Source organism: Desulfoplanes formicivorans (assembly GCF_001748225.1).
Classification (GTDB): domain Bacteria; phylum Desulfobacterota; class Desulfovibrionia; order Desulfovibrionales; family Desulfomicrobiaceae; genus Desulfoplanes; species Desulfoplanes formicivorans.
This window is the reverse complement of the sequence record NZ_BDFE01000008.1, coordinates 57478-270243: the sequence shown is the minus strand read 5'-3', so window position 1 is coordinate 270243 and position 212766 is coordinate 57478. Positions and strand designations below refer to the sequence as shown.

At 54.8% G+C, this 212766-nt stretch carries 188 protein-coding genes and 2 tRNA genes (1 of these 190 only partly in view); 97 read left to right on the top strand and 93 right to left on the bottom strand.

Annotated elements, in window-relative coordinates:
- Nucleotides 1-400: 400 nt before the first annotated feature.
- The 9 genes from DPF_RS03850 to DPF_RS03810 form a co-directional block, all read right to left on the bottom strand.
- Nucleotides 401-751: a DVU0772 family protein gene (locus tag DPF_RS03850; protein ID WP_069857540.1), complete on the bottom strand. Its 351-nt coding sequence runs from the start codon at nt 749-751 to the stop codon at nt 401-403.
- A 392-nt stretch (nt 752-1143) separates the two neighbouring features.
- On the bottom strand, nt 1144-2577 hold the full coding sequence (locus DPF_RS03845) for a cobyrinic acid a,c-diamide synthase CobB (RefSeq protein WP_069857539.1): 1434 nt from the start codon (nt 2575-2577) through the stop codon (nt 1144-1146).
- Between the two features lie 64 nt (nt 2578-2641).
- Nucleotides 2642-2878 (bottom strand): dissimilatory sulfite reductase D family protein, encoded by a 237-nt coding sequence (locus tag DPF_RS03840; protein ID WP_069857538.1) that lies wholly within the window; start codon nt 2876-2878, stop codon nt 2642-2644.
- Between the two features lie 63 nt (nt 2879-2941).
- Complete coding sequence (dsrB, locus tag DPF_RS03835) at nt 2942-4138, bottom strand: dissimilatory-type sulfite reductase subunit beta (RefSeq protein WP_069857537.1); 1197 nt, start codon at nt 4136-4138, stop codon at nt 2942-2944.
- Between the two features lie 12 nt (nt 4139-4150).
- Nucleotides 4151-5464: a dissimilatory-type sulfite reductase subunit alpha gene (dsrA, locus tag DPF_RS03830; RefSeq protein ID WP_069857536.1), complete on the bottom strand. Its 1314-nt coding sequence runs from the start codon at nt 5462-5464 to the stop codon at nt 4151-4153.
- Between the two features lie 346 nt (nt 5465-5810).
- Nucleotides 5811-6422: a tetratricopeptide repeat protein gene (locus tag DPF_RS03825; protein ID WP_069857535.1), complete on the bottom strand. Its 612-nt coding sequence runs from the start codon at nt 6420-6422 to the stop codon at nt 5811-5813.
- Between the two features lie 49 nt (nt 6423-6471).
- Nucleotides 6472-6837: a hypothetical protein gene (locus DPF_RS03820; RefSeq protein WP_231702122.1), complete on the bottom strand. Its 366-nt coding sequence runs from the start codon at nt 6835-6837 to the stop codon at nt 6472-6474.
- Nucleotides 6838-6891: 54 nt separating this feature from the next.
- A complete protein-coding gene (locus tag DPF_RS03815) occupies nt 6892-7581 on the bottom strand; it encodes a YkgJ family cysteine cluster protein (RefSeq protein WP_069857533.1) in 690 nt (229 codons plus the stop codon).
- Nucleotides 7582-7801: 220 nt separating this feature from the next.
- Nucleotides 7802-7990 carry a ferredoxin gene (locus DPF_RS03810; RefSeq protein WP_069857532.1) on the bottom strand — a complete coding sequence of 63 codons (189 nt, stop codon included), beginning with the start codon at nt 7988-7990 and terminating at the stop codon, nt 7802-7804.
- Between the two features lie 50 nt (nt 7991-8040).
- Here DPF_RS03810 and DPF_RS03805 point away from each other — a divergent pair, with 50 nt between their 5' ends.
- Entirely contained in the window at nt 8041-8262 is a 222-nt protein-coding gene (locus DPF_RS03805) for a hypothetical protein (protein WP_069857531.1), read from the top strand.
- Here the strand turns inward: DPF_RS03805 and dsrP are convergent.
- From dsrP to DPF_RS03775, 6 genes are read right to left on the bottom strand one after another with little or no spacing between them, the layout of a single operon-like run.
- Nucleotides 8240-9388 (bottom strand): sulfate reduction electron transfer complex DsrMKJOP subunit DsrP, encoded by a 1149-nt coding sequence (dsrP, locus tag DPF_RS03800; protein WP_069857530.1) that lies wholly within the window; start codon nt 9386-9388, stop codon nt 8240-8242. The genes DPF_RS03805 and dsrP overlap by 23 nt on opposite strands.
- 13 nt (nt 9389-9401) lie before the next feature.
- Nucleotides 9402-10196, bottom strand: a complete 795-nt coding sequence (dsrO, locus tag DPF_RS03795) for a sulfate reduction electron transfer complex DsrMKJOP subunit DsrO (protein WP_069857529.1) — start codon at nt 10194-10196, stop codon at nt 9402-9404.
- Complete coding sequence (dsrJ, locus tag DPF_RS03790; protein ID WP_069857528.1) at nt 10196-10579, bottom strand: sulfate reduction electron transfer complex DsrMKJOP subunit DsrJ; 384 nt, start codon at nt 10577-10579, stop codon at nt 10196-10198. Before dsrJ ends, dsrO begins: the two co-directional genes overlap by 1 nt.
- Nucleotides 10579-12210 (bottom strand): sulfate reduction electron transfer complex DsrMKJOP subunit DsrK, encoded by a 1632-nt coding sequence (gene dsrK / locus DPF_RS03785; protein WP_069857527.1) that lies wholly within the window; start codon nt 12208-12210, stop codon nt 10579-10581. The genes dsrJ and dsrK overlap by 1 nt, the downstream gene beginning before the upstream one ends.
- Nucleotides 12203-13213 carry a sulfate reduction electron transfer complex DsrMKJOP subunit DsrM gene (gene dsrM, locus DPF_RS03780; protein WP_069857526.1) on the bottom strand — a complete coding sequence of 337 codons (1011 nt, stop codon included), beginning with the start codon at nt 13211-13213 and terminating at the stop codon, nt 12203-12205. The genes dsrK and dsrM overlap by 8 nt, the downstream gene beginning before the upstream one ends.
- A gap of 46 nt (nt 13214-13259) precedes the next feature.
- Nucleotides 13260-13772: an RsbRD N-terminal domain-containing protein gene (locus DPF_RS03775; RefSeq protein WP_069857525.1), complete on the bottom strand. Its 513-nt coding sequence runs from the start codon at nt 13770-13772 to the stop codon at nt 13260-13262.
- A 434-nt stretch (nt 13773-14206) separates the two neighbouring features.
- Here DPF_RS03775 and DPF_RS03770 point away from each other — a divergent pair, with 434 nt between their 5' ends.
- Genes DPF_RS03770 through purE form a run of 4 tightly spaced genes read left to right on the top strand, consistent with a single transcriptional unit; the run spans nt 14207 to nt 20277 of the window.
- Nucleotides 14207-16534, top strand: coding sequence for an LPS-assembly protein LptD (locus DPF_RS03770; RefSeq protein WP_176724156.1), 2328 nt, complete (start codon nt 14207-14209; stop codon nt 16532-16534).
- A 2-nt stretch (nt 16535-16536) separates the two neighbouring features.
- A complete protein-coding gene (gene mutL, locus DPF_RS03765) occupies nt 16537-18417 on the top strand; it encodes a DNA mismatch repair endonuclease MutL (protein WP_231702121.1) in 1881 nt (626 codons plus the stop codon).
- Nucleotides 18418-18462: 45 nt separating this feature from the next.
- Nucleotides 18463-19737, top strand: coding sequence for a phosphoribosylamine--glycine ligase (gene purD / locus DPF_RS03760; RefSeq protein WP_069857522.1), 1275 nt, complete (start codon nt 18463-18465; stop codon nt 19735-19737).
- A gap of 54 nt (nt 19738-19791) precedes the next feature.
- Nucleotides 19792-20277 (top strand): 5-(carboxyamino)imidazole ribonucleotide mutase, encoded by a 486-nt coding sequence (purE, locus tag DPF_RS03755; RefSeq protein WP_069857521.1) that lies wholly within the window; start codon nt 19792-19794, stop codon nt 20275-20277.
- A gap of 127 nt (nt 20278-20404) precedes the next feature.
- Here purE and hflC read toward each other — a convergent pair whose 3' ends face one another.
- On the bottom strand, nt 20405-21271 hold the full coding sequence (hflC, locus tag DPF_RS03750; RefSeq protein WP_069857520.1) for a protease modulator HflC: 867 nt from the start codon (nt 21269-21271) through the stop codon (nt 20405-20407).
- Nucleotides 21272-21274: 3 nt separating this feature from the next.
- Nucleotides 21275-22378, bottom strand: coding sequence for an FtsH protease activity modulator HflK (hflK, locus tag DPF_RS03745; RefSeq protein ID WP_069857519.1), 1104 nt, complete (start codon nt 22376-22378; stop codon nt 21275-21277).
- Nucleotides 22379-22772: 394 nt separating this feature from the next.
- Between hflK and DPF_RS03740 the strand changes: the two genes are divergently transcribed.
- From DPF_RS03740 to rnhA, 3 genes are read left to right on the top strand one after another with little or no spacing between them, the layout of a single operon-like run.
- Nucleotides 22773-24146: a phosphomannomutase/phosphoglucomutase gene (locus tag DPF_RS03740; protein WP_069857518.1), complete on the top strand. Its 1374-nt coding sequence runs from the start codon at nt 22773-22775 to the stop codon at nt 24144-24146.
- 12 nt (nt 24147-24158) lie between these two features.
- Nucleotides 24159-24677, top strand: coding sequence for a hypothetical protein (locus tag DPF_RS03735; RefSeq protein WP_069857517.1), 519 nt, complete (start codon nt 24159-24161; stop codon nt 24675-24677).
- Nucleotides 24661-25143 (top strand): ribonuclease HI, encoded by a 483-nt coding sequence (gene rnhA, locus DPF_RS03730; protein WP_069857516.1) that lies wholly within the window; start codon nt 24661-24663, stop codon nt 25141-25143. The genes DPF_RS03735 and rnhA overlap by 17 nt, the downstream gene beginning before the upstream one ends.
- 115 nt (nt 25144-25258) lie before the next feature.
- On the opposite strand, the gene DPF_RS03725 is transcribed toward rnhA, so the two are convergent.
- The 16 genes from DPF_RS03725 to DPF_RS03650 all read right to left on the bottom strand — a co-directional run bounded on the left by DPF_RS03725 (nt 25259) and on the right by DPF_RS03650 (nt 43862).
- Nucleotides 25259-25783 (bottom strand): hypothetical protein, encoded by a 525-nt coding sequence (locus DPF_RS03725; protein WP_069857515.1) that lies wholly within the window; start codon nt 25781-25783, stop codon nt 25259-25261.
- Nucleotides 25784-25832: 49 nt separating this feature from the next.
- On the bottom strand, nt 25833-27398 hold the full coding sequence (locus tag DPF_RS03720) for a PilN domain-containing protein (protein WP_069857514.1): 1566 nt from the start codon (nt 27396-27398) through the stop codon (nt 25833-25835).
- Nucleotides 27399-27529: 131 nt separating this feature from the next.
- Nucleotides 27530-28609 carry a type II secretion system minor pseudopilin gene (locus DPF_RS03715; RefSeq protein WP_069857513.1) on the bottom strand — a complete coding sequence of 360 codons (1080 nt, stop codon included), beginning with the start codon at nt 28607-28609 and terminating at the stop codon, nt 27530-27532.
- Nucleotides 28606-29388, bottom strand: coding sequence for a PulJ/GspJ family protein (locus DPF_RS13870; protein ID WP_069857512.1), 783 nt, complete (start codon nt 29386-29388; stop codon nt 28606-28608). Before DPF_RS13870 ends, DPF_RS03715 begins: the two co-directional genes overlap by 4 nt.
- A gap of 1 nt (nt 29389) precedes the next feature.
- The gene (locus tag DPF_RS03705; RefSeq protein ID WP_069857511.1) at nt 29390-29815 is read right to left on the bottom strand and encodes a type IV pilus modification PilV family protein; all 426 of its coding nucleotides are present in this window, start codon (nt 29813-29815) and stop codon (nt 29390-29392) included.
- A 3-nt stretch (nt 29816-29818) separates the two neighbouring features.
- The gene (locus tag DPF_RS03700) at nt 29819-30346 is read right to left on the bottom strand and encodes a prepilin-type N-terminal cleavage/methylation domain-containing protein (RefSeq protein ID WP_176724155.1); all 528 of its coding nucleotides are present in this window, start codon (nt 30344-30346) and stop codon (nt 29819-29821) included.
- Nucleotides 30315-30776, bottom strand: a complete 462-nt coding sequence (gene gspG, locus DPF_RS03695) for a type II secretion system major pseudopilin GspG (protein ID WP_069857566.1) — start codon at nt 30774-30776, stop codon at nt 30315-30317. The genes DPF_RS03700 and gspG overlap by 32 nt, the downstream gene beginning before the upstream one ends.
- A gap of 88 nt (nt 30777-30864) precedes the next feature.
- Nucleotides 30865-32352 carry an AAA family ATPase gene (locus tag DPF_RS03690; protein WP_069857509.1) on the bottom strand — a complete coding sequence of 496 codons (1488 nt, stop codon included), beginning with the start codon at nt 32350-32352 and terminating at the stop codon, nt 30865-30867.
- Between the two features lie 162 nt (nt 32353-32514).
- The gene (gene gspF, locus DPF_RS03685; protein WP_069857565.1) at nt 32515-33741 is read right to left on the bottom strand and encodes a type II secretion system inner membrane protein GspF; all 1227 of its coding nucleotides are present in this window, start codon (nt 33739-33741) and stop codon (nt 32515-32517) included.
- An 88-nt stretch (nt 33742-33829) separates the two neighbouring features.
- Nucleotides 33830-35539 (bottom strand): type II secretion system ATPase GspE, encoded by a 1710-nt coding sequence (gene gspE, locus DPF_RS03680; RefSeq protein WP_083254440.1) that lies wholly within the window; start codon nt 35537-35539, stop codon nt 33830-33832.
- On the bottom strand, nt 35536-37488 hold the full coding sequence (gene gspD, locus DPF_RS03675) for a type II secretion system secretin GspD (protein WP_069857563.1): 1953 nt from the start codon (nt 37486-37488) through the stop codon (nt 35536-35538). The genes gspE and gspD overlap by 4 nt, the downstream gene beginning before the upstream one ends.
- A 173-nt stretch (nt 37489-37661) precedes the next feature.
- The gene (locus tag DPF_RS03670) at nt 37662-38483 is read right to left on the bottom strand and encodes a type II secretion system protein N (protein WP_069857508.1); all 822 of its coding nucleotides are present in this window, start codon (nt 38481-38483) and stop codon (nt 37662-37664) included.
- Between the two features lie 28 nt (nt 38484-38511).
- Nucleotides 38512-39405 carry a tetratricopeptide repeat protein gene (locus DPF_RS03665; RefSeq protein WP_069857507.1) on the bottom strand — a complete coding sequence of 298 codons (894 nt, stop codon included), beginning with the start codon at nt 39403-39405 and terminating at the stop codon, nt 38512-38514.
- A gap of 577 nt (nt 39406-39982) precedes the next feature.
- Nucleotides 39983-40225, bottom strand: a complete 243-nt coding sequence (locus tag DPF_RS03660; protein ID WP_369689582.1) for a mechanosensitive ion channel domain-containing protein — start codon at nt 40223-40225, stop codon at nt 39983-39985.
- Nucleotides 40226-40586: 361 nt separating this feature from the next.
- Nucleotides 40587-41651, bottom strand: coding sequence for a phosphotransacetylase family protein (locus DPF_RS03655; RefSeq protein ID WP_069857505.1), 1065 nt, complete (start codon nt 41649-41651; stop codon nt 40587-40589).
- A gap of 111 nt (nt 41652-41762) precedes the next feature.
- Nucleotides 41763-43862, bottom strand: a complete 2100-nt coding sequence (locus tag DPF_RS03650) for an acetate--CoA ligase family protein (RefSeq protein WP_069857504.1) — start codon at nt 43860-43862, stop codon at nt 41763-41765.
- Between the two features lie 11 nt (nt 43863-43873).
- Between DPF_RS03650 and rnc the strand changes: the two genes are divergently transcribed.
- Nucleotides 43874-44581: a ribonuclease III gene (gene rnc, locus DPF_RS03645; protein ID WP_069857503.1), complete on the top strand. Its 708-nt coding sequence runs from the start codon at nt 43874-43876 to the stop codon at nt 44579-44581.
- 145 nt (nt 44582-44726) lie between these two features.
- Here the strand turns inward: rnc and DPF_RS03640 are convergent, their stop codons facing one another.
- Entirely contained in the window at nt 44727-45620 is an 894-nt protein-coding gene (locus DPF_RS03640) for a flagellin N-terminal helical domain-containing protein (protein WP_069857502.1), read from the bottom strand.
- A 330-nt stretch (nt 45621-45950) separates the two neighbouring features.
- Here DPF_RS03640 and DPF_RS03635 point away from each other — a divergent pair, with 330 nt between their 5' ends.
- On the top strand, nt 45951-46340 hold the full coding sequence (locus DPF_RS03635; protein ID WP_069857501.1) for a flagellar protein FlaG: 390 nt from the start codon (nt 45951-45953) through the stop codon (nt 46338-46340).
- Nucleotides 46341-46430: 90 nt separating this feature from the next.
- Here the strand turns inward: DPF_RS03635 and DPF_RS03630 are convergent, their stop codons facing one another.
- The 3 genes from DPF_RS03630 to DPF_RS03620 all read right to left on the bottom strand — a co-directional run bounded on the left by DPF_RS03630 (nt 46431) and on the right by DPF_RS03620 (nt 49483).
- The gene (locus tag DPF_RS03630) at nt 46431-47288 is read right to left on the bottom strand and encodes a glycine betaine ABC transporter substrate-binding protein (RefSeq protein ID WP_069857500.1); all 858 of its coding nucleotides are present in this window, start codon (nt 47286-47288) and stop codon (nt 46431-46433) included.
- Between the two features lie 159 nt (nt 47289-47447).
- The gene (locus tag DPF_RS03625; RefSeq protein WP_069857499.1) at nt 47448-48290 is read right to left on the bottom strand and encodes an ABC transporter permease; all 843 of its coding nucleotides are present in this window, start codon (nt 48288-48290) and stop codon (nt 47448-47450) included.
- The gene (locus tag DPF_RS03620) at nt 48290-49483 is read right to left on the bottom strand and encodes a quaternary amine ABC transporter ATP-binding protein (protein WP_069857498.1); all 1194 of its coding nucleotides are present in this window, start codon (nt 49481-49483) and stop codon (nt 48290-48292) included. The genes DPF_RS03625 and DPF_RS03620 overlap by 1 nt, the downstream gene beginning before the upstream one ends.
- A gap of 612 nt (nt 49484-50095) precedes the next feature.
- Between DPF_RS03620 and DPF_RS03615 the strand changes: the two genes are divergently transcribed.
- From DPF_RS03615 to DPF_RS03605, 3 genes are all read left to right on the top strand, one after another.
- Complete coding sequence (locus DPF_RS03615) at nt 50096-50413, top strand: hypothetical protein (RefSeq protein ID WP_069857497.1); 318 nt, start codon at nt 50096-50098, stop codon at nt 50411-50413.
- A gap of 47 nt (nt 50414-50460) precedes the next feature.
- Complete coding sequence (locus DPF_RS03610) at nt 50461-51810, top strand: ferredoxin reductase family protein (protein ID WP_069857496.1); 1350 nt, start codon at nt 50461-50463, stop codon at nt 51808-51810.
- 212 nt (nt 51811-52022) lie between these two features.
- Nucleotides 52023-52811, top strand: a complete 789-nt coding sequence (locus tag DPF_RS03605) for a TIGR00266 family protein (RefSeq protein ID WP_069857495.1) — start codon at nt 52023-52025, stop codon at nt 52809-52811.
- Nucleotides 52812-52984: 173 nt separating this feature from the next.
- Here DPF_RS03605 and DPF_RS03600 read toward each other — a convergent pair whose 3' ends face one another.
- The 3 genes from DPF_RS03600 to DPF_RS03590 all read right to left on the bottom strand — a co-directional run bounded on the left by DPF_RS03600 (nt 52985) and on the right by DPF_RS03590 (nt 55727).
- Nucleotides 52985-53680, bottom strand: a complete 696-nt coding sequence (locus DPF_RS03600; protein ID WP_176724154.1) for a HesA/MoeB/ThiF family protein — start codon at nt 53678-53680, stop codon at nt 52985-52987.
- 8 nt (nt 53681-53688) lie between these two features.
- Entirely contained in the window at nt 53689-53856 is a 168-nt protein-coding gene (locus DPF_RS14425) for a MoaD/ThiS family protein (protein WP_369689581.1), read from the bottom strand.
- A gap of 137 nt (nt 53857-53993) precedes the next feature.
- On the bottom strand, nt 53994-55727 hold the full coding sequence (locus DPF_RS03590) for an aldehyde ferredoxin oxidoreductase family protein (protein WP_069857562.1): 1734 nt from the start codon (nt 55725-55727) through the stop codon (nt 53994-53996).
- Nucleotides 55728-56228: 501 nt separating this feature from the next.
- On the opposite strand from DPF_RS03590, the gene DPF_RS03585 reads away from it, so the two are divergent.
- Both DPF_RS03585 and DPF_RS03580 read left to right on the top strand, forming a co-directional pair.
- Nucleotides 56229-57185 (top strand): chemotaxis protein CheV, encoded by a 957-nt coding sequence (locus DPF_RS03585; RefSeq protein ID WP_069857492.1) that lies wholly within the window; start codon nt 56229-56231, stop codon nt 57183-57185.
- 359 nt (nt 57186-57544) lie between these two features.
- A complete protein-coding gene (locus DPF_RS03580; RefSeq protein ID WP_069857491.1) occupies nt 57545-58651 on the top strand; it encodes an NAD(P)H-dependent flavin oxidoreductase in 1107 nt (368 codons plus the stop codon).
- Between the two features lie 215 nt (nt 58652-58866).
- On the opposite strand, the gene groL is transcribed toward DPF_RS03580, so the two are convergent.
- Nucleotides 58867-60507 (bottom strand): chaperonin GroEL, encoded by a 1641-nt coding sequence (gene groL / locus DPF_RS03575; protein ID WP_069857490.1) that lies wholly within the window; start codon nt 60505-60507, stop codon nt 58867-58869.
- A gap of 115 nt (nt 60508-60622) precedes the next feature.
- Nucleotides 60623-60913: a co-chaperone GroES gene (gene groES, locus DPF_RS03570; protein ID WP_069857489.1), complete on the bottom strand. Its 291-nt coding sequence runs from the start codon at nt 60911-60913 to the stop codon at nt 60623-60625.
- A 431-nt stretch (nt 60914-61344) separates the two neighbouring features.
- Between groES and serS the strand changes: the two genes are divergently transcribed.
- From serS to DPF_RS03535, 6 genes are all read left to right on the top strand, one after another.
- Nucleotides 61345-62622, top strand: a complete 1278-nt coding sequence (serS, locus tag DPF_RS03565; RefSeq protein ID WP_069857488.1) for a serine--tRNA ligase — start codon at nt 61345-61347, stop codon at nt 62620-62622.
- A 4-nt stretch (nt 62623-62626) separates the two neighbouring features.
- Entirely contained in the window at nt 62627-64510 is a 1884-nt protein-coding gene (locus DPF_RS03560) for a DegV family protein (RefSeq protein WP_083254436.1), read from the top strand.
- Between the two features lie 97 nt (nt 64511-64607).
- Nucleotides 64608-64683: transfer RNA gene (locus DPF_RS03555), tRNA-Lys, on the top strand.
- A gap of 7 nt (nt 64684-64690) precedes the next feature.
- A tRNA-Glu gene (locus DPF_RS03550) sits at nt 64691-64766 on the top strand.
- A 611-nt stretch (nt 64767-65377) separates the two neighbouring features.
- The gene (locus tag DPF_RS03540) at nt 65378-67801 is read left to right on the top strand and encodes a methyl-accepting chemotaxis protein (RefSeq protein WP_069857486.1); all 2424 of its coding nucleotides are present in this window, start codon (nt 65378-65380) and stop codon (nt 67799-67801) included.
- 244 nt (nt 67802-68045) lie between these two features.
- Complete coding sequence (locus DPF_RS03535; protein ID WP_069857560.1) at nt 68046-68759, top strand: ZIP family metal transporter; 714 nt, start codon at nt 68046-68048, stop codon at nt 68757-68759.
- Between the two features lie 133 nt (nt 68760-68892).
- Here DPF_RS03535 and DPF_RS03530 read toward each other — a convergent pair whose 3' ends face one another.
- The 6 genes from DPF_RS03530 to DPF_RS03510 form a co-directional block, all read right to left on the bottom strand.
- Nucleotides 68893-70170, bottom strand: coding sequence for a protein kinase domain-containing protein (locus tag DPF_RS03530; protein WP_069857485.1), 1278 nt, complete (start codon nt 70168-70170; stop codon nt 68893-68895).
- Between the two features lie 161 nt (nt 70171-70331).
- Entirely contained in the window at nt 70332-70640 is a 309-nt protein-coding gene (locus DPF_RS03525) for a hypothetical protein (RefSeq protein WP_069857484.1), read from the bottom strand.
- Nucleotides 70641-70651: 11 nt separating this feature from the next.
- Nucleotides 70652-71257, bottom strand: coding sequence for a hypothetical protein (locus DPF_RS03520; protein WP_069857559.1), 606 nt, complete (start codon nt 71255-71257; stop codon nt 70652-70654).
- Entirely contained in the window at nt 71254-71697 is a 444-nt protein-coding gene (locus DPF_RS03515; RefSeq protein ID WP_069857483.1) for a universal stress protein, read from the bottom strand. Before DPF_RS03515 ends, DPF_RS03520 begins: the two co-directional genes overlap by 4 nt.
- Nucleotides 71698-71775: 78 nt before the next feature.
- On the bottom strand, nt 71776-71943 hold the full coding sequence (locus tag DPF_RS13995; protein ID WP_176724153.1) for a hypothetical protein: 168 nt from the start codon (nt 71941-71943) through the stop codon (nt 71776-71778).
- A gap of 12 nt (nt 71944-71955) precedes the next feature.
- Entirely contained in the window at nt 71956-73596 is a 1641-nt protein-coding gene (locus DPF_RS03510) for a YeiH family protein (protein WP_069857482.1), read from the bottom strand.
- A gap of 293 nt (nt 73597-73889) precedes the next feature.
- On the opposite strand from DPF_RS03510, the gene DPF_RS03505 reads away from it, so the two are divergent.
- Both DPF_RS03505 and DPF_RS03500 read left to right on the top strand, forming a co-directional pair.
- A complete protein-coding gene (locus DPF_RS03505) occupies nt 73890-76316 on the top strand; it encodes a c-type heme family protein (RefSeq protein WP_069857481.1) in 2427 nt (808 codons plus the stop codon).
- Nucleotides 76313-77707 (top strand): sigma-54-dependent transcriptional regulator, encoded by a 1395-nt coding sequence (locus tag DPF_RS03500; RefSeq protein ID WP_069857480.1) that lies wholly within the window; start codon nt 76313-76315, stop codon nt 77705-77707. Before DPF_RS03505 ends, DPF_RS03500 begins: the two co-directional genes overlap by 4 nt.
- A gap of 160 nt (nt 77708-77867) precedes the next feature.
- Here the strand turns inward: DPF_RS03500 and clpB are convergent, their stop codons facing one another.
- The 4 genes from clpB to DPF_RS03480 all read right to left on the bottom strand — a co-directional run bounded on the left by clpB (nt 77868) and on the right by DPF_RS03480 (nt 83119).
- Nucleotides 77868-80486 (bottom strand): ATP-dependent chaperone ClpB, encoded by a 2619-nt coding sequence (clpB, locus tag DPF_RS03495; protein ID WP_069857479.1) that lies wholly within the window; start codon nt 80484-80486, stop codon nt 77868-77870.
- Nucleotides 80487-80552: 66 nt separating this feature from the next.
- Nucleotides 80553-80876, bottom strand: a complete 324-nt coding sequence (locus DPF_RS03490; protein WP_069857478.1) for a chaperone modulator CbpM — start codon at nt 80874-80876, stop codon at nt 80553-80555.
- 76 nt (nt 80877-80952) lie between these two features.
- Nucleotides 80953-81948, bottom strand: coding sequence for a DnaJ C-terminal domain-containing protein (locus DPF_RS03485; protein WP_069857558.1), 996 nt, complete (start codon nt 81946-81948; stop codon nt 80953-80955).
- A gap of 358 nt (nt 81949-82306) precedes the next feature.
- Nucleotides 82307-83119, bottom strand: a complete 813-nt coding sequence (locus tag DPF_RS03480; RefSeq protein WP_083254433.1) for a YkgJ family cysteine cluster protein — start codon at nt 83117-83119, stop codon at nt 82307-82309.
- A gap of 75 nt (nt 83120-83194) precedes the next feature.
- Between DPF_RS03480 and infA the strand changes: the two genes are divergently transcribed.
- The 3 genes from infA to DPF_RS03465 all read left to right on the top strand — a co-directional run bounded on the left by infA (nt 83195) and on the right by DPF_RS03465 (nt 85922).
- Nucleotides 83195-83413: a translation initiation factor IF-1 gene (gene infA, locus DPF_RS03475; protein ID WP_069857476.1), complete on the top strand. Its 219-nt coding sequence runs from the start codon at nt 83195-83197 to the stop codon at nt 83411-83413.
- A gap of 37 nt (nt 83414-83450) precedes the next feature.
- On the top strand, nt 83451-84398 hold the full coding sequence (locus DPF_RS03470; protein ID WP_231702118.1) for a PHP domain-containing protein: 948 nt from the start codon (nt 83451-83453) through the stop codon (nt 84396-84398).
- Between the two features lie 276 nt (nt 84399-84674).
- A complete protein-coding gene (locus DPF_RS03465; RefSeq protein WP_069857475.1) occupies nt 84675-85922 on the top strand; it encodes a peptidase U32 family protein in 1248 nt (415 codons plus the stop codon).
- A gap of 87 nt (nt 85923-86009) precedes the next feature.
- On the opposite strand, the gene DPF_RS03460 is transcribed toward DPF_RS03465, so the two are convergent.
- From DPF_RS03460 to gap, 14 genes are all read right to left on the bottom strand, one after another.
- Nucleotides 86010-87044, bottom strand: a complete 1035-nt coding sequence (locus DPF_RS03460) for an AIR synthase family protein (protein WP_069857474.1) — start codon at nt 87042-87044, stop codon at nt 86010-86012.
- Entirely contained in the window at nt 87037-87288 is a 252-nt protein-coding gene (locus DPF_RS03455) for a thiamine-binding protein (RefSeq protein WP_369689580.1), read from the bottom strand. Before DPF_RS03455 ends, DPF_RS03460 begins: the two co-directional genes overlap by 8 nt.
- Nucleotides 87170-89140 (bottom strand): flagellar hook protein FlgE, encoded by a 1971-nt coding sequence (locus tag DPF_RS13670; RefSeq protein ID WP_369689579.1) that lies wholly within the window; start codon nt 89138-89140, stop codon nt 87170-87172. Before DPF_RS13670 ends, DPF_RS03455 begins: the two co-directional genes overlap by 119 nt.
- An 88-nt stretch (nt 89141-89228) precedes the next feature.
- Nucleotides 89229-89951, bottom strand: coding sequence for a flagellar hook assembly protein FlgD (locus tag DPF_RS03450; protein WP_069857472.1), 723 nt, complete (start codon nt 89949-89951; stop codon nt 89229-89231).
- A 12-nt stretch (nt 89952-89963) separates the two neighbouring features.
- On the bottom strand, nt 89964-91667 hold the full coding sequence (locus DPF_RS03445) for a flagellar hook-length control protein FliK (RefSeq protein ID WP_069857471.1): 1704 nt from the start codon (nt 91665-91667) through the stop codon (nt 89964-89966).
- Between the two features lie 92 nt (nt 91668-91759).
- Entirely contained in the window at nt 91760-93163 is a 1404-nt protein-coding gene (locus tag DPF_RS03440; protein WP_176724152.1) for a glycosyltransferase family 9 protein, read from the bottom strand.
- Nucleotides 93164-93235: 72 nt separating this feature from the next.
- Nucleotides 93236-94945 (bottom strand): CgeB family protein, encoded by a 1710-nt coding sequence (locus tag DPF_RS03435; RefSeq protein WP_069857469.1) that lies wholly within the window; start codon nt 94943-94945, stop codon nt 93236-93238.
- Between the two features lie 61 nt (nt 94946-95006).
- Nucleotides 95007-95765, bottom strand: coding sequence for a flagellar motor protein MotB (locus DPF_RS03430; protein WP_069857468.1), 759 nt, complete (start codon nt 95763-95765; stop codon nt 95007-95009).
- A complete protein-coding gene (locus DPF_RS03425; protein WP_069857467.1) occupies nt 95762-96520 on the bottom strand; it encodes a motility protein A in 759 nt (252 codons plus the stop codon). Before DPF_RS03425 ends, DPF_RS03430 begins: the two co-directional genes overlap by 4 nt.
- Before the next feature lie 101 nt (nt 96521-96621).
- The gene (locus DPF_RS03420) at nt 96622-97713 is read right to left on the bottom strand and encodes a FapA family protein (RefSeq protein ID WP_069857466.1); all 1092 of its coding nucleotides are present in this window, start codon (nt 97711-97713) and stop codon (nt 96622-96624) included.
- Between the two features lie 99 nt (nt 97714-97812).
- Nucleotides 97813-98298 carry a D-aminoacyl-tRNA deacylase gene (gene dtd / locus DPF_RS03415; protein ID WP_069857465.1) on the bottom strand — a complete coding sequence of 162 codons (486 nt, stop codon included), beginning with the start codon at nt 98296-98298 and terminating at the stop codon, nt 97813-97815.
- A complete protein-coding gene (queD, locus tag DPF_RS03410; RefSeq protein ID WP_176724151.1) occupies nt 98295-98723 on the bottom strand; it encodes a 6-carboxytetrahydropterin synthase QueD in 429 nt (142 codons plus the stop codon). The genes dtd and queD overlap by 4 nt, the downstream gene beginning before the upstream one ends.
- 3 nt (nt 98724-98726) lie before the next feature.
- The gene (gene dnaE / locus DPF_RS03405) at nt 98727-102218 is read right to left on the bottom strand and encodes a DNA polymerase III subunit alpha (RefSeq protein ID WP_069857463.1); all 3492 of its coding nucleotides are present in this window, start codon (nt 102216-102218) and stop codon (nt 98727-98729) included.
- A gap of 302 nt (nt 102219-102520) precedes the next feature.
- Complete coding sequence (gene gap / locus DPF_RS03400; RefSeq protein ID WP_069857462.1) at nt 102521-103528, bottom strand: type I glyceraldehyde-3-phosphate dehydrogenase; 1008 nt, start codon at nt 103526-103528, stop codon at nt 102521-102523.
- 425 nt (nt 103529-103953) lie between these two features.
- Here gap and trmFO point away from each other — a divergent pair, with 425 nt between their 5' ends.
- Nucleotides 103954-105288: a methylenetetrahydrofolate--tRNA-(uracil(54)-C(5))-methyltransferase (FADH(2)-oxidizing) TrmFO gene (gene trmFO, locus DPF_RS03395; RefSeq protein ID WP_069857461.1), complete on the top strand. Its 1335-nt coding sequence runs from the start codon at nt 103954-103956 to the stop codon at nt 105286-105288.
- 157 nt (nt 105289-105445) lie between these two features.
- On the opposite strand, the gene DPF_RS03390 is transcribed toward trmFO, so the two are convergent.
- Both DPF_RS03390 and DPF_RS03385 read right to left on the bottom strand, forming a co-directional pair.
- A complete protein-coding gene (locus DPF_RS03390; protein ID WP_069857460.1) occupies nt 105446-108406 on the bottom strand; it encodes a WD40 repeat domain-containing protein in 2961 nt (986 codons plus the stop codon).
- Between the two features lie 8 nt (nt 108407-108414).
- Nucleotides 108415-110601: a DUF3536 domain-containing protein gene (locus DPF_RS03385; protein WP_141721047.1), complete on the bottom strand. Its 2187-nt coding sequence runs from the start codon at nt 110599-110601 to the stop codon at nt 108415-108417.
- Nucleotides 110602-110842: 241 nt separating this feature from the next.
- On the opposite strand from DPF_RS03385, the gene rdgC reads away from it, so the two are divergent.
- The 13 genes from rdgC to amrB all read left to right on the top strand — a co-directional run bounded on the left by rdgC (nt 110843) and on the right by amrB (nt 124122).
- Complete coding sequence (rdgC, locus tag DPF_RS03380; protein ID WP_069857556.1) at nt 110843-111457, top strand: recombination-associated protein RdgC; 615 nt, start codon at nt 110843-110845, stop codon at nt 111455-111457.
- A gap of 22 nt (nt 111458-111479) precedes the next feature.
- Nucleotides 111480-112010: a hypothetical protein gene (locus tag DPF_RS03375; RefSeq protein WP_069857458.1), complete on the top strand. Its 531-nt coding sequence runs from the start codon at nt 111480-111482 to the stop codon at nt 112008-112010.
- Nucleotides 112011-112171: 161 nt separating this feature from the next.
- The gene (locus DPF_RS03370; protein ID WP_439951197.1) at nt 112172-113206 is read left to right on the top strand and encodes a BMP family ABC transporter substrate-binding protein; all 1035 of its coding nucleotides are present in this window, start codon (nt 112172-112174) and stop codon (nt 113204-113206) included.
- A gap of 12 nt (nt 113207-113218) precedes the next feature.
- Nucleotides 113219-114295: an ABC transporter permease gene (locus DPF_RS03365; protein ID WP_069857456.1), complete on the top strand. Its 1077-nt coding sequence runs from the start codon at nt 113219-113221 to the stop codon at nt 114293-114295.
- A 221-nt stretch (nt 114296-114516) separates the two neighbouring features.
- Nucleotides 114517-115437: an ABC transporter permease gene (locus tag DPF_RS03360; RefSeq protein ID WP_069857455.1), complete on the top strand. Its 921-nt coding sequence runs from the start codon at nt 114517-114519 to the stop codon at nt 115435-115437.
- A 51-nt stretch (nt 115438-115488) separates the two neighbouring features.
- Complete coding sequence (gene gpt / locus DPF_RS03355; protein WP_218069957.1) at nt 115489-116001, top strand: xanthine phosphoribosyltransferase; 513 nt, start codon at nt 115489-115491, stop codon at nt 115999-116001.
- Between the two features lie 210 nt (nt 116002-116211).
- Nucleotides 116212-116865 (top strand): class I SAM-dependent methyltransferase, encoded by a 654-nt coding sequence (locus DPF_RS03350; RefSeq protein ID WP_069857453.1) that lies wholly within the window; start codon nt 116212-116214, stop codon nt 116863-116865.
- A 142-nt stretch (nt 116866-117007) separates the two neighbouring features.
- Nucleotides 117008-117427, top strand: coding sequence for a nickel-responsive transcriptional regulator NikR (gene nikR / locus DPF_RS13990; RefSeq protein WP_069857452.1), 420 nt, complete (start codon nt 117008-117010; stop codon nt 117425-117427).
- The gene (gene folE2, locus DPF_RS13985; RefSeq protein WP_069857451.1) at nt 117428-118195 is read left to right on the top strand and encodes a GTP cyclohydrolase FolE2; all 768 of its coding nucleotides are present in this window, start codon (nt 117428-117430) and stop codon (nt 118193-118195) included.
- A gap of 155 nt (nt 118196-118350) precedes the next feature.
- Nucleotides 118351-118692, top strand: coding sequence for a flagellar basal body rod protein FlgB (locus DPF_RS03335; RefSeq protein WP_069857450.1), 342 nt, complete (start codon nt 118351-118353; stop codon nt 118690-118692).
- A 373-nt stretch (nt 118693-119065) separates the two neighbouring features.
- Nucleotides 119066-120085, top strand: coding sequence for a sigma-54 interaction domain-containing protein (locus tag DPF_RS03330; protein ID WP_069857555.1), 1020 nt, complete (start codon nt 119066-119068; stop codon nt 120083-120085).
- A 353-nt stretch (nt 120086-120438) separates the two neighbouring features.
- Nucleotides 120439-123300, top strand: a complete 2862-nt coding sequence (locus DPF_RS03325; protein ID WP_176724150.1) for a tetratricopeptide repeat protein — start codon at nt 120439-120441, stop codon at nt 123298-123300.
- A gap of 12 nt (nt 123301-123312) precedes the next feature.
- A complete protein-coding gene (gene amrB, locus DPF_RS03320) occupies nt 123313-124122 on the top strand; it encodes an AmmeMemoRadiSam system protein B (RefSeq protein ID WP_069857448.1) in 810 nt (269 codons plus the stop codon).
- 107 nt (nt 124123-124229) lie between these two features.
- Here amrB and folD read toward each other — a convergent pair whose 3' ends face one another.
- The 5 genes from folD to DPF_RS03295 all read right to left on the bottom strand — a co-directional run bounded on the left by folD (nt 124230) and on the right by DPF_RS03295 (nt 130876).
- A complete protein-coding gene (folD, locus tag DPF_RS03315; protein ID WP_069857447.1) occupies nt 124230-125078 on the bottom strand; it encodes a bifunctional methylenetetrahydrofolate dehydrogenase/methenyltetrahydrofolate cyclohydrolase FolD in 849 nt (282 codons plus the stop codon).
- Between the two features lie 4 nt (nt 125079-125082).
- Nucleotides 125083-126387 carry a phosphopyruvate hydratase gene (gene eno, locus DPF_RS03310; protein WP_069857446.1) on the bottom strand — a complete coding sequence of 435 codons (1305 nt, stop codon included), beginning with the start codon at nt 126385-126387 and terminating at the stop codon, nt 125083-125085.
- Nucleotides 126388-126543: 156 nt separating this feature from the next.
- Entirely contained in the window at nt 126544-127344 is an 801-nt protein-coding gene (locus DPF_RS03305) for a type III pantothenate kinase (protein ID WP_231702117.1), read from the bottom strand.
- Nucleotides 127345-127597: 253 nt separating this feature from the next.
- Complete coding sequence (gene acs / locus DPF_RS03300; RefSeq protein WP_069857444.1) at nt 127598-129520, bottom strand: acetate--CoA ligase; 1923 nt, start codon at nt 129518-129520, stop codon at nt 127598-127600.
- A 492-nt stretch (nt 129521-130012) separates the two neighbouring features.
- Nucleotides 130013-130876 carry a LytR/AlgR family response regulator transcription factor gene (locus DPF_RS03295; protein ID WP_069857443.1) on the bottom strand — a complete coding sequence of 288 codons (864 nt, stop codon included), beginning with the start codon at nt 130874-130876 and terminating at the stop codon, nt 130013-130015.
- 458 nt (nt 130877-131334) lie between these two features.
- Here DPF_RS03295 and DPF_RS03285 point away from each other — a divergent pair, with 458 nt between their 5' ends.
- The 8 genes from DPF_RS03285 to DPF_RS03250 all read left to right on the top strand — a co-directional run bounded on the left by DPF_RS03285 (nt 131335) and on the right by DPF_RS03250 (nt 142123).
- A complete protein-coding gene (locus DPF_RS03285) occupies nt 131335-134388 on the top strand; it encodes an FAD-dependent oxidoreductase (protein WP_176724149.1) in 3054 nt (1017 codons plus the stop codon).
- Between the two features lie 75 nt (nt 134389-134463).
- Nucleotides 134464-134901 carry a hydrogenase iron-sulfur subunit gene (locus DPF_RS13865; RefSeq protein WP_176724148.1) on the top strand — a complete coding sequence of 146 codons (438 nt, stop codon included), beginning with the start codon at nt 134464-134466 and terminating at the stop codon, nt 134899-134901.
- Between the two features lie 50 nt (nt 134902-134951).
- The gene (locus tag DPF_RS03275) at nt 134952-135884 is read left to right on the top strand and encodes an NADH-quinone oxidoreductase subunit B family protein (protein WP_069857441.1); all 933 of its coding nucleotides are present in this window, start codon (nt 134952-134954) and stop codon (nt 135882-135884) included.
- Nucleotides 135885-135893: 9 nt separating this feature from the next.
- Nucleotides 135894-137339 (top strand): Ni/Fe hydrogenase subunit alpha, encoded by a 1446-nt coding sequence (locus DPF_RS03270; RefSeq protein WP_083254428.1) that lies wholly within the window; start codon nt 135894-135896, stop codon nt 137337-137339.
- A 108-nt stretch (nt 137340-137447) separates the two neighbouring features.
- Complete coding sequence (locus DPF_RS03265) at nt 137448-137933, top strand: hydrogenase maturation protease (RefSeq protein ID WP_069857439.1); 486 nt, start codon at nt 137448-137450, stop codon at nt 137931-137933.
- 198 nt (nt 137934-138131) lie between these two features.
- The gene (gene lepA, locus DPF_RS03260; protein WP_069857438.1) at nt 138132-139940 is read left to right on the top strand and encodes a translation elongation factor 4; all 1809 of its coding nucleotides are present in this window, start codon (nt 138132-138134) and stop codon (nt 139938-139940) included.
- 44 nt (nt 139941-139984) lie between these two features.
- A complete protein-coding gene (gene lepB / locus DPF_RS03255; RefSeq protein ID WP_069857437.1) occupies nt 139985-140584 on the top strand; it encodes a signal peptidase I in 600 nt (199 codons plus the stop codon).
- 3 nt (nt 140585-140587) lie between these two features.
- The gene (locus tag DPF_RS03250; RefSeq protein WP_069857436.1) at nt 140588-142123 is read left to right on the top strand and encodes a YifB family Mg chelatase-like AAA ATPase; all 1536 of its coding nucleotides are present in this window, start codon (nt 140588-140590) and stop codon (nt 142121-142123) included.
- Between the two features lie 268 nt (nt 142124-142391).
- Here the strand turns inward: DPF_RS03250 and DPF_RS13980 are convergent, their stop codons facing one another.
- Nucleotides 142392-142559 carry a hypothetical protein gene (locus DPF_RS13980; RefSeq protein WP_176724147.1) on the bottom strand — a complete coding sequence of 56 codons (168 nt, stop codon included), beginning with the start codon at nt 142557-142559 and terminating at the stop codon, nt 142392-142394.
- A gap of 39 nt (nt 142560-142598) precedes the next feature.
- Between DPF_RS13980 and DPF_RS03245 the strand changes: the two genes are divergently transcribed.
- The 5 genes from DPF_RS03245 (at nt 142599) to DPF_RS03225 (ending at nt 145501) form a co-directional block, all read left to right on the top strand.
- Complete coding sequence (locus tag DPF_RS03245; protein WP_218069953.1) at nt 142599-142871, top strand: ComEA family DNA-binding protein; 273 nt, start codon at nt 142599-142601, stop codon at nt 142869-142871.
- An 86-nt stretch (nt 142872-142957) separates the two neighbouring features.
- On the top strand, nt 142958-144025 hold the full coding sequence (locus DPF_RS03240) for a M24 family metallopeptidase (RefSeq protein WP_069857435.1): 1068 nt from the start codon (nt 142958-142960) through the stop codon (nt 144023-144025).
- Nucleotides 144012-144305, top strand: a complete 294-nt coding sequence (locus DPF_RS03235) for a DUF4911 domain-containing protein (protein WP_069857434.1) — start codon at nt 144012-144014, stop codon at nt 144303-144305. The genes DPF_RS03240 and DPF_RS03235 overlap by 14 nt, the downstream gene beginning before the upstream one ends.
- A gap of 39 nt (nt 144306-144344) precedes the next feature.
- Complete coding sequence (locus DPF_RS03230; RefSeq protein WP_069857433.1) at nt 144345-145133, top strand: cyclic nucleotide-binding domain-containing protein; 789 nt, start codon at nt 144345-144347, stop codon at nt 145131-145133.
- Nucleotides 145134-145243: 110 nt separating this feature from the next.
- Nucleotides 145244-145501, top strand: coding sequence for a hypothetical protein (locus DPF_RS03225; protein ID WP_069857432.1), 258 nt, complete (start codon nt 145244-145246; stop codon nt 145499-145501).
- A 107-nt stretch (nt 145502-145608) separates the two neighbouring features.
- Here DPF_RS03225 and DPF_RS03220 read toward each other — a convergent pair whose 3' ends face one another.
- The 3 genes from DPF_RS03220 to DPF_RS03205 all read right to left on the bottom strand — a co-directional run bounded on the left by DPF_RS03220 (nt 145609) and on the right by DPF_RS03205 (nt 149352).
- A complete protein-coding gene (locus DPF_RS03220; protein WP_069857431.1) occupies nt 145609-146754 on the bottom strand; it encodes a ChaN family lipoprotein in 1146 nt (381 codons plus the stop codon).
- A gap of 233 nt (nt 146755-146987) precedes the next feature.
- Nucleotides 146988-148253 (bottom strand): phenylacetate--CoA ligase family protein, encoded by a 1266-nt coding sequence (locus tag DPF_RS03215; RefSeq protein ID WP_069857430.1) that lies wholly within the window; start codon nt 148251-148253, stop codon nt 146988-146990.
- Between the two features lie 334 nt (nt 148254-148587).
- Nucleotides 148588-149352 carry a tRNA (adenine-N1)-methyltransferase gene (locus DPF_RS03205; RefSeq protein ID WP_069857428.1) on the bottom strand — a complete coding sequence of 255 codons (765 nt, stop codon included), beginning with the start codon at nt 149350-149352 and terminating at the stop codon, nt 148588-148590.
- A 314-nt stretch (nt 149353-149666) separates the two neighbouring features.
- On the opposite strand from DPF_RS03205, the gene DPF_RS03200 reads away from it, so the two are divergent.
- The 6 genes from DPF_RS03200 to murI all read left to right on the top strand — a co-directional run bounded on the left by DPF_RS03200 (nt 149667) and on the right by murI (nt 155810).
- The gene (locus tag DPF_RS03200; RefSeq protein WP_069857427.1) at nt 149667-150659 is read left to right on the top strand and encodes a radical SAM protein; all 993 of its coding nucleotides are present in this window, start codon (nt 149667-149669) and stop codon (nt 150657-150659) included.
- A gap of 113 nt (nt 150660-150772) precedes the next feature.
- The gene (locus DPF_RS03195; protein WP_069857426.1) at nt 150773-152248 is read left to right on the top strand and encodes an Rne/Rng family ribonuclease; all 1476 of its coding nucleotides are present in this window, start codon (nt 150773-150775) and stop codon (nt 152246-152248) included.
- A gap of 5 nt (nt 152249-152253) precedes the next feature.
- Entirely contained in the window at nt 152254-152820 is a 567-nt protein-coding gene (locus tag DPF_RS03190) for an epoxyqueuosine reductase QueH (protein WP_069857425.1), read from the top strand.
- A 129-nt stretch (nt 152821-152949) separates the two neighbouring features.
- Complete coding sequence (gene hemW, locus DPF_RS03185; protein ID WP_069857424.1) at nt 152950-154089, top strand: radical SAM family heme chaperone HemW; 1140 nt, start codon at nt 152950-152952, stop codon at nt 154087-154089.
- A gap of 19 nt (nt 154090-154108) precedes the next feature.
- A complete protein-coding gene (locus DPF_RS03180; protein WP_069857423.1) occupies nt 154109-154978 on the top strand; it encodes a cyclic di-GMP-binding domain-containing protein, MshE-related in 870 nt (289 codons plus the stop codon).
- A gap of 1 nt (nt 154979) precedes the next feature.
- Nucleotides 154980-155810 (top strand): glutamate racemase, encoded by an 831-nt coding sequence (gene murI, locus DPF_RS03175; protein WP_069857422.1) that lies wholly within the window; start codon nt 154980-154982, stop codon nt 155808-155810.
- Nucleotides 155811-156087: 277 nt separating this feature from the next.
- Here the strand turns inward: murI and DPF_RS03170 are convergent, their stop codons facing one another.
- From DPF_RS03170 to DPF_RS03160, 3 genes are read right to left on the bottom strand one after another with little or no spacing between them, the layout of a single operon-like run.
- A complete protein-coding gene (locus tag DPF_RS03170; RefSeq protein ID WP_069857421.1) occupies nt 156088-157572 on the bottom strand; it encodes a putative sulfate exporter family transporter in 1485 nt (494 codons plus the stop codon).
- 13 nt (nt 157573-157585) lie between these two features.
- Entirely contained in the window at nt 157586-157837 is a 252-nt protein-coding gene (locus tag DPF_RS03165) for a DUF5395 family protein (protein WP_069857420.1), read from the bottom strand.
- A 3-nt stretch (nt 157838-157840) separates the two neighbouring features.
- Nucleotides 157841-158023, bottom strand: coding sequence for a hypothetical protein (locus DPF_RS03160; RefSeq protein ID WP_069857419.1), 183 nt, complete (start codon nt 158021-158023; stop codon nt 157841-157843).
- Between the two features lie 356 nt (nt 158024-158379).
- Between DPF_RS03160 and DPF_RS03150 the strand changes: the two genes are divergently transcribed.
- From DPF_RS03150 to DPF_RS03140, 3 genes are read left to right on the top strand one after another with little or no spacing between them, the layout of a single operon-like run.
- The gene (locus tag DPF_RS03150) at nt 158380-160764 is read left to right on the top strand and encodes a c-type heme family protein (RefSeq protein ID WP_069857417.1); all 2385 of its coding nucleotides are present in this window, start codon (nt 158380-158382) and stop codon (nt 160762-160764) included.
- Between the two features lie 54 nt (nt 160765-160818).
- On the top strand, nt 160819-162216 hold the full coding sequence (locus DPF_RS03145) for a sigma-54-dependent transcriptional regulator (protein ID WP_069857416.1): 1398 nt from the start codon (nt 160819-160821) through the stop codon (nt 162214-162216).
- A gap of 12 nt (nt 162217-162228) precedes the next feature.
- Nucleotides 162229-164427 (top strand): type IA DNA topoisomerase, encoded by a 2199-nt coding sequence (locus DPF_RS03140; RefSeq protein WP_069857415.1) that lies wholly within the window; start codon nt 162229-162231, stop codon nt 164425-164427.
- Between the two features lie 126 nt (nt 164428-164553).
- On the opposite strand, the gene DPF_RS03135 is transcribed toward DPF_RS03140, so the two are convergent.
- The 5 genes from DPF_RS03135 to surE form a co-directional block, all read right to left on the bottom strand.
- Entirely contained in the window at nt 164554-166548 is a 1995-nt protein-coding gene (locus DPF_RS03135; protein WP_069857414.1) for a U32 family peptidase, read from the bottom strand.
- 109 nt (nt 166549-166657) lie between these two features.
- Nucleotides 166658-167632: an ABC transporter ATP-binding protein gene (locus DPF_RS03130; RefSeq protein ID WP_069857413.1), complete on the bottom strand. Its 975-nt coding sequence runs from the start codon at nt 167630-167632 to the stop codon at nt 166658-166660.
- Between the two features lie 83 nt (nt 167633-167715).
- Nucleotides 167716-168687: an ABC transporter ATP-binding protein gene (locus DPF_RS03125; protein WP_069857412.1), complete on the bottom strand. Its 972-nt coding sequence runs from the start codon at nt 168685-168687 to the stop codon at nt 167716-167718.
- A 258-nt stretch (nt 168688-168945) separates the two neighbouring features.
- Nucleotides 168946-169875, bottom strand: a complete 930-nt coding sequence (gene fba / locus DPF_RS03120) for a class II fructose-1,6-bisphosphate aldolase (protein ID WP_069857411.1) — start codon at nt 169873-169875, stop codon at nt 168946-168948.
- A gap of 133 nt (nt 169876-170008) precedes the next feature.
- Nucleotides 170009-170815 carry a 5'/3'-nucleotidase SurE gene (gene surE / locus DPF_RS03115; protein WP_069857410.1) on the bottom strand — a complete coding sequence of 269 codons (807 nt, stop codon included), beginning with the start codon at nt 170813-170815 and terminating at the stop codon, nt 170009-170011.
- Between the two features lie 215 nt (nt 170816-171030).
- Here surE and DPF_RS03110 point away from each other — a divergent pair, with 215 nt between their 5' ends.
- From DPF_RS03110 to DPF_RS03060, 11 genes are all read left to right on the top strand, one after another.
- On the top strand, nt 171031-172053 hold the full coding sequence (locus tag DPF_RS03110) for a 3'-5' exoribonuclease YhaM family protein (RefSeq protein WP_069857409.1): 1023 nt from the start codon (nt 171031-171033) through the stop codon (nt 172051-172053).
- Nucleotides 172029-172658, top strand: a complete 630-nt coding sequence (gene tmk / locus DPF_RS03105; protein WP_069857408.1) for a dTMP kinase — start codon at nt 172029-172031, stop codon at nt 172656-172658. Before DPF_RS03110 ends, tmk begins: the two co-directional genes overlap by 25 nt.
- 185 nt (nt 172659-172843) lie before the next feature.
- Complete coding sequence (locus DPF_RS03100; RefSeq protein ID WP_069857407.1) at nt 172844-173278, top strand: sugar 3,4-ketoisomerase; 435 nt, start codon at nt 172844-172846, stop codon at nt 173276-173278.
- Nucleotides 173275-173694 carry a sugar 3,4-ketoisomerase gene (locus DPF_RS03095; RefSeq protein ID WP_069857406.1) on the top strand — a complete coding sequence of 140 codons (420 nt, stop codon included), beginning with the start codon at nt 173275-173277 and terminating at the stop codon, nt 173692-173694. The genes DPF_RS03100 and DPF_RS03095 overlap by 4 nt, the downstream gene beginning before the upstream one ends.
- Complete coding sequence (locus DPF_RS03090; RefSeq protein WP_069857405.1) at nt 173691-174836, top strand: DegT/DnrJ/EryC1/StrS family aminotransferase; 1146 nt, start codon at nt 173691-173693, stop codon at nt 174834-174836. Before DPF_RS03095 ends, DPF_RS03090 begins: the two co-directional genes overlap by 4 nt.
- A gap of 87 nt (nt 174837-174923) precedes the next feature.
- Entirely contained in the window at nt 174924-175694 is a 771-nt protein-coding gene (locus tag DPF_RS03085) for a glycosyltransferase family 2 protein (RefSeq protein WP_069857404.1), read from the top strand.
- The gene (locus tag DPF_RS03080) at nt 175684-175935 is read left to right on the top strand and encodes a glutaredoxin family protein (protein ID WP_069857403.1); all 252 of its coding nucleotides are present in this window, start codon (nt 175684-175686) and stop codon (nt 175933-175935) included. The genes DPF_RS03085 and DPF_RS03080 overlap by 11 nt, the downstream gene beginning before the upstream one ends.
- Complete coding sequence (locus DPF_RS03075; RefSeq protein WP_069857402.1) at nt 175932-176282, top strand: ferredoxin-thioredoxin reductase catalytic domain-containing protein; 351 nt, start codon at nt 175932-175934, stop codon at nt 176280-176282. The genes DPF_RS03080 and DPF_RS03075 overlap by 4 nt, the downstream gene beginning before the upstream one ends.
- Before the next feature lie 59 nt (nt 176283-176341).
- Complete coding sequence (locus DPF_RS03070; protein ID WP_069857401.1) at nt 176342-176569, top strand: NifU family protein; 228 nt, start codon at nt 176342-176344, stop codon at nt 176567-176569.
- Between the two features lie 288 nt (nt 176570-176857).
- Complete coding sequence (gltX, locus tag DPF_RS03065; protein ID WP_069857400.1) at nt 176858-178261, top strand: glutamate--tRNA ligase; 1404 nt, start codon at nt 176858-176860, stop codon at nt 178259-178261.
- A gap of 146 nt (nt 178262-178407) precedes the next feature.
- Nucleotides 178408-179616: a THUMP domain-containing class I SAM-dependent RNA methyltransferase gene (locus DPF_RS03060; RefSeq protein ID WP_231702116.1), complete on the top strand. Its 1209-nt coding sequence runs from the start codon at nt 178408-178410 to the stop codon at nt 179614-179616.
- A gap of 145 nt (nt 179617-179761) precedes the next feature.
- Here the strand turns inward: DPF_RS03060 and DPF_RS03055 are convergent, their stop codons facing one another.
- Both DPF_RS03055 and rpmB read right to left on the bottom strand, forming a co-directional pair.
- Nucleotides 179762-181141, bottom strand: a complete 1380-nt coding sequence (locus DPF_RS03055) for an MATE family efflux transporter (RefSeq protein WP_083254447.1) — start codon at nt 181139-181141, stop codon at nt 179762-179764.
- A 146-nt stretch (nt 181142-181287) separates the two neighbouring features.
- Nucleotides 181288-181488 carry a 50S ribosomal protein L28 gene (rpmB, locus tag DPF_RS03050; RefSeq protein ID WP_069857399.1) on the bottom strand — a complete coding sequence of 67 codons (201 nt, stop codon included), beginning with the start codon at nt 181486-181488 and terminating at the stop codon, nt 181288-181290.
- A 190-nt stretch (nt 181489-181678) separates the two neighbouring features.
- On the opposite strand from rpmB, the gene DPF_RS03045 reads away from it, so the two are divergent.
- The 20 genes from DPF_RS03045 to lon all read left to right on the top strand — a co-directional run bounded on the left by DPF_RS03045 (nt 181679) and on the right by lon (nt 201589).
- Nucleotides 181679-182203, top strand: coding sequence for a YceD family protein (locus tag DPF_RS03045; RefSeq protein ID WP_069857398.1), 525 nt, complete (start codon nt 181679-181681; stop codon nt 182201-182203).
- A gap of 43 nt (nt 182204-182246) precedes the next feature.
- Nucleotides 182247-182429, top strand: a complete 183-nt coding sequence (gene rpmF, locus DPF_RS03040; RefSeq protein ID WP_069857397.1) for a 50S ribosomal protein L32 — start codon at nt 182247-182249, stop codon at nt 182427-182429.
- Nucleotides 182422-183468 (top strand): phosphate acyltransferase PlsX, encoded by a 1047-nt coding sequence (gene plsX, locus DPF_RS03035; protein WP_069857396.1) that lies wholly within the window; start codon nt 182422-182424, stop codon nt 183466-183468. The genes rpmF and plsX overlap by 8 nt, the downstream gene beginning before the upstream one ends.
- A 49-nt stretch (nt 183469-183517) precedes the next feature.
- The gene (locus DPF_RS03030) at nt 183518-184510 is read left to right on the top strand and encodes a beta-ketoacyl-ACP synthase III (RefSeq protein ID WP_069857395.1); all 993 of its coding nucleotides are present in this window, start codon (nt 183518-183520) and stop codon (nt 184508-184510) included.
- A 25-nt stretch (nt 184511-184535) separates the two neighbouring features.
- The gene (gene fabG / locus DPF_RS03025) at nt 184536-185279 is read left to right on the top strand and encodes a 3-oxoacyl-[acyl-carrier-protein] reductase (protein ID WP_069857394.1); all 744 of its coding nucleotides are present in this window, start codon (nt 184536-184538) and stop codon (nt 185277-185279) included.
- 89 nt (nt 185280-185368) lie between these two features.
- Nucleotides 185369-185599 (top strand): acyl carrier protein, encoded by a 231-nt coding sequence (gene acpP / locus DPF_RS03020; RefSeq protein ID WP_069857393.1) that lies wholly within the window; start codon nt 185369-185371, stop codon nt 185597-185599.
- 271 nt (nt 185600-185870) lie between these two features.
- Nucleotides 185871-187115, top strand: a complete 1245-nt coding sequence (gene fabF / locus DPF_RS03015) for a beta-ketoacyl-ACP synthase II (protein ID WP_069857392.1) — start codon at nt 185871-185873, stop codon at nt 187113-187115.
- A 203-nt stretch (nt 187116-187318) separates the two neighbouring features.
- A complete protein-coding gene (glyA, locus tag DPF_RS03010; protein WP_069857391.1) occupies nt 187319-188557 on the top strand; it encodes a serine hydroxymethyltransferase in 1239 nt (412 codons plus the stop codon).
- A gap of 201 nt (nt 188558-188758) precedes the next feature.
- Nucleotides 188759-189247 carry a deoxycytidylate deaminase gene (locus DPF_RS03005; RefSeq protein ID WP_069857390.1) on the top strand — a complete coding sequence of 163 codons (489 nt, stop codon included), beginning with the start codon at nt 188759-188761 and terminating at the stop codon, nt 189245-189247.
- Nucleotides 189244-190368, top strand: a complete 1125-nt coding sequence (ribD, locus tag DPF_RS03000) for a bifunctional diaminohydroxyphosphoribosylaminopyrimidine deaminase/5-amino-6-(5-phosphoribosylamino)uracil reductase RibD (RefSeq protein WP_069857389.1) — start codon at nt 189244-189246, stop codon at nt 190366-190368. Before DPF_RS03005 ends, ribD begins: the two co-directional genes overlap by 4 nt.
- Nucleotides 190369-190477: 109 nt before the next feature.
- The gene (locus DPF_RS02995) at nt 190478-191134 is read left to right on the top strand and encodes a riboflavin synthase (protein WP_069857388.1); all 657 of its coding nucleotides are present in this window, start codon (nt 190478-190480) and stop codon (nt 191132-191134) included.
- Nucleotides 191135-191201: 67 nt separating this feature from the next.
- The gene (locus DPF_RS02990; protein ID WP_069857387.1) at nt 191202-192455 is read left to right on the top strand and encodes a bifunctional 3,4-dihydroxy-2-butanone-4-phosphate synthase/GTP cyclohydrolase II; all 1254 of its coding nucleotides are present in this window, start codon (nt 191202-191204) and stop codon (nt 192453-192455) included.
- Between the two features lie 130 nt (nt 192456-192585).
- Nucleotides 192586-193056, top strand: a complete 471-nt coding sequence (gene ribH / locus DPF_RS02985; protein ID WP_069857386.1) for a 6,7-dimethyl-8-ribityllumazine synthase — start codon at nt 192586-192588, stop codon at nt 193054-193056.
- A gap of 3 nt (nt 193057-193059) precedes the next feature.
- Complete coding sequence (nusB, locus tag DPF_RS02980) at nt 193060-193518, top strand: transcription antitermination factor NusB (RefSeq protein ID WP_069857385.1); 459 nt, start codon at nt 193060-193062, stop codon at nt 193516-193518.
- Between the two features lie 108 nt (nt 193519-193626).
- Nucleotides 193627-196128: a leucine--tRNA ligase gene (leuS, locus tag DPF_RS02975; RefSeq protein ID WP_069857384.1), complete on the top strand. Its 2502-nt coding sequence runs from the start codon at nt 193627-193629 to the stop codon at nt 196126-196128.
- Nucleotides 196112-196615, top strand: coding sequence for an LPS assembly lipoprotein LptE (gene lptE / locus DPF_RS02970; protein ID WP_176724146.1), 504 nt, complete (start codon nt 196112-196114; stop codon nt 196613-196615). The genes leuS and lptE overlap by 17 nt, the downstream gene beginning before the upstream one ends.
- 154 nt (nt 196616-196769) lie before the next feature.
- The gene (locus DPF_RS02965; protein ID WP_141721045.1) at nt 196770-197765 is read left to right on the top strand and encodes a DNA polymerase III subunit delta; all 996 of its coding nucleotides are present in this window, start codon (nt 196770-196772) and stop codon (nt 197763-197765) included.
- 44 nt (nt 197766-197809) lie between these two features.
- The gene (gene radC / locus DPF_RS02960) at nt 197810-198514 is read left to right on the top strand and encodes a RadC family protein (protein ID WP_069857382.1); all 705 of its coding nucleotides are present in this window, start codon (nt 197810-197812) and stop codon (nt 198512-198514) included.
- An 86-nt stretch (nt 198515-198600) separates the two neighbouring features.
- The gene (locus tag DPF_RS02955; RefSeq protein ID WP_069857549.1) at nt 198601-198876 is read left to right on the top strand and encodes an acylphosphatase; all 276 of its coding nucleotides are present in this window, start codon (nt 198601-198603) and stop codon (nt 198874-198876) included.
- A gap of 289 nt (nt 198877-199165) precedes the next feature.
- On the top strand, nt 199166-201589 hold the full coding sequence (gene lon / locus DPF_RS02950; protein WP_069857381.1) for an endopeptidase La: 2424 nt from the start codon (nt 199166-199168) through the stop codon (nt 201587-201589).
- Nucleotides 201590-201857: 268 nt separating this feature from the next.
- On the opposite strand, the gene DPF_RS02945 is transcribed toward lon, so the two are convergent.
- Together DPF_RS02945 and DPF_RS02940 are read right to left on the bottom strand one after the other, a co-directional pair.
- Nucleotides 201858-202349 carry a CBS domain-containing protein gene (locus DPF_RS02945; protein ID WP_069857380.1) on the bottom strand — a complete coding sequence of 164 codons (492 nt, stop codon included), beginning with the start codon at nt 202347-202349 and terminating at the stop codon, nt 201858-201860.
- 77 nt (nt 202350-202426) lie between these two features.
- Complete coding sequence (locus DPF_RS02940) at nt 202427-203674, bottom strand: HD domain-containing protein (protein WP_069857548.1); 1248 nt, start codon at nt 203672-203674, stop codon at nt 202427-202429.
- A 392-nt stretch (nt 203675-204066) separates the two neighbouring features.
- Here DPF_RS02940 and rplM point away from each other — a divergent pair, with 392 nt between their 5' ends.
- From rplM to DPF_RS02920, 4 genes are all read left to right on the top strand, one after another.
- Nucleotides 204067-204495, top strand: coding sequence for a 50S ribosomal protein L13 (rplM, locus tag DPF_RS02935; RefSeq protein WP_069857379.1), 429 nt, complete (start codon nt 204067-204069; stop codon nt 204493-204495).
- Nucleotides 204496-204519: 24 nt separating this feature from the next.
- Nucleotides 204520-204912 carry a 30S ribosomal protein S9 gene (rpsI, locus tag DPF_RS02930; protein ID WP_069857378.1) on the top strand — a complete coding sequence of 131 codons (393 nt, stop codon included), beginning with the start codon at nt 204520-204522 and terminating at the stop codon, nt 204910-204912.
- Nucleotides 204913-205197: 285 nt separating this feature from the next.
- A complete protein-coding gene (locus DPF_RS02925; RefSeq protein ID WP_069857377.1) occupies nt 205198-206466 on the top strand; it encodes a radical SAM family protein in 1269 nt (422 codons plus the stop codon).
- Between the two features lie 6 nt (nt 206467-206472).
- Entirely contained in the window at nt 206473-207240 is a 768-nt protein-coding gene (locus DPF_RS02920; protein WP_069857376.1) for an acyl-[acyl-carrier-protein] thioesterase, read from the top strand.
- An 87-nt stretch (nt 207241-207327) separates the two neighbouring features.
- On the opposite strand, the gene hcp is transcribed toward DPF_RS02920, so the two are convergent.
- From hcp to bamD, 4 genes are all read right to left on the bottom strand, one after another.
- Entirely contained in the window at nt 207328-208980 is a 1653-nt protein-coding gene (hcp, locus tag DPF_RS02915; protein ID WP_069857375.1) for a hydroxylamine reductase, read from the bottom strand.
- A 211-nt stretch (nt 208981-209191) separates the two neighbouring features.
- Nucleotides 209192-211231 (bottom strand): elongation factor G, encoded by a 2040-nt coding sequence (gene fusA, locus DPF_RS02910; RefSeq protein ID WP_069857374.1) that lies wholly within the window; start codon nt 211229-211231, stop codon nt 209192-209194.
- On the bottom strand, nt 211218-212096 hold the full coding sequence (locus DPF_RS02905; RefSeq protein WP_069857373.1) for a hypothetical protein: 879 nt from the start codon (nt 212094-212096) through the stop codon (nt 211218-211220). Before DPF_RS02905 ends, fusA begins: the two co-directional genes overlap by 14 nt.
- Before the next feature lie 105 nt (nt 212097-212201).
- Nucleotides 212202-212766, bottom strand: the 3' portion of a protein-coding gene (gene bamD / locus DPF_RS02900) for an outer membrane protein assembly factor BamD (protein ID WP_069857372.1). Its footprint extends 167 nt past the window's final position; the window shows 565 of its 732 coding nt (coding positions 168-732); its start codon lies off the right edge, out of view; it ends in the stop codon at nt 212202-212204.

Sequence of the window (212766 nt, the reverse complement as noted above, 5' to 3'; positions counted from 1 at the left end):
GCAAACAGCAAGCATGACATGAACCATCACGATCGGGAATCGATACATTATATCCCGTTATTTCAAATCCTTGATCGCACATGACCCGGGGCTTCACCCCGCCAGCGCGTCAAGAGATGCGCTTTCTATGTGCGGACCCGGACTTTGTCAAACACTTTTTCGAAACACCCCATGTAAGCCGGAACTCCCTGCTTCTCGCAACTTGGCCAACGAGCGAAAACGTTTATCCGCTCCCTCCCAAGAGGCTTCACCTCCTTCCCGCTCATACAATCTCCGGGTCACAAACCCGACATCTAGACGATACCCTACCGAGATAAAAAGATTTGTAAAATTGGCACACAACCAAAAAGCCACCCACCATGTATCTGGCAGGTGGCTCAAGATGGACAATCTACGGCAATCACGCTGAAACCATTTCGCTTTCAAGCCATTCTCTCACTTCGGGAGTAATGCCGTAAACTCCCTTGTGATGACTGACCTTTTGCAAGAAGGACTTTTCCAATTGTTCGGGAAGGTCAAATGAAGCCAATTCTTCGGCTCCGTCGGAATTGCGCTTGATGAGATATCCCTTTGGCTTGTCCTCCCAAGTATTGATGACAAAATAATAGGAGACATCGGCCTTGCTCCTGACTCTGTTTTCATAACTTCCACCGTATCCGCTGTTTCCCCACTCAAGATACAAGGCCACAGCATCTTCCGGAGTCATGTTCCAATCAATGTCAATATCCTTGAATTTGGCAAACTGTCCCATAGCACCCTCCTTAAAAATCGTTTGATTATTTAATAGTAATTATTACTATCAATGTCAAGACTACTTTCCTTTTTTCTTTCAACCGGTGCTGCCACCACAATTCAGGGGCAGACAGCCGGAAAAAGACATGGGCAATTACCGGCACCATAGCACACTTATTCTGTTATGAACAGATACATTTTCTCAAGGGAATACGAAGTTGATCAACCAGAAACAGAAGGGAGATTCTGGTCGTTTGAATCACTTCCCGGCTTCACAGGAATGAGGGCTGTGACAACATGGAGATAAGTGAGCCCTGGGGCAACTCTCTAAACGGAAGGGATGGAGGCGGGCAGTACCCGGATTTGGAGTTCCTGGACCCTAAACGCACCAAAACCAGGAAAAACTCTCCATTAAATGCGAATATGAGGACAAGGCAGGCAGGAACGATCATGGTACCCGCGGTACGCTTTGGCGGCCGCAACAAACCTTGAGGCCCATTGGGGATGACTCAAGGCATGCATATGGGTATATCCGGCAAGGGTATTGTTGGAAAGGAGCAGATCAGAATGAGTGAACACCCCCTGACCACGCTCCAGATCAAGGCAGGGCACAAGTTCTCGGGAACCTTCGGCAACCGACCGGGAATAATGGAACTCATGGCCCACCAGAGTCGTACCTACCGGATAAAAGGGATTTGGCATGGTCACGCGTCCCTGCACGTAGCCCAGTCCCTGTGGTTTGGGACAAAAGGTTGTTGACACGGGAAAGATGCCTGCCATGGGATAGACTTGTCCCTGATATTCCAGGTCACGACAAAGATACATGAACCCACCGCATTCAGCATAGATGGGCATTCCCATACGTGAAAGGGTGCGTACCCTCTCCAGCATCACCGTGTTGGCAGAAAGACGCTGGGCCATGGTTTCGGGGAAACCTCCACCAAGATACAGCCCATGCACCTCGGGCCACGGGGTTGCATCCAGCAATGACAGGGCAACCAGATGTGCCCCGGCTTTTTCAAGAGCCTCGAGATTTTCCTGGTAGTAGAACCACAAGGATGCATCATGGATGTAGCCTATGGTCACGCTTCCAGAATCTGTGACAGCAGGCGGAAACAACGGTTTGTTTGCAGGGGGGACAGGATGTGCGGTATCTGCAATCGACAAAAGTGCATCAAGATCAAGATGCTCGCGGACAAAGGAGGAGAGCTGGGTAAAAGCACGATCCGTCTGGGAGAATTCCTGATCGGAAATAAGTCCCATATGGCGTTCGGGAATGGGATTTTTCACCATTTTGGGCAGGGAACCAAATACCTTGAGATCCGTGTACCGTTCTACGGTTGCACGAACAATGGCTTCATGCCGATTCCCGGCGATTCGATTAAGGATGATCCCCTTGAGGTCCAGGTCGGGATCAAACATCTGACAACCAAGGACAATGGCCGCCATGGTTCGTGTAACCTTGGTGCAGTCAACCACCATGACTACCGGGGCCTTGAGTACCTTGGCCAGTTCTGCAGTGGAACATGACCCGTCAACATCCTTGCCGTCAAAAAGCCCGCGGTTTCCCTCAATAATGGCCAGATCATACCCGCTCATTCTGGCATGAAACAGCCCCTGAATGCGGTTTGCTGAAAACAAGAAAGGATCCAGATTGGATACTGATGCTCTGCTGGCCAAGGCCAGCCAATGGGCGTCAATATAATCCGGACCCTTCTTAAATGGGCGAACGCTTATGCCCGCATCAACAGCAGCGCGACAAACACCGAGTGAAACAATGGTTTTACCCGACCCGCCACTGAGACCGGCAAGGACCAGCCTTGGGCAGGGATTGGTGAATTCCATACAAATGCTCTCGCGCTACCAACCGCCCATCATACGGGAAACCCGACAGGCTGGTTATAAAATCTTATTCTTCGCCCTCGGATGCATGCTGCTTGCCAGCACCTTTGAGACCGTACATGGTCGTGCTTCCGCTCGACCAGTATTCAAGAATCTCATCGCTGACCATCTTGTTGATGATCTTCTTGACGGCACGAGGTTTTTCATCGGGAAAAAGTCCGGCCAGATCCTTGAAATAGAATTTGCTCTTGTTCTTAGATTTCGAATTCATGAAATCAACAACTTTCTGTACATGCTCGTCCATGAGACCCTCTCATTGTTTTCAAGACATGGGGCGGGAAATACCCGCCCCATTTGATAACCAATGTTATTTCTTGATATTTGCGAAATCCTCGACGCCGTGTGTCCACTTGAAGTTCGTGCTCTGACGCCAGGTATAGTAAGCGGGATCACGGAAATCATCGATGACATGTTCGGTAAAGGGAATGTCGCATACTTCAAAGAATTTTTCCCAACCGATACGTTCAGCCCAGTCACCAAGACGTTCGTACTTATTGGCGTTCTTGGCATAGGCGTCGACGATCTTGCGAATGGTCTTGGTCATTGTAGGCCAGCGAGGAGGCTCGTTGGGGATAAAGGCAACAACGACCTTGGAGAACTTGGGTGCGGAGATACGGTTGGAGATCTTACCACCAACCATGAGTGCGATACCGTCACCTTCCTGGTCTGCCAGAGGCAGGGAAGGACACATGGTGTAACAGTTACCACAGAACATACAACGCTCGTTCTTGATGGCAACGGTCTTGACGGTCTTCTTCTCACCAGATTCGGCTACGATTTCGGCCTTGGAAGGACGGATGGCAGCAACCGGACAAGAAGCAACGGCCAGAGGAATTTCACACAAGTTGTCAATGTACTCGTGATCGATCATGGGCGGCTTTCTGTGGATACCGAGGATAGCCAGGTCGGAACAGTGAACAGCACCACACATGTTCAAACAGCAAGCCATGGAAATACGCAGGATGGCAGGCAGTCTCATGTTGGTGAACTCTTCGAAAAGTTCGTCCATGGTAGCCTTCACGGTACCGGAAGCATCGGTTGCCGGGGTATGACAGTGAATCCAACCCTGGGTGTGAACGATATTGGTAATACAGGCACCGGTTCCGCCAATGGGGAACTTGTAATCGCCACCGGGTCCCTTGCGGCTCAGCAGGTCTTCCTTCAAGGGTTCGATCTTGTCCTTGCTGTCGACCATGAACTCGATGTTGTTACGCGTGGTAAACCGCAGATAGCCGTCGCAATGCTTGTCGGCGATCTCGGTGATCTCACGGATATGCTCGGTACTCATCAAGCGGCAGCCACCACAACGAACGGTGTATACTTCGTCGCCACTCTCTGCCTTGTGCATGAGGACACCGGGTTCCAGAATCTCATGATATGCCCACTTCCCGAAGTTCTTCTTGATGACAGGAGGCAGGAATTCGTTGAAATCACGGGGACCAATATCGGTGATCCTGTTTTCCATCGGTTTATCGGGATTGTATCCGGATGAGATAAATGCCATTTGGGAACCCCCTTATCTTGCGTGATGTTTTCTGAACTCGTTGATGTCGCGATCCCAGCCGCCTTCAACCTCTTCCTCTCTCCACAGGATGTAGGGATTGGAACGGGGTTCCTGGATATGCTGAGGCACAGCCTTGATATTGGTCACTTCCAGGAGCTTCTGGAAGCCCTGACGCTTGATAAGCTCACCAAGACGTTCGCGGTTCTTGCCTTCTTCCATCCACCAGTCCCAGATGTTTTCAATGATTTCCTGGATCTCGTCGTAGTTGTCTTCGACCTTGATGAAGGGAACGAGCAGGGAACCCATCTGAGCACCGTCAAGAATGGGGGACTTGGCGCCGCAGAGCATGGAACAACCGCGATCGTTACCGATCTTCAGAGCACGGGGCATAACATTGATACAATGCATGCAACGGGTACATTCCTTGTTATCGATAACCAGCTTGCCATCTTCAAGGCTCATGCACTGGGAAGGACACAAGTCGATGACTTCTTTCTGGATATCAAACGGCCCCCAGTCACGACCGGCAAAGGCACCGGCATTGGGCTGGATTTCGCCACCAACGTATGCGGCAACAGCTTCCTGATCGATGCGAATCTCATCACGCCAGGTACCGATGAAAGAGAGGTCGGAACGAGCGATGGAGGCTACGCAACCATTGGGACAGCCGTCGAATTTGAACTTGAACTTATAGGGGAATGCGGGGCGATGGAGTTCGTCCTGATATTCGTGGGTCAGATGGGTACACAGGGCCTGGGTGTCGTAACAGGCGAATTCGCAGCGGGACTGACCCAGACAGGTAGCCGGAGTTCTCAGGTTGGAACCGGAACCACCGAGATCCTGATCAAACTTGTGGGTCAGTTCGAAGAAGATTTCTTCAAGCTGCTCGGTTGTGGTACCGATGAAAACGATATCACCGGTTGCACCATGCATGTTGGTCAGACCACTACCGCGGAAATCCCACAGATCACAAAGATCATTGAGGTACTGACTTGTGTAGTACTTACCGGAAGGCTGGTTGACGCGCATGGTATGGAAGTGAGCGACGCCAGGGAAGTTTTCAGGCTGGTCGCAGTAACGACCGATAACGCCACCGCCGTAACCGAAAACACCGACGATACCGCCGTGCTTCCAGTGCGTGGTGCCGTCCTGATAGGAGAGCTCGAGAACGCCCAGAAGGTCGTCACAAACATCGACAGGAATCTGATACTCAACGTTTCTTTCGTTTTTGTGCCTTGCTTCTGCTGCCCGTTTGATATCGGACACAAAACTTGGCCATGGACCTGATTCAAGCTGGTCCAGCAATGGAGTCTCACGTTTAGCCATCGCATTTCCTCCTTTAAGGTTTACACCGGATTTAAGAAAAACCGCATAACAAGCTTCACGTTTGTTAACCGGAATACTTCCCTCGACATCAAAAAATCAAGCTACTAAACATTGTGATTTTTCTTACAAAGCGTCGTTTTTGTCAACCTGAAAATTCCGCCGAAGAGGTCCGATTAACCTACCGGTTCAAAGTGGTCTTTCCCGGTATTTTATGCCTTGATCATCAATAACAACAAGCTTGGGTACAATTAAAAAACGTCTCTTTTATACCGCAATATGAAATGAGCGTCCAGACACAATCGGCATTTTTGCCATACTGTCATGGCGCGCATATCGGCCGATGATTTTAATCCCGAGCCTCCTGGAGAAGCTGTTCCGGGACATCATACCCTGAGGCCAGGGCCTTGTCGAAAGCCTCCCTGGCCTTGGCCTTGTCCCCCAGTTCCAGATGAGCCAGACCAATATTGTTCCAGGCCGGACCGAATTTCGGTTCCTTGGTCACAACCTTGGTGCATTCCTCCAGGCAGGCCGTTGCATCGCCCTGCATCAGATAGGCGGCACCAAGGCTTGTCCGTGCCTGCAAAAAACCAGGATCAAAGGACAGGGCCTTGCGAAACGAGGCAATGGCCTTGTCCACATCCTGTTTCTGCAGGTGTACAAAACCCATGTTCCCATGGGGTACGGCAAATCGCGGACGAATATCCGCAGCCATTTTGTTATAACTCATGCAGCTGTCCAGGTCTCCCCGATACATGGCAATTCCGCCAAGCTGCACATAGGCCTCGGCAAGTTCGGGTTCTTCCTGGATGGCCAGTCTGAGTTCCTTTTCTGCCGCCTCGAAATCACGCTCCCCCAGATAGGTCATGGCCAGATTATAATGCCCGGTACCCGTGTCCGAGGTCGCTTTCATCTCTTCTTTGAATTCTTCAACTATCTGTTTCTTGTCCTTGTCGCTCATGTTCCCTCCTCGTGGTTCGCGGAACAGCGGCTTTTATCGCAATGGCGTCTCACGTCAACTCGCCGTCAAAATCACGTCCCTGCTGGGCAAGCAAGGTACTGTACCACAACGAAAACTCATACATGGCCTTGATCTTCTCGTCATGGGTGGTAGCACCGATGGCCATGGCCTCGACACCTTCCTTGTAGGCCACGCCTACGTCCGTGGTCCGCTTGGCCTTCATGAACTCGGTAACGAGCTGTTGAGCAGTCATGCGAGCGGGTCCCATACGGATGTCAATGGGATCGTTGGGTTCGGCAAACGGATCCCAGGCGTCATACCCGATCCGGTCAATGAACTTGCGCCGTCTTTTGCCCATGCGCTCGTACATGAACCGTTTTTGCTCTTCCTGCTCCGGGGTAAGAATCTTGGTCATCGTCATATGCCCTTCTTGAAAAAGGTAACTTTCAGCTCAAACAACCTCTCGGGATCAGCTTCGAACCGACCACTGGGCTTTCTTGGCCTTTTTGACCCGACTATCAATACCCAGGTAGTCCTCATCATATACCGTCAATACGGCCGAAGACACCGGCACAAACACGGTAGCCAGCTTGTCGTATTTGGATTGCACCCCCTTGACCAGGGCGTTGCTCAACAGAACCAGTGAATCCTGGAGACGCTCGACCTTTACAGTGGGATACGAGGTCCCAGGCGTAAATCCGGACAACCCGCACACATGGGCCTGACCGCCAATCTCCTGAGGGACACCGTACAGCCGGCACGTAATGGGCCGGTGCTCGTACATTTCGCACTTGTTCTCGTCACCCAGAAACGGACATCTGATTTTTTCCTGCCCCACCATTTTGAGCACGTCTTCCCGGGATTCGCCCTTTTGCTCCATTTTAAAGGCCTTTTTCTTGACAATGGCCATCTTTCTGTCTGCCTTGTCCGCCCGCAGATACACACGATTTTTGATCTCCGGCGGGAGCTGCTTGAAATGATGATTGAGATACATCGCCTCAATGAGAGTCAGGTCGAACAGCGCGTAGCAGCAATCACAACAGCCCTTTTTGCACGTCACCTGGTCAGGACAAGACTGCTGGATCTGGGCAAAAGCCTTGTCCGCACCGGCTACAAGCTTTGTATATTCTTCGAAATATTTGGAAAAATCAAGAGACATGGGGACAACCTCACAGCACATGGTTTCACAAGAGCACCGTGGCCGAAACCGGGGCAAGCAAAACCATCCGGGGTTTTCGTGAACAATGCTTCTCAACGGCCGTGCTACCCCACAAGGTAACCGGCTCCATTGCCGAAAAATGGCTTAAATGTTTCGGGAGAAGAGTGCAAGGAAAGGATAGGGAAAAAAGGCCCCCTGGGGAAGGAGGCCTGTACATCAATTACGCTTCTTCAACGGTGATGGCGTCGTGCTCGCAAACTTCGATGCAGGATTCGCATCCGAGGCACTCTTCCTCGTTGACAGGAACGGATTTTTCATTCTGCAGCTCGTAGACTTCCACGGGACAGACATCGACACATTCACTGCATCCAACGCACTTCTCGGCATCAACAGTCACGTTGTAAGACATACATACCTCCAAAAAAGTTGATTAGGCAAGATCACTTACCGGAGTGGTGTATGACCTCCCTCAAAAAGATATATGAGGTCATAAACGCGAAGATTCCAGGACGCAAGTCTTTTTGGAACCTTTTTTTCACCTTGATCTATTTTTTCAAACCGGCACGTTTTGTGTTTGAAAAAATCAAATTAAAACAAGAAATTAAAACAAAAGAACGCACAGCAACCATCATTGGTTACTGTGCGTTCTTGGATACGTTTATTCGCCAATCTCGACCTTGACCCCGACGGCGATCTTGGTCAGCAGCGTCAGGATAAAGAATCCGGTTGCATAGATACCAAGGGAAACCCCGAGTTCAAGCTTGGTGGGTACGTATTCGGTGATTTCCATGAGGGCGTTGGGCACGAACCCACCGCCGATCATGCCGAGGCCCTTGTCGATCCAGGCACCGATGAAAACAAGGAGACAGCCCGCAATGAGCATGTTGTCGTTTTCACGGTTGCTGGGAACGATGAGCACGAGAACGCCAACAAATCCCATGATCATGGACGTCCACATCCAGGGAACCAGCACTCCGTCTCCAAAAAAGAGGTAATGCCAGTGATGGAGATGGCCAGGAATGTTGCTGTAATTGACGGTGAACACCTCACACAGGACCAGAAAGAGGTTCACGGACATGGCATAGGCAATGGTCTTGCCCAGAGCCTTGAAGGCCTCTTTCCCGGGATCGAACTTGGTGGTCGCCCTGACGATGTACAAAAGGATGATGAGAAAGGCGGGTCCGGCAGCAAAAGCCGAGGCCAGAAAACGGGAGGCCAGCACGGCGTCCATCCAGTAACCACGGCCGGGAAGACCACAGTACAGGAACGCGGTCACAGTGTGGATACTCACTGCCCACGGAATGGACAGATAGATGAAAAACTTGATCCACTTGGGCGGGGCCACTTCCTTGCGATGGGCCTGCAGGGTGATCCATCCCACAAAAATGTTGATGAAAAGATACCCGTTGAGAACAATCATATCCCAGAAAAGCATGGAATTGGGTGTGGGATGAATGATGATGTTCATGAGACGCTGGGGCGAACCCAGATCAGCGATGATGAACATGAGACACAGACAGACCATGGCAACGGCATTGAATTCCCCAAAGATGAGCACACGGCCGTAGGTCTTGTAATCATGCAGATACTTGGGAATGACCATCATGACAGCCGAAGCGGCCACCCCGACCAGAAAGGTGAACTGGGCGATATAGAATCCCCAGGACACATCCCGGCTCATTCCGGTGATGGTCAAACCATTTACCAGCTGCGTGGCATAACACGCAGCGCCAACGGTCATGAGAACCAGCAGGATAGCCAACCAGCCCCAATATACCTTGTTTCCGTTGAGAACTTTCTCGAGCATAGCTACCCACCTCTTATATTAAGTAGTAGACGCCTGGTTCCGTTCCAAGCTCGGGTTTTCTGCGAATGGAATACCGCGAAGCAAGAACCTTGCGTACCTCAGACTCAGGATCTTCCAGGTCACCGAACATCATGGCACCCTCCGAGACCTCGACGCAATAAGGAAGCTTTCCTTCGGCCAATCTCTCGGTACAAAACTCGCATTTCTCCACCACCCCTTTGGTGCGCGTGGGAAATTCGGGAGTGGTTTCCTTGATATACGGGCGGGGGTCCATGAAATTGAAACTTCTGGAACCGTAAGGGCATGCAGCCATGCAGTATCTACAGCCTATGCAGCGGTGAAAATCCATCATCACGATCCCGTCTTCACGCTGAAAGGTCGCCTTGGTCGGACACACCCGGACACAGGGAGGATTTTCGCAGTGATTGCACAGGGCAAGCACGGAACGCTGGTCGCCTCCGGGAACAAACTCATGGGACTGCTCCGGAAAAACATTGTGGAACGGCGCGGACCAGATCCACTTGATGTTCTGCTTGGTTTCAATATCAGGGACATTGTGGTTTACATGACAGGCATCAATGCACTTTTTCTCGATGGCCGGGGTCAGCTTCTTCGTATCAATCAGCATGACCCAGCGTCCGGCATGAAGTCCGTGACCATGAGCCGGGGCACCGTGCCTGGAAGCCATGAAAAGCCCTTCCTTGCCGTGGGAACCATGGGATGCCATCAGACGGGAAGCGGGACGCACACTCCAACCGAGGGCAGCCAGACCGGCAACCTTGAGGAATTTTCTACGTGTACTCGTCATTACTTGGCCTCCTTAGGAGCTACGTGACAATCCCAGCAATAAGGAGATACATCCATGGTATTATGACAGGTGTCACAGAACTTTTCCTTGTTATCGTGACATTTCATGCAGGTCTTGACCAGGCTCTTGTTATACATTTTCCCGTTCAGGCCGCTCTGGTACTCATGCATGCCCTCACGCACGACATCATCACGCCAGGTATTGAGCAGCTGCATGTGCTCGGCACGCATCCATTCCTTGGACTCGACACAATATTCGCTGTTCTTGGGAAGCTCGGGCTGGGGCTGCTTGTAGGCCGCCGATCCGGTATTGTACCAGAAGGGAAACGTAAAAAAGACCACAAACACGGCCAGGCCGGCAATCACCGCACCTTTATCGTACATTATTCATCCTCCTTACCAGGCAGGGGTTCGCCTCGCAGATCGGTCTCTCTTTCCTGCTCGTTGGGGAAGACCAGAGCGTTACCCACAAGTTCGTGAATACCGGTCACTCCGACCCCGGGAACCCAATAATCCAGGAGATCGGGAAAAACAGCCCTGTCAATGGCGCAGATGCAGCCCAGGGTGTTCACGCCATGCTTCTCGTGAACATATTTGACGGCATTGGCCCTGGGCAATCCACCCATCATACGCAATTCGTCATCTTCACCAGCGTTGAGGCCGGAACCGCCACCACAACAGAAGGTCTGCTCGCGGATGGTGTTCTCGGGCATCTCGTAGAAATGGTTACAGGTATTCTTGATGACGTACCTGGGCTCATCCAGAAGCCCCATACCACGGGCAGGGTTGCAGGAATCGTGGTAGGTCAACTTGATGTTGTCATTTCTGGACTTGTCCAGGTTCAGTTTGCCGTGCTTGATCAGGTCGGCCGTGAATTCGCAGATGTGCACCATCTTGGTGGAAGCAGCATGCTCGAAGACCGTTCCGGTGATGGGGTTGACCGGCGTTTCCATGTGGGATTTCTGATACTCAGGCCCGTTCATGGTATCCATGTACTGGTTGATCACACGCCACATGTGACCGCATTCGCCACCCAGGATCCATTTGGCGCCGAGACGCTCGGCCTCCATATACATCTTGGAATTAAGACGCTTCATGGTCTCGTGGGAGGTGAAGAAACCAAAGTTTCCACCTTCCGAGGCATAGGTCGACCAGGTCACCTTGAGACCGTATTCCCGCTTGAGGTACTCGAACAGAATCAGATAGCCCATGCAGGTATAGGTACCCGGATCAGCGAACACGTCTCCCGAAGGGGTGATGAACAAAATATCCGCACCCTTTTCATTGAAGGATGGTTCGGGCAGAATTCCGGTGATTTCCTCGATGTCCTCGCAGAAGAAATCGATCATGTCCTTGAAGGCGTGGGGCTGAATGCCCAGATGGTTTCCGGTCCGGTAACAATTGGCCACCGGCGTGGCAATCCAGTCAATGTTCAGGCCAACCAGATTGAGGAGTTCACGCCCCATGATGGTGATTTCAGCTGTGTCGATCCCGTAGGGACAGAACACGGAACATCGACGGCACTCACTGCACTGAAAGAAATAATACCACCATTCCTTGAGCACCGAGAGGGTCAGTTTGCGACCGCCAGCGAACCGTCCCAGAATCTTCCCGGCCTTGGTGAACTCGCCGCGGTACACCGAACGCAGCAGTTCCGCCCTGAGAACGGGCATATTCCGGGGATCACCGGAACCGATAAAGAAGTGACACTTGTCCGCACAGGCTCCACAACGCACACACACGTCCATGAAAACCTTGAAAGTACGGAAACGGTCGAGACGTTCGCGCATCCCGTTGAGGATGATCTCCTGCCAATTTTCCGGAAGCTTCCAGTCATCGTCCAGGGGATTCCAACTTCTGGGATTGGGCAACCCCACATATTCGACGCTCTTGGGGTTGGAGGCGTAACAATATCTTCCCTCCTTGATCTCCAGGGGAAGGTCCATCCAGTCCCCTTTGGGGGGCATGTAATCGATCTTGCTTGCTAGTTCGTCTGCTTTTGGAAGATTAGACATTCTCCACTCCTTCCTGCTTGTCCACCGGCAGGCCGGATTCAATCATTCTCTCTCTGAACTCATCCTCGTACTCGGCATACGTATGCACGGGCACCGGATAGTTCCAGGGATTGATGTGCCTGACAGCTCTGTTGTTGGAGGCCATATTTCTTGTTGGGCTCATGAAAACACCGCCCATATGCATCAATTTGCTCAATGGAAAATACACGAGCAGGGTACAAACCAGAAAGAGATGGACATAAAAAATGACGCCAATGCCCTCGGGGATAACCGGGTGCAGCTGGACCAGGTTCATGGTCAGCTCCTTGATGGCCACCACATCGGTTTTGACGAAGTAGCGCATGGCAATGCCGGTGATGCCAATGGCCAAGATCAGGAGCAGAGGAAAAAAGTCGGCAACCAGAGAGATGTACCGCATGTGGGGGACGACCAGCCTGCGAATGAACAGATAGGCAATGGCCAGAAGGAAGATCCCATCTGTCAGATAGATTGTGGGGGCTCCAAGCTGCAGCACACCGTCAACAGCATCAAACACGGAAATGAAACCCGGGACGGGCTCGGTGAAAAACCGCATGTGCCGTATGACAATGATCAAAAAGGAATAATGAAAGGCCAGGGCCCCCAACCACAGCCATTTGCTGGAGCTGAAGGTCAGACGGGGACCGGAGCGCAGATCAATCTTCGTGTTCCTGAAAAGAGAACGGAAACACAAGACCTCAAGCAGCATCCGCACGACCACTCCAGACGTCGTGAAGGGATTTTCAATCTTTGAATGTTTGATCCAGGGCAACGATTTCTGCTGACCGCAGGTGGTCGGAATCCTGAAGGGCACTGGAGATTTCGCCCAGTTCACGACTCGCATGCAGAATCCGATGACGAACAATAAAAAGGCCGCGTACGGAATGACGGTCCCAAAAAGGGAGTGCCACTCCATTGCTCCCGCTCCGAGTACGGAGACCACGACGAGAGCAAACACCAGAAACAGGGAATAAAGTGCTTTCATCTACCTCTACCTCGTTTAGATTTGCACCACAAAAAATAAACAGACCTCAGTCTGTGACCTCCTCGATAAGGTGGGACTTCTTCAAGAGCTGATTGGTTCGGTTGTACAAATGATTTGCCTTGTGTTTCCAGATTTTTTCCCGGCAGGCCATGTACAGGTCAAAGGCGACACGAGTCATGGTTTCGATGCGAGACTCGATCGCCTCCCATTCACGGATCTCCTCGGGGGTCGTACATGCAGCACCAACCTCGTCCTTGAGAATCTTCTTGATGCTGAAGACAAAGTCAGTGGCAACAGAAGGTCTGAACCCCTGGACCGCGCGAATTCTGACAACACCATCCACAAGCTGCTCAAGACCATCTTCATGGTCTTCCAGAAGCAGATAGTCCAACAGGCCGTCAAGACATGATCGAAACGTGGCTCCGACGGGGTTGGCAAATTCGTTTGTGGTTTCCTTGAAAAATTTGGCTCCCTGGGACTTGTAAGTCTCCAGAAAAACATCCAGCCACGCAGCGGCGATTTTCTTCTTCCGCTGGTACAATCCGTCTCTCAAACTCATGTCGTCTCTGTTCTCTAAAGGTTTCAGCATGTTGGACCGCCTGATCGGGACCTTGCAGTGCAGCCCCAAACGCATAGATGCCGGGTTCTTAAATCACAGGCAATTTGTCGTCAAGCCAAATTGAGAAAACATTAACAAGCTTGATGGCAAAAAACGCCTTTTATTTCATACGATTAGCTGTAATTCGCGCACACTTGGCAAGTCAAGGCCTGTGAAGATGGCCGACAACACCCGCCAGCGCATCTGGATTTTGCATTTCCTGACAAGCTGCGCAGACTTTGGTGCAGGGTAAAGGGTATGGTTTCCCCTCCTTTACACGCGTGATTGAGCCGGAATTTTTTCCTATGCTTTTGGTTGTTTCTATGCTAATTGCCACGGCTCTCGCATTGATACTCCTCCACGTAAAATCTTTAACAAATACCGTGTTGTATATCATGTCTGGAAACCATTCCCACCCCTTGTTGCGTACGCTCTTTCTCGCTTGTCTCTTTCTGGTCACTCTTCCCCTGAACACGCGTGGCGCAACAGATCCCGCAGAAAACATCCCCTGGAATTTGTACGCCGACAGGATCCAAACCCTTGACGGGGGAGAAATCACCGAGGCCCGAGGCAATGTTTTTTTGTTTCAAGGGGACAACCAGCTTCAGGCCGATTATGCCAAGTATTACAAATCAACCCAATGGCTCTACCTCGAAGGAAACATCACCGCCAAGTGGGACGGTGATTTTCTGGAAGCAGAATCGGCCGAATTCGATCTGGGCAATCGCGTGGGCTGGCTGACCAACGGGCAGGTGTTCATCGAGGCCAACCATGTTTATGTCAAGGGAGAAAAAATTCACAAGACCGGGGACAACACCTACACCTTCACCCAGGCAACCGTGACGTCGTGCGATGGCACCCGTCCGGCGTGGTCCCTCAAAACCAGTTCCGGCGACGTGACCATAGACGGATACGCCCGTCTCTGGAACCCGAGGCTCCAGATCAAGGGACAACCGGTTCTCTATGCTCCCTATATGGTCATGCCCGTAAAGACCAAACGTCAAAGCGGATTCCTTCTTCCCCAGCTGGAAGTCAGCAAGCAGCTCGGCACCCACATCAACTTGCCCTACTACCAGGTCATTGACGAAGAATCCGATCTCACCCTGTACGAAAACTACATGAGCAAACGCGGCCTCATGCAGGGGATCGAATTCCGTTCCACCCCGGATCTGGACACCAAAATGCTTGTGCGCTTCGACTGGTTGAAGGATCATCAGGCCTATGAAGACGGTGAATACACATCTGATGTCTGGCAACGTCCCCATCAGGACAGATATTGGCTGCGCGGCAAATTCGACGGCTACCTTCTGTCCCCCCAATGGACAACCAAGCTCGATCTGGATCTTGTTTCCGACTACCAGTATCTTCGGGAATTCAATGACGGACTGAGCGGTTTTGATCAGAGCAGGAAGGACTTTCTGCAAGAATTCGGACGAGATATTGACGATGACGATGATTATCTGCGGGAAAACATTCTTGCTGTCAGCCGATCATGGGCCAATATGGGCTTGGAATTCCGTCTGGAATACACTCAGAACCTGTACTATTTCAATGATAGTACCGATTATGACTCAGCCAAAAATCCAACATTGCAGCGGCTTCCGGAAATCAACTTCAATGTGTACAAACATCAGCTGGCATCGACAATGTTCGAATGGGAAGCAACATCCCAGTACACCTATTTCTGGCGTGAATACGGGACCAAGGGATCAAGGCTGGATATCCATCCCCACATCAGTCTGCCCCTGCGCACCCAATATGGAACAATCATCCCCAAAGTGGGGTGGCGGGAAACCTTGTATGCGGTGGATCGCTTTGAAAACACGGGAAGTACGGTGGATACGACGGATAAATATCCTGTTCGCGGACTTCCCGATGCCTCGGTGGAACTTTCCACCAATCTGTTCAGAATCTATTCACTCCCGGATCTCCCGGTAAACGACAAGGATCATCTTGGGGAATCAGTCTGGAGCAAAATCAAGCACTCCGTCACTCCCGAAATCGAATATTCCTGGATTCCCAATACCCTCCAGGATCAGAAAAAAAATCCCCAGTTCGACAGCGACGATGCCATCTATCCCGAAAGCAACCTGACCTACTCCCTGGTCAACCTGCTGACGCGCAAACGCATGACCGTTGTCAATGACCCTGCAACCCAGGGCAACTCCACAACCACCAAGGCGGATTACCTGGATTTTTTGCGTTTCAAACTGGAACAGAGCTATGACTTCAGGGAAGCGGCGCGTACCGAAGATACGGATCTTTACCCCACCCGTCCCTTTTCCGATATCGAGGCGGAACTGACCATCTTCCCTCGAAAATATCTCAGCCTGACCTCCACTTCCTGGTATTCACCGTATCTCAACCGGATCACCGAGCACGAACATACGGCCCGAATTTTCCTTGACGATCTGGCCAGTGCATACTGCGGCCTGGATTTCGTGGATCGGGAACAGGAATACCCCTACAAGACCAATTATCTTGGTACGGGTGATCGATCACGCATCCTGACCCTTGGAGGGGATGTTGCCCTGCCCAGAAACTGGTTTTTGGCTGTGGACTACAAGGCCGATCTCGAAGACGGACAGGATCTTGATCGCAAGATGACCCTGACCTACAAACATCAATGCTTTACCTTTGAATGTTTCCTGTCCAAAACCGATACTGATGAAAAAATCGCTGTCATGATCACCCTGTACAATTTGGGAAGCATGGGAGGCTGACGTTGACCCCACCTATCCGGATTCTTCCACCAGAACTTCAAAGCCAGATTGCCGCCGGAGAAGTGCTTGAACGCCCGGCCAGCGCAGTCAAGGAACTGGTGGAAAACAGCCTTGACGCCGGGGCGACCTCCATTGATGTGGAAATTGACCGGGGCGGACAGGAACGCATCCTGGTCCAGGACAATGGTCAGGGCATTGCCGAGCAGGATCTGCCGCTGGCATTGACCCGTCATGCCACAAGCAAAATCGTTTCTCTGGACGACCTGCAACGCATTTCCAGTTTTGGTTTCCGAGGGGAGGCCCTGGCATCCATTGCTTCGGTTTCCCGCACCCTGATCACGACCATTGTACCCGGGGCAGACCAGGGCATTCAGGCCGAAGCCGTCCATGGCAAACTTGCTGAAATCCGTCCTGCCGCCATTGCCCGGGGTACACGCATCGAGGTGAGGGATCTTTTCGCCAATGTTCCGGTCCGTCTCAAATTTCTCAAGACCACGGCCACAGAAGCCAAACGGTGCCAGGAAGCCATGGCCCACATGGCGCTGGCGCATCTCGACGTATCCTTCTCCCTGACCCACAACGGCCGCGAAATTTTTCGATTCCTGGCCGGAGAATCCCTTGAACATCGCCTGCAACGCATCTGGCCGCCCCATCTCGTCCAGGACCTCGTGCCCATCCAACGCGAACGGGACGGCATGCGGATAACCGGACTTGTGGGCACTCCCGGCCAGGCTCAGGGACGCGGGGACAGAATCATCATGTATGTGAACGATCGACCTGTAAAAGACAAACTTCTTTTACGGGCCCTGAGGCAGGGCTACAAGGGAACCCTTTTGTCCAAGGAATATCCCCAGGCAGTGCTCTTTCTGCGTCTGCCGACGCGTGAAGTGGACGTGAATGTTCATCCGGCCAAGACCGAGGTCAGATTTCTGGACGAGCGGGCGATCTTTTCCCTTATTCAGGGAGCCGTGCGCAATGGCCTGGATGCCTGTCTGGCACAAGCGGACCTCCAGCCCCTTGCTCCGCAACCCACCTGGGCTGAACGAAATGTGGGCATGAACATGCCCGAACAGGTACGGCAGGGGGAACATCAAACCAGGCCATCAGGGAGCATGGAATCTCCCTGGGACAACACCTCCCGCCAACCCAAATTTGCTTCCCTGCGCGAGGCCGAACGTCTCTATACCTTTGCGCAGGGCATGCGTCCGGCCAAGGACGATACGGCCCTGACCGCCCACCCGGGGGAAGAACCCCCTGAACGCCTTGAGTCTGATGGCCCTGCATCTCCTGTTGGTCCGCATCCCGGCACGGAGCTTGTCCGGCAAGCGGATGCAACACATGACATTACCTATCATGGCCAATTCCACCGGACCTATCTCATTATAAGCAGGGGTGATACACTTTTGCTCATGGACCAGCATGCAGCCCATGAAAGGGTCCTCTACCACGCATTCTCCACGGCCGGCAGACATGGAGAACACCAGCGTCTGGCCATTCCGATGGAAATGTCCCTGCATCCTTCGGAACGCGAGGTCCTGGAAAAAATATGGAACGATCTGGACCAAATCGGCTTTACACTGGAACGTCCCGAACCTGCCACCGTGGTTATCCGGGCCATTCCCACAAGTCTTGAGACCGGTGAGGCCATGAGCTATCTGCGAACGGTCCTTGCCGAACAAACCAGGGACATGGACAGCCTCTGGACGACCCTGGCTTGCAAGAGCGCCATCAAGGCCGGACAGGTGCTGACCCATGACGAGGCCATGAGCCTTATACAGGCCTGGTCCCAATGTCCGGACAACCGGTATTGTCCTCACGGCCGCCCGGTCATTCTCACCTGGACGGTCAGAGAAGTGGAAAAACGGTTCAAGAGAAAACCGTGATTCGCACCAACAACAAAGCACGCCCTCACATAAGGAGGCCCATGCATGAACATTCTACTCGTTGGATCAGGAGGCCGGGAACATGCTCTGGCCTGGAAAATCAGGCAAAGTCCCCTGACAACCACCCTGTATATAGCTCCTGGTAACGGCGGCACCGCCCTGGAAGGTCAAAACGTGGATATCGCCCCGGACGACATCCCGGCACTGGTGGATTTTGCGATCAGCAAATCCATAGATCTGGTCGTTGTTGGACCGGAGCTCCCGCTGGTTCTGGGACTCAAGAATGCCCTTGAGGAAAAGAACATCCCCTGCTTTGGACCGGGAGCCTATGCCGCCCAGCTGGAAGGATCCAAGGGATTTGCCAAATCCATGATGCAGGAAGCCGAGGTGCCCACGGCCGACTTCGCGGTGTTCGACGACTTCACCATGGCCAGGGAATATCTGGAAAAACAGACCATGCCCGTGGTCATCAAGGCAGATGGACTCGCTGCCGGCAAGGGCGTGGTCATTGTCAACACGGTGCAGGAAGGCGTAACCACCCTCAGGGAAATGATGGAAGACAAGGTGTTCGGAAGCGCAGGCACCCGGGTGGTCATAGAGGAAGCCCTGCAGGGCGAAGAGGCATCCTTTCTGGCCTTTTGCGACGGTCGTACGGTAGTGGCCCTGCCCTCGTCCCAGGATCACAAGCGGATCGGCGAGGGAGATACCGGCCCCAACACCGGAGGCATGGGCGCCTACAGCCCGGCACCCATTTTGCCCCGCACAGACTACCAGGCAACAAGTGATCTGGTTCTCAAGCCCATCATTCAGCATCTTGAGGCCATGGACCACCCCTTCAAGGGGATTCTTTATGCAGGGCTCATGTATACGGACAAAGGTCCTCATGTCCTGGAATACAACGTCCGATTCGGTGATCCCGAATGCCAGCCTCTCCTGGCCCGTCTGGACACGGACATTGTGGAAATCATGCTCGCCTGCGTCGAAGGCCGCCTGGATACCATTGACATCGTCATCAAGCCCGAACACAGCCTGTGTGTGGTCCTGGCCGCCAAAGGCTACCCGGGAAGCTATGAAAAGGGCATGGAAATCAGCGGTATCGATGATGCCGAAGCCATTCCCGGGGTCAAGGTTTTCCAGGCCGGAACCCGACTGGAAAACGGAAAAACACTCTGCAACGGCGGACGTGTCCTTGGCGTAACCGCTCTGGGAAAAGATCTGGCCGAGGCCAAGGACAAGGCCTATCAGGCCGTGAACAAAATTGCGTTTAACGGCAAATATTTTCGCGGTGATATCGGCGACAAAGGGTTATCAAGAGGATAGTAACCCGCACGGATAGCGAACCTGTCGCAGGAATCAGCATTGCAAGGAGAAACCATGCCCAAGGTAGCCATATTCATGGGAAGTATCTCGGACGAGGAAAAGGTCCGCCCCTGTGCGGACATCCTGGACAAGCTCGGCATTGATCATCTCTTGACCGTCACTTCGGCCCACAGGACTCCGGAAAGGACCGAGCGTCTGATCAGGGAAATGGAAGAACAGGGATGTCAGGTGTTCATCTGTGCGGCCGGCCTGGCCGCCCATCTGGCAGGAGCCGTGGCAGCAAGAACAAGCAAACCCGTTTTGGGAATCCCCATCACCGGTTCGCCACTGGGAGGATGGGATGCCCTGTTGGCAACGGTTCAGATGCCTCCTGGATTTCCTGTCGGCACCCTGGCTCTGGACAAGGTCGGGGCCAGGAATGCGGCCTGGCTGGCCGCCCAGATCATCGCCCTGAACGATCCGGATCTGGCCCAAAGAATCGAGCAGGAACGCGCTGTCATGCGTGAGAATGTGGAAAAGGCAGCTCAGAGCCTGCAATAAACGGCATCATCTCAACAAGATAAAAAGCCCCCTGGAAGCGATTTGCTTCCAGGGGGCTTTTTCATGGGTTCACATTCATGGTCCCGTGCCAAGCCGGCTCAACCGGCTCTTTATCTTCTTGGTCCTTCTATTTCTCGTACCCTTCAAGAAACTTGAGGAAATCATTCTCCGGGGTCATGATCAGCCGCGTGTTCCTGGAGAGGCCCTGCTTATACGCCTCAAGACTCTTGACGAACCTGTAGAATTCCGGATCCTGACCCAGGGATTTGGCATAGATTTCCGTGGCCATGGCGTCCCCCTCACCCTTGAGCACCTCGGCCTGCTTGCGTGCCTTGGCAAGCATGATGGCCCGTTCCCTGTCAGCGCCCGTACTGATCTTCACCCCGAGTTCACGACCCTCGGAACGGTACTGCTTGGCCTGCCGTTCACGCTCAGCCCGCATACGGCCATAAATGGCCTTCTGGTTTTCAGGGGGAAGATCGGTCCGTTTGATACGCACATCCAGGACCAGAATACCGTAATCCTTGAGCAGCGAATTGGCCTTTTCGGTGACCTGGCTCATGATCTCGGCCCGGTCACTGGAGACGATTTCCGTCAGGGTAAACCGGCCCAAAGAGACCCTGAGTTCGGCGTAGATGATATCATCAAGTCGGGAACGACCGCCCTCGATATTGTGCACGGTCCGATAGAACAGCAAGGGGTCGCTGATACGCCATCTGGAGTAATTGTCCACCACCAGATTTTTCTTGTCCTTGGTCAGGATTTCGGCTGGTGGGGCATCGTATTCCAGAATGCGGTTATCGAAAAAAATCACGTTCTGGACAAAGGGAATCTTGAAATGCAACCCGGGTCCTTTGCTGTCTCCAACGGGCTTTCCAAGTTGCAGGACAATGGCCCGCTGGGTCTGGTCCACGGTGTATACGGACTGAAACAGACCAAGGGCCAGGGCCACGACAACAATGATGATAATGGTGGGTATTTTCTTCTCAGTCATGGCCTAGTTACCTCCCTTGTTCCCGGTTGCGGCATTGCTGGCCCCCTGCATCCTGCCCGTTGGGGCCGGCTCTCCAAGCCGATCCAGAGGAAGATAGGGAACCGCCTTGCCCAGGGCCTCACTGGAAAGAATGACCTTCTGGACACTGGGCTGGGACAAAATGGATTCCATGGTTTCCAGATACAATCGTTTCTTGGTAATATCCTTGGCCTTTTTGTACTCACGCAACACAGCCAAAAACCGGGAACTATCACCCTCGGCCTTGTTGATCACGGTTTGCTTATACGCCTCGGCCTGGTTCACAATACTGGCAACTTCACCTCGGGTTTTGGGAATGAGGTCATTACGATAGGCCTCGGCCTCGTTGATGAACCGGCTCTTGTCTTCCTTGGCACTGGCCACATCCTTGAAGGCGTCACTGACCTCCTTGGGCGGATGAACATCCTGGAGCTGAACCGCCACGATATTGATCCCACTGGTGTAATGATCAAGGATGGTCTGCAAAAGTTGCTTGGTATCATTTTGGATGGCAAATTTGCCGGTTGTCAGAGCATTGTCGATTTTGTTGTGCCCAATAACCTTGCGCATGGCCGCCTCGGCAGCATCCTTGACGGTTTTCTGGGGCTGGCTGATATTAAACAGATAATCCTGGGCATTCTTGATCTGATACTGAACAATGAATTGCACATTGACGATATTCTCATCGCCGGTGAGCATGAGAGCCTCTTCAGGAAAGGATCGATTCTGGCCCGCTACATAGCCCCGCTGCCCGCCTCCGGAACGAAATCCTATCTCGATACGCCGGACCTGAGTGACCTTGGGGGTCTGAACGGACTCCAAAGGCACGGGCAGATGATAATGGGGCCCGGGCGGAGTTGTCCTGGCATAGGCCCCGAAACGCTGGACCACCCCGACTTCGTCCGGCTCGACAATGTAAATGCCACTGGCCAGCCAAAGAAGGACCACAATGGCAACGACAAATTTCATCCCGGGAAACTTCATCTGCCAGATCTGTTTGATCTTGTCTTCCAGATTTCCCAGATCCGGCGTCCTTCCAGGCTGGTTCCTCTGCTTCTGCTCCTGCAATTTCTCCCAATCCCAACTCATAGATATCTCCACATAAAAGTGTGTGCCCTGATGGTGGTTATACCGTACGGCAAGCCTCGCAACAGCACGGCAACCACTTCCCGTGCCGTACTCTCCAAGATGTACCAAAGCGAATCCTGCGACAGGAACCCCGACAGATAGACATCAAATCGCCTACTGACAACCCCTTCAGCTTCTTCGTCTTTTTTTGACTTTTACTTGAGGGATGTTTATTTGTCCAAAATGTCGATCGACCTGTTTCTGTCAGTAACCAGACACGCGCTTCGCACAAAGGCCATTGCGACAGTCGGGCACAATTCATGCTTGTTGCCAACACGCAGCGTGCCGGGAAACGTGGACGCCAAGGATCCGTCAAGAGAAACAATCAGCCAAACAGTACCAACAGGATACCCTAATGAAACCGATCAATCAATCAATTTTCAGAGCTTATGACATCCGGGGCATCGTGGACAAGGATTTTGACGAAGAATGGGTCGAAACCCTGGGCCGCGCCTGCGGAACCTTTTTCCGCAACAAGGGACACCAACGCGCTGTTGTCGGCCATGACTGCCGGCACTCTTCCTCGCGCTACCAGGCCCGCATGGTCCAGGGGCTCCTGGATACCGGCATCCATGTAACCTTTATCAACATGGTTGCCACGCCCCTTTTCTATTATGCGGTCAAGAAACTGGGTTTTCATGCCGGGGTAATGATCACCGCCAGCCATAACCCGAAGGAATTCAACGGATTCAAGGTCTGGGAAGGCAAAAGCACCGTACATACCCATGACATCCAGGCCATCTACTCCATCATGGCTCAAGGAGATTTCATCCAGGGAGACGGCATGGCCACAGAGATGGATATCGAACCCGCCTATCTTGATGAGCTTGCTTCCCAGACAACCCTGAACCGGCCCATCAAGGTTGTTGTGGACGGAGGCAACGGAAGCGCAGGCCTTGTTTGCGCCCAGCTGCTGGAACGCATCGGGGCCACGGTCATCCCCCTGTACTGTGAACCCGACGGATCCTTTCCCAACCATCACCCCGACCCCACCGTGCCGGAAAATGTCCGCGATCTCCGTAAAGCCGTTCTTGAACACGGGGCTGCACTGGGCATCGGGCTGGACGGCGACGGTGACCGTATCGGCGTGATCGATGAAAAGGGTGAAATTGTCTATGGGGACAAGCTGCTGGCCATATATGCCCGGGACATGCTGCACAACCATCCAGGAGCCACCGTTATCGGCGAGGTCAAATGTTCCCACCTCCTGTTTGAAGACATTGCCAAGCACGGGGGAAAACCCCTGATGTGGAAAACCGGCCATTCCCTGATCAAGGCAAAAATGCGGGAGACCGGGGCCCTTCTGGCCGGCGAGATGAGCGGACACATGTTTTTTGCCGATCGGTTTTACGGATTCGATGATGCCCTGTATGCAGCCCAACGGCTGGTCGAAATCCTGGGCAACAAGGAACAATCCGCCTTGAGCACCTTGCTCGCGGACTGGCCTGTCACCTACAACACTCCGGAAATCAGAATGGAATGCCCCGAAGGAATCAAATTCGAGGTTATCCGCAAGGCCCAGACGTATTTCAGGCAGGGATTCGACATGAACGATGTGGACGGAGTGCGCCTGACATTCAAGGACGGTTGGGCACTGCTCCGCGCCTCCAACACCCAGCCGGTACTGGTCCTGCGCTTTGAAGCCGAATCCCAACAACGTTTGGCCGAAATCAGGAAAATTATCGAAACTCCCTTGCAGACATGGATCAAGGAACTTTCCAACCCATAGGAGCTGTCTGACGTGTTCCTCTCCAAAATCTCCCGGGGCCGGGCCGGCGAAACCCCGTTGACCCGCATATTGCGGTTAATGGGCGTTGTGGCCGTCTTTATCCTCGTGAGCGTGCTCTACTGGCATTATTACGAACATTCCCTGGACCAGATCATGACCAAACAGTCCGTCTGGGACCAGACCAAAACCCTGACCACAGATCAGAAACGGGCCATCCAGTCTTTCTCCAGGATGCTCAAATCACGCTACGGCATGAATCTCAAGCTCAAGATTACCAGGGAACACGTGGTGGTCCCTGCCCTTAATGCCAAAACAATGTTCATCGGTATCTGTCCGGACAGACAGGAAGTCACGGTCATCTTCCCCCCCCTGATGCGATCGGCTTTGGGAACCCGGTTCGAGGACTATCTGAACCGAGAACACTTCACCCCCTATTGGCAGGACGGACAATGGCATCAGGGGTTGGGATCGGCTTTGGCCCTTATTGGAGAACAACTCGAAAAACTGGACGACCATGAACACACCAACTGAACGTCCCCATGTGAACGCCTATACGGACGGTTCGGCATTGGGCAATCCCGGGCCCGGAGGATGGGGAACGATTCTTGAGCACAAGGGTAAAATCAAAGAACTTTCCGGAGGGTTTGCCCGAACCACCAACAATCGCATGGAAATCCTTGCGGCCATCAAGGCCCTGGAGGCCCTGAACCGGACGGCAAGCGTGGATCTGTACACGGATTCCAAATACCTGTGCGATGCCATCAATAAAAACTGGATCAAAGGGTGGATGCGAAACGGCTGGAAGACATCGGCCAAAAAACCGGTCAAGAATCAGGACCTGTGGACCCGGCTGGTCCCCCTGATCAACCGACACGAGGTCCATTTCCACTGGGTCAAGGGCCACAACGGACATCCGGAAAACGAACGGTGCGACGAACTGGCCAAGGAAGCGGCTTCAGGAACACAATTGCCGGTGGACACGGGCTATGAGGGGTAGACCTGTGGCGGTCAACGTTTACGTCCCTTTGCCCATCCTCCCCGGCTGCCAAGGTCCGTAATATCCCCTGACACGATCACCTTCCACGCCACCTTCCCGGAAACGGCAGCCTCCTTCACGACAACGCCGAGAGGACCAGGTCAACGTCCAGAAGTTTCTGATCCCGCTGTCTGGACCTGATGGTCAACCGTTTCACCCGAACCTGTTCGGAAGCCGTTTCTATGTGAAAGAGATAGGGCACCAAAATCTCCAGATTCACCCCTGTAAGGCGCATTTCCACCAATTCCTCGGTGCGTTCCGGGGAAATCCTCTTCTGGGCTGGACGCATGAACACAATGTGCTTGCGAAGCCCGTCCCTGGCGGCCAGTGATTCCACAAACGAAAACAGGGTAAACTCAGCCGGACGCTTGAGCGCTGCCTTGCCCATCCGTTCCAGAGCCGTATTCTGCCGGGCATATTGATCCCCCAAGGTCATGATTTCCCGGAGATATTGCCGGGATCGTCGGATCTTGACCTCAAGACCATCTCTTTTCTCCCTCAACGGCACGATTCCCCACTGGGAAACGGCCATTCCCCCCACAGCAATCAGGACAATGAACAGCAATATCTTCCTGGTTTTCGGATTCAGATTTTCGAACATGAATCGCCTCGCAAAACATACGTGTAAAAACTGAATGCGGCCCCCTATTTCATTCCCTGTCCAGCTCCAGGGTGAACTGGACCGTTCCATCCCTGGCCACACTTTTGGCGCCCTTGATGACGACCTGGGCAAAAAACGGGGAAGACTGCAGCCGCTGTTTCATGGCTTCCACGGTGGCAAATCCATCGGCCGAGCCTGAAATCCTGACCTTGGCACCATCAAGGGTAAGCATGTCCAGATTGACCTTGAAGGACGAATTCACCAGCGTACTGATCGCCTGCAGGATCTCGATGGCCGATCCCCCTGGGCCTTCATTATCAAGATTCTCGGCATCAAAAACAGCCAGTCTGTCTTTGAGAATACTGACATACTGGGAAGGCAGCATGCCCTTGCGAACATCGGGTAGAATTTCCGAAATCCGGGTACGAATCTGCCCTTCAAGCATGTCCAGTTGCTGGTTCTGGTGGTGCACCGCTCTTGCCAGGGTGAACAGGTACACCCCAAGGAGCAACACCGCACACACACCCAGATGCACCAATCGCTGGCGCCGATCCCTGAAGGTTGTCAGGGGGGCGAATTCCTTGATGCGAAAATTGAAGCCGGCGTCCTGTTTCCTGGCCCTCAAGGCCAGACCGCTTGCATGGTGCAAAAGCGACGCTTGTGCCTGATGTTCCGTGATATTCTGAAAAAAATCCTTTCTGAGTTCACCCATGGTTTGCGCGGGAATTTGCACGGCACATTCCAGGGACGATCCAAGTCCCTGCACCAGACACCCCCCGCCACACAAAACGATCTGCTCGGGCCGGGTATCGGCCAAGGTCCCGGCCGTGTTTGCCCAGCCGATCATGCAGAGATCTATCAGGGAACCAATCCTGGCTGACCACGTGGCAAGATCTCCCTCGGCAAGCTCAATGATTGCGGCATCTGTCTGCTGGTGCCCGCTGGAAAACGAGGAGATTCCCGTGGCCACGAAACGGTGTTCCATGATCTGCCCCTGACTGACCAGAAACACCTCGGTCCCGGACCATCCGGCATCAACCACAACAAGGGGATCGGGGACCGGGCCGTACTCCTGATCAAGAAGTGCCAACATGCCGTGCCAGGCAAGATCGATCACCTCGATATGCAGTTGTTCCTTTCTGAAGGCCCGGATAAGGGAATGCAGTTCCTCCCGGCTCATGGAACCTGTCAGGACCCTCTGCTCTCCGGACCGGGTCTTTCCCTGTTTGGTGAACACGGAAACCAGATCTCCAATGGGTAAGGGAAGCATGCCTTCCAATTCGAAATCAAGAACCTGGGAAATCTTGGAGAAACTGGTGAAAGGAAAAGTAAGGTGACGGACAAAGACCTGACGGGACGACAGCCCCAGAATAATCCTGTCGCTTGCAAGGTCCTTGTCTGCCACGGCCTGTGCGATGACCCGGGCCAAACGATCATGGGCATCAGCCTGCCCTGAACCGTGTGCACCGGCTTGGGCATCTCCTGCCGGGTCAACATCAGGATCCCGTTGCAGGATCGCGGTGCCCGTGATCACGGAACCCTGCATGGACCGCTCGATGCGAACCATCTTGATCAGGGAAGAACCCGCATCAATACCGAGAATTGTTTCAGCCATATGATTGGCGCCCTCTTGGTGGTGATTGCAAAACAATGGTTGGGGACTCACTGAAACGGACGACCTCGGTCACGCCACCGCATTCGATGGCCGGGAGGAAACGCCAACCGCCTCGGATTCGGGACCCCGCTTCAAAACTGTACCTGTGCCACGCTTACACTCTTGGGGATGAATTGTGACAGGGCGGGTTGTTCGTTCCGGTGCAGAATCGCCCAGCCGGTTCGGGATATCGCACCAACCGTACCCGTGGCTCGAACCGCAAACCAGGCGCTTGTGGTCACGGTGTCGGGAAAGGTGACAAAAGCGGATCCTTCTGTCGCCAATGCCCTGTACCAGTCAGAACGGGTCAGCTGATCCCTGTTCCAGGCATCCCGCCGGTACACGTCCATGGCCATGGCCAAAGGCAGGACCACATCTTCTTCCACATCCCGGGCAAGGGCCTGGAGGATCAGGGGATGGGCGGTGTTGATGTTCACCCCGTCCGTATGCACGACCGAAACCAGATCCTTAAGTCCGGGTGTTGTGTTCCTGTCACCATTATACAAGAAATCGACCAGATCGACGGCAATCCCCAATAGTTCGAGCACCAATCGGATCTCGGTCACATCACTGAGAGGGGCATTGCGGCATTCTTCGAGCTCTTCCACATCAACCCGTTGTCCGTCCTGAAGCTCCGCGGGGAGAGACATTTGCCCATCCCTGTCCATCCAGTCCTTGAGTCCCCAGACCACATAGCTGGCAAGGTTTCTGGCTTCCTCCTGACCAAGGTCAGTTGCCCGAAGCATGGTCGAGACCAGGGTCACCAGGGTTCTGGCAACATCATCTTCGTCCCCTTGAACATCAACGAGACGATTGATCGGAAACTTGCCCTGCTCGTCAACGATCTCAAGCTCGATCTCCCCGATTGTGATTTCAGGGATCACGAAATTCTGGGTATCAGGGAACCTGGCCCAATCTTCGAGAAGGGTATCCACGGCCTGATCATTGTCCCTGTCCGCCACCATGTCCTGATACAAAAGAACCTGGGCCAGACGTATCCCGGACAGGGCCAGCCGCTCGGCCTGAATCCCGTTGCGAAACATGGTTGCCCCGGCCGTGGTCACCTGCATGGTGCGCATTCCATGGATGACCACAACAGTCAGCACGGAAAGAACGATCAGGGTCAGAAAAAGCACAGAGCCCTGTTGGGCAGGAAAAAATTTATGATTCATGATCCGCCCGCCGCGAGAACCTGGGGATGGACAGTCATGGGGTAGACAACCTGCTGACCGTCCCGGTCCACACGCAAGGTCCAGCTGATCAGTCTGGGGACAACAGGTTTTCTGGCCCTTTTGCGTGCTGTACCGTCCCATGTCGTAAACCGCTCCCCTGTTTCATCCAGATAGATCGGCCCTGCCCTGTCGGTCCACACAAGGCCGTCGGCCAGCTCAATCATCTCAATCTTCTGTTCCGGATACAAACCGGCAAAGGGAAGCTCCCGACGAAGCAGAACATACCTGCCGTTCTCATCATTTTCGTTCTCGGGCACGAGCACATAGGAGACCAGATTGATCCGTTGCACTTCGTCATTATCTGCAAACCCCAACGAGGCCCGGGAGGGGAAAGCCATGACCACGATCCCTTCCTCATCCTGCGGAGGGGTATCCATCTCGTTCCCCCAAAACAGAGGCACCTCGACTTCGGTTCCCTTGTCACTGGTCCTGTTGGTCTCCTGAGTCGCATTGTCTTCAAGATAGACATCCCCGCCACGAAAGGCACTAAGATCCGCGGCAACCATGGGGGCATAAGATCTGAGATCATTGGTTATCCGGGAAACAACCATGCGCATCATCCGATCCGCCCTGGAAGACGATTCCAGGTCCCTGGCCACGTCCAGGCAGGAGGCATAGACCCCGAACAGCACGCTCATGACCGTGGCAGTCATGGTCAGGGCGATAAGGATCTCAAGCAGGGTAAATCCTTGATCTGCAACACCTGGAACACGATCCATCTCATTGTTCTCCCGTCAAGAAAAGCTCTTCAAGCACCAGGACACGGCTCTGGTCCCGGGCGAGACGGATGGTCAACACCCCCTTTTCCATGGCTGTTACGTCCGTGGCAACAGTCTCCATTTCCCAGGCGTATCCATCATACGGGGGATCAAAGGTCCCCTGCCATACCTCCCATTTGTCCAGGCCCGCGGCTCCGATTTCTTCCAGGAGATTCTGTCCGAGCATACCGACCTCGGTCATCTCCCGGGAAGCGATCAAGGCTTTCTGATTGTCGCCACTTCCCTTGAGAACCGCCAAAAGACCCACCGCAAGAATGATCAGGGCGACCAAAACCTCCATGAGGGTCAGACCACAGGGAGAGGACAGACCCCTGGATCTTGACGCCAGGGAACCATTGGCAACCGGGGCAGTTGAAAGAGGCTTCATCCGTTAACCTTGATCCTTGAAGAAATCCTCAAATCCCTTGTCACCGGCAACAACCACCGGCCGAGGGTTGAAAGGCTTGAGATAGATGGTTTGGATGCGTCCGTCCTCGGCCAGGCAGTGGATCAGGGCTGGCTCGGCCAGACCGTTCGGCAAAAAGGCCAGGGCCGCCCTTTTTTCTTTGATGACCTCGCCGGTGCGGATCAGGACAACATCCCGGAAGCGGGTCCCCCTCTCGGGCCTGAGGACAAGGGTCTGCTTGTCCTTGTCCAGCAAGGCGTCATCAACCCATTTGAGAGACGAGGAGACATCAAGAACAAGGGTCCAGGTTTTCCTGTCGAGCATGGCCTGATTTCTGGCCTGATCAGCCCCGCTCAAAACCCGGTTCACGGTCATGCGCAGGGAATCGCCACCCAAAATCCTGTCCATACCGGGAAGAACCAATCCCAGCGTCAAGCCGACAATGAACAGGACCATGGTCAGCTCGATGAGGGTGAACCCCCTATTCGAGTTCCCAGCTCCTGATATCGGCATTGGCACCTTCACCGCCTTCCTCGCCATCGGCACCGTAGGAAATGATTTCCACATCGTCGTGCTCACCCGGAGAGATATACACATAATTGTTGTTCCAGGGATCAAGAGGGACCTTGGAAATGTATCCCTTTTCCGGATAATTGGCGGGCACCTTGCCCACTGTGGGTTTTTCCACCAGGGCGATAAGCCCCTGCTCAGTGCTCGGATACTCCCCGGTATCAAGTTTGTATTTCTTGACCGCAGTGAGCAGACTTTCGATCTGCATTTTGGCCTTGACCACTCGGGCCTTGTCCGGTTCGTCCATGAGTCTGGGCACAATGAGCCCGGCCAGAATACCCAGGATGACAATGACCACCATGATTTCAATGAGGGTGAAACCCCGCTGAAGGCGCGAGCCCTGTCCGGTTGTTCCATGATACCTCGTACGCATATGCATGACTCCCTGATAATCGGGGACCGCCACCAGTGGGCAGCATCCCGTCATCGTGTCTTTTTGATCCAGCATGTTTTCTTTTGTGCTACTTCTTTCCCTTTCCGTGAACACGATTTTCAAACATTCTCCCGGCTTTCACCAGGCGTATACTGTCCTTGCGGATGGCCTCGACCGTATACCCCCGGCCCACAACATCTCCCTGTTTGACAATACGTTCGTTCACAACGGCCAATCGGGACCGGGGAAGCGGGTCCCAGACAATGGCGGCCACTACGATCTCCGGGGACGAGGGCAACACCGGTTCCCGGATTTCGGACAGATGATTCCTTGATGCGCGCGCCGGTTTCTCCTGCCCCGAAGACCTGGCAGGAAGTACAGAGTCTGAACTGGAAGCACCTGTTTGGGACCTGCGCCCGGGATTGGTCGTCCCGGGTCGGGCGATATCGGCCCCTTTTCTTTGGGCCAGCAGTTCGAGTATCTTTTCCAATTTTGCTTCCACCCCTGTTTGTGTTCCATTGTCCCCGTCAACTGCGGCCACCGAACCAGGAGTTCCAGGAGCCTTGTGTTCAGACATTTCAAGGCTGCCTGATGTAACGTTAACTGGCTTCTCCCGGGATGGAACAAGCGCAGAAACAGCCAGGTTGCCGGAAGGCCCGGGCGGATGGAGGGGGCTAGAAAAGCCCACAAGGCCGAGGGCCAGAAACGTTCCCACCAGCACGGGTCCCCACACGTACTGCTCCCCATGTTTCCTGTTCGGAAAAAGAAGAGGCACACAGACCGGATCGGTGCACACCTGTTCCACGTCTCTGGGAACGATTCGATGGACTCGTCCCTCATAGGCCCCTTCAAGAAGACGTTCGCAAACCTGATTGATCAGCCGCGGATTCCCCCGGGTTACCTTCCAGATTCTGGACACGGCCCCAGACGTGAACAGGGTCTTGCCCGACCAGCCTGCCTGATCCAGACGAAAACGGATATACTCGGCAACCTCCTTCTTGGTCAGGTCGGTAACCATGATCCGATTCCCGAGGCGTTGATTCAAAGAAGCAAATCTCGGCTGACGCAGGGTTTCCTGGAACTCGTTCTGACCGGCCAAAACCATCTGCAAGAGATGGCGACCCCGGTGCTGAATATTGGTCACGATGAGCAGGAACTCGAGCACGTCGGGACTGAGCAGATGGGCCTCGTCCAAAAAGAGTACAACCACCTTGCCCTGCCTGTCCTGATCCTTCAGGAACGTTGCCAGTACACGAATAATATCTCCCGTTCCCGCAACATCCCCGGCAAGTCCGAACTCCAGAAGGATCTGACGGCCAAACTCCCGGACATCCAGAAACGGATTGCCCAGATACCCCATCACAAACTCGTCGCGGTACCGGGTCTGGATGTACCGACAGACCGTTGTCTTGCCCTGACCGATCTCGCCCATGACAAGAATCAGTCCGGCCCGTTCCCGAATGGCGTGGACGACCCGATCCACGGCCCTGAGATGCAGCCCGGATCCGAAAAAATAATCCGGATCTGGCGCGGTTCTGAAAGGGCTCTGCTTGAGCCCGAAGTAGGAAACATACATAATGTCAAAGGCAGGAGAGGAATATGCGCAATACGCTGTTTCCCCGATTGCAAACCGCCGGTTTTCTCCGAAAACTCATTGTGTTTGTAACATGTTCCATGAACCGACCACAGCTCAAACACTACATTTTTTACCCGCAGCACCTGCGCACTGCGTACTCCCCTATCGTATGAGATGACTCATCTCGAAAATGGGCAAAAGCACGGCAAGGACAACAAATCCGACAATCATCCCGAGTCCCAGGATCATTATCGGCTCGAGCAGGGAGGTGGCTACGCCCAGACGGGTGGAGACCTCCATTTCCGAGGTCTCCGCAACCTTGAAAAGCATGGCGTCCAGATGGCCACTCTGTTCCCCGGCCGCGATCATTTGAATAACGGTTTCAGGGAAGATCCCCTTGCGCGACAGGGGCGCGGCAATGCTTTCTCCCTCACTGATCTCCTTGCGACTGGCATCAATGGCAGTAGCCATGACTTCATTGTCCACCACGTTACGCACCACGTTTAACGCCGTCAGCAGGGAAACATCGTTCTTGAGCAGGGTGGCAAAGGTTCTGGCAAACCGGGAGATGGCCGCATGGTGCAAAATGGGCCCGACCACCGGCACCCTGAGAATGAACGCGTGAAACCTGACCCTGCCGGTTGTGGTCCGCACATAGAACCTGACCAAAAGGACGAAGACCAGCCCCCCCCCGAAAAGAATCGGCCAGTACTGTTGCAAAAACGAGCTGATGGCGATGAGAATGATCGTGGGGCGCGGCAGGATTTGGCCGTAATCCAGAAATATCTGGGTCACCTTGGGGATGACATAGGTCAGGAGAAAAAACACCACGGCAAGGCCGGTAACAAGCATGAGCACGGGATAGGCCAGACTGGTCTGGATCTTTCTGATCAGGGCCAGTTTTCGTTCCTCAAAATCAGCCAATTGCTCCATGACCAGCTCCAGTGTTCCCGAGGTCTCACCGGCACGGACCAGAGCGGAAAAGGTCGGCGGAAAGACCGAACCATGTTCTTCCAGGGCATCGGACAGACTGCTTCCCTCATTGACCCGCTCCTTGATCTGGGTCAGGACCAGACGCAGGGGACCGGGTTTCATCTGCTTGACCACGCCGTTGATGGAGGTAACCAGGGGAAGCCCTGCCCCCAGGAGGGTGGAGAGTTGCCGAATGGACGAGGCAAGCTGGGACCGGGAAATCCTGGACAGGGAAAAGCGACGTCCCCGAACGTCACCACGCCCTTGACGCGGTGAACTCTTTACCTGTTTGATGACAGAAGGGTACAATCCCTGACCACGCAATTTCTGCCCGGCCAGACGAACACTGTCCGCGTCCACTATTCCCCTGGAGGACCGTCCCCTGCCATCAATGGCCTTGTATTCAAAAACCGCCATAACACCCCGATTGGATACCACCAAACGCATTTGTCATCAGGACGCCCCAAGATCAGCCTGCGTACACGGCGCCTGCTTCTGCACACGGCTATACCTGCGTCACCCGCAAAATCTCACTCACCGTAGTCTCTCCCCTGGCAACCAGGTCCATGCCGGCCTGACGCAAACTGCTCATGCCCTTGGCCACGGCGGCCGCGCGGATCTGGTTGGCGTCCGAGGTCTGAAGAATCAGGGAGGCAAGTTCCTCATCCAGGTGTAGAAATTCGTAAATACCGGTCCTTCCCTTGTACCCGGTTTCCAGGCACGCGGGACATCCGCTGGCCTTGTACAGGGTTGTCCCGGGAGAAAGAAAACCCAGCCCCCATTCGTCAAGCTGGGCCTTTGTGGACTTGTAGGGTCTGCGACATGCGGTGCAAAGTTTGCGAACCAGCCGCTGGGCAATGATCGCCCGGACCGAAGACGAAACCAGAAAGGGTTCAATGCCCATATCGATCAGCCGGGTCACGGCCGAAGCCGCGTCATTGGTGTGCAGAGTGGAAAAAACCAGATGGCCGGTCAACGCGGCCTGAATGGCGATTTCCGCGGTTTCCAGATCACGGATTTCCCCCACCAGAATGACGTCGGGATCCTGCCTAACCATGGCCCGCAGCCCCCGGGCAAATGTCAGATCAATCTTGGAGGCAACCTGCATCTGACCGATCCCGTCGAGCTGATATTCAACGGGATCCTCAATGGTCAGGATGTTCTTGTCCGGAGCATTGATATGGTTCAGGGCCGCATACAGGGTTGTGGTCTTCCCGCTACCCGTGGGCCCTGTCACCAGAACAATCCCGTGGGAGAGGGTGATCAGCCGGTACATATCCTGGAGCAACGGCTCAGGCAGGCCTATCTCTTCCAGAGTCAGCAGCCTGAGCCCCTTTTCCAAAAGCCGCATAACCACCCGTTCGCCAAATGCCGTGGGAATGGTGGAAACACGAAGATCCACCTGCCGGTCCCCGATGCGGATCTCGATGCGGCCGTCCTGGGGGAGGCGTTTTTCCGCAATGTCCAGCTTGGCCATGATCTTGATGCGCGAGACCACTGCGGAATGGATTTTCCTGGACAGGGACAGCTTGCTGTACAACACCCCGTCAAGACGGAATCGGACATTGAGTTCGTGCTGGTAGGGTTCGATATGGATGTCGCTGGCCCGGCCCTTTACGGCCTGGGCCAGAATATGGTTGACCAGCTTGATGATGGGGGCCTCGCTGGTCTCGTCCAACAGGTCGGCTCCGACCTCGTCCTCGATGCCCGTGAGCAGGTCTTCGTCCTCTCCCCGGTCCAAATCCTGGATGATCTCACTGGCTCCGTCGTCTTCCGCCTGCCCATACACCCGATTGATGGCCGAAAGAATCTCCCTGGCCGGAGCCAATGCTGCGGTCACGGCAAGAGGAGCGAACATGACATGCAGATCACCCAGCACATCATCACTGGTCAGGGGATCGTGAATCACGACCAGAACTTCATGTTGTGTGCGGCCATATGGCAAAACCAGATGTTTCTTGGCGTACTGGATGGGCAAGGTATTGACCAATGCATAATCCAGTTCCCTGGAACCAAGATCCTCCACAATATCCATACCCAGTGTCCGGGACCAGAAATCAAGAAACTCACGTTCGGAAATCTTGTTCTGTTCCAGAAGAATACGTGATGCTTCACCGCCCCTCTCCTCGAGGATGGCACGGGTTTCGTCCACGTCCTCGGGCGTGATTCGCCCCTTGTGAACAAAGTATTCCTCGGGCGTCATGGACTTCATCATCTGATCACCAGGGGACCGGCCATGAACAAGGGCTTGTTCATGGGTTCGATGCGTCCCCGGGAGTTGAACCGCACGGATTCGATGAGTTTCATCTTGTCCAGAAAAACCTTGCGGGAATCCTCGGGGCTTTCAACCACATGAGGAGTGAGAAACACAAACATGTTGGTCTTGGCAGTGGATGTGGAATCCGTTTTGAACAGCCAGCCCAAAAGGGGGATATCCCCGAGACCGGGAACCTTGGTTTTGGAATTGGTCGAGCTGTCCTCAATAAGACCGGCAATGACCACGGTCTTGCCGTCAGCCACTTCAACCGTGGTTTCGGCCTGTCTCTTGCGCGTAATGGGTGTCAGGGTTCCCCCGGTGGCCAGGGTCGCCTGAGAATCAACCCGGCTGGTTTCCTGATAGATCTTCATTTTCACCGATCCCCGTTCATTGATCTGGGGAGTGACCTTCAGAGTCACGCCAACGTCCTTGTACTCGTAGTTGGCGTAATCAATGTCTGCGTCCGAGGTGTTGGTGCTTGTCTGGTAAGGCCGATTCTCGGCAATGACCACCTTGGCTTCCTCGTTCTCCAGGGTCATGAGCTGGGGGGTGGAAATGATATTCACACTACTGTCCGTCTGGGCGGCCTGGAGAAAAGCACCCAGGCTGAAATACTGGTACCCGTTGAAGGTAAAGGGCATGGACAGAAGACCAAAGGAAAAGGTTTGGGCCGCACTGGTTGCAATGCCGTTGATACTTGCAGTGGGAATCCCGCCCGAGCTGTTACCCTGCACCGTCGAGGTATTGGCCGTACCTATGACCACGGTATCTCCGGACTCGCCTCCCCCTTGCCAGGCAACCCCCAGATCAAGAGAATCCCCCGCGGTCACTTCGATGATCGCCGCCTCCACATAAACCTGTTTTCTGGGCTGATCGAGTTCCCTTAAAACCGCTTGCAGCGCTTCGAACTCGTCGGGTTTGGCCGTGACCACCAGACTGTTGGTGGCCTTGTCGGCCACGATTTTGACATCCTTGGAAATGACAGGTTCCTTGCCCTTGTTGGTCTGCTGACCTGCCAGACCGGTGAGGACCTTGCTCAATTCCTCGGCATCGGCATTGTCCAGATGAACCACATGAATGGAGTTCTTCCCCTTGGGAGTGGGATGATCCAGATCATTCAGCAGACGGACGATCTGAGCCATTTCCTTGTTCTCGGCCAACACAATGACCGCATTGAGCCGCTCATCCGCCACTATCTTGACCACGGCCGGGGTCTTTCCACCTGTTTTCTGGGGCTGCACGAGCTTGGCTATCTGGCCGACCGCATCAGCCGCCTCGGCATACTTGAGCCGGATGACCGTGATCCTCGCGTCCTCAAGGGCGATGTCCAGCTCGCCCACGATACGGAGCAACCGCTGGATATTGGAAAAATAATCGGTCAGGATGAGTGTTTCCGTGGGCGCATAGGCAATGAGAATACCTTCCTTGGAGACCATGGGCATCATGATCTTGCGCAAATCATCGGCTGATGCATGCTGCAAAGGGATGATCTGGGTCACGAAGGTGTCATCGGGACGGGACGAACGAAAGGGTTTGATACGGGTCTCGATATTCTTCTGCCGAGCCAGAATCGAAGGCACAATCTTGGTCACCCCGCCCGCAGGAACCGCGGTCAGTCCGTTGACCTCGAGAACCGACTCAAACACCTTGTAGGCCTCGTCCACATTGATCCGGGAAGGCGAGAGCACCGTGACCTTGCCCTTGACCTTGTCGTCGACCACAAAATTTCTTCCGGTTATCTCACTGATGAACTTGATGAATATATGGATATCCACCTGGTCAAAATCCATGGTAATGTACTTGGATTCCCGGGCCTGCTGGGCCTCTGCCCCGGAAGTACAGACAACCATCAGGGCCATGAACAATCCCACCAGAACGCAACCGGTTCGTTTATCTGAAAAATGCATAGACCATCTCGCTTTGCATGCTTGATTGAAACGTTTTGCCACCCATGAGTGCATACACAGGGCAATGTCCTGCTCACGCCCGAACCGCCTGATGTTCACAAAAACCTTCCCGATCCGCACCAGCGCATCATGCAGAGCGCCGGCCTGCTTCAGACTGGACAGGGGATGGGCCTTCACCCCGAGAGAATATCATTGATCCATAGTCCCGGCGTGAATAAAACGCTGCCTGTCCCATGCTCTTGAGTCTGATCGCTGATCCCGCCAGACCAGTGGCCTTCAAACGCGGTTGTCTCAAATAGCAAGGAACTCGTCGCAAGGGACTGTTGGGCCTCTCCCCGACTATGGGTAACGGCCTGAACCGGAACGCGCCTGTCCAACCGGCCCGATGGCGGATTCGGTTTGTCTTTGCGGGGGATCTCCATTTTCAGCACCTCGTCCCTCTTGCCTGTGTTCAGCACAACCGCATACCGGAGAATTTTCTTGATGGTGGCGCCTTTGACCCGGTCCCCTTCACGGTACATGCGCTCATTGCGCCCGTTGGCCTCGGCAATGATGGCCTTTCGCATGGCCGGATCGCTGGCGACCACAGTGCCCATGAGTCTGAGCTGCAACGAGGCCAATGGCATGTTCTCGATCCTGACCTCTTCCTTGTCGTCCCCTGGTTTGACAGCCTGTTTCCCGGTTCCGAAAAGATCACGGGCAGCAATGGAGCGATACTCTTCAAGACGCCTCAACCTGGGACCTGCTAGCGGCTTTGCCCGGGGCTGGCGAACCGTCTCGCGATGACTGTTCACAATAGCCCTGTTTTCCAGGGCTACCCTGTCCCGTTTCAGACCGGCTGCCACAAGCATGTACACGACAAGGACAATAACCAGCACATTGATCACCGTGGTCAACACGGTCGCATTGATCATCTGCACCAATGGAGTCAGGCCGGTCCTGAAACCGCGAAGCATTGCCCCCAAACCTTCAAGCCCCTTTGTCAATCCCAGCATGGAAAACCCGTATGTTGCGTGCGGCCTGTTATTCGTGCTCATCAACATCCAGTGGACAATCCCCCAGCTTTTGCAACTGCCGGTACCGGTCACACAATCCCAGACTGCACGCCTGGCTCATATCCGCGCACCCGAGACGCTTGCCGCCAAGGCGCATGTACAGGATACCCCGATTGTAGTAGGCGGCCGCAAAATCCGGATCAAACGCAACGGCCCTGGAATAATCGGAAATGGCCTGATCATAATCAGCCATTTCATCCCAGGCCACGGCACGGTTGAAATAGATCTGGGCATCGGTTCGCTTGAGGGCAATGGCACGGGTGTAGTCCTGGGCAGCCTCCTCGAGTCTGCCCAGGGCCACATACCCGTTGGCACGGTTGACAAAAGCCGCGGTCATGGAGGGATCCCTGTTGATGGCCCTTGAAAATTCCTTCACCGCCCGGTCGAACTGCTTTTTCTCCAGATAATACAGGCCGAGATTGTAAAACGTCGGTGCATACTCGGGATGCCTCCTGGCAAGAGATTCCCACTGCTTGCGGGCCTCGTCCTTTTGTCCATGGGCAAACAGCGCGGAGCCACGGTTGCAGGCCGCCTGGACCATATCCGGATCGATTTCCAGGGCCGCAGTATAATCCGCCACAGCGTTCAAATACGCTTCGGTCTGTTGGAAACAATACCCCCGATTGTACAAGGCCACGCTGTCATCAGGGTTGGCCACGATCACCCTGTCCAGCATGTCGATGGCCCCGGGAACATCATTTTCCTGCATGAGCCGCAATGCATGGTGAAATTCTGCATCAGGCCGGGCGGACACAACGGTTTCCTTCTTGTTGACGGCTGCACACCCGGTGACCAGTATCCAAACGACCAAGGCGCAGCCGAGCCACATGGCCGACCGGATTATACAAGGGGATTCGTTCATGAGTACTGCCTGCTTGCTCTGCGGTATAAGGGTTGTGCAACCGGGAAAAATCGTGGGACAGGTTGGGCACCATTCTTCTGGAGCTGGATAGTGGGTCCCATTCCACCTAAATTTGCAAGAAACCAGCCAACAACCATGGCATCAACAATGCCCTTGTTTGGATGCCGTTTCATCCGAAAATGCCGATGAGTGAAGGAACGCTTCCTTTACCATGCAATAGCAGCCATGTCGATGGAAGGAGGTTAAAGAGTCCCTGCTTGCGACTACAAGCAACATCTTTTGGCATCATTGCGAACACAATTCATACACCCATGACGTATCAAATTCGTAATACATTATGGGAACAAAAGTGCTTTCCATAGAATGACCATACCATTTTTGCCCATACGACAAAACCAAGACAAGGTACAGAGATGACACAAGAAAAATCACACCTTGTGCACCAAATAAAAACCATGATCACTCAGATAGTTACCCTCTTTCCTGTACATTGTTCCCAACGCAAAGCCCCCGTGCATGCTAAACAGACATGCACGGGGGCTTATGGCAATCGGCATTGCGGTTCACGGGCAAACGCTCAAAAGGCCCGAACCAGCAACATGCTGAGAAAACAGGGGTTCATTCCATGAAAATCTGACGAAATCTGTCCAAGAGACTGCTCCCTGCAGCCTTTCTGTCGAGGATAGGGAATGGGCCGGTTGTAATTGACCAGGGTGTCCCTGGATATGCTGTTGTTCGGGATGAGTATATAATCTCTGCTCACGGTCTTGATATACCGCCAGCTGGTCTCCATCACCTTACCCTCATGGGTGGCGGCAATTCAGTCGCCTATGCAAAAGACTTCTCGATCTGAATGAGCAGACCGAAAATGAGACTGCCGATGGTATCCTGCATGGCAAAACCGATAGGACATACAGGCAAAGAAAAATCACCAGCCATTTCAGGAACAATATGGCCTTGACGGCAATCTTCCACCGCTTGGCAGCGGTATTAAGTTCCAAAAAATCGCGATAAACATCAGTCAGGTATCAAGCATGGACGCGGTCAACCAACCCGGGATATCTTGTGAAAAATCCATGAAAGCACCATTTCTTTGGTCGTAGTCCTTATCCGAAGCATAAAAAAGGCAAAGGATCTGTATGACCCTTTGCCTGCAGTATGAACCCGTCCTGCCCTGCTGTTTACGCCAATCCGAGTTTTTCCTCCATGTACGAGAAGTCCAGCAACGAGGCCACGAGATCGGCCCCATGGCGGATCTTGATGGCATCACGCAGCTTGCTTCGGGAAAGAATGGCCTCCATCTTCCTGGCCACCGTGTAGGTATCGTCCCTGACAACGATGAGGGGGATGCCAAGCACTTCGGCCCGGGTCATGATGATATCGTTGGGATAGATATTGCCGGTCATGATCAGGCATTCACACTGGCCTTCCAGGGCCACGAGATGCACATCGGAGCGATCACCGCCGACAATAACCGCTGACCGACGACTTTTCTTGAAATGGGTCATGAAATTTTCCACCTGCATGGTGCCGATGAGAAAGTTCTCCACCACCCGGTCCTTCCTCTCCTGCGCAGTGATCAGCTTGCCCCCAAGCCGCTCGCACAGATCTTCCACCCGGATGGCTCCCATGAGGGGATCACTGGGAATGGTCCCCAGGATACGGATACCCTGCTGTTCGAAAAACGGGATGAGCATGGTCGTCAGTTCGCTCATAAAGGAAGCAGGAATATCATTGAGCACCGCGCCAAGCAGATGCTCTCCCAGGGTTTCCTTCATGACCGCCAGATAATCGTATTTGAGTTCCTTGTCGAAACGATCAATCACAAGGGCCTGCAGTCCGAAACGTTTGACAATGCTTACCCCGTCCAGATTGCAGTATTTTCCGGAAAACATGCTCCCGGAACCGGAAACGATCATGACGTCCGTGTCGCGGGAAAGCCGTTCATATGCCTGCTCGATTTTGGGCATCAGATCCTCGGTTCGTCCGGAAAAGGCCTTGACCATGAAATCCTGGTCAACAACCACCGGGGTAACATCCTCGGGATCACCTTCGAGGCCCAAAATTTCCTGGATGAAAAAGGCGTCCTCATCGCCTGGCTTGCCATCTTTCTTGAAAGGCAGGGCCCCGATGGGCTTCATGTATCCGACGCGATATCCGTCCTTCTGAAGCTTGAGCCCAAGCCCAAGGGCAATCAGGTTCTTGCCTGCATAGGCCGAGGTGGCTCCTACATAGATTCCATGCATAATGCCTCCGGTGGGGAATGAAATGAAAAGACGGCTGGCCGGTGGCAAGCCGCAAGTTGATGTATGAAACAGTAAAAAATCGTCACCCGGTCAACACCCCCGAAAACCCGTTCAAGCCCGAGGGCTCAGGACAACCCTGGCATTCCCGATAACCGTTTGCTGATCATCCACAAAAACAGGACTCAATTCGAGTTCGAGAATTTCCGGACAGTCCATGGCCAATTGGGAGACCGTGAGCAGGACATCTTCCAGGGAACGAAGATGGGCCCCCGGCTCACCCCGACTGCCCCGAAGCACCGGAAAGGCCCAGGGCTCACGGATGATGTCGTGGGCATCTTGCAGGCTCAAGGGGGCCAAACGATGAGCAATCCCGGCCTGATCATTGTCACAGCCGCCGTCGAGTGCAAAGGATATCAGCGGACCGAATTGCGGATCACGCATCAATCGGATGCATACACGCCTGGCCGTGGGCGGAGCTGTTTTTTGCACCAGACACCCGGAGATGAAGATTTCCGGCCAGACACGGCGAACCCCCTCTGTTATTTCCCAAAAGGCCTCATACACCGACTTGTTGTCATCCACATCGACAACCTGTTCCCTCCCAACCATGTCCGCTTGGGGGGACGCCAATTTGAGGGCCACGGGAAAACCCATCTTGCGGGCCATTTTGGCCGCACTCTTGGCCGTACGAGCCAATTTCATTTCCCAAAAGGTCAGTTCATAGGCCATAAGCAGGGGCTGGGCCTCGATCCCCTGCAGCTCGTACATCCCGGCATCGCGGGCATCGTCAATGATTTTCCGGATCTTGGGGCTGTCCCTGCGATAGCAGACTTCAACAGGATATGGCTTGCGCTGCCATTGGCGATACTCACGCATGGACCGAACCGTGTACAGGGCCTGTTCAAGATTGTCATAACAGGGAAGGGAGGTGGATTCGAAGATGCGACGGGCCTCCAGGGCTGCGGGCCCGCCAGGCACGCACACGCACACGGTTTTCCTGACGGCCACAAGACTGCTCACCAGGGAGGTGGCCAGCTCCTCGATATCCATCCCGTAACGGGGAACAACAACCACCACCACAATATGCACCAACGGGTCATCTTCCAGCTTACCGATAATCCGTTTCCAAACCCGGAAGGAAAGTGTCGGTTCCATGACAACGGGGTTGTACACACCACCATGGCCCGGTAGCATCTCCCCAAGTCCTTGCATGGTTTCCCGGGAAAAACACGGAAGATCAAAGCCACAGGTGGCGGCAGCATCTGCAGCCAAAACCCCGAAGCTCCCGGAATTGGTCACAACAGCAACATTGTTGCCTTCAGGCAGGGGCTGTTTGGAAAAACCCTTGAGCAGGGCGAGAAACGAGGGAATATCCGGCGTGGCAATGATGCCGGTCTGTTTGAAAACCGTGGCATAGGTTTTGGCAAACCCGAACATGGCATCCCGGTGGAACAGGGCGGCTGTTTGTCCCTTGGGGGTGGTGCCGGGTCTGACAACGACCACCGGCTTCTTTTTGGTCACATCCTGGGCCGTGCGCAAAAATCGGGGAGCATCCCCGACCGCCTCCATGTACCCGGCAATAACGGCCGTATCCGGATCGTTCACCAGAAAAGCGAGCAGATCCGTTTCACTGATCCGGGAACGGTTGCCAAGGCTCATGCATTTGGAAAACCCGAGTTCATCCCGGGCCAGATCCAGGATGCTCAGGGTCAATGCATCCGACTGGGAAAAAAAGGCAATGTTTCCCGGGGAAACGGAGGGCAGACACACGCTTGCGTTGACTCCCTGCACCGTGTTGATTAGACCCAGACTCTTGGGACCGACAAGGGTCATCCCCCATTTTCGCACAAGGGCGTTAACACGCTGTTCAAGGCCGAACTCATCGGCCCGTGTTTCGGTTTCGCCCGAAGCCAGGCATATGACGCATTTGACGCCCCCCCTGCCCAGTTCATCCAGAACCGGGATCAGGTCAGCCAGTTTCAAGCACATGATGGCCAATTCGACGCCCTTGGGCAGATTCTCGACACCGTCACATGCCTGAAGACCGTAAACGTCTTCACCTCCAGGTACCACAGGCATGACACGCCCCCTGTACCCGGAAGTGACCATCCGCGTCACAACGGACCATACCAGCCCACCTTCACGACCGGATTCGCCAATCACGGCAATGGAGCGTGGCAGAAAAAGGGGATCGAGAGAAGTCACTCGCATGAAAAAAACCTATGGAGCAAAGAGTGGAAGACAATGTAAAGGGATTGGAAAGCTTGCAACGGGCTATTCATTATGAATTCTCCCAAGTCAAGCTTTTAGTCATGGCACTGACACACAGCTCCTTTGCCAACGAGCATGACACGCAAAGCAACGAACGGATGGAATTTCTGGGTGATGCCGTTGTGGAGATCTGTATTTCAACGGAATTGTACAACAGATTCCCTGACATCCACGAAGGAGAGTTGACACGCTTGCGGGCCAAACTGGTCAGTGAGCCGGGGCTGGCTCGAGTGGCCCGCACCATTGCGCTGGGAAATTTTCTCTTGCTGGGGAAGGGTGAGGCTGCTCAAGGTGGACGAGAAAGAGACTCCGTTTTGAGCGATGCATTGGAGGCGATCCTGGGCGCCATCTATCTGGATGGAGGTTTCGAAGCGGTTCAGCAGTGCATTGCCAAGCTGTTTGCACCCTTCTGGCCGGAATATCCCGAAAAACCCCGGCCCAAGGATTACAAAAGCAGGCTCCAGGAAATAACCCAAAAATATGACAAGGCACGACCGACCTATCAACTTGTGGCAAGTGAAGGACCGGAACACGCCAAAATCTATGTGGTTCAGGTGACATTGCCCTCGGGAGAATCTCTGGAGGCCAGGGACACCAGCCTCAAGAAGGCAGAGCAGCAAGCTGCCCACAAAGCGTTGCAACACTTGGGCATGGAATGAAACGATAGGATCCCAGCAAAACGGGGTGCCAGCAACGCGTCCAAAAACAACGCAAAAAAATGTTCTTCCGGAGCGGGATCTCCCCGGAAGAACACCTTGGTCATCACCACACGAAAAGCCAGAACGCCTGATACAGGCGTGATTATTATCCCTGGATGAGCTGCATGGCCATCTCCGGGAGGGAATTGGCCTGGGCCAGCATGGCGACAGCCGACTGGGTCTTGATCTGCTGCCGGGTAAACTCCGTCATTTCCGTGGCAACGTCCACGTCGGAAACACGAGATTCAGCAGCCTGGAGATTTTCCGCCTGAATGTTCAGGTTGGACACGGTGGCTTCGAGGCGATTCTGCAGGGCTCCGAGATTGGCCCGGATATTGTCCTTGGATATGATGGCTTCATTGAGGGCGTCCAGGGCATTCTGAGCCAGAGACTGGGTGGAAATGGATTTTCCACGGGCCGAAGGCCCGGCATTCAGACCCAAGCCCAATGCCGAAGCGGTTGCCTCTCCGATTTGGATATCATAATAATCTTCCTTGCTGTCATTCCCCGTGCCAAAATGAATGCGCAACGCACCCGTTGCATTGAGACCCTGGCCATCATGCTGCTCCCCCGAGAGGTTACCGTTCAAAAGATAAATCCCGTTGAAATCCGTGGCATTGGCAATACGGGAAATTTCCGAGGCCATGGCCTGATATTCGGAATCAATGATCAGACGCTGGGCCGAAGTATATGTGCCTGTGGCTGCCTGTTCGGCAAGCTCTTTCATCCGGATCAACTTCTCATCGATCACCCCGAGGGCTCCATCTGCCGTCTGAATCAGGGAAATGGCATCGTTGGCATTTCTGGTCCCCTGATTGATGGTCGAAATGTCCGAACGCATCAGCTCGCGAATAGCCAGACCGGCTGCATCATCGGCAGCGCTATTGATACGCAATCCCGAAGAAAGTCTGTTGGTAGATGTTGACAGGCTGTTATACGACTCGTTCAGATTCCTGGCAGCATTCATTGACATAAGATTGTGATTGATGACCAAAGACATACGAAAAACCTCCTTGATAGGCTTGTGTACATTTTCGTCCTACCAAGCAACCTAGATGCCATCAACAAATAACATTTTAATTCAAGTAGCTTACAGGAAGCTGGCGGCATTTTTTTCCCCAACCAACCAGACAATCGTCAATTTTACAGCCCATTGAAAAAACCGGTAATGTCAAAATTTTCGCATAAGTCGATATTGCAATTATCCAACAACTAACTGCTTGCTGGCACAAGCCATTAAAGAAATCCTTTTTTTGGACGATTGATTATTCAGAAGGTTCAGAAGGGATTGATCGTGAGCCATGAGACGCCATCGAGGAGGAGTCCCCCCATGCGACTGGAACCCCTTGACCCCCAAGAATCGGAATTTGATGGTCCTGAGGCTGTCACTCCTCCGGCGCCAACGGAATATCCTGCAGCCCCTTTGCAGCAGGAACATGCCGTTGACTCGGGTGATGCGCCCCACGAGGGACAATCCTTTCCCTCCCGTAATGTTCAAGAAACAGAAATCGACAAAGTGAGTAACGCCCTTGAACAATTCTGGAAGGCCATGGGCGTTAGCTTGATATTCAAAGTGGACAAGGAGACTGATATCATTCAGGTGGAAGTTATTGATCCCAGCACCAATAAAGTCATCAAAAAAATTCCCACAGACGAAATCCTCCATATGGCGGCATCCATCAGGGAATCTGTCGGGATCTTCGTTGACAAAAACACGTAATCGTCATGTCCCTCATAAAAAAACCCCCTGCGAAGTGAATCTTCGCAGGGGGTTTTTGCTTTTTCCGAGATACGCCCGGATCGCTTGTCACTATTGCAACCAAGAATCAACCAGATCGGGATTCTCCTTCACGAAACGTTTGGCATTTGCATAACGGTCAGCACCCGGCTCCTGGTCCCATGCCATGACCGTTTCCATCTGCTTTCTGGTCCACTTAAAATTGTCCAGAAAGCGGTACACCTCGGGTTTATCCTTATGCAGTCCCTTGCGAACGATGGTGTGAATGTCTTCGGATGCACCAAAAATACCCTGGGGATCCTCGAGAAACTTGAGATCCCACCGACCGAACTTCCAATGAGGAGCCCAGCCGGTGACAACGACCCACTTCTTGTGCTTGATGGCGTCAGCCAGGGCCGCGGTCATGGTGGCACCGCTTCCCTCCATGAGCTCCATACCCCGGATGTCATACGCGTCAATGGCGTCTTCGGTCTTGGCCATGATGCCGGCACCAGGATCAATGCCAATGATTCGCCCGGAAAATGCGTCAGCATGGGCTCCCAGTTCGGCAATGGAATTGATGGTCACATAGGTGGGCACGACCAGCCCGATCTTGGCACCGGTAACAAGAGGCCCAAGATCCTCGACATCCTTCTTGAACCGTTTGAAATAGCTCGCATGGGTCACGGGCAGCCACCCGGCCAGCATGCCGTCCACGTCACCACTGGCTGTTGCCGCCCACATGGCTGCGGCAGCAACCGGCAGGGTCTCCACGTCATAGCCCAGTCTTTCCTCCAGCACGGCACGAGCCACATTGGTCGTGGCCGTGGCACAATCCCACTCAACATAGGCCAAACGGACCTTGCCTTTGCTTCCGGCAAAAGCGGTTCCCAGGGAAACGCTCACAAACAGCGTCATCAGACAAATCACCCATAGCGTACGTCCTCTCATTATTGCCTCCAGTTGTTACGGTCCCCGAAACCAAAGGGGTACGGGAACGTTGATGCGAAAACAGGGATAAAGATCTGCACCATATCAGAGCCAGACCGATTTTCGGTTTTCAGGCATGAACCATCGTCTCAATGGACCGAAACGATCCTTGCAAACACCTCACGAGGAAGTGGACGAGCCCCCGATTTTCTGGAGGACCCGATCAAGGATAATGGCCACGATGACGATACCCAAACCGGCCTCAAATCCCCGCCCGGGCTGCAAGCGTTGGATGGCCTTCCACACCTCGCCACCAAGGCCCTTGGCCCCGATCATGGAAGCAATGACCACCATGGACAGGGCAAGCATGACCGTCTGGTTGATCCCGGCCATGATCGTTGGGGTGGCCAAGGGCAGCTGCAGCTTGACCAGTTTTTGCCACCGGCTTGATCCAAAGGCCTCGGCGCATTCGTTCAGCTCCATGGGGACCTGCTTGATGCCCAGACAGGTCAAACGAATGGCAGGTGGCATGGAAAAAATGACCGTGGAAAAAATGGCCGATACCTTGCCCAAGCCGAAAAAAGGGATGGCCGGAATCAGATAGACAAAAGCGGGCATGGTTTGCATGAAATCAAGGATGGGCATGGTGATCCGGTACATGACATGGCTCAAAGCCGCACCAATGCCAAGGGGCACGCCAATGAGAATGGCGATGCACGTGGCCACAACCACCAGGGCGATGGTACTCACGGTTGCTGACCACAGACCGAGATTCCAGATGAGCAGCAATCCGGCAATGGTAAAGATGGTCAATCCCCTGTTGCGCTTGCTCAGGTACCAGACCAGGCCGGCGACCAGCACAATGAACAGCCAGGGGGGCAAAAATTTCATGCCGCTTTCAAGCCAGGAAAGCCCCTTTTCCGTGACCACGGAAAAGGATTTGGTGGCAAAAGAAAAATGCTCGACCAGAAAATCCAGTATGGATTCGATCCCGTCTCCCAGGGGTATGCGCGGTATATGCATCACGCCTGACCTCCTCGTTCGGCAATGGCGGCCAAAAGAAGTCCTCTGATAATCACGCCCTTGAGCCTTTGCCTGTCATCCACAACAGCCAGAGGATACGGAATATCCTTAAGCAGCTCAAAGAGGTCGATGGCTGGCGTATCCAGTTCCACGGTGGTTATGTCCCTGTTGATGATGGGTGTGAGATCTTTGCTGCCCTGCTTCACAAGCTCGGCCGTGTCCTCGGCAGAAACAACCCCGATCAATCGCCGTTCCCGGTCCACGACAAAAAGGGAAGAAATGGCGTTGGACTTCATCTTGCGCAGGGCCGCATGGGGACCATCGGCCTTGAGATGGGCCACGGCCTCGGATTTCTTCATCACCGATTCAGCCGTGAGCACCTTGGAAATATCCACATCCTCGACAAACCGTTCCACATACTCGTTGGCGGGGTTGGTCAGGATATCCTCGGGCGAGCCTATCTGCACAACCCTGCCGTCCTTCATGAGCACGATCCGGTCGCCGAGCTTCAATGCCTCGTCCAGATCATGGCTGATGAACACGATGGTCTTTTGCATCTCATCCTGCAGGGCGATGAGCTCGTCCTGCATATCCCGACGGATCAGAGGATCAAGGGCACTAAAGGCCTCGTCCATGAGCAGGATATCCGGGTCAAGAGCCAAGGCACGGGCCAGGCCCACACGCTGTTGCATCCCGCCGGACAACTGCTGGGGATAGGCGTTCTCCCAGCCCTCGAGACCGACCCGCTGAAGACTGGCCATGGCCTTTTCCTTTCTGATACCAGCCGGGACCCCCTGAATTTCAAGGCCGTACGCGGCATTGTTCAGGACATCACGGTGGGGGAACAGGGCAAAATGCTGAAAGACCATGCCCAGTTTTTTCAGCCGGACCTCACAAAGCTCCTTGTCAGACAAGTCACCCAGATTTTGACCGTCAAGAATCACCTTCCCTGCCGTGGGCTCGATCAGCCGGTTGATACACCGCACCAGGGTTGACTTGCCGCTTCCGGAAAGCCCCATGACCACCAGGATTTCTCCCTCTTCCACGTCAAAGGATACATCGGCAATGCCCACGCTTTGGCGGGTCTTTTTGAAAATGTCATCCTTGGATTTGCCTTTGTGCAAAAGTTCCAAGGCCCTGCCTGGATTGGACCCGAAAATCTTGGTAAGATTTTCAACACGTATTTTTGGCATCATCACCTTCTAACTTATTGAAAAATAAAAAAATCATAAAACAATACAAAAAAGAATACCCATCTTTGGTAATCGTATATGCTCCATGTTTTTCATGATAAAAAATACTTCCCTTTTCGATTATCAAGAGAAAATAACATAAATAATTTCAATGTCAAATGCGCATTTTTTCTATTGATTAACAATAAATCTGACAATGAAATGCATTTTTTGATTAACTTGCTTATTTCAAAAATATTGTAACATTAAAAAAAAATCGCATTTTTTGATAAATATACATTATAAAAAAATTTTCAATAAGCTCATATCTGTTATAATGTTTCAGATAATATCACTACCAATACTTTTTTGAATACGATCAAGACAAAGATATTCAACAAATATATAAAAGACCGTTTATCCCTGATCACCCCTTGAAAACCCCTCTCTAACAGCGACATTTTTGACGCCACGACGTTTGTATCACAGTCTTGCAAACTGCAGGAATACCTCCGCCCCCCCAAAACGCCCTGGGGTTTTCCTCATTACACTTGTTCCGAGGACATTCCTCGTGTAGGGTCGACCCTATTCAGACAGGTATTCCCAAGCCCACTTCCCTCAAGGAGACAACCTATGATCAGGAAGAATGCTCTCCTCAAAACGGCCCTGGCCATGATCCTCGCGTTTCTATTGCCCGGGGCGCTTCTCCTGGCTGCCCCCCCGGCCATGAATCAGGTCGCCATGGATCAGGGCACAATGGTCACCACCTCGTGTACCCGATGTCACTCCCTGAAACGGGTATGTGCCAAACTCGGCAGCAACACACAGGAGTGGCAATCCACTCTGAACAGGATGCAGGCCAAGGATTCTGGTTTGAGTACGCAGCAAAACATTGCCCTGGCAGAGTTTCTGGCTACCACCACGGCCCTGAAGGCTGATTTCTGCCGGTAATGCGCCCGCAAGACCACCCATCACGCTCCCGCAAAGGGCATTATGTCGTGGATCTGTTTGCCTACCGCCGTCCGGCTCTGCTTTTGCTTGTCATGCTCATTGCTGGCATCAGCCTGGCAGGCATCCATGCGGTGCTGGGATATTTTCCCTGGCAGGCACGTGCCTTTCCCAGTGATTTTTCCTGGAAAATGGTCAGCGCAGCCAGGATGCTGGGCATCCTTGTGGTGGTTCTGATCACCACCCAGATCATACTCGCAGCCCGCATTCCCGTGCTCTGCTCGCTTTTCGGCCTTCACGGACTGTTACGCGCCCATCGGATTCTGGCCGGAATCATTGTGGCATTGGCAATGGGTCATCCCCTGCTCATCATGGCTTCCGGTTCCTTCACCGCAAGCATCTTCACAACCACCGGCCTCCCCAAACTTGTCGGAGCGGTTGCAGTCATTATGCTTGCCTGCGGTGCCGGTGTCGCCTTTTTCAGAAAGGCTCTGGCCATCCCCTACCACCTGTGGTCCACTCTTCACGGCCCGGTCATGATCATTGCCACGGTCGTGATCTTCCTGCACATAGTCACGGTAGGCTATGGGCTTGGTTCCTGGCCGGCTCGTTTGTTCATGCTCACCATCCAGGGAATCATCCTGGGCACCCTTGTATGGAGCATGATCCTTCGACCACTTCTGACCCATAAACAGGTGTGGACCATCCAATCCGTCAGCCACCCCTGCCCCGATGTTGTTGACCTGCACATTGCTTCCGGAACATCGGACCCCTGGTCATACCATGCCGGACAATTCGCCTTTTTGACCTTTCTTGACCCCCATATTCCCCGTGAAGCCCATCCCTTCACCATTGCCTCGGGGCCGTCCTCTCCGGGGCACATGCGGTTTGTAATCAGGCAATGTGGTGATTTCACGGCACGATTGTCCCAACTTCGGCCAGGAACCAGTGTTCTTGTGGATGGTCCCTTTGGCGTCTTTTCCCCCTTTTTCCACAATCGGGTCACCCCGCGAAAACCCATGGTCTTCATCGCTGGTGGCATCGGCATCACCCCGTTTTTGGCCATGCTCGAAACCTTGTCCCAGGACCCAAACCCTCCTTCCATACTGCTCGCATGGAGCGTCAAAACCGGACGGGATCTTTTGGTGGCCCAAGACCTCGCCACCTTTTGCAAATCCATCAAAGGGCTGCAGCTTCATTATTTCATAACCAGAGATGCCAGCTACCAGGGGTGCACCTGTCGTATGAATACCCAGCGATTGCGCTCCCTGCTGGAAGAATGGACCGATGCCCTGGTCTTTGTCTGCGGGCCACCAGGCATGACCCGATCCACGCTTCGCTCCCTCGCCGCCCTGAAATTTACGCCCAAGCAAATCATCACCGAATCCTTTTCCCTGTAGCTGCCTGACATGCAGTTGCCCGACAGGTCCTTTTGTCCTACAGGAATACAGGGTAGCCCCCCTGCAGGATGGGATGGCATGGCGTCGATGCAAACAGAAAACTCCAACAACGACCCGCCCGGGCATGCCCGCCAAATGGCCCCGATTGTGGACGCCATCCCAAAGCCCACCGGCTCATACATGACCTTACGCAAACCCACAGGAGACGGCACATGAAAAGCCATGAACTGGATTATGAGATCATCGGACACGACATGCAGATTGTGGAGGTGGAACTTGATCCCGGGGAAACGGTCATTGCCGAGGCCGGTGCCATGAACTGGATGGACGAGGATATCGCCTTTGAAGCCAGAATGGGAGATGGATCAGAAGCTGAAGGCGGTTTGCTGGGCAAGATCCTTGGTGCGGGCAAGCGCGCCATCACCGGCGAGTCCGTATTCATGACCCATTTCACCAATCAGGGATCCGGCAAAAACCATGTCGCCTTTGCTGCCCCCTATCCCGGCCACGTTCTGCCCATTGATCTGGCCACGCTTCAGGGGGGTGAACTCTTCTGCCAAAAGGATGCTTTTTTGTGCGCGGCTCTGGGGACCAGAATCGACATTGCCTTTAATAAACGTCTTGGCGCCGGTTTTTTCGGCGGGGAGGGATTTATTCTTCAGAAATTGCAGGGAGACGGCATGGCCTTTGTGCATGCCGGTGGCACCGTGGTCAAAAAGGAACTCCATGGAACAACCCTGCGGGTGGACACCGGCTGTCTGGTGGCCTTCACCCAGGGAATAACCTATGACATCCAGCGGGCCGGATCCCTGAAATCCATGTTCTTCGGAGGTGAAGGACTGTTTCTGGCAACCCTTCAGGGAACAGGAACCGTCTACCTGCAAAGCCTGCCCTTTTCCCGCCTGGCCGACCGCATCATTGCCCAGGCCCCCAGGGCCGGAGGCAAGCGCAAAGGCGAAGGTTCCGTTCTGGGCGGATTGTTTGACGGAGATAACGACTGATCCATGGTCACGTCCCAATACAAAGAAGGAGTTTCCCGAATTCGGAAAACTCCTTCTTTGCGTCAAGCCAAACACCCATCAAAGATGGTTTGGCAGGCCTTGTTTTGCCATCCTTGCAAACAGGACTGCCATGGCGAACCCAGCGATTGGATGCTGCCACCCCTGTGGCCTCATCACAAATCCAGCCGCTCAAACAGGCCATTGCGCAGATCAACAATGATCATCTTGCCCGCCAGAAAAGGCTCTTTTCCCGTCAACCAGGCCACGGTTTCGGCGCATTGAACTGAAGCGATGCACGCGGCCGCAGGAGCCAGGCTGCCCAAGGTACGTTCAGCATCCCTGGCATCGTCTGCCTGCCACAGGACATCCGGATCTGGTCCTCCGGGCAGGACCGTGGCCGCCAACCCCGTCCATCCGGCCACAGCTCCCGTGGCCAGCGGAATATCCTGCTCCTTGCACGCGGTACACACGTTTCTGTGAGCAGATATCCCACCCAGGGCATCAACAACCATGGACACACCGGCCATGCGCTGGGCAAACCCCTTGATGTCCAGAAATGCGGGCACAATATCGCAGACAACACTCTTGTCGATCCGCGCCACTCGCGCCTTGGCCGCCTCGGCCTTGGGGGATCCGAGATTATCCTCCAGACACAGCAACTGCCGGTTGAGATTGGACGGTTCGAACCGGTCACCGTCCACAATGGTCAGTCGTCCGACACCGATCCGTGCCAGCAGCTCTACAACATATCCGCCCAGACCTCCGGCTCCAGCCACAAGGACATGGGACTGGCGCAACCGCTCCTGGTCAACGGCCTCCAGAGATGTCCGGTTCCTGGCATATCGATCAAGAAGTGGTGACCACGGCATGGTTGGCATCATCCCCCCCCCACGGGTGGAAAAATGCCAATGCGGTCCCCAGGGTGTATCCGGAAGGACCAGTCAGCCTGATTCTTCCCGTTGACAAACACCAACCGGACCTCGTTTTTGTCAATGTTCAACATTTCGATAAGCTTTTCGATTGTGGTCCCCTCGACAACGTCCATGCTCCCTCCCTGGGGAGTGTGGGAAGCCAAGGTGGCAAAACATTGCACCTCTATGCGCATGGGCACATCCCTCCTGCACTAAAAAGACGGCCCAAGGCCGCCTTTTTGTAATCATACTTGGTCTGTTTAGCCGGAAACTACGCCTTGGCCTTCTGCAGATCCTCAATGGAGTATTCCCACCGGGTGTTGTGCGGAGGCAGGGTTTCCTTGCTGAAGAATTCGGGCAGCTGGTCGTGGGCCTTGGTGAAGCCAGCAGCCTCGTTAAAGGCGTATTCATCCTTGAGAACGCCTATGCCCACAGGAGCCACATCCGAGGCCTTGAAGTCAATCCCATACTTGGCACTGATCATCTTGGCAATGACATCCAACGAGTCCTCGGTATCCAGGACCGCAAAGGCCACAAACAGACACAGACCGGTAGCGTCCACAGCGGCTGTGGCAATCTGCAGATTTTTGGAAACCTCGATATTGTCGCTCGTGCTCTTCAAGGGATCGATATCTCCACCCACCTTGAGAATATTCTGACAGACAGCGTATCCGGCAGTGTGATCAGCTCCCATGGGGGTCGTGGCATAGGTCACGCCAACACCCTTGACCGAACGGGGATCATAGGCGGGCAGGGCCTGGCGTTTGACAACGGGAATGCGTTCCACGCCAAAGGCCTCTCCGGCAAAGGCCGTACCATTGCCTATGATCTGGCCCAGGGAATCGTTTTTATCGTAGACTCTTTTCAGCAGGTTAATGGCCGCCTGACCATCTCCCCAAGGGATAACCCCTCCGTCCATGGCCATAACCACGGCGTTACCAACATCAATGGTATCCAGACCGAGATCATCGCACAAACGGTCCATCTGGGCGATGGCATCAAGATCATCAATGAGGCTGTTGGCTCCAAACGCCCACACGGTCTCATATTCGAACCCGGAGGTCAGATAGTTCCCGTCCTTGTCATGATAGGCCTGGGAACACTGGATCATGCATCCGGGATGACACCCTTCCTTGACCCTGCCACCACGGGCTTCCATGTATTCAACCATCTTCTCACCCGTAATCCCGGCAACCTTGTCGAACCGGCCTTCACGAAAATTCTTGGTGGGCAGGGCGCCAGCCTCGTTGAGGATATTGACCAGGATCGAGGTACCAAAGGCAGGCAGCCCCTGGCCGGTAACCGGATGGTCCCGAAGAATCTGGGCCCATCTCTTGGCCGCTTCCTTGAAGGCAGCCTTGTCGGCATATTCAGAACCCAATCCGCCGGCATCATCAAACACAAGGGCCTTGACCCGCTTGGACCCCATCACAGCGCCCAGTCCGCCACGGCCTGCAGCCCGGGCAGGACGTTTCCTGGGATCGGTAAACTGAATGGAAGCCGCCAAACGACAGGTTTCGCCGGCAGGACCGATGAGCATGACCCCGGTTTTCTGGCCATGGGCTTCAAGAAGTTTTTCCGAAGCCGCATAGGTGCCGACCCCTTCAAGATCCGAAGCATCTTCAAAGCTGACGCCGTCCTTGGTGATCTTGATGGTGCACAGGGGCGCATCCCTGGTCGGTTTGTCCTCGAGGACAACGGCCAGCAGATCAAGTTTGGCCATCTTGAGGGCAACCATGCCGCCGGAATTGGATTCCTTGATGCCACCCGTCAGGGGAGACTTGGCGCCCACTGAAATTCTCCCGGAATTGGCTGCCAGGGTTCCTGCAAGCAGACCAGTGGCAATAATCAACTTGTTATCCGGTCCAATGGGGTTGCAAGTCGGTGGAATCTCGTTGAGAATCATCCTGGAAGTCAGGGCTCTTCCGCCAAGTCCGGCATACTCGCCAAGATCCTGGTACTCATACGTCCTTTCCCGCGTATTGATTCTAAGTATTCGTGCCATGGTCTGCTCCTTTCTCTTCATCCCATAATCGGCATGGGCATTGTCTATACTTTGGATGATGCCCTGCCCTTTCGCAATACACATCATCAGATTTAAGATATTCTCATCATGTATCATCCTATAAAAACCAATTGTAAAGGGCTTTCAAAGCTAAGCTTCCGGGGTTTATTGATATATGTCTTGACAGACATGCAATCACCGCCGATGCCGGACCATAGCGTGTATGCAAAACCCTCCCGCTTCTTCCCCCCCACTCACAACCGATGCACCACCGTTTTCACAGCGCCAGGAGGTTTTCCTAACAGCACAGACCGTACGCCCATCCCTTGTCAATCTCTGGTCTGTAATACGCATGAACACCACCTTGTACGCACAAAAACCTGGTGTTCATGCGTATTGATCAACGTCCCAATTTCAGGCAGTTGACAAGCACACGAAATCTTCTTGAGTTTTTTGAACTCCCAACCGACATGTTCTCTCTGTCGACCACAAGGCACCCCTATGAACCGATCACGTATTCTTCTCGAATCGGGCACTAATGAACTCGAAATCGTAGAATTCTATCTTGATGAGACCATCCCGGGCCAGGATGCACCATACCGGGGATACTACGGTGTCAATGTGGCCAAGGTTCTGGAGATCATCAAGGCTCCCAGCAGGATCATCGAGCTCCCCGAAAGCGACCATATAGCCATCAAAGGAGCCTTCAATCTGCGTTCAAAGATCATCCCGCTGATTGATCTGCACAAATGGCTGCGCAAGAAGCAACACGACAACGCAAGCCCCAAGGCCATTGTCACGGAATTCAACAATGTCGTGAACGCCTTTCTCGTTTCCGGAGTCAATCGAATTCACAGGATCGGATGGGATGAGGTGGCCCCCCCCAGCAAATACCTGGAAGGATTTTCCAGCAATACCATCACAGGCGTGGTACGCATCGACAACAAGATCATTTTTCTCCTCGATCTGGAACAAATCATTGCCGAGCTTAATCCGGACATGAATATCGGCAACAAGCCCCTGCCCAAACTCGAACGGACCAACCGCTACCGAGCCCTGGTTGCCGATGATTCACCCATGATCAGAAACATGCTCAAAATGTATCTGGAACGCGCCCGCTTCGATGTCGAGACCCTCAACAACGGTCAACAGGCCTGGGACAGGCTCATGCAGATCAAGCAACAGGCACAAGCCCATGACATCCGACCCATCGACCTGGTCCAGGTTGTTGTCTCTGACATTGAAATGCCCACAATCGATGGACTGAACCTGACCAAAAGGATCAAATCCGACCCCACGCTCAAGCATCTTCCGGTGATCCTGTTCTCTTCTCTGATCACGGACCGCCTCCGGCACAAGGGCGAGGCCGTGGGTGCCGACGACCAGGTCTCCAAACCCGAAATCCAGGAATTGGCCATGCGCGCTGAACAACTCATCATCAAGTATCTTCAGCGCTGATACCGTCCCCTGGCCCATCCGGACCAGGGCCGGCATGAACGTGATAATGCCTTCCCTTTTTGCAACCCGCCGCCATGAGTGCGTGATCCTCCTTTTGTCCGGATCCATTGCCGCCAACCCAAGGTCTGGAAACCCAGGCCTTGTGCCTGTTATTTCCCCACGCCCAGTTTCCCCTGTTTTTTGACCAACCGCTTGACCCGCTTTTCGTTTTCAGGTATATAAAAACAGATATATTAAATATTCACTTAATTTGTCTGCTTGACTATTCTTGATATCAGATACAGCATGGCAAACAAGTTAAGTGAACGCTCAATCAGAACAACGTGCCGGCCCCCACTTCCGGCAAAGGAGTCGCAACCATGACACTACTTCCAGAACTCAAGATCGGCGATGTGATCGCCAAAATACCGATTATTCAAGGCGGCATGGGCGTAGGCATTTCCCTGTCCGGCCTGGCCTCGGCCGTTGCCAGGGAAGGCGGCATAGGGGTCATTGCTGCTGCCATGATCGGCATGTGCGAGAAGGATATCGGTTCCCATTACCGCCAGGCCAACATCCGCGCACTGACCAGAGAAATCCGCAAGGCTCGAGAAAAGACCTCGGGCATTATCGGGGTCAACATCATGGTCGCCCTGAACAATTTCAGCGACATGGTAACCACTGCGATCAAGGAAAAGGCGGACGTCATTTTTTCCGGAGCAGGACTGCCCCTGGATCTGCCCAAATACCTTTCCGCAGATACCAAAACCAAGCTGGTGCCCATTGTGTCCTCGGGACGGGCGGCCAAGATCATTTGCAAAAAATGGCTTTCCCGTTTCAAATATCTGCCCGACGGGTTCGTTGTCGAAGGTCCCAAGGCCGGTGGACATCTGGGATACAAACCCGAAGAAATCGATGACCCGGCCTACTGCCTGGAAAAGACGCTTCCGGATGTTATCCGGGCAGTGGCACCCTTTCGTACACAGGAAAAACAGATACCGGTCATTGCGGCTGGCGGCGTGTACGACGGCGAAGACATCCTCAAATTCCTCAAGCTCGGGGCTTCGGGCGTACAGATGGGAACGAGATTCGTGGCCACCCATGAATGTGATGCTGATCTGGCCTTCAAACAGGCCATGGTCGATGCAAAGGAAGAAGACCTGGAGATCATTCAGAGTCCGGTGGGCATGCCCGGACGGGCCATCAGAAATACCTTTCTGGAAGATGTGAAAAACGGCATGCGCAAACCCTTCAAATGTCCCTTCCACTGCATACGAACCTGTGATCACACCAAGAGTCCGTATTGCATCGCCAAGGCCCTGGTGAATGCCAAAAAGGGACATCTCAAGCACGGTTTTGCCTTTGCCGGCTCCAATGCCCCCCGGGTCAAGGGGATTGTTTCCGTGCATGAGCTGTTCGAAAGTTTGAAGCGCGAGTTTGCCGAGGCCCTCAAGCGTGCCCCGGAACTTGTGTCCACGGCATCCTGATCACAATCACTTTCTCTTGCAGGTGTTTTCTCCTGGAGAGGGATTCAGACCATACAGGAGATATCAAGCAGGAAGGGCCATGAGGTACAGCCCCGGCCATGCAACAAGTCTGATCACTGTTTGTACCAAGAGTTCTCATAACCAATGCAAAAAAGCCGGCCCCTTGCAGGGACCGGCTTTTTTGCATTGCATCAGCGAGAAACGGTCAAACAGGCTTACATCATGCCGCCCATGCCGCCCATGCCGCCACCGGGCATTGCAGGCATGTCGTTCTTTTCTTCGGGCTTCTCGGCAATGGCAGCCTCGGTGGTCAACAACAGGGAGGCCACGGAAGCAGCGTTCTGCAAAGCAGTCCTGGTAACCTTCTTGGGATCGATGACGCCGACCTTGACCAGATCCTCGAACTCACCGGTCGCGGCGTTGAAACCGTAATCATCCTTGCCGTTGCGTACGCTTTCAACGATTACAGCACCTTCAAAACCTGCGTTGGCGCAGATCTGACGGATGGGAGCTTCCAGGGCGCGGCGGACGACTTCGACACCAGCGGTTTCATCGTCATCAGCAGCCTTGACATCGCCAAGCACCTTCTGGGCACGAACCAGGGCAACACCACCACCAGGAACAATGCCTTCCTCAACAGCGGCACGGGTGGCGTTCAAAGCGTCTTCCACACGGGCCTTCTTTTCCTTCATCTCGGTTTCCGTGGCAGCGCCGACATTGATTACGGCCACACCACCGACGATCTTGGCCAGACGTTCCTGGAGCTTCTCACGATCGTAATCGGAAGTGGTTTCCTCGATCTCCGAACGGATCTGCTTGACACGGGCCTTGATATCCTCGGCCTTGCCTGCACCATCAACAATGGTGGAGGTTTCCTTGTCAATGACAACACGCTTGGCGCTGCCAAGATCGTTCAGAGTGATGTTCTCGAGCTTGATACCCAGGTCTTCGGAGACAACCTGACCGCCGGTGAGCACGGCGATATCCTGGAGCATGGCCTTTCTTCTCTCGCCAAAGCCGGGAGCCTTGACAGCCACAACATTCAGAGTGCCACGCAGCTTGTTCACAACCAGAGTGGCCAGGGCTTCGCCTTCGATGTCTTCGGCAATGATCACCAGAGGCTTGCTCATCTTGGCGACCTGCTCCAGAACGGGCAGAAGTTCCTTCATGCTGGAGATCTTCTTTTCGTTGATCAGGATCAGGGGCTCTTCCATCTCGCAAACCATCTTGTCCGGATTGGTCACGAAGTAGGGAGACAGGTAGCCACGATCAAACTGCATACCCTCGACAACGTCCAGAGTGGTGTCAAAGCCTTTGGCTTCTTCAACCGTGATGACGCCTTCCTTGCCAACCTTGTCCATGGCCTCGGCAATGATGTTGCCGATGGTGGCGTCGTTGTTGGCGGAAATGGTACCGACCTGAGCGATTTCCTTGGGGTCGCGGGTGGGTTTGGCAACCCTGTCCAGTTCGGCGACAATGACTTCAACAGCCTTGTCGATACCGCGTTTGATGGACATGGGATTGCGGCCTGCAGCAACCAGCTTGACGCCTTCCTTGAAGATGGCCTGGGCCAGGATGGTCGCGGTTGTGGTACCGTCACCAGCAACATCGGAAGTCTTGGAAGCAACTTCCTTGACCAACTGGGCGCCCATGTTCTCGAACTTGTCTTCCAGCTCGATTTCCTTGGCTACAGTTACACCATCCTTGGTGATGATGGGTGCGCCAAAAGATTTTTCAATAACAACATTACGGCCCTTAGGGCCAAGGGTAACCTTGACGGCATCGGCCAGCTGATCCAGGCCGAGTTTGAGGCTTTCTCTAGCCTTTTCTTCGAATTTGATAATTTTGGAAGCCATTGTATCTCTCTCCTTTGTTGGGATCGAAGTAATAAACCATGAAACAGATGCTCCCATGGCGCAGTATCAACTGCCATGGGGCCGACCTTTCATTTTCAGAAGTTCCTTCTTAGTGCTATGCCTCGATAACAGCCAGAATGTCATCTTCGCGCATGATCAAGAGTTCCTCGCCATCGATCTTGACCTCGGTACCGGCGTACTTGTTGAAAATAACCTCGTCGCCTTCCTTCACGCCCATGGGGATGAGCTTGCCATCATCAGCGGTTTTGCCGGGACCGGCAGCCTGGACCTTGCCCTTGATGGGTTTTTCCTTGGCACTGTCAGGGATGATGATGCCCCCCTTGGTTACTTCCTCTTCCTCTACCCGTTTTACCAGGATGCGATCATGAAGCGGTCTGAGTTTCATTGTTTGTTCCTCCAAAATAAGGTTGATTGATAACGAAGATTGTTAGCACTCGATTAACTCAAGTGCTAACAGAAACGGATTGTAAGCATCACAAAGGAAATTTCAAGGGCTATTTTCAAAAAACAAACATTTTTTTCAACCTGTCGTGTCCTGTTTCCAGCTCCAGGCCAATAATTACTAATCATTTCGCCAAAAAACTCAACGAACCTTCATTTTCTTCTTTTTTTCAAAAAATCGACACCTGCCTCAACGACATTTTTTTTGACAAAACCGCCATATTTGGGCAAACAAAATGGCCGTGTTGCGGGTGGCCTTTTCCACGTTTCCCATGGTAGGCCACCTGCTTGTTTGTGCAATCATGATTTTTTAGTGAATGATGGAACCCCACCTTTCCTCCGATCTCATGCCTTACCCGCCAGGAGTTGACGTTCATGCTCGATCTCAAATTTGTACGTGGTCATGTCGACCAGGTTGCCGCAGCCTTGAAAACAAGGAACGCTTCCATTGACATCGAATCCTTTCTGGAGACGGATTCCAGACGAAGAAAACTTTTGGCCGAGGTGGAAGATCTCAAAAGCCTCCGGAACAAGGCATCTGCCGAGGTTGCCCAAAAAAAACGCAACAAGGAAGACGCCTCGGAACTGCTCAAGGAACTCTCCGGGGTATCCGCTCGCATCAAACAGCTGGATGAGGAGCTCAAGGCCGTTGATGCGACAACCAAGGCCTTTTTGCTGACCATCCCCAACATGCCCCACGCAGACGTTCCCGTGGGCCGGGACGAGAACGACAACCGGGAGGAAAAGGTCTGGGGGAACAAGCCGGAGTTTGCATTCACTCCCAAGGAACATTGGGAAATCGGCACCGCTCTTGGAGGCCTTGATTTCCCCAGGGCGGCCAAACTCACGGGCAGTCGATTCGTGGTGCTCAAGGATTGGGCCGCGCGCATGGAACGGGCCCTGACCAGCTTCATGATTGATGTGCACACCCTGGAACACGGGTACACCGAGGTCATGCCTCCAGCCATCATCAACAAGACATCCCTTCTCGGCACGGGTCAGCTGCCCAAATTTGCCGATGACCTGTTCAAACTGGAACAGAGCGATTACTATCTCATTCCCACGGCCGAAGTACCCCTGACCAACCTCTTTCGGGATGAAATCCTCGAAGAGGATGATCTGCCCACGGCGCTGACCGCGTTCACTCCCTGTTTCAGATCCGAAGCCGGGTCATACGGCAAGGATACCAAAGGCATCATCCGGCAGCACCAGTTCGACAAGGTGGAAATGGTCAGGATCGCCCATCCGGATCACTCCTATGAAGATCTCGAACTTCTCCTTGGCCATGCCGAAGCCATTCTGCAGAAACTCGGACTCCATTACAGGGTGGTGACCCTGTGCACGGGCGACCTGGGGTTTTCCGCGGCCAAAACCTATGATATAGAAGTGTGGCTTCCTGGACAAAACAAATACCGGGAGATATCCTCCTGTTCCAATTGCGAAGACTTTCAGGCCAGACGGGCCAACATCCGGTTCAGGCCCAAAGGCAGTTCCAAAAACCGCCTGGTCCATACGTTGAACGGATCGGGACTGGCCGTTGGCCGAACCATGGTCGCCATTCTCGAAAATTATCAACGGGAAGACGGTTCCGTCGTCATCCCGGACATCCTTCGCCCCTACATGGGGGGAACCGATATCATCTACCCAGGATAGTACATTGGCAGACAACGAAACTCCCAACACGCCTCATTCCTCTGAAAACGACGAAACCACGTCGGCAAAGATGGAAGCCGCCCTCGGAAAGATCAAGTATCTGAACGGAGTCAGGCTTCAACGAGCCATTGTGGCTGGAGCTGACTGGGTCGTGGCCATGCAGAAGCATCTTGATGCCATCAATGTCTTCCCTGTTCCCGACGGAGACACGGGAAGCAACATGGCCGCGACCATGAAAAGCATTGCCGAACGAGCCAAAGAAAATATCGACAAGTCTCTGAATCGGGTCAGCAATGCCCTTGCCGATTCCGCCCTCATGGGTGCCAAAGGCAATTCCGGAGCCATTCTCGCCCAGTTTTTCCAAGGCCTTGCCGAAGGACTCAAGGATCACCGCAAGGTAACCACCGAACGATTCGGGCAAGCCGTCCACGTGGCCGCTCAAAGGGCCCAGGAAGCCATTTCATCACCCAAGGAAGGAACCATCCTGACCGTGATCCGGGAATGGTCAGACAGGGTCCGGGAAAATTGCAAGAAAACAACGGATTTTGACGAACTGCTTCGGGACTCCCTGGACTGGGCCCAGAAGGCACTGGATCGCACTCCTGAACAGCTGGCATCACTGAAAAAGGCCGGTGTCGTGGATGCAGGAGCTCAGGGATTTGTGTACATGCTTGAAGGCATTGTCACGTTCATGGAAAAGGGTGATTTGGCGGCCTCCCGGCAGAACGCCCAGAAACAGGCCTCAGCAAACCTCCCGCTCATTGGCGAAGACTTTTTTGACGACCATGAAAATTCACCATTCAGATACTGCACCGAATGTCTTGTTGTAGGGCAAGGCATTGATATCCGCAAACTGAGAACAGACCTCGAAGGCCTTGGTGATTCCCTTATTGTCGCAGGTTCTTCCACCAAGGCCAAAGTGCACATCCATACCAACCACCCGGCCGATATCTTCAAAATCGTGGCCCGGGAAGGGGAATTTCGCGAACAGAAAATCGACGACATGGAACAGCAAAACCATGACGCCCATCGTTCGGACAAGGCCCGCGTCGCCATTGTTACGGACACGGGATGCGATATTCCCCAGGACTTGTGCGAAAAATACAACATCCATTTCATCCATCACAGTCTCGTGTTCGGCGATAACGAGACCTATCTGGACAAACAGGGAATCCACCGGGACGATTTCTATGCCAGGCTGTGCGATTTCAAAACCCCCATAAAGACCTCTCAGCCCACGCCTTCCCAGTTCAAGCGCATGTATTCCTTTTTGCTCAAATACTATGATGCATGCGTCTCCATCCATCTGCCACCGGCCCATAGCGGCACCATTCACGGAGCTCGCCGAATAGCCTCGGGATACAATGACAAGGTCAGTATTGTCGACAGTACCTGCAATTCCATGGCCATGGGTCTGGTCGTTCTGGAAGCCGCTAAGGCAGCCGCCCAGGGTATGAGTCAGCAGGAAGTCGTGCAGGTGGCCGAGAAGGCCGCTAGCAAGGCCAGGGCCTTTTTCTGCTTCGACACCCTCAAATACCATCTCCGGGGGGGCAGATTAAGCAATTCAGCAGGCAAACTTGCTTCCATTCTGCAACTTCGCCCGATTATTACCTTCAAGGAAGATGGTACGGTCAAACTCGACGGCGTTGGATTTTCCAGACACGGCGTGCGTAAAAAAACCTGGGCCAAGGCCCGCAAAGCAGCCATGGGAAAAAAGAACCTGCAATTCGTTGTAGCCCATGCCAATAATCCCCAATTGGCGGCATGGTTTGTCCAGAACATCCGGAAAACCTTTGACACGGACGATATTCCGGTTGTCGAGGCCTCTTACACCTTGGTAAGCCACGCAGGTCCGGGCGCAGCCGGCATAGGATTCATCGGAGACTAGACAGCGCATCCCTGCCAAGACGTATAATTTTCATTTTCCCGCAGGTTTCGCCTTGACAGGCACTGCTCGAATCTATAGAAGCTGTTTCTCGCAGCACGGGCCGTTAACTCAGTTGGTAGAGTATCTGCCTTTTAAGCAGAGAGTCGCAAGTTCGAGCCTTGCACGGCCCACCACCTCAATGTCCCCATCGTCTAGTGGCCTAGGACGCCGGCCTCTCACGCCGGTAACGCGGGTTCAAACCCCGCTGGGGACGCCAGATAATGAAAGGCCTTACGCAGATGCGTAAGGCCTTTTTCTTTAAGTACCTTGTACCCGTTTGAAAGCTTGGCCCCCCTGTTTTTCCCACCTCCCGTGCTGACAAGACATACAGATTGTCCACTGCCCTGTGCCAAGGCCCCTGAGGAGCGTTGGCAACACAAGAGGTCAGAGGCATGCAGGCTGCATGAAGCTGTCTCGTCATCATGGCCTGTCAGTTGATTGTGATCATCCGGGCGAATGATTCGCGTCCTCCGCGTTGGTATGGCACAAGAAACAATCAATATTGTGAATTTTATAACTTGCGTCCATAATACCAACACTTTTTCGGGCAATCCCAAAATCGTCCATATCTATATGAAATCAAAACAATAACCAGGCAAACTTTTCTTTTTTCTAAAAACATGCCTGGTTTGTCCCTTTTTACGCATGTTCTTATCGGCACATGCGTTGGCAGCATTGTACAGCCCTTGCATCATTCTATAACTGGCCATCGATTGTGCATGATCGCTCAAGCCATAAAAAAGTGCTTGTGCACGTCCCATGGTTCGCGTTTGGACCATGATCTCTTTTTTCCATTAAGTGCGTTACACGATCATGAGGGAGGGTGGAATGAGTATCCGGTTGAAAATTGCTTTGGTTCTTGGTGGTGCTGTGGTCCTGCTCGGCCTGGTGGCATACTGGCTTGTTGGACGGGAACTTGATCACCTGCATCGTCAGGGACTGACCCACACCATGGAACAAAAGGCGCACGAAGTGGTCAATGCCATTAATGCCGCTTCATTGCAGGCACGCAACCAAGCGGCCATGTTCAGCACACTCCCCCAAGTGGTGGAGGCCTATCATGTCGCCGGATCCGGGAACATGGACGACGCAGCATCCCCCCAGAGCCAAAAGGCTCGGGACATGCTGCGTCGCGAACTGGCCCCGATCATGGCCGGATTCCAATCAGTGACAGGCAAACCGCTACGTCTTCATTTCCACTTACCCAACGGTCGCAGCCTGGTTCGCATGTGGCGCAAGCAGCAAACCAAGGTAAACGGCACATGGATGGACATCTCGGACGATCTCTCGTCATTTCGCCAGACCGTGCTGGACGTGAATCGCCAATACCAACCCATGCAGGGCATTGAGCTTGGTCGCGGCGGCTTTGCCATCCGCGGTCTTTCACCGGTGAAGGATGATCACGGTAGCCATCTCGGCTCCGTGGAAGTGCTCATCGACTTCAATCCCATCATGGAAGCCGCCGGATCAAGCGACAGAAGCAGTATGCGCCTGTACATGAACGCCGAATACCTGGACATCACCACCCGCCTTCAGGACCCTCAAAAAAATCCCCGGGTGGGCAACCATTTCGTGCTCGTTACCGGAGCAGATAATCCCGCTTTGGACGGCCTGATTACCGAGGACCTGCTGCTTCAAGGCAAGCAGGGCCTCGTTGTCGAGGAAAAGGGAGAAGAGGCCCTTTCCGCCTTTCCCATCCGCGATTACAAGGGCGACCAGATCGGTGTCATGGTCTACGCCCTGAACATCTCCTCGGACAACGCCATCATCCAGGCCGCAGGCACCCGCTTCAGTGGTATTTTGCTCGCCCTGCTGGTCCTGCCCTTGCTGCTCATTACCCTTTTGCTGACCCGCTCGGTCATCCGCCCGGTAAAGACAATCATCGCCAAGATTGAAGACATCCGCCACGACCGCGCCAACCTTTCCGACCGTATCAATGCCCATCAACACGACGAAATTGGCGAGTTGGCAGAATCCTTCAACGCGCTCATGAAAAAAATCGCGACCTTGCTCACCGAAGCCCAGGGCTACATGAACATGCTCAATGCCGTGCCGGATCCCATTTTTGCCGTAGATGACGACTTCCGCATCCTCATGGCCAACCAGGCCACGGAAAAAATGCTTGGCAAAAAGGTAGACCAGTTGCTTGGTGCCCGCTGCGCCGATACTTTCCGCACAGAGGTCTGCGAGACCCCCAATTGCCCCATCACCCAGGCCAAAAAGAGCCAGAGCCTTGTGCAATCGGAAATTCTCGCCATAGGCACCCCTGACAAACCAATCTACATTCAGCCCTTGGCTGACGTGATCCGGGACAAAAACGGCCAGCACATCGGGTATGTGGAGGTGGCACGCGAGGTCACCGACCTGGTACGCAAGGAACACGAGCTCAGCCAAAACATGCACCGGCTGGAAGACATCAACCAGGGCATTGAAGCGGCTGCAGGACATATTGCCGAATCTGCAGACCAGTTTACAATCAACTTCCGGAACATGAGCCAGGGGTCTGAAATCCAGCGCAACCGCGTGGCTGAAACAGCCACGGCCATGGAAGAAATGAACGCCACCGTATTGGAAGTTGCCCGGGGAGCCTCCAGTGCCGCAGAACAGGCCGACGCTGCCCGCCAAAAGGCCATGGCAGGATCAGAAATTGTAAAACAGGCCATCTCCGCTATAACCGAAGTCCAGGACAAGGCCCTGGTCATGAAACGCAATATGTCCAAGCTGGGCGAACAGGCAGCTGGCATTGGCAAGGTCATGAACGTTATCAACGATATTGCAGATCAGACCAATCTGCTGGCCCTTAATGCAGCCATTGAAGCTGCCCGGGCAGGTGAAGCTGGAAGAGGCTTTGCCGTGGTTGCCGACGAAGTCCGCAAACTGGCCGAAAAAACCATGGAAGCCACCCGGGAAGTTGGCGAGGCCATTCGGACCATTCAGGCGGGCACGGAAAACAACGTGACTGACGTGGACAATGCGGTACATTCCGTGGAAAACGCCACAAACCTTGCCTCCCAGTCCGGAAGCGCGCTGGAAGAAATCGTGGGCATTGTGATCTCCACCAATGATCAGGTTCAGGCCATTGCCACAGCCGCGGAACAGCAGTCAGCCACCAGTGAACAAATCAGCCGGGCCATTGCAGAAGTCAATGAGGTGGCCAACTCCACGGCTCAAGCCATTGAGGAATCTTCAGAAACCCTTGAAGAACTCACCCAACTGGCCCGTCGTCTTAAAGACCAGGCCACAGCCCCCTGATCCATATTCCTGTATAAAAAAGAAAACGGGGCGGCATCCTGTGCCGTCCCGTTTTTTTCATTAAGCTGATCATCAACCCAAGAGATGCCTGTCATCACAAGAATCAGACGCCATCAACCCCCAACCGCGTCTGTCCAAACCACTTAAAATGGGGTATGCCAGCACCGACAACCAGGCAGGCATAAGGTTTCCAGACGTCAACCTGATTGTTGTCATACAAACAACTATTTCCCCGGAGGAAACCATGCATCCGCTGTTTTTGGTCATTGCATCAACCCTCCTGGCTGGTCTGGCCATGCCGATAGGCGCGGCCTTTGCCTCGCGTGAACAATTCAAACCGGAATGGCTTGAAAAAGAGTTCCGTCATGGCGTCATGGCCTTTGGAGGGGGTGCGCTTCTGTCTGCAGTTGCCCTTGTTCTGGTGCCCGAGGGAATCACCCGTTTTAAACCCTGGTCCGCTTCCCTCTTCTTTATAGCTGGCGGACTGAGCTTTATGTTCGTTGATATCATCCTCAAAAAAATAGATACCGCTGCAAGTCAACTGACTGCCATGCTTTCCGATTTTATACCCGAGTCAATTGCCCTGGGCGCTGCGTTCGCCACAGGCAAAAGCAGTGTGTTTGTACTTGCCGGTTTGATAGCCTTGCAAAATCTTCCGGAGGGGTTCAATGCCTATTGTGAACTCAAAGCGTCTTCTTCATACAGTTCACGAACAATCGTACTCATCTTTGCCGTGATGGCCCTACTCGGCCCCCTGGTGGGTGTGTCCGGGTACCTGTGGTTGCAGGATAATCCCGCCATTGTTGCCGCCATCATGCTTTTTGCATCCGGCGGCATTCTCTATTCCATATTTCAGGATATTGCCCCACAGGCAAAACTCGAAACATACTGGGCCCCTCCCATGGGCGCTGTTTTGGGATTTGTTCTGGGTATGGCCGGATTCATGATGACGCCATAACAGAACCCCGGCATTGACTGTCCAGGCTGATGGCCGTTCCCAACGTTTCAGGGTGAGATGAAGGACATCTCCGAGGAGTTGTCCCGACCAGGAATCAGATCAGAACGGATCTCAGGGCCATCCGAGGCAGGCATCAAATAATATGGGTGATACCGATATTCTCACGGGCTGTCTGGCGCTTAAGACACCGACAAAACACGCTGCCAGGCCTGGATGTCGCCTTCCCGAGAAAGACCTGCATGGGACGATATTGTCTGATCAGTTTCAGGGCCGTGTATTCCGGAACAATCGTTTCCAAAAGGCGCAGACTCCATATAAGATGATGCCTGCGGCACCGTATCAGCCCCTGGGCCAGCTTGCGGTAGAGACTGCCCTTGAAACGCTCCAGATGACCGCTTGGCAGGTTCCCGGGAACCAGACCCACAAACAGAAAAAGGGAGGGTTCTGCCAAAGCCTGCTCTATGGCGGCATCAAACAAGGAGGCTGCTCGCTCGTCTCCCTTGATGAAGACCATGATGCGCTGCCGATGACGATTGTTGAAACGAAGCGGGGGCAACACGATCTGTGTGTCCTGGTCGTCCCATTCACCATACTCGGCCAGAATGCTGGCAACCTCATGGGCGGTGGGACGATTGGCAGGATTTCCGGCCATACAGGCCGTGATGCCGTCATACAATGAGGGCGGAACTTCCCGGACAGGTGGCAGGGTATCAGGGAGAATATCCCACGGGATACGCTTTCTGATCAATAATTTCAGCCTGTTAAACGGCGGTCTGTCAGCCAGAAGAAGGTAGAGAAGCCCTCCCAGGGCATACATATCCTTTGCAGGACCGGATTTTTTCCCGTGCAAGGCTTCAGGCGAGGCATAAGCCGGGGACCCGCAGGGTGGCATGGAGTCGTTCCAGAAATCATCCCACCGTTCATGGCAGGCAGCGCCAAAGTCGCTGATCTGAATGTTTTTTTCGCTTATCCAGACACAGGATGAAGAAAGGTTTCTGTGGATGATGCCCGCATCATGCAGACGGGCCATGCATCTGGCCAGACCAAGGCCCACGCCGATCCGGGCCGGCAGGTTCCTGGGTTTGGCCCGAAGCCATGCATACAGGGGAACACCTTCGGGCCAGGGAGCGATCACCCCGCCCCGCCATTCGTCACATGGCCAGATGTATCCGTCTATTTGAGGGAGTTCGATGAAACGCGCCTCGTTTTGCCAACGCAGAAAGGCGTTGGTATTCAGGCAGTAGAATTGCTTGAGCAGATAGGGTTTGCAGCGCCTTCGGCCGAGATACTGCAGGTTGAAGCGCCCTCGATTGATCTGGCCGGAGACAAGAACTCCGCAGATGGAATCTCCCGCACACAACGGCATCGGAAGACTCTCTCGAAAGGCGATATTTTCCAGGGCGCTCCACATGCTTCCTCCGATCATCCCGAACCGGGTATGGGCGAGAGCTCAGTCTGGACAGACAAAACGGGTAGTGCACAGCATAAGTAGCACAACTCACCCGGGCTGCCAACGCCCAAGACAATGCGGAGGGAAAAAGCATGGAGTCAAAGGAGACTCCTGAAGGAGGGCTAGAATCCTGATTGGCTCTGAATTTCGGATTCCCGATAGCCAAGATAATCGTCGCGTCGCACAACAGCGTACACCAAGGCCGCCAGGGTTGTGCACACAAAGGTACCCACAAGGACCGGAGAGGTCCAATCCACATCCAGCCACCAGTCACCAGAAGGTTCATGCACCACGGTCAGAAACACACCAGGCCAGTCGTTGACCACTCCGAGGTATTGGTAGAGCAGCGTAAACCCCCATGTAAGGTAGGTCATGGCCCCCAGCCCCACGATAAAATGGCGGAACATGTTCTTGAGTCGTTTGGTATGCATCTCTCAATCTCCTAAGCGCCGTAATAAAACCAGCCAACCCCAAGAATAATGATGAGCAGGCATTCGAGCACGGTCAGCTTGAACATGAATCCGCAGATCCTGCGCTGGGTCGGATTCATGGTCAACATCACCTTGTTCATGAAAAAACGCCACACGCGATGCTTCAAGCCGTTGGTTTCATACAACCGATAGTATTCACGCAGGCTGGGCAGCCAGTATTGCATGGTCCTGGCAGCATCTTCCCCTGAAAACGAACCGTTCTTTTCTTCCACGCTAAAAGACAAACAGGTATTCTGTCCATTCTCGCATGAACGGGCGGCCAGGGTCAGGCCGATCTCCGGGAAAACAGCCCTGAACGTTCCTTGACCCGCGATGATCTGGGGCGTGGTCCTGAAGTCTGTCTCCACAAGCACGTCTTCCACGGGAAAACCTGTCCCCTTGTTCTTGTCAATGTGCCAATGCGGGTTCAGCCGCATGAGGGTTTTGCTCTGGAGTTGTTCCCAAAAAGACGCATTCCAAGGCAGGTTGGTTTCCATCCAGACATTGGCCCGGGGGAGTTCACTCACGGGCGCATGGGCCCGCTCCCGACGATCTATAGTCTCAGCTGCATAGGTCATGGCGCCACCACCAAAGGGCATGGCATCTGCGGATGCAGACGCTTGTTTTCAAAACGGTCCTTGAAGCCGGGAGCCTGTTCCTGCTGCCAGGCGCCCATGATCACCACATCGGCATCCACCTCTCTGGCTGCCTCGGCAAGCACATCTTCGAGCTTGCCTGCCTTGCTCAAAAAATCGATTTCAACACCCTGGAATTCATCGCGCAGTCGATCCCAGAGCTGACCGATCTCCTTGGATATTTCGCCAGCAACATAGGCCCCGAAGGTGTTGCGTGTGGTGGAGGTATTCAGCCAGTCGTCGCAGGTCATGTCACCCCAGGCCTCGTTGATAATGGACAGGATGGTGACCTTTGCGCCGTAGCGATGGGCCCATTCAAGGGCAAGGGCTTCTGCCTTGCGGGCACCGGGCGTTCCGTGTGTGGTGAGTAGAATATGCTTCATTACGGGAAGTCTTCTTTGGTATCCGTTTGCGGCGGGGGCCAAGCCCCCACCGCAAACGTTTTCATTGATAGGGTTTAATTAAACCATCCACTTGGTGAACAGCAGAACCAGGAAGGTTACCACAAGAACCAGACCAAGGGCGGTGAGGTCCTCGTTTTTCTCGGAAGCGAACACGGACAGGGCACGCTCTTCGTTTTGTTCCTGATCGGAATTCTTGACTTCGCACTTGATATCGGATTGTGCCATGATCTTTCTCCTTTAGTGAAGGACAACGTCTTTGACAAAGTACATAACGACAATGAAGGACAAAGTGGCCTTGGCCATGCCGGAAATGCCACCCATGACCAGCGGCCATCCACCTGCCTGGGCCAGGGACTTACGGGTGATCTGCATACCCAGTCCAATAAGGCCGTACGCAAAGAACCAGATCATGCAATCGGTCAGGGTGACAACGGTTTTGGACTTCTTCTGAACCTGCTTGACCGCATGCTTGATGGCAGAGGTAACCTCTGCGGACAGGGTCAATTCACCACCCTTGACCCGGGCAAGGATGGATTCCAGGCCGCGCATGCGCTCACGGGCGGTCTCGTCAAAGACCTTTTTGTTGTCGCGATCTTCAAAGTTACCAGCAATCTGATGCTGTTTGACAAGATCATCAAAGGCAGCCTGTTCTTCGGCATTCAGACCGGGGATGCCGGCAAGCTGGGCATTCTGGAGTACAGTCAATTCCTCGGGAGTGACCTCTGTACGCTGGTTGTAGCTGAAATCGAGGTACTTGCCCTTGTAGTGGTCCGCAGGCGAGAAGACACCCAAAGAGGACATGAAGAAAAGCAACAGGAACCCGAGAATAAAAATGGGAAACTTGTCGATGACAACTTCCTTGAAGGACAGTTTCTGGCCGGACTGCTTGCCAAACCAGGTGGCCAGCAGCAGAACGATGACCGGCAGGAACAGAACACGGGTGATGTTGAAAATTTCACCGACCTTCAGGGTCTTGATATCCACGGCGTTGAATGCCAAGCAGGCGGCTGCAACCTGAGCGGAATTCAGGATGCCGGTACCGGCCCAGGCACCGAACTGGGTCGCGTTCATGCCCGCGAGCTTACCAATGGTCGGGAAGGCAAACATGCACAGGATACCAAAACCGAGGATGGTACCAATGGTGTAGGCCATTTCGGAACACTTGGCCTTGACAACCGGAGCACAGGCAACCGTTGCCGAAACACCGCACACGCCCATGCCCGCAGAAAGAACACCGGTCATGGACTTGGGCTGCTTGAAAACCTTGCCCAGAAACAGGACGAAAAACACAGTACCCAGAACAAAAAAGCCGATCATCCAGATGGAAACCATACCCAGCTTGGCCAATTCAGCAAAGGAGTACCGTGCACCGAGCAGAATGACTCCCATCTTGAGCACAAAACGGGCGGTTTTAACACCGGAAGCGGCAAACTTGGGGATGCCCCAGCTGTTGGTGATGATGATACCAACAATAATACCCAGGACGACGTAGTTCAGGTTCAAAACCTTGTGGATCTTGAATCCGAGTACCGGAACCAAAGAAGAACTCATCATGATGACCAAGGGCTCGGCAAACCAACGGATACCCATGGCCAGTGACAGAATGAACAATACGCCCGGAATGGTCTCCAACACGAAGACATCAAATTTTCCCAGTGGTTTGTCCATACGTGACTGACGCAAAATAGCCGTGATCACACCAAGACCGCCGCCAATAAACGCAAGGCTCTCCATCAGATCGATGGCTTTGTGAACCTTGAACGTGGTCAGCAGACCAGTAAGTACTCCGGAAGATACAAGCAGTCCGAAGCACAACAGTATTCCACTCATGATCCAGGTGGGGGTGTTGTCGGGACGTCCGACACTAACATTTGACATGACTCAACCTCTCCTTATTTGGGTTAACATGGGTGTTGTCGAACCCAAATACAGCAAGGCGTATACCAAGAGTTGTCATACACGATATCTATTTGATATAAAACAAATTTTCATTTTTCCGTAACCCTGGTCCTGCTAACTCGAATTAGCAGTTTGCAATCCCGGGTTGGCGTTTCCCCCTCTCGACCCAATGGTTGGATAAAAAGGTAAAAATACGTTACCCACGGTCTTCTGCAGCCCGCCATGGATGTTGAAGGCATATACCCAAAGGGCACTTGCCCGGAGAACCTACCGTGTTTGGTCCAAAAAATTTACAGGCAAAATTCTTCCTGGGGCTCGGCCTCATTGTCCTGCTCTTGGGGATGTTTTTCGCCTCGAGCCTTTATTTTCATCTCAGTTCACTCCTGGAAAGCCAGGTCAGGGACAAGGCCGATCTTGTCTTTCGCCAGGTTTCAAGCGTTCAGCAATATGTGCGTGAGACATTGCGCCCCACCCTCTACCAGGAATTGCCGGAAGGTGATTTCATCATCGAGGCCATGTCTTCATCCTACATATCCCGGGCCATTATGGACCAGCTGAACATGCCCCACTCCGAATACCATTATCGTCGAGTGGCCGAGAACGCGCGCAATCCCCTGTTCGAGATCAATGCGGATGAAAAGGAACTGCTCACCTACTTTCGCAAGCATCCCGGACAGAAATACTGGCAGGGATTTCGTCAGGTGGAAGGCAAGGAATACTTTGTCAAGGCCAGACCCGTCGTGTTCAAGGAATCCTGTCTGACCTGTCATGGCAACCCCGAAGATTCCCCTCCTGTCCTGCTGGAACGCTACGGGACCCAACGGGGATTTGGGCACACCAGGGATCACGTGGCCGGGCTGGTGGTCGTCGGGGTTCCTGTTGATGGGGCCATGGCCAAAATCCGCAACGCCACCAAGGGCTATGCCGCCTTGTACGGCCTGGGCGTATTGTTCTTCTTTGGTCTGGTCCAGGTATTCTTCAATCGACTGATCGCAACCAACCTGCAGAGGCTATCCAACAAATTTCGAACGCTTTTTCAGAAAGATGCGGAACTGGGGACCCTTGAGAAGCTCGACAACGTGGACGAAATTGAAGAGATGGTCCAAGGCCTTGAGGAACTTGGCGATCATATTCATGAAATACACAACCAGTTGCGTCAGCACTCTGAAAATCTGGAATACATGGTGGAAGCCCGCACCAGTGAATTGAAAATCGAAGCCGAGGAGCGACGCACCGACGTGGCCCTGTTTGTCCAATTGCTTGATGGTCTCAACAAGAGCAACACCCGGCGGGAGATGTGGCGCTACTCTCTGCCGATCATTGTCAGACGGTTCAGGGCCAGAAACGGCAGTTTCATCTGCATGCTTGCCTCTCAATCCTACTACACCTGGCCCGAGAATACTCCCAAGCCCCGGCTCCCTGACAACTGGAAGGAAATTCTCACCGAATTCAATCCCTATTTCGAACCGGGCAAGGTATTTATTCCGGTTGGCGCTTCCAGGACATCTTCCGAAGGCATTCTCTGTCTCACCTGGGATGAAGGTTCCCGGATATCCGCCCAGGACCGCGATATCCTGCGGGCCCTGGGCCAGCAATTGGGCATTGCCATGGAAAATCTGAATGCCCTGCATAATCTGCTCTGGCAAAAGGACATGCTGCAAGCCGTTGTCGAGGGCATTGGCGATCCCCTGCTGCTCATGGACAGTTCCGGCAATGTGGTCCTGGCCAATGAAGCGGCCCGGAACCTTTCCCGATCATTTGGCGGCCACATTACCGATGAAGGATGTGCCGCCTTGTTCAGGCAAAAGGGGCTGTTTGCAGACTGCCCGCTTCAGGTGGCACTGGAGTCGGGAACGTCCATGAACCGCGAGGTGCAAACCGAAGATGGCAGGTTCTTTTCCGTCAACGTGTTTCCCGTGTCCGAAGGGACGCCCGGGGAGGGACGTGCCGTTGTCTATGTTCGGGATGTGACCCAGGAAAAACAAATGCTTGCTTCCATGCAGCAAAGCGAAAAGCTGGCCACTGTCGGTCAGCTGGCTGCAGGCCTGGCCCATGAAATCAACAATCCCCTCGGCGTGATCAGATGCTATGCCGAACTCCTCAAGGGCAATGCCTCGGGCGATGACCAGATGCGTGATGTGGAGGTGATCATCAAGCATGCAGCACAGGCTGAAAACGTGTTGCAGGATCTGCTCAACTTTGCGCGGCCCAAAAAGGCCGAGCCTGTCATGCTTGATATCGGCAAGGCCCTGAAAAATGCCCTGAGCGTATTCCGCGTTCAGGCGGAAAAAAAGAATATCAAACTGGAATCGGTTATTGATGATGCCCTTCCCGCCATTCTGGCCAACGAGCAGGCCGTGGAGCAGATTTTTGCCAACCTGCTCAAAAACGCCCTGGATGCCGTGCCCCAGGACAAGGGACGAATAACCGCTTCTGCGAGTTTTGATCCGGACAGCAGCAGCATCCGCATTTGTGTGGCCGACAATGGCCCCGGCATTGCAAAAGAACATAGTAAAAAATTGTTCGATCCCTTTTTTTCCACCAAGGAAGTGGGCATGGGTACAGGGCTCGGATTGGCCGTGGTCTACGGCCTTGTCCAGGAAATGGGCGGAACCATTACAATCAAAAACAACGGCGGGGCCATGTTCATCATTGTCCTGCCCGTCACCAAAGGTGACCACGATGGAGGTAATGCTTGAAGAATCCCGTTGGTATCCTGATAGTAGACGATGAAAAGGATTTCGCTGTCGGCCTTGCCCGTCTGCTTGGACGCGAATATCCGGATGAACGAATCGTTGCCGCCCTATCCGGACATGAAGCACTTGATTTTCTGCGTAACGGCGGATTCGGGCTCATGCTGACGGACCTGAATATGCCCGGCAAGGACGGCGTGACCCTACTCAGGGAGGCCAAGGAGGAATTTCCCGATCTCAGTGTGGTCATGCTCACGGCCTACGGTACCGTGGAGACAGCCGTGGATGCTCTTAAAATCGGCGCCTACGACTTTCTGACCAAACCGGTTGAACCTGCCAAACTCTTCCAGGTGGTTGAACGCGGGCTGGAACGGAGCCGTCTTCTGGTGGAAAACGCCCGGTTGCAGGAAGTCATTGCCCAGCAATGCGGCACCCATGAACTGGTCGGAGAAAGCAAGGCCATTGTGCGGCTCAAGGAAACACTGGCTGCCGTAGCCCTGTCCGATTACACCGTGCTCATCCGCGGGGAATCAGGTACCGGCAAGGAGTTGGTGGCCCGGACCATCCACAAATTGAGCAGTCGCAAGAATCGCCCCATGCTCACGGTGAACTGTCCGGCCATTCCCGACCAATTGCTCGAAAGCGAATTGTTCGGCCATGTCAAGGGGGCCTTTACCGGAGCCGACCGCGACCGCAAGGGCATTTTTGTTACTGCAGACGGCGGCACCCTCCTGCTGGATGAAATCGGCGACATCTCACCGGGCATACAAACAAAACTCCTTCGTGCCCTCCAGGATGGAGAGATCCGACCCGTGGGCTCAAGCACGCCCATTTCCGTGAATGTTCGCATCCTGGCCTCCACCAACCAGCCCCTGGAGGACAAGATCAAGGGCAATAGTTTTCGCGAAGACCTCTACTACCGGCTCAATGTGCTCAACCTGAACGTTCCCTCATTGCGGGAGCGCAAGGGGGATATTGCCCTGCTGGCTCACCACTTTCTGCAGACCGCATGCAAGGAGATGCATGCAGAACCCAAAAAGCTTTCCCCCGAGGCTGTCGCCTATCTGACCACCCAACCATGGCCCGGCAATGTCCGAGAACTACAGAATTTCATTCGCAGACTGGCTGTTTTTTCATCGTCAGAAATCATCGACATGGCCCACATCCGTCTGGTCGAAGGGCTGGATGGCACGCCCGGGGAAACCTCCCGGGAACTCTCGCCCTACAAGGAAGCCAAGGAAAAGGTGGTGGACGACTTTACCCGAGCGTATACCGAGGAACTGCTCGTCATGGCACATGGGAATATTTCCGAGGCCGCCCGGCAAAGCGGGCTTTCCCGGGTGGCGCTGCAAAAAATCCTCAAACGCCTGAACATACATGCCCCCCAGTTCAAGTAACCCTTTTTCCACCTCAGGCCCGGACTTTACCCGACCCCCATCTTCCTAAAACGCCCCGTGACGGCTAACCGTCACGGGGCGTTTTCTCCAATGCCATCAGGGCATCAACCGGCACAACAAACAGATTCTGCCGGATGCAAACCGGGATCATTGTTCTGAATCAGGCGTCGCGCTGCTCACTTCTGACCACCAACCCGTTTTCATCGCTGTCTATGACCACCTGGCTTCTTTCAAGCAGGTGCCCTCCAATGATCTCCTTGGCCAGAGGTGTTTCAATATGCGCCTGGAGATACCGGTGCAGAGGTCTGGCACCATAAACCGGATCATAGGCCTCGGTGGCAATGAAATCCCTGGCACGATCCGTGAGCGTCAGGCCGATTTTGCGCTCTTCAAGCCGCTCCTGCAGACCCATCAGCAGCAGATCAATGATCTTCTTGATCTCATCCTTGAGAAGCGGCTTGAACAGGACGATCTCATCCACACGGTTCAGGAATTCCGGTCGAAAATGCCCGCGCAGGGTTTGCAGAACCTGTTCCCTGACCCCTTCGGCCAACTCGCCTTCCGGGGTAATCCCCTCAAGCAGAATGGTTGACCCCATATTCGAGGTCATGATGATGATCGTGTTCTTGAAATCCACGGTTCTGCCGTGGCTGTCGGTCAACCGTCCGTCGTCCAGGATCTGGAGCAGGACATTGAACACATCGGGATGGGCCTTTTCAATCTCGTCGAACAGAACCACGCTATAGGGCTTGCGCCGAACCGCTTCAGTGAGCTGGCCGCCCTCGTCATATCCCACGTATCCCGGAGGAGCGCCGATAAGCCGGGCCACGGTGTGTTTTTCCATATATTCGGACATGTCCAGCCGAACCATGTTCTCTACGGTGTCAAACAGGGTCCGGGCCAACGTCTTGGACAACTCGGTCTTGCCCACGCCCGTGGGCCCGAGAAACATGAACGAGCCAATGGGACGATTGGGATCCTTGAGTCCTGCCCGGGCCCGAAGGACCGCGTCTGCCACCGCGTCCACGGCCTCGTCCTGACCAATGACCCGCTGGTGCAAAATACCCCCGAGCTTGAGCAGCTTTTCCCGCTCTCCCTCCACCAGCTTGTCCACGGGAATGTGCGTCCACTTGGCCACGATCTGAGCAATATCGTCGGGTCCGACCTCTTCCTTGAGCAGACGCGTGCCCTCGCCGTCCTGCACGACGGCGTCCTCACTGGCCTGGAGCTGCCGGGTCAGCTGGGCCAGACGGCCGTACTCCAGTTCGGCGGCCCGATTGAGATCGTAGTTGCGCTTGGCCTCATCAATGGCCAGCCGGGTTTGTTCGATCTCTTTTTTCAAATTCTTGAGCCCGTTGATGCTTTGTTTCTCCTTTTCCCACTGGGCCATGAGCACGCTTTGGCGTTCACGGATTTCGGCAAGCTCCTTTTCCAACCGTTCCAGGCGTTCCTTGGAAGCCGCATCCGTCTCCTTGCGCAGGGCTTCGCGCTCAATCTCCAACTGCATCATCTTCCGGTTGACCTCGTCCAGCTCTGTGGGCAGGGAGTCGATCTCCGTACGGATCATGGCTGCGGCCTCATCCACCAGATCAATGGCCTTGTCGGGAAGCTGGCGGTCGGTGATGTATCGGCTGGACAGGGTGGCTGCGTTGACCAGGGCGCTGTCACTGATGCGCACCCCGTGATGCACCTCAAAGCGTTCCTTGAGACCGCGCAGAATGGAAACAGCGTCCTCCACCGACGGCTCATCAACCATGACCGGCTGAAAACGTCTTTCCAGGGCCGGATCCTTCTCAATATACTTGCGGTACTCATCTATGGTGGTTGCACCGATGCAGTGCAGTTCACCACGGGCGAGCATGGGCTTGAGCAGGTTGCCCGCGTCCATGGCTCCTTCGGCCTTGCCCGCGCCCACAATGGTGTGGATTTCGTCGATGAACAGGATGATCCGTCCTTCGGATTTCTGCACCTCCTTGAGCACGGCTTTGAGACGTTCCTCGAACTCTCCCCGATACTTGGCACCGGCAATGAGCGATCCCATATCCAGGGCAAACAGGGTCTTGTCCTTGAGCCCTTCGGGTACATCCTGTTTGAGAATGCGCTGGGCCAGCCCCTCGACAATGGCGGTCTTACCCACACCGGCTTCACCAATGAGCACGGGATTGTTCTTGGTCCGGCGAGAAAGAATGCGGATACATCGCCGAATTTCTCCATCCCGACCAATGACAGGATCAAGCTTGCCCTGCCGGGCCTCTTCCACAAGATCCCGACCGTATTTCTTCAGGGCGTCATAGGTTTCCTCGGGATTGGCCGAGGTCACCCGCTGGTTTCCCCGTACCTCGGTCATGGTCTGGAGAATTTTGTCCTTGTCCATCTTGAATTGTGCATTGACCTTGCCAATGGGTGTGGAAGGTCCCTCATCCAGCAGGGCAAGAAAAATATGCTCCACGCTGACATACTCGTCCTTCATCTTGCCGGCCAGATCCAGGGCCTTTAAAAGGGCGGAGTTGACCCGCTGGCTCACGTAGATATTTCCCGGGGCCCCGGTTGGGGTGCTGACCTTGGGGCGACGGCCCAGCTCCTGTTCCACGGCCTTGGCATAGGCCGCAGGATCGTATCCGGCCTTTTCCAAAAGCACGCCCACAAGGCCCTGTTCCTGGGTGATAAGGGCAAGGAGCAAATGCTCCACATCCACTTCCTGATGGCCAAAGCGAATGGCAACGTTTTGTGCCTGGGAAATGGCTTCCTGTGATTTCTGGGTAAATTTGTTTAAATCCATGATAAATACCTCGCTTGCTGGATGCACTGATGGCGCTGAATGCGCCATGCCCGTGCATGCCGCCTTTTAGCGTGTTCCCCTGATCCGTTGGAGCTCCTTTTCCAGAAATTCGACCCGCTGCAACAGATCAACAATAATGGTCACTCCTACCGCAGTCAGGTCAAAATCCCTGTACAACCGGGCCGCCTTGCGGATGCGGGGGATATCCTTTGTCTGGAACAAAACCTCATTCTGGGCGGTCCTCTCAACACAGACCCAATCGCTTTCCACAAATTCCTGCAACAATTCGGGACGAATCCTGGTTGCTTCCACGAACTCCTTCCAGCAAACCCTGGACGATTGCGCCGGGACCGTGGACCCTGGTCGAGGTGTTATGGTTTTCTCATTCATGATGACAATAACCTCCGGTTCCTTTGGGAAAGATCGACAAACAGCAGGGAAGAGCATTCACGTGCAAACTCGAGGATCATCCTCGGGGATCAAAATGCGATGTCTGGGCGATCTTCTCCCAAAGGGCTCGTTCCTGGTCGGAAAGATGTTTGGGAGTCTTGATGACAACCTGAACCATCTGATCGCCCTTGGTGGAACCGCTGCCAAGGCCCTTGCCCTTGATGCGCATTTTCTGGCCACTGCTGATGCCTGCCGGGATGTTCATGTTCACGGCACCATCCAGGGTGGGCACCCGAAGCTTGGTGCCGAGCACGGCCTCCCAGGGGGCCAGAAACAGCTCATGGATGACAGTCTTCCCGTCAACCTTGAAATGGGGATGATCGGCAATGCGAATCTTCAGGTAAAGATCTCCGGCCGGTCCTCCGCCCACGCCGGGATTGCCCTGACCCGACAAACGGATTTTGGAACCGTTTTTGACTCCCTGGGGGATATGCACTTCCAGGGTCTTGGTCCGCATCCGGGGCATACCGCTTGAGGTGGGAACCTGCTCCTGCAGGGAAATGGACTTTTTACCCCCGTGATAGGCCTCTTCAAGACTCAGCGTAATCTCGACCTCGGCGTCGCGCCCCTTGCGGGGCATGCCCGCCCCGGAGCCAAAGGGACTCCCCGAAAAACCGCCTCCAGGTCCCTGACCTGAAAACCGGCCGCCCTGGCTGGAAAATCCACCAAAGCCGCCGCCAAAAATGGTCTCGAAAAAATCACTAAAACCCGAATCACCAAATCCCTGGCCGCCACCAAAATGGATGTTCTCAAACCCCGGAGGCGGCTGAAAATTCTGCCCGTCCTTCCAGTTGGGCCCCAGGGAATCGTAGAGTTTCCTTTTTTCCGGGTCCTTGAGAACATCATGGGCTTCGTTGATTTCCTTGAATTTCTTTTCCGCATCAGGATCATTGGGGTTCAGGTCGGGATGGTATTTCCGGGCCAGTTTCTTGAAAGCCCTGGAAATCTCTTCCTTGGACGCTGTCTTGGAAACCCCGAGCAGCTTGTAGTAGTCTTTATATTCAACACCCATAGCAGGCTTCTCCTTGTTGTTCCCCGTGTGCCCGTGTTCCGGCATGGCCCTGAATCCTGCGTCCAGGACAGCAATCCTCGCAGGACCTTCAGGGGACCGGGCGCACGGCTCGTGTTGCCGATCCTTGATAACCCTTTGTAAGGTAAGAACCTTGCACTCATAGTCAAGATTCTGACGGAGATATTATTGATTCGGATTCCATTCCCTTGCCCTCTTGCGGGCCCGGGCATGTCTTCCTTGCAGCGAGAACGCCCTCACCCCCTGTCAGGCCTGAAGCCAGACAAGTTACGCCTTTGTACCGGCCTTGATGACCAGAGAAGTAAGATCACCGCATAGCGACATGCTGCAAAATCGCGAGCTACCTGTTTGCAAAATGCCCCAAAAAATCCTGCGAACCCAACCAGGGATCATATCCCAAAACCGCCCTGAAAAGGGGACGACCCAAAAAACACTCCACAATATTCTCCTGCAATCCGGCCTGCTCCACAACAACTTCCCGGAAGCTGAGATCATACAGGCAAAGATCAATGAGTTCCTGACGCGTGGCAGCACTCTGCATGTCCCCTTCCCGTATGAGAGCGGCTACCCGGTCCAGACCGCATTGTTCCTCGTGAAGATGGATCAATTGGGCCATGGCCGAATCCTCGGCAACAAGATGGGCCCGTGTCAGCCGATCGTCCCGTTGCATGAGTTCCTCCATGGGACCGGTATCCCAGCACATGAGCGTACGGCACTCCAGAGGACGATTCTGGTAGATCCGACATCCCTTTGCCTGGGGATCGTACAGACAACACTCCCAGCTGCCCCCCTTGCCCCGAATCTTGATCAATTCCCGCTCAAGGGGAGCCACCCGCTGACCAAGCTGATCAAAGGCGAATTCGCCCTTGCGGAAACAAACCAGATCACCCGGCTCAAGGACCCTGGATTCAATAAGTTGTTTATCCTCCACATGCAGCCCCGGGCCTCCCTTATGACAGCACGTGCCACATCTGATACACTCCTTTCTGGTTACAGGCACCCCTTTTCTCCTTGAGAAGCTAGCTTGTTTGCACCAACGGTCCGCCAGAAACTTCCTGCAAGACCCGTTTTCACCCTGACGCCACCAGCGTATCCCGGATCGTCCGGAAACCTGATGGACATGTTGACTTTGCTTGTTGCCGCGGCTATGCATTTACTTTTATCAAAGAGCAAGTATCCATTTTGAATGGATGCATGACCATCACAACAGCAAACACGGGTACCATCCATGGCCAAAGAAGAAGCAATCGAAGTTGAAGGCGTTGTCGAAGAAGCACTCCCCAATGCCATGTTCCAGGTGAAACTGGACAGTGGACACACCATTTTGGGACATATTTCCGGTAAAATGCGCAAATACTATATACGTATCCTCCCTGGCGACCGGGTCAAGGTGGAACTTTCCCCCTACGACCTGACCCGCGGCAGAATCACCTACCGATTCAAGTAGACACGTCATTTGATCTTTTTTTCAGAGGATAGTCACCATGCAGGGCTATCCTTTTTTGCTCTGCAACGGGTTCGGTCTTTTTGGTCACGAACCCCCGGGACTGGTCAGCCAGCCCAAGGACATCATGGCAGCGATTGATCTTCACGCACACTCCACGGCCTCGGACGGCACACTGACGCCATCGGAACTTATCAAGCATGCCCATGATCTGGGGTTGCAAGCCATTGCCCTGACTGATCACGACACCACCAACGGCCTGCACGAGGCCATGGAAGCGGGCAGAAAATACGGGGTCGAAGTCATTCCCGGATGCGAATTAAGCGTGACCTTCCAACCCGGGTTCATGCACATCGTAGGGCTGTGGGTCCCACCGGATGCTCCGCATCTCAACAGGGTTCTCAAAGGCCTTCGGGACAAGCGGGCCACGCGTAACAAGCGGATTGTCGCCAAACTGAACCAATTGGGCATTGACATCACATTTCAGGACGTTCTGGACATGGCGGGCAACGGAACCATGGGCCGTCCCCATTTTGCCCGGGTGCTCATGCAAAAAGGGGTTGTTTCCTCCATCAAGCAGGCCTTTGACCTGTACCTTGGGTCAACCGGAGCCGCGTACATCCCCAAGGACAAACTGACGCCCCAGGAAGCCATTGCCGCCCTGAAAAAGGAACAGGCAACCATTGTTCTGGCGCACCCTTATTCATTGAAGCTTGCTGGCGAGGCCGAAGCTGCCGAAATCCAGCGCCTCTGCAATCTGGGCGTCGAAGGCATCGAGGCCTACTATTCCCTGCATTCCCCGGATCAGACCCGCAAATACCTTGACCTGTGCAAACGATTCAACATGCTGCCAAGTACGTCCTCGGATTTTCACGGTACCGTGAAACCGGACATTGAACTGGGCATCGGCAGGGGCAATCTCGAGGGCCCCTATACCTTGCTGCAGGCCTTTAAGGATCGACGGAAGGAGCACGGCCTGCCCGTCTAGGACACGGCGCCTGCCCGAAAGCGTGGTCTTGAGGTGTGGAAACAGCTGCTGCCGTGCGTAGACTGCAATATACATCCTAGGGACCTTGTCCAATCAGCAATGTCCGGACCACCCCGTCCATCGTCTCCACACGCAACCAGACACTCAGTTGTACGGGGTTTGCACCCAAGGGAACACACTTGAAACTTCAACCCGAGTGCACCACCTCGTCCGGAACCGTCTGATCCTTCTCAATCAACTGTCTGCATCCTCCATCATCTATCCCGTCTTTTTCCCATGCCTTCATCAATTCCCCTTCCCGAACTTCTGGCTCCGGCCGGCAACCGTGAAAAGCTGGAAACCGCCGTGGCCTATGGCGCCGATGCCGTCTATCTCGGAGGCACAGCATTCAACCTGCGGGCCAAGGCCCAGGGGTTTTCTCCGGACCGGTTACTCGAGGCCCTTGATTTTGCCCATGCACATGGAGTCAAGGTCTACTATTGTCTCAATATCCTGGCGTGGGAAAAACACCTGCCCGGGGTAATGGCCCAACTGGAACAACTGGGCTCCCTGCCCGTGGACGCACTGATCATTGCCGATCCCGGTATTGTCCGCCTGGCGCAAAAAATCACCCCCCACATTCCCATCCACCTGAGCACCCAGGCCAATACCTCAAACAGTGCCTCGGCCATGTTCTGGAAGGACATGGGCGTCAGCCGAATCAACCTGGCCAGGGAACTGGGTGCCTCGGCCATCCGGGCCATTGCTCAAAGCGTCAAGAGCGAGCTCGAACTGGAACTATTCGTTCACGGAGCCATGTGCATGGCCATTTCAGGACGCTGTCTGCTCAGCGCACATCTCAACCAGCGCTCCGCCAACCAGGGACTGTGCACCCATCCCTGCCGGTTCGACTACAAAACCGTGGCCATTCGGGTGGACGAACGCACACGGCCGGGAGAAGGACTCTGGGAAATCACCCAGGACGAGGAGTATTCCCGCATCCTCAGCGCCCAGGATCTTTGTCTGGTCAAATATCTACCCTGGTTCATCAAAAACAGGATCACCTCGCTGAAAATCGAAGGCCGCATGAAAACATCGGCCTATCTTTGCCAGGTGGTGGACGCCTATCGCACGGCCCTGGACGATGCGGCTTCGAAGAATTTCCGGCCGGGCACATACGTGGACTGTCTTTCGCAGGCAGCAACCCGTCCGTTGAGTTCGGGATTTTTCTGCCCGAGACGCCAGATATTCTTTACCCCGCAATCAGAACCGGAAAGTATCATTCTTGCCCGGATCATCCGGCGGGTGAACGCTGATTCCTGGATCATTGCCGTCAAGAATCCCTGGGATGTGACAGGTCCGGTGGCCATCATGGCCCCGGGACTCAAACGGCCGGTTCTTGGCCCGGATTTGTTTCGTGTGGAAAAGGAAACCGGAGAAGGGGTAACCCAGGCTCACCCGGGACTGAACTATGTACTGCGCAGCGACCATCCCGACCTTGCACCGCACCTGTTTCTGCAGACATATCGGGCAAACCGGACGTGAGGTGATCACGCAATGTGCGTTCTGGCAGCCGTATTGGTCACCAGAACAGAAAGAAGGGTTGCGGGATGAAACCTCGGGGCAGTGTGGTCAGGTTTCCAGGCCGGCAAAAAACAACTCCCAAAAGGGATCTTTTTCCGGCTCCTGCAAAATCTGCCGGGTTCCATGGCGAACCAGGGTATTTTTCTCCAAGGCGGCATCAAATCTGCCAAGCACCATGCTGCCAATGCCCGCCCGGGACCATGCCTCCCGAACTCCGGCCACCGCCTCGGGCGCAACAGCCGCCAGCAGGGTTCCCTCGCTGATGGCCTGCCAGGGATCAAACCCCAGCACCCTTGCAAGGGCGGCAATGTCTTCGGGTATTGCAATGATATCAAAGTTCACGTCCACGGGAATGCCCGAGGCGGCCGACATTTCCCAAAGGCCTCCCATGACCCCGCCTTCAGTGGCATCATGCATGGCATGTACACCTCCGGTCTCAAAGGCCACAAGAGCATCCTTGACAACAGAGGTCTGGTCCACCCGGCGCCTCAAACTGGCAAGCATCTCTGAAGAAAGTTCACGGGCAAGCCGGTCCTGATACACAATGGACAGCAGAGCGGCTGCCTCGATGCACGGTCCCTTGGTCATGAGGATCATATCCCCGTGCCTGGCTCCGCCAGGGGAAATCCAGGCATCCCTGTCTGCGTGTCCCCAGACCGTTACTCCACCCACTGTGGGCAGATTCACGGCTCCATACCAGCCCGTATGCCCGCCCACAATGGTGATGCCCAGTTCACTGGCCGCATGGGAAATACTGTTGATGATGGTCCGTCCATCCTTTTCCGGGCAATGGGGTGGCAACAGCAGGGTGTAGGTCATGAATTCCGGCTTGACTCCTGTCACGGCCACATCACTGGCCCCGATATGCACGGTGAACCATCCCATGATATCCAGGGGGAGCCCCGGAGCCGGAAAAATGGGATCTTCGGCAATGGCCATGACCCGGCCGTCAGCGGTTTCAAGAATGGCAGCGTCCAGACCGGGACCAGGACCCACCAGAACCTGTTTGCTGGGCGCACCCAGGGCACCCTGCACCAGGGTTTCCAGGCGGGAAGGACTTGGTTTGCCCACCAGATTACTCATGCCTGACCTGCCTTCCCAAGACGGTTTCCACATCAGCCACCTTTCCCTCCAGACGATTGGCAGCTCCCTTGCGATCGTCCAGGGTGATGGAGGTGAGCACTCTGGGGGCGCGTGCCATCATCAGGTTATGACATTGCATGATCAAGTCCATCACCTTGGCCTGATCTCCTTCCAGAGTGGTCTGCATGGCCCCGACCTTGTAATCGAGCCCCGACCCATCCACCAGATCCACCACCGCTGCAATATGCTCCCGCAATTCTTCGCCCACACCCATGGGCAAAATGGTAAAGCTTGCGAGCATGACACTCCTCCTTGTTATAGACAACACCGTGTTTGCTAACACCCATCCCGTGGGCACCATGCCATTTCCATGCGATGATTGCATGTAGCATCCGGGACCACCACATGCAATCAAGGCCCTGCATGCCAACCCAAAAAGCCCGCCAAAAGGCGGGCTTTTTGAAGACCAGAAATGGTAAAAGGAATTGTCGTTTCATCTGAATCAGGGTAGAGAGCATTTCATCGGTGGTGGTGATGGTTTTGCTGTTGGCCTGATATCCTTTCTGGGTGGTGATCATGTTCACAAATTCCGTGGCCAGATCAACGTTGGATTGTTCCAGGGAGTTGGAAGCAATGGCCCCCTTACCACTGGAGTTGGCCATGCCCGTGAGCGGCGGTCCGGACGAACGGGTTTCGGAAAAAAGATTACCTCCTTCACGATACAGCGAATACTGATCATTGAAATCTGCCAGAGTCAGGGCATAGAGTTCCAAAACCTGGCCATTGGAATAGCTCCCCGTGAGAATGCCGTCACGGTCAACGGAAACGCTCTGGAGAAAACCGGCCGTATACCCGTCCTGAGACTGAAACAGCGTGGTTGAACCCGTATTGTAACTGGTGGACGAAAGGGCCGAGATGGTACTGTCCGCAATCTCGGGAAGCAGCGCTATATCCGTCCCAACAGCTGCGGCATTAGCAGGAGCTCCGTCCCAGGCGGTTGTTGTATTTTTTATCCCGAAATTGATTTCAATATTTTTGGGATTGGACTGATTGGTTCCCGAGGCATCTTCTTCCCCCAGAAAATTGGCAGTACAAATGGGATAACCGTCACTGGAGAAATCAGCCGGGGTCCAGCCCGACAAATCAGTGGCAGTTGCCGCGTCACTGGGCAACGTGAACGCAGATGTATTGACCAGCTCACCGGCCGGGTTGAATGTCAGGGTTCCTATCATGAGAACTCCGGCAGATGAAGTAGTGGACAATGCGGTTCCGTCATCAAGCACTCTCCCGTCATCTGACGGAGGAACTGTCACCATGTATTCCCAGATCTGACTACCATTTGCCGCACCAGTAACCGTATCGTCTCTGACCGGATCAAAATACACCGTCATGTTATGGGCGCTGCCGTTTTGATCGTAGGTTTTCAGGGTCGACTGATAGGCATACATGCTGTCGCCAAGGGGCTCATCCTGCGTGCCATCCCAATTTCTAAACATGGCGAACATCGGATCTGTCGTATCTGTGGCATGATCCGTGGACTGGGAATCAAGATTGGTCATGATGTCCACATGGGATGTTGCCTGAGGGGGAGACTGAAAATTATCCAGAACAATATCCGTTGGTACGCCTTCGATCTTGGCGGCCGAGCTTTCCGTTTGCGTACTTGTCGCAGCGATGGGGTTGTTGTCGTTCTGCACCTTCCACCCCTGGACCACATAGCCATGCGGGTCAGTCAGCTTGCCATCGGAATCAAAGCGGAAATTACCGGCTCGTGTATAGTACTGAATATCCTCACCTGGAGGGGAGACCACAAAAAAACCGTCTCCGCCAATGGCCAGGTCGGTCGCCTCGGTGGTTGTCTCCAGAGAACCCTGGGCAAAATCAGCCATGACAGTGCCAACCTGCACGCCGCGACCTATCTGTCCGATACCAGATGCTGTTGTTGTTGCCTGGCTCAGGGCATCCTCAAAATGAAGCCGGGACCCTTTGAAACCAACCGTACTCACATTTGCGATATTATTACCAATGACCGTCATGGATTCCCCGTGAGCCTTGAGCCCACTGGTCCCCGAATACAAAGCCGCTGACAATCCCATAATTTCCTCCTTTTCCCCTCATCGACCAAGCGTGTCGAACGCGGGTCGTTGTGCATCATTCTGGTCGAACACTTTTGATGGTCCCCTACTACTCTGACTCACCCTGTGTATCCTGACCGGTTTCCTGAGAAACCATGGCTACTTCACGAACATCAAGCATATTCACGGAACGTCCGTCGGAAAGGTTAAGCAAGGTCTGTCCGTTCAGAGACTCAACACTGGTGACAATACCAGCCACCTCCGTGCTGGTGAGCACCGGCTGGCCATTGACGTCTTCAGCAGCAAAAGTGACCGAATACGTCCCATCGGGCTGCTCCTGACCGTCATAGTCAATCCCATCCCAATTAAAGGCATAGGTTCCTGCCTGCTGGGCTCCGACTTCCTCTGAATCGATCAGATTACCGGCAGCATCGAAAATATTGATGGTCATCTTCACTGCAGATTCGTCAATGGTGTAATAGAGGGTGCTCGATTCTTCCCCAGATTTGCTGATCGTGCTTCCGGCCGACACAACTCCCTTGCCGATGTAGTTTACCCCGTTGAGCATATCCTGAGTACTGTTCTCCACCAGCGTATCAATCCCTTCCGAGATGTTGGTCATTTGCTCCAGATTGGAAAACTGGGCCAGCTGGGAGATGAACTCGGTATCTTCCATGGGCTCCAGCGGATCCTGATTCTCCAGCTGGGTGACCAGAAGCTGCAAAAAGGCATCCTTGCCCAGCTCGGTGGCATCACCCGTACCCTGAGATGCTGCAGCCTGATCCCGTTCATAGGCTCCCAATATGTTACCAGCTGTTTGGATTCCGGACATGGCGACCTCGTATCATGCGAAAAAATCAACTCCCCGGGGGGAAACATTTACCGTATGTTCTCCAGTTTGCACATCACGGGCCAAAACTTCACCTTCACTCCGAAGCGAGCGCCAACGCAATTCCCGCATATCGGCCTCGTACCGTTCCCTGGACTGGTTGTGTTCGGAACCACTGCTCCACTGACCGGATTGATCATTGGAGGCCATCTGATTCTGGACCTCCAGCCTCACCACTTTAAGACCCTGTTTTTCGAGATGATCCTTGAGCTGAACCATATGTTCACCCAGGATGCGCGAGGTATCCTCGTGACTGGTCTTCAAAATGGCGTTAACCTCTTTGCCCTTGACTTGAAGAATAACGTTCACCGTGCCCAGATCCGCAGGATTAAGCTGCAAGGAAAGCTGTTTTTTCCCCTGTCCGAGGGTACGGAAAGCCCCTTGCTGCACCTGCTCCAAAACATGGCGAGACACGTTGGAACGATTCGTTATCCTGGACTGATCCGAAGCTTCTCCTTCAAGAAGCGCTCGTGCGAACAGGGTCTCGGAACGAGAAGTGGTATCCGCAACCTTGGCGGTATGATCTTTGGAGCCCGCAAAACCTGAGTCGCGGCTGGTTTCCTGGTCTGAAGACCCCGGTTTTCGGCCCGTAAGGCCAGCGTTTTCGCCTTGGAATTCCCCCACACGTACTTGGGCTGCAGACTCACTGGAGGACGTCTTTTCAACAACGTTCGATTTCCCGAGGAAAAAACGCTGCTGTTCATCTTGATCCCCCACACGTGTCTGGCCTGCAGACTCACTGGAGGACGTCTTTTCAACAACATTCGATTTCCCGAGGGAAAATCGCTGTTGCTCCTCTGTACCTTTGCCATGACGAGGTGTCTCCTGCCGAGGAGCCGGATCCATATGCACCTTGTCATTGAACAGGGATCGCAAGGCCTGCCTTTCTGCAGGGAAAGCTTCTCCGACCCCGGTTTCAGACACTGCCTGCTCGTTGGCAAGCTGGCCACCGGGATACAACATGCCCTCGCCATCTCTTCCCAACACTTTGCGCAGCATGTCCTTAATAGCCGCCACGTCTTCCGCGGAAACACTCATGGACCGCATCTGCCGGGCCAGCTCATGGCCGGACAACGCGTCCAAGTCCTTGTTGGCAAAACGCTGTCCCAGTTGGCGTAAAGCATCCTTGAGCTCACTGAATTCTTCCACAACTCCCTGGCCTTGCTGCTTCTTGCCCGCTAAAAAATACGGCTGGAAGCTTCCGACATTCTCAGAACTCCTGTGATTCAAACCTGTTGGCCCGGATTGGATATCGGCAACCGATTCCCCAGAACGGCTCCGAATCAACCCCAAAAACTGATCCAAAAGTTTGCTAAGTTCATCTTCTGACATGGCCGATGTCTCGGGCAGGGACTGATCATGTGCTTCCCAAGGAGCATCAGACCCTGCAACATTTTCCCGGAGCTGAGCCTCATCATGTTCCGTAGCAGGGGAAAAATATTCCTGCTTGGTATCTGGTTCATCAGCCTTCATCGTTTCGGAAGTCTGCTGGGATGCACGCGAACAGGCATCATTATCCACGTTATCATCCGCCGACAGCATCTCGGAAAAACACGTGTCAAAGCGAGTATCGGTCTCCCTTTCCGGTTCAGAATCCCAAGCTGACGAGCCTGGAACCGGTTGGCTGACCAATTGGTTCAGGGGGGAAAAAATCTGCATACACGACCTCCTTGAACGCCACTTTTACAAGAGTCGTTCCAAGTCAGCCGGAATATACCGGGTATCACACCACTACAGGGGATTATGAGGGATTATTCGAGCAGGGAAAGGATACGTTCCAACAGCGTGAGAACGGATAGATATGAGGAGCGAGCGAAATTGCCGTTTTCCAGGATAAGCCGAGCAAAACTTACACAAGGAGAAAGGCACGGCATGGCTGATGACACCAGAAGATCATCCCCCTGACCTGATGTCCGGCCACCATGAGTGGCAACTACGCGGCACAGGGAAACCAGTCTGGCGCGCATTGTTTTAACAAGGACAGGGAAGGCCTGCACAAGCCCGGCAGCAGCCCCTCGGGCCTGCTCCTCGTCGCATGCCTTGAAATGCCATTTCCATACCCCATGCCAGAATCGATCCAGGGCCTGTCTGGCCGAAGGGTCCTCCGGACCGGGAGCAAGGGCGTCCAGCCAAAAGCCCCCAAGATGGCGGGCGGAGCGCATCAGTTCCAGGCCGGGGAAGGTCATTTTGGCAAGATTGTGTTCCCGGTGACGAATCACCTCAACCACCAGACGTACGATCTTGTCGGGATCAAAGGTTTGTGTGCACCGGGGCACGCCAAACCGACACGACCAGCATCCCGAACAACTCATGCTCGTCCTGAGGATGTAATGGCCTTTCTGATAGGGCCCTGTCTCCCAGGGATTGACCGGTCCCATGGACAGATTAAGCGTCCGAAGCCCGGTCCATGCAGCCAAGTGCATGGGACCGGTGTCTGGGGTGATCATAATCTGCAGGGTCTGACCAATACGAGCAAATTGGTCCAGGGATGTTTTGCCCGCAAGGTTCAACACGGGCATACCCAGGCCCCTGGCCACCCGATTGCCAAGATCCTGTTCGGCAGGTCCGCCCAAAAGAATCGGGCGCATTCCCCGGGCCAGAAGTCCCTGGGCCAGACCGATCCAAAAGGACGCAACCGGGCGTTTTTCATCCTGGCTAGCCCCGAGAAAGATACCCACCCGGGCATTGCCCAGAGGAAGACGTCTCGGCTCTGGCCACAAGGTGGCACCAACATCAGCTAGAGGGATGACATCAAGGGCGTTCAATTCCGCCCAGTGGAAGGTATTGTGCCGGTTGCACTCAACCAGGGACGCCCGGTATAATTGCCAGTCTCCCCGAATGTACAAACGATTTTCCAAATCCAGGTATGGGCCAATGATTTCCTCGGCCCTGACCTTACCGGCCAGAAAAGCTCCTTGGCGACGATGACTGACATTGATAACAAGGCTGTACTCCCGATCCAGTATGAGCTGAAGGTCGGACAGGGATACGTACCTAACAGCAGGCCCCAATGGGGCCAGATCCCGATAAAAACGCGGTTCTGCCACCACAATGATCTCCCGTCCCGGATAGCGGCGTTCAAGCCACAACAGCAGGGGGAAGGTCATGATGAGGTCGCCCATGCGCTGCATCTGGATAACGAGAATCGGTTTCATGCGCATACCTTGGAAATTGTCTTCACCATCAAGAAGCGAATGGAATGTGAGGAAAACAAGGTGGCTGGCAATTTACGAGCCGTACCGTTCACGCATCACCCTGAAAATGACCTTGATGCGATGTTCATAGGTATGTTCGCCCAGGACCCGCTTACGCGCCCTGACTACAACCGTATTGCGAGCGTTCTCGTGTTTGAGGTAGAAACGAATCATATCCCGAACTTCGGAAGGATCATGAAAACAGATGACCTCCTTGCCTGGCTCGAAAAGAGCCTCCATCTGCCGCCGATAGTCCGTGAGCAAAAAAGTGCCACAGGCCGGCACATCAAAAACACGCTGATTGACCGCTCCCTTCATCTGCAGGCTCGTGCAATTAAAGTTGATGGTCGACCCGGTATAAAACTGGGGCATCTCCGTATAATAGCTCAACCTAGGATGATACCGCCACCGTTTCCCGGGGTTTCCCAGCAGCCGATGCCACCCGTCATCCCCGACGATCAATGGTGAAAAAGGCAAAAGCTCCTTTACACAGGACAACCTGTAGACAAGGGTTGCCTGCCAGGTGACCAGGGCCTCATAGGCCAGCCGGTCCTCCATGCGTTCCATATTTTGCAGGGCACTGGCCAGGTCAGGATGTTCCCGTTCAAGATACGCGGCCACACTGAACTCGTCCACCTCGCCAAAACCCTGGGCCACGGCTTTGAACATGTCTTGCAGGGCCCGAGGAAAGGCAGATTGTCGGAGTTTATCCTCTACCTTGTGGACCATGGAATTACCCACAAAGGAAACATCCGATCTCCAGTCACGGGGAACGCTTGGGCAAGAACGGGGTACAAACCTGTGGGCATCAGTAGCAAGGGGGAGGTAGTGAACATCTCTGAAGCCACGTTGCTGCAACGTGGAAACATTGTCGGCGTCCCACGTGAAAATGGTTGTCAACGGCGAGGCAAGATCTTTATAATGATAGAGAATGAGATGGGGGTTATCCACGAACCACGAGGCCAGGGGGATCTGCATCTTTTCCAAAAGCCCGGTCAGCACCCCTTCGCGATCCACACCAAGATGATTGATGGTCAGCACAAAATCGGGCTGAAAAGAGACAACGGCCTTAAGGATGTCCTCCACAAATTGCTGACAACCAACTTCTTCATCCGGAAACGTGATCAGCTGATAGGGTACGCCCAGGCGCTCGCAGGCACTCTTGACCTCCCCAATGAGAAAATATCCGCTTGTCAGCAAAAGGACCCGCGGCAGGGCCGAGGTAAACCGGGGATATCTGACTCTGGTCCAGAAATCTTTCTGGCGGCAGACCTCCAGGGTCTGGGCGATGCTTCCGTAATAATCCGGGTCCAGCCGTTTGTATGCCGGATGCAGTACAGGCACTAAAGGAGGATGATCCTTCTGGTCCATCTGCCACAACGTCAGAGTCTTCACGGCAGCATCGGCATCCTTGGCGTCAATCCAGCAAATATCCTGGCGGTTGGCAAAACGTTCACGCAGCCGTGTTGTCTCCCAGATGGGCTGTTCCTTGTCCACAACGGCAAAAGGACCACGCCAGGTCCGCGCCAGCTCGTCCAAGGCGTACCCCATGCCGCTTCCCAGCAAAACCGGGAGAGCAGGAGACGTCAGATCAGCCTGGTCGAGAATGCGCTGTTCAAAACGCTGGCCGTGCGGCCCAACCACATGCCGGAACTTGCCGTCAATGGTGAGAAGGATATCGACCATCTCCCCGTTGCGGAACAGGGGCTGCACCGCATAAGTTCTGTCATCCGTTTGTGTCATGGGCGCCTTCCATCATGATTGCGGAGAAATCCGAAACAGGTTGTTGGTAATCCCTGCGGGGTCAGTGCCCGAGATCGGGATGCTTGAAATAAAATTCCACCCGCCTGTTAGCCCTTCGGTTTGCCACAGAGGTGTTGGGGAGCAGGGGGCGGGTGCCCGCATATCCCACTGCCTTGAGCCGAAAAGGAGAAATGGAGCTGTGTTCAAGGATATAACGTACGGCAGCCGCGGCCCGGGCCGAAGAAAGCTCCCAGTTGGAAGGATACATGGAAGAACTGGTGAGGACATCATCGGTATGTCCACGTATGACAAGGTCAAGATTATGTTCACCCATGACCTTGATCACCTGCTGAAGAACCGGTTCCGCTTCCCGGGCCAGGACAGCTGAACCCGGCGCAAACATAACCTCGCTGCCAATACGCATGAGCAGGCCGGTATCATCAGGTTGAAAATCCACGTTCTTCTTGAGGGTCTCATCCTCCTGCAAGGCCGCCTGCAGGGCCATATTCAGACCCAGAGCCTCCCGGTTCTGAGGGGTCATGGTAATGTTGTCCCGCTCGAATCTGGAAGGAGAAAAAGCGATATAACTATCCTGATCACGCTTCACCTGAACCCCGAAAGCATCCTTGATGGACCCTATCATATCCTGAAATTTATGGATATCCGTATTGGCAAAAGACAACAAGAGCACAAAAAAGGTCAGCAAGAGGGACATAAGGTCGGCAAAGGTCGCCATCCAGGCGGGTGCACCCTCCTCGCTTGGCTGCTCCTGACTTCTCTTCCCGGGAAGGGGTTGTTCTTTGTTGCGCTCACCGTTCACGGGGTATCATTCTCCCTCAACACCGGGGCAAGGTAGGCCTCGAGCTTGTCGTTGACAATCCGGGGATTTTCGCCCTTGAGGATGGCAATGACTCCTTCCACGACAATTTCCATGTACAACGTGTCTTCGGATGATCGTTCCCCGAGTTTGGTGGCAATGGGTAAAAAGAACACATTGGCCAGAACAGCACCGTAGAAAGTAGTCAGCAAAGCCACGGCCATGGCCGGACCAATGGACGAAGGGTCGTCCAGATTCTGGAGCATATTCACCAAACCGACCAGAGTTCCGATCATGCCGAACGCCGGAGCCATGGTTCCCATGGATTTGAAAATTCCCTGCCCCTGCCGGTGGCGCTGCTTCATAAAATTGATCTCTGTTTCCAGAATGGAACGGACCAGGTGTTCTTCAGTACCGTCAGCAACCATGAGTACCCCTTTTCTAAGAAAGGGATCGGGCACTTCCGCCTTTTCCAGGGCCACCAGACTTTCCTTGCGTGCGAGCTCTGCAAGCCCCACGATCCTGGTAATGAGATCAAGGGGGTTGGGAGTCTTGGCAAAAAAGGCCTTCATCATCACCCGAAATGCCCCGAAAACCGTACCCATGGGGTACATGATAAACGTCACGGCAAACGTGCCGCCTACAACAATGCATACCGAGGGGACATCAATGAAGGCCCCCAAACTCCCGCCCAAAAGCATGGCCGTGCCAATCAGACCAAAACAGGCAACAATGCCCAACAATGTTCCTATATCCATGATGATTACGTGTACGCTAAAGATGTCTGACCTTGCCCGTGCACCCGGAAAAGCCTGAAGCCGTCACGTTGTGGCACGTGACCATCCGTTATATCAGGGGTTCAGGCCGGTGAGGCATGGCACAAGGCATTATCCCTGAAAAAGAAACACACATTGCGCAGGGGCTCTTCAACCCTGAAATGGTCCGGACCCATGCGAATATCTACCCCCGGAAGGACCTCGCCGGGAACGACCAGGCGGGACGAGGGATTGAAAGACACATCAAGAGCCTCACGAATTGTGCGCTGCCGGACCAGAAGATATTCCAGACGGCGGGCCATGGACTCCCTGTCTCGAAAGAATCGAGAGTCCGCGATCTCCATGGGCTTCTTTTGGTCCCCCCAATTTTTGAGGGAGGCAATCTCAGCATCCAGCTTCCTGGCCCTCCATAACAGCACGGGATTGCATCCCAACATCAGCTGGGTTCTTCCCCCCATGCCGCAGCCGATCCGTTCCTGGACGAACACGGTACCGGAACAGGCAACACAGCCCCCTTGCAGACGCCCCTTGATGACAAGACGTTGCACGGCCAGCAGGTCACTGTGATAACAGGTACCGTCAATGAGCATATCGCGACCGGAGCGAACAAATGCGTTCTCGCAAAACCGGGCCTTGAACATCCTTTTAGCTCGGATATCCGCCTTGCCAGCCCCCTTGATGCCCCCATCCACCTGCAGGGCCCTATTGGCCAGAATAGTCGCTCCGTTCACATTTCCATGCACCCGGATGTTTTCCGCCCGGACCCGGAACCCGGAACGTACGCTCCCATGAATGATAATATCGCTGACGAACCGGATATCTCCGGTATGGTAATCAACATCTCCGCGAACATTGAGCACCTTTTTGACGTTGATGGTTCCATCAAGATAAAAGACATACCCATCGGCTCCGGCCCGCAAAATATCCGGCGATTCCGGATCCACAAGACAATTGCGCCCCATGGGAAACGCCTTGTGCTCATAAATGAAGCGCGGATCGTATTTAGTCACCTCGTGGGGAGGAATTTCCATCCAATTGGCCAAAACGTCTCCCTTGAGCACGTTTTGAACGTACCCGAGCTTGCGATGATCCACACTGCCCCCTTCAAGTACCTTGGGAGACAATTTCTGGTGATCAAAGTCGGGGTCAAAATGATGGTTGAGAAAATAGGGCATCTCATCCTCCTCGCGTAGGAACACTGCATGCTGCCAACAGGAAACGCCCCCAGGCAGAATGCGGCTACAATATGGTCACGAGAACGCCCGGTGATCTGCTTATGCCTCCTGATATTCCCCTGGGAACAGGTCCCTGCTGTCCAGAGTCAGGGTCACCGGCCCCCAATTCACAAGCTCCACATCCATGTCTGCACCAAAAACACCGGTTGCAACCTCCGGGCAAAGCTGTTCCAGATCCCAGGCAAACGCATTGAAAAGCCCTTGGGCCAATTCCGGCTGAAGGGCAGCGGAAAAGGACGGCCGCCTTCCCCTTTTGCAATCGGCAAACAGGGTGAACTGGGACACCAGAAGAATCCCTGCCCGGACCTCGAGCAGGGAACGATCAAAATGCCCCTTGTCACCGGGAAAAATCCGCAGGTTGACGATTTTGCTCAAAAAACCCTGCCACATGCGGGAATGGACCACGTCCGGGGATTCCTCCTCTCCAAAGCCCAGAAGAACAACCATGCCCTTGCCAATGGCCCCGACCTCCTGCTCCGCAACACATACCCGTGCCCGGCGGACCCGTTGGATGACCGCCCTCACGAGATTCCCCTCCGGCAGTCATCCTGGCTGGCGTGATCACACCGTTCATAAAAGGCCATGGAGCTGTCCTTTTCCGCAACCATGGTCCAACAGAGTCGAACAGGACTGTCCTGCAACAAGGCGTCAAGGGCCTCGAAAATGTACCGGGCCAATTCCTCGGAAGTGGGATTGCACGTGGAAAACCCGGGCAGATCGTTCAGACAGGTGTGATCAAGGGTATCCACCACCTGGTTCAAGCGGTTCTTGAGGTCCTTGAAATCCATGAGATACCCGACTTTCGCATCCAGCTGGTCCCCTGCGACCTCGGCCTCCACACTGAAATTGTGCCCATGCAGGGCTTCGCACTTGCCCTGGTAATGCCTGAGCTGATGGGCAGCACTGAAATCCGTACGCACACGAAGACGCCATCGGCCGTTACGTGTCATGATTCATTCTCCTTGAGCCCTTGTTGTTTGCATAACCCCTGCCTTCCAGGTCTCGATCTCCTTCCAGAACACCGGTCCGGTGCTCACCTGAAAGGCGGGACCAAGTCGGACCGTGCAGACGAAACCGTCCATTTCCAGGGTCAGATGAACCGGATTTTCCCCGGGATATCTGGACAGAATATCCTTGAGGCCCTTGATAAAAACATCCACGTCGCTGGTGGGGTTGATCACATGGATGGAAACAGCAGCAATACCTTCCTGGATGGCAGCTGCCAGGGGCTTGAAGGTCACAGCCCGCAATTTGAGTACGGATCCGTCCTCTTCACGGGCCTGATCACGATCATCCTTGATGACCACCCCCTCCAGAAGCAAGGGCTCTTCACTGCCCAATTCGTCCCGAAAACGGAGAAAAACCTCGGGAAAGACAATCACCTCCCCGGTACCGGTCAGGTCCTCCACCTGACAAAAGGCCATCTTGTCCCCTTTTTTGGTCAGGATCTCCTTTTTGGCCGTTACAATCACGGCCACCTTGCCCTCGGTACCCACCGAAGATTCACGCAAGCGTTCCAGGGTGGCGTATCCGTGGCGATGAATCTCTTCCCGATACGGGGCAAGGGGATGGCCAATGAGATAGAAGCCAAAAGCCTCCTTTTCCATCTGAAATTTTTCCTCGTCCGGATATTCGGCCAGCCGGGCCTCCTCGATATCCATGCCAAGGCCTGACAGGGAACAGGTCGTGTCCGTGACCATGCTCATGAAGGAAAGCTGCCCGCCGGTCTTGCTTTTGGAAGATCGCTGGGCCATGGCCATGACCCGCTCCATCCCGGCCATGATGGATCGGCGTGAACATCCCAGGCAGTCCATGGCCCCGCTCTTGGTCAGGCTCTCGATAACCTTCTTGTTCACCTTACGCATGTTCACCCGCTGGCAAAAGTCAAGCAGGCTCTTGAATTCACCGGATTCTTCACGCTCTTCGAGAATGGCCTGCACCGCATTGCCCCCAACCCCCTTGATGCCGGACAGGCCAAAACGCACCTTTTCCCCTTCAACCGTAAACCCGTTTTCACTCTTGTTGATATCCGGAGGGAGCACGGGAATATCCATCTCCCGGCAGGCGTTCACATGGGCCATGACCTTGTCCGTGTTGTTCACCTCCGAGGTGATCATGGCGGCCATGAACTCGGCCGGAAAATGGGCCTTCAAGTAGGCCGTCTGATAGGAAATGAGGGCATAGGCCGCACTGTGGGACTTGTTGAACCCGTACCCGGCGAACTTTTCCATGAGGTCGAAGATGTACTCGGCGGCCTCGTCCGGGATGTTGTTTTCCCGGGTTCCCTGAAGAAACCGCGTCCGCTGCTTGGCCATAACCGCGGGATCCTTCTTGCCCATGGCCCTGCGCAGAATGTCACCTTCTCCCAGGGAATAGTTGGCCAGATCCGAAGCGATCTTCATGACCTGTTCCTGGTAGAGAATGACCCCATAGGTATCTTCCAAAATGGGCTGGAGCACGGGCTCAAGACTGGGATAGGGGTACTCCACCTTTTCCTCGCCATGTTTCCTGCGCACAAAGAGATCCACCATCCCGCTTTCCAGGGGCCCGGGCCGGTACAGGGCAAGCAGGGCAATGATGTCCTCGAAACAGCTCGGCCGCATGCTCCGCAGGACATTTTTCATGCCCGAACTCTCCAGCTGGAACACCCCGTCACTCTCTCCCCGGCACAACAGCTCAAAGGACTGGGGATCATCCAGGGGCAATTTTTCTATATCCGGCAAGGGCTTGCCGTTTTTCCGGATGAGCTTCAGGGCGTCGTCGATCACGGTCAGGGTTTTGAGACCCAGAAAGTCGAACTTGATCAACCCGGCCACTTCCACCTTTTTCTTGTCGAACTGGGTGATTACCTCGCCCTTCTTGCCCTTGAACAGCGGCAGATATTCGGTCATGGGCTTCTGGGAGATGACGATCCCGGCGGCATGGGTGGACGCGTGACGAGCCAGCCCCTCAAGTCGCTTGCAGATGGTGATGAGCTTGTGCACCCGGGCGTCGGCCTGCATGAGCTTGCCCAGTTCGGGCTCCTGCTCCAGTGCCTTGTCCAGGGTCATGCCCAAATCGTCGGGAATGAGCTTTGCGATCTTGTCCACTTCCTTGAGGGGGATATCCAGGACCCGGCCAACATCCCGGACAACGCCCTTGGCCTTCATGGTTCCCATGGCAACGATCTGGGCAACATGATCCTTGCCGTATTTCTCGGTCACATAGCGGATGACCTCTTCCCGGCGGTTGTAGCAGAAGTCCACGTCAATATCAGGCATGGACTCGCGTTCGACATTGAGGAACCGTTCAAAAAAAAGATGGTACTTGATGGGGTCAAGATCCGTGATCTTGAGGGACCAGGCAACAATACTCCCGGCAGCCGAACCACGCCCCGGCCCCACGGGAATCCCCTTGCCCTTGGCCCAGTTGATGAAGTCCTGCACAATGAGAAAATAGGCGGGAAATCCCTTCTGACAGATGACCTCCAGTTCCTGGTCCATGCGTTCATGGTAGACCTTTTCGTCCACCTTGTAGGGAAGCTGCTCCAGACGGTGTTTGAGACCTTCTTTGGACAGCTTGATAAACTCCTCGTCCAGGGTCCTGCCCTCGGGGACGTCATACACAGGAAAATAGTGCTGGTTCAAAACCAAGTCGATGTTGCAGGAGTCTGCAATGCGTGCGGCATTTTCCAGGGCTTCGGGACAATCCCTGAACTCGTGCTCCATGACCTCAAGGGGCTTGTAATAAAACGCGTCCGTATCAAACTTGAGCCGTTTGGGATCACTGGCCAGCTTGCCCGTGCCCACGCAAAGCAGAATATCATGGGCCTCGGCATCTTCCTTGTACAGGTAGTGGCAGTCATTGGTGGCCACCAGGGGAAGACCCGTGGCCTCGGCAAGCTCCTTCATCTGCTCGTTGACCCGTTCCTGCTCCTTGAGCCCGTTGACCATGAGCTCGAGATAGAACCGGTCCGGAAAGATGGATGCGTACTCCCTGGCCGCAGCCAGGGCATCGTCAAACCCCTTGTTGCGAAGGGCATAGGACACCTCACCCTGAAGACAGGCAGACGAGGCAATGAGCCCCTCACTGCACTCGCGCAACTTGTTCTTGTCCACCCGGGGCTTGTAGTAGAATCCGTCCAGGAAACTGTCCGAAACAAGCTTGACCAGATTCTTGTACCCCTGGTTGTTCTGAGCCAAAAGCAGGAGATGGTACCTGGTTCGGGTGTCCTTGTCCTGCATATTGCCGGGGGTGACATACACCTCACACCCGATAATCGGCTTGATCCCGAATTTTTTGGCGGTCTGATAAAAAACCAGGGCCCCGAACAGATTCCCGTGATCGGAGATGGCAGCCGAAGAAAATCCGAAATCAACGGCCTGGGCGCAGAGATCCTTGATGCGGATACCTCCGTCCAGCAGGGAATATTCGGTATGGCAATGAAGATGGGTGAAGTCTGGCATAGATGAGGGATGGGGTTGGAAGCCTGAATGATCCACGAAAGGTGAAGACCTGTTTTCCTAGAGAACAACAGCTCCGATGGCAAGATCGGCCACAAACAAAAAAAACGGAATCCGTCCCAACGCAAACGGATTCCGCAATGATTTCGAACAACTGCTTCTTGCAGGAAGGCGATCCAACCTGATTGTTCATCTCTCCGGGGTCATGTGAACACCGTCCTACCTCCCCGTCACAGGACATCGCGTTCCAGATGGCGCGGGCAAGGAGGTTCATCCTGTTCCCCGCCGCCGGTCACGACCTGCCGTTATCCTTTGACAGAAGCGGCCACCATCCTGGTCAACCGAAGCAGCTGATTGGAGAACCCGGCCTCATTGTCGTACCACAGCAAGAGCTTGAGCATGGTCTTGTCCATGACCGCTGTACACAGGGAGTCCACCACGCCGCCGTGGATGCTTCCATTGTAGTCAATGGAAACAAGGGGCTCCTCGCTGTACCCCAGGGGCCCGTTCATGGGGCCCTGGGAAGCCGCCTTGAGGGCATCATTGACCTCTTGGACGCTGGTTGGCTTTTCCAGTTCGCACACAAAATCCACCAGGGACGAGTTGGGCGTGGGCACGCGCACGGCCATGCCATCCAGTTTGCCAGCCAGGGCAGGAATGACCTTGGTCACGGCCTTGGCCGCCCCCGTGGTCGTGGGGATCATGGACAAGGCAGCTGCGCGGCCCCGGCGAAGATCCTTGTGGGTACCGTCCAGAATCCGCTGGCTCATGGTGTAGGAATGAATGGTGGTCATGAGGCCGTGCTTGATCCCAAAAGTGTCATGGATGACCTTGGCCGCAGGCGCAAGACAGTTGGTGGTGCAGGAGGCATTGGAAATGATCTTGTGGGAAGGATCGTATTCTTCCTGGTTGACCCCCATGACCACGGTCACGTCCGCCTCCGGGGCCGGCGCACTGACAATCACCTTTTGGGCCCCGGCATCCAGATGTTTCTGGCAATGCTCGCGGTCCTTGAAAATCCCGGTGGTCTCAAGGAGGATATCCACATCGTATTTGCCCCAATCCCATTCTGCCGGGGCGTTCCGTTCAATGGCCACCTGTCTGCCATCCAGCACAAAACCCGTGTCGTTGGCCTCCACGGATCTGGCAAATGTTCCATGCACGGAATCGTAGCGCAGCAGATGCGCAAGATCACCATTGGTTCCGCGATGCGCATTGATCACCACAAGTTCCAAATCATTATCCCCGGCCAGAAGCCTGGTCATGTAACGACCAATCCGCCCGAACCCGTTCATCCCAATCCTGATAGCCATTGCGTTTCTCCTTTTTCTAGAGCGAAATCGTCTCACACTTCATTCCCGGACCACCAACGCCTCCCGGTCGCGTGGCAGGAAGGTCGATTATGGCAACGGGTTTTGAACACCCTTGTCAGTACAATGTGCGTCACGCATCATAGCAAACAACGCGAATGCCGCCCGTTCGCCAACGCACCCTGCGTGACCCTGTGCAATCCGGGCCGAACGCTGTGCGCATCCATGCCCCATGTGGGCAAGGCATAACATACCATGGCTATATTATGGACTTTTTTTAGTCAATACATGCGTAAGTCTTGTTGCAGCCATACACCTCACCCGGAAGGCTGGACAGTTAGTCTTCAACAGATTAGCCAAGCATCCAGACTGCGCACCCGTACCTTTCCGGGTTGTCCCCAGGAACCTTCAACCACCAGACGATCATCATGCCCACAACGTCCCCCTTGAGCACCCCTGCCATCGCCGTGATCGGCGGCGGACTGGCCGGAAGCGAGGCCGCCTACCAGCTGGCACGATCCGGCGTTCCCACCACGCTTTTTGAAATGAAACCCGTCCGGTTCTCACCGGCCCACAACCAGGAAGGACTGGCTGAACTGGTCTGTTCCAACTCCCTGCGATCCACGGATCCGGAAAGCGGGATCGGTTTGCTCAAACAGGAAATGGAGCTCCTTGAAAGCGTAATCATGCAGGTTGCCCGGCATACGGCCATTCCCGCAGGCAAAGCCCTGGCCGTGGACCGTCGGCTTTTTTCGACCGCAATGACCGAGCAGCTGGAACGCATGGACCACCTGACCATTGTCCGCAAGGAAATCACCTCCCTGGATGATCCGGATCTGGAACCCTTTGCAAAGGTAATCATCGCGGCCGGCCCCCTGGCCTCGCCCCCCCTGACAGCAAGCCTCATGGAAGCTGCAGGAGAAGAGGATCTCTACTTCTACGATGCCATCGCCCCCATCGTGGTCACGGAATCCATTGACATGGACAAGGCCTTTTGGGGTTCCAGGTACCATCCCGAGGAAAAGGACTATCTCAATTGTCCTCTCAACGAGGAAGAATACACAGCCCTGGTCCAGGCCCTCAAACAGGGAACACGGGTCAAACCCCGGGAATTCGAACAGGCAATCCATTTTGACGGATGTCTGCCCATTGAGACCATGGCCGACCGGGGCGATCAGACCCTGGCCTTTGGCCCCCTCAAGCCCGTGGGCCTCATTGATCCGCGTACGGGCAAGCAGCCCTTTGCCTGTGTCCAACTCAGGAGCGAAAACAGGGACAAGACAGCCATGAACATGGTCGGCTTCCAGACCAAACTCACCTATCCCGAACAACAAAGGATCTTTTCCATGATCCCCGGGCTGGAACACGCCGAATTCGAACGCATGGGCTCCATTCACCGCAATACCTTTGTCAATGCGCCCAAGGTGCTCACTCCCCAGATGGAACTGAAAAACAAACCCGGTTTTTTCCTGGCAGGGCAGATCACCGGGGTGGAAGGGTATCTGGAATCGGCGGCCACCGGGCTTTGGCTTGGCCTGTTCCTGGCGGGACGAATCACCTCCCTTCCTCCGGTCACAACCGCCTTGGGAGCCCTGTTAAACCATCTTCAAACTCCGGCCAAAAAATTCCAGCCGTCCAATGTCAACTTCGGTCTCATGCCGGGGCTGAACCGCCGGGCCTCCAAAAAGGACCGCAAAAAGCTCTATGCAGCGCGAGCGGTCAATGATTTCACAACATGGCTCCAAGGCGAACCCCGCACCTAGACGCACCTACACCGGGTATCCACCAAGACTCTTGACAACAAACTGCCAGACGCGGCCCCTGCGTGGATACCCGGGCAGTTGATAAACATGGGCACAACATGCTCTCCTGGTTCCTGTACGGCAAGGCCGTCCACAAGGCATGACCGGACATCAGGAATCAATCCCGACCCGTGACCCTGCTCCCCATACCCGAATCAGCCACCATCCATTGCCCATACCCCACAGGCACAACCAGAGACGGCACGAGCTTGCGGTCTATGGCCTGAACCTCCCTGGTCACATACGCGCCCAATTCGTCAAGATCGACCCGGCCGTCTCCTGAGGCATCTGCCAACAGCCCTGGACCGATCCCCTTGAACACGGCGTAGGCAAGGGGAGAACAGGGGATGGACGCATACGCAGGAGCGGTCTTTTGCCATCCACGGGTGGCCGAAAGCACGGCAACCCCCAGGGCCCGGGCTCTGCGCATGATCCGGGTCATGTCCAGAGGGCCGGTATGGGCCACATCGCACAAAACCAGGGTCCGGGCCTTGAGCTTGCCGAGCCTGACCAAAAGGGAATCGATATCCACAACGCTCTCCCAAGCGTATCCATGCCGTCCCAGAGGGCGAGTGTCCCTGGGCAAAAAAACCGGACGGTCATCCTGGTCCAGCACGCCCTGGCCGGCAAGCATGACAATGATCGTATCCCGCGGACCAGCCTGTTCCAGCCAGGCCAGGGCATCATGGATATGCGCCCTGGTCGGTGGGTGGCCGTAATCATCGCTCACAAGGCGCTCATGCACCTTCGCATACCCCCTGCCTCGCAGCGTTGTGAACAGACGGGCGACCATTTTCACGTCGTCCGAAGACGTGGGCAGATCCATGTGGGCAAAGGCGCCCAGGCGCTCCACACCCACACCAAGATAATACAGATCACCGGGCATTTTTCTGGTTGCGTTTCCATCCTCCGGGAGGTGGACCTGGATCTCGGCGCTAGATCGCGCCCCGTGCGGACCCTCACAAACACAACCCACGGTGTTTTCCCCGGGTTCCAGCACCACGGGAACACGAAGGTGACCGGACCAGCCTGCTTCTGGTTGGGGCATGTCCCTGCCAAAACCGTTGACCCGGAGCCTGCATGAGATCGGATCATCTCCCCGGGCGTGCAGGGAAACAAGCAGTTCCTGCTGGCGGGACCCGAGAACCGCCCCGTCTGCAGGGCTGACCAGATCAATGCCTGGCGGACGATGGCGGCTCAAGAACTCGGAAGTGACCGGCAGCAAAGCGGTTCGATCCAGGGCCGCGGCTGAACGGCCCTGGGAGATGGTCGCCCGGACAAGGTCCGGTTGGTAGAGATACCGGGCAAAGGTTTCTGCAGGAACCACCTGCAATATATCGTGGTTGTTATTATTCTCGGAAGCGAGAAGACAGCCAAGGAGAGATTCCCCTGAAGGCGAGCAGGCATAATACCCTGCCGGGATCCAGGCGATCCATTCATCATTGGTCGCATACAGAATGGTTGCCAGCAATTCGCCGGTAGCAAGATTCCAAAGGCGAACCGTCTGATCCAGTGATCCCGAAACCAGCCGTGTACCATCCGGGGAAACAGCCAGACAGGTAACTCCCCCTGTATGCCCCTTGAAGTCACGCACCTTGACGCCATCTTGAACCCGGTACATGGCCAGAGCCCCACGCCCGCCACCGCTGACAACATACCTGCCGTCCGGCGTGAAGGAAGCTGCCGTATGTTCTCTTTTGTCCTCATAAGTCCGGTTGATCATGAACCGACGCTGATCATGGTCATAGACCTCGAGCAGACTGCGTGTGGCATCCGCCCCGACATTGCGCACCAGACGGCGTGTTCCAACATTGAGAAACGGCCCTTGGACATCCGCGGGCAAAGAAACGGCAGCAACATCCAAATACCCTTCCTGAAACCGCATCTCCAGGGTTTCCGGCCTGACAGCATGCGTTGTATTATCTGGTGCCCGAAGGACAGATGGGCCAATCTTCCAGAAAATCCGGTCCCCCCCGGGGCCGAAACCGACTTCCGTGATACGGCAACCGCGTCCCACAAACCGGTGAACCAGTCTCCCCTTTTGGGTATCCCACAACCGCACGGTTTGGTCTTCACCCGCTGTAGCGACCAGGGATGTCCCGGGAACGAACAGGCCCTCATTCACGCCCTGGACATGCCCGGAAAACAGGGTCTTGACCCGGGCCGTTTCCGGATCAACGATCATGCACCGGCCACTCCCCAGGCCCAACCCCCCGGTGGTTGCAAGAACAAACTTCCCGTCACCTCTGAAGGACAGACTCAATATCGACGCCGTCTGGAGCGACCATTGTCGGACATGTTGCATGGCGGCAAGATCCCACTCCCGCACACTTCCGTCATGACTGCCAGAAACCAGCATGGTGCCGTCGGGCGACACTGCCAGACAAGCAACCCGGCCGGTATGCCCGGAAAGGGTCCCGATGGGAGCCAGTTCGTCCATCCCCCAGACAAGAATCCGACCATCGTCACCGCCGGACACAAGCCGACTGGCATCAATCCATGCCAGGCAGCCCACCGTGCCTCCATGACCATGAAAGCTGTGCACAAGTGTGCCCTGGTCCATATCCCAGATCCTGACGATCCCGTCTTCCGATCCCGCAGCCAGCAATCTGCCGTCCGGGGAAAAGGCAATGGCGTGGACCGGACTGGGAGCATGCTCCAGCGTTGCGATGCACGTTCCCTCGGGCAGGGACAGCAGCAAAACCCGGCCCATGGCAACATCACCAGGTTGCCCACCCATCAGACCTCCCACGGCCACGATGCGATCGTCAGGGGCGATATCCAGGGCAAAAACAGTTCCCTGCAACCCAGGGGGCGAAGTCATGGGGATCATCTGCAGACAATGTTTTTGTATCACATCCCAGATGCGAACGGTCTTATCCTCGCTCCCCGTAACCAGCCAACGGCCGTTCCGAGAGACATCCATGGCCCGAATGGAAGCGGTATGCCCACCGGTGTCCACAATCATGGGGACAGGCTGGCTCCGGGCCACTGACGGCAAACACGCCACAACAGCCAGAAACAGGATAATCAGTTTCAGCATACCCACGGCCCCTCGTCTGGTGAATCCGTTTTCCATGCTCCCCCTCATGATTCGCCCTCAATGACCATGCCCACGGCCTTGGCTATGACCAGAATTTCCTGCCGGTCCCTGCCGGTCCAGATGGCATTCTGCACATTCCACCAATAGGGTTCCACGCCAATTGCGCGAGCCCGTTCGATCATGTCCAGAATGATCGTTCCGGGCAGAGGCGTCTTGTCGAGCAGGGTACGTACCTGGCTGGTAAGCAGGGAACCGACCTGGGCAACTGCGTGCATGTTCTCGGCAAAAAAACGCCTCATCCACTGTTTTTGAGCATCAGAACAAACAACATCACCGCGAATCCACAGCCAGGCCACACCGGGAACAATGGCTCCGGGATGGCCAAGGGGCGATGTCTGGCCTTCCCCAAAGGGCTGCACAAGCCATGACCATTGATCTGCCATCTCAACCAGACGTTGGCGTTCCCCGGCCTCAAATTCACTAGTACGCTGCCAGGTCAGATAGCCCCGGACCTGGGCATGCATATCCCGAGGGACCACATACGTGGCCTGGCCATCGTCAATGCTGAACACCTGCTCGCCGGTACCGCATGTGCCGCCAAGGGATCGTTTTTGGCGTGTTCCCGTGCGCTGCCAAGTCACGGACAGGGAAGCGGTAAAGCCGTTCTGGTCGTCACGCCTGTTGACCAGGAAAGCCTCCACACCCGGCCATTCAAGCCTCTTGCTCCCCAGAACAAGGAGCATTCCTGCAAGATGGAGGGGATCCATGCGCCGGGGAACAACCAAGTTCTTCCAGATTGCAACCCCATCCCCCTTGGACGGATCATTGGACTGGGCCTCCTCGAGAATTTCCAGAAACCCGGGAGAAACATCCCGGCCTCCGGTGGCCAGCAGCACTTCCAGAGAGCGCAGTGCACAGGTCAGGACGATGACCGGTTCAATACGTCCGAGGTCGTCGAAAAACCAGGCGCAACTGGCAAAACTGGCCAGAGACCACCGTTGCATGGTCAAAAGGGACAGGCACAATTCTTCCTGTTCGCGGCCCCTTGGAGTACACTGTTCCTCAAGAAAGGAGGCCCGATCCTGTTTGCCGGCAAGGACCAGACCATAGTCCTTGAGGGCCGCGGCATGATCGTGAAAAAGGGGGCGCGCCTTGCGCCGATAATGATCTTCCACATAGTACCGGAGATAATTGAGCGAACGCCGCAACGGCTGTCGCCAATGCTGCTTCCATTGCGGATGCCCGCCATCCGTGCATCCGCAATCGCTCTTCCACCGCTCCACCCCGTGGATGCAGCTCCACGAGGAAGGTTCGTGCAGAATCACGGATTGGGATGGCGGATGGTTTTCGAGCCAGGCCGCGTAGTTGGTCAGTCCGTACCCTTTGGGGTCCGTGCGCAACCTGTGGATGGCATAGGCCAGGGCCATTTCCCCGAAGGTGAAGTGATGGCCATAGGATTCCCCGTCCGTGGCCAGGGAACAAAGGCCTGCTCCAGCCTGGGACACGATGCGTCGGAAAAAGCTCTCGCCATCGGCCAGAAGCTGTTCAAAGGCAACGGCTCTGGACAGGGGACCGTTGTAGAAAAAAACAACCATGCTGTTTCCCGAAGGCAGATTGACCCGATACGGCGCCGAGGTATCCAGCGTGGTTTCATCCACGCCAAAAACGTGTTTGCCATCCAGGGTGGCCACGGCCTTGGCCTGATGCGGAGCCAAGATGGTGAATCCGATCCCGGCCCGGGCAAGGGCCTCAAGGGTCGGGGTGTCCACTGCGGTTTCAGCCAGCCACATGCCTTCGGGCCTGCGCTGGAACCGGGCCTCAAAATCCTGGATGGCCCAGGCAATTTCAATGTCCTTGTCCGAGTCCGTACTCAAGGGCATGATCGCATGGTGATAAACCTGGGCCAGCGCATTGCCATGCCCCAGCCGCGCCTGACTTCTGGCGTCCCCCTGGAGAATCCGGGCATACGTCTGCGGGGCATGACGTTCCATCCAGGTAAGCAGGGTCGGTCCGAAATTGAAACTGATCCATTCGTAGCAATTGATGATCTCGACCACCTTGCCCTGTTCCATGCGTCGGGCCCACGCCAGGGGCGAATAACACTCCTTGGCGATCCGTTCATTCCAGTTCAGGTACGGGGCCGCGCTTGGCTCGGCCAGAAATTCCTCCACCCAGGGATCAAGCCGGGGGGGTTGATAACAATGTCCGTGGATGCACACATAGCCTGACATATAAACTCCGATTAGGGGACATGCGTTTTCGTCAACCAGCAGGAAGATGGCGTCCACACGGGGACACCATTCCGCGATTTAGTTTATATCCTATTTAATTTATTCATTATTATATCATATTATTCCCAGCACATGCGCCCTGTTGTTTCATTTGCCTTTACGGACAAAACAGGGCAAGTAGCAACCCGTTTTCAGGATGAATTTCCCATGCTACCTGCTGCCGGATTTCCAGGGAGATCCCATGTCCATTCTTGCCGCTTCCACCAGTCTGACACGATACCGCATTGTCGAAGAAGTTCCCAAGGAACTCTGGGCCGAGGTCAACGAAAGACTTCGTACCTTCGCCTTCAGGGATATTGACGAAACCGCTGACGAACGCTCTTTCGGCTGGGTCTGTTTCGACAACATGCTTGACGAACAATGGAAAACCGCCCCGCCGGAAAAAGGGGCCTACCTCGCCTTCAGTCTGCGCATCGACACCCGACGCATCCCGGCAGCGGTCCTGAAAAAGCATGTTCAGCTAGCCATGGAGCATCAACTGGAACTGATGAAAGCCCAGGGCAAGAAATTCCTGACCAGAGATCAGAAGACCGAAATCAAGGAACAGGTCAAACTCAAACTCCGGGCCAGAACACTGCCCATTCCCGCCTATTTCAATGTTGTCTGGGATACGGACAAACAGCTCGTGTACCTTGGCAACACAACAGACAAGGTCAAGGAACTCTTCGAGGAACTCTTCACCAAGACCTTTGGCCTGAATCTGGAACCCCAGACACCGTTTTTCCAGGCCCTGGGCGCCATGGGCCTTCACCGTCTCGAAGAATTGGAAAATCTGGAACCGACCATCTTTATCTAGCAGGACCCCGGGAAACAATCGTATGGATATCAATCTTGAACGTGCGGCAGAGCAGGGATCAAATATCGGCCAGGATTTCCTGACCTGGCTCTGGGCCACGAGCGAACAGCAGCAAGGAATGTTTCAAACCCCAACAGGCGAAAGCTTTGTCCTGCTCGTCGAGCAGCGGATCGCTGTCCAGGGCGGCGAAGGGGAAGGCAAGGAAACTGCCGTATGCAGCGGTCCCATGGCCGAACTCAGAGAGGCCCGGGCCGGGCTCAAGACCGGCAAGAAGGTCGGCCAGGCCAAGCTGCGCATCGAACACGACGAAAACGTCTGGCAGGTCCAGATCAATGCCGACAATTTTGCCCTGACCGGGCTCAAGACCCCCAAGGTGGACACCCATGTGGAAGAGGGGGACGACCCCGATGCCATTTTCCTGGAAAAAATGTACCTGATGGAAACATGCCTTGGTTATCTCGACGTGGTCTTTTCCCTTTTTCTCAACCGCCGGCTGGGACCTGACTGGCCCGATGAGGTCCAGCGCATCCGGACATGGATACACAGCGCCTGATTCTATTGCCAGGTCGTGAACTCTAGGGTATCGGGACAAATCACGTTTGCTGCAAGACCCTTGGCTGAGGCTCAAAGCCCAGCCATTTGTTATGGCCACTGTCTTTTACCAACTTTCCAGGAGTGATGACAATGATTCGTTTTTTCACACTGCTTTCGACAATGATCGCATTGGTATGCGCCGGAGTAGGTACTGCCGGGGCAAAGGATATCAAGGTCGGTTACGTGTACATAGGACATATCGGAGATGCCGGCTGGACCTATGCCCATGAACTGGGTCGCCAGGCCATCGACAAGATGCCAGGGGTCACCTCATCCTATGTGGAGGCCGTACCCGAAGGCGCCGATTCCGAACGGGTGATCAAGAACATGGCCCGCAAGGGGTACGACCTGATCTTCACCACCAGTTTCGGTTACATGGATCCGACCCTCAAGGTTGCCAGGCAGTTTCCCAAAGCCGTGTTCATGCACTGTTCGGGCTACAAATCATCCAAAAACGTGGGCAACTATTTCGGCCGCATGTATCAGGCCCGCTATCTCTCGGGCATGGTTGCCGGAGGCATGACCACTTCCAACAAGATCGGCTACGTGGCCGCGTTCCCCATCCCCGAAGTCATCCGGGGCATCAACGCCTTCACCCTGGGTGTCCAGGCGGTCAATCCCCATGCCCAGGTCAATGTTGTCTGGACCAAAACCTGGTATGATCCTGCCACGGAAAAAGAAGGGGGCAAGAGTCTGCTGGAAACAGGGTGTGACGTCATCGCCCAGCACCAGGACACGCCTGGGGTTCAGGAAGCAGCCCAGGAAGCAGGCAAATATTCCCTTGGGTACAATTCGGACATGTCCCGCTTCGCTCCCAAGGCCCACCTGACCGCTCCGGTATGGAACTGGGGTCCTTTCTACAAGAAGATCGTCACCCAGGTACAGAACGGAACCTGGAAGACCGGAAGTTACTGGCCCGGGCTGGAATCCGGTATTATTGATCTCGCGCCCTTTGGCCCCATGGTTCCCCAGGACCTCCAGGAAAAGGTGCTGGCTGCCAAAAAAGCCATTATTGACGGTACCCTCAAGGTATTTGCCGGTCCCGTCAAGGATCAGACCGGCAAGGTGGTCATCCCGGCCGGCACAAGCGCCACTGACGAGCAATTGCTGGGCATGGACTGGCTTGTCCAGGGCGTGCAGGGCTCAACCAAATAACACCGAATAAACATGCTCGATATCCGCGTGCACAAAAGACAGGTTCCCCTCCCCTGGTGGGGAACCTGTCTTGTTCTCAGCTCGGCTGTTCTGGTTTCCCTGATTGTGAGCGCAGGACTCTTGGCCCTGCAGGGAAAACCGGCTCTGGGCGGCATACTCCTTTTTCTCGAATCCGGATTCGGGACAAGCTGGGCCATTCAGGACTGTCTGGCCAAGGCTGTGCCCATTTTTCTGTGTTCCCTGGGCGTGGCCATCACGTTCAGGCTACAAATCTGGAATATCGGTGCCGAAGGCCAGTACGCCCTGGGCAGTGTGGGAGCCACCTGGGCGGCCCTGACCTTTCCCGGTCTGCCCTGGTACCTTCTCCTTCCCCTGATGCTGGCATGCGCCACCCTTTTGGGCGGCTTGTGGGGACTCATCCCGGCCCTGCTGAAAATCAAGCTCCGGGTCAACGAAATCATTGTCACCCTGATGCTCAACTACATCGGCATCCTTGTCCTGGAGTATCTGGTCTATGGCCCATGGAAGGACCCGGCCAGTTTCGGCATGCCCATGACTCCGACATTTTCTCCAGGCGCCATAGTGGGATTTATTGGAGAAACCAATGTGAGCTGGGGAATTGTGCTTTGCATGGTCATCGGCATGCTCATGACCGTTTTTCTCAAGTACACCCGGTACGGATTCGCCCTCAAGGCCTGCGGTGAAAACGCGCGTGCCGCCAAATACGCCGGGCTTCCCTATAACGGACTGATCGTCATGGTCATGGTTTTTTCCGGGGCCCTGGCCGGATGGGCGGGATTTCTGGAAGCATCGTCTTCCCTGAACCGCCTTGAGCCAACCATCATGGCCGGATACGGCTACACGGCCATTGTCGTTGCCTGGCTGGCCCGCCTCAACCCCCTGTCCATTGGCGTGGCCTCGTTTCTTCTGGCCGGACTTCGCGTGGGCGTGGAAGGCATTCAGCTCGACCTCCAGGTCCCGGCCGCTTTTGGCAGCGTCATGGAGGGGCTGATCCTCCTGACTATTCTGGCAAGCAGTTTTTTCCAGCATTACACGATTTCGGGCAGAAAAAAATCGTCCGGAAAATAGTTTTTCAACGTACAGGAAGGCTCAGCATGCAGTGCACAGCAACCCGTGATGTGGATACATAGAGTCTGCCGTAATTTCCAGACAAGGCAACCGTGCCGGCCCTGTCCGGGAAAACACAAATCACCTACTGTTTGAAGTACACTGCGCACCGGAAACCGCGTACTTCAAACCGCGCACCTTGACGAAAAAAACATGCCTTCCAACAACGAAACACCGTTACCATGAACATCGACGTCCTTATTCCTCTTTTTGCAGCGACCATCCAGTCCGGGACCCCGATCCTTTATGCCACCCTTGGAGAAATCATCACCGAGAAATCCGGGGTGCTCAATCTCGGGGTAGAGGGAATGATGCTCTGCGGGGCGTTCGGAGGCTTTCTCGTCGCCATGCTCACAGGCAATCCCTGGCTCGGCTTTTTGGCCGGCGGGGCTTTCGGAGCCCTCATGGGAGCCATTCACGGGATTGTCTGCCTGCATTTTCAGGGGAATCAGGTTGTTTCGGGCCTTGCTTTGACCATTCTGGGAACCGGACTGGCCAATTATTGGGGCACTCCGTTCGTGGGCCAGAATGCGCCCGGTTTTACTCCCTTTTCCTTCCCCCTGCTCGGTTCCATACCCATCATTGGTCCCATTGCCTTTCATCATGACGCCCTGATCTACACGTCCTATTGTCTTCCCGTGCTGGTCTGGTTCGTGTTCAGGCACACCCAGACAGGCCTGGCCCTGCGTTCCGTGGGTGAATATCCTGACGCAGCCCTGGCTGCCGGCATCAACATCAAGGCGTACCGCTGGGCAGGCATCCTGACGGGCGGTTTTTTCATCGGCCTTGGTGGGGCTTATCTCTCCCTGGCCTATACCCATCTGTGGACCAACGGAATCACTGCAGGCAGAGGCTGGATCGCCGTGGCCCTGGTCATCTTTGCCTTCTGGAAACCAGGCAAGGCGGTTCTTGGGGCCTACCTCTTCGGCGGCGTCATGGCCTTTCAGTTCCGGCTTCAGGCCGTGGGCACCAATATTCCGTCATCCCTCCTGATGATGCTCCCCTACGCCCTGACCATCCTCGTGCTGGTCCTGTCCTCCATCAAGGGCAAGGGCTCCCAGGCTCCCGGCGCTCTGGGCGTGAACATCGAACCCGCGGATTGAGCGCTCCTTGTCGTCTTTTTTTCCTTTATTTTCATCTTTTGCATCCTTTTCATCATGCCAACAGACAGATACACGAAAATGTACCCGGTGTCCTGGGAACAGCTCCACCAAGATGCCAAGGCCCTGACCTGGAAAATCATGAACCAGGGAACCTGGAAAGGCATTATTGCCGTCACCCGGGGCGGACTGGTTCCTGCGGCCATTGTTGCCAGAGAATTGGAAATTCGTCTGGTGGATACGGTCTGCGTGGTCAGCTATTCATGGCAGTCCCAGGGAGACATTTCGGTTCTCAAGGCCGTGGAAGGCGACGGCCAGGACTGGATCATCATCGACGATCTCGTGGATACCGGCAAGACTGCCGGAGTGATCCGCCAGATGCTGCCCAAGGCCCATTTTGCCACGGTGTATGCCAAACCCCAGGGAAAACCTCTCGTGGACACCTTTGTCACCGAGGTCAGCCAGGACACCTGGGTTCTGTTTCCCTGGGATTCCGAGCTCAGACTTGCCGAGCCCATTGCGCAACGCCAAGCAGCCACAAAGCAGAATCCTTCGTCCAAAGAATAAGAACAGGCTACAACACCCTGCGCGTGGCGATCTGACGGCCTTTCCAGTGCATCCATATTCCAAGACTGGATCTTGAGCCATGATCCTCGCCCGGTCCTGTGTCTGGTTAGCCGCCAAAGGGCGTACGTGCCACCACCTTCGGCAACAGGACACTTCAACCAGAAGACCGTTTTCCACGGCCGACTGCCATCTTCACACCTGTTTTCATGCATGCTTGATTTCACCACCTGGCCAACCTCACGCATCCACGTGGACATTGCCGGACGAACCTGGGCTCTTGAGCGTATCGCCGACCTTGAAACCCTGTGGGACGCCATGGAAGATGAGGGAGACGACAACCATATTCCCTATTGGGTTGAACTCTGGCCTGCCAGCCTGGTCCTTGCCCGGTGGCTTGAGGACAATCCGGAATCCATCCGGGGCAAACGATGTCTGGATCTGGGCTGCGGCCTGGGCCTCACGGCCCTGATTGCCTCATCTCTGGGTGCCCGGGTCGTGGCCTTGGACTATGAATGGCCTGCGGTTTATTTTGCCCGGAAAAACACGGCCATCAACCAGGTTCCCTCTCCCTTGTGGGTTCAGATGGACTGGTGCAGGCCGGCTTTCAGACCGGCAGTTTTCGACTGCATCTGGGGAGGCGACATTCTCTACGAACAACGCTTTTTCGAACCCATTGCCACCCTGTTCGACAGGATGTTGGCCCCTAAAGGACGCATCATTCTTGGTACCCCGGAACGTACGGTCACCCAGCCGGTATGGGGTCAACTCATCCAGAAGGGCTGGCAGGTCCGAGAAATCGAAACCACCCGACAGGCCCTCCATACCATGGACATGTCCGTCAAGCTCATGCAGCTGACCCTGTAATCCCAGAGGGTATCCATTGTCCTTTGCCCCTTTTCATTGTAAATGAGGATGACCTGTCCGACAGACTGGTCCAGATCCTCTACCATAGAGGTGCCCCACGGATCATCCATTTGTAAACCATGTTGTCGCAAGGAGAACCTGCATGGGCAAAACTATCCGCTTCGGGATTTCTCTGGATTCCGAACTCCTCGATAAATTCGACGCCCTGTGTGAAGAAAAATGTTATCAGACCCGATCCGAAGCCATTCGCGATCTCATCCGCAACACCCTTGTGGAAGAAGAATGGAAAGATCTGAACAAGGAAATGGTTGGTACGCTCACCCTGGTCTACGACCACCATCAAAGCGATCTGGCCCAGAAAATCACCGAGATCCAGCATAACGCCCTGGACGTGATCACCGTGAGCATGCACGTCCACCTTGACCACCACAATTGCATGGAAGTGCTCATCCTGCGGGGCGAGGGAGAGCATATCCGCCAGACCTCCCAGCGACTGATCTCCACCAAGGGGGTCAAATACGGAAAACTCAGCCTCTCGACCACGGGTAAGGAAATCATCTAGATGCAGGATATTCAGAGTGGCCCGTCACGGGTCCCCCTGGCCATTGACAGGGTCGGGGTCAAGAATCTCACCCACCCCCTGATCGTTCGCGATCGGGAACAGGGACAGCAGCATACCGTCGCCACCATGGACATGAGTGTCGATCTGCCTGCGGCGTTCAAGGGAACGCACATGAGCCGTTTTCTCGAGGCATTGGGAGATTGGACCGGGATTCTCGATTACGCCAGCTTCAAGCAATTGCTTGAGGATCTGACCATTAGACTCCAGGCCAAGCGGGCCCATCTGCACTTCAGTTTTCCCTATTTCCGGGAGCAGAGCGCGCCAGTGAGCAAGAGTCCGGCCCTCATGGATTACCAATGCTCCCTGCAGGGCAGGCTCGAAGGCAGAGACATGGAAATGATCCTCGGTGTGGACGTGCCGGTCATGACCGTGTGTCCATGTTCCCTGGCCATCTGCGACCATGGAGCCCACAGCCAGCGCGCCATGGTCAGGATCGAGGCCAGATTTTCAGGCCTCTTGTGGATAGAGGACCTCATCGATATTGGACAGCAGGCGGGATCGTCACCGGTTCACGCCCTGCTCAAGCGGGAGGACGAAAAATTTGTCACGGATGCGGCCTTTGACAATGCAGCCTTTGTGGAAGACGTTGTCCGCAATGCGGCCCAAAACCTGGCAAAGCACCCCCAGGTTCACGGCTACAAGGTCGAGGTGGAAAGCATGGAGTCCATCCACAACCACAGTGCCTACGCCTGCATAGAAACCATGTAATGGTCTGACAAAACATTGCCCACGCCGTGCAACCGTGGTACGAGCAGCTACAAAACCCTGTCATCATGTTTGGGATCACCATGAAGGCCGCCTGATGCCCCCCTGAATCCCGGCAGGGTACAAGCGGCCAGAGCCTGTAAAGAGGAGGATTGCCCATGTCCCTGGAAATTTCAGCCAGCGCCCTGCACGCCTTCCAGACACGGCAACAGGTCACATCCAACAATATTGCCAATGTCAACACCCCGGGTTTCACCCATGACCGGGTGGACATGCAGGAAACCTCCACCAGGGGTGTTCGGGCAACCATCCGTCAGGATGATAACCAACCACCCCTCCAGCCATCCAGTCTCCCCGACAAGGAAACCGCTCCCAGCACCACGGATCTGACCCGGGAAATGGTGGAGATGACCGCCACCCAGACGGCCTATGATGCCAACGCGACCACGCTTTCGTCCCAGGCCTTTCTCCAGGGAAAACTGATCAACGAAATGGTGTGACCCTTCGGGCCAGCCCCCCTTGTTTCATGTGCCGGTCAGTTGCCCTCGCGCATCTGTCAGATCCTGCGGTCTTCATACGGCGCAGATCCTGATCCTGCCATGCTTTGCCATCCCCTCCTGGATGCCTTCAGCGATTCCCATCCCTTTTTGTCATAAAATGTCTGACCAGACACCCCATCCATGCGGGGCGTCCTCCTCCTGACCAGACGTTCGGGACTGCTCAGACAGTTCCACCGGCTCCACCGCGCTTCCGACCTGCATGAAAAGGTTTACAAAAATTTCTGTCATTTTATTGACATAAACGGCCTTGCTCACATACTGATGCAAGACAAGCTTTGCAAAGAATCACTTTCGCACACGTGGAGTTCTCATGATGACATTGGACACTTCGGGAATCATCGGCCAAAGCCCGGCCCTTCAGGAGGTTTTTGCCATCCTAGGCAAGGTGGCCCCCACTGACAGCACGGTTCTGGTCAGCGGGGAATCCGGCACGGGCAAGGAACTCATGGTCAGGGCGCTGCATCGCAACAGCAAGAGAACAGGGGCTCCCTTCGTGCCGGTCAATTGCGGGGCCATCCCTGGCGAGCTTCTGGAATCCGAACTTTTTGGCCATGAGAAAGGAGCCTTCACCCATGCCATCAGAACAAGGGCTGGCCGCTTCGAGCTGGCTGATGGAGGAACCGTGTTCCTCGATGAAATCGGGGAAATGGACCTGAGCCTGCAGGTCAAGATCCTTCGGGTGCTGCAGGAACGCGAGTTCGAGCGGGTCGGCGGCACCAAAACCTACAAGGCCAACGTCCGAATCATTGCTGCGACCAACCGAGATTTGGAACAGGAAGTGGCCAAGGGCAACTTCCGGGAAGACCTGTTTTACCGCCTCAATGTCATCCCCATTCACTTACCACCCCTGCGGGAACGTCAGGAGGACATCCCTTTGCTGGCCCATTATTTCCTGCAAAAATTCTGCAAGCACCAGAACCGATGCCTCATGCGACTGGCTGAGGAAACTCAAAACATTCTTTTGTCATACTCCTGGCCGGGCAATGTCCGCGAACTGGAAAACTTCATGGAACGGTTGAGCATCTTGTGTGATGGGGACGTCATCACGCCGATGGATCTTCCGGACAAAATCCTTAAAGAAACCGGAACCAAAGTCTCTCCTCCCCCCAAGGTTCAAACCCGACCCATGGTTCAAGGCTTCCGCTTCCCGGCCGTGCGAGACATGCAGGAGCAGGGCGTGGGGCTCAAGGATTTCTTTGACATCATGGAAACCCACCTGCTCAAGGAAGCCCTGTATATGGCTGACGGCGTCAAAAATCAGGCTGCCGAGATTCTGGGGATCAAGCGTACTACACTGATCGAAAAGCTAAAAAAGAAAAAAATCACGTCCTGACCGGATGGAGATGCTTGTTGGCAGACATTGAGGGGCATCGCTTGGCTTGTGCGCAAATCTTGCCACAATTTTTGCATGGAGAAACAAAACACGGCTCAGAAGTTCATTTTCTTGCCGTATCGAAGTTCACTACCAGACTTTTTTCATGCATCTTTTCCCGACCCTGCCAGGTAGACCGACAACCATGGGTTCCCTCGCCGGCCTCCACGGTTTTTTTGCACGATCACACGTAATGACGCGTCCGAACCATGCCCATTGCAACCGAAAACATAGCGTACCATGAGCACAAATATCCCGTGATGACATTATTCCGGAGAGCACAGAACTTCCTTGTACTCTGCGTGGGAACAATCATGGCCCTGTGGCTTCCCGGCACTGCCCTTGGCATGACCCAATCGTGGCACCATTATCCCCAAAAAGAACGTCTTGTCTTTGCCTTTGACCGCACCGTCCCGACGTTCTCCCTCAAAAGAACCGGCCGGACAGCCATCACCCTGACCCTGCCGCCATCCATCTGGAACCAGGAGCCCCGGCCCGCGCCCATTGATCTCAGTGTCTCCAGGATGATAACCAATATAACCCCCTCTGAGCGTGCCATAACCATCCACCTCAAATCCCCTGCCTTTGGGTTTATCTATTTTCCCCTTCCAGGTGACCACAAACTTATTCTGGACCTTTTCCACGATCCCTTGGGAGCCCAATGGCAACCCTCCAAGATGGCCTTGCAGAAAAAAGCGCAGCAACAAGGACCGTCCGGCAAGGAATCTCCAAAGGCGCCTGCCCGTCGTGCACATGCTGCCCCGCAAGAAATCACGCCCGAACCATCTGGTTCTACGGCATCCACTCAAACCGTTCCTCTGCCCCCAACAGTCCAGCCCAAAAAGGGACAGTCTGTTGTCATCAATGCCACGGCTCTTCATTCGTCCGGGGATATCCCAGACAACACAGGGCCAAAAAGTCCGGGAACACTCCGCTTCAAGGTCAAATTTCAGACCGCAGAAGAAGCCTTTGGCGATGCTCATACACCCTTGGCAACTGCGCCAGCCTCACGTCCCACCAGCGGCAGAGCAAAAGCCAACAAGACCATTGCCCGCAATCAGCAGACTACACATGTTCGTACCGTTGCCCAAGACAGCAGCTCGCAACACGACCAGCACACCGAGTCATCATCTAAGGACAACCCTTCTGGATCTCCGACCAACCAAAACGATAAAGCCGCCTCCTTTGCCTCACCGCCGACGGATGCCACAACCAACGCAACAGCAGCTCCCTCTTTCAAGGAGCGCATGACCACCGCCAAGGGCACCTTGCAAAACGGAGAAATAGACGCGGCCCTGGACATCTTGCAGGACATGCTTGATCAGCCTGCACTGCCCGATGTTCTCGGGGAAGAGGCCTTGTACCTGAAAGCCGAGGCCCTGTTCCAAAAATTCCACAACGACTTGGACTCCCGTTTCCAGGAAGTCATGTCGGCGTTTCAACAAGCGATCAGTTTCAACCCTCAATCACCAAGACTGCCATCGGCCCTGCTGAGCATGGGGCTGATCAATGTCAAGGTGAACAATATTCCCGAGGCCCAGGCATATTTCAACCTCATCCGATCGAAATATCCCCATGACACCAATGTTCCCCTGACCTACTACTATATGGGTGAACATTATCTGAACGCCAAAGACTATCAGCAGGCAGCGGATCGTTTCCAATACGTAGTTCAGAACTATCCGGACAATGCCATAACGCAAAGCTGCGCCGTTGGCCTAACCAAGGCCCTCAAGGAACTTGGTTATTTCAAGCAGGCCTTTGAAATCATGGATTACGTGCAAAAACGCTGGCCACGCTACTACCTCAAGGACCCCGCCTTCCTCATGCTGGCCGGGTATATTGATTTCAAAAACAAGCGTCTTTCTGCTGCCAAGGAAGAATTCTGGACGTATGTCAATCTGACCCCCCAGGCCAAGGATGTGGACATCGCCCTGGCCCGGTTGGGAGATATTTACGTCATGACCGGCAAGACAAAGGCGGCTCGTCAAATTTACGAAAAAACAGCCGAACAATTTCCCGATCAGGAAGGTGGACTGATCGCCAAAATGCGTCTTGCCGAGGAAGGTGTTTTTGACAAGCCCTCCATCGACACCATGTTTTCCGTCTTTGACAAGCCCTATTCCCTGCGGCCGCAACAGGTTTACTCCCAGATCATTGCCACCTATCCCGACAGCCCCCTGGCCCCGGTTGCTCAGCTCAAATTGGCCATGTGGCAATTATGGAACGATCAATACAGGGATACCCTGCAGGCGGTTGCAGATTTCATCAACAACTATCCCCAACAGGAACTGACTCCCAAGGCCCTTGAGGTGGGCAACAAGGCCTTTGCGCAATTCACGGCCAAGGCCATTGAACGCGACCGGTTCAAGGATATTGTTTCCCTGTGGAATACCTATCCCTTTCTTCATCAATCTCCCGCGCCCATGGCCCGTCTGGCCGTGGCCACGAGCCTCTGGAAAACGGGCCATGCGATCCAGGCTCTCACGCTGGCCGCGCCGCTGCTTGCGAACAAACGCCCCCGGGAAGCCAGCTCCGGACCGGCCCTGGATCTGGCCCTGGCCATTCTGGTTCAATCCCAATCATGGCAGGACATCATCAAACTTTCCCAGGAAATCAAGGACTGGAAACTTTCGGCAAACCGGAAACGTCAATTCGAATACACCCTGGCCCTGGCCCATCAGAACCTGGGACAAACCGATCAAAGCCACCTCTTGTGGAAACAGCTGGCTGCCGATGTCGAACTTCCTGACGCCCAACGGGCCTATGCCCTGTATTTCATGGCCAAGCACGCCGAACAGGCACAGGATCTTCGCAACGAATACAACCTGGCCCACGAGGCCCTGTCCCTGTTTTTGAGTATGCCCGAACAGGATCTGCCCAAGATCCGGGATTGTCTGGACATGCTCATTCGGGTCACCTCAACGACCCGACGTCACCAGGAGGCCCTGAGCTGGGGACTGGAATGCGAAAAATACATGACCAAGGCCGATCCGTCCTGGCCGGCCCACATGTACACCCTTGCCAACCTGTTCAAATTGAATCAGGATAATGAGTCATGGAAAAATAAACTGGTGGCGATCACCAAGATGTATCCGGATTCCATCTACAGCAAGATGGCTGCCAGGGATCTGGAAGCGGATCAGCTGCAGGAAAAGCTGCAGCCCTTCAACTAAGGGGAGGAGACCATGGACAGACATCCCGTCGTAGCCGGTCAATTCTATCCCGACGATCCCCGCGCACTGCATCGTCAGCTCAACCAATACATGCCCCAAGGTACAGCTGCCTCCACCCGGCCGACCATCCTGGCCATGCTTCCCCATGCAGGCTATATCTATTCAGGAAGTGTGGCCGGGGAAACCGTGGCCAGAACCAGCCTTCACGAAACCATCATCCTGCTCGGTCCCAATCACACCGGTCAGGGAGCCCCCATTGGCCTCTGGCCTGACGGCTCCTGGCTCTTTCCTGGCGGCAGCCTTGCAGTGGACGCGGATCTGGCAGAGACCATCCTCCAGGCCAGTCCCCTCATCGCCGCCGACTACGCCTCCCACACGCGCGAACACTCCCTGGAAGTGCAGATCCCCTTTTTGCACGCCAAAAATCCGGACACACGCATCGTGCCCATCACCATTGCCGATCCTACGTTTGAAATCCTCGAAAAAGTGGGCATGGCCCTGGCCAGGGCCATCAGGACCGCAGCCAAACCGGTCAGCCTGGTGGTCAGTTCCGACATGAGCCATTACGTTTCCGCAAACACCGCACAAAAACTCGATGGCATGGCCATTGACCAGATCCAGGCCCTGGATCCCGAGGGCCTTTATGCCACCGTTCGCCACAACCACATCTCCATGTGCGGCGTCCTCCCCATGACTGCGGGGCTCATTGCTGCCCGCGAGCTGGGAGCCCGCAAGGCCTACCTGACCCGTTACGCCACTTCCGGAGACGTGAACGGAGAGTATGATCAGATTGTGGGATATGCGGGAATCATTGTCGAGTAATCAGCAGGATACAATCCATGAAAAAAGGCCCGCAAGCGGGCCTTTTTTCATGGATCTTATTTCATGGGAACATGTGCCGGGAAGCGATCCCCGACCTGCTCCCGCATCTACAACCCCTGCTTCATCTCAAAAGAGCGCACCGTGTTGATGAGCAATTGCGCGATGGTCATGGGACCAACCCCCCCGGGAACTGGGGTCATGGCCGCAACCTTGGACTCCAGGGCCTTGAAATCGCAATCACCAACCAGCCCGGCATCGGTCCTGTTGATGCCCACGTCCACCACAACAGCTCCATCCTTGACCATATCCCGGGTCACGAAAAGAGGACGTCCCACAGCCGCAAACACGAAATCCGCCGAACGAACCTCCTCGGCCAGATTGGCCGTCCGGGAATGACACACGGTCACGGTGGCGTTGCGCTGCAGCAGCATCAAGGCCAGGGGCTTGCCCACGATATTGCTCCGGCCGATGACCACGGCCTTCTTGCCGCTAACATCAAGTCCGTAACGATCAAGCAGGGTCATCACCCCGGCCGGGGTGCAGGACCTGAATCCCGGCAGCCCAAGAGTCAGACGGCCCACACTCACCGGGTGAAACCCGTCCACGTCCTTGTCCGGGTCAATGAGGTCAAGGCACCGATCGCTGTCCAATCCCTGAGGCACGGGGAGCTGCAACAAAATGCCGTGTACCGAATCGTCCTCATTGAGCTTCCGGATCAATCCCTCCAGCTCTTCCTGAGTGGTTGATGCCGGCAGTTTGTATCCCTTGGAAACAATACCCGCCTCGGCACAGGCCCGTTCCTTGTTGCGCACGTACACGGCCGAGGCCGGGTCTTCGCCAGCCAGAATGACCGCCAGTCCCGGAACCTTTCCGGTCGTACTCTTCAATATACCGACCTTTTCCCCCAGCTCCTTGCGAATGGCTGCGGCAGTCGCTTTTCCATCAAGCAGTATCATTATGCTATGCCTCTTCCTCTTCATCGTCGCCATACCATTCGGCTGCCATGGCCGGTCCGAAATACACGGCCTGGTCACCGAGTTCCTCTTCGATACGCAAAAGCTGGTTGTATTTGGCCAGCCGGTCACTGCGGCACAACGATCCCGACTTGATCTGTCCGGCGTTCACGCCCACGGCAAGATCGGCAATAAAGCTGTCCGAGGTCTCTCCGGAGCGATGGGAAATAACCGTGGTGTAAGAGGACTCCTTGGCCATCTCTATGGTATCCATGGTTTCGGTCAGGGTACCTATCTGATTGAGTTTGATGAGGATGGAATTGGCCACACCATGGATGATCCCGTGGCTCAATATGCCGGGATTGGTAACAAAAATATCGTCACCCACGATCTGGATGGTGTCCAGCTGATCGGTCATGTTCTGCCATCCTTCCCAATCGGATTCAGCCAAGCCGTCTTCCACGGAAACCAGGGGATATTTCCTGGTGTACTCCTCGTACATGTCAACGAGCTCCTGGGCAGAGACAACCTTGTTCTCCCCGGCCAGATGGTATTTCCCATCCCTGAAAAATTCCGAGGCAGCCGCATCAATGGCCAGAGAGATGTCCTTGCCCGGCTCGAACCCTGCGGCCTCAATGGCCCGGATAATGTATTCAAAGGCCTGGTCATGGCTCTTGAGATTGGGAGCGAACCCGCCTTCGTCACCCACGGCCGTTGTCAGCTTGTCCGCGGCCAGAATCTTTTTCAAGGCATGAAAGGTCTCGGCTCCCATGCGCAGGGCCTGGGCAAAATTCTCCGCACCCAGGGGCATGATCATGAATTCCTGAATATCCAGATTGTTGGGCGCGTGCACCCCGCCATTGATGATGTTCATCATGGGAACGGGCATAACCTTGGCGTTGACTCCCCCCAGATACTGATACAGGGGCATGTTCAGCTGACTGGCCATGGCACGGGCTGTGGCCAGAGAAACGCCGAGAATGGCGTTGGCTCCCAGGCGGCTCTTGTTTTCCGTGCCATCAAGCTCGATGAGCAACTGATCAAGCTCCACCTGACGTCTGGCATCCATGCCTTCCACATCCGGAGCAATCTCCTGGATGACGTTCTTGACCGCCTGCGCAACGCCTTTGCCCCCATAACGAGACTCGTCTCCGTCACGCAATTCCAGGGCTTCGCGGGTCCCGGTGGAGGCACCCGAAGGCACGGCCGCACGACCGACAACGCCCGACTCCAGACCAACTTCCACTTCAATGGTGGGATTGCCCCTGGAATCCAGGATTTCCCTTGCCCATACTGACTCGATATAACTCATGCCATCACTCCTCGTAGAAGGTTTTTTGTAAGAGAACACAAGAAACAGAATTTCTTTGCTTGCCAAGATCGCAGGATATGGGCGGTCGGCTCATGCCCGTCTCCCTCACGCACCGCTATTGCCGAGCACAACAGACAACAGGGTACATGCCCGGGCTCATCGCCCTTCCCCCTGTTCCCGGATCATGTCCCGATACGCCATGCGCAGGCCCTGCATGAGCAGATCGGGTTGGACATGATCAATACCCGAACAGACGGAAACGATCTTTTCGGCGAATCCACCCGTGGCCACGATCACGGCCCGATCATCCCCAAGACTTTTCTTGAGTCGATCCGTCAGCCCCTCGACCATGGCCGCGAATCCGTGGACAATGCCCTGATTCAGACTTGTTGCCGTATCCCGGCCGATCTCGACTTCCGAGCCCGTTGTCTCCAGACTGATCTGGGGCAGTTTGGCGGTTGTTGTTCCCAGGGCCCGCACCGAAGAGAGGACTCCCGGACAAATGAGCCCGCCGAGATAGGCATTGTCCTGCACACAGTCAAACGTGGTTGCCGTGCCGAAATCGATCAGGATCAGGGTCTTGTCCTCAAAGAGCCGACGTCCGGCAAAAGCCGCCACCAATCGGTCCGCCCCGACCTCCCGCGGTCTGGCGTAACGATTCTCAATGGCAAGGGGAATGTCGTGGGGAACAAAATAAATCGGGCAGGCAAAAAAACGTTGTGCAGCGCCGACAAGGATTCTGTCCAGGGGCGGGACAACCGAGGAAACCACCCAGGCCCGGACCTGGTCGGGCGCTATGGCGAAAAAGGAACACGCATCCCTTAGCAACAGTCCCAGAGAGTCGGACGTGTATTCCCGGGTCGGGACGACCAGGCTCTTTTCCACCCCGCGCAGGGAGGCAAGAGAGATTTTCATGTTCGTGTTGCCGAGATCAAAAAGAAACAAAGGATTTGTCATCACGCACATCCTGTTGACGCCATCACAAGGTCCGGGGAAGATGGAATGCCATTCAAACCAAACCCCTTGTCACTGCTACCGCCAGAGCCGTTCTCCGGGAAACCCGCCTTGTTGCGGCCACCAACATCTTTTTACCCTTTTCCCCCAAAAACTCAAGAACAGAGCCCATGAAAAAGGCGGCCAGCGGCCGCCTTGCGATTTCAATGTTCTCTCGGTCAGGCCCATGATGAAGCCACCGAGGGACAATGGTCCGTCAATCGTTTTCAAGGGTCGACGTATCCCCGACATCCTCACCCATTTCCTCGGCCTTGAGGATACGGCGCATGATCTTGCCGCTGCGGGTCTTGGGCAGTTTTTCCCTGATCTCGATACTCTTGACCACGGCAACAGGTCCGAGTTCCCTGCGGATATGATCCTTGAGCTGCTTGAGAAGCTCATCAGGATCTTCGGGGTCGTTATAGTCCTCATTGAGGATGACAAAGGCCTTGGCAACCTCGCCCTTGATGGAATCGGGCACGCCGATGACCGCGGCCTCGGCAACGGCCCGGTGAGCCACAAGAGCGCTTTCCAGCTCGGCCGTGCCAATGCGATGACCGGCGATGTTCAGGACGTCGTCGGAACGGCCCTGAATCCAGATGTATCCGTCTTCATCCTTGCGGGCCACGTCTCCGGCCAGATAGGCCCCCGGTACCTGACTCCAATAGGCTTCCTTGTACCGTTCGGGGTCCTTGTACAGACCAAGGAGCATGGACGGCCAGGGCCGTTTGAGAATGAGCTGTCCCCCCTTGCCCGGAGGAACGGGGTTGCCCTGTTCATCAACAACATCGGCCTCAATGCCGGGGAGCGGTTTGAACACCGACCCGGGTTTGAGCAGCGAGATGGGAAAGGGACAGATGATGAACGATCCGGTCTCGGTTTGCCACCAGGTATCAATGATCGGACACTCGGACCGGCCGATATTCTTGTAAAACCATACCCAGGCCTCGGGATTGATGGGCTCGCCCACCGAACCGAGCAACCGCAGGGTGCTCAGATCATGCATCTTGGGATATTGGGTGCCAAAACGCATGAGCATGCGGATGAGGGTCGGTGCGGTATAAAAGATGGTCACCCCGTACTTGGCAATCACATCCCACATGCGGTCGGCCTGGGGATACAGGGGATGGCCTTCATAAAGCACCGTGGTCGTTCCGGCCATGAGGGGGCCATAGACAACATAACTGTGGCCGGTGATCCACCCCACGTCAGCGGTACAACAGAAAATGTCCGTGGGCTTGATGTCAAAAACCCAGTTGAGACTCCGATGAACGCCGACCATGTACCCGCCATGACCATGCACAATTCCCTTGGGCTTGCCCGTGGTCCCGGAGCTGTACAGAAGAAAAAGCATGTCATTGGCATCCATGACCTCGGTGGGACACTCGGGGCTTTCCTGACGGACCAGGGCTTCATACCACAGATCCCTGGGTTCGTTCATTTCCACCTGGACGTTGGCCCGGTGAACCACCACCACGGTGTCCACGGAATCGCAGCCTTCCACAGCCTCGTCGATGACTTTCTTCAGGTTGATGGGCCGGCCGTTGCGATAAAAACCATCGGCCGTGATAACCAGCTTGGCCTGGGCATCGTTGATCCGCTCCCGAAGGGCCTTGGCGGAAAACCCGGCAAAGACCATGCAGTGGACCGCACCGATCTTGGCCACGGCAAGCATGGCAATGATCGTTTCAGGCAGGGGAGACATGTAGATGACAACCCGATCCCCTTTCTTGATGCCCAGGGAACGCAGGGCGTTGGCAAAACGGTTCACGGCCCTGTAGAGTTCATAGTAGGTGAATTTCTGGGTGTCTCCGGTCTCACCTTCCCAAATCAGGGCGAGTTTGTTCTTGTTGGCAGTGGTGATATGCCTGTCCAGGGCATTGTACACGATGTTGCACTTGGCCCCGGGAAACCACCTGTAAAAAGGCGGGTTGGAATCGTCGAGAACCTGATTCCACTTGCGAAACCAGTCCAGCTCCCTGGCGGCATCTTCCCAATAGCTCAAATAATCGTCATTGCCATTCCTGACGGCGGCATCATATTCTTGGGGATTGACATTTGCCTCGATAACCAGTTGCGGCAGCGGTCTGAAAACGCGTTCTTCCTGAAGCAGGGAGTCCAGTGCGCCGTTATGTTCCATGATATCCTCCTTGGTCGTGCCGGTGGATCAGCACTTCGTAAATGGGGGAGATTGAAATTGTCGAATGGTGTTCATCCTTGCCAGAGGATCTTGATCATTAATAAAGCTTGTGGCCCATTTTTCCCGACATGTAGATGAATAATCGGCTAAAGGCGGGCTGTCTGGGGTAAACGGTTGGACGGATCAAAACGGAAAAAAGGAACTCACGCCACGTTGCAGGGTCCATTTTTGTCAAAATCCAACCTTGCACCGACCCCAAAAAACCGCACAAGGGGCAAAATCGTCCCTCCATGCTCACCCGCCCATCCCGCAACGTCCTGCCACGACCTGCAAACAGCACGCATAACGCCAAGTCCTCCGGGCATGTCTTCTCCTTTGCAGCAAGGCCTCCCCCAAACAAAACAGGGAAACAGGAGGTTGCTCCCGTTTCCCGCAGACTGGAACCTCAAGCGGCCCCGCAAACAGGGGGAGAAGGTGCCGGGGCAGATGGCGTTAGAGATTGAGGAGCTGCTTGAGTTCACCAATGCGCCGGCGACTGATGGGCAACTCGATCTTTTTGCGGCCTGCCGTACGAAGCATGAAATTGCTGCCGGGCATGGAGGCGATTTCCGTGACCATTTCCAAATTGACCAGATATTTGCGATGAACCCGGAAAAACCGATGTTTTCTGAGTCGTTCTTCCAGATTCTTGAGCCGGTAGGAGGTCAAAAACTTGTCCCCGGAGGTATGCACATAGCTGTAATCCTCGTAGGCCTCGATGAAAACAATCTGGCTGTAGGGAATGAGCAGCAGTCGTCCATCCTGGTTGATGGGCAGTTTTTCGATCTCCACGGGCCTGGCCTGCCTCCGGTCCCATGCCTTGCGCAGGGCTTCAAGAAAGAGTTCTTCCTCTTTTTCGCCCAAAGCCAGTTGCAGGGTTTCCTCTTCTCCCCGTGATCTGGCCTGCAGGGGAACGGCCACCCCGCGGCCCTGTTCACGATGCGGAGGAAGGACCAGCGCGGCCCGTTGAATGGATCGACCAAGTCGTTCAACCGTGGCGGGCCAGAGCAGATAGTCCGTGGCGCCGAGTTCAAAACCCTTGAAGGCAAGGGATTCGTCCTTGGCCAGGAAAATGAGTATGGGCGCTGTTTTTCGTTGACCAAGGATTTGGGCCATTTCAATTCCGCTTACCCCGCCGGCCAGTTCCGTGCCGAGGAAAAAGACATCATAGGGAATTGATTCCAGCATTTCCAGAGCCTCGAACGAGGAAACAGCTTCCCCGAGGATCTTGACTCCCTTGACCTCGGCAAGCTTCTTCCGAAGTTCGGTACGGATATCAGGGTCCTGATGCACAAGCAGGCATGTAAGTTTTTTCATGGGCCGGTCCACGGTCGTTGTGGTACGAAAGAAATGTCAGGGCCGGAAAAGGCAGACTGCGATCATTTCACGGGAACGTACAGGGAATCACGATCGTGTGCAAGGTTCGGAAAAATAAACGTTCTTTTGACATCCTGACACATTTCGCAGCGGGATTAAGGTGGAAGATTGCCCTGATCACGCAACAAGGGGTCAACCCGGTATCACAAGCGAAAACGGTCGGGTGAGACTTTTTTTGGATTCCACCCATTATTTTTTCAATTTCTTCGTCGCAAGGACTAGCATTTTTTCCGAACATGGGATACGAACCTCATAAATTTTCTGCACATAATTCTGCCTGACCTATTTGGTTTTCATATAAATCAGGATCAAAGCCCATGACATGATGATCCTGATTCTGGCGATAAGCGATATTTCAATACCATTAGCACCAAATCAACTGGCTAAGGGGGTAAACTATGGCACAAGAGAAAGTTGGTGCAGTCATGGTTGTCGGTGGCGGTATTGCCGGCATCCAAGCGGCCTTGGACCTGGCTGACACCGGTTACTACGTGTACCTGATCGAGAAGACGTCTGCCATCGGCGGGGCAATGGCCCAGCTCGATAAGACCTTCCCGACCAATGACTGCGCGATGTGAATACTCTCACCGAAACTGGTAGAGTGCGGTCGGCACTTGAACATCAAACTCCTCACTCTTAGTGAGGTACAGAAGATTGAAGGCGAAGCTGGTAATTTCACCGTAACCGTCAAGGAAAACCCGCGCTATGTCGATGTCGACAAATGTATTGCCTGTGGCATGTGCGCGGAAAAATGCCCCAAGAAGGTCTCCAACGAATTCGACGGTGGGCTGAGCAAACGCAAAGCCGCCTACATCCCGTACGGTCAGGCCGTACCCCTGAAATACGCTCTTGATCCCGAAAACTGTATCTTCATACAGAAAGGCAAATGCCGGGCCTGTGAAAAATTCTGTCCCGCAGACGCCATCAATTTCGCGGACACGGAAAAAATCCACGAAATCCAGGTCGGTTCCATCATCACGGCCCCGGGTTTCAAGGCTTTTGACCCCTCCATGTTCGACACCTACGATTACGCCCAGCTGCCCGACGTAGTCACCAGTCTCGAATACGAACGCCTCCTGGCTGCTGGCGGCCCGTGCATGGGCCACCTGGAACGCCCGTCGGACAATACCGTACCCAAAAAGGTCGGTTGGCTGCAGTGCGTGGGCTCCCGTAACATCAACAAGTGTGACAACGGCTACTGCTCCAGCGTCTGCTGTATGTATGCCCTCAAGCAGGCCATGGTTTCGGCCGAGCACGCCGACGGCGCCGATCTGGACCTGTCCATTTTCTACATGGACATGCGAACCCACGGCAAAGAATTCGACAAATACCTGGAAAAGGCCAAGGAAGAAGGCATCCGCTTTATTCCGGATCGCGTCCACACCATCTATCCCGGCCCCGACAACAAGGGTGTCATAGTCGAGTACATGGACACAACCACGGGTGAACGGGTCAAGGAAGCATTCGATCTCTTTGTTCTTTCCGTCGGTCTGCAGACCGGACCGGCCGCTCTGGACATGGCCCAGAACATGGGCATCAAGCTCGACAAGTACAATTTTGCCGAGACCACCAGCTTCAATCCTGTGGCCACCTCCAAGGACGGCATCTTTGCTGCCGGCGCATTCCAGGGCCCCAAGGATATCCCCCAGTCCGTGACCGAGGCGTCGTCCGCAGCCATGGAAGCAGCCGCCAATCTGCATTCCGTACGCGGCACCATGACCCAGGACAAAACATTTCCCACTGAAATCGACGTAGCCGGCCAGGAGCCGAGAATCGGTGTTTTTGTCTGCTCATGCGGTATTAACATCGCCGGGACCGTGGACGTGGAGGCTGTTGCCGAATACGCCAAGACCCTCCCGGGTGTTGTCTACGTCAAAAACAACATGTTCACCTGCTCTCAGGACACTCAGGTCCTCATGGCCAACGAGATCAAGGAGCAGCAGCTCAATCGTGTTGTCGTGGCAGCATGTACGCCCAGGACCCATGAACCCCTGTTCCAGGAAACCCTGAAGGAAGCCGGCCTCAACGAATATCTGTTCGAGATGGCCAACATTAGGAACCAGAACAGCTGGGTCCACATGAAGGAAAAGGAAAAAGCCACGGAAAAGGCCAAGGATCAGGTTCGCATGGCCGTGGTCAAGGCGGGCATGCTTGCTCCCCTGGATCATCTCTCCGTGGGCGTCAATCAGACCGCTCTGGTCGTTGGTGGCGGTGTTTCCGGCATGAAAACGGCTCTTGGCATAGCCGATCAGGGTTTCGAGACCATGCTCATTGAAAAGACCGACACCCTGGGTGGCAACGCCCTGCTCCTCAACAAGACCTGGAGGGGTGAACCCATCAGGCCCTATGTCGAGGATCTCATCGCCAAGGTCGAGGCCCATCCCAACATCAAGATATTCAAAAACACCACCCTCAAGAGCAACAAGGGTTCGGTGGGCAACTTTGTCACCGAAATCGACGTGGCCGGAGAAACCAAGGCCATCAAGTACGGCATTGCCGTTGTCTGTACGGGTGCCTCCGAATACAAGCCTGACGAGTATCTGTACGGCAAGGACGAACGGGTCATGACCCACCTGGAATTCGACAAGGAACTCCAGGAAAACATGCCCGTTGTTTCCAAGGCCAAGGGAGCCGTGTTCATCCAGTGCGTGGGCTCACGCTGTCCCGAACGCCCCTACTGCAGCAAGACCTGCTGTACCCACACCATGGAATCGGCCATAGACCTGAAAAAGGCCAATCCGGACATGCCCGTGTTCGTCATCTATCGGGATATCCGAACCTACGGCGAACGGGAGGACCTGTACCTCGAAGCCAGGGAACTCGGAGTCATCTTTGTCCGCTATACACTGGAGAACAAGCCTCAGGTCACCCGTGAAGGCGATGACCTCGTGGTCCTGGTCAACGATCCCATCTCCGGCAAGACTCTGGACATCCGGCCGAGCTATCTTGTTCTGGCCACCGCCATCGTGCCCAACAAAAGTGACGAACTGGTTGAGCTCTACAAATGCGGCCTCAACGAAGACGGTTTCATCATGGAGGCCCATCCCAAGCTCCGTCCCGTGGACATGACTGTTGACGGCATGTTTGTTGCCGGGCTGTGCCACTATCCCAAGCCCATTGACGAGGCCATTGCCCAGGCTCAGGCTGCGGTCTCACGGGCGTCCGTGGTCCTGTCCAAGTCCGAGATGCCCCTTGATTCCATCAAGTCCTATCCCACGGAAAACTGTGATGGTTGTGCACTGTGCGTGGATACCTGTCCCTACGGCGCCATATCCATGGTTACCTATACCAACGAGGACGGGGAAGAAAGACGGCACATCGAAACCAATGCATCCCTGTGCAAAGGGTGCGGTATTTGTGAAGCCACCTGTCCCAAAAAGGGCGTCTATGTCCACGGCTTCACCACGGAACAGCTCAGGGCACAGGTCATGGCTGCCCTGGAGGATATATAACGCACTTTGGCCGCGAGATCCCGGATTGAACACGGGATCTCGCGCACCAAAAGCCATAAACAAGGAGATGTTTCAATGGCAGACAATTTCGAGCCTGTAATCATCGGATTCCTCTGTAACTGGTGTGCATATGCCGGTGCAGACCTGGCGGGAGTCTCCAGGCTGCAATATCCCCCGAACATGCGCGCCATCAGGGTCATGTGCTCCGGCATGGTTCATCCCAACCTCGTTGTCGATGCTCTGGAAAAGGGAGCCGACGGCGTCATCATCATGGGCTGACACCTCGGTGAATGTCATTACCTGGATGGTAATCACAAAGCACTGGCTAGGGCAAACGCCATCAATCTGGTCCTCGAAGATCTCGGCATCGACCCCGAAAGGTTTGCGATCGAATGGGTTTCTGGGGCTGAGGCTCCCAAGTTCCAGAAGGTCGTCACGGAGTTTACGGAAAAAATCCGCACTCTTGGTCCCAATCCTGTTCGGCTGAAAAAGAAACGGGCCTTCAGCGCCTAACGATGTCAGGGTGAATCATGCACTGATTCAACCCATGGAGGTATAGAGATATGGCCAAAGTAACTGTTGCCGAGGAATGGCTCAACTCATGCTCCGGGTGTGAGATAGCCACTCTGAATATCGGTGATGTCCTGGTTGATCTCCTGGTCAACAACCTGGAGTTTGTCCACATCCCGGTCATCATGGATCATAAATACTTCGGGCAGACCGGTGAAGAAACCGAGATGAACATTCCCGAAGCTGTTGTTGGTATTATTTCCGGCAGCGTTCGCAACGAGGAACACGTTGAGGTCGCCAAGGAAATGCGCAAAAAATGCCAGATCCTAATCGCCTTGGGCACATGTGCCACAGATGGTGGTATCCCCGCCCTGATCAACATGTACGACAACGACGAACTGAACCAGTTCGTGTACAAGGATTCTCCCACTACAGATCCCGGAGAACCCCCGACCAAGAATATCCCGCCCTTGCTGGACAAGTGCTACGCCCTGGACGAAGTTGTGGACGTGGACATCTATCTTCCCGGCTGTCCTCCGCATCCTGACTGGATAACGGCCGCAGTCCTGGCCCTGCTTGAAGGCAAAACTGAATTCGCCATGCCTGAACGGTCCGTATGCGATACCTGCCCGACCATCAAACAGGGCAAAAAGGGATTGCCAGACATCAAGCGCATGCTCCAGAGCCCGGTATTCGATCCGGACAAGCCCATTGACGACATGCGCTGCCTGTTGGAACAGGGTTTTCTCTGCCTCGGGCCGGTCACCCGCGCAGGCTGTGGCGGCAAAAGCGGCAACCCTCGGTGCATCAGCACACGTATGCCCTGCCGAGGCTGCTATGGACCCATCCGCAAGGGTGCCAAGCCCATTGTCGACTATATGGGCGCCCTGGCTTCCAACGGTTTTGATCCCTCGACCATGCCGGACCGTCGTGGGTATCTGGCCCGGTTCTGCGGCGCACACAACATGCTGAAAAAACTAGGTTAGGAGGAGATAATGGGTAAGACATTAAATATAGCCCCGGTCTCCCGCATTGAGGGTCACGCGAGCGTCACCATCCAGCTCGATGACAGCGGCAATGTGGAAGATGCAAGACTTCATGTCTTGTCCCTCAGGGGATTTGAAAAATTCGTGGTCGGCCGTCCCGTTGAAGAGGTCTGCCGGATCGTCAACCGCATCTGCGGTATCTGTCCCTGGCAGCATCACCTGGCCTCCAACAAGGCTGCTGACCAGTGTCTCGGCGTAACACCGCCTCCCACAGGCCGGAAACTCCGTGAACTCTGCCAGATGCTGGCCTATATCCCGGACAAGATCCTTCACTTCTACTTTCTGGCCGCTCCGGATTTCGTCCTCGGTCCTGACGCCGACTATTCCGTGCGGAACGTTGTGGGTATTGTGGGCGCCGCTCCGGACCTGGCCAAGAAAGTCGTGCACATGCGCTACAAGTCCCAGATGATGCTCGAAAAATTCGCCGGCAAGGTCATCCATCCCATGGCCGCTGTTGTGGGCGGATACTCCCGGCCCATGCTGGAAGAAGAGCGCAAGGAACTTCTCCAGGGTGTTCTGGAATTCAAGGATTTCGCCCTGTTCACCATGAAATTCGCCCGGGAAGAGGTCTTCCCCAAATACCTGGACGCGGTAAAAACCCTGGGTGTTTTCCCTTCCGGGTACATAGGAACCGTGGACAAGGAAGGCGCACTGCAGCTCTATGATGGTGAACTCCGTCTCCAGAGCGCTGACGGCAAGATCGAACAGTTCCCGTACAGCGAGTACAAGAACCACATCGGCGAGCATATCGAGGACTGGAGCTATCTCAAGTTCCCCTACGCCAAGAACTGGGGCCAGCTGAAACTCGATGAAAACGACCCCGTGGGTGTCTACCGGTCCAATTGTCTGGCACGTATCAATGTCTGTGACAAGATGGCCACTCCCCTGGCTCAGGAAGAGCTGGAAATCTTCCGCAAGAGCTTTGGTCGCCCCGCGCACCTGACCCTGCTCTACAACTGGGCACGTCTGATCGAGCTGGTCTACTGTGCAGAACGCGCCGAGGAGCTCCTGAACGATCCCGAGATCACCGGAAGAGACATCCGGGCAACCAACATCGAACCCAAGGCTGGTGAAGGGTTCGGTTGTGTGGAAGCACCTCGCGGAACCCTCATCCACAATTACAAGACCGATGAAAACGGCATGGTCACCATGGCCAACCTCATTGTTGGTACGACCCACAACAATGCGGCCATGAACCTGTCAGTCAAGCAGGCCGCCAAGGCGGTCATAAAGGACGGCAAATACGACCAGGGCATCCTGAACAGGATCGAGATGGCCGTACGCGCCTATGACCCGTGAATGAGCTGCGCTACTCACCGCCTGGATGGCGGTATTGCCATGGAAGTCAAGATCCAGGACAGGGAAGGCAACACCCTGGATACCATGAAACGCTAGATTAGACAGCCGTACACAAATGGATTAAGAAGGCCGTTGCCCCCAAGCGGGCAGCGGCCTTTTTGGGTAACGCTCGTCCCGACACGGGACAAGATGAGGAGATAGTACATGGATTGGTCAAAAATGTTCAATTCCCGCGTGGTTGTTTTCGGGTGCGGGAATGTGCTGTATGCCGACGACGGTATTGGGCCGGCATTGATCGCCGCGCTGGAAAAGGACCCGGATGTGCCGGATGATGTGGCCCTGCTGGACGTGGGAACCTCCATCAGGGGCCTGCTCTTCGACATGGTCCTCAGCGATAAGCTTCCCGAACGGGTCGTCGTGGTCGACGCGGTCACCCAGAGCGATCGGGAGCCAGGCGAAATTTTCGAGATCGACGTGGACCAGATGGACCCCAAAAAAATCTCGGATTTCACCCTGCACCAATTTCCGACCACCAACCTGCTCAAGGAACTCAGGGACAGCACCGGGATTGATCTCAAGATTCTCGTTGTTCAAAGCGCCTATATTCCCGAGGCCATGGAAGAAGGCCTCAGCCCGACCCTTCAGGCCAAGCTTCCCGAGCTCATGGCCAAGGTCAAAACCTATTTCTGATAAACGAAAACGTGCCGAGGGAGGACCCAACGTTTATCTGCCTCCGATCCCTCCCACCGCACGCATATCCGGGGGCACCTTGCATGAGGTGCCTTCCCTGATTTTGCATCTCCCAATGGACAGTCAATCCCTGTCCGTTGGACCGAGTAGAACTCTTACCGATTCTTTCCAGGCACATCAGATGCCACGGACACCTGCATGACCGACATTACGACAATTCGCAATTTCAGCATCATCGCCCATATCGACCACGGCAAGTCCACCCTGGCTGACCGGATCATGGAACTGACCGGCCTCATTGCCGAACGGGACAAGAAGGACCAGTACCTGGACAGGATGGAGCTGGAGCAGGAGCGAGGTATCACCATCAAGTCGCAAACCGTCCGGATTCCCTATACCGCTCCCGACGGATCAAAGTATATTCTGAACCTCATTGACACACCAGGGCACGTGGATTTCAGCTACGAAGTCTCCCGCAGCCTGGCGGCCTGTGACGGGGCTCTTCTTGTGGTGGACGCCACCCAGGGAGTCGAGGCTCAGACCCTGGCCAATGTGTATCTGGCCCTCGACCATGACCTGGACGTGCTTCCCGTCCTCAACAAGATTGACCTGCCCAGCGCCCATCCCGAAGAAGTCTGCCAGGAGATCGAAGAAGCCATTGGCCTGGACTGTGGCGACCCCATCCTGGTGAGCGCCAAGACAGGTGAAGGGGTAAAGGAGCTTCTCCAGCGATTGGTCCGTGAAATCCCCTCTCCCAAGGGTGATCCCCATCAACCCCTGAAGGCTTTGATCTTTGATTCCTGGTACGACTCCTATCAGGGGGTCGTGGTTTTGTTTCGCATCCTTGAGGGAACCATCAAAAATCGCCAGCCCATCAGGATGTACTCCACGGGCAAGGATTTCGAGGTCACCCGACTGGGTGTTTTCTCTCCTGAACCAACGGACATTGAGGAACTCGGACCTGGCGAGGTTGGTTTCTTGTGCGCCAGCATCAAGGAACTGGACGAGGCCCGCGTGGGTGATACCATTACCCATCCCAAAAACCCGACCCAGGAACCTTTCCCGGGATTCAAGACCGTCAAGCCCATGGTCTTTTGCGGACTGTATCCGGTGGAACCGGCCGAATACAGCGTTCTGCAATCGGCTCTTGAAAAACTCCAGCTGAACGATGCGGCCTTTGCCTACGAGGCCGAAACCTCCCAGGCCCTTGGATTTGGTTTCAGAGCGGGTTTTCTGGGGCTACTCCACATGGAGATCATCCAGGAACGTCTGGAACGCGAATTCGGGGCGAATCTCATTGCCACAGCGCCGTCGGTGATATACGAGATCCACAAGACCAACGGCGAGGTCTTTGAAATCGACAACCCGAGCAAGCTGCCGAGTCCCGGCGAAATCGACACGATCAACGAGCCTTACGTCCGCATGGAGATCCACGTACCCAACGAGTATGTGGGCAACGTGTTCAAACTCTGTGAGGAGAAACGGGGAACTCAAAAGGACCTCAAATACCTCACGGCCAACAGAGTCATCATCACTTATGAGCTGCCCTTTTCCGAAATCGTGTACGATTTTTTCGACCGACTCAAATCCATGACCAGGGGATTCGCCTCCCTTGATTACGAAATCGTCGATTACAGGCCCTCGGACCTGGTTAAGCTGGATATCCTCATCAACGGTGATCCTGTTGATGCCATGTCCTGTATCGTCCATCGGGACAATGCCTATTACCGGGGACGTGCCCTGGCGTTGAAACTCAAACGGCTCATTCCCAGGCAGCTCTTCGAGGTCGTTATCCAGGCAGCCATTGGCAGCAAAATCATCGCCAAGGAACGCAACGCGCCCTTGCGCAAGAACGTTACCGCCAAATGCTATGGCGGGGACATCACTCGAAAGCGCAAACTTCTGGAGAAACAAAAGGAAGGCAAGCGGCGCATGAAACGCATGGGCAGTGTTGAAATTCCCCAGGAAGCCTTTCTGGCCGCCATGCAGGTGGATGACGGCAAATAGCCCATTCACGAACCACATCCAACATCCAATATCAGGACCGACTCATGGAACCACGCTGGCAAACCATCTTGAAAGAGTACGCCGAAGCACTTATCATCGCCTTTATTCTGGCCTTCATCATCAGATCTTTCGTGGTCCAGGCCTTTAAAATCCCCTCGGGGTCCATGCTCCAGACCCTGCAGATAGGGGATCATCTCCTGGTCAACAAGTTTATATACGGCATCAGGATTCCCTTTACCGATATTGTCCTGGCCCGTTTTTCCGACCCCCAGTTCAAGGATATCATTGTGTTCGAATTTCCTGAAGATCCTTCCAAGGATTTTATCAAGCGCGTCATTGGAACCCCCGGCGACGTTTTGGAAATGCGCAACAAGGTTCTCTACCGAAACGGGGAAAGGCTGAACGAACCGTATGTCCAACACGTGCAAAACGACTTCAGCCCGGTCCGGGACAATTTTGGTCCCATCACCGTTCCTGCCGACAAATATTTTGTCATGGGAGACAATCGTGATGAATCCTATGACTCCCGATTCTGGGGATACGTGGACCGGGACAAAATAGAAGGAAAAGCCATGATCCTGTACTGGTCCTGGGAAGGATTCTCAAATATTCGCTGGAACCGGATCGGCAAAATGGTCGAGTAGCTCATGATCGCCAGGGTTGAAACAACAGCCCTTTTGGGCATAGACGCTTTTACGGTCGACCTTGAGGTGGACCTGGCCAGAAGCGGCATGCCAGCCTTCTGCATGGTCGGTCTTGCCGAAGGAGCCGTGCGCGAGAGCAAGGAACGGGTTTTTTCCGCCCTCAAGAACAGCGGCTTCAAGCTGCCGCCATCGCGAATTACCGTCAATCTCGCACCGGCAGACGTGCGCAAGGAAGGAAGTGGTTATGACCTGCCCCTGGCTCTCGGCCTTTTGGCCGGTGCAGGTGAAATCCCTGAACATGCGCTGCGAGGATACTACATGGCGGGTGAGCTTTCCCTGAGTGGTGAGCTCCGGCCGGTCACAGGCATCCTGCCCATGGCCATCAAGGCTCGGGACATGCAGGCCAAGGCCCTGTTCGTTCCCCGGCAAAACGCGGCTGAAGCCGCCGTGGTCAAGGGGCTGACGGTTTTACCCCTGGATTCCCTGTCCCAGTCCATCCGGTTTTTCCTGGGTGAAACAACCATTGAACCGGCAAGCAGCGACCTCGATTCCCTCTGGGCCCTGCGTGAAGAGCATCACGTGGACTTTTCAGAGGTCAAGGGCCAGGAACATGCCAAACGGGCCATTGAAATCGCAGCAGCAGGCGCGCACAATCTCCTGTTTCTCGGACCTCCCGGCAGCGGCAAGACCATGCTGGCCAAGCGCATTCCCACGGTTCTTCCTCCCCTTGGATTTGACGAGGCCCTGGAAGTGACCAAAATCTACAGTGTGGCGGGTCATCTCAAATCAGACCCCATGATTGTATCTCGCCCCTTTAGATCTCCCCACCACACCATTTCCGACGCAGGACTCATTGGCGGCGGTCAGTACCCCAAACCCGGTGAAGTCTCCCTGGCCCATCGGGGCGTCCTCTTTCTGGACGAATTGCCCGAATTCAAAAAACACGTTCTCGAAGTACTCAGGCAGCCCCTTGAAGACGGCCATGTCACCATTTCCCGCGCAGCAGTCTCTTTGTCCTACCCGGCCGACTTCATGCTCGTTGCAGCCATGAATCCCTGCCCATGTGGCTACCTGGGCGATGAACGGCATCCCTGCATCTGCACCCCGAGCCAGATTCAGCGATACAGATCCCGTCTCTCCGGTCCACTTCTGGATCGCATCGACCTGCAGGTGGAGGTCCCGGCCGTACCATACAAGGAACTTCGTCAAAATACAGGTTCGCTTGATTCGGCCACCATGCGCACCCGCATTGGGGCAGCACGGGCTATCCAGGCCCATCGCTATCAGGACACCCCCCTGCTGACCAATGCCCAACTTTCCGGCAAATGGCTCCAGCAGTTCTGCCCGTTGGGAGACACTGAACACGCATTTCTCGAATCCGCTGTCAAACGACTGGGTCTTTCTGCCCGGGCATTCACACGCATTCTTCGCATCGCCCGAACCATTGCCGATCTCTCGGGCGACCACGCCATCAACATCCATCACCTGGCCGAAGCGATCAACTACCGCTCCCTTGACCGCCAAAACGAATCATTCTGATTCGTGTAGCAAACCGGTCCATCTCAACTTTCCAGGACGAGCTCACACACCGCCCTGCAGGGTTTTCGTGTCGGCTTCCCCGCACACACGCCACTCCCTGGCACAACTTCATGTACACGCCTCACCCTGCTTTATCCGACCCTACCAAGTCGTCATCTGCCCACGTGCCGACAAGACAAGTGGTTACACGCTTCTGGGCGAATCTGACGGTTATGGCATCCCCGATCGCTTGCCTTCACTTTGTTGAACGTGTCTGCATGGCGGATCATCAGAACATTTCACAAAAACAAGCGGTCATCACCATCAATGCAAACAGTCTGCAAGTGCATCCATCTTCTTTGAAAACACCAATAAATGCGTTCACATGCCTTTCCCAAATTTTTTCTGGATTTAATCTTGCGCTTACGATATAGGCATCCACATTTCCTACTGTCATGCTTTCATGTCCAACCCATTTTATGCAAGGAGGAAATCAATGCCATCAATCAAATGCAGAATCGCGGCCCTGTTTCTGGTATTCTCATTGATGTATGTCGGCCTGGGAACGGGCTTGTGCATGGACAAGGTCAACATCAACACGGCCACGGAACAGCAATTGGCTGATCTGCCCGGAATAGGACCGGCCATCGCCAAACGGATCGTGACCTATCGCAAGGATCACCCCTTCAAACAGATTGAAGACATCATGCAGGTCAAGGGAATCGGCCCCAAAATCTTTCAAAAGATCAAGGGGCTGATCAAGGTTTGACAGCTTCATGGTGCAACGCCTAACACAAGCGATCCCATCTGGTGGGATCGCTTGTGTTGCTTAACCTCCAATCATCGGGCACCAACATGATGACAATCGTTCAAAAACGTCAAAAAAAACTCGCCCTCACGCTGCAACACCACAATCTCAAGGCGTTGCTTGTCACCCATGCAGCCAACCGCTTTTATCTTTCCGGTTTCGAGCTCCACGATCCCCAGTGCAATGAGAGTTCGGGATGTATCCTGATGACCTCCGAAGGAGAAGCCTGGCTGTTTACGGATGGCCGGTACAAGGACGCGGCCGCCAGGATCTGGCCCCAGGATCGCATCTTCATTTATTCGGGGAACAAGGACGAGCACATGGCAACCTGGCTCCGCGACAGGGGCATCCGTACTCTGGGCATTGAAGCCGGGTCCATGTCGGTTGCCCAGTACAAGGCTCTTGGCAAAAGCCTGGACCTCATCCCCACCAGGAATCTGGTGGAAGAGCTCAGGACCATCAAGGATGCCACAGAAATACAAGCCCTTAAAAACAGCTGTGCATTGAATCACAAGGTCCTTGCACAGATTGAGCCCCTTCTCGCCCCGGGCATGGCCGAGGCCTCCCTGGCCTGGAAAATCGAACAATTGTTCAGGGAACAGGGTGCCTCGGAACTCAGTTTCGAAACCATTGCAGCCGTCGGTCCCAACAGCGCTCTGCCCCACGCTGTTCCGGGGGAAACAGTTATCACCGACAACTGCCCGGTCCTTGTGGATACGGGATGCCGCCTGGACAGCTATTGTTCGGATCAGACAAGGACTTTCTGGGTCGGTGAACATCCGACATCGATTTTTCAAGAGACTCTCAAACACGTTCAGGAGGCCCAACGCCTTGCCATAGAGCACTATCTGCCCGGGAAAGCCATCAAGGATGCCGACCAGGCAGCAAGAAACTATTTTGCCAAACATGGTCTGGATAATCATTTCACCCATTCCCTGGGGCATGGTGTAGGCCTTGAAACCCATGAACCGCCGGCAGTGGGACCACGATCACAGGCCGTTTTCAAACCCGGGATGGTCGTCACGGCGGAGCCCGGGCTGTACTATCCCCAATGGGGCGGCGTCAGGTGGGAACATATGGTTGTCATAACGGAGAACGGCCATGAAATCCTCTGAAACCGCTCACCTCGGGAAGGATACCCGGACAACGCGATCCCACCCCAATCCCCGGTGCTGGTCCGCCCATCTGTATGTGGAACTCCCTCGAACCGACATTGCGCTGTTCAAGTTCATTCTTGAGTCTTGCGACAATTTGGCGTACCTGTCGGTACTGGACAAGTACAGGGCATTGGTCCGCATCACCTTTGCCGAGGACATGCGTGAAACAGTGGTATCCCTTGTGCAATCATTGGAAGATACAGTAGCCATACGCAGCTGCTTCTCTATCTCTCCCTAGAATCGTTCCGTCATCATCCACCAGGATTTCGCCTCGCTCATGCACGCCGCACACAGCAACCCTGCCACACATTCTGCACCAGCCCCTGCCATTGAATCGTTTCCAGAGGGGGCAACCCTCTTTGCTGCTGGTGAAACCGCCCTGCGTTTTTATATCCTGCTGGGGGGCAGTGTTGCGTTGACCAAAGGCAATGGACCTCCCGTGCATCTTCGTGGACGTCATGCCTTTGGCATTGAGGGCATCATCAATCCATCGGGGACCCACCCCTGCACGGCCATTGCTCTGGAACCCTGCCGCGTGGCCACCTATCAGGCCGACATGGTTGATGACCTCCTGCAAAATTCTCCGCGTACACTCCAGCTCATTCTGAAAGGACTGGCCCATGTCCTGGAGGCAAGCTGGGCCCGACTCGACAAGACCCATCCAGGACAGATGCAGACCCAATTCGTGGGAAAGATACAAACCATGGGTCCTGGTCAATGGGTCATGCAGGATGGCGAAATGAGCACGGAAATCTACCGGATCATTTCCACCGACAAGGGCCTTGAAGTCGTCAAGAACGGCAATCAGCTGGCCGTGATCACGGAACCCGGAGAGATATTCGGCGAGATGGCATTTCTGCTCAATGAGGGAAGAACCGCTGGCATACGCTCCCTGGGCAACTCGGTGCTTGAAGTCTATTCCCCCGAGCAGCTGATCTCCATGCTTGCCGACTACCCCGACTTTTCACTGCGTCTGGTAACAACCCTGGCCCAGCGCCTTGCCAAAACCAGCCGGGAACTGGCCGAGATCAAGGGCTCCATGCCAACCAGCGCACCCAGCAAATAACTGTTTTTCAGAAGACTGTCTGCCGGCCTGCTCCCTGTCCGCATCAACCAGCAGGCCGATACGTGCCGGACAGACCGTTTACAGACAAAGCATCACGCAAGGAGCTTTACGTGAAAGACGACAAAGGACTTTATTACTATCCCGATCCCATGAACAAACAGGAACGCATGTACGTACGCGAGAATGATGGCGTCATCGAGTTCAGACTCTGGAGCAGCCGCAGTCCCGAGGTCTGGGAACGCCACGGTTGGCTGGACATGAGCATCATCCAGCGTGCCGCAGAAATACAGAAACAACGTGGCGGCAAGGCCCCCCTGGCAATCTACGACATGGATTCCGCCACCTTTTTGCTCAAAAACGACAAATAAGTATCCACAGCCCAGCATGCGTACCAGGCAGATTGGTGCAAACGGGACATAAAGAACCCCTGCAATCATAATTGCAGGGGTTTTTTATGTCATAAGGATGGATTGTCCTAAAACCGGACAACCACCTTTTTTTGTACCCCTTTGCGCATCACCTGGAAGACAAGATCTCTGTTTTCCTTGGCAGCGGGCAGGGCAACCTTGTGCAGATCAAGGGCGCTTGTGATACGCCGGTCGCCAACCAGGACCAGCACATCGCCCGGCTCAAAGCCTGCATTGGCGGCTCTGGAATCGGGCATCACCCCTCTGACCACAAGCATATCATCCCGGATGTCCAGCACGAGTCCCAAACGGCTGCTCCCGGCCGATGGACAGAAATAGAAATAATCGGCTTGTTGAGGGGTCATATCCGCCTTGTCCCGTGCTGGCATGACCGAAATCAAAGACGCATCCGGATCAAGGGTCTGCAAGCGGGCCGCAATGCCCCAACGATTTTCCACATGCCCGGCTCCGGCCAGAACGACCACCATATGCCCGGTTTTCCTGTGCCAGCTGACGGCTGCCTCGGCCATGGCCGTATCCCAAAGGGACTGAATCAAGAAAAAGGCTTCCCTGTCAGCGTCAGCATCCTTGTTCCCGCTCATCTGTGCATGCATGGCAAGCATGGGCTGAAGAGCCTGTCGTTGCCGTCTGGTCGCCGGGATGATCGAATCGGGTATGTAGAGGCGGTCTTTAAAACTCACGCCATCAAGCCCCTGTTTCCGGACCACATCCACCACGCGGCGCGGAACATTCAGGGCCGCAAGGGGCAGCTTGTACGTCTGACACACCTCGAAAATCGATCGATACAAGGCAAAAGGATGTCCCCAGCGTTGTTTCCAGTCCAGCAGGTCTTCCAGCTCCTGAAGGGACAGGTCTCCCCTGTTCCACCTGTCAAGTACGGGCTGTTTGTCCCGGGCGACCATTTCCAGTCCCACCACGGGTCTGCGTCCCTGTTTTGCCAGAGCGCGAACAATCATTGCCTGACCCATGTGGTCACAGCTCTTGGTATGCCCTTCACCCAGCAGAAGATACCCCGTCGTACCCAGGCGATCAGCCAGTTTTTCCGGGGTGATGACCGTTCCCCGGGACGTATGCAGGGTAGGCTGGTTGACCGGTTTCTGATCCGCAGGGGGTATTCCGTGCCGGGCACACCCGGCAGCAATCAGAGTCATCATGGCCAGCCCCATGAACTGAAAAACTATTGTTCTTTCCATGTTCCTTCTCCCTGCATTGCAACGCACCAGGAGTGCCCATCCATAACGCCCACAAAACACATTCCACAAGCCTTTTTCACCCTGGAATCACGCAACATGAAGCGACCTCCAGACGTTTTGCATCGTTCACAACTCTGGCAGAGAGCCAGCCTGGGCCTTGCCACTGTCACAAAGGCAAAAAAACCGGCAGGGTTGCCCCTGCCGGTTTGCATTCTGTAAAATGATCGTCGGAACTAATCCCACTTGCGCTTGTCCTCGATGAGCCGAATCTGGGGAGGCAGGCTTCCCGGGGCGAGCACCTTGAGCAAAGGACGAATCTTGATCTTCTCGCGAAAGGAATGCAACAACTCGTCTTCACGCTTGAAACTGCTGGCCTCGATGGACAGGATCATTTCGTCGATCCCGCCGGGGTTGGTCACTTCGATCTGCCAGCGTTTGACCTCTTCGAAACTGGCAAGGACCTGTTCCACCTGGTGCGGATAGACAAACATCCCCTTGATCCTGGCAGTCGTGTCCACACGCCCGACAATATTGCCAAGACGAGGCGAGGTCCGGCCGCAGGCACAGGGTTCACGGTCAATGTAGGAAAGATCTCCGGTGGCCAGACGAATCAGGGGATAGGTCTTATTAAAGGCGGTGACCACGATCTCGCCCACATCCCCATCCTTCAGGGGAATGCCCGTATCCGGATGACAGATCTCCACAAAACAGCGGTTGGCCACGTGCAGACCGTTTTTCTGGAAGCATTCGTACCCGATACATCCCACGTCAGCGGTTCCATACCCCTGACGCATGATGAGATCGAATTTTTTCTCAATGGTCGTGCGCATCTTTTCGGAAAACTTTTCTCCAGTGACAAAAGCCACTTCAAGATACAGCTCCTTGCGCAGATTGAGCCCTTTTTCCTCACCCTTCTGGGCCAGATGCATCAGATAGCTGGGCGTACCCACATATCCGGTCACCCGAAGCTTCTGCATAATATCCAGCTGATTGTTGGTATTGCCCGGACCGGCCGGGATAACCGCACAATTGAGTGTCTTGAGGGGTTCCTCAAACATGAGCCCTGCCGGGTTCATGTGATAGTTGAACGTGATCTGGGCCAGATCACCGGGCCTGAAGCCGGCCGCGTAAAAACTTTCGGACCATCCCCAGTAATCCTCACTGCGATCCTCGGGATCAAAGATCGGGCCGGGCGAAAGAAAAATGCGTCGCAGTTCTCCGAGGTCCTTGGTCAGGAGTCCGCCAAGGCGGGGGCCCATGGACTGGAGAAAAATGAGTTCTTTTTTCTTGAGAATGGGTATATGCTTGAGATCAGACAATTCCTTGAATTTTTCCACATCGAACTGGGCCCGATCGAACCGTTTTTTGACGTCCTCGGAATATCTGTAGGCATAGGAAAGCAGATCCTTGAGCTGAATCTGATAGAACTTTCTGCGTTCGCTCTCGTCAAGAACCTCGCGTCGGCTGTAGATTCCTTCTGTGCGGTCTTTGCGGGTCATGCGCCGCCACCCCCTTGCATAGGTATTGTATCCCGCGGCCCCGAAATGATTCCGGGACTCAAAACACGGGTACTCTGATGTAAACCGAGCTTGATATATATTTTTGCATAAAAAAGCAAGCCACTGCCGAGCTGATTCCTTGCCGCCTCACCCTGCCGAAATAACGGCCGTTTTACAAAACACGCAAGGGCAATACCAGGCATGTTTACCCCCGCAAACAGAGGTTGATCCCATGCCCGCGTCTTCAACGGGACGAAAACCATCACGGTCCGAGCCCGTATGCAGCAGCCGGGTACCCCTCATCCGCCGAGTATGAAGCAGGCCCGGACCGCTCCTATTCCCCGTTCTTGCGGGCAAAAATCAGAAATCCCGTATGAGCGACCATGCGGTCGTCAGGACGAAACCGCTCTCCATTGACCTTATATTTTCGCAACAGGATCTCAAGCACTTCAACATCGCCAAAAGGCGCCTCTTCAAGGGCCATGAGCAGATCCTGGACCTGATTGGTGGTGGGTAACAAAAAGCCAATGGGCGCCCCGGGGCTCATGGCAGCAGCTGCCTGCTCGAGATAGTCCCAGGGAGTGCGTACATCCAGGAAAAGGGCGTCCACATCGGTCTGCAAAAACCCCTCTTTGATATCCCGGTTAAACCACTCGACCCGGGACGCAAGACCGGCCCATTCAAGGTTTTTGGAACACAGTTCACTGAATTCCTCCCGCCTGTCATAGGAAAAAACGCACCCCTGATCCCCCACGCTCCAAGCCAGGGCCATGGTCATGCCACCAGAACCACTGCCCGCTTCAATGACCCGTTTGCCAGGTCCGATACCCAGACGCATCAAGGCATATCCGATGTCCTTGGGATACATGATCTGGGTATGTCTCTTGATCCCCTTGATCAAATCGTACAGGGTTGGCAAGAGAATGGAATAGGGGCGACCAAGATGCGTGTTCACGGTCGCGCCAAAACCCCGATTGAGGACATCGGCAAGATCCAGCTTGCCATCATGCGTATGTAACGTATCTTCGGGATCAAGCACGCGAAAGTATCGCTTGCCCTTGGGACTGACTAACATTACCAATTGACCGGCTTGCAGCATAGAGTCTCCTCCTCGAGAATAAGGGGCGAGGTATCCCGGGTTCAACAGGCCTGTCAAGACGGAAGCCTGCTCCACCAAGATACGGCAGGCTGCACTCAATGACCCTGATGCCAAAACCTTGATGACAAGGCAGGTAATCTGCCGATCTTCTTGGCAAACCAACTCCAGCCGGCCCGAAACAGCCGGTATTAGGGCGTGTTGCAGGCACACCAAAAAACACAGGCCATGCCCTTGTCTTTATTCAGGGAAGACCTATAGATAGATATTGTTTGTTCAATTATACACCATTTTCTCTGGCAAGGAACTTCACGAACGTGGATTTCAACTACATTTTCGGGCCCGTTCCCTCGGGAAGGCTCGGTCGCTCCCTGGGGCTCGACCTCCTTGGCCGTCCCATCTGTGATTTTGATTGTCTGTACTGCGAAGTCGGCAAGACCCGTGTTCACACCCTGGCCCGCCAGCCCTGGGTCAGGGCCGAGGCTATCCTGACAGAACTGGAAAACTGGCTTTCCCTGGGCCTGCCACGTCCCGAATACATCACCCTGGGCGGAAAGGGTGAACCCTGCCTGAACAGTGAAATGGCTGCCGTCATCCAGGGAGTACACCGTCTGGCCCCGGATATCCCGGTTGCGGTTCTGACCAACGGCACCCTTCTCGGCAATCCGGAAGTCCAGCAGGCGCTGAAAGAAGCCCAGGTGGTCCTCCCTTCCATGGACACCCTCATCGAACAGGAATTCGTCCGGCTCAACCGTCCCTGCCCCGGCCTGGATCTGGAAGCAATCCGTACTGGCATCCTTGAATGGGGAGCAGGCTATGGCGGAGCCATCTATCTTGAAATTCTTCTCGTGGCAGGCATCAATGATTCCGAGGCCAACCTCCAGGCCATGGGTCCCTTTTGCAAGGCCCTGGCTCCGGATCGCATTGACGTGGTCACCATGACCCGACCCGGCGCCTTTTCTGTTGCGCGACCGGTTGATCAGGCGACCCTTGACCGATGGCGACAGGTCCTCAACGTCAACAACGGGTCGCGGGATTTTCTGGCCCACGTCCGTCAATCCGCAAATTTCCAGTCGCCGGCAACCATGACCGATGATCAACTGACCAAAGCTATCCTGCACTCCATCGCCATCAGGCCCCAGACCGTGCCTCAAATAGCCATGGCCATGGGAGTCCGTGAAGAACGGGTCGGCAACATCATTGAACACCTTGCCACAAAACGCCAAATCACCGGCATCCCGGATGCCGGAACCATGTTCTATGCCCTCGCCGATCAGGACAGGGAAAAGACCATATCACAAATTTTCTGACGTGCCCCAATGTCTGCTCGTACCATCCCCGGGAAGCCGGGTTCGCCCAGGCAGTCCATCACAAGCAGATCAGCGGAATCGTCTCCAACTTTTCACGTAGAAACGAGGAAACCATGGCCTCCAATAAAAAACGTCGTAAAATGTTCATCAGTGTTCTTCCAGGAGAACAAGTCGAGGTGGTTCTGACCCAGGACGGACGGGTCGAAGAATACTACCTAGAAATGGTTCATCAAAGCAAAACCAAAAGCAATATTTACAAGGGAAAAATCCACAACATTGATGCCGCATTGCAAGCGGCCTTCATCTCCTATGGTGCCCCCAAAAACGGATTTTTGCAGGTGGACGAGGTCCATCCAGAATACTACCAGCCCGGCACCAAACGAAGAAAGGGAAGCAAATACCCCCCCCTCCAGGAAGCCCTCAAACCGGGGCAGGAAGTCCTGGTCCAGGTGGTCAAAGACCCCACGGGTTCCAAGGGCGCTTTTTTGACCACCTATCTGTCCCTGCCCGGACGATACATTGTCCTCACTCCGGGACGTGAACAGCTGGGCATTTCCCGCAAGATCGAAGACCCCAAAGAACGCGAACGGCTCAAATCCATTTTCGAGGAACTCAAGGTTCCCGAAGGACTCGGCCTTATTGTCCGCACGGTAAGTGAAGGCCAAAGCAAGACAACCCTTGGCAGAGATTTGCAATTCCTGAAGCGGCTATGGAAGGAAGTCCGCAAGAAAGGGGTTGAAGCATCCACCCCGAGCCTGATCTACGAGGAAAAAGACCTGGCTTTCAGGGCGGTACGGGATTATTTCACCCAGGATGTGAGCGAAATATGGGTCGACCACGAGGAAACAGCCAAAATGGTCAAGGAAACCGTGACCCTTCTCTATCCCCGGCGGACCAAAATGGTCAAACAGCATACGGATTTTGAACAGACCCTGTTTGAACGCTTCAATATCGAAAACCAACTTGTCCAGATCTTTCGCAGGGAGGTCAACCTGCCAAGCGGCGGCCAGCTCTGTTTCGACCAGACCGAAGCCCTCATGGCCGTGGACATCAACTCGGGCAAAATCGGCGGCAAGAAAAATTTCAAGGAAATGGCCCTGCGGACCAATCTTGAAGCAGCCGAAGAAATTCCCAGACAGCTGCGGCTGCGCGATGTCGGCGGTCAGGTGGTTATCGACTTTATCGAAATGAAGGACAGAAGCCATATCCAGCAAGTGGAAAAGACCGTGCGTGCCGCCATCAAGGGAGACAAGGCCCGAACCGACGTGGGACGGATTTCCAAATTCGGTCTCATGGAACTCATCCGCCAGCGTCTGGGCACCTCTGCCCTTTCCCTGAGCATGGAGCCATGTCCCAGCTGCAAGGGTGTGGGCATCCGACGCAACCTGGAATGGCAGGCGATCCAGACCCTCAAGGAAATGTACAGACAATTGCGACGCAAACAATGTCCCTCTCCCTTTGAATACTGCGCATCTCCCGAACTGGTCACATATATACTCAACCACAAACGGGATATGATTCATCGTTTTGAAGAGGAATTTTCCAAGGATATATTTCTGGTCTCTGCCGATGCCCCCCTCAACAGGTAACGGCCATGAACAACAAGCGCGTACTCCTGCATATCTGCTGTGGTCCCTGTGCCATCTATCCCGTCCAGGCCCTCAGGGCCCAGGGCTATGATGTCACAGGGCTCTATTTCAACCCCAACATCCACCCGCTTCAGGAGTATCTCAAACGGCGGCAAGGGGTGGAAGCAACCGCCAAGCGGTTGGACCTCACGGTCATTTACAAGGACAAGGATTACGACCCGGCCGCCTATCTGCGCAACGTGGTCTTTCGGGAAAAGAACCGCTGTTTCCACTGCTATGCCATGCGCCTGGAAAAAACGCTGTCCGTGGCCAAACGGGGTGGTTTTGATTGTTTTTCAACCACCCTGCTGTACAGCAAGTTTCAGAACCATCAGACCATTGCCGATCTTGGCCGCGACATCGCAGGTCAGGGGGAAACCCCCTTTTTGTATCAGGATTTCCGGGAAGGCTGGCAACAGGGAATTGATCTTTCAAGGGAATGGAACATCTACAGACAGCAGTATTGCGGATGCATCTATTCGGAAATGGAACGCTATCACCGCGAGCTTGAAAAGGTCATGGCCAAGCGATGAGCACGACTCATTAATCGGCACCAGGGTCGGACAGACGCCCACACGCTCTTCTTCATACCTGCGGTCCTCAACCTGCGACGTGTCACATCAAACGTTGCTGCGCATCCAGCATGCACCATCGGTCTCTTCATGCTCCTCTACATCCATGTTCCCTTTTGTCGCCGCAAATGCCGGTATTGCGCCTTTGCTTCGGGCCCTTATTCCCGGAAAGGGATGCAAACCTATGTAGACCTCCTTCTCCAGGAACTTTGTTTCTGGAGCGAACGGTTGGAACACCCCACCATTGAGACCATTTATTTTGGCGGCGGAACCCCCTCCCTGCTTTGGGCACAGGATATCGAACGTATCCTGACGACCATTTTCATGCGATTCCAAGTCCTTCCTGGTGCAGAAATTACCCTGGAAGCCAATCCGGAATCCGCCAATGACACGACCTACCTCCAATCGCTGCACGATCTTGGAGTGAACCGCCTCAACGTGGGAGTCCAGTCGCTTGATTCCCATCTCCTGGCCATTCTCGGTCGGCTCCATACGCCCGACCAGGCGATCCAGACGTTGGACAAGGCCCGTACAGCCGGTTTCACCAACATCGGCCTGGATTTCATATGGGGCATTCCCGGACAATCGCTGAATCAATGGCTGGATCAGCTTGAAACCATTGCCAGGTTGAAGCCGGACCATCTTTCCTGTTATGGACTGACCATTGAACCCGGCACCCCCCTTGAACGGGATATCCAGGCCGAAAAGATCATGCTCCCTGCGGAGGACACCCAGTCGGCCATGTTTCTTGAAGGCTCGGCACTGCTTGGCGCACATGGCTACGACCATTACGAAATTTCCAATTTTTGTTTGCCCGACAGGCACAGCCATCACAATACAGGATACTGGCAAGGCATGGACTACCTGGGCGTGGGACCTGCAGCCGTGTCTACCATCTCTCACAACCGATGGACACACCCCCATGACCTCGAATCCTATGCATTGTCCTTGCAAAACAGGCAGCTTGGTGCCAACAGGGAAGTTCTTGCAGGGTCGACCCTGACCAATGAACAGATCATGCTCTCGTTGCGCACGAGCAAAGGACTGGGACTGGACCTGCTCCGGGCGCATAGGTCGGAGCAGGAGGCGCAGCAGCTGGATTGTCTCATTGAATCCCTGTGCCAGCACGGGCTGGCAACCATCAAGGATGCCTTCCTTGGTCTGACTCCGGAGGGCATGCTTGTGAGCAACACGATCATTTCGGAATTTCTCATCCAAGAGGCCAATTGACCAGGACCGGTGATCATCCATGTATGGAAAACTGTTCGGCCAATTTCTTTACGATCAGGGGATCATTTCCAAGTCCGACCTCAAAAAGGCGTTGCTCATGCAGGACACGATCAATCAGCCCCTGGGGATTCTGGCTCTGGAACAGGGTATGCTCTCCCCTGAACAGCTGCGTGAAATCCTGGACATTCTTCCAAAATCCACCAAACGATTTGGCCAACTCGCCATTGATCATGGTTTTCTCACGTCTAAACAGGTCAACCAGCTTCTGGCCATCCAGGAACAATCCCATCTCTTTCTCGGGGAAATGCTGATACGCCAGGGAAGTCTTTCCCCGGAGACGTTGCAGGCCAGCCTGACACGATTCCACGCTGCCAACCGGGACGTTGCGTCGCGGGTCATGGAGGCGAGCCGTCACGTACACATGGCCATTCCCCTCAAGCTCATCCTGGCAATCTTTCAGTCCTATATGTCCCGGGCCATCTGCGGCACGGCCAAGGCCACAGAGGTGCTTTCCTGCGGGCATCCGATCATGAGCAACGGGTTTGTCACCGCACACTTTGTCCGGGACATGGCTCCCAGGGCATCCCGACTCCTTTTCGGATTCACCATGGGCAAGCGGGAAGCCCTCTCCTTGTGCTACTGCCTTACCGACAAGAGCATTCACGACCAGGGACGTGCGGTCTTGGTGCTCCAGGAGTATGCCGAGACCCTTGGCTATTTGATTGACACGGAATTGCGCAAGCAAGGTTTTCCCGAGTCCATGACCCATATCCACATGCATGATGACACCGAGCCCCCCAGGCATGCCGACTTGTGTATCCGCATGAGTACGACCATCGGCCCCCTCGTTCTTTTCTTCAAAACCCTCTCCCAGGATCAAGCCCAATAGTATGACCCCAGTTCACACCCATCTTCCCATCGGCGTATTCGACTCCGGAGTTGGCGGCCTGACCGTGCTCAAGGCACTACGTCACCAACTTCCCCATGAAAACCTCATCTATCTGGGAGACACGGCCAGACTTCCCTACGGAACCAAGAGTCCGGACACCATCACCCGCTATGCCCTGCAGGTTGCGGCCAAGCTCATCTCCCAGCAGATCAAGCTGCTGGTCGTGGCCTGCAACACGGTATCCTCCGTGGCCCTGGCCGATCTTGCGCTACAATGCGCTCCCGTCCCGGTCATCGGAGTTGTCAAACCCGGGGCGCAGGCTGCATGCCGGGCCACAAGGAACCGACAAATCGCGGTCATGGGAACGGAATCAACCATTTCCAGAGGCGCCTACCAGCAGGCCATCCATGCCATAGATCCAAACGCGACCGTTCTGTCCACATCCTGCACATTGTTCGTGGCTCTTGCCGAAGAGGGATGGCTCACGGGAAGCATTGTTGAATCTGTTGCCAAACGCTATCTGGATGACCTTCTTGCAAACCACCCCGGAACATCTCCCGATTGTCTGGTTCTGGGATGCACCCATTTCCCCCTCCTTGCCCCGGCCATTGCCAGGGTTGCCGGACCAACCATGACCCTGGTGGATTCGGCAAGCACCACAGCCGTGGAGGTGGCCAACATCCTGAAGGGACAAAACCTTTGCACCATCTCACGGCAGCCGGGCAGCACACGTTTTCTGGCGACTGATTCGGCCTCCCGTTTTGCCCGGGTGGGGAGCATATTTCTTCAGCAACCCCTCACCTCCAGAGATGTCGAAATCGTGGATCTCTGACCCCAAAAGGCCATCATGCAGGTCGTCTGCACCTCATCTTCCAGTGATTTTCAGGACAACGTGTGACAGCACGGACCTGAAGACTTCACGCTGTTGCCGTGGGGACAAGCCTGCAAAATGCAAAAAGGATGGCAACAAGTCTCCCCTGCCCCCGATTCATCAACGCCGAAAGCCCGCCTGGCAATGACCAGAGACGGGCTTTCGAGCGTTTTGAAGGATTCGATGATCAACTTACGGATATCGAACCCGGGCCATGGCAGGAATTGTTACCTGACCACTAACCAGCCATGGGCGGCATCATGCCATGATGGAAGACATAGGCAACAATGACGGCCACGGGAACGATGTAGACAAACAAAGCGATCATGTACACAAAGATCAGCTTGCCGAAATGAGACTGGGCCAGCTTCTTGAAATCAGTAATGCAGCCAATACTTACAAAGGTAAGCATGAAGAACAGCTTTCTGAGGCCCTTTTCAACAGGCATGGCTCCGACCTTGGCAGCAACAGCCAGATGCGGAGTCAAAAAGAGCACGGCCAGATAAATGGCCCAGGCCAGAAAATACCCGAGAACGAACTTGGGGAACCTGTGCCATACTTCCGAGGCCGGAACATGTTCCCCCTCGATTTTGTCCACCTTGTACACCCAGACCATGGCCAGGACAAACGCCCACAGACCGATGAACATGTCGATCCATACCTTGGTCATGATGGCGCTGATGGTAATGGAACCCTCTTCATAGGTCACACCATCGGCTTCCATCTTGGCAGAACGCATGAGTTCGTCCAGAACAGCACCAGCAGCACCATCGGCACCATCAGTTTTGACGGACATACCCATGGCTGCACCGGCAACGATCGGCTCACTGGACATGGTTGCCGAAAAAATGGGGGGCAGGATAACCAGCTCAATAACAGCATACACAACGATAAGCGCGGAAACCATGATGGGAACCAGGGGTTTGGATCGCACGGCACCAGCTGTTGCAACGGCTGCGGAAACACCACAGATGGAGATACCCGAAGCCAGAACCGCAGAGGTCTTGCGTCCAAAGCTGAAAAAACGACGGGCAATAAAATAGGTTCCCGGCCAGAAGATGAGATAGGCAACAATGGTTGCAGCGGCACCGGCAACAGCCAGTTCCATGACAAAACCTGCCGCCTTGATGGCCATATATCCGACCTTGACGCCCAGGAACACAATGGCGGTCTTGATGAACCATTCGGGCTTGGCTGCTTCGGAAAGATACTTGGCAAAGCCCTTCATGAAGTTACCGATGAACAGGCCGACGAACAGGGCAAGAATGTAGGAACCACCACCGCCCAGGCCCAAGCCAAAGGAAATGCCATATTTGCCCCATTCCCGGGACGTGGCCGTGATGGTGGCGTGATGACCAATGATCCAGACGGCATAGGTGATCACAAAGATGCATGTCCAGCCGCCCAAAAATTTCTTGAAATCCCAGCCCATGCAATAGGCACCCACGCAGACCGGAATGGTAATAAAGACATAGGAACCAATCAGAGCGCCCCATGGACCCCATGATTTATACCCTTTGCCCAGGGGAGCGATCATTTTTTCAAAAGGAGTTCCTGCAACCCAGGCATGGGGATAGGCAACCCAGCCCACCAGATCCGGGCCAAAGATTGAAAGAAGTCCCAAAACCACAAAGGTCATACCCAGCCAGACAGACCACCAGTCTTCCTGGATGAGCATACCGGAATACCACTTTCTGTTTTCATAACTTGATACCGGTGACATTATTCTCTCCTTTCTAGTTATCGAATGTGAAATGGACCACTCTGTTGAAATAGTGGTTGGCATACTGGCGCATGAATGGGGGCATGCACTTGTTGTCAAAGGTCATTCTGACTTTGTATTCAGACAGCCCTTTGGTCAGCTCCCTGCGCACAAGTTCCTTCTGGAGATTTCTGTCCAGATCGCTCAACGAATCGCCCTTGGCCGTGATCTCACCGCAATCGGCCAGCCAATTCTTTCCATCGTGAACTAGTCTGAAATCAAGCATGGCTTAACTCAGGATAAATTTGTTAATCAGATACCCGAAAATCACCAGGCAAATACCCGCAGTAATAAACGATCCAACCACCAATTTGGTCTCTATGGGAGACCAGGGCTCGCATTCCTCAAAGGGATTCTCGTCATCCATGGCATCCATGGAAAGAGTTCCTTGGACCTTTTTGTCTTCTGCCATTGCTACACTCCTTATGTTGATGGGAAACATGAATAGTACCATACCGTCACACAACAAGCATTTTTGACGCCAGTTTTCTGAACATGACAACACACTGAAATACCGTACTATTATATTTTATCCCACCCCAAGGTGTAGCCCCGTGGAAGCACCATGTATCCCCAAAGAGACACTTCCTGGCCTTGCAGTACCTTCTGAACAGGACTACACGTACTGGATTCATGGCTGAAGCACTGAGGCCCCGGCAACAGCAAGGCCAATGCCCCCACATCATGAACGGGTACGTCATGACCTGCATACTTTTGTAAACACCCTCAACAACCGGGTTCCGCCACCCGGTGACGAACAAATTCCCCATGTCTCCCTTCACCAAGAACACGCTGCAAACAAAATTCATCTTCTGGCTCATTGTCTCCATGCTTTGCGTGGGTACGTTTCTGTCCACGGCGTTGTACTTCAACATGAGGAATATCCTTTTCACCGAGGTCAAGGACAAAACCCATCTTCTCTTTGCCCAGGTGGATTCCATCCAGAATTATGTCCGCACCATACTTCGCCCGTCCATGTACCAACTGCTCGGAACCGACCGGTTCATCCTCGAGTCCATGTCCTCATCCTTTGTATCCAAACAGATCATGGAGGATCTGAAATTTCCCAAACAGAATTATCATTACCGAAGAGTGGCCATCAACGCGCGCAATCCCAAATTCGAGGCCAACGAGCTGGAACAGGAGTTCATCGAATATTTCAGGAAAACACCCAACAAGAAGATATGGGAAGGGATCAGGAAAATCAGGGGGGAGGATTACTACATCACCACCAGACCTGTCAGATTCGAGAAGCCGTGCATGCGCTGTCACGGCTCCCCCCAGCAGGCGCCTGTGGAGGTCATTGCCAAGTACGGATCGACCCGGGGATTCAACTATCTCGAGGGAAAAATCAGCGGCCTTGACCTGGTGGGCATCCCCATCCAGGTCTCGTTTTTACGTATCAAGGAAGCAGCCATCAGCTACGCCATCATGGCCCTTGGGGGAGCATTGTTTTTTTTTGGCATGATCAGTGTCCTGTTCAATCGTCTGGTGGTCCACAACCTGCGCCGGGTGCTGGACATATTTCACGGTGAGGCCAACGACACGCAGGAAAAAAAGATTTTTGAAAAGATACACACCGGCGACGAGATCCATGAAATATTTCATGCCACCGAAGAACTGGGAACACACCTCAAGGAGGCCCGGAACAAACTCGAACAATATGCGGAAAATCTCGAGCACATGGTTGCCGAACGAACAAAAGACCTCCAACAGGAAACGCGCGAACGCCAATTGGATGTCCACCTCTTTGTGGACATGCTGAACCAGCTGAACACCACCTCCTCACGGCCCGAACTTCTGGACCAGACCCTGGCCCTCATGGGTACCCGATTCGAGGTTTCCTCCATCACTTATGTATGCGCCGCAGCCTCGCAGCGTTCCTACACCTGGCCTCCAACAGCCACTCCCTGTTCGCTCCCGGACAACTGGACATCTCTGCTTGTGGACAAACGCGCCGTGTTCGATACCAGGCGAGCCCTCATCCCGGTGATCACCCAGGACACGGCATGGGGCATCCTTTGCCTGCATTGGGGCCATGATCCGGGCATGTCGATGCAGACCCGCCAGGTGCTCACCGCTCTTGGTCAGCAGCTCGCCCTGGCCATAGAAAACCTCCAGGCTCTGGATGATCTCCTGCACCAGCGCAACATTCTTCAGTCCGTGTTTGACGGCATTTCCGACCCTCTGCTACTCCTTGATGGTACCGGCCAGGTGATTATTGCCAACGCGGCAGCCCGCAGCAACTTTTCCTGGCCCGAAAACAGGGTACCCACGGCAATCCCCTTGCCCAGCATTCTGGAATCCCACCCGGCCATGCTGTCCGAAGATGGCAATCTGCAAACCGCCCCACAACCGGGCAGTCATGAATTCCACATGCACAACCGCCATTTCATGGTAACCATCTATCCCTTGCGCCAATCCGATCGCATGGCCATTTACGTACGAGACAACACTTCAGAAAAGAAAATGATTACCCGCATGCAGCAGTCGGAAAAAATGATCGCCATGGGGAAATTTGCAGCTGGCCTGGCCCATGAAATCAACAATCCCCTGGGGATCATTCTTTGTTACACTGAGCTTCTGCGGATCTCGGCAAAATCACAACAGGCCATTGACGACCTGACAATCATTGAAAAGCATGCCAGACAGGCTCAAAATGTGGTTCAGGATCTGCTCAATTTCGCCCACATCAAGAAAAATCCCGATGTCCGGTGTGACCTCTTTGCCACCCTTGCCGGTCTCCACCAGGTATTCAAAGTCCAGGCCGAGGCCAAACACATCCAACTGCACATGAGCTCGGCTGAAACACCCGTAACCATCAAGGTCTCCAGCCGTGACATCGAACACATTCTGACCAATCTGTTTGTCAACGCTCTGGACGCTCTGTCAGCCGAAGATGGACGCATTGACATCACTGCCGAGGTCGAGAAAGATTCCGGCGTTGTGGTCCTTACGGTCAGGGACAATGGGCCGGGTATTCCGGAAAAAGACCTGCCCAACATCTTTGATCCGTTTTATACGACCAAGGACGTCGGTCAGGGAACCGGTCTGGGTCTGGCTGTTGTCTACAACCTCGTCCAGGATAACGACGGCGACATCAATGTTTACAACGACAACGGTGCCGTCTTCGAGATTACGCTCCCGTTGTAGCATGAGCACAGATACCTCGGCACCTTCAACCAGAAACCAGGAATCGTCTTTCCCATGCCAGAACCCCAAACCATTCTCATTGTTGACGACGAAAAAGACTTTTCCCGGGGCCTCTGCCGATTGCTCGGGCAAAGATTTCCCGCATGCAGGTGTATTGATGCCGATTCCGGCACCCGGGCACTTTCCATTTTGGAAAACCGTCGGATTTCGCTCATGCTGACGGACCTGCGCATGCCTTCCATGACCGGAGATGAACTCCTCACCCGGGTGCTGGCCATTGATCCGAACCTCAGCGTGGTCATCATGACCGCATTCGGCGATGTTCAGACCGCAGTCAAAACCCTCAAATCCGGGGCGTACGATTTTCTGCTCAAACCCCTGGACAACGAAGTGTTCTTTCGCGTGGTAGAAAGGGGACTGGAACGCAACCGCCTTTTGTGCGAGAATGTCGAACTCAAATCTCTGACCAAATCCCGGCCCCTGTCCCCATCCCTTATTGGACAGAGCAGGGTCATGGCTCGACTCCGGGAGACCATCGCCACGGTGGCCCAGACCAATTATACGGTTCTCATTCGTGGAGAATCAGGCGTAGGCAAGGAACTGGTAGCGCGAATGATCCACAGGCTCTCGCCACGCGCCAAACGGCCCATGGTTACGGTCAACTGCCCGGCCATTCCTTCGGAACTTCTGGAAAGTGAACTTTTCGGACATACCAAAGGGGCCTATACCGGCGCGGACGCTTCCAGCAAGGGCCTGTTCTTGAGTGCGGACAACTCTACCCTTCTGCTGGACGAAATCGGGGACATCGACCCAACCATCCAGACCAAACTGCTCAGGGCTATCCAGGAAAGGGAAATCCGACCTGTTGGTTCCACAACCCCGACCAAGGTGGACGTGCGCATCCTGGCCTCCACCAATCAGGACCTGGAACACAAAATCCACGATGGTGCGTTTCGCGAAGACCTCTTTTACCGGCTCAACGTCCTGACCATTGACGTCCCTCCCCTGCGTGAACGAAGCCAGGACATTCCGCTTCTGGTCCAGTTTTTCATTCTCAGAACGTGTCGGGAAATGTCCATTGAGGAAAAAGAGATCGATCCCGACGTTCTTTCCTATCTTGCAACCAAAACCTGGCCGGGCAATGTCCGTGAACTGATCAATTTCATCCGCAGGCTGGTTTTGTTTTCCCGGGGAAAACGGATCACCATGTCCTCGGTCTCCCTGGTTGAGGGAACCGGCAACCTGCCCACGGACCACCCAACCGGCATCACGCCGTACAAGCAGGCCAAGGCCGATGTCCTCAACCAATTCACCCGCACCTATGTGACCGACCTTCTGGAAAAGACTTCGGGCAATATTTCCGAAGCGGCCAGGCAAAGCGGTTTGGGACGGGTCTCCCTGCAAAAAATTTTGCGACGTATGGATATCTCGGCCAGGGATTTCAGAAAATAACCTTCCCCATTCATGAACCAAACCAGCAAATCACTCATCCTTGCGGAAAAACCCTCTGTGGCCAGGGAAATCGCCAAGGTTCTCGGTCTCCGGGGACGCGGTCAGGGGTATCTTGAAGACAATCGCTACGTGATCACCTGGGCTGTTGGCCATCTGGTGAATATCGCCGAACCCGGCGATCAGAACCCGGATTGGGGTAAACAATGGTCATTGCAACAGCTGCCCATGATCCCGGAGCGGTTTACCCTGACCGTACTCGACCAGACCAGGGACCAGTTCGCCATTGTCAAATCCCTCATGGCACGCGACGACATCACGGACATCATCAATGCAACAGACGCCGGACGCGAAGGTGAACTCATCTTCAGACGCATTTATCTGACGGCTGGATGTACCAAGCCCATCAAGCGCCTCTGGGCCAACGACATGACCGAGGCCGGCCTCAAAAAGGCCCTGGCCAACCTTGTCCCCGGCGAGGACAAACGCAATCTGGGACTGGCCGCCTTTGCCCGGGCCGAGGCCGACTGGCTGGTGGGCATGAATTTTTCCCGACTCTTCACGGTCAAGACCGGTGGTCTGGTCACGGTGGGAAGGGTCCAGTCACCAGTCCTGAAACTCCTTGTGGACCGTCGCAAGGCCATCGAAAACTTCAAGCCCCAGAACTACTGGACCATCGAAGGGATGTTCGGACAGGAAGACGAACCCTTCAAGGGCGTCTGGTTCGCCCCGCCCAAACGCAAAGACAACAAGCTATGGGAAGAGGATCATGCCAAGGAATTGGCCAAACAGTGTACAGACAAACAGGGCATGGTGGAATCGGTCTCAAGTACCCGGGGACGTCAGCGTCCGCCTCTGCCCTTTGATCTGACCACCCTGCAGCGTGAGGCAAATACACGGTTCGGATTGTCGGCCAAAAGGGTTTTGGAAATCGCCCAGGAACTCTATGAATCCAAGAAAATTCTCACCTATCCGAGAACCGATTCGCGCTATCTGACCACCGAAGTATATAACGAAATTCTGGACCACCTGCGGGCCATATACCCTCATTTCCAGGAAATCAGCACCCTTGCAGCCGAACGGATCAAGGCGGCCACCAAAAAATTTGCCTGCGTCAACGACAAGAAGGTCTCGGACCACCACGCCATCATCCCGACGAAAAAACCTGCCGTACGTGAACAGCTCTCCCCGGATCAATGGAACATCTACGAAATGGTCTGCCGCAGAACCATGGCCGCGTTTCTCCCCGACTGCACCTTTTTGACATCCCAGGTCTGGATTCTGGTGGAGACCGAACCCTTCAAGGCCACGGGTAAAATCTTCAAGGACCGGGGATGGTTCGTGGCTGAACCCTGGCGAACAGCCAAGGACAATCCCCTTCCAGGAGTTGCCAAGGGAGATCCCATCAAGGTTCGCGAGGTTGGACCGGTCAAACACACCACCAAGCCGCCTGCCCATTTTACGGACGCATCCCTGCTTGGAGCCATGGAAACAGCGGGCAAGCTGGTGGACAACGAAGAACTGCAGGAAGCCCTCAAGGAGCGGGGACTGGGCACGCCGGCCACCCGCGCTCAGATCATCGAAACCCTTATCAGCAGAAACTACGTGACCAAACAGGGTAAAAAACTCATGGCCACGGACAAGGGCTGCCATGTGGTTGAAACCGTTGAAGCGTCTTTGCCCGATCTGGTTTCTCCGGAATTGACCGGTTCATGGGAACAAGAACTCAAGACCATGGAGCATGGCAACATAACCTATCCTCAATTCATGGGCAGGATCAAAAACATGGTACGCCAGGGCGTGGAAAACCTGCGCAACAGGAAATTCGCCACCACCCCGGCCACACTGCCACCCGGCAAGACATCCCTTGGGAAATGCCCTAAGTGCGGAGGGGATGTGGTTGAAAACTCCAAAGCCTATGGATGCATCAACTGGCGCGAGGCCAACGGGGGGTGCAGATTCACCATCTGGAAAAATATGTTCGGCGGGAAGATCAACAAAACCCAGGTCAAAGAATTGCTCACCAAGGAAATCACTTCCAACGCATTGAAGCTTGAAACCAGGGACGGGAAAAAATATGAAGCGCGGCTGATCCTGCAACAAGGACGTGTCAAAGTAGACATGCAGACCAACAACCGGTCTGCCACTGCCAAAGTCAGACAGCAGGTTGCAGCACAAGCAGACGAGCCAGGGGATGCCAAACCGTCTCCATGAAGTTTCCATCAAACCACATCACGATGCGTCACGCTATCAGCCAACAAAATACCCTGCCGGAAATAAATATTTCCGGCAGGGCTTTGTTTTGCTTCGCAAAGAATGAACGTCGCGAACAAGGGAAGTCTACAGCAATTTCAGATCCCAATTCCAGAGGCCGGGCCTGTCCTTGATCTCCACATTTTTGGGTATCCGTTCACGCATGTGAACAAAAAGCTGATATCCGGCCTTGATCAATTCCTGCTTTTTTTCACGGATATCCAGGAACCAATTGGGAAAGGTCCAGAAAAGATCGCCATAACTGACTGTCCAGGCGGATTCTCTCTTGGGACTGGTAAAGGGTTCGCCCGATTTGAGATGCGTGGCCTTGATCCGTGAGATGCACAAGGGCCAGATGCCGTTTATAACCACACCCAGGGGCAAGGGTGATCGTCCAGGCAGGGCCAGAAAATCGGGTCCTGCAAGCTCGGGACTGACAATGACCCCGGCTGCTCCAAGATCCTTGAGGGCCTGTATGGCCAGAGGATTGGCGATATTGCAAAACGGTCCCGCCCAGATCCGACAGTTCATTGATGCCTCGAACAGCCCCATCTGCCAGGGGGCGTTGACAACGAGCGTCCGGGCCCCCCGGTTGACCAGCGAAGTCACTGCCTGTTCCCACACCTTTTCCCTGTCAGGCCATATAACAGGAGGGAGCCACCACCAGGTTCTGGCTACCAGGGCACGGGGGATCTTACGCTCCTGGCCGGGAACAACCCAGGTGCCCATGGGAGGCCCCTTGCGCTCCACAGTGGGCAACTGGCGGAACACGCGCAGTTCCGTGGTGTTACCCTGCCTCCCTTTTACCCGGACAGGCCTCCAGACCTTGGGAGGTTTGACCCTGAAATCCGAACTTTCGATCTCCTGGTGCGGGATTGACTGCAACTCCTTGCCCAGTTCGGAAATCAGCTTGGACAGCTCGGGTTCCCGACGATCAATGAGGAATACCGGACTGCCTTTGGGAGCGGGCCGACCTTCGCCACAAGGAATATCCAGCCTCCCCTTCTTGGGCACGGCCCGACGGATACGCAGGGTTCTGTGCCAGGGCTGATCCTCGTATCCGATACGCAAAAGATCCCCACTCAAAAGCCTTGCCCTGGGCGAAAACCACACCCTGCGCCCTCCGCCCTGCACAGTGCCCATAAACAAACCGGAACCCGTATCCTCGTTCTGAACAATGGGCACAACCTTGCGCTGGGACAAAAAAGCATAATGCGAAGTCTTGCGGGAAAGGGCCATGCCCAAAAGTTCCAGGGCCATCTTGCGGCTGGCCGGTTCATTCCCGTGATCCCTGAGAAGGCGATAGGCTTTTACCGTGTAAAACACATAATGCGGCCCCTTCTTGCGCCCCTCGATCTTCCAGGAACGCACCTGGGGGATGCTCGCCACGGGACGCACAAGCACGTCCAAACCCAGATCCCGACAGGAAAAAAACCGGTCCTTGCTTCCCGCCTGATCGTACATCCTCCGACAGGGCTGCACGCACCGTCCCCGAAGCCCGCTGCGCCCTCCCAGAAAACTGGACCAGTAACACCGACCTGAGACCGCATAACACAAGGCCCCGTGTACGAAAATTTCCAGATCAAGATCGGGCGGACAGGCAGCAGCCATCTGTTTGAGTTCATCGATGGTCAATTCCCTGGGCACGACCACCCGATCAATGTGCAGGTGCTCCCGCACCAGAGAAAGCCCGGCAGGAAAACTGCAATTGGCCAGGGTGGAAAGATGGAGTTCGCCCGTATATCCGGCCTGACGAGCCAATGCTGCCACGCCAGGGTCCTGGATGATCAGGGCGTCGGGGTGCACGAACCGCTGTAATCGGTCGATCATCCTGCCAGTGCGGTCGAGCTCGCTGTTCTTGAGCATGGTGTTCAGGGCAATGTGCACCCGAACCCCCTTGGTATGGGCCAATTCGGTCAACCCGGCCAGCTCGCCCAGGGCGAAATTGTCCGCCTCCATGCGTGCGGAAAAATTTTTCAGCCCGCAGTACACGGCATCGGCACCGGCTGCCACTGCAGCCAGAAAGCTCTCCCTGCCCCCGGCCGGAGCCAGGATTTCAATGGGTCGTTCTTGGTTGGTCATGGTATCTCGTCGCCGTCATGTCCGGCGGATTGAAGGTGCAACAAGGCAAACAAGAGATGTCTCTACGCGGGATCGCAACAAAGATGTTCCCCATGCGTAGGAACTTGTATCAGACGGTTTTGAACAGAAAACATTTCACGTGATGGCCTGGCCCGACTTCCATGTCCCCGGGAATGTTCCGGGAACAGATATCCATGGCCCGGGGGCACCTGGGATGGAACACGCATCCCGACGGCGGAGCAAGGGGACTTGGAATCTCGCCAGCAAGAGCGATTTTTGGCACACCTCTGCGGGGATCGGGTCGGGGCACGGCCGCAAGCAGCGCCCTGGTATAGGGGTGACAGGGATTTTCATACAGATCATTGCCATCGGCGATTTCCACGATACGGCCAAGATACATGACCGCAACACGATGGCTGACCTTCCTGACCACGGCCAGATCATGGGAAATGAAAATATAGGTCAGCCCGAGATTCTTTTGCAAGTCAACGAGCAGATTCAGAATCTGGGCCTGAATGGAAACGTCCAGAGCGGAAACCGGCTCATCGCACACGATCAGTTGGGGATCAAGGCTCAAGGCCCGGGCAAGGGAAATCCTCTGACGCTGGCCTCCGCTGAACTCGTGGGCATACCGGTTTCCGTGCTCGGGCAGGATGCCGGTCATCTCCATGAGAGCGGCAACACGCGCAGTCCGTTGCGCACGAGAACCCATGCGATGAATGTCGAGCCCCTCGCCAATGATCTTTTTAACCCGCATCCTGGGGTTGAGCGACGACGACGGGTCCTGAAAAATCATCTGGATCTTGCGCCGAACATGCGGTTCTTCATAGCTGCCCGAATCCCAAAGGGGTCTGCCCTGCAAGCACACATCCCCCCGGGTGGGCGGCACAAGCCCGACCACCATCTGCCCCAGGGTGGATTTCCCGCACCCGGATTCGCCCACCAAACCCAGGGTCTGGCCCTGATCCACGTGCAGGGAAACATGATCCACGGCCCGAAGCAACGTCGTGCGCGCAGGCAGCCTGCTTGTTCTGACCTCAAAATCCCGGGTCAAATTCTTCAATTCAAGAAACGGGACAGACACACCCTGCAACCTTTGTTATGAATTCAAGCAAACCGACCCACCCACTCGCACTCCACGAAGCAGGTTTGAATATCCCAAGCCCCTCATCGGTCATACAACCAACACCGGACCATGTGCCCCCTGAGGGGAAAAAGCCGTGGGGGACGCTCGGCAAGACAGCGATCAAAAACCCTGTTGCAACGGTTGGAAAAGGGACATCCTGCGGGCAAATCAAGAAGCCCCGGCACAACCCCGGGGATGGTCGCCAATTTCCGACCACTGGTGTCGTCGATCCTGGGAACGCAGGCCATGAGTCCCTTGGTATACGGATGAAGCGGATCGGCAAAAAGATCTCCCACCGTGCACATCTCCATCATGATTCCGGCGTACATGACGGCCACATGATCGCAATTTTCCGCAACCACACCCAGATCATGGGTGATCAGGATGACAGATGTCCCGTATTCGGATCGCAGGGACCGGATGAGTTTCAGAATCTGGGCCTGAATGGTCACATCCAGGGCGGTTGTTGGCTCGTCAGCCACAAGCAGAGATGGATTGCAGGCCAATGCCATGGCAATCATGACCCGCTGGCGCATCCCCCCGCTCATCTGATGGGGAAAATCCATGATCCGCCGTTCCGGAGAGGAGATGCCCACCTGCCCAAGCAGGGACACGGCCCTGTCCAGCCCCTGCTTCTTGCTCATGCCCAGATGATGGCGCACGGTCTCGGCTATCTGATCCCCAACCCGAAAAACAGGATTGAGGGAGGTCATGGGCTCCTGAAAAATCATGGCCAGGTCCCGCCCGCGAATATTCTGCATGGCCCGTTCCGACAGCTTCAAGAGGTCCCTGCCCTTGAAAAAGATCTCCCCCCCGACCACCTTGGCCGGAGGATAGGGCACAATACCCATGAGGGATAACGCGAGCATGGACTTGCCGCACCCTGATTCACCAACAATCCCGAGGGTCTTTCCCTCATCAAGATGCAGGGTGACCCGATCCACGGGTTTGGCGATTCCCCGTGAGGAAAAAATATGCGTACTCAAGGCATTGACGTGAAGAAGGGAACCCATGACGTTTGACCCGAATGCCGGAATGCAGGCTCAAGAATACAGGCAGAAAAAACAGGATGGATGAAGGAATAGAGGTTTTCGATGCGACTTGCAACAAGGCGATGTCGGCCCATTGCGTCCAGGTGGTGTCTTTGAGCATACATTGCATGACGACACCACCCAGAACACGTGGCCCACACACCTTCCCCAAATACTCCAGACAGGCGTGTGGGCCATTTTGGCTCCCGACAACCGGAAGTCCGTGCCGAACCGGCGGAACTAGATTTTGTTGGAGGACCCGAGCACGTGCCTGATCTTGTGAGCGACCATATTCTTGACCGCCTCTCGTGCCGGACCAAGGTATTTTCTGGGGTCGAAATTGGTGGGATTATCCGCAAGCGACTTACGGATGGCGGCGGTCATGGCCAAGCGAATATCCGTATCAATATTGATCTTGCACACGGCCTTGGATGCGGCCTTGCGCAACAGGGCTTCGGGAACCCCCTTGGCGCCTTCCACCTGGCCACCGTAGGCGTTGCATTCCGTGACAAATTCCTGGGGAACCGAGGACGCACCGTGAAGAACAATGGGATAGCCGGGCATGCGGGAGGCAATGGTATCCAGTCGTTCGAAATCAAGTTCGGGCTCGGCGTCCATCTTGAACTTGTACGCCCCGTGGCTGGTACCGATGGCAATGGCCAGGGAATCGCATCCGGTACGCTCCACAAACTCCACGGCCTCATCCGGATCGGTGTAGATGGATTTCTCCGAATACACGTGCTCTTCCATTCCGGCCAGACGACCCAGCTCAGCCTCGACCCAGACACCCTTGTCATGGGCGTATTCGACCACCTTTTTGGTCTCGGCGATATTTTCCTCAAAGGGCAGATGGGAACCATCGATCATGACCGAAGAAAATCCGGCATCAATGACTTCCTTGCAGATTTCATAATTGGCGCCATGGTCCAGATGGAGCACCACGGGCAGATCCTTGTCCGCAACAGCCGCCTCGACCAGCTTGCGGATGTACACGAGCCCGGCGTATTTTTTGGCACCTGCGGAAACCTGAAGAATGAGCGGAGACCTTTCCTCGTCACAGGCCGCCATGATGCCCTGGATGATTTCCATGTTGTTGACGTTGAAAGCGCCAACAGCAAACCCTTCCTTATAAGCACGATCAAACATGTTCTTGGGTGTTGTCAGGGGCATGTATTCCTCCTTGAAGATATCGAGTTGAACGGATCAAACCTTGTCTGCCCGCGGAGCATGCGGGCATTCGTTGCGTACAAACGATCAATGTGCAAAGGGCAGCCTCAAGGGACGCGCTCTTCGCACCAAAACATCATGATTTCGATTGATTGGAATGGAGACGCTTGCTGCTGAAGGTTTCGTCTTCATCAGCAAGCATGGTTTCAAGGGTTTCCAAAAACTCCCAGTTGGTAAGATCAAAGCTCAAGGGGGTCAATGTCACATACCCCCGGCTCAACAGATCACGGTCCGTTCCCGGTGCCACCTCCTCGGGCGGAATTTCCCCGGTCAGCCAGTAATAAGGCCGTCCCCTGGGATCATTACGGACGTCATACCCGTCCCGATACACGGCCACGGTTTGGGAACAGACCCGAAGACCCGGGGAGTCGGCCAGATCAATGGCCGGGAAATTCAGGTTCAAAACGCATTTGGGAGGAACGCGTTTCCACTGATTGCCGGCGAGGAATTTCCTCACAAATGCGGCATGGGCCGAAAGATCCCGGGGAGAAAAATCATCTATGGACACGGCCAGGGCTGGCAATCCGGCCAGGGCCCCTTCGGTTGCCGCGGAAACCGTGCCCGAATACAGGACATCCACGCCCACGTTGGCCCCGTTATTGATGCCCGAAAGGATCAGATCAGGAGGTGTGTCCAGCAGGGTGGTCAAAGCCAGTTTGACACAATCCACAGGAGTGCCAAAAACGCCCAGGCCTGTAAATTCCGGTTCCACAACCTCCTTGACCCGAAGAGGAGAAAAAAAGGTCACCGAATGCCCCACGGCGCTCTGTTCGGTCATGGGAGCCACCACGGAAACCCGGTGGCCGTCCCGGATCATGGCCGCATACAGGGCCCGCAAACCCGGGCTTCTGATGCCGTCGTCGTTGGTCAATAAAATATGCATAAAACGTCTCTGTGATGGAAAAAACAAACAGGACCGGGTGGCCCGGAACTTCCAACCTGTGCATCAGACATACAGCTTCGCGCATGCCCGCCCCTTATCCCGTGTCCCCATGCTGGACTTGCCCGGCGTGAAGCCGTATACGGACAAATCCGTGTTCCGGTGAAAAGGCACATACGCCGGGCACATACCCAAACCCCTGTGCCTTGGCAATATCGATGATGGAAAAGAAAACCTATATCAGCGATCTCCAGGACCAGACGTCATTTGACGATATTTTCGCTCTGGCGGCGGCTCGAATGAACCAGGCCAAGAACGGCCCCTACTGGCAACTAACCCTGCAGGACAAATCCGGCACCATGGAAGCCAAAATATGGTTCCCTGCCAGTCAGAATTACGAAGGCCTGACCGCCGAACAATTTGTACGCGTCCAGGGCAGGGTCAGCACCTTCAAGGATCAGCTCCAGGCGAACATCAAAACCCTGGAGGTTCTTGATCCTCTCGAAATCGACCGGTCAGCATTTGTGCCCTGCTCTACCACGCCTCCCCACGAGATTCTCGAGGAAATCGAAACCATCCTCCATACGGAAGTTGTCCATCCGGCGTGGAAAAAATTGTACAGGAAGATTCTCAAGGATCAGGCCATTCGCCAAGCCTTTCTGACCGCACCCGGCGGGAAAACCATCCACCATGCGTACCTTGGTGGACTTCTGGAGCATACCCTTGGTGTGCTCAAGGCATGCCGGGCCATGAGCGATCTCTACCCGTCTCTGGATCGGGACATTCTCCTGGTGGCGGCCGTCTTCCATGACCTGGGCAAGGCTTATGAAATCAGCCACGGCATTTCCCGGGAATACACATCACCGGGCAAACTTCTGGGTCACATCCACCTGGGTCTGGAAGTTCTTGCTCCGTTTTTGAACAAATCCGATCTTGACGAGGGATTGATCCTTCATTTCAAACACCTCATCCTGAGCCACCACGGCCAGTATGAGTACGGATCTCCCAAACTGCCCATGACCCACGAGGCCATGGTCCTGCATATGGCCGACAATCTGGATGCCAAGATGAACACCATGGACCATGCCCTGGAACAGACCGACACCAACAACTGGTCGGGATACCAACGCAGTCTGGAACGCGATCTTTATGTCCCGGTCAGAACCCCGCAACCGGAAAAAACGACTCGCAAGGGTCCCAAAACAAAGGAAGACCAATGTTCATTACCCTTGAAGGTATAGAAGGCTGCGGCAAGTCGACCCAAAGCAGGATGATCCGTGACTATCTCCAGGCCAAGGGCATGACAGTCACCTCCACCCTGGAACCCGGAGGATCGACCCTGGGAACGACCCTGCGCCAGATCCTCCTGGACCCCAAGAACAGTGACATTACCGGGTTGACGGAATTGTTTCTCTACCTGGCTGACAGGTCCCAACATGTGTCATCGGTGATCCGCCCCGCCCTTGAACGGGGTGAGGTGGTGCTATGCGACCGGTTTGCCGATTCCACGGTTGTCTACCAGGGATACGGACGCGGGCTTGATCCCAAACTGCTCCACCAGCTGAACGAAGTGGCCGTGGACGCCACCTGGCCCGATCTGACCCTGCTTCTGGATCTTGACCCGGAAATCGGCCTCAAACGCGCCCTGACCCGTAATATCCAGGAAAACAAGCATGCAACAGAAGGCCGATTCGAAGCCGAAAGTCTGGCTTTCCATTCCCGGGTTCGCGAAGGCTATCTCACATGGGCAGCCCTCAACCGGGAACGATTCGTGGTCATTGACGCCACCGGCTCTGTGGAAGCAACCTTTGACGCCATCAAGGAAGCCATTGACGCCATGCTCTGAGATACAACACGACAAAAGCCGGTTTGTACGTGTGACCATCCCAAAAACGGTCCAGTGTGGCTCACGAACAAACCAGCAACATACCCTGCATTTTCAAATGGCGTATGGTCATGCGCCAAGAGGTGTTTTTCGGATGACCTCTTTCCGGTCGGCCTCCTCGTATCCATCATGACCCATGAGACGCAATGCGACCAAGCATCCCCATACGGACCATCCACGACGTCAGCATCCTCACCTTCCCCAAAATCACCGATCCCAGGGGAAACCTGACCTTTGTGGAACAGGAACATCACATTCCCTTTGCCATCAGCCGAGCCTACTGGATCTACGATGTCCCGGGCGGCGGCAAACGCGGGGGACACGCTTACAAAAATCAGCAGGAGTGCATCATTGCCTTGTCCGGCAGTTTTGATGTCTATCTTCATGACGGCTCGACCCAGAAGACCGTCAGTCTGAACAGGGCCTATTACGGGCTCTACATCCCGAGCATGATCTGGCGCAGAATGCAGAACTTTTCCACCAATGCGGTCGCCCTTATCCTGGCCTCCCATCCTTATGACCAGAAGGATTACATTCGCGACTTTGAAAAATTCAAGACCCTCAACAGGACCGGATCATGAGCACGACCATTGATGATTGCAAACTGATCAAGCTGGACCGGTTCTATGACACCAGGGGATCGCTTACTCCCATCTACAATCAGGTCCACATCCCCTTTGACATCGCCAGGACCTATTACCTGTACGATGTGCCCGGGGGCATGAACCGGGGCGGACATGCCCACAAGCAGCTACAACAGCTCATCGTTTGCGTCATGGGAGCCTTTGACGTGATTCTGGATGACGGCACACGCAAGAAAACGGTCCGCCTGGAGCGGGCCTATTACGGGCTCTACGTCCCCCGGATGATCTGGCGGGAACTGATCCATTTTTCCTCGGGAGCCATCTGTCTGGTTCTGGCCTCCCTTCCCTATGATGAGCACGAATATGTGCGCAATTACGAGACCTTTCTGAAACGCAAACAGGCACAATCATGATTCCTTTCCTCGACCTTGCATCCGTCAACCAGGTCTATCGTGACGAACTTATAGCCGCCGCAACCCGCGTCATTGATTCGGGTTGGTACATCCAGGGCCGGGAAGTCCAGGCCTTTGAAAACGAATTTGCCGCCTTTTGCGGAGTTTCCCATGCCATTGGTGTTGGGAACGGCCTGGACGCCCTGACTCTCATTCTGCGGGCCTACATGGAAATGGGCGTCATGAACGAGGGAGACGGAATCATCGTTCCGGCCAACACCTATATTGCCACCATCCTGGCCATTACGGAAAACCGTCTGACTCCCATTCTGGTGGAACCGGACCCGGCAACCTGCAATCTGGATCCCCAATCGGCCAGGAACTTCCTTGAATCAGGCTGCATTCCTGGAACATCAGAGACATTTCCCATCGATCGGATCAAGGGAATCATGCCCGTGCATCTCTATGGCCGTCTAGCTCCCATGGAGGCCATCAACGCCATCGCTGCCACCTACCAGCTCAAGGTCATTGAAGATGCGGCCCAGGCCCACGGCGCCTGCCGCAACGGACAACGGGCCGGAAGTTTCGGCGATGCTGCAGGATTCAGCTTCTATCCGGGCAAAAACCTGGGTGCCCTGGGTGATGCAGGGGCCGTGACAACAAATGATCCAGCCCTGGCCGCCATGGTCCGGGCGCTGGGCAATTACGGCTCGCACAAAAAATACATCAACGAGGTTGCCGGAATCAATTCCCGGCTGGACGAAATGCAGGCAGCCCTGCTTCGGGTCAAACTCGCCCACCTGGACGAGGACACACAAAAACGACGCATGGCAGCCCGGGCCTATATGCAGGGCATTTCCCATCCCGGGATCAACCTGCCCATGGACACGGGAGATGATTCCCATGTATTCCATCTTTTTACCATCAGGACAAAGCACCGGGACGCGCTGAGAGCCCATCTGGAAAACAACCACATTCAGACCCTGATTCACTACCCCATTCCCCCGCACCTGCAAAAGGCGTATGCAGCATGGTCATCCCACTCCCTGCCCATTACCGAGTCCATACACCGGGAAATCCTGAGTCTGCCCATGGGACCGACCATCACCCAGAAAGAAATCCAACATGTCATCACCTGCATCAACGCCTTTGACCAGCCATGATGTTCCGACCCGGGAACAGCCCTTACGGCATCATGGTCAAAATATTATTTTCATGCACACTTTATCCCGCATCCTGCATACCTACCCATGTCCGAACCAATAACCGCACTCATCTGCACCTTCAACGGCGAACGACTTCTGGAAAAAACCCTTGCCAGTCTGGATTTCTGTGACCATATACTGGTGATCGACTCGGGGAGTACGGACAGGACCCGGGACATTGCCCGTGCAGCCGGTGCCGAGATTGTTTTTCATCCCTTTGAAGGCATGATCGCCCAGCTGCAATTCGGATTCACCAAGGTTACGACCCCGTGGGTGATCACTCTGGACCAGGACGAATACCTTTCCCCGGAGCTGCGGGCCAATGTGCAAAAGACACTTGATCATCCCGGAGCGTGCACCGGATTCTTTCTGTCCAGACGATCCTTTTATTACGACCGGTTCATCATGCATAGCGGATGGTACCCGGATCACCTGCTCAGACTGTTCAGGCCCGAGGCCGTGGAAATCCTGGGCACCCTGCCCCACGAGGAAATCCATCCCCGAGGGGAAACAGCAACGCTGTCCGGGGACATTATCCACTACCCTTACAGGAACCTTGCCGAACATCTGGCCAAAATCAATTCCTACACCCAAACGGCAGCAGATGAACTGGCCCGACGCGGAGTTTCAGGCTCCCTGGCCAAGGGAATGAGCCATGGGGTGGGCAAATTTCTCAAGCAGTATATTATCAAACGAGGCTTTCTTGATGGCAAGGCAGGATTCATCCTGGCAGTGCACGCCTTTTTTTATGCCTTCCATAAATATATCCGCATTGACGAACCCAAACCGCAACAGGAGTCGGATCATGAAACATGATGTCAAACTCTATGCCCTGTCCACATGCATCCATTGCAAGAATACCAGGCAATTCCTGGACGACAACGATACCGACTACGATTGCTGTTATGTGGACAAATTGGAAGGAGAGGAACGCGTCAAGGTTATCGAAGAGATCAAGAAGCTCAATCCGAACCTGTCCTTTCCCACCCTGTGCATCGGTGATAAGGTCATTGTGGGATACAAAAAGGATGAAATCAAGGAGGCCCTTGACGCATGAACGCGGAACAACTCTACGAACAGCTCAAGAAATTTCAGGAATCCAAGGGCTATTTTTTCAATAAGGACAAGGAAATGGTCATGGCCCTTCTTGACAGCCTGCTGGTGAACAAGGAGCGTTACGGCTACATGGCCTGTCCGTGCCGACTGGCCTCGGGCGATTATCACAAGGACAAGGACATCCTGTGCCCGTGTGAATACCGTTCAAAGGATGTGGAGGAATACGGGGCCTGCTTTTGCGGTTTGTACGTGTCCGAGGCCTGGAACAACGAAGCCATCCCCCACGAAACAGTACCCGAACGCAGGGACCCTGCACGGGTACTCGCAGGACTGGGCATCGAGGATTGATTGACACGTCCGTATCCGCTCTTTAAGGACGTGCTTCACCCATTCAAGGAGACAAACTCATGGAACTCAAGGAAAGAGTACAGCAGGCACTGGAACAGGTCCGCCCTGCCCTGCAGGCCGATGGCGGAGATGTGGAATTTGTGGAACTGACCCAGGACGGCGTGGTCAAGGTCCGCCTTCAGGGCGCCTGCAAGGGCTGCCCCATGTCCCAGATGACCCTCAAGCAGGGGATCGAAAAATTCCTGCTCAAGGAAATTCCCGAAATCAAGGCTGTCGAATCCGCATAACACATTGTCGGAACGAACAACTTCCTGCAATGCGTTACCCCCCTGGCGTCTATCCCCCGTGTCATGCCAGAAGCAGCACCGGTACCCACATGGCCGGTGCTTCATCCCATGTCGGTACACACCGTCTACTTGGCGGTCTTGAGCATCCATTTCCAAGACCCTTGATGGCCCAGGCACAAACCCGGATCACGCCCGGGACGGCACCAGGTATCACAACCCGCTTGCAAGCGGCATTTTTATTTGTATCGAACATCGTCCATCTACTTATGGATTCCGGAGACCCCAACCATGCAACCCCTAGTAACCCGTTTTCCCCCGAGCCCCACTGGCTTTTTGCATATCGGCGGTGCACGTACCGCCCTGTTTAACTGGCTGCTTGCCCGGCAACAGCAAGGCACCTTTGTCCTGCGCATCGAGGACACGGACCGTGCCCGATCCACCCAGGAAATGACCAATGCCATTCTCGAAGGCATGACCTGGCTGGGCATGGACTGGGACCAGGGGCCGTATTTTCAGAGCGAACGCACGGACATCTACAACAAATACGTGGACCAGCTTCTGGAAACCGGGCATGCCTATTATTGCCAGTGTACTCCCGAACAAGTGGAGGCCATGCGCACCAAGGCACGCAAAGAAGGCAGAAAGCCCAAATATGACGGAACCTGTCGGGAACGGGGCCTGGGACCCGGCCCGGGAAGAGTGGTCCGGTTCAAAACCCCTCTCACCGGCAAAACCATCTACGAGGATCTCATCAAGGGGTCCGTGGCCGTGGACAACCAGGAACTGGACGATTTCATCATTCGCAGAGCCGACGGAAGCCCCATCTACCACATGTCCGTGGTGGTGGACGACGCCCTTATGAAGGTGACCCACATCATCCGGGGGGATGATCACGAAAGCAACACCCCCAAACAGGTTCTCCTGTACAAGGCCCTGGGATTCGATGTTCCCCAATTCGGTCACGTGCCCATGATCCTTGGCCCGGACAAGAAAAAGCTCTCCAAGCGTCATGGCGCCACCTCGGTCATGGTCTACAGGGACATGGGGTATCTGCCCGAAGCCATGATCAATTACCTGGCCAGACTGGGCTGGTCCCACGGCGATCAGGAAATTTTCTCACGGGAAGAGCTTATTGAACATTTTTCCACGGATCACCTGGGCAAGTCCGCATCCGTGTTCGACATGGACAAACTTAATTGGCTCAACGCCCATTACATCAAGGAAGCGGATATTGACCGGCTGGCCCATATCCTTGCCTGGCATTTTGAACGTATGGGATACGCCGATCTGGACAAGGACTTTTTGAAAACCATCATCCCCTTGTATCAGCCACGGGCCAAAACCATGCAGGAAATGGCCGACCAGGCACTGTTCTTCATCCTGGATGCCCAGGCCATTGAATACGATCCCAAAGCGGTCAGAAAATTCCTCAAGCCCGAACACCGGGAGCACCTGCGCAACCTGCATGCCCGGTTTGCCAACCTGCCCACCTTTGACCAGAAATCCCTGGAAAATGTGGCCGCGGCGTACCTCGAGGATCAAAACATCAAGTTCAAGGCCATTGCTCAACCCATTCGAGTGGCCCTGACAGGTAAAACCGTAAGCCCCGGTCTTTTCGAAACCATGGAAGCCCTGGGCAAGGAACAGACCCTGGCCCGTATGAAACGGGCAATGGAATTACCGGAAGAATAGGAAACAGTGTCCAGACCGCCGGGAATACGTTGTCTCAACATTGAAACCGGCACGTCCCCATTCCATCCGAGTTATCACTTTGCCCGATTTTTCTGCCGTCATCCCGGCGCATGTCGGGATGACGGCAGCACCCCCTGGACGTGGCTTTGCCCTCAACCACAACCCCCTTTTTTGTGCCCATATACGACTATCAAAACACCCACCGCTATTTCGCCCAAATCGCCGACGGTCTTGAACCCCTGGGTGCCCAGGAACTTGCCGAACTGGGCGCTACGGATATTGCCACCACCTTTCGGGGACTCTTTTTCCATGCAGATACCCCGGCTCTCTACCGGATCATCTACCAGTCCAGACTCATCACCAGAGTCAATGCACCGTTGATCTCCTTTGCCTGTCACGCAACCAAATATCTGTACAAACGGGCCAGGGCCATCAACTGGTCGGATTTCATGAAGGTCCATCAGACCTTTGCCGTGTTCAGCCATGTCTCGGGTTCGGCCATCAACAACTCCCATTACGCATCCCTGTGTCTCAAGGACGCCATTGTGGATTTTTTCCGGGACAAAACCGGCACCAGGCCCAATGTGGACGCCAAAACCCCGGATGTCTGGTTTCATCTGCATATCCGGGAAAACCACGCCACCATCAGTCTGGAACTTTCAGGAGGCTCCCTGCACCGGCGCGGCTATCGCCAGGAATCCGTTGACGCCCCCATGCAGGAAACCGTTGCAGCGGCGGTGGTACGCTTGTCCCAGTGGACCGGAACCACCCCCTTGTGCGATCCCATGTGCGGATCGGGTACCCTGCTTTGCGAAGCCGTCATGCACGCCCGACACATGCCTGCAGGATATCTGCGCAACCATTTCGGATTCGAGCACATGCCCGAATTTTCCCCGACCATCTGGAAGAGGGTCAAAAGCGAGGCCGACTCAAAGATCATTGATCTCCCTTCCGGCCTTGTCAGGGGTAACGACCGGGATCCACGGGCCATCCATGCCACCCGAACCAACCTGAACGTTCTGGGGGCAGCCACACAGGTCGTGCTCACCACCCGGGATGTCCGATCCATCCCGGATCTCTCGGGCACGACAATCATTACCAACCCCCCTTACGGCATCCGTCTGGGCAAAGAAGAGGAACTCAAAAAATTCTACAAGGACCTGGGCGATTTCCTCAAAAAGCGCTGCCTGGATTCCACCGCCTACATCTATTGCGGGAACCGCGAACTCATCAAATCCATTGGTTTGCGTACCAGCTTCAAAAAGGCCATCAAGAGTGGTGGCCTGGACGGCAGGCTGATCAAGATCGCAATCTATGCCACATCCCCAAAAGCCTCCAAACCGCCTACCAGATAAGCTTTCAAGGCAACCGGACCTCATGGTTGTAAAAAGGGGACGGTTGAAGTATCCTTGTTGGTATCTGTACCCCTGTCACAAGCCATAAGACATACCGTGCTTCACCTGGACGGGCCTGGTAGGGGCTACGTCCGACAACGCCTTGTCAATCAATGACCAACATCTCGCGCCATCTCCCGAGATGGTATCGAACCAGCATGCACAGACTCAAAAAAACGATATAGCACAGCACGCACGACCAGGCGAACCAGAGCCCCAGGCCCAACCACAGGATGCCGATGCTCAGGGGAACGAGCATGCAGCCCAAAGCGGCGACAGCCGTCGCCTTCATGATGAAGGCCGTATCTCCTGCTCCCTTGAGGGCACCGGCAAAAACAAAGGTCATGACGTCGAATCCGAGATAGACAAGCACAATGTACAACAGACTCTTGCCCGTCTCCATCACATACGCATATTCCCCGGCCGTAAAGCCCACCGGTTTGAACAATCCCAGCAATGCCTCGGGAAATATCAGGTAGATGATGCCCACGCACACGGTATAGGCGGCAGCGATCTGCATACTGGCCATAGTCACCCGTTCGGCCCAGGGGGGATTGCCACCTCCCAGGGCCTGACCGACCAGAATGCTTGTCCCCAGGGAAAACCCGACCAGAGGCATGAAAGCGATTCCGTTGATGTTCAGGACGATGTTCGTGGCAGCCAGCTCCTGCACCCCGATATGCCCGACAATGGCGGTGAAAACAGTAAACGCAAAAATATCCAGAAAAAACTGAAATCCATTGGGGAATCCGAAACGCACCAGACGCTTGAACAGGGTCGCATCCGGTCGGACCGATGCAAACAGGGAAAAATCGCGGCCGTGACCGGGCGAAAAAACAAGACATCCCAGTACGGTTGCCACCACAACCCAGGACATACCCGTGGCCACAGCTGCTCCCTGCATACCCCATTGGGGAAATAGCCACACGCCGTTGATCAGGCAGTAATCAAGGGGAATATTCAGGCACATCCCAAACAGGGTGACCAGCATGACGGGCCGTGTCCGACCAAGGCCCATGAAAAAACCGGAAAAAACCGCGCCCAGAACCTGGAATCCGGCGAACAGGCAGAGGATGGAAAAATAAACGACTTCAAGTTTCTTCACCTCCGGGCTGTGGTTCATGAGATCAAAGACATGGTCTCCCACGAAACTGCACGCCACAAAAACAACCGTGGCCGCCAGAGCAAAATACACGCCCTGCCAGAGCACCCGGCCCACCTTGTCCAGCCGACCCGCCCCGGTATACTGCGCCACGAACACGGAAACATACCCGCCCGTGCCAATGAACACGGACATGACCAGCAGGGCCATGAGTCCCGAAGGCACGGCAGCCGCCAGGGCGTCAAGGCTGTAACGTCCAAGGAAAACCCGATCCGTGAACTCCATGACCGTGGTCGCCCCCATACTCAAAACAAGGGGAAAACTGACACGAATGACCTCGCCGTGGGGGCCGGTTCTCTTTTGCTGGGTATGCATGATGTACATGCCCCTTTTTTGCTTCAATGCTGAATGCTCCTGCCAGGCGGATGTACCCTTGTGCCCAACGGCAAACACGGGCAGGATACAACCGGAAGGCACAAAAAAAAGGCGGCCCTTGCAGGTCGCCCTTTTGTGCGCTCAAGAAAAAAATGCTATTTGGCAACCGGCTTGGTTACCGAACCGGACCGAATGCACCGGGTACACACGGACATCTTTTTCACTTCGCCGGAAGGAAGCTGTACCCGGACCTTCTGCAGATTGGGCATGAAACGGCGTTTGCTCTTGTTGTGTGCGTGACTGACGTTGTTTCCTACCTGGGGCTTTTTCCCACAGATTGCGCATTCTTTAGACATTATATCCTCCTGGAATAAAACTGAAATTTTCAATCAAATACAAAATGGCGAAAAACCTTGGGATGGAGCAGGCACCCCGAGCAGGCTTCAAGGAAGAGGATCTCTTATCCGGACCTCCCAAAAATAGCAAGTGCAAAATCCTTGACATTGAAAATGAACTCACTATAGAAACTTCTCCTTCGAGGCAAGCATGCAAACACAGTGGATAGCTCTTCATGACATCCCGGCGAACGGCCGGGAATTTTCTTTTCATGATCAAGACATTTGGAACCGTCTTTTTGATGATTATGCCCTGCCATGCCGGGCCGAGCAACCCGTGCGGGTCGATTTCACCATCATCCCGGCCAACGACGGCATTTTTGTCCAGGGTACCGTGAGTGGCACGGTTATCCTTGGATGCAGCCGATGTCTGGAAGATGCCCGCATCGTTTGCAACGAGCCGTTCGACTTCTTCGAACCTCTGGTGGCCGATGACAACGCATCCAGGAACAGTCTGGTCCGGGAACAGGCCGGGATTCTTGAATTTGATATCATCGGGCTGGCTTGGGAGCAGTTTATCATGGCCCTGCCGGACAAGCCGTTGTGTTCCCCGACGTGCAAGGGGATATGTCCTGATTGCGGCCAGAACCTGAACGCCGGAACATGCACGTGCAGGAAAGAAGTCGGCGATCCGCGGCTCAGCGTTCTCAGGAACCTCAAAATTTCCAAAAACTGATTTCTTCCCTTTACAATATTACTTATTACGAGGTGGAACAACCATGCCATTACCCAAGAAAAAAACCTCCAAGTCCAAAAGAAACATGCGCCGTTCCCACGATCATGTGGATGTTCCCAATTTCATCTATTGCGAATGTGGCGAAGCAACCATGCCTCACACCATCTGCCCCGGTTGTGGCAAGTACCGCGGCCGGAACTATGTAACCAAGGACACGGATGCCTAACCATCCGTCCGGAGTGTGCATAGCGGTCGATGCCATGGGCGGCGACTTCGGACCTGAAGTCGTGGTCAAGGGTGCGATCGAAGCGTCTCAGGCAACAGGGATCTCCCTTCTCCTGGTTGGCCGAGAAGAGGAGATCCACAAAGAACTCGCCAAGTACAAGACCGACAAACTCCCCATTCAGGTTGTCAATGCATCCCAGGTTGTCGGGATGACAGACAAACCCTCCGACGTCCTGCGCAGGAAAAAAGATTCCTCCATTCATGTGGCCTGTCGGCTGGTCAAGGAGGGACAAGCCCACGGTGTTGTCAGTGCGGGTAATTCCGGTGCCATTCTGGCATGCGGCATGTTTGTGCTGGGGCGGATCAAGGGTGTGGAGCGTCCGGCCCTGGCAACCATTCTGCCCACGGAAAAAAATCCCTTGGTTTTTCTGGACGTCGGCGGCAATATGGATTGCAAGCCTTATCACTTGGTGCAATTCGGAGTCATGGCCGAAGTTCTGGCCAAGGATCTGTTGGGAATCCCCAACCCCAAGGTCGGACTTCTGAGCATAGGAGAGGAAGAAGGCAAGGGCAATATCCTAGCCAAGGAAGCCTACAAGCTGTTCAAGCTCTCCTCCATGAATTTCGTGGGCAATGCAGAAGGCCGAGATCTGTTCACAGGCAATTTTGATGTTATCGTCTGTGACGGTTTTGTGGGCAACGCGGTTCTCAAGGTCAGCGAAGGGGTCGCCAAATCCATTTCCAGCATTCTCAAGGCAGAAATCAGGAAAAGTCTTCTGTTTCGGTTCGGATGCCTTCTGGCTCTACCGGTATTCAGACGACTGGCCAAACGACTTGACTATGCCGAATACGGAGGAGCTCATCTTTTGGGACTCAATGGCACTGCCATTGTCTGCCACGGTGCTTCCAATGTCCGCGCCATCCGCATCGCCATTGAAAAGGCCGCAGAATTTGTGGCCAGCCAGGCCAACGAACATCTGGTCAAGGGGCTCAAGGCAAACAAGGAACTCGCCCAGTTCGGCAAACGGGCCAAGGCCTGACAATCGTCCGTGATTTTCGCACCCCAACCTTCCCAATCAGGTACTCTCCATGCCCGGATACACCTCCATTATGGGACTTGGCTACCATGTCCCCGAACGGATCCTCACCAATGAGGATCTTGAGAAGACCATCAATACCAGTGACGAATGGATAACTTCCCGCACCGGTATCAAAACGCGTCACATTGCCCCTCCCCAAACAGGAGCATCAGTACTGGCGCTGGAGGCTGCCACCAAGGCACTGGCCGACGCAGGACTGACTCCTGCCGATCTCACGCACATCATTGTTCCCACGTTCACGCCTGACTACTACGTGCCAAGCACGGCATGCATTCTCCAGCACAAACTGGGCATCCCGGGCATTCCTGCCATGGATGTCTTTGCCGCGTGCTCGGGTTTTCTCTACGGTCTGGAACAGGCACGCGCCCTTGTGGCCCTGTATCCCCAGGCCCGCGTGCTGGTTGCGGCCAGTGAGATTATCTCTTCGCGTACGGACTTCACGGATCGCTCCACCTGCGTGCTCTTTGGTGATGGAGCCGGTGCGGCCATTGTAGGCAAGACCACCTCCGAACAGGATGGCGGGCGTATTCTGGATGTTCTACTCAGTGCCGACGGATCCCTAGGCGATCTGCTCACGGTAAAAGGCGGTGGTTCAGCTTGCCCGGCCGTTCGCGACCAACGCATCGGCCCCGACTTTTTCATTCAAATGGAAGGTAGGGATGTTTTCAAGCACGCGGTAAGGTCCATGGCCTGCGTCTGCAACGACATTCTGGCCAAAAACCAGATGACCTCCGGGGATGTGGACCTGATCATTCCCCACCAGGCCAATATTCGCATCATCCAGGCCCTGGGCAGAAAACTGGACATCTCCATGGATCGTATTTTCGTCAACGTGGACCGCTATGGCAACACCTCGGCTGCTTCCATTCCCATTGCCCTGGCCGAGGCCAAGTTGCAGGGACGGATCGCACCCGGGGATACCGTCCTGCTGACCTCCTTTGGTGGAGGATTCACGTGGGCATCGGCTTTGATCAGATTCTAGAATCCTACATTTCGAGGTGAACGCCATGACTGAGAAACTCACCAGCACCGCCCTTGTCACCGGAGGATCGCGTGGTATCGGCAAGGCCATTGCCCTGCGTCTGGCCCGGGATGGCTATCAGGTCTACCTGACCTATGTGAGCAAACCAGAACAGGCTCAGGCTGTTTGCGAAACCATCCGGGAAAACGGCGGCACAGCTCGTTGCTTCAGGATCGATGTGAGCGACTGGAGCCGGGTCAAGGAGTTCTTCAAAAGCGAGATCAAGAACAAGGTCCGCCTGGATGTGCTCGTGAATAATGCCGGGATCACCAAGGACGGCCTGATCATGCGCATGAAGCCCGATCAGTGGCAACAAGTACTTGACGTGAACCTTGGAGGATGCTTTGTGTGCCTGCAACAGGCTGCGCTGATCATGATGAAGCAGCGTTACGGCAGGATTATCAACATCACCTCGGTTGTTGGTCAGAGAGGCAATGCAGGACAGGCCAACTACGCCGCTTCCAAAGCGGGTATCATCGGCCTGACCAAGACGGCTGCCCAGGAATTGGCCGGGCGTTCCATAACGGTCAATGGAGTTGCCCCCGGGTTCATCCAGACCGACATGACTTCGGTACTGTCCGAAGACATTCAGCAGAAATTTCTGTCCAACATTCCAACCGGAACCCTGGGCACCCCTGAAGATATCGCCGAAGCCGTTGCCTTTCTCGCTTCTCCCCGGGCGGGATACATCACGGGTCAGATTCTGGGTGTCAACGGTGGAATGTACTGATTGATTCGATCCACTGTCAGGCAAGGTGACGTGTCCGTTCCTTGCCATCCCCCAAACCATCAAGCATTGTATTGTACGTGGAGGCAAATATGTCCGTAGAAACCAAAGTGAAGGAAATAGTCATCGAACAGCTCGGTGTCAGCAGTGACGAAATCAAGACAACCTCGTCCTTTGTCGAGGACCTCGGCGCCGATTCCCTGGATCTGACCGAACTGATCATGGCCATGGAAGAGGAATTCGACATTGAGATCGAAGACGAAGACGCCCAGAACATTGCCACGGTTCAGGACGCTGTCAAATATATTGAAGCCCATATGTAGCTGATCGCCCAAGGGTGTTCGTGCCGTTTCCAGGAGCGAACACCCTTTTTGCAACCTGATGCCGGGGCAACGGCCGACGCCGTTGTTGTCGTATCCTTTTCATGCGCTGTTCGCGGACGACCGGGTTCCCGTGTCAGGGAACATTCATGCCGACCTTCTCTCCTCTTCTTTCCGCCCTTTCCGACAGCACCCGCCCCCAGCAGCACCGGGCTCGCGTTTTCAAGGTAGCCCCCGTAATGAATCACAATCAACCACTGTTCATGAGGATAGCATGATTGGAAAAAGGGTTGTTGTTACAGGACTTGCAGCCATCACCCCCATAGGTAACGATCTTGCGACAAGCTGGTCGAACCTGCTTCGGGGAGTCTCCGGGATTGGACCCATCACCCATTTCGACTGTTCGGAATTCCAGACAAAAATCGCGGGTGAACTCAAGGACTTCCATCCCGAAGAGATCATTCCCCCCAAGCAGCTCAAACGGATGGACCGGTTTGCCAGGATCGCGGTTGTTGCAGCCCATCAGCTTCTCGAGGATGGAAACTTCACCATCAGCCCGGAAGAAGCTGCCCGGTGCGGGGTCATTCTCGGATGCGGTCTGGGAGGGCTCAAGACCATCGAAGACTTTCACACGCGGCTTGTGAAACGTGGTCCCAACAAGGTTTCCCCCTTTTACATCCCCGAACTCATCGCCAATATGTCTGCGGGCCAGGTATCCATCATGTCCGGAGCCAAGGGGCCCAACCTGACCACCACCTCGGCCTGTGCCTCGGCCCTCCACGGCATTGGTTACGCCTATTCAGACATCAGACTCGGTCGGGCAGATGTCATGATCACCGGCGGGGTGGAATCAACCATCACCCCCATGGGAGTCTCCGGATTCAATGCCATGAAGGCCCTGTCCACCCGCAACAACGAGCCGGAAAAGGCCAGTCGCCCTTTTGACAGGGATCGTGACGGTTTTGTCATTGGAGAAGGCTGTGGCCTGCTCCTTCTGGAATCCCTTGATCACGCCCTGGCCCGAGGGGCCAGGATTTACGCTGAAGTAGGCGGATATGGCGCCTCTTCGGACGCCTATCACATGACCGCTCCCGACCAGACCGGGGCAGGCATGGCCATGGCCATGCAGGCAGCCATGGTCGATGGGGAAATCGCCCCGAAGGACATCGACCATGTCAATGCTCACGGCACATCAACCATGCTCAACGATCTGAGCGAATCCAGAGCGTTGAAAATGGTCTTTGGCGACCACGTAACCAACATTTCCGTCACGGCCAACAAATCCATGATCGGCCATCTCCTGGGCGCGGCCGGAGGCGCGGAAAGCGTATTCACGGCCATGAGCATTGCCAACTCGCTGGTGCCCGGGACCATCAACCTGGACAACCCCGACGACGAATGCGATCTGAACCATGTCATTGGAAGCCCCCGCGAACAGCAAATCAACCATGCCCTGTGCAATTCCTTTGGATTCGGCGGCACCAACGCCTCCATCCTGTTCAAACGCTACAACCGATAACACGCAGTCTGACCAGTGACCCGGCATAAACGCGTTCCACGCAAAAGGCCCGTTGTCAGGCAGTGCCTGGTTCGGGCCTTTTGCTTTGACACCCGGGCAAGAGAACCGTATCGTTCACGGAATTTTCATCAACCGACCCTTGCCCCAAGACGGCCAGCCAATGAACCTGGCATCCACCCCCTTATTTATCGCAGGAGAACCTCATGGGCACTCTCGAACATACTGATCCGGAAATCTTTCAAACCATTGTCAAGGAAAAGAATCGCCAAGAAAGCAAGCTGGAACTCATTGCTTCGGAAAATTTCACGTCTCAAAGCGTCAGGGAAGCCATGGGCTCCATCATGACTCACAAATATGCCGAAGGCTATCCCGGCAAGAGATACTACGGCGGTTGCGAATTCGTGGATATGGCCGAGAACCTGGCCAGAGAACGGGCCAAGCAGCTTTTCGGGGCCGAATATGTCAATGTTCAGCCCCATTCGGGATCACAAGCCAACATGGGCGTCTACTTCGGGGCCATCCAGCCCGGCGACACCATCATGGGCATGGATCTCTCCCATGGCGGCCACCTGACCCACGGCAGCCCGGTCAACTTTTCCGGCAAGCTTTTCAAGACCTGTTTTTACGGCGTGGAAAAGGAAACCGGCCTGATCGACTACGATCAGGTTCAGGCTGTTGCCGAAAAATGCCGTCCCCAAATCATTGTGGCCGGCGCCAGCGCCTATCCCAGGACCATCGACTTCAAGCGGTTCCGGGAAATTGCCGATTCCGTGAATGCCAAACTCATGGTGGACATGGCCCACATAGCCGGTCTCATTGCCGCAGGTCTGCATCCATCGCCCATCAAGCATGCCCATTTCACCACAACAACCACGCACAAAACCCTGCGCGGTCCCCGTGGCGGCATGATTCTCAGCTCCGAGGAGTTTGGAAAGATACTCAATTCCCAGATTTTTCCGGGGATCCAGGGGGGACCGCTCATGCACATCATCGCGGCCAAGGCGGTTGCTTTTGGCGAAGCCCTCAAACCCGCGTTCAAAACCTATCAGCAGCAGGTCATCGACAATGCCCAGGCCCTGGCCAAACATCTCCAGGATGCCGGTTTCAACCTGGTTTCACAAGGCACGGACAACCACCTCATGCTCATCGACCTGACCAACAAGAATGTTACCGGCAAGGATGCGGAAATCGCTTTGGACAAGGCCGGGATCACGGCCAACAAGAACACGATTCCCTTTGAAACCCGGTCCCCCTTTGTGACATCGGGCATTCGCCTGGGGACTCCAGCCGTTACCACCCGCGGCATGAAGCCAGAGCACATGGAAAAAATCGCTGCGTGGATCACGGCTACCATTGCAAATATTGACAATAAGACCAGGCTCACGGAAATCAGCAAGGAAGTAAAAACCTTTGCCCGCGACTTCCCGCTGTTCGCCTGGTAAGCAAGGAACAAACGCGGGGAGCCATCCCCGCGTCTACCTTGGGCCACGTGCACAACACGCCTGGGCCTTTTGACTGCACGGCCATGTTCGGCACGACCTTGAAGTCAACCGAACATGGCAGCCGGCAGGGACCACATGCAGCACGCGCTTGTCCTGCATGCTTAACGTACATGTTTTCATCCCCAACGTGACATCGTAACCATGCCAACCAACCCCGATCTTCTTCCTGTCAGGGATGACCGGATCCCCTGGCCCCAGTACTTCATGCAGATCGCCTATCTCGTGGCCCAGCGGTCCACCTGCCTGCGACGCAGAGTCGGCGCCATTGCCGTCCGGGACAAACGCATCCTGGCAACCGGATACAATGGTGCGCCCATCGGCCTCAAGCATTGCAAGGAGGTTGGATGTCTCAGGGAGCAGATGAACATCCCGTCGGGCGAACGCCACGAACTCTGCCGCGCACTGCACGCCGAACAAAACATCATTGTTCAGGCGGCCACCCACGGTGTAAGTATTGAGGGCGCCGAGCTCTACTGTACGACGCAGCCCTGTCTGATCTGCACGAAAATGCTGATCAATTGCCGATTCTCGGCCATCTATTTTGCAGAAGGCTATCCCGACCAGCTTGCTCGAGACATGTTTGACGAAGCAGGCATCACTTATAGGTCCCTTCCGGTGCAAACCCCATGATCCTCGATCAGACATTCAAGGAACAGTGCATGCGCAAGGCCATTGAACTGGCCCTGCGAGGCAGAGGAGCAACAGCGCCCAACCCCTGCGTGGGTGCGGTCATTGTCCGGGATGGTCTGATCGTGGCCTCGGGCTGGCATACCAGATGCGGCAAGCCCCATGCCGAGATCGAGGCCCTTGCCGATGCCCGGGCCAAGAACGTCGATCTGGCCAACTGCACCCTGTTCGTCACCCTGGAACCCTGCAACCATACCGGAAAAACCCCTCCCTGCACCCGGGCCATCATCCAGGCGAACATCCCCCATGTCGTGGTGGGAGCCATGGACCCCAATCCCCACGTTGCTGGTGGGGGAGCTGATTTTCTCAGACACCGCGGCGTCAGGGTGGAAACAGGCATTCTTGAACGGGAATGCCTGGATCTCATTGCCGATTTCACTGTATGGCAAACCAAAAGACGCCCCTATTCCATTCTTAAACTGGCCACGACCCTGGACGGCAAAATAGCCACCAGAACTGGCCATTCCGCATGGGTCAGCGGAGAAGAATCCCGAGCCCGTGTTCATGCCCTCAGGGCCATTGCCGGCGCCATCATTGTGGGCGGGGAAACCTTCAGAAAGGACAATCCTTCCCTGACGTGCAGGCAACAGGGATTTGACGGTCCCCAACCCCTGGCGGTGATCGTCACCGGTCATTTGCCCCCAACCCCGGAAGTTTTCACCCTGCTTACCAGCCGTCCTCAAGAGGTCATGTTCTGGACAACGGCTCAGGAAGCCGGTTCAGACCGGGGAAAACGCCTCCAGGACCTTGGCTGCTCCATCCTTGCCCTGCCTGCTTGCCAATCAGGCCTTGATCTCCAGCAAGGATTCGTCCATCTATACCGCCAATGCGCATGTCACTATGTGCTGTGCGAAGGCGGAGGCTTTTTGGCCATGTCCCTGATACGCCAACACCTGGCCGATGAAATCAACATCTACCAGGCCATGAAAATACTGGGGGACAACCAGGGCAAGGCCTGCTTTTCCGGCCGCTCCATCACTTCCATGGAAAAGGCCGTGTCCCTGCGCCTGGGCCAGGCAACCCGCTGTGGCGACGATCTTTTTTTGAGATTATGGCCCAGCTGACCGTGAAATAGCGTTGCATTTGAAAAGTTGAACCCTGTCGGACAAACGTCCCGCGCCCCATGAGGAATGATTTCTGTTCCCCCGCTGCACGAGACACAAGGAAACCACCATGTTTACCGGACTCATCCAGGCCGTTGGCACCATGCTGGCCATTGAGAACAAGGGCAGGGAAACGCGCCTGCGCATAGCCACCGATACCAGGATGCGACAATTCATTCCTGGCGAATCCATTGCGGTCAACGGGGTCTGCCTGACGGTTGAAATCTTTTCCACCGACTGGTTTTCTGTTTATGCCTCGGCCGAAACCATGTCCCGAACCAATTTGGGGGGACTACAGGTTGGCAGTTTGGTCAACCTGGAACGGGCTCTGGCCCTGGGTGATCGCCTGGGCGGGCACCTGGTTTCCGGCCATGTGGACTGTGTGGCAACGGTCAAGCAGATCAATCCGGCCGGTGAATCGCGCATCTTTACCCTTGAATTCGATCCCGAGCATTCTCCCCTGGTCATCCCCAAAGGGTCCGTGGCCCTGGACGGAATCAGCCTGACCGTCAATGATTGCGGAAAAGGATTCCTTACAGTAAACATCATCCCCGCCACCCAGAAGGAAACAACCATAGGAAAATGGCAACCGGGTACGGCCGTCAACATGGAAACCGATATCATCGGCAAATACGTCCGCAGCATGACCGCTTCCTGGACCGGCACGGACGAACATGAAGATTCGTCACGAATCAGCATGGAATTTCTCAGGCAAAACGGCTTTTAGAACAATCAGGCATATCTCTCAATAAATCTTCATACCAGTCCCCAAGGACATTCGAGGTTATCATATCATGTCCACGAAAACATGTTCCTGCTCCATTGAAGAAGCCCTGGAAGACATCAAACAGGGCAAGATGATCATCCTGGTCGATGATGAAGACCGGGAAAACGAAGGCGATCTGTGCCTTGCAGCCGAAAAAGTCACACCTGAAGCCATCAACTTCATGGCCACCCACGCCAGGGGCCTCATTTGTCTGGCTATGGCACCGGAACTTGTCGACAAGCTTCAGCTGCCCCTGATGACCCAGCGAAACACGTCCAAATTCGGAACCAACTTCACGGTTTCCATTGAGGCGGCCCAGGGAGTGACAACGGGCATCTCCGCCTATGATCGGGCCACCACCGTGCTTACGGCCGTTCAGGACGATGTTACCCCGGAAGACATTGCCACTCCCGGGCACATGTTCCCCCTGCGGGCCCGACCCGGCGGGGTTCTCGTTCGGGCGGGTCAGACCGAAGGAAGCGTTGATCTTGCCCGTCTCGCAGGGCTCAAACCCGCGGCCGTGATCTGCGAAATCATGCGCGAAGACGGCAACATGGCCAGACGCCCGGCCTTGGAAGAATTCGCAGCCAAGCACGACATGAAAATTGTCACCTGCGAAGACCTCATCAGATACCGCTCCAAATTCGACTCCCTGGTTTACCGGGTGAGCGAAGCCAAACTGCCCACCTGTTACGGAGAGTTCAGGGCCATTGCCTTTGAAAGCGACATTGACGACTACACCCACATCGCCCTGGTCAAGGGAGAGTGGGAAGAGGACGAACCCGTCATGGTCCGCGTCCACAGCGAATGTTTGACCGGGGACGTGTTCGGCTCCCTGCGTTGTGACTGCGGCGGTCAATTGCAGACAGCCATGCGCATGGTGGAGGCCGAGGGTAAGGGCGTCATTTTGTACATGCGGCAGGAAGGCCGGGGCATCGGACTGGGCAACAAGATCAAGGCGTACCATCTCCAGGATCAGGGCAGGGATACGGTCCAGGCCAACGAAGAACTCGGGTTTGCCCCGGATCTCAGGGATTACGGTATCGGCGCCCAGATCCTGGTCAACCTGGGCATCTCCAAGATGCGCCTTATGACCAACAACCCCAAGAAAATCATTGGGCTGGAAGGCTATGGTCTGGAAGTTGTCGAACGGGTGTCCATTGAGATCCCGCCGTGCACCGAAAACGAATTCTACCTGCTGACCAAGCAGGAAAAGATGGGCCATCTGCTCCATCTCAAGGAAAAGGCCGCAACAAGGAAGCAGCCCACCCAATCCAAATGACCCCAGAAATACGCAGCATCCGGAATGCATAACGGGAGTCAACCGCCTTTGGAACCACGGACCAAAAGCATCCAGACAACCAGCATGCGTCAACAGATACACGACAATTTACCCATTATCGGAGCTCATCATGCATCATATCACTACCATTGAAGGTCAGCTTGACGCCAAGGGACTCAAGTTCGCCATTGTGGCCGCCCGGTTCAACGACTTTATTGTGGATCGCCTGGTCGGCGGTGCCGTTGACTATATCCTCAGGAATGGCGGTTCACGGGACGATCTGACCATTGTCAGGATTCCCGGGGCCTTTGAAATGCCCCTAGTGGCCAAGAAGCTGGCCGCAAGCGGCAAGTACGACGGCATCATCTGCCTGGGTGCGGTCATCCGCGGAGCAACCCCGCATTTCGACTTTGTGGCTGCCGAAGCAGCCAAGGGCATTGCCCATGTCTGCCTGGACACCAATGTGCCCATTGGTTTCGGCGTCCTGACCACAGACAATCTGGAGCAGGCCATTGAGCGGGCCGGGAGCAAGGCCGGCAACAAGGGTGTGGAAGCTGCCGCAGCCACTCTGGAATCCATTCGCGTTCTGGAGCAGATTTAGACCATGGCTGGCAAAACTTCCCGGCGTAAGGAACGCCAATTTGCATTCCAGGTGCTGTATTCCGTCAATTTCGAAGACACGCCCCGCATGGACCGTGTGGACGCAACCTTTGCCAATTTTCTGGCAGCCGACACCCCGGACGACCAGACATCGGACATGTCCTTTGCCCGGAGCCTGGTTCATGGCGTGGTCACCCACATGGATGAACTGGACGCGACCATTGCCCGATTTTCCCGGCACTGGAAAATCTCGCGCATCGCCAACGTGGACCTGACCATTTTGCGGTTGGGCGTCTTTGAAATGCTGCACGTCCCGGATGTCCCTGTTCGGGTGGCCATCAACGAGGCCATCGAGCTGGCCAAGGATTTCGGTGACGACAACTCCAGAAACTTTATCAACGGCATTCTTGACGGTGTGGCCAAGAGTCTGACCAGGCAAGGCACTCCTCCCGACAAGGGCTGAGTCCAAAGGCGTGCATCCTGCAATTTCACGGCATGCACGCCCCTTGCAAATACATCACACCAACCCGCCACAGTCCTTTTTTTTCACGATACCACCCAAGGAACAAACATGTCTCTTTCTCACTACGATCCCGCAACCATCGAGAAAAAATGGCAGGAAATCTGGGAAACCAACCAGACATTCCATGTTGCAAATGTCAGCGACAAGCCCAAATACTATGTTTTGGAAATGTTTCCCTACCCTTCGGGACGCATCCACATGGGCCATGTGCGCAACTATTCCATCGGGGACGTGGTTGCGCGGTTCAAGCGGATGCAGGGATGCAATGTACTGCATCCCATGGGTTGGGACGCCTTTGGCCTGCCTGCGGAAAACGCGGCCATCAAGCACAAGACCCATCCTGCCAAATGGACCTTTGAAAACATTGATTACATGCGCACCCAGCTCAAACGGCTGGGATACTCCTATGACTGGACCAGGGAACTGGCCACCTGCCATCCCAAATACTACAAATGGGAACAGGCATTCTTCCTCAAACTTCTGGAAAAGGGACTGGTCTATCGGAAAAAGGCACCCGTCAACTGGTGTCCCTCCTGTCATACGGTTCTGGCCAACGAACAGGTGGAGGACGGGCTGTGCTGGCGATGCGATTCCGAGGTCGTGCACAAGGAGCTGTCCCAGTGGTTCCTCAAGATAACCGCCTATGCGGACGAACTCCTGGACTGTCTGGACAAGCTCGGCAAGGGATGGCCCGAACGGGTGCTGACCATGCAGCGCAACTGGATCGGCAAGAGCCACGGTATGGAGATCGACTTTGCCGTTGACGGCATGGACGAATCCATCACCGTGTTCACCACAAGGCAGGATACTCTGTTCGGGGCCACGTTCATGAGTCTGGCGCCTGAGCACCCCCTGGTGGACACCCTGATTGCGGGTAAACCCGAGGCCCGGGCCGTGCAGGAATTCAGGGACAAGGTGGACAAGATGGACCATATCGTGCGCACGGCCGAAGATCTGGAAAAGGAAGGATGCTTCACCGGAAGCTACTGCATCAATCCCGTCACCGGGATCAAGATGCCCATCTTTGTAGCCAATTTTGTCCTCATGGGCTATGGTACCGGCGCAGTCATGGCGGTTCCGGCCCATGACCAGAGGGATTTCGAATTTGCCCGCAAATACGATCTGCCCATCAAGGTGGTCATCCAGCCCAAAGATGAAACCCTTGACCCGGCCACCATGACCGAGGCTTATGCCGACCCGGGCTACCTGACCGCCTCGGGAGAATTCGACGGTCTTTTCAACGAAGAGGCCAAGGAAAAGATCGCCCAGACCCTGGACGCCAGGGGTATCGGCAAAAAGACCGTCAACTACCGTTTGCGGGACTGGAATATTTCCAGACAGCGGTTCTGGGGAGCTCCCATTCCCATTGTCTATTGCCCGGAATGCGGAGCCGTGCCGGTTGATCCGAAGGATCTGCCCGTGGAACTTCCCATGGACATCACCACCCGGGAGGACGGCAAGTCGCCCCTGCCGGACTATGCGCCCTTTGTGGAAACCACCTGCCCTCGATGCGGCAAACAGGCCCGCCGCGAAACCGACACCATGGATACCTTTGTGGAATCCTCCTGGTACTTTGCCAGGTATACGGACGCCCGAAGAACCGAGTCGGCCTTTGACCAGGAAGCCATCTCCTACTGGCTGCCTGTGGACCAGTACATCGGAGGGATCGAACATGCCATCCTGCACCTCCTGTATGCCCGATTCTGGGTCAAGGTACTGCGGGACATGGGAGAACTCCAGGGGGTGGACGAACCTTTCGAGAACCTGCTCACCCAGGGGATGGTCCTCAAGGACGGGGCCAAAATGTCCAAGTCCAAGGGCAATGTGGTTGATCCCAACAACCTCATCGAACAATATGGCGCGGACACCACGCGCCTGTTCTGCCTGTTTGCCGCGCCCCCGGAAAAGGATCTGGAATGGTCGGATGCCGGGGTGGAAGGAGCCCATCGGTTCCTGAACCGGCTCTGGCGACTCGTGGATGAACTTCTTCCCCTGCTGACACCTTGCGGGCCCACACGGTCCATGGACGGATTGACCTTGAGCAGCGAAGAAAAAGATCTGCGACGCAAGGAACATGAGACCGTGCTCAAGGCCACCACGGACATCCAGAACAAATTCCAGTTCAACACGGTCATTGCCGCGTCCATGGAACTGGTCAATCAGTTGTACAAGTCCAAGGAAACCATGAAGACCTCGGCCAACGGCCCCCTTCTGCTTTCCTCGGCCATCAGCTCGGTTCTGACCATTCTGGCTCCCATCACGCCTCACATCTGTGAAGAACTCTGGCAGGCCATGGGATATGAAACTCCCTTGTCGGAACAGCCCTGGCCCCATTATGATCCCAAGGCACTGTCCAAGGATGAAATCACCATCGTGGTCCAGGTCAACGGCAAACTCAGGGGCAGAATTGCCGTGCCTGCGGGGGCTTCAAAGCAATCGGTCCAAGAGGCGGCCCTGGCCGACCCCAATGTGGCCAAACACACCGCCGGCAAGACCATCCGCAAAATCATTGTCATCCCGGAGAAACTCGTCAATGTGGTCGTCAGTTAGAACTCTTGTTGTCTGGCTCGTGCTTGTCTGCTCCCTGGGGGGGTGCGGATACTCGTTGAGTGCCATGGCTCCCATTGAACTTCCCCGGGGCCAGACCCTTTTGTGCATAACCAAGTTCGAAAATCCGTCCACCGAATCCTGGCTTGAGCCTTCGCTTCGGGCGGAACTCCGGGACGAGTTCACCCGACGCGGTCAGGTCAGATGGGTCGGCAGGAACGAGGCCGAAACCCTGGTGACCATCCGGGTTCTTGGGTACTCGTCCTCAAGCACCCTCAAGGGATCGGACGACGAAACCGTGACATCGGCCATCCAGCTGCGTGTTGCCGTTGATATGTACAATGCCAACGATCACAACCTGATCTGGACATCGGGAACGATCTACGTGTCCCAATCCTTCAAGGGCGAATCCAACGAACAGGACGCCCGGGAAGATGCCGTTCGTCTTGCCGCGGAAAGAATTGCCGACCGTCTGGGACAGGCGTTTTAAAAGGCAGAAACCGGGAAACGTCCATTTCGAATCGACAACAAACCGTGCAGTCCGGCCAGGAGATACAGTGCTCCTGGCCGGAGGCACAATCACCCTCCGTCCATCATCTTTCCCCAACTGCCTCTCTCCCAACCATCAAACACCGGGAGCCGTCGTGATACACCCTTCTTCTCCCAGTTCCTCCCAAAACCAGCGTCCCGGTTTCAGTTTCTGTGTCTGTCCGGATCCCGAACGACTCAGGGAACATATTCGTCTCTGTCTGGAACACACCAAAACGGATTGGGAAAACAAGGTCTTTTGGGGCGATGAGGATATTTCCCCGGCCTTTTGGCAGGCCCTTTCCGTGCCCAACCTCATGGGTCCGCCACGGGCCCTGATCCTGCGCCGGGCCCACGGACTCAAGGTGGACTTCTGGAAGAGCCTGACGCCCCATCTCAAGGGATTCAAACAGTCCATCTGGCCATTTTTCTGCCTCGAAGGAGCCTGGTCCAAAAACAAGCCCGCCATTCCCAAGACCATTCAATCCCGCCCCTATTGGAAAGTAGCCACCCGAAAAAAATGGATCTGGCAGGATCCTGGCCTGACTCGCAGCAACCTTCCCGAAACGGTCAGGCGATGGGCCGGCAGCCGGCAGATCCAGTTTGAACCGGGCGTTCTCCAGGCCTTTTGCCATAATCTTCCCCTGGAGACATTTGCCCTGCACAATGAACTGGAAAAACTCTCCCTGCACCTGGGCACCCGCAAGACCGTCACCCTCTCCGACCTGACTCTGTTCGAACATCCCATGGACATGGACATGTTCACATTCCTGAGGTCCATCCAGGACAAGCGCCAATGCCTGCAGTCCTGGAAAAAAATCCTTGTTGACCAAGGCAGCACCGGATCGGATATGCTTTTTCCCTTTCTCGGCCTTTTGACATGGGAAACGCGGACCATGTGGCAGCTCGCTGCGGGCGAAGACAAGGCCGTCCGCCTGCCCCCATCCATCAAGTCCATGAAAAAAAACATGGCAACCCGTCTTGGCCTGATCAAACTGTCCCGAATCTTCGATCTTATTGCCGACGCCGAAACTTCGGTCAAATCCGGCCGTCAAACCCCGGATCAGGCCTTGGCATTCACGGTCCAGGAACTCATGCGTACGTTTTCCTGATTATTTCCCAACCCGGGGTTGCCCGGTTATGAATTCGTACCTATATGGAAAAGCGATCAAATAAGCCGCATTATCACAACCATCGTCAGCGCCTCAGGGAACGGTTTGCCCAAAACGCCACCGGAATGGCTGATTACGAAATTCTGGAACTCCTGCTCACCTATGCCATTCCGCGCAAGGACACCAAGCCCCAGGCAAAGGCATTGCTCCAGCGTTTTGGCACGCTGGCAGGCGTTTTCCAGGCCCGAAGATCACAGATCAGGTCCGTCCCGGGCATTGGTGAATCCACACTGCTCTTTTTCCGGGTTCTGGAAGAATGCCAGGCCAGGATCTCCCAGGCACCTCTGGTCCGCAAGACAGTCTTTTCCAATCCGGACGATGTCAGCAAAATGGCCATTGCACGCCTGGGCCGGTGTGAACATGAAGAATTCTGGACCATTTTGGTGGACAACAAAAACCGACTGCAGGCCTTTGAACAGGTGAGCAAGGGGACCATCGACCAGGCACCGGTCTTTCCAAGAGAGATCATAACCCTGGCCCTTGAGCATCGTTCATCAGGAGTCATCCTCGTCCACAACCATCCAGGCGGAGACCCCACACCGTCAGCTCAGGACATTATGCTGACCAACAGGTTGCAATCCCTGGGCAAGGAAATGGGTATACGAATTCTCGACCACCTGGTGGTAGCGGAAAACAGTCATTACAGCTTCATGGAACACGGTCTCATGGAAAAGGAAGCAAACCATTGAACTATGCCCTGTACTGGGATATGCAGGAAGAAACCAGGAAGAAACATTCATTGGTTCTCGATCGTCATAACCAAAAGGGGGAACACATGACAAAAAGCCTGCAGTGCATAGTTACAGGAAAGGTACAAGGCGTGAATTTCCGGGCCTGGACCCACGACCAGGCCAAAGCCCTGGGACTTACCGGCTGGGTCAGAAATCTCAAGGAAAACCAGGTCGAAGTCCTGCTTCAGGGGCCTGAAGACAAAATCGAAGAGATGAAAAAGCGGCTCATCCAGGGGTCCGAACTCAGCCGGATTGACAAACTTGACGCCAAATTCATCGATTATGACAAGCAGCATACGTCCTTTCAGATCAGAGGGTAATCCCTGCCGGACTGTACGACGTTGCTTCGCATGCACATGCCAGCAGGGCCTGCCTGCTCTCTGTTCGGGCAGGCAGGCCCGCACAACATGACATGATCGAACTGCACCCGCGGGAAAATACCTGAAGCGCGGTATGAGTGACCGCAACCCAGCGAACAATCCGTTTATGTACTCTGTACATCGCTTGAAGCCGGAGCTTCCAGTCATGCCTATCCCCTAAGGCAATGGAGTGAGCTAGGCGCACCACTTCTTCCACCATCCGACAATCATTTTGATCGAGGAGTACTCAATGAGTGATGAAAAAAAGGATACAACACCGACCACACCTGAACAAACAGGTGACAACGCCCCTGCGGATGTCGAGATGCTCGACAACGAAAATCAGGGAGAAGCGGATATCCCTACGTCCTTGCCAGTTCTGCCCGTACGGGACATTGTCGTTTTCAACTACATGATCCTCCCCTTGTACGTGGGGCGGGAAAAAAGCGTCCAGGCCATTGATGAGGCCCTGAACCGCAACAGGTATGTCCTCATCTGCACCCAGAAGGACGAAGAAGTGGACGACCCCGGGGCCGATGATCTTTACTCCGTGGGCACTGTGGGCATGATCATGCGCATGCTCAAAATGCCCGACGGCCGCCTCAAGGTGCTGGTCCAGGGTCTTGCAAGGGCTCGCGTCAAGGATTTCATCCGGCACGAGCCGTATGACGAAGCGCGCATCGAACTCATCGAAGAACGCGAAGTCTCTGAACTCGGCCCGGAACAGGAAGCCCTGTTGCGTACGGTCAAGGAACAGACGGAAAAAATTCTTTCCTTGCGCGGGATTGATACCAGCGAAATCATGGCGGTGCTGAACAGTGTCAACCAGCACGGCCGTCTGGCCGATCTTGTGGTCTCCAACCTGCGGATCAAACCCCTGGATGCCCAGAAAATCCTGGAATGCGAAGATCCCGTGGAACGCCTCATCTTGGTCAATGAACAATTGACCAAGGAAGTGGAAGTGGCTTCCATGCAGGCCAAAATCCAGAGCATGGCCAGGGAAGGCATGGACAAGGCCCAGCGGGAATATTTTCTGCGCGAACAACTCAAGGCCATCCGCAAGGAACTCGGCGATATGGGTGAAAACGGAGAAGGCGGCGAGTTTGACGACATCCGCAAGGCCCTTGACAAGGCAGGACTGCCGGCCAAGGTCAAAGCCGAGGCGGAAAAACAGCTTTCCCGCCTTGAAGGCATGCATCCTGATTCGTCCGAGGCCACGGTCATTCGCACCTATCTGGATTGGATCGTGGATATTCCCTGGAAAAAAATGTCCAAGGACCAGCTGGATATCAGCAAGGCCAACGCCATTTTGAACGAGGACCACTACGGTCTGGACAAGGTCAAGGAACGCATTCTGGAATACCTGAGCGTACGCAAACTCAACCCCAAAATGAAAGGGCCCATCCTTTGTTTCGTAGGCCCTCCCGGTGTGGGAAAGACCTCGTTGGGACGGTCCATTGCCAGGGCCCTGAATCGTAAATTCGTGCGCATGTCCCTGGGTGGAATGCGTGATGAAGCTGAAATCCGCGGGCACAGACGTACCTACATCGGGGCCATGCCCGGTCGGATCATCCAGGGAATGAAGGATGCCCAAACACGTAATCCCGTGTTCATGCTCGACGAAATCGACAAGGTCGGGCAGGACTTCCGGGGAGACCCCTCTTCGGCGCTGCTTGAGGTCCTTGATCCCGAACAGAACAACAGCTTCACGGACCACTATCTGAACGTACCCTATGATCTCTCCAAGACCATGTTCATCTGCACCGCCAACATGCTGGACACCATTCCCTCGGCCTTGCTCGATCGCATGGAGGTCATCCGGATCACCGGATACACCCAGCAGGAAAAGATCAAAATTGCCAAACGGTATTTGCTGCCCAGACAGATCAAGGAAAACGGGATCAAGCCGGAAGACATCCAGATAAGTGACACGGTCATTGGCAAGGTCATTCAGGAGTACACCCGGGAAGCGGGTCTGCGTAACCTGGAACGGGAACTGGGCGGGTTGTGCCGCAAGATTGCCCGCAAAATTGCCGAAGGCAAAAAAGGACCTTTCAGGATAACGGCCAAGGGTCTGACCAAACTGCTTGGGTTACCCAAATTCATGGACGAGGACCGCGACAAGGAACTTCCTCCTGGTGTGGCTGTGGGCCTTGCCTGGACACCGTATGGGGGTGAAACCCTGTACATTGAGGTGAGCATCCTTCCTGGCAAGGGCAAGCTGTTGCTGACCGGTCAACTGGGTGACGTGATGAAGGAAAGCGCCCAGGCGGCCCTGAGTTATGCCCGGAGCAAGGCCGAAGAACTTGGACTTGATGCCGATTTTGTGGAGAAAAAGGACATTCACATTCACGTCCCGGCCGGGGCAACCCCCAAGGATGGTCCTTCAGCTGGTGTGACCCTGGTCACGGCGCTCATCTCCGCCCTCACGGGCAAACAGGTGCGCAGTGACGTGGCCATGACCGGAGAAATCACCCTGCGCGGTCGGGTCATGCCGGTGGGCGGGATCAAGGAAAAAGTTCTGGCTGCCGTTGGTGCGGGACTGACCAAGGTGATCATCCCTGCCCAGAATGAAAACGATTTCAAGGAAATCCCCCAGGAACTCCGGCGCAAGATTCAGGTCAAGGTTGTTGAAAACATCGATGAAATCTGGCCTGAAGTGCATGTGGAGTAAACCCCGGCAGGGACGAGAAGCAAGGTGGAAGAATGACCGCAACATCCCGCTTTCGCCATCTAGCACATGATCCGGGACGCTGAAGAAGTTCTCTGTCTTTGCAACCGTTGCTTGCCCATATTCCTACAACAAGGCGCAGCAAGGGGAATCATCCCCTTGCCGCGCCTTTATCATCTTGCCCATCCTGTTCACCAGATGCAGATCATTGCACCATCCGAAAGAACATCCCTGCTCTGCCTTGGGAACCGTGTACTGAACACATTCTTCCCTATTCATCCTCCCATGACGTCGCATCCTTGCTGATCTCCCGATACAGATCGGCCAACAGAACCACACCGAGAATCCTGTCCCCATCCTGAACAATGGCCCGGCCACGGCGGTAGTCCAGAAATATTTCCAAAATCCTGGCCAACGGCTCGTTGGGGTTGATCCGGGGAACGTCCACCTGCATGAAATTCCTGATCTCCACCTGGGCACAGGTCACGCAGGCATGCTTGAAGGCCTCGTCCCAGTTCACATCCCGCTCCCCCAGGCTCATGCTCTTGAGCAAACACGGGCCAATGGCCTGGATGATGTTCCACATGGAAAGGACCCCTTTGAATTGCTTGCGGTCCTTGGACAATACCACAACAAAATTGTTGTCAGGATACTCCTTGCGGCTCTCCTTGAGAGCCTTGATGACGCTGGTCAGGCTGGCGTCCTCGGTAACTGCGGGATATTCTTCCCGCATGATATCCCAAGCTCGTTTACGAAGTAGCATGATTCCCCCTTGTACAGGTTGTGCAACGGTCGCCATGGCGTGGTCCCGTCTTGTGTGCATGACAACTTGCGTTTGCCTCAATCGAAATCGGCCAGCAATCCGCCGATATGCATGGTCTCGGTCAGGGAGACCTGCTGGTATTTCTTGCGGATTTTCCACAGGGCCTGCTGGAGCTGATCGTTGGTGATCCCATTGCGTGTGGCCGTATAGGCTTCGATGAACGCGGCCAGATCATCACAGATCTTGAGCATGAATCCATCCTTGGGATCACAGTCATCGTTATTATAGATTGTTTGAAGCTGATCCCACTCCACCTCACGCGTGTCGCCTTCCAGACAGATGGTCGAGGCAAACTCGGAACCGACATCCACCCCGAGAAAATATTTCAATCGGCGGGAAAGCTCGAAATAGCCACCCTGTTCCAGGGTACGAAATATCTTGGAGTCCAGCTCCTTGAATTCATACTCCTTGATCAGATCTCCGATGCGTTTGACCGAGCTCTTGACCGGAGAAATGATGTCCCTGGTCAAGAGCTCCGGAACATCATGGAAAAGACCGGCAAAAAAATTGTTCACCCGCCTGGCCTTGCACCCGCCGACCATCAGGGTAAAAAAATACCCGTAACAGGCAACAATAAACATGTGCCCAAGGACAGCCGTTTCCGGGATGCGCGGTGTCTGGGACCAGCGCTGCTGGAAACGGAGCTGACCGCAAAGCTGGGCAAATCTTCCAAGAGAGGCTTTGTTCCCCTGCATGAGTTCACGCACCCCGATCAGATCCTGAAACCCCTCAATACCTTGAATAAAATTGGCCTCGATCTCGTCCATTTCCTCATCCTTGGGATTGAGATCCTTGATGAGGTGAAATTCCCACTGGCTCGCCAAAAGATGGGCGGCATCAAGAATTCTGCTGGCCAGATCATCACGGGATGCTCCATCCGCATAATACTCGCGCATACCTTTCCAAAAGGGATCTCCAAGGGACTGCAATCGGGGCTTGAGCTGCTCGAGAACCCATTGGGTCAACTGCTGGTAGTGGGCGGGATTGGCCTTGATCTGGTAAAACACGGGCGGCTTGATGTCCGTGATCACCAACCGGTACAAATAATCGTACATGCCGCCCAAAACAATCTTGTCACCGAGATCGATAAAGTCCTTGCGGTCAAGATCCGACCCGTTGAGCATGTACAGCATCCAGGCCATGATCATCTTGTGGGCCTGCTTGTCCACCTCCATGAGCTCCATGGGACGCATCTTGTCGTTCCACCGTCTCATGGATGTTCCTGAAAAAACAAGTTGTAACAAACTCTTGCGTATACCGGGCATGGTTAAAGCCTCGCTTGGACGGTCCCCCGGCAACATTTCCGGCCATCCTGCGGGGAACCACCTGTTTGTAGTTATTATAAGTATACGAAAGCTATAAAAAAATCGCAAGAAGAACAACCATGTTTTCTTTCTTGAATTTTCAGAACAAAACCAGTATCAGCATGCATGCTTCTAGAATGAATCTTTCCCACGATTCCCCAGTTGGTTACCCAAGTCCTTAACTGAACGAAGCTGGTTGTCGAACGAACGACAACCAGATATCATCCACTCCTCCCAGCATCTGGCTGGGCAACGACCTGCAGGGCATCCCGAGGATATCGGCCGTTTTGCTTGACATATTCAGGGAAATGACCTAGCTGGTCTCTTTTCAGTTTGTCACAGGAGCTCATGTAATGAAGACATATAGTCCCAAAGCAAGTGAATTGCAGCATAATTGGTATGTTGTCGACGCTACGGACAAGATCCTTGGTCGTCTGGCAACAGAAGTGGCCGTGTATTTGAGAGGCAAGCACAAACCCGAATTCGCCCCTCACATGGACAACGGCGATTTCGTGGTGGTTGTCAACGCCGACAAGATCAAGGTAACCGGGCACAAGCTTACCCAAAAAAAATACTACCGCCACTCGGGATATCCCGGAGGTCTCAAGGAAACCGATCTGCGTACCCTTCTTGAATCCAAGCCGGAACGGGTCATTGAACACGCGGTCAAGGGCATGCTTCCCAAAAATGCGCTGGGGCGGGCCATGTTCAAAAAGCTCAAGATCTATGCCGGTCCTGATCATCCCCACGCAGCCCAGAAACCAGCTACCCTTGATATCTAAAAATCCTGCACTTCGGAGAATACAATGAGTCAAGATTTCTTTTACGGCACAGGACGTCGGAAAAGTTCCGTCTCCCGGACCAGACTGTACACAGGCAGCGGCCAGATCATCATCAACGGCCGTTCCATTGATGACTATTTCCCCAGAGCCACCCTGCAACTGATCATCCGTCAGCCTCTCAAGCTGACCAAAACCCTGGACAAGTTCGATATCAAGATCCGTGTTGCAGGCGGCGGCCTTACCGGCCAGGCCCAGGCTGTTCGTCATGGCATCAGCCGAGCCCTGCTCGACTATGACCCCGAGTTGCGTCCCGCCCTGAAAAAGGCCGGGTTCCTGACACGAGACCCCAGGAAAAAGGAAAGAAAGAAGTACGGTCTGCGCGGCGCCCGTGCACGCTTCCAGTATTCCAAGCGTTAATTCGCCACGACTGTCATTTCGTATGTACACAAAAGGCAGGGCACGCGTGCCCTGCCTTTTGTCGTTCACAGACCCGTCCGGCAAGCTGCATCAACATTCCATCAGGTTTCAAGACAACACTGGTTTGGGGATAGCTTGCGCCCAAAGACATGGAACCTCACTGCTCACTTCGGGAAGGATGCCATCCCGGGGCTGCACCATGCATCTGGCAGCCGGAATAAGGACTGCAGACGTTGTCCACGAATCGCACATCCCAACCTTCCAAGACACAGACCTTCTCTCATCATGGCCAAAAAACATATCACTCCCCGAGCCCTGTTTGCCGACGCCCAAGGGCAAATCTACGATCATCCCCAATTGCTCATGGTGTGCCGGCGGGGCAATCAGATCACCCTGCCTCGTCCCGACGAACTCATCCCCCTGCCTGCCGAGAGTGATCTCTACTTGCTGCCCGGACGCGACGCCCTGGGATTCGATCCGGAAACAGGCTGCATGGAACGCATTGAACAGGGAACCGCTGTGGCCGGATTTGTCTGCCCTTCCTACACCCTTTCGGCCACCACAGCGTACCAGACCGCCAGCCAGGATGCACCGCATCTGCCCCTTTTTGCCTATGGAGCCATCGGGTATGCCCAAGGAAAATTCTGGGTGACAGCCAAGCAGGTGGATACGGACAAACGCCAGGTCTTTTGCAACATCCCCTGTAAACGCATTGAAGATGGCGCCAAGCGGCTCATGCGTCAATTCCCGGATAACCGGCTGGTCACCCATCTGGCAAAATGCGCCCTGACCTACGGGTGTCCGGCAGCCAAGAATTTCGCCCTGGGACGATTCGAAGCCCCTTTGCCCACATCCAGAACATGCAATGCCCGGTGTGTGGGGTGCATTTCCCTGCAACCCGAGGACTCGGGATTCCCGTCTTCCCAGAACCGCATCACCTTTCGCCCCACCGTTGAAGAAATCTGCCAGGTCATGCTCCACCACAACTCGCGGGAAAAACGTGCGGTATACTCGTTTGGTCAGGGCTGTGAAGGCGAACCCCTGACCGAGGCCGCGCTTCTGGAACAAGCCATTGCCACCTTCAGGGCCCAAGGTGGCACAGGAACAGTGAACATCAATACCAACGCCAGCCGTCCGGAAACCATGGCCCCCCTAGCCAGGGCAGGACTTTCGTCCATTCGTGCGAGCATGAACAGCGCCAGGGAGGACCTGTATAACGCCTATTACCGTCCCGCGACCTTCTCTCTGGCCGACGTCAAGGCAACCATTTGCCAGGCCAAGGCCCACGGTCTTCACGTTTCCTTAAACTATCTCTTTTTCCCGGGAATCAACGACACCGAGGCCGAACTGGAGGCGTTGACCGGTTTTCTCCACGACACCAAAGCCGATTTCATCCAGATGCGCAACCTGAGTCTGGACCCGGAAATTTATCTTTCCCGTCTGCCCCAAGGGACTGACAGCCCGGTCATGGGGCTTAAAAACTTCATGAAACGGATCAGGAAAAATTGTCCTTGGGTGAACTTCGGATATTTCAACCCCTATCTTGGGAAGTAATGCATCATGGATTCAACAGACCACCCCACGTTTTCAACCCCGTTCTATCCGGTACGCATTTACGAGACCGACCCCGGGGGAAAAGCAACCATCATCACCCTGATCAACTATTTTCAAGAAGCAGCAGCCCAGCACTCCCGGCAACTGGGATTTCATCCGGACAAACTCCGGGAATTCGGAGTGGGCTGGGTCATGTCCCGCCTGAGCATCCAGGTGCAACGATATCCAGAGGCCGAAGAGATGATTCGTGTGACCACCTGGCCCCGATCTCCCAGGCACAAGACAGCCTTCAGGGACTTTATCCTGGAAGATGCCAAGGGGGGTATTCTGGCACGAGGTACCAGTGCGTGGCCGGTCATGGACCTGGAAACCCGGACTATGACGGATCTTCCTCCATTGCTTGCCCAGATGCTTCCCCACCAGGGAGCCACAGCCCTTGAGTTCCCCTCCCGCACGGTACCCAAGCTGAAAGATCCCGCCTACCGGGTTTCCCATACCCCGGATTTTTTTCACCTGGACATGAACGGCCATGTCAACAACGTCCACTTTGTGACCTGGGCCCTGGAAGCCATGCCCTGGGAATTTCGCCGCACTCATGAGCTCACCATGCTGGACATCGTCTTTCGCGGCGAGATCCGCCAGGACGACGTTATCACGGCAGACTGTGCCCCCGCAGAAAATAATCCCCAGAGCTGGTTGCACAGTCTGTCCCGAAAGGCTGATTGCATGGAAACAGCCCGCGCTCTTTCCAAATGGCGTCAGCCAGCACCATGACATGTAGCTGATCACTCAATACGCAAACAGCCCGCTGTCCTCATGAGGACAGCGGGCTGTTTGCTGTTCATACGTGCTGATGCGCGCCTATTTTCCGGCCATCATGGCAGCAACATCGCTCTCGACATCCCCGATGGGTTTGATGTCAAAATGTTCCACAAGCACCTTGGCCACATTGGGAGAAAGAAATCCGGGCAGGGTGGGTCCAAGGCGAATCCCCTTGACGCCCAAGGCCAGCAGGGCCAGGAACACGGCCACGGCCTTCTGCTCGTACCAGGCAATGTCATAGGAAATGGGCAACTCGTTGATATCGTCCAGCCCGAAAACCTCCTTGAGCTTCAACGCAATAACAGCCAGGGAATAGGAATCATTGCACTGTCCGGCATCCAGGACGCGGGGAATGCCGCCGATATCGCCCAGATTCAGCTTGTTGTACCGATACTTGGCACAGCCGGCCGTGAGGATGATCGTATCCTTGGGCAGGGCTTCGGCCACTTCCGTGTAATAGCCTCGGGTCTTTTGACGACCGTCACAACCGGCCATGACCACAAATCGCTTGATGGCGCCGGACTTGACCGCTTCCACCACCTTGTCGGCCAGGGCCAGAACCTGATGATGGGCAAACCCGCCCACGATCTTGCCGGTCTCGATCTCGGTGGGCGGATCACACGTCTTGGCCTGCTCGATGATTGACGAAAAATCCTTGACCCCGCCTTCACCCCGATCGGGGATATGGGGAATGCCGGGGTATCCGGTCATACCGGTGGTGTAGATCCGGTCATTATAGGTATTCTTTTTCTTGAAAGGCACAAGACAGTTGGTGGTCATGAGGATGGGGCCATTGAAGGATTCGAACTCCTCATTCTGATGCCACCACGAACCGCCGTAGTTGCCCACAAAATGGTCGTACTTCTTGAAAGCGGGATAATAGTTGGCCGGGAGCATCTCCCCATGGGTATACACATCCACGCCCGTGCCCTCGGTCTGTTTCAGGAGTTCTTCCATATCCTTGAGGTCATGGCCGCTAATAAGGATGCCGGGATTGTTCCGCACGCCAAGGTTCACCTCGGAAATCTCGGGATTGCCATAGGTGGTCGTATTGGCTTCGTCCAGAAGGGCCATGGTCTTGACGGAAATATCACCGGCCTTCATGACCATGGCAACCATCTCGTCCACGGACAGCTCCTTGGTGGTAGAGGCCAGGGCCTCCATGTAAAAATCAAAAATTTCCTTGCTGGTGAATCCGAGCACGGCGGCATGATCCCCGTAGGCGGCAATACCCTTGAGCCCGATAACCAGAAGCTCACGCAGGGAACGCACATCCTCATTGGCCGTGGACAGCACGCCTACGCTCTTGGCCTTTTCAAAAAATTCCTCGGGGCTGTCCGAAGTCCAGGTGGCGGCATCGGGCAGTTCCCCTTCCAGGGCATCGGGATGGGCAGCCAGGATACGGTCCCGAAGTTTGTCTCGCAGCTGCAACCCCTGCCTGACCATGGCGATGAACCGGTCATCATCCCAATTGGCATTGGTGATGGTCATGAACAAGGCCTGACCGATGAAATGGGCTTCAGCGCCAACATCCATGCCCAATGCACGCGCCTTTTCTCCATAAACGGCAATGCCCTTGGTCACGAAAATGAGAAGATCCTGAAGATTGGCGGTTTCTTCCACCTTGCCGCACATGCCGCGAACGGTACATCCCTGATTTTTAGCGGTTTCCTGACACTGAAAACAAAACATGGTCCTTCCTCCTGGTTATAGGGTCACGGTTGTGTTTGTGTGTTGGGGACACACTACCGCATGGACGCGCATCCTCCTTGACCTGGGTCAAGTCGAGACAGGATTCCCGCAACCATTCGTTATGCGTATAGCATATAAAGAGGAAAAAACAATCATCATTCAGGAGTGTGACACGGTTTGGAAACAGTCAACAAGGTGTTTTTTGGCCGTGCTAGTCAAGAACATCAAACCGATCAAAACTCATGGACAAACCTGCCCGCCCCTGAGTGGCAGAGCGCAGAGCCGTTGAAAAGCCAAACATCTTGCGCAGCGGTGCTAGGGCCCGAACTGTTTTCTGACCACCCCGGTCGAACATGTTCTCGATCCGGGCACCTTTTGTCCCCAGCAGGGAAATGCACTCACCCACAAATTCCTCGGGAACGCCAATTTCCACGGCCATGATCGGTTCCAGGAGCAGTGGATCGGCTTTGGTCAGGGCCTGTTTGAGGGCAGATACCGCAGCCATGCGGAAGCCTACGTCAGTACATCGCTTGTCTGTATTGGGTATCTCCATAATCCTTACGCGAACGTCCTGAACGGGATAGCCCTTGAGCACCCCGCTTTGGAGTCCGTCTTCAACCCCCTTGACCGCCGCATCCAGAAAGGCGGCCGAACAGGTTGCTTCATCCACCTCGCTGACAATACGATTGCCCGTACCCCGCTCCCGGGATTCCACGGCCAAACGGACATGTCCGTAATGCCATGTATCCCCGAGTTCCTTTTCAAAAACCGCTTCGGCCTGACCGGTTCCCCGGACCGTCTCCTGGAACACCACCTGGGGATTGCCCGCACGCATGCCTACCTTGAACTCACGCCGCAACCGTTCCTGAACCACATCCAGATGGAGCTCACCCATGCCGGAGAGAATAATCTGATCGGTATCCTTGTCCCTGTCCGCAATCAGGGTGGGATCTTCCTGCAGAATCTTGTCCAAAGCCTGGATGAGTTTTTCCTCTTCGCTGGCGTTCTTGGGTTCCAGAGCCAGGGAAATGACAGGCTTGTACGCGCTGATCTTTTCAAGGATGAGGGGATCATTCCGGGAACACAGGGTGTCGGCTGTGCGGGTGTGCTTCAAACCTGCTGCAGCCACGATCTGTCCGGCACGGGCCTGGGACAGCTTTTCCCGGTGATCGGCATGAAGCACAAACAATCTGGCGACTCTCTCGTCCACATCCTGGGTGATATTGTACACGGTCTGCCCCGCCTCAATGGTGCCGGAATAGATGCGCAGGAGAACCATCTTGCGGCCCGAGGCCATGCTCACCTTGAAAGCCAGGGCCGACAGCGGCTCCTTGGATGACGGACGAAACGCCTTGGCATGTTTGGTTGTGGGGTCAATTCCCTGGGCGGGATGCACATCAAGAGGAGAGGGCAGATACCGGTTCACCCCGTCCAAAAAGGGCTGAACCCCGATGTTCTTGAGAGCCGATCCCGCGAACACGGGAACAAAATCCATGGCCAGGGTGCCCTTGCGAACGGCCTGGTGAAGCACTTCCACAGGGATGTCGTCGCCCCCGAGATACGCCTCCATGATGGCGTCATCCTGCTCGGCAAGGATTTCAAGGGCCCTTTCCCGCCAGGGCAGGGCCACCTCTTCACCGGCCTGGTCCAGGGGAAGCAACGTGTATTCCGCCCCCTGCGTGTCCTGATCAAAAACAATCATGCGCATGGAAAGAACATCAATGACCGCCCTGAAATCCCCTCCCTCGCCAACAGGAATCTGCACAGGCAGAGGCACGACATCCAGCTTGGTTCGCATGGACTCGAGCACGGCGGCGAAATCCGCGCCTGCACGATCCATCTTGTTCACAAAGGCGAGTTTGGGAATGTTGTACTTGGCGGATTGTCGCCACACGGTCTCGCTCTGAGGCTCAACCCCTCCCACACCACAGAACACCCCGACCGCTCCGTCAAGGACCCGCAGGCATCTGTCCACTTCAATGGTAAAATCCACATGCCCCGGGGTATCAATGATGTTGATCTGGTGATTGTCCCACCGGCATGACGTACACGCCGACGCAATGGTAATCCCGCGCTCCTGCTCTTCCGGCATGAAATCCATGGTCGCGCTGCCGTCATGCACCTCGCCCATGCGATGAATGCGCCCGGTATAAAACAATATGCGCTCGGTCAGAGTGGTCTTGCCAGCATCAATGTGGGCAATGATTCCGATATTGCGAAGTTTTTCAAGATATGCGTCATGAGAGGCCATTGATTTCCTCCTGAATTGCAGCAGAATCGCCATGCCAGGTCACCGTGGACAGGGTGAACGTCTGCAACGAGATCCCGGGCCAGAACCATCCGCCTTCCTGGCCCGGACCGAATGCCGGAGTGGACAGGGGAGAAGCAAGACGTTCCGGGTGCGGAAGGTACAACGCCCCGAAATCTCGTTCAATGAACACGTCAAAAGGATCATCATGCTGCACGTAATGGTCGTCCAGATTACCGGGAACCGCCCCCCCCACATGCAGCCGAGCCCCTTGCAGCGTCCAGGCAATGGTTTCCAGATCCCAGGCCACATCAGGATCAAACCATATCCCCGCTTGAGGGCGCCCACCTGACCACAGGTCTCTGCCGGGCAGAGGGTCAAGATCGGGTGCGCCCAGACAGCAGATCTTGCCCCGGGGTCCATAGGCCTGTGGGACATGCTCGATCACCCAGGCCAGATCTTTTGTCGTGGCAGCCAGCACGGTTTCCTGGCCAGCCAGTTCCATGGCCACGAGTAACGGGGCCGGAAAGGAGATGGCCCCGCTGGTTTCACGAACAACAACAACATGCCTGGTCCCGGCAAGCAGCATGGGCAGAAGCAACGCCAGCAGCTGACCGGGAGCAGCAAAGGTCTCGCCGAGGATGACAAGACCCCAGTCAAGAGGACGTTCGCTCCGGGTAGTGACAAATCCCTGATCCCAGCAAATGGTTTCAGCCCGTCTGCACTGCCTGTTTCTCCCCCAAAAAAGATAAAGTTGGGCGATCCATTTTTTGAGAACACTGCGTTTGGCTGCCCCCAAGGTTGCATAGGCTTCGGCAAACAGCGTGTCCTCGATCTGCAGTTTTTCCAAAGAGTGCGATAGATCCATAGTGGCTCCCTGCCAGGTGTCAGAAACAAAAATAGCGGCTTTCGCCGCTATTTTGTATTGCTATTCAGGATAGTTCGTCAATGGATATCATGTCTTGGGAAGCGGTTACAGCCAATCAAACCATTGCTTCCAGCTTCCCTGCTCCCGTTCTTTGACAAGGGTGGATCGTGTCTCCTGATACTTGATATAGGCCTGTTTGCCCCTGGAACGGGCGTACTCGACGATATCCGGAAGTTCCGGAAAATGCTTGACCACATAGTCGTAACGCATCCAGGCAGATTCGTACCGCTCGCTTCGCCAATAGAAATCAGCCACAAAGATTTCGTGCTCGGCAATGTACCGCTTGCACTTGAGGATGTACGTATCTGCCTTGTCGGCATATTCGGTCCCCGGGTATTCCGCCTTGACCCGCCGAAAATATTCCAGGGCTTCGACAATATTGTCCTGGGGCAGATCAATGGATTCGAACTGGTTATAGCTCGAAATGCCGATCTGCAGAAGAACGTAGGGGATGGCCTCGTGACGCGGATGCAGCGACTCGAATTCCTTGTATGTTTCCGAAGCGGCCCGATACTGCTCATCCAGAAAATAGGCATCCGCAAGGCTCAACTCGCCCGCGGTTGTGAACGGACTGAACGGATATCGGTCACGAAGTTTCTGAAAAACCTCG

What these genes read in the sequence shown, in the direction of transcription:
- DPF_RS03850 (WP_069857540.1), bottom strand. Translation starts at nt 751, where the DNA reads ATGGGACAGTTTGCCAAATTCAAGGATATTGACATTGATTGGAACATG.
- DPF_RS03845 (WP_069857539.1), bottom strand. Translation starts at nt 2,577, where the DNA reads ATGGAATTCACCAATCCCTGCCCAAGGCTGGTCCTTGCCGGTCTCAGT.
- DPF_RS03840 (WP_069857538.1), bottom strand. Translation starts at nt 2,878, where the DNA reads ATGGACGAGCATGTACAGAAAGTTGTTGATTTCATGAATTCGAAATCT.
- dsrB (WP_069857537.1), bottom strand. Translation starts at nt 4,138, where the DNA reads ATGGCATTTATCTCATCCGGATACAATCCCGATAAACCGATGGAAAAC.
- dsrA (WP_069857536.1), bottom strand. Translation starts at nt 5,464, where the DNA reads ATGGCTAAACGTGAGACTCCATTGCTGGACCAGCTTGAATCAGGTCCA.
- DPF_RS03825 (WP_069857535.1), bottom strand. Translation starts at nt 6,422, where the DNA reads ATGAGCGACAAGGACAAGAAACAGATAGTTGAAGAATTCAAAGAAGAG.
- DPF_RS03820 (WP_231702122.1), bottom strand. Translation starts at nt 6,837, where the DNA reads ATGACCAAGATTCTTACCCCGGAGCAGGAAGAGCAAAAACGGTTCATG.
- DPF_RS03815 (WP_069857533.1), bottom strand. Translation starts at nt 7,581, where the DNA reads ATGTCTCTTGATTTTTCCAAATATTTCGAAGAATATACAAAGCTTGTA.
- DPF_RS03810 (WP_069857532.1), bottom strand. Translation starts at nt 7,990, where the DNA reads ATGTCTTACAACGTGACTGTTGATGCCGAGAAGTGCGTTGGATGCAGT.
- DPF_RS03805 (WP_069857531.1), top strand. Translation starts at nt 8,041, where the DNA reads ATGACCTCCCTCAAAAAGATATATGAGGTCATAAACGCGAAGATTCCA.
- dsrP (WP_069857530.1), bottom strand. Translation starts at nt 9,388, where the DNA reads ATGCTCGAGAAAGTTCTCAACGGAAACAAGGTATATTGGGGCTGGTTG.
- dsrO (WP_069857529.1), bottom strand. Translation starts at nt 10,196, where the DNA reads ATGACGAGTACACGTAGAAAATTCCTCAAGGTTGCCGGTCTGGCTGCC.
- dsrJ (WP_069857528.1), bottom strand. Translation starts at nt 10,579, where the DNA reads ATGTACGATAAAGGTGCGGTGATTGCCGGCCTGGCCGTGTTTGTGGTC.
- dsrK (WP_069857527.1), bottom strand. Translation starts at nt 12,210, where the DNA reads ATGTCTAATCTTCCAAAAGCAGACGAACTAGCAAGCAAGATCGATTAC.
- dsrM (WP_069857526.1), bottom strand. Translation starts at nt 13,213, where the DNA reads ATGAAAGCACTTTATTCCCTGTTTCTGGTGTTTGCTCTCGTCGTGGTC.
- DPF_RS03775 (WP_069857525.1), bottom strand. Translation starts at nt 13,772, where the DNA reads ATGAGTTTGAGAGACGGATTGTACCAGCGGAAGAAGAAAATCGCCGCT.
- DPF_RS03770 (WP_176724156.1), top strand. Translation starts at nt 14,207, where the DNA reads ATGTCTGGAAACCATTCCCACCCCTTGTTGCGTACGCTCTTTCTCGCT.
- purD (WP_069857522.1), top strand. Translation starts at nt 18,463, where the DNA reads ATGAACATTCTACTCGTTGGATCAGGAGGCCGGGAACATGCTCTGGCC.
- purE (WP_069857521.1), top strand. Translation starts at nt 19,792, where the DNA reads ATGCCCAAGGTAGCCATATTCATGGGAAGTATCTCGGACGAGGAAAAG.
- hflC (WP_069857520.1), bottom strand. Translation starts at nt 21,271, where the DNA reads ATGACTGAGAAGAAAATACCCACCATTATCATCATTGTTGTCGTGGCC.
- hflK (WP_069857519.1), bottom strand. Translation starts at nt 22,378, where the DNA reads ATGAGTTGGGATTGGGAGAAATTGCAGGAGCAGAAGCAGAGGAACCAG.
- DPF_RS03740 (WP_069857518.1), top strand. Translation starts at nt 22,773, where the DNA reads ATGAAACCGATCAATCAATCAATTTTCAGAGCTTATGACATCCGGGGC.
- rnhA (WP_069857516.1), top strand. Translation starts at nt 24,661, where the DNA reads ATGAACACACCAACTGAACGTCCCCATGTGAACGCCTATACGGACGGT.
- DPF_RS03725 (WP_069857515.1), bottom strand. Translation starts at nt 25,783, where the DNA reads ATGTTCGAAAATCTGAATCCGAAAACCAGGAAGATATTGCTGTTCATT.
- DPF_RS03720 (WP_069857514.1), bottom strand. Translation starts at nt 27,398, where the DNA reads ATGGCTGAAACAATTCTCGGTATTGATGCGGGTTCTTCCCTGATCAAG.
- DPF_RS03715 (WP_069857513.1), bottom strand. Translation starts at nt 28,609, where the DNA reads ATGAATCATAAATTTTTTCCTGCCCAACAGGGCTCTGTGCTTTTTCTG.
- DPF_RS13870 (WP_069857512.1), bottom strand. Translation starts at nt 29,388, where the DNA reads ATGGATCGTGTTCCAGGTGTTGCAGATCAAGGATTTACCCTGCTTGAG.
- DPF_RS03705 (WP_069857511.1), bottom strand. Translation starts at nt 29,815, where the DNA reads ATGAAGCCTCTTTCAACTGCCCCGGTTGCCAATGGTTCCCTGGCGTCA.
- DPF_RS03700 (WP_176724155.1), bottom strand. Translation starts at nt 30,346, where the DNA reads ATGCCGATATCAGGAGCTGGGAACTCGAATAGGGGGTTCACCCTCATC.
- gspG (WP_069857566.1), bottom strand. Translation starts at nt 30,776, where the DNA reads ATGCGTACGAGGTATCATGGAACAACCGGACAGGGCTCGCGCCTTCAG.
- DPF_RS03690 (WP_069857509.1), bottom strand. Translation starts at nt 32,352, where the DNA reads ATGTATGTTTCCTACTTCGGGCTCAAGCAGAGCCCTTTCAGAACCGCG.
- gspF (WP_069857565.1), bottom strand. Translation starts at nt 33,741, where the DNA reads ATGGCGGTTTTTGAATACAAGGCCATTGATGGCAGGGGACGGTCCTCC.
- gspE (WP_083254440.1), bottom strand. Translation starts at nt 35,539, where the DNA reads ATGATGAAGTCCATGACGCCCGAGGAATACTTTGTTCACAAGGGGCGA.
- gspD (WP_069857563.1), bottom strand. Translation starts at nt 37,488, where the DNA reads ATGCATTTTTCAGATAAACGAACCGGTTGCGTTCTGGTGGGATTGTTC.
- DPF_RS03670 (WP_069857508.1), bottom strand. Translation starts at nt 38,483, where the DNA reads ATGCTGGGATTGACAAAGGGGCTTGAAGGTTTGGGGGCAATGCTTCGC.
- DPF_RS03665 (WP_069857507.1), bottom strand. Translation starts at nt 39,405, where the DNA reads ATGAACGAATCCCCTTGTATAATCCGGTCGGCCATGTGGCTCGGCTGC.
- DPF_RS03655 (WP_069857505.1), bottom strand. Translation starts at nt 41,651, where the DNA reads ATGCATGGAATCTATGTAGGAGCCACCTCGGCCTATGCAGGCAAGAAC.
- DPF_RS03650 (WP_069857504.1), bottom strand. Translation starts at nt 43,862, where the DNA reads ATGCGAGTGACTTCTCTCGATCCCCTTTTTCTGCCACGCTCCATTGCC.
- rnc (WP_069857503.1), top strand. Translation starts at nt 43,874, where the DNA reads ATGGAGCAAAGAGTGGAAGACAATGTAAAGGGATTGGAAAGCTTGCAA.
- DPF_RS03640 (WP_069857502.1), bottom strand. Translation starts at nt 45,620, where the DNA reads ATGTCTTTGGTCATCAATCACAATCTTATGTCAATGAATGCTGCCAGG.
- DPF_RS03635 (WP_069857501.1), top strand. Translation starts at nt 45,951, where the DNA reads ATGCGACTGGAACCCCTTGACCCCCAAGAATCGGAATTTGATGGTCCT.
- DPF_RS03630 (WP_069857500.1), bottom strand. Translation starts at nt 47,288, where the DNA reads ATGAGAGGACGTACGCTATGGGTGATTTGTCTGATGACGCTGTTTGTG.
- DPF_RS03625 (WP_069857499.1), bottom strand. Translation starts at nt 48,290, where the DNA reads ATGCATATACCGCGCATACCCCTGGGAGACGGGATCGAATCCATACTG.
- DPF_RS03620 (WP_069857498.1), bottom strand. Translation starts at nt 49,483, where the DNA reads ATGCCAAAAATACGTGTTGAAAATCTTACCAAGATTTTCGGGTCCAAT.
- DPF_RS03615 (WP_069857497.1), top strand. Translation starts at nt 50,096, where the DNA reads ATGATCAGGAAGAATGCTCTCCTCAAAACGGCCCTGGCCATGATCCTC.
- DPF_RS03605 (WP_069857495.1), top strand. Translation starts at nt 52,023, where the DNA reads ATGAAAAGCCATGAACTGGATTATGAGATCATCGGACACGACATGCAG.
- DPF_RS03600 (WP_176724154.1), bottom strand. Translation starts at nt 53,680, where the DNA reads ATGCCGTGGTCACCACTTCTTGATCGATATGCCAGGAACCGGACATCT.
- DPF_RS14425 (WP_369689581.1), bottom strand. Translation starts at nt 53,856, where the DNA reads ATGGACGTTGTCGAGGGGACCACAATCGAAAAGCTTATCGAAATGTTG.
- DPF_RS03590 (WP_069857562.1), bottom strand. Translation starts at nt 55,727, where the DNA reads ATGGCACGAATACTTAGAATCAATACGCGGGAAAGGACGTATGAGTAC.
- DPF_RS03585 (WP_069857492.1), top strand. Translation starts at nt 56,229, where the DNA reads ATGAACCGATCACGTATTCTTCTCGAATCGGGCACTAATGAACTCGAA.
- DPF_RS03580 (WP_069857491.1), top strand. Translation starts at nt 57,545, where the DNA reads ATGACACTACTTCCAGAACTCAAGATCGGCGATGTGATCGCCAAAATA.
- groL (WP_069857490.1), bottom strand. Translation starts at nt 60,507, where the DNA reads ATGGCTTCCAAAATTATCAAATTCGAAGAAAAGGCTAGAGAAAGCCTC.
- groES (WP_069857489.1), bottom strand. Translation starts at nt 60,913, where the DNA reads ATGAAACTCAGACCGCTTCATGATCGCATCCTGGTAAAACGGGTAGAG.
- serS (WP_069857488.1), top strand. Translation starts at nt 61,345, where the DNA reads ATGCTCGATCTCAAATTTGTACGTGGTCATGTCGACCAGGTTGCCGCA.
- DPF_RS03540 (WP_069857486.1), top strand. Translation starts at nt 65,378, where the DNA reads ATGAGTATCCGGTTGAAAATTGCTTTGGTTCTTGGTGGTGCTGTGGTC.
- DPF_RS03535 (WP_069857560.1), top strand. Translation starts at nt 68,046, where the DNA reads ATGCATCCGCTGTTTTTGGTCATTGCATCAACCCTCCTGGCTGGTCTG.
- DPF_RS03530 (WP_069857485.1), bottom strand. Translation starts at nt 70,170, where the DNA reads ATGTGGAGCGCCCTGGAAAATATCGCCTTTCGAGAGAGTCTTCCGATG.
- DPF_RS03525 (WP_069857484.1), bottom strand. Translation starts at nt 70,640, where the DNA reads ATGCATACCAAACGACTCAAGAACATGTTCCGCCATTTTATCGTGGGG.
- DPF_RS03520 (WP_069857559.1), bottom strand. Translation starts at nt 71,257, where the DNA reads ATGACCTATGCAGCTGAGACTATAGATCGTCGGGAGCGGGCCCATGCG.
- DPF_RS03515 (WP_069857483.1), bottom strand. Translation starts at nt 71,697, where the DNA reads ATGAAGCATATTCTACTCACCACACACGGAACGCCCGGTGCCCGCAAG.
- DPF_RS13995 (WP_176724153.1), bottom strand. Translation starts at nt 71,943, where the DNA reads ATGGCACAATCCGATATCAAGTGCGAAGTCAAGAATTCCGATCAGGAA.
- DPF_RS03510 (WP_069857482.1), bottom strand. Translation starts at nt 73,596, where the DNA reads ATGTCAAATGTTAGTGTCGGACGTCCCGACAACACCCCCACCTGGATC.
- clpB (WP_069857479.1), bottom strand. Translation starts at nt 80,486, where the DNA reads ATGGATTTAAACAAATTTACCCAGAAATCACAGGAAGCCATTTCCCAG.
- DPF_RS03490 (WP_069857478.1), bottom strand. Translation starts at nt 80,876, where the DNA reads ATGAATGAGAAAACCATAACACCTCGACCAGGGTCCACGGTCCCGGCG.
- DPF_RS03485 (WP_069857558.1), bottom strand. Translation starts at nt 81,948, where the DNA reads ATGGGTGTTGAATATAAAGACTACTACAAGCTGCTCGGGGTTTCCAAG.
- DPF_RS03480 (WP_083254433.1), bottom strand. Translation starts at nt 83,119, where the DNA reads ATGCATAGCCGCGGCAACAAGCAAAGTCAACATGTCCATCAGGTTTCC.
- infA (WP_069857476.1), top strand. Translation starts at nt 83,195, where the DNA reads ATGGCCAAAGAAGAAGCAATCGAAGTTGAAGGCGTTGTCGAAGAAGCA.
- DPF_RS03470 (WP_231702118.1), top strand. Translation starts at nt 83,451, where the DNA reads ATGCAGGGCTATCCTTTTTTGCTCTGCAACGGGTTCGGTCTTTTTGGT.
- DPF_RS03465 (WP_069857475.1), top strand. Translation starts at nt 84,675, where the DNA reads ATGCCTTCATCAATTCCCCTTCCCGAACTTCTGGCTCCGGCCGGCAAC.
- DPF_RS03460 (WP_069857474.1), bottom strand. Translation starts at nt 87,044, where the DNA reads ATGAGTAATCTGGTGGGCAAACCAAGTCCTTCCCGCCTGGAAACCCTG.
- DPF_RS13670 (WP_369689579.1), bottom strand. Translation starts at nt 89,140, where the DNA reads ATGGGATTGTCAGCGGCTTTGTATTCGGGGACCAGTGGGCTCAAGGCT.
- DPF_RS03450 (WP_069857472.1), bottom strand. Translation starts at nt 89,951, where the DNA reads ATGTCCGGAATCCAAACAGCTGGTAACATATTGGGAGCCTATGAACGG.
- DPF_RS03445 (WP_069857471.1), bottom strand. Translation starts at nt 91,667, where the DNA reads ATGCAGATTTTTTCCCCCCTGAACCAATTGGTCAGCCAACCGGTTCCA.
- DPF_RS03440 (WP_176724152.1), bottom strand. Translation starts at nt 93,163, where the DNA reads ATGAAACCGATTCTCGTTATCCAGATGCAGCGCATGGGCGACCTCATC.
- DPF_RS03435 (WP_069857469.1), bottom strand. Translation starts at nt 94,945, where the DNA reads ATGACACAAACGGATGACAGAACTTATGCGGTGCAGCCCCTGTTCCGC.
- DPF_RS03425 (WP_069857467.1), bottom strand. Translation starts at nt 96,520, where the DNA reads ATGGATATAGGAACATTGTTGGGCATTGTTGCCTGTTTTGGTCTGATT.
- DPF_RS03420 (WP_069857466.1), bottom strand. Translation starts at nt 97,713, where the DNA reads ATGCCCTATTTTCTCAACCATCATTTTGACCCCGACTTTGATCACCAG.
- queD (WP_176724151.1), bottom strand. Translation starts at nt 98,723, where the DNA reads ATGACACGTAACGGCCGATGGCGTCTTCGTGTGCGTACGGATTTCAGT.
- dnaE (WP_069857463.1), bottom strand. Translation starts at nt 102,218, where the DNA reads ATGCCAGACTTCACCCATCTTCATTGCCATACCGAATATTCCCTGCTG.
- gap (WP_069857462.1), bottom strand. Translation starts at nt 103,528, where the DNA reads ATGGCTATCAGGATTGGGATGAACGGGTTCGGGCGGATTGGTCGTTAC.
- trmFO (WP_069857461.1), top strand. Translation starts at nt 103,954, where the DNA reads ATGCCCACAACGTCCCCCTTGAGCACCCCTGCCATCGCCGTGATCGGC.
- DPF_RS03390 (WP_069857460.1), bottom strand. Translation starts at nt 108,406, where the DNA reads ATGGAAAACGGATTCACCAGACGAGGGGCCGTGGGTATGCTGAAACTG.
- DPF_RS03385 (WP_141721047.1), bottom strand. Translation starts at nt 110,601, where the DNA reads ATGTCAGGCTATGTGTGCATCCACGGACATTGTTATCAACCCCCCCGG.
- rdgC (WP_069857556.1), top strand. Translation starts at nt 110,843, where the DNA reads ATGTCCATTCTTGCCGCTTCCACCAGTCTGACACGATACCGCATTGTC.
- DPF_RS03375 (WP_069857458.1), top strand. Translation starts at nt 111,480, where the DNA reads ATGGATATCAATCTTGAACGTGCGGCAGAGCAGGGATCAAATATCGGC.
- DPF_RS03370 (WP_439951197.1), top strand. Translation starts at nt 112,172, where the DNA reads ATGATCGCATTGGTATGCGCCGGAGTAGGTACTGCCGGGGCAAAGGAT.
- DPF_RS03365 (WP_069857456.1), top strand. Translation starts at nt 113,219, where the DNA reads ATGCTCGATATCCGCGTGCACAAAAGACAGGTTCCCCTCCCCTGGTGG.
- DPF_RS03360 (WP_069857455.1), top strand. Translation starts at nt 114,517, where the DNA reads ATGAACATCGACGTCCTTATTCCTCTTTTTGCAGCGACCATCCAGTCC.
- DPF_RS03350 (WP_069857453.1), top strand. Translation starts at nt 116,212, where the DNA reads ATGCTTGATTTCACCACCTGGCCAACCTCACGCATCCACGTGGACATT.
- nikR (WP_069857452.1), top strand. Translation starts at nt 117,008, where the DNA reads ATGGGCAAAACTATCCGCTTCGGGATTTCTCTGGATTCCGAACTCCTC.
- folE2 (WP_069857451.1), top strand. Translation starts at nt 117,428, where the DNA reads ATGCAGGATATTCAGAGTGGCCCGTCACGGGTCCCCCTGGCCATTGAC.
- DPF_RS03335 (WP_069857450.1), top strand. Translation starts at nt 118,351, where the DNA reads ATGTCCCTGGAAATTTCAGCCAGCGCCCTGCACGCCTTCCAGACACGG.
- DPF_RS03330 (WP_069857555.1), top strand. Translation starts at nt 119,066, where the DNA reads ATGACATTGGACACTTCGGGAATCATCGGCCAAAGCCCGGCCCTTCAG.
- DPF_RS03325 (WP_176724150.1), top strand. Translation starts at nt 120,439, where the DNA reads ATGGCCCTGTGGCTTCCCGGCACTGCCCTTGGCATGACCCAATCGTGG.
- amrB (WP_069857448.1), top strand. Translation starts at nt 123,313, where the DNA reads ATGGACAGACATCCCGTCGTAGCCGGTCAATTCTATCCCGACGATCCC.
- folD (WP_069857447.1), bottom strand. Translation starts at nt 125,078, where the DNA reads ATGATACTGCTTGATGGAAAAGCGACTGCCGCAGCCATTCGCAAGGAG.
- eno (WP_069857446.1), bottom strand. Translation starts at nt 126,387, where the DNA reads ATGAGTTATATCGAGTCAGTATGGGCAAGGGAAATCCTGGATTCCAGG.
- DPF_RS03305 (WP_231702117.1), bottom strand. Translation starts at nt 127,344, where the DNA reads ATGACAAATCCTTTGTTTCTTTTTGATCTCGGCAACACGAACATGAAA.
- acs (WP_069857444.1), bottom strand. Translation starts at nt 129,520, where the DNA reads ATGGAACATAACGGCGCACTGGACTCCCTGCTTCAGGAAGAACGCGTT.
- DPF_RS03295 (WP_069857443.1), bottom strand. Translation starts at nt 130,876, where the DNA reads ATGAAAAAACTTACATGCCTGCTTGTGCATCAGGACCCTGATATCCGT.
- DPF_RS03275 (WP_069857441.1), top strand. Translation starts at nt 134,952, where the DNA reads ATGGCCAAAGTAACTGTTGCCGAGGAATGGCTCAACTCATGCTCCGGG.
- DPF_RS03265 (WP_069857439.1), top strand. Translation starts at nt 137,448, where the DNA reads ATGGATTGGTCAAAAATGTTCAATTCCCGCGTGGTTGTTTTCGGGTGC.
- lepA (WP_069857438.1), top strand. Translation starts at nt 138,132, where the DNA reads ATGACCGACATTACGACAATTCGCAATTTCAGCATCATCGCCCATATC.
- lepB (WP_069857437.1), top strand. Translation starts at nt 139,985, where the DNA reads ATGGAACCACGCTGGCAAACCATCTTGAAAGAGTACGCCGAAGCACTT.
- DPF_RS03250 (WP_069857436.1), top strand. Translation starts at nt 140,588, where the DNA reads ATGATCGCCAGGGTTGAAACAACAGCCCTTTTGGGCATAGACGCTTTT.
- DPF_RS13980 (WP_176724147.1), bottom strand. Translation starts at nt 142,559, where the DNA reads ATGACAGTAGGAAATGTGGATGCCTATATCGTAAGCGCAAGATTAAAT.
- DPF_RS03245 (WP_218069953.1), top strand. Translation starts at nt 142,599, where the DNA reads ATGCCATCAATCAAATGCAGAATCGCGGCCCTGTTTCTGGTATTCTCA.
- DPF_RS03240 (WP_069857435.1), top strand. Translation starts at nt 142,958, where the DNA reads ATGATGACAATCGTTCAAAAACGTCAAAAAAAACTCGCCCTCACGCTG.
- DPF_RS03235 (WP_069857434.1), top strand. Translation starts at nt 144,012, where the DNA reads ATGAAATCCTCTGAAACCGCTCACCTCGGGAAGGATACCCGGACAACG.
- DPF_RS03230 (WP_069857433.1), top strand. Translation starts at nt 144,345, where the DNA reads ATGCACGCCGCACACAGCAACCCTGCCACACATTCTGCACCAGCCCCT.
- DPF_RS03220 (WP_069857431.1), bottom strand. Translation starts at nt 146,754, where the DNA reads ATGGAAAGAACAATAGTTTTTCAGTTCATGGGGCTGGCCATGATGACT.
- DPF_RS03215 (WP_069857430.1), bottom strand. Translation starts at nt 148,253, where the DNA reads ATGACCCGCAAAGACCGCACAGAAGGAATCTACAGCCGACGCGAGGTT.
- DPF_RS03205 (WP_069857428.1), bottom strand. Translation starts at nt 149,352, where the DNA reads ATGCTGCAAGCCGGTCAATTGGTAATGTTAGTCAGTCCCAAGGGCAAG.
- DPF_RS03195 (WP_069857426.1), top strand. Translation starts at nt 150,773, where the DNA reads ATGGCCTCCAATAAAAAACGTCGTAAAATGTTCATCAGTGTTCTTCCA.
- DPF_RS03190 (WP_069857425.1), top strand. Translation starts at nt 152,254, where the DNA reads ATGAACAACAAGCGCGTACTCCTGCATATCTGCTGTGGTCCCTGTGCC.
- hemW (WP_069857424.1), top strand. Translation starts at nt 152,950, where the DNA reads ATGCTCCTCTACATCCATGTTCCCTTTTGTCGCCGCAAATGCCGGTAT.
- DPF_RS03180 (WP_069857423.1), top strand. Translation starts at nt 154,109, where the DNA reads ATGTATGGAAAACTGTTCGGCCAATTTCTTTACGATCAGGGGATCATT.
- murI (WP_069857422.1), top strand. Translation starts at nt 154,980, where the DNA reads ATGACCCCAGTTCACACCCATCTTCCCATCGGCGTATTCGACTCCGGA.
- DPF_RS03170 (WP_069857421.1), bottom strand. Translation starts at nt 157,572, where the DNA reads ATGTCACCGGTATCAAGTTATGAAAACAGAAAGTGGTATTCCGGTATG.
- DPF_RS03165 (WP_069857420.1), bottom strand. Translation starts at nt 157,837, where the DNA reads ATGCTTGATTTCAGACTAGTTCACGATGGAAAGAATTGGCTGGCCGAT.
- DPF_RS03160 (WP_069857419.1), bottom strand. Translation starts at nt 158,023, where the DNA reads ATGGCAGAAGACAAAAAGGTCCAAGGAACTCTTTCCATGGATGCCATG.
- DPF_RS03150 (WP_069857417.1), top strand. Translation starts at nt 158,380, where the DNA reads ATGTCTCCCTTCACCAAGAACACGCTGCAAACAAAATTCATCTTCTGG.
- DPF_RS03145 (WP_069857416.1), top strand. Translation starts at nt 160,819, where the DNA reads ATGCCAGAACCCCAAACCATTCTCATTGTTGACGACGAAAAAGACTTT.
- DPF_RS03140 (WP_069857415.1), top strand. Translation starts at nt 162,229, where the DNA reads ATGAACCAAACCAGCAAATCACTCATCCTTGCGGAAAAACCCTCTGTG.
- DPF_RS03135 (WP_069857414.1), bottom strand. Translation starts at nt 166,548, where the DNA reads ATGACCAACCAAGAACGACCCATTGAAATCCTGGCTCCGGCCGGGGGC.
- DPF_RS03125 (WP_069857412.1), bottom strand. Translation starts at nt 168,687, where the DNA reads ATGGGTTCCCTTCTTCACGTCAATGCCTTGAGTACGCATATTTTTTCC.
- fba (WP_069857411.1), bottom strand. Translation starts at nt 169,875, where the DNA reads ATGCCCCTGACAACACCCAAGAACATGTTTGATCGTGCTTATAAGGAA.
- surE (WP_069857410.1), bottom strand. Translation starts at nt 170,815, where the DNA reads ATGCATATTTTATTGACCAACGACGACGGCATCAGAAGCCCGGGTTTG.
- DPF_RS03110 (WP_069857409.1), top strand. Translation starts at nt 171,031, where the DNA reads ATGATGGAAAAGAAAACCTATATCAGCGATCTCCAGGACCAGACGTCA.
- tmk (WP_069857408.1), top strand. Translation starts at nt 172,029, where the DNA reads ATGTTCATTACCCTTGAAGGTATAGAAGGCTGCGGCAAGTCGACCCAA.
- DPF_RS03100 (WP_069857407.1), top strand. Translation starts at nt 172,844, where the DNA reads ATGCGACCAAGCATCCCCATACGGACCATCCACGACGTCAGCATCCTC.
- DPF_RS03095 (WP_069857406.1), top strand. Translation starts at nt 173,275, where the DNA reads ATGAGCACGACCATTGATGATTGCAAACTGATCAAGCTGGACCGGTTC.
- DPF_RS03090 (WP_069857405.1), top strand. Translation starts at nt 173,691, where the DNA reads ATGATTCCTTTCCTCGACCTTGCATCCGTCAACCAGGTCTATCGTGAC.
- DPF_RS03085 (WP_069857404.1), top strand. Translation starts at nt 174,924, where the DNA reads ATGTCCGAACCAATAACCGCACTCATCTGCACCTTCAACGGCGAACGA.
- DPF_RS03080 (WP_069857403.1), top strand. Translation starts at nt 175,684, where the DNA reads ATGAAACATGATGTCAAACTCTATGCCCTGTCCACATGCATCCATTGC.
- DPF_RS03075 (WP_069857402.1), top strand. Translation starts at nt 175,932, where the DNA reads ATGAACGCGGAACAACTCTACGAACAGCTCAAGAAATTTCAGGAATCC.
- DPF_RS03070 (WP_069857401.1), top strand. Translation starts at nt 176,342, where the DNA reads ATGGAACTCAAGGAAAGAGTACAGCAGGCACTGGAACAGGTCCGCCCT.
- gltX (WP_069857400.1), top strand. Translation starts at nt 176,858, where the DNA reads ATGCAACCCCTAGTAACCCGTTTTCCCCCGAGCCCCACTGGCTTTTTG.
- DPF_RS03055 (WP_083254447.1), bottom strand. Translation starts at nt 181,141, where the DNA reads ATGTACATCATGCATACCCAGCAAAAGAGAACCGGCCCCCACGGCGAG.
- rpmB (WP_069857399.1), bottom strand. Translation starts at nt 181,488, where the DNA reads ATGTCTAAAGAATGCGCAATCTGTGGGAAAAAGCCCCAGGTAGGAAAC.
- DPF_RS03045 (WP_069857398.1), top strand. Translation starts at nt 181,679, where the DNA reads ATGCAAACACAGTGGATAGCTCTTCATGACATCCCGGCGAACGGCCGG.
- rpmF (WP_069857397.1), top strand. Translation starts at nt 182,247, where the DNA reads ATGCCATTACCCAAGAAAAAAACCTCCAAGTCCAAAAGAAACATGCGC.
- plsX (WP_069857396.1), top strand. Translation starts at nt 182,422, where the DNA reads ATGCCTAACCATCCGTCCGGAGTGTGCATAGCGGTCGATGCCATGGGC.
- DPF_RS03030 (WP_069857395.1), top strand. Translation starts at nt 183,518, where the DNA reads ATGCCCGGATACACCTCCATTATGGGACTTGGCTACCATGTCCCCGAA.
- fabG (WP_069857394.1), top strand. Translation starts at nt 184,536, where the DNA reads ATGACTGAGAAACTCACCAGCACCGCCCTTGTCACCGGAGGATCGCGT.
- acpP (WP_069857393.1), top strand. Translation starts at nt 185,369, where the DNA reads ATGTCCGTAGAAACCAAAGTGAAGGAAATAGTCATCGAACAGCTCGGT.
- fabF (WP_069857392.1), top strand. Translation starts at nt 185,871, where the DNA reads ATGATTGGAAAAAGGGTTGTTGTTACAGGACTTGCAGCCATCACCCCC.
- glyA (WP_069857391.1), top strand. Translation starts at nt 187,319, where the DNA reads ATGGGCACTCTCGAACATACTGATCCGGAAATCTTTCAAACCATTGTC.
- DPF_RS03005 (WP_069857390.1), top strand. Translation starts at nt 188,759, where the DNA reads ATGCCAACCAACCCCGATCTTCTTCCTGTCAGGGATGACCGGATCCCC.
- ribD (WP_069857389.1), top strand. Translation starts at nt 189,244, where the DNA reads ATGATCCTCGATCAGACATTCAAGGAACAGTGCATGCGCAAGGCCATT.
- DPF_RS02995 (WP_069857388.1), top strand. Translation starts at nt 190,478, where the DNA reads ATGTTTACCGGACTCATCCAGGCCGTTGGCACCATGCTGGCCATTGAG.
- DPF_RS02990 (WP_069857387.1), top strand. Translation starts at nt 191,202, where the DNA reads ATGTCCACGAAAACATGTTCCTGCTCCATTGAAGAAGCCCTGGAAGAC.
- ribH (WP_069857386.1), top strand. Translation starts at nt 192,586, where the DNA reads ATGCATCATATCACTACCATTGAAGGTCAGCTTGACGCCAAGGGACTC.
- nusB (WP_069857385.1), top strand. Translation starts at nt 193,060, where the DNA reads ATGGCTGGCAAAACTTCCCGGCGTAAGGAACGCCAATTTGCATTCCAG.
- leuS (WP_069857384.1), top strand. Translation starts at nt 193,627, where the DNA reads ATGTCTCTTTCTCACTACGATCCCGCAACCATCGAGAAAAAATGGCAG.
- lptE (WP_176724146.1), top strand. Translation starts at nt 196,112, where the DNA reads ATGTGGTCGTCAGTTAGAACTCTTGTTGTCTGGCTCGTGCTTGTCTGC.
- radC (WP_069857382.1), top strand. Translation starts at nt 197,810, where the DNA reads ATGGAAAAGCGATCAAATAAGCCGCATTATCACAACCATCGTCAGCGC.
- DPF_RS02955 (WP_069857549.1), top strand. Translation starts at nt 198,601, where the DNA reads ATGACAAAAAGCCTGCAGTGCATAGTTACAGGAAAGGTACAAGGCGTG.
- lon (WP_069857381.1), top strand. Translation starts at nt 199,166, where the DNA reads ATGAGTGATGAAAAAAAGGATACAACACCGACCACACCTGAACAAACA.
- DPF_RS02945 (WP_069857380.1), bottom strand. Translation starts at nt 202,349, where the DNA reads ATGCTACTTCGTAAACGAGCTTGGGATATCATGCGGGAAGAATATCCC.
- DPF_RS02940 (WP_069857548.1), bottom strand. Translation starts at nt 203,674, where the DNA reads ATGCCCGGTATACGCAAGAGTTTGTTACAACTTGTTTTTTCAGGAACA.
- rplM (WP_069857379.1), top strand. Translation starts at nt 204,067, where the DNA reads ATGAAGACATATAGTCCCAAAGCAAGTGAATTGCAGCATAATTGGTAT.
- rpsI (WP_069857378.1), top strand. Translation starts at nt 204,520, where the DNA reads ATGAGTCAAGATTTCTTTTACGGCACAGGACGTCGGAAAAGTTCCGTC.
- DPF_RS02925 (WP_069857377.1), top strand. Translation starts at nt 205,198, where the DNA reads ATGGCCAAAAAACATATCACTCCCCGAGCCCTGTTTGCCGACGCCCAA.
- DPF_RS02920 (WP_069857376.1), top strand. Translation starts at nt 206,473, where the DNA reads ATGGATTCAACAGACCACCCCACGTTTTCAACCCCGTTCTATCCGGTA.
- hcp (WP_069857375.1), bottom strand. Translation starts at nt 208,980, where the DNA reads ATGTTTTGTTTTCAGTGTCAGGAAACCGCTAAAAATCAGGGATGTACC.
- fusA (WP_069857374.1), bottom strand. Translation starts at nt 211,231, where the DNA reads ATGGCCTCTCATGACGCATATCTTGAAAAACTTCGCAATATCGGAATC.
- DPF_RS02905 (WP_069857373.1), bottom strand. Translation starts at nt 212,096, where the DNA reads ATGGATCTATCGCACTCTTTGGAAAAACTGCAGATCGAGGACACGCTG.